A 230686-nucleotide genomic window follows, 5' to 3' on the forward strand; every position below is an offset into this window, starting at 1 on the left:
TCATCGGTGAAGTCACGCCTGTCGGCGATCCGGCCGGCGAAATCCTTGTGCGTGGCGTCGATACCGGTGTCCAACACCGCGACCGTCACGCCCTTGCCGGTGAAGCCCGACTGCCAGACGGCAGGTGCACCGACCTGCGGGACACTCTCGGCGAGCGCGAGTTCGCGTTTGCCGTCCAGCCAGACCTTGTCCGGGCTGGTCAACAGGCTCGGCCACGACTGGCCTTTGGCCGCGGTCATGGCGTTGCCCTCGATGATCAACGGCACGCTCGGGGTCTTGGCGTAGCCGAAGTCCTTGAGGGAGGTGAGGTCGAACAGCCGCCGGTCCAGCGTGCCCGCCGCGACCCGCTCGATCGCGTCCAGCGGGATCACATAGCGGTGACCTGCGACTTCGTACGTCCGGAAACCCATGCCCCGGCGGCCTTTGCCAGGCACAGGCGAGACCGCGTTGCCTCTCAGCAGCACCTGGTCGCCGGTCACCAAGGTGATTTCGTCCGTCGACGGCTCACTCGCCGCATCCGGCGCAAGGATCGGCATCAACGTGAGGACAAGGGCGGCTGCGAGTACGCGTCCCAACACGATCTCCTTCCGGAGCTGTTGGGAAGTTGTTTACCGCAAGTGCCCGGCGTAAAGACAGACCGCAGCGGCGGTTGCCAGGTTCAAACTCTCCGCTTTCCCGAAGATCGGAACATTCACCACGTCATCGACGGCGTCGAGCACTTCAGGATCCAGCCCGTGCGCCTCGCTGCCGAACACCCATGCGGTCGGCTGGCTCAGATCGACCCGCGTGAGATCGGTCTTGGCGTGCCCGTCGGCCGCGACCAGCCGCAACCCGGCTTTGCGGCAGGCGTCGAAAACAGCTGTGATGTTGCGGGAACGAGCCAGCGGCAGGTGGAAGACACTGCCGGTGGAAGCACGCACGCACTTGCCGTTGTGCGGATCGACGGTGTCACCGGCGAAGATCACGGCGGATGCGCCCGCCGCATCAGCGACCCGGGTGACCGTGCCCGCGTTGCCCGGATCGGACACGCCGACGAGCACAGCGACCAGCTTGGGTTCGGCGAGGGCCTCGTCCAGCGAAACGTCGAGAAGTTCGCAGACCGCGACAATGCCTTGCGGGGTCACGGTTTCCGAGAGCCCATCGGCGGCTCGATCGGTCACAGTGGACACCGGGACGTCCGCGGCGCGGGCCTCGTCGACGAGTTCGGAGTTGCGGGCAGCCGCGATCTCGGTCACGAAGACCTCGTAGACCTGGCCGTACCGCAGAGCTTCCCGGACGGCCTGCGCGCCCTCGGCGAGAAACCGGCCGGCCCGTTCCCTGCCCGCGCGTTTGGTCAACTGCCGGGCAGCAGCGACCCGGGGCGTCCGCTCGGTGCAGAGCTGGACCGCCCCGGGTCGCTTGACGTGCTTGTTCAGGCCTTCTCCTGCGCCGGAACGTTCGCGCGGGACACCTCGACCAGCGCGGTGAACGCGGCCGGGTCACTCACTGCGAGCTCAGCGAGGATCTTGCGGTCAACCTCGACACCAGCGACCTTCAGGCCCTGGATGAAGCGGTTGTAGGTCATGCCGTTCTGACGCGCCGCGGCGTTGATCCGCGTGATCCACAGCTGCCGGAAGTCACCCTTGCGGGCGCGGCGGTCGCGGTAGGCGTAGTTCAGCGAGTGGAGCACCTGCTCCTTGGCCTTGCGGTACAGCCGCGAGCGCTGACCGCGGTAGCCACTGGCCAGCTCGAGGGTCGTGCGGCGCTTCTTCTGGGCGTTGACTGCCCGCTTGACGCGTGCCACGGGTCCATCCTGCTTATCTCGATGGGGCGTTGTTCTCCGGCGCCCCGGGTGGTCAAGGAAGTTGAGCTAGGAGCTCAGATGCCGAGCAGGCGCTTGATGCGCTTCTCGTCGTTCGGGGAGACGTCAGTGGTGCCCTCAAGGCGACGGGTCAGCTTGCTGGGCTTCTTCTCCAAGATGTGCCGGCGGCCGGTCATCTCGCGCTTCAACTTGCCCTTGCCGGTCACGCGAATGCGCTTGGCAGTGCCCTTGTGCGTCTTGTTCTTAGGCATGGTCGTCCTCATCTAGGTGCTTCCGCCCGTGTGAAGCGGGCGGAAGCGCTCTCTCTTCGGGTGACCCCGGTTACTTACTCAGCGGGGCCATCAGGCTGCGGCGTCGTCGCCTTGGCCTTCGGCTTGGCGTTCTTGTGCGGCGCCAGAACCATGATCATGTTTCGGCCGTCTTGCTTCGGTGAGGACTCGATGACCCCCAACTCGGCCACGTCGTCGGCCAACCGCTGCAACAACCGGTATCCGAGCTCCGGCCGGGACTGCTCACGGCCACGGAACATGATGGTGATCTTGACCTTGTTGCCGTGCTCGAGGAAGCGAACCACTGCGCGCTTCTTGGTCTCGTAGTCGTGCGGGTCGATCTTCGGCCGGAGCTTCTGCTCCTTGATCACCGTGAGTACCTGGTTGCGCCGGGACTCGCGAGCCTTCTGCGCGCTCTCGTACTTGAACTTGCCGTAGTCCATGAGCTTGCAGACAGGCGGGCGGGCCTGCGGGGCCACCTCGACGAGGTCGAGATCCGCCTCCTGAGCGAGGCGGAGCGCGTCCTCGATACGGACGATCCCGACCTGCTCGCCGTTCGGCCCGACAAGGCGGACCTCCGGCACCCGGATGCGGTCGTTAATACGTGACTCGGAGCTGATGGTGCCTCCTCTTTCCCGAGTACATAAGTCTCTGTGTCCTTCTAGCTGCGGCCTGCGGTGTGACCCCAGTAACGCGTCAGGCCCCGCCGTCATTGCTGACGCGGGGCCCGCTGCCTACACCGATCCACGACGTGCACGCACGTCGCGCCGCAGCAAGCTGACGCTGCTGCGATAAAGACCGGACCCGGACACCTCTGCGGTGACTCGGGTGGGAGCGGGGCTCCACTTGCCGCCCCCGTGGGTACAGGGGCTGGTCGCACGTGGAAGGGTACCAGACCGTGAGTGACCCCGCCGCAGACCCTGCCAGCAGTGACAACGTTCGTGACCTGAGCGACATTCCCAGCGTGGAGGTGATCAGCCGGGCGGCCGTCATGCTCATGTCGGCGGCGGCTGAGCGTCTCGGCCTGGCGGACCCCGATCCGGACGAGTCCCCTCGCCGCGATCTGGACGAGGCTCGCCGGTTGATCACAGCCCTGGCCGGGCTGGTGACAGCCTCCGTCGAGTATCTCGGGCCGCACGCCGGGCCGCTGCGTGAGGGCCTGCAGTCCCTGCAGCGGGCGTTCAGGGAGGGCTCGGCGTTCCCGGACGAGCCTGGTGCAGGTCCGGGCGAGAAATACACCGGTCCCGTGTACTGAAAGGGCGCGTGTGTCGTGTCAGGTGGCTAAGGCGGCGCGATTTGGTGTGGAGCCTCTACGCCGCAAAGGCAGGGAAAAGCGGGCAGGACCTGCGGCCCTGCCCCGCCGACAAGCTTATTTGCGGCGCCCCTCCACACAAAATCACGCCTTCGCTTGTGGTCACCTTCTTTCAGCCTCCGTCCCGCGTTCATAGCAGGCCTTCATAGCACGCCCAGGTGGCATCCTCGGGTCGATGGAGCCACGTTGACCGCACCCAAGGAGCCACATGAAAAGCGGCCCCGGGACGAATCCCTGGGGCCGCTTATTTGTGTTGGGGGTCGGACCCAACTGTGACCCGGCGCCGGTGAGGCGCAGGAGGGGAGGCCAGCGCCGGATCACATGATCTGGTTACTTGCCGATCTTGTCCTTGGCCTTCTTGCCGTCCGGTGCGGAGACGAACCAGGTTCCGCCGACGCCTTCACCGTTGGACTGGCAAGGGGCGGTGTCCTTGGCGTAGTTGTAGACGAGCCAGCCACCGACGGTCAGCTGCTTGGTGCCGTCATCGCGGGTGACCGAACCGATCAGGGACTTGTCGATGCCCTCGGCCACGATGTTGTCCTCGGCCTTCACCGGCGGCCACAGCTTGGCGCATTCGCCGTTGCAGGTGGACGTCTTCGGGTTCACGCCGTCCTTCTCGAAGCGGTACAGGGTGAAGCCCTTGGCGTCGGCGAGCACCTTCCCGAACGGCTTGACGTCCATCGCCTTCAGCACAGTGGTACCCGGCGCGGCAGCTTTGCCGACGTCCTTGGCGCGGGCGCCGTTGACGGCGGAGACCCACCAGGTGCCGCCGACTGCTTCACCCGTGGTGTCGCCGGCTTTGGCGTCCTTCTCGTAGTAGTACATCGGCCAGTTGCCGACGGTCAGCTGCTTGGTGCCGTCCGGGCGGTCGATCGAGCCGACCATCGCCTTGTCGACGCCTTCGAGCGTCATGTTGTCGGAGAAGACAACCGGTGGCCACGCCTTGGCGCACGCGTCGACACAGTTCGACTTCGGCGGCTTCGGGGTGTCCTTGTCGAAGCGGTACAGGGTCTTGCCCTCCGCGTCGGTCAGGATCGTTCCCAGCGTCGCGGATTCCGTCGCCTTGAGGCCCGCGGCGCTCCCGGCGGCGTTTCCGGCAGGTGCGTCATCGACAGGCACCGTCCCGGTCGGCGCTGCGACGGTCGGCGGCTGCTGCTGTTGGAGCTGCCGCTGATTGGCCGCAGGCGTCGCTGTGGGGCTTGCCCCGCACGCCGCGGTGGCCAGCACGGCGCCGACAGCCGCCGCGGTGGCAAGGATGTGCCTCACCCGAGCTGATGCCATGACTAAGATCCCTTCTCCCGCTGATGCCCCTGTGCATCTCTGCGGGGCCGTGGTTGCTCACCCACAACACGAGCTGGGTTCGGCAGCGGTTCAGGCGGATCTGAGAATTTTTTAGGACGGCCCCAAGCCTGCGAAAACAATGCTCAGCGTGCGCGCGCGAAGGTCATCGCTCCAGCCTGCGTGCAGCGCCCCGTGACTGGTCGCGGTCAACAACGCCATCACCTCGTCGAGCTGGACGTCTTCCCGGACCGCACCAGATTCCTGGGCGCGCATGAGGAGCGTGCCGATCGCGTCCCGCATGGCTTGCAGCTGGCGGCCGACCTGGATGTCCACACCCAACAGTTCGACCACGGTCTTCTTGCCAGCGGCCTGTTCCACCACCCCTTCGAAGAAGGTGAACAAGGCTGTCCGCGGATCCCCTTGGGCGGCAAGCGTTTCCGCTTCGCCCGCCAGCCGGTCGGCCAGCTGTTTCATCATCGCGGCGAGCAGGTCGTTCTTGGTCGGGAAGTGCCGGAAGACGGTGCCGATCGCGACGCCCGCCCGCTTGGCTACTTCCTCTGTGGACGCGTCAGCACCGGACTCGACGAAGACTTCCTCGGCCGCGGCGAGGATCTTGGCCCGGTTGCGTTGGGCGTCGGCGCGCATGGAACCCCTTTGACAAGATGAGTCGTCACTCACTATCGTCGAAAGTGAGTCGCCACTCATCTTACCTGGGAGGGTCGATGACACCTCGTGAGGCGTTCGGCAAGATGCGGGACTACTGGCTGACCGGGACCGAGCACTACATCTGGGCACCGGATCTCGTTGTGGAGACACCGTTCGGCGCGACCAAGCGGATCTCGGGCGCCGAGACGTTCCGCGAGATCGCTCGCGCGGGCAGAGCGGCCCTGCCGGTGACGTTCACCGCGTGCAACACCATCGCCATCCACGACACGATCGACCCGGAGGTCATCGTCGTGGAGTACGAACTGGTCGGCACGGTGCACGCCACCGGCGAGGAGCAGTCAGCTCAGTTCATCGGCGTCCTGCGGGTGCGCAACGGCAAAGTCGTGCTGTGGCGCGAATATCAGGACACCGCACGGATCGCCGCAGCCCTGAGTCAGGGCTCGACGGACTGACGGTGGCGGAAGATGTTGCGCGGGTCGTACTTCGCCTTCACCTGCCGCAGGCGCGGGTAGCTTCCCTTGTAGTACAAGGTCGACCACGGCACACCGGACTTGTTGAACGTCGGGTCCTGCAGGTCGATGTCCGGATAGTTCACGTAACACCCGTCGGTCACAGCGTTCGGCACCGGCACGCCACCGGTCGACGCGTACACCGACGAGTAGAAGGTGCGGAACCACTGGAGGTGCTGCGCGTCCTCCGCCGGGTCCTTCCAGTAGACCTGGTACTGCAACTTCATGATGGAGTCGCGCTGCGGCACAGCGGTATCCCCTGATGCCACCGAGTTGATTTTGCAGCCGTACGAGTCGATCTGCACCAACGCGTTGGGGTTGTTGTACTCCGCGGTCAGCGCTTTGTACGTCGCAGCGACTTGCTCTGGCGTGTGCGCCTTCCGCAGATACGCGGACTTGTAGTCGCCACGGAACTCCCAACCTCCGCCGCTCAAGGCGTACGTCCCGTTGAGCCACGGTAACCGCTGTGGCTCTTCGAATTGCGGCAGCGCCGGGATGTGACCGGCCCGCATGATGTTGGCCGTCCGCGGCGCCTGCACGCCGTTGAAGACGTACGCCAGGAAATCGTCGAGCAGCTTGCGTGCGTTCGGCACGGTCGCGTCGGCCTGGGTGGTCATCGCGACCTGTCCGCCGATGGCCTTCGTCACCGGGTCGATCGTGCGCTTGTTCAGCTTCAGCAGGCCGAAAAGCCCGGCGTACGGGGAATCCGGTGCGCTGTTCTGCTCGTGCCACTTGCCGAAGTTGTTCACCACCGTGGTGAAGTCCGCCTCGGTGACGTCCTTCCAGTTCAGTGCCACCGAGTGCAGGAAGATCTCCGACGGCGGCTTGGGCAGGAAGGCCGACGGGTCGGCGCCCGTCGCCGTGCGGGATTTGAGCAGGAACCTCGTCACGACACCGAAGTTGCCGCCGCCACCGCCGGTGTGCGCCCACCAGAGTTCCCGGTTCGGGTCATTGGCCTCACGGGTCGCGATGATCGCCCGCGCTTTCCCGGTCGCGTCAACGACAACGACCTCTACGCCGTACAGGTAGTCGACGGTCAGCCCGAACTGACGGGAGTTCAGACCGTAACCGCCGCCTGTGATGTGGCCGCCCGCGCCGACGGTCGCACACGAGCCGCCCGGGATGATGACACCCCAGACCCGGTACAGCGCCTCATAAACCTGAAAGAGATTCGCACCGGCGCTGACCGAGATGGCGTTCACCGCCGGGTCGTAGCCGATGTCGTCCAACTCGGACAAATCGAGAACAACTTGCTTTCCGTTGTAAACAAAGTCTTCATAGCAGTGGCCACCGCTACGAACCCCGATCTGCTTGCCCGCGGTCACCGCTTCCTGCACCGCCGCAACAACCTGAGCGGTGGAGTTGACCACGCGAACGGCTTCCGGTGAGCCGATCCAGCGCGGATTGGTACCACGGACCATGTCGATGTATCTCGAGTCGCCCGGCCGCACTGTGGTGGCAGGCAGGCTGACCCCAGCCTCGGCTTCCTGTGCCACAGCGGTTGTGCCGAGCGCGCTCGTCGCCGCGACTCCCACTGCCGCGGCACCCGCTCCCGCCAGAAAACGGCGGCGTCCGACCTCACTCATATGGATAGTCACCCCTTTGAGCGTGAAACCCCCCAGCACTTTCCAGACGACCACCGCCCAGGTCAGACGTGCCATGAGTTGATCAGGTTGTTGTGCAGTGCAAAATGTCGTGCTGTCGCCGTAACAGGTCCAGACCACGTGTCATGCTTCACACTGTGTCCAGTCAGCCCAGTTCGCGTAACCAGTCGTCGTCCCTACGACGCGCGCTTTCGGTACTCCAGTACGTGTCCGACAGGGCGAACGAGACCCGCGGGGTCCCGCTGTCACGTATCGCCGAGGACTTGAAGATCAGCAAGAGCAGCGTGCTGCGCCTGACAACTCCCCTGCTCGACACAAACTTGCTCATCCGGGACCGGCAGACCGGCTGGTTCCGGCTAGGCCACGGCGCTTTGCGCCTCGGCCAGGCCTACCTCGCGTCGTTGGATTTGCGCACCGTGGCGGCGGAGCCGTTGCGGCGCATGCAACGCACGCTGGGCGAGACCTGTCATTTAGTGGTGTACGAGCCGCCGGACGTTGTCTACATCGACAAGGTCGAGAACGACCATCAGGTACGGATGGCCTCCCGGATAGGCAACCGAGTGCCCGCATATCGGACAGCGGTGGGAAAAGCGATTCTCGCGTGGCTACCCGAAGAGGCGGTCCAGGCGGCGATAGATCGTGGCCTCACGCCGGTGACCGATCGGACGCTCGCCGACCCTTCCGCGTTGCGCGCGGATCTGCAACGCATCCGGCGCCGCGGCTACGCCATCGACGACCGCGAGAACGAGGAGGAAGTTCGGTGCGTGGCGGCGCCGATCTTCGACCACAGCGACGAAGTGATCGGTGCGCTTTCGGTGTCCTCACTCGCATCCCGGATGAAACCGGCTCGCGTTCGTGAGGTCGGCCCGCTCGTCATGCGCTATGGCATGGAGATCTCCCGCGTCTTCGGCTCGATGAAGGTTCCGGCGGAACTTCCCGCGGAAATCCCCAGGGAGTAACTCGCGGAATCCCCGTACGGTCGCGTCGGCGGCCGTACGGGGATATGGGGTGAACCTTGCTCACGTCGCGTTCGCTGTGGCGGCGCCCGGTCCGCACAGCGCCAGCACTTCGTGCTTGACCAGCGCGAAGTCGATCGGACTGGGTTCGACGTTGCCGTTCTCGTCGAGGCGCTGGTACCAGGTGCTGTTGACCCCGAACGACAGTTGGCGGTGGCCGTCCCGGCTGGACACCGACCGCGTGCCCATGCCGAAGACGCGCCCGTTGTGTCCCCAGAACCGGCCGCATGGCAGGTCGAACGCGTAGATGCCCAGGCCGTAGTCGGCCTTGTCCTGGCCCACCTGCATGGTGACCGTCTTCTGCATCTCGGCGAGTTGTGCCGCGCCGATCAACTCGCCGCGCAGCAGGGCTCGGAAGAACCGGTTGAGGTCGTCCATTGTGGACATGATGGCCCCGGCCGTGCTCGCCCACGACATGTTGTACACGCTGTAGTCGCGCGGCGGGTCGACCAACCCGAACAGCGACGTGTACGCCTTGGAGTGTGGCCCGGGCAGGTGCGGCGTGCGCGGGAAAGATGTGTGCCGCAGGCCAGCGCGGTGGATCACCTCGCGGGTGATGTAGCGCTCGGCGTCCTCGCCGGTCACCTTCTCCAGCAGCAGGCCCGCGAGCACGTAGTTGGTGTTGGAGTGGGAACCGGGCACTGTCCCTGGCTCTCCGGTCGCGGCCCCGTCCAGGCCCAGCCTGGCGAGCTCTTCGGTGGTGAAGGCGCGGAAGCGGTTGTCGTCCAGACTGGTGAGCGAGCCTTCCGGCACCGAGGGGAACACCTTGGCCAGGTACTCGGCGATGTGGCTGGTGTGGTTGAGCAGCATGCGCACGGTGATCTTCTGGCCGCGTTCGCCCGGGACCAGCTCCGGCAGGTAGCGGCCGACCGGGGCGTCCAGCTCGATGGCGCCGCGCTGCACCTGCTGCAGGACGGCTACGGCAGTGAAGGTCTTGCTGACGCTGCCGATCCGGTGGACCATGTCCGGCTGCACCGGGCGGCCCGTGTCGATATCCGCCACGCCGGAAGCACCCCGCCAGGTCCGGTCCCCGTTGCGGACACTCGAGTAGATGCCGTACATCCCGGCTTCGCGCACCGCCTCCAGCGACTGCTGGAGCGCCTGCCTGTCGAGCTCTCCACCCGAGGCGGCGGTTGCACCCGGAGCTGCCAGGGTTCCTGCCGTGAGCAACGCGCTCGTCACGGCCACGATGGCAATCTGTCTGCCACAACGTGTGAATCGGCAAGAAATCATGCTCGTCAGCATGATCCGGGCAGGGGTGGCAGGCCAGTCCACCATGTCACCGACTCCGATGACACGAGTCATGCAAACCAATGACATCCGCATCCCGGCCGGGCATGGGGGACCCACTTCAGATCACGTGAGACACCCTCTAAGCGAACACGGAAACGAACACGATCAACAGCGTGTACAGCACGACCGGGAAACTCACGAGCACGGCAACCGCTGTGACCAAGTAGCGAATCGCCTGGCTGCGGATGTTGGCGGTCCATCTCCAGACCAGGAAACCGATCACCACGATCGAACACAGGGCCAAGATCCAAGCGGCCACCGTAATCGTGCCGGCGTACGTCATGTCGATTCCCCTCGCTTCCCGCTGACCGAAGCAGGTTACGGAACGACCACAAGGGCGACATACCTTTCCGCACAATCAGGCGGCGAGCATCGCGATGATCACGACAAGCGGTGGCAGGGCTTGGCTGATCGAGCCACCCACGCCGGTTCCCTTTTCGCGGCCGAGGCCCAGCCGGTCGGAGATGAACAGCATTATTCCCGACAACACCATGAAGCCGCATGTGTAGAACACGAACGCACGTCCGAGGTCCGCGTTCCCACTGTGTACCCAGATCAGCCCGAGGATGGTGCCCGCGGCCAGGAACAGGTTGTAGAAGCCCTGGTTGAACGACCACAGCAGCACTGCGGGCACGTCTTCGGAGCGAATCTTGAAAACACCCCAGTGCACGCCTGGGCGGCGGAAGAAGATCGTCTCCCAGATGAAGGCCAGGATGTGCACGAGTGCAGCGATGCCAGCGAAAACCGTGGCGATGAGAGTCATGACGACACCTCCATGGTGATGCCGTGCGTTGCGGCTACCTCGTACGGGTTTTCCGCGCTGGTGAGGTCACGGAAGAACTTCCCCATGGCATCCGTGAGGCTCAGCGCCAGGAACCTGACCGACGGCGTGTGCACGGTGAAGGTGTGGATCGCGTTCGGCGGGATCGTGATCGACGAACCCGGTCCCATGTCGTAGATCTCGCCGGAAACAAGGACGGCCATCCGGCCGTGCAACACGTAATACGACTTCGGCCATGGCGTGCCGTGCGGTGGTGTCGTCGGGCCCCGGGGTGCGTCGATTTCGAACACCTCGTACGCACCGGCAGTATGTGAGGCGTCGACTTTGACGGTGATCTGGGCGTCGGGTGCGGACAGTTCCAGCCCTTCACCCGCTGTGCTGAAGTGAGTCATGAAACGACGGTAAGAAAGGCTCCCGACGCTCGAAATCCCGGAATTGTGGGATATCGGGCGCGGCGGCCGGAGCGCATACTTCGAGGCATGTGGGAAGGCCTTGCGGATGGCGCCAGACGCGACATCGCCGCACTCGTCAAGGCGGGCCTCGGGGTCGCCGAGCTGCACTCGGCCGCGATCGCCCTGGTCGACCGGGTGGTCCCGGCCGACTTGGCGTGCTGGGCCTCCCTCGATCCGGACACTGTCGCGATCAGCTCGATGACGAGCGGCGCCGCCCGGATCCCGCAGCAATACGAGCCATTGCTCGCAACCTACGAGTACGACGGCAACGAACCCAACACCTTCGTCGAGCTGGCGCAGCGCCCCGAGCCGGTCGCCAGGCTGGAGGACACGGCGCACAGCAGCCGGTTCAACGAGGTTTGGCGGCCGCTGGGGCTTCAGGCAGAGCTGCGCACGATGTTCCGGATCGACGGAACCAACTGGGGCGCGGCAGGGATGGTCCGATCACGCCCGTTCAGCGACCGCGAGGTGGAGTTCATGGCGTCGGTCGCGCCCGCCCTCGCCGCCGCGACCCGGGTGGCGGCCAGATGCGGCGCCAAAGGCGGCGGCGAAGCCGCGATCGTCGTGGTCGACTCATGCGGAACGCCCCGGGCAGTGACCGTGGCAGCCCAGCAATGGCAAGCCGAACTGGACTCGATCGCACCAGGGCGTTTCCTGGTGATGCTGCGCGCGGTGGCTGTCGGCGCACAGGCCCAAGGCACGTTCCGCGCCCGCATGCGAGATTCGTGCGGCGGTTGGATTCTGTTGCAGGGCAGCAAATTGATCTCGGACCCGGATGTTTCGGAAACGGTCGTGACGTTCGAACGTGCTTCCGGCACAGAGCTGCTCGACGTGTTGTTCGCCGCTTACGGTCTGACCACACGGGAACGCGACATCTGCCGCGAGGTGATCGCCGGACGGTCCACTTCGGACATAGCGGCCCGGCTCGCCATCACCGCGCACACCGTCCAGGACCACTTGAAGTCCGTGTTCGGCAAGGTCGATGTGCGCAGCAGAGGCGAGCTGGTCGCGAAACTGTTGAACTAGTTGACGGTCAGGCGCCTGCGCCACCAGGATTCCTGGTCCGACCACAGATCGGGCAACGTGCGCCGACGATATTCCTTGTCCAGAGCCATCACCCGCCGCCGTAGTTCGGCCCGAGCCCGCGGCGGCAACTGAGCCAGCGCGTCCTCAAGCACATCCCGGGCGTTGCGGACATCGTCAAGGCAACAGGACGGGCATGGGCAGTCATCCGGCACCGGGTACAGCGGCCATCGCCGCGGCGGGCTCAGAAACTCTTGGTATCGGCGCAAGGCGCTGCCGACAAACTGGCCTGTGCGCTTCTCCACCCTGAGAATCTCAAGGCTGGTATCGGCGGAGAGCCCGGGAATCCGGCCGGGCGGCCGGTGGCCCCAGACAGGGGCGGTGGGGTGGTCGGCGCGGATCGCGCCTGGCCGTCTACGCGGCATAGCCCTTTCGGCAGGTCGTCATGGTCAACATCCTGCCACGTCCAGGCCCGCCGGGGCGAGCCTGGACGCGAAACACTCAGCCGACTACGGCAAGTCCGTCGATCTCGACGAGCAGGCCGGGCGGCAGGCCGACGTAAACCGTTGTCCGAGCGGGGAAATCGCCGCCGAGGAACTCCGCGTACGCCTCGTTGAACTCGGCGAAGTGGGCCACGTCGGTCAGATACGCGCGCAGCATCACCACGTCCTCGAGCGACGCACCGCCCGCTTCCAGGACTCGCTTGACGTTCGTCAGCACCTGGCGGGTCTGCTCGGCCACCGTGGTACCGACGACCTCGCCTTGCTCGTTGAACGCGACCTGGCCGGCAACCTGGAGGATGTTGCCCTTCCGCACCCCGTGGTTGAGCGGCACGGCGGGTTTCACTGTGCCCTCGGGGTGGATGAAGGTCCTGGCCATGTTTTTCCTCTCCTATCGGTGATATCCGCATTCGGCGGACGCCTTCTCCGCCGCGCGCAGCAGGTCCGGAACGAGCCCCAGCAACCCGTCAAGATCCAACAGTACCTTCGGCACCGACAACGACATGGCGGCGAGAACTTCGCCACGTGGCCCGCGCACAGGCGCGGCGACGCAGTGGATGAAGTCCTCGTGCTCGGAATTGTCGACCGCGTAGCCGCGTGCGGCCACAGTCGCCAGTTCCGAGAGGTACGCCTCGGGCGTCAGGATCGTGTTCTCGGTCTTCTTCTCGTACGTGATCCCGTGAGCGATCTCCCGGCGGCGCTCCTCGGGAAACGCGGCGACGAGGATCTTGGCGACGGCTGTGCAGTGCAGCGCGGCCCGTTTGCCGATCCGGGAGTACATCCGGACCTGGTGACGGCTCTCGAACTTGTCGATGTACACGACTTCGCCGTCCTCGTACGAAGCCAAGTGCACGGTGTGCCCGGTCTGTGCGTTGAGTTCGCGCAGCGCGGGTTCGACGCTCCGGCGTACGTCACGGTCCTCAAGCGACCGGTGCGCCAGGTCGAACAAGGCGGTCCCGAGCCGGTAGTAGCGCACGCCGTCACGCTGCACGAACCGGTGCGTTTCGAGCGTCCGCAGCAGCCGCAGGACCGTCGATTTGTGCACGCCGATGGTCTCGGCCAGTTGGTCCAGGGTGCGTGGCCCTTCGGCCAACGCGTCCAGCAGGGTCAGAGCCCTGTCCAAACTTTGGCTCACGCTAATACTCCCTGCTCGGTCAGGTGGGCCGCTGCCCACTCGTCCGCGTCCGCTTCGAGCAGCGATGTCACGAGCTCTGGCGGCAACGGTGTACCGACATCATCATGCGTCCGCAATGTCGTGGCGGCCTGCAAATGCCCGGATCGCAATCTCCGGACCGGCGACTCACCGGCCAGGGTCGCGGCGAGGAAACCGGCTGCGAACGCGTCGCCCGCGCCGACCGGCTCCACGACATCGACCCGCAAGGCGGGCTGGAAGACCGACGTGTCCCCTTCGAGCAAGGTCGCGCCACGGGGTCCGTGCTTCACCACGATCGTCACCGGGTCCGGCAGGATGCGCCGGATCTCCGCGGGATCGCTCGTGCCCCAGACCTCCAGCGCCTCGTCGTCTCCGGCCAGCACGATGTCCGCCGCGTTGGCGAGTTCCCGAAGCACCGAGGTGTCCCGATCGGCCCACAGTTTGGGCCGCCAGTTCAGGTCGAACGACAACCGGAAAGTGTTCCGGGGTGCCGCGAAAAGGGCACGCATCAGCTCAAGGCACGAGTCCGAAAGCGCGGCCGTGATGCCGGTCAGGTGCACCACCCGGACATTCAGATCCAGCTGCTGCAGCAGCGAGGGACCCATGCCCGACGCGGCCGAGCCGCGCCGGTAGTACCGGACGGGACTGCCGCCCGCGTTGCTCTCCTTGACGTACAACCCGGTCGGCCGGACCGGGTCGATCACAACGCCCGACACGTCGACCCCGTGCAAGCCGACCGCGGCGACCACGGCCTTGCCGAAGGCGTCGGCGCCGACCGCGCTGACCCACTTCGCCCGCAGGCCCAGCATGGCGAGGTTGCACGCCACATTGGACTCGGCGCCGCCGACGGTCCGGATCCACATGCGGACCTGGTCTACCGGTCCCGGCTCGCCCGGCACGAACAGCGCCATGGACTCGCCGAGGCACAGCACATCGGTCTCCACTTTGCGATCCCATCCTTTCCCCCGTGCGGCGGCGGGGGCCTCGAAGTAGCAACGTTGACCTGGCGGCGATGGGGATGCTACACACCACCGCATCACATCGCGCAATAGCCGTTGCAACATACGCAATGAGAGGCAGTCGGATGGTCGAGGTGGCTGGCATCAACCGGGACGCGGTGGACCGGCTCCGCGAGGAGCGGATCGACTGGCGCTTCAAGGGTCTGCCGGACGGGTTGCAGGGCAAGACGGTGGCCGAGGCACTGGCCACGCGCCCGAACCTGTTCTCCGACGGCTTTGTCGGCCCGTTGGTCGTTCTGGACAACGATGCCATCGAGCACAACCTGAGCACTATGAGCCGTTGGTGCGAATCGAAGGGGGTCGTGCTCGCACCGCACGGCAAGACGACCATGGCGCCGCAGCTGTTCCAGCGCCAGCTCGACCACGGCTGCTGGGCGATCACCACGGCGAACGCGAGCCAGTTGCGGGTCTACCGCGCGTTCGGCGTCAGCCGGATCCTGCTGGCCAACCAGCTGGTTGACGCCTCGGCGCTGCGGTGGCTCGCCCGTGAGCTCGACGACGACCCTGACTTCGAGTTCTCGTGCTGGGTGGACTCCGTGCGCGGCGTGGAGCTGATGACCGAAGCACTGCAGGGTGCCAAGCGTCCGGTCGATGTGACCGTGGAACTGGGGGCGCACGGTGGCCGTACCGGTGCGCGGGACATCCCGACGGCGATCGCCGTCGCCGAGGCGGCCCTTGCCAGCCCGGCCCTGCGATTGGTCGGCGTGAGTGGTTACGAAGGCGCACTCGCCCACGACGCGTCCGAGCCGGCATTGGCCAAAGTGGACAGCTACCTCGCGGCGGTCCGGGAACTGACCGCGGCGTTGAAGGACAAGTTCGAAGATCACGATCGAGTGATCGTCACGATCGGCGGCAGCGCGTACTTCGACCACGTCGCCGACGCGCTGACCCAGCCGTGGGGCGACATCAACGTGCTCCCAGTGCTGCGCAGCGGCGCGTACGTGACCCACGACGACGGCTTCTACCGGGGCATCTCGCCGCTCGGCGAGCATGCCCGGATCTCCGGCTCGCCCGCATTCCGCAGCGCGTTGCGCGCCTGGGCTCAGGTGACGTCGAAGCCCGAGGACAACCTGGCACTGCTGACGATCGGCAAGCGGGACGCGTCCTTCGACGAGGGATTGCCTGAGCCGCAACTGATCCGCACGGCCGACGGCACGAAGCCGCTGTCCGGCTGCACGGTCACCGCGATGAACGACCAGCACTCCTTCCTGACCATCGGTGAAGGCGCGGACGTCCAGGTCGGCGACTGGGTCGGCCTTGGCCTGTCACACCCGTGCACCGTCTTCGACAAGTGGCAACTGCTTCCCGCGGTCGGCGCGGACGGCGAGACCGTGGTCGACTTCATCCGGACCTACTTCTAAGGGGAGTCCGAAATGGACATCGTGTTCCGCGGGGCGACGGTGGTCGACGGCACCGGCGCTCAGCGATACCAGGCGGACGTCGGGTTACAGTCCGGGCGGATCGCCGAGATCGCGACCGGCCGACGACTGGACGGCACGCGCGTGATCGACGCGCAGGGCCTCGTCCTCGCGCCCGGGTTCATCGACATGCACTCCCATTCGGACCTCCAGGTCCTGGCCAAGCCGGACCACCTGGCCAAGGTCTCCCAAGGCGTGACCAGCGAGGTCTACGGCCAGGACGGCCTGTCGTACGCACCGGTCAACGACGAGACCCTGGCCGGGCTGCGTGCACAGCTGGCCGGGTGGAACGACGACCCGCCCGGGTTCGACTGGAACTGGCGCAGTGTCGGCGAATACCTCGACCGCCTGGATCAGGGCATCGCGGTGAACGCGGCCTATCTGCTGCCGCAGGGCACGATCCGGATGATGGTCGTCGGCTGGGAAGCCCGGCCGCCTTCCGAGTCCGAAATGGACGAAATGAAGCGGGTCGTCGCGCAAGGCCTCCAGGAAGGCGCGATGGGCCTGTCCTCCGGCCTGACCTACACACCGGGGATGTACGCGGACACCGCGGAACTCGTGGCGTTGTGCGAGGTCGCGGGCAAACTCGGCGGGTACTACAGCCCGCACCACCGCAGCTATGGCGCGGGTGCGCTGGAGGCGTACGCCGAAATGGTCGACGTCTCCCGGCGGTCCGGCTGCCCGCTGCACCTGGCGCACGCCACGATGAACTTCCCGGTCAACAAGGGCCGAGGCGTCGAGCTGCTTGCCTTGCTGGACGAGGCAATCGCCGACGGGTGCGACATCACCCTCGACACGTATCCCTATCTGCCTGGCGCGACTTATCTCTCAGCGCTGCTGCCGAGCTGGTCGACCGAAGGCGGACCGGATGCGGCGATCGCGCGGATGTCCGACCCCGATACTCGCGAACGCATCCGTGCCGACATTGAGGAAAACGGGTCCGACGGCTGCCACGGCGTTCCCGTCGACTGGGACTCCATCGAGATCAACGGCGTACGCAAGGACTCGAACGTGCACCTCGTCGGGCACAGCGTCGCCGAGTCGGCTCGCATGGCCGGGCGGCCGCCCTCGGAGCTGTACTTCGACGTGTTGATCGACGAGCGGATGGGTACCTCGTGCCTGATGCACGTGGGCCACGAGGACAACGTCCGGGCGATCATGAAACACCCGGCGCACACAGGCGGCAGCGACGGAATCCTCGTCGGCGAACGCCCACATCCGCGTGCATGGGGGACGTTCCCTCGATACCTCGCGCGCTATGTCCGTGAGCTGGGCATTCTCGACCTCGAGGAGTGCGTCGCGCACCTGACCGGCCGGGCTGCCAATCGCTTGCGCCTCAACGACCGCGGCCTGATCCGGGAGGGCTACGCCGCTGATCTCGTGCTGTTCGACCCCGAGACCGTCGCCGACACCGCGACGTACGACAACCCACGGCAAGTCGCGACCGGTATCCCGTACGTGCTGGTCAACGGCGTGCCGGTGATCGATGACGGTACTCACACGGGCGCGACGCCCGGCCATTCACTGCGTAACCCTGGAGTCTGAGTAATGGATCTCATCGCCGAGCTGAAGGCGTGGCGCTCACTCTGCATTATCAGAGCTCCGCAGATCGCCGACCCCGCCGGACTGGGCAAGACCCTGGTCGAAGCGGGACTGCCGATCGTGGAGTTCTCGTTCACCACGCCGAACGCGCCCCGGCTGATGGAGCAGGCGGCCAAAGTGGACGGCCTGATCCTCGGCGCGGGCACGGTGATGACCGAGCAGGACGCCCGCGACGCGATCAACGCGGGCGCGAAGTTCCTGCTCACCCCCGGACTGCGGCCCAAGGTGGCCGCCGAGGCCGTCCGGCAGGGCGTGCCCGTCGTGCTCGGGGCGATGACCCCGACCGAAGTGGCTGACGCTGTGGACATGGGCGCCACAGCGGTCAAGGTGTTCCCGGCGGCCAGGCTGGGTCCGGCGTACTTCAAGGACCTGCACGGCCCCTACCCGGGCACGCCACTGGTGGCGACCGGCGGCCTGAACGCCGCCAACGCCGCGGAGTACCTGGAAGCCGGCGCGCTCGCGGTCACCGCGGGCTCCGGCGTGGTCTCCCCCGCACTGGCCGCCGAGTCGCGGCTGGACGAGATCGGCCTGCGGGCACGGGAGTTCGTCGACGCGGTCGCAACGGCACGCGTCACTGAGAAGAACTGAGGGAGCAGTCCAATGGTGGACTGGTTGCAACACACGACGGGTGGGCTGCTGCTGCTCGCCGCGGCCGGTATCGCGCTGCTGCTGGCGATGATCATATGGTGGAAGGTCGAGCCTTTCATCGCACTGCTGATCGTCGGCGTCGGCACCGCGCTGGCCGCGGGCATCCCGGTGGAGACGCTGGTCGGTTCCATCCAGTCGAGCAACGCGGGATCGCTGATCGAGACCGGGTTCGGCAACATCCTCGGCCATATCGCCGTGATCATCGGGATGGGTACGTTCCTCGGCGCCATCCTCGAGGCATCCGGTGGCGCGCAGGTGCTGACCCGGAAACTGTTGCAGGCGGTCGGCGAGAAACGCGCCGCGCTCGCGATGGGCCTGGCCGGGCTGATCTTCGGTATCCCGGTCTTCTTCGACATCGGCATCTTCGTGCTCGCGCCGCTGGTGTACGTGGTGGCCAAGCAGTCCGGCAAGTCGATCCTGTTGTTCTGCCTGCCGTTGCTGGCCGGTCTGTCGGTCACGCACGCGTTCCTGCCGCCGCACCCCGGTCCGGTGGCTGCGGCGGGTCTGCTGGGGGTCGGGCTCGGCTGGGTGATCCTGTTCGGCGCGATCTGCGCGATTCCCGCGTGGGCCGTGGGTCTGTGGTTCTCCAACTGGATCGGCAACCGGATCCACATCGAGGTGCCGGAGGAGATGCTCGAGGCCGCCAAGGTCCACGACGACAAGCCGGGCACCGCGACGGCACCCACGAAGACCGAGCCGAAGCTCGGCACGGTCGTCTCGATCATCGCGATCCCGTTGGTGCTCATCCTGATCGGCACATTCGGCAGCATCGCGCTGCCGAGGCACTCGTTCGCCGCCGGTGTCGCCACGTTCTTCGGCACGCCCGCCATCGCGCTGACCATCTCGGTGCTGCTGGCGTTCTGGCTGCTCGGCTACCGCCGTGGGATGACCCGCAGCCAGGTGTCCACGATCGCCAACGCCTCGCTCAAGCCGGTCGCGATGATCCTGCTTGTCGTCGGCGCTGGTGCGTTCTACGGCCGTGTGCTGACCGTCAGCGGGATCGGCAAGGCCGTGCAGTCGTCGCTCGCGGACATCGGCTTGCCGGTGCTCGTCGCGGCGTATCTGATTTCGTGTGGTCTGCGGATCGCACAGGGCTCGGCCACCGCGGCGATCGCCGCGTCGGCGGCCATCATCGGCCCGACAATCGCGAACGCGGGTTACACGCAACCACAACTGGCGCTCATCGTCGCCGCCATCTGCGCCGGTTCGATCATCGCCTCGCACGTCAACGACGGCGGGTTCTGGATCGTGTCCCGGTACTTCGGCATATCCGTGAAGGACACGCTGAAAACCTGGACAGTGCTGGAAACCATCTTGTCCGTGGTCGGTTTCCTGGTGGCCGCGGTCTTGATGATCTTCATCTGACGCCCTGCACAGAGAGGATCTCCACAGGTGACAGACGGTTTGAATCGGCGTGCGTTTCTTGGCGCCGCGGGAGTTGGCGGGTTGATGCTGGCGACGGGGGTCCCAGCTTCGGCACACGGGAGAAACGTGTCCACTGTGTACATCGGCAGTTTCACCAGCTGGGGCCCGCCGGTCGGGCCTGGTTTCTCGGTCGGCACGGTCGATTCCGTGTCCGGCAAGCTCACCCTGACCGGCGGTGTCCCAGGGATCGTGGACCCGTCGTGGTTCACGTACTCGCGGGACGGCCGGGTGCTGTACTCGACGATCGAGTCAGATCCCGGCAAGATCACCGCGTACACGATCGTCGACGCGCAACGGCCGAAGGTGCTCAACTCGGTCAACGTGGGCGGCGCACACCCGACGCACATCAGCATCCACGGCAAGTACATCCTGGCCGCCAACTACGGCAGCGGCAGCGTTTCAGTGCTGTCGCTGCAGGCTGACGGCCGCGTTGGCGCGGTGACCGATGTCGTCAAGCACACCGGGGAGCGCGCACCCCACGCGCACCAGGTCGTGACCGACCCGAGTGGACGGTGGATAGTCGCCGTCGACCTGGGTGCGGACTCGGTGTACGTGTACAGCCTCGACAACGCCGGGAAGTTGAAGCTGAACCAGCAGCTCAAGCTGCCGGCCGGGCTTGGCCCGCGGCACCTGGCGTTCCACCCGAACGGCCGGTACGCCTACATCCTCGGTGAGTTGCGGTCGGAAGTGACCGTGGCGGCCTGGGACGCGGCGACCGGGAAGTTCACGCCCGGCCAGGTGATCAGCACTCTTGGCGACGCGAAGCCGCCGGAGAACTACCCCGGCGAGATCGAGGTGTCGCCCGACGGCCGGTTCGTCTACGCCTCCAACCGGGGGCACGACACCCTGGCCACGTTCGTCGTCGGCGAGCAGGGCAAATCGCTGGCGTTCGCCAGCACGACACCGACGGGTGGCGTGTGGCCTCGTCACTTCACACTGCATCCGGCGGGTAACTGGGTGTACGTGTCGAATCAGCGCAGCGGCACAGTCAACTGGCTGCCGCGTGACCCCGGCACCGGAAAACTCGGCACGTCAGCGGGTTCGGTGCAGGTGAACAACGTCGGCATCGTTTCCTTCAAGTAACTTTCCGCCCCCGTGGCCGCGCTTCGGCGCGGTCACGGGGGTTCATTCGTCGCGCATTGGTTTAGACCCTTGTGCCGGGCAATTGTCCGTTCTAGCATCGCTCCATTGCCTCACGTGAAACGCGCGTTGCATCAGACGCAACCGGAGGAACGATGAAGATCAAAGGTGTGCTGGCTGCAGCCGCTGTAGGAGTGTTAGTCGTCGCGTGTGGACCACCGCAGGCGCAGAACAACCAGCCGCAGCAGACCGGCAACGCCGGTCAGCCCGTCGGCGAGATGACCGGCGAGTTGAAGGTGTGGCTGTTCCAGGAAGCCAACAACGCGCCGAAGGAAGCCGTGGTCAACGAGGCCAAGCAGGAGTTCGAGGCGGCGCACCAGGGAGTCAAGGTCACCGTCGAGTACCTGCCGGTTGACGGCCGCGCGACGCGGTTCAACGGTGCCTTCAACGACAAGAACTCCTCCCCCGATGTGGCCGAGTTCGGCAACACGGACCTCGCGGGCTACACCGCGTCCAACGGTTTCGCCGACCTGACGGCCGATCTGGGGGCGTGGGCGGACAGCAAGGACCTCATCCCGTCCGTCGTGGACACCGCGAAGGTGAAGGGCAAGACGTACGGGATCCCTTGGTACACCGGCACTCGCGCGCTTTACTACCGGACCGACGTGTTCACCGAGCTCGGCCTGCAGCCGCCGAAGACCCTGGCCGAGCTGACCGACACGGCCCGCAAGATCCGCCAGGCCAAGCCGGACCTGTACGGCATCGCCGTCGGCGGCAAGTACATCTACGCCGCTTTCCCGTACATCTGGGCCAACGGTGGCGATCTGGCCAAACAGGACGGTGACAAGTGGACTTCGGCGCTGACCACCCCGCAGGCGCGTGACGGCCTGCGTCAGTACGCCGAACTGCTGAAGGACGACATCTGTCCGCCGTCGGCATGTGCCCAGCTGACCGGCAGCCAGTCGGTCGCCCAGTTCGCCGGTGGCAAGGCAGGCATGACGATCGGCGGCGACTTCAACCGCAAGGCCGTGGAAGCGGGCACGGTGAAGGGCAAGTACGCCGTGGTTCCGTTGCCGGGCAAGGATGCCGGTTCGACGGCTCCGGCGTTCGCCGGTGGCAACCTGCTCGGTGTGTTCGGTGCGAGCAAGAAGCACACGCTGTCGCTGGAGTTCATCAAGCTGTTGGGCGGCAAGAAGTACCAGCAGAAGATGTACACCGCGATGGGCAACCTGCCGACGTTCAAGGACGTTCAGGAGCAGGTGGCCAGCACGGACAAGTTCGTCGAGCCGTTCGTCAAGACCGCGCAGGCGGGCACGAAGTTCGTCCCGGCGACGCCGGCGTGGACCAAGATCGACGCGCAGAACATCATCCCGACCGCGATCCAGCAGGTCGCCACGGGCGGCCAGTCGGTCGACGCGGCGACGGACGCGGCCGCATCCGAGATGAACAAGGCCTTCGGTAGCTGATGACGACGCAAATCGCCCCTGTGGTGCCGGAGGTTGTTCCGGCACCACAGCGGCCTGTCCGCAAGAAGCGCGAGGGCCGGGCGGCATTGGTCTACCTGCTGCCCGCGGGGATCCTGCTGCTGGCGCTGATGGCATATCCGCTGTACCAACTGGTGCAGATATCGCTGTACGAATACAACCAGCCACAAGCCAGCGGCGCGGAACCGTTGGTGTTCATCGGGCTCGATAATTATCTGGAACTGTTCGGCGACGACCAGTTCTGGTCAGTGCTGGTGTCAACGGTGCTGTTCGCCGCGGTGTGCGTGGTCGGCAGCCTGCTCGTCGGGACCGGGCTCGCGATCCTGGCGACCCGGGTGCGCACGCTGCCCCGGATGCTGCTTTTCTTTGCGGCGCTGGGGGCCTGGGCGACTCCGGCGATGGCCGGTTCGTACATCTGGCTGTTCCTGTTCGACGCGGACTTCGGCGTGGTCAACGAAATCCTCGGGATGCAAGGGCATTCGTGGACCTTCGACCGGCTTTCGGCGTTCGGTCTGGTGGCGGCCGAGGTGATCTGGTGCTCGTTCCCGTTCGTGATGATGACGATGTACGCCGGAATCAAGAACATCTCGACGGAGATCATCGAAGCCGCGCAGCTGGACGGCGCGACGTGGCGGCGGACCGCGACGCAGGTGATCCTGCCGATCCTGAAGCCGCTGATCGTGATCGCGACGATCCAGTCGATCATCTGGGACTTCAAGATCTTCACGCAGATCTACGTGATGACGAACGGCGGTGGCCTGGCAGGCCAGAACCTCGTGTTGAACGTCTACACGTATCAGAAGGCGTTCGCCGGTGAGGAATACGGTCTCGGTGCGGCCATCGGTGTGGTGATGACGGTGTTGCTGATGCTGATCACGGTGGTGTACCTGCGGACGCAGCGGAGGACCGGATGGCAACCGTGATCGGACAACTGCGGCAGGACGGCGCAGCATCGCCGCCGGCAGCGATGACCGCAGGCCGCACCTCGCGACCACCACGGCCAGCCACCCCACACCCCGCCACCGCCACCGCCATCGGCATCGGCATCGGCATCGGCATCGGCATCGGCACCGGCACCGGCACCGACCAAACAACAACCGAGAGCCGCTGCACCTGCTCGGCCACCATCACCTCCCCCTTCAACTCGCGGAGGCCCTGATGGCTACTGCCACCATCCCCCTGCGCAAGCCGCAGCGTCGCCCTGGCCGTCTCATTGCCGAGATCGCGTGCTGTGTCATCGCCGCTCTCGTTGCCGTCCCGCTTTACTGGATGGTCCTTTCCGCCTTCAAGCCCGCGGGCGAGATCCAGTCCGCCGCGCCATGGACCTTCGCGCCCAGCTTCGAAAGCTTCGAGCGAGTCCTCGACTCACAAGGCTTCGGCCGCTACTTCCTCAACAGCGCGATCGTCGCCCTGTGCGTGGTCGCCCTGTCGATGCTGCTGTCGTTCCTCTCCGCGGTGGCGCTGACGCGGTTCCGGTTCAAGGGCCGGACCATCCTGCTGGTGATGTTGCTTGTCGCCCAAATGGTTCCGGTCGAGGCGCTGACCATTCCGTTGTTCTTCATGGTCCAGCAAGTCGGCGCGAGCGTGCCCGCGTTCGGGCTGAACCAGTTGGCACCGCTCGTTTTGGTGAACCTCGCGTTCAGCTTGCCGTTCGCGATCTGGATGCTGCGCGGGTTCGTCGCCGCCGTCCCGGCCGAGCTGGAGGAGGCCGCCGCGTTGGACGGCGCGAGCCGGATGCGGTTCACGTGGCAGGTCCTCTTCCCGTTGGTCGCGCCGGGTCTTGTCGCGACGAGCGTGCTGGCGTTCATCCACGCGTGGAACGACTTCCTGTTCGCCCAGACGTTGATATTCTCGGACGTGGACAACCGCACGCTGCCCCAGGCGATGCGGGTGTTCTACAAACCGGAAGAGCTTGACTGGGGCGGAATCATGGCTGGGGCGACGTTGATGACGATCCCGGTGCTGATCTTCTTCATCTTCGTCCAGCGGCACCTGGCGTCCGGACTCTCGGGAGCGGTCAAGGGATGACGAGTTTCGCAGGCATACTCCCCAAACCTTCCTCGGTCACCGAAGCGAAGGAGACCTTCGTCAGCCGCACACCAGTGCAGCCGGAGGTGACGTTCACCGACGCTTTGGCGAGCGAAGGCTACCGGCTGAGCATTACGCAGCAAGGTGTTGCCATAGAAGCCGCTGACCAGGCAGGGGCGTTCTACGCATCGCAGACCCTGCGCCAGCTGTACGGAGCCGACCGGTTCAGGGCCGCATCGCTCCACAAAGGACCGTGGGAGCTGCCGTGCGGCACGATCGAGGACGCGCCCCGGTTCAAGTGGCGTGGCGTGCTGCTGGACGTCGCGCGGCACTTCATGCCGAAGTACGAGGTGTTCCGGTTCATCGACCAGATGGCCGCGCACAAGCTCAACGTCCTGCACCTGCACCTGACCGACGACCAGGGCTGGCGCATCGAGGTCCCCGCGTACCCGCTGCTGACCCAGGTCGGCGGTTGGCGCACGGGATCGTGGGTCGGCCGTCAGCCAGACGGCACCAAAGAACACGACGGCCGCCCGCACGGCGGCTTCTACACCACGGATGACATGCGCGAGCTCGTCGCGTACGCCAAGGAACGGCACATCACGATCGTGCCCGAAGTGGACGTCCCCGGGCACAGCCAGGCGGCGATCGCGGCGTACCCGAAGCTCGGCAACACCGACGAACAGCTGCCGGTGCTGCGCAACTGGGGCATCAACGAGAACATCCTGAACGTCTCGGACGAGACCATCCAGTTCTACAAGACCGTGCTCGACCACGTGGTGGATGTCTTCGACGGCCCAGTGATCTGCCTCGGCGGCGACGAAGTCCCCACCATCCAGTGGAAGAACAGCCCGGCAGCGGCCCAGCGGATGGCCGAACTCGGCTTCACGTCGGAAGTCCAGCTGCACGGCTGGTTCATCAGCCAGCTCGCGGCGCACCTGGCCAAGCACGGCCGCCGATCCCTTGGCTGGGACGAGATCCTCGACGCCGGTGGACTGGCCGACGACGCGATCATCGCCTCGTGGCGTGGCGAGCAAGCCGGTGTGGTGGCTGCCTCGTCCGGCCATGACGTGGTGATGTGCCCCGAGCAGTACGTCTACCTCGACCACCGGCAGGCCGATCACCCCGACGAACCGATCCCGGTGGGCTTCCTGCACACCCTCGAGGACGTCTACGGCTACGAGCCCATCCCGGCGGCGCTCCCAGCGGAGTTCCACGAGCGCGTCCTCGGCGCGCAGGCGCAGGTCTGGACCGAGCACCTGGACAACCCCCGGCGCGTGGACTACGCGGTCTACCCCCGGCTCGCCGCGTTCGCCGAGGTCGTCTGGTCCTCTCCGGACGGCCGGTCGTACGAGGAATTCGAGACCCGCCTGGTCAACCACCACCTGGCCAGGCTGGATGCCATGGGTGTGGAGTACCGGCCGCTCACCGGCCCACACCCATGGCAAACCCGCCCAGGCGTGCCAGGAAGGCTCCGCTAACCGCCGTGTCCACCACTCCGGCACACCGTGTCCACCACTCCGGCACCATGAAATTCCCTACCGGAACGCCAAGGGGAATTTCATGGTGCTGGAACGTGCGACACGGTGTGCTGCAAAGGTGGACACGGCGCCTTAGCCAGCCGCGAGTCGGTAAAACAACTCTGGCCGTCCCACCTGGCCGTACTGCGGACGCCGGACGACCGTGCCGGTGTCCGCGAGGTGCTCGAGGTAGCGGCGGGCCGTCACGCGCGAGATGCCGACCGCGCTGGCGGCCCCGACCGCGGACAGTCCCTCAGGCGTCTCACGCAGCGCGGCCACAACGGAGTCCAGGGTGTCCGCGCTCATTCCCTTCGGCAGGCCGATGCCGTCGGTCCCCCTGAGTGTCGCGAGCGCACGGTCCACGTCAGCCTGACCAGCCGCCTCACCTGCGGCCATGACGGCATTCCGGAACTCGGCGTACCGCTCCAACTTGTCCCGGAGCGTCGCGAACGTGAAAGGCTTCAGCAGGTACTGCACCACGCCTGCGGACACCGCGGCCCGCACCATGGCCAGGTCACGCGCGGACGTCACCGCGATGACGTCGATGTTCGGGTTGGCCGCCCGCAGCGCGCGGCTGATCTGCAGCCCATGCGCGTCCGGCAGGTACAGGTCCAGCAGGAGCAGGTCGATCGGGTGCTGCTCGACGAAGCGCTTCGCCTCAGCCCCGGTGTGCGCGACCCCGGACACCGAGAAACCCGCCACCCGCTCCACGTAAAGCCGGTGCGCGTCGGCGGCTACGGGGTCGTCCTCGACCACCAAAACCCTGATCATCTCGACAGCCTCACGGGGCCGGCTTGTCCGGCCTACCGCCGAATAGTCTCTCCCACGAAGCCCTTCGATCAGTAGCGGGGCACGATTTACCACTGATCGGAACCAAACCTTCACTGAGCGATATCGATTTGTACTGTCATTGCCACCTTGGCTCGCCGAAAAACCTAGGACCGGCCATCGGCGGGCAATCGAACGGTGAACACCGCGCCGATTTCCTGGCCGAGTTCGATCGTGCCGCCATAACGCCGGACGGTCTGACCGACCAGGGCCAGGCCAAGTCCGCGATTGGAGTCCTTTGTGGACCATCCTCGGGTGAAGGCCGCGCGGGAGGTCTCGTCGTCCAGGCCGGGGCCGGTGTCGGCGACACGCAGGATCAGCTCCGAGTTCGATTTCCTCACGGTGACAAAGACTTTCGGCGCTTCGGTGCCCTCGACGGCCGCGTCGAGCGCGTTGTCGATCAGGTTGCCGAGGATCGTCACGAGGTCACGGCCGGGCATCGCGGTCTCGTCGATGTGAGTGTCCGGGGTGATCACCAGTTCCACGCCGCGTTCGCTCGCCTCCGCCGTCTTGCCCAGCAGCAGTGCCGCGAGCACCGGTTCGCCGACCGCTCCGACCACCCGGTCGGTCAGCTGCTGGGCGATTTCCAGCTCCTCGGTGGCGAATCGGACCGCTTCGTCCGTCCGATCCAGCTCGATCAGGGAGACGACGGTGTGCAGGCGGTTGGCGGCCTCGTGGGCCTGCGAGCGCAACGACTCGGCGAAGCCCTTGACCGAGTCCAGCTCACCGGTCAGCGCCTGCAGGTCGGTGTGGTCGCGCAACGTCACCACCGCGCCGTGGGTCGGCAGCTTCGACTTGTTCACGACGATCACCCGCCGGTCGGTCACGTGGATCTCGTCGCGGACCGGCCCATCCGACAGCAGCCGGTTCACCAGCGAGGAAGGCAGCCCGAGGGATGACAACTTCTTGCCATCGACGTCCTCCGGCACGCCGAGCAGGTCGCGGGCGGCGTCGTTGCACAACGTGACGGTTCCGTGCCTGTCGAGCAGCATCAGGCCCTCGTGCACCGCGTGCAGGATCGACTCGTGGTAGTCGATCATCCGGCCGAGCCGGGCAGGCCCCATCCCGCGGGTCTGGCGGCGCACCCGCGCGCTGACGAAGTACGTCCCGATCAGGCCGACACCCAGTGCCGCCACGCCGACGGCTATCACGGCGACCAGCTGCCCCGACAATTCATCCGCGATCGCTTCGACCGTGATCCCGACGGCAACCAAAGCCACCACACGATCGGCTGAAAATACCGGTACGACGGCTCGAACCGACGGCCCGAGAGTGCCCACAAAAGTCTCGGTCAGCACCCCGCCTTCCAATGCTTCCTTGGTGTTGCCGAGAAAATGCCGCCCTATCTCCTGTGGGTTCGGATGGGTAAACCGGATGCCCTCCGGATTCATGATCGTAATGAAATCGACGCCCGTGTCGTGACGTACATCTTCGGCGAACGGCTGCAGGATCTCGGTCGGCCTCGGCGTGGTCAGGGCCATCAGCAGCGTCGGCGTGTCCGCAACCGACTTGGCCACCGCGACGACTTCTCGCCGGGCCGTGTCCTCGGTGTTCCGGGCCGCGTCCAGGTAGGCCAGTATCGATCCACCGCCGACGATCACACCGACGATCACCACCTGCAACACCAGCAGCTGGCGGGCAAGACTCCACTCCCGCATGACCGTTAACCTCCGCGACGCACGACCGAAATGAACACAACCGTGACCCGTGTCATATCGGCACGGATAGTCTGCACAACCAATTTCTCAGACCCTACGTCGCAGCCCGCCTTCCCAGGAGGCCGTTTTGTCCACAGTCGAGGGGCGTACCCGCCGGGATCGCACCCATTACCTCTACATCGCGGTTGTCGTCGCGGTCATTCTCGGCATCATCGTCGGGTTGGTGTTCCCGAAGACCGGTGTCGCACTGAAACCGATCGGTGACGGTTTCGTCAACCTGATCAAGATGATGATCAGCCCGATCATCTTCTGCACGCTGGTGCTGGGCATCGGCTCGATCAGGCAGGCCGCGCGGGTTGGCAAGGTCGGCGGCCTGGCGATCGGCTACTTCATCGCGATGTCGTTCGTCGCACTGACGATCGGCCTGATCGTCGGCAACATCCTGCACCCGGGTGACGGCCTCGCCATCACCGACCAGGTCCAGAAGAGCGGCCAGGCGCAGGTCAAGGCCCAGGAGAACACCACCCAGTTCATCCTCGGCATCATCCCGACCACCTTGGTATCCGGTCTGACCAGCGGTGACGTGCTGGAAACGCTGCTGATATCCCTGCTCGTCGGCTTCGCGCTGCAGGCGCTCGGCGAAAAGGGCAAGCCCGTGCTGACCGGCATCTCGCACATCCAGCGGCTGGTCTTCAAGGTGCTGTCGATGGTCATGTGGGCCGCCCCGATCGGTGCGTTCGGCGCGATCGCGGCCGTGGTCGGTGCGACCGGCGCGGCCGCGTTGAAGAGCCTGCTGGTGATCATGCTCGGCTTCTACATCACGTGCATCCTGTTCATCGGCGTCATCCTGGCCGGTCTGCTGTGGATCGTCTCGCGGGTCAACCTGTTCGCGCTGATGCGCTACCTCGCCCGCGAGTACCTGCTGATCTTCTCCACGTCCTCTTCGGAGAGTGCGCTGCCGCGGCTGATCGCGAAGATGGAGCACGTCGGCGTGAGCCGTCCGGTCGTCGGTATCACGGTGCCGACCGGCTACTCGTTCAACCTCGACGGCACGATGATCTACCTGACCATGGCGACGATCTTCATCGCCGAGGCGATGAACGCCCCGCTGAACTTCGGCGAACAGATCGCGCTGCTGCTGTTCATGATGATCGCGTCGAAGGGCGCCGCCGGTGTCTCCGGTGCGGGTCTGGCCACGCTGGCAGGCGGTCTGTCGTCGCACCGGCCGGAACTGGTCGGCGGTGTCGGCTTCATCGTCGGTATCGACCGGTTCATGTCCGAGGCCCGCGCGCTGACCAACTTCACCGGCAACGCCGTGGCCACCGTGCTGCTCGGCACGTGGACCAAGGAATTCGACCGGGATCAGGCGAAACGCGTGCTGTCCGGTGAGGATCCGTTCGACGAGGCCACCATGGTCGACGAGCACGCCGTGCGTGACGACGACGAGGACGAAGGGGCCAAGAAGCAACCGGTCAACGCCTGAGGAATCTGCGCAGTCCGCGCTGACCACGCCACATCATCGCGGCGTGGTTGGCGCGGAACACCGGTCTGGCGACCGGCGCCAGCAGCTGCAACAACCGTTTGTTCACAACGACTTCCTGGATGATCTCCAGCCGAACCGACCGCCGCCCGGCCACCAGAGTGGACCGGCAGAAGCCTTCGAGATCGCCGGTCATCCCGACCAGCATCCGGCCGCGGTCGAAGTCCTGTTCGGCCCGGTGCAACCGGAACGTCAGCGCGTACGGCAGAACCGAGCGGCAGATCACCTCGGCGGTGTCGTCGTCGATCCGTCCGACGCCGTGGATATCGGGCCACCACAAGGGATACGTGCCCGGGTCGGTGACCACGTCGAACACTTCGCCCGCCGCGACCGGCAACGTCCACAAGCTACGGAACTGGTAGCGGTTCATGGCAGCAACGACCACCACGGTGAGTCCGCACGGCACCGCGCTGAGACGTCGGCAGCGAAAACCCGGATCATCAACACCCAGTACCCCCACGCAAGCAGAACCATGCCGAGCACGGCCAAGCAGATCCTGAGCCACTGCTTCCTGCGCACCTGAGCCAACGCGAAAGCCGTCACGCCGACGAACACCAGCCACAGTATGGGCAGCGCGAGGACCAGCGCGAACCCGTACCCAGGCTGGGAATTGACCTCGCAGACCCGGACGTACGCCCAGAAAACCTGGTGCGCGGCGATCATCCACAGTGTCGCGAACACAGCCACGCCGAAACCGCGGAGCAGCGCCCATCCGGCGCCACCCCGCGGCCCGTTGTGGACCTCGGTCAACTTAGAGGTTGACCGGTACGGAGACGAGCTTGCGGCCGTCGAAAGTGATCACGTCGACCGATTTCACGTCCTTCGGGTCGACCAAGGCGGCACCCTGCAACGTCGTGCCGACGTCCTCGCCCTTCTCGGTCACCAGCCAGCTGCCCGCGACGCGCTGCGTGCCGTCCTTCGCGGTGACGATCAGCTGGCACTTCTCGCCCTCTTTGATGCCTGACGTCTTGGCGACCGTCTTGACCCAGCCCTGCAGCGGCTCGACAGTCACGTCCATCTTGGCCCCGGTGGCCTGATCCGTCGCCGACGACGCGACGCCGACCAGGCCGGGCGGGTCTTCGCCGCCCCCGCTGATGGCCATGCCCCCTGCGAACGCACCACCGGCGATCACTACGGCCGCCGCGACCGCGGCGAGGCGGCGTCCCATCGAGGGGCGCGCGGCGGGCTGCTGGCCCTCCTCGGCGCGAACGCGGCGCAGCGTGCGCTGCAGCAGCAGATCACCACCGGGCGGCGGACCGTCGATGAACGCCTCGGGCGGGACTGTGTCCATTATCGAGCGCAGGCCGACCAGGTCGGCGACCTCACGACGGCCGTCCGGACAGGTCCGCAGGTGCGCCTCGACCTCAGTTGCTTCGCGCGGGGTCAGCACCCCGAGGGCATACGCCCCGAGCGAGGAGTGATCGTGTTGGTTGCTCACGTGCTGATTGCTCACCGGGGCACCTCCGTCCCTGTCTTCCCGCCGGACATCACGGCCCGTAGGGCACGCAATGCATAGTAAGACCGTGATTTCACGGTACCCGCTGCGATACCCAAAGCTTGTGCTGCTTCAGTGACCGTGCGGCCTTTGTAGTAGATCTCCACGAGCACCTCGCGGTGCTCAGGAGACAAGCTGTCCAACGCGCCGAGCATGGCCATCGAGTCCACGACCTGATCGGCGTGGTCCCGTTCGACCGACGGCGACTCCGTCACCTCCGCCACTTCCGGCGGCCGGACCGCGCGTGCCCGCGCCCGGTCGGTGACGATGTTGCGTGCCACAGTGAGCAGCCAACCCCTGACTGACCCTTTCTCAGCGGTCAGCGCGTCGGAGTGCTTCCACGCGCGCAGCAATGTCTCTTGGACGATGTCTTCGGCCGCGGCTCGGTCGTTGGTCAACCGGGTCGCGTACGCGAGCAGGCTCGCACCGTGCTCGTTGTACAGGGACCGGACAAGGTCTTCACCACGAACGCGCCGCGATCGCCGCGGCCACCAGCCTGGGGTCGTCACCAGGTTCCTCTCCGCTGGGGATCGAGTCGCTGCGGAGGTTACTGGATTTGGGCGGAGCACCGGTGATCGCGGGCCTGGAACGAATGCGAGTGAGGCGCTCACGGCGTGATTCCCTCCGCTCGCGGATCAGTAGCCGGAACCGGAGTCATCTGCCGGTGCCTGCTGCGGTTTCGGCTGCTGCTGTTGTTGCTGCTGTGGCTGCTCGGCCTCGGTGGCAAGACCCTGTGCCTTCTTGCCTTCCGGAGTCATCGCGTACCACTGGCTGTTCATCCCTTGGCCGTTGGCGTCGCCAGGCGCCAAATCCTTGGCATAGGTGTAAACCGGCCACTTGTTGATGGTGATCTGCCGGGTGCCGTCCTTGCGCTTGGTGGTGCCGACCATGTTCTGCGGCACACCGGTGAACGTGATCTCCTTGCCCTCAGCCAGCAACGGCTTCCATTGCTTGGCACATGCGTCGTAGCAATTGGAGACTGACGGCTGGGCAGTGTCCTTCGTGAACATGTAGAGCGTCATGCCGGCCTGGTTGGCCATCACCTTGCCGAGCGAGCTGACCTCGGCCGCCACCAGGTTCGGCTTCGGCCCGTCCTCGATCGGCAACTCATCCTGTTGCTGTGCTTGCGGAATCTGTACCCTCGGGGCGGGATTGTCGCCACTGCAAGCGGTCAGGCCCAGCAGCCCTAGACCGGCGATGGCAGTCAGCACGCCGACACGAGCGCCCTTCATGACTAACCTCCTGTGGTGGCCCCGCCCATCGCGGCGACCTGTTCACCACACACACGAGGAGATCTCAGCGGCGGTTCAACCCGTTTCGAAGCAGTTCGGGATCCGGATTGGTCCGACTTTTTCAGCAGTTGCCCTTGGTCGTCGGCATCGGCTTCGACGGATCGAAAATCTTGGCGCGGTCCTCATCGCTCGTATCGGCACCGCCGTAGGCGCGCTCGCTGTAGGCAGGCGCCAGCAGGTCCTGCTCCAACGGCTTGCACGCAATCGAGTAGAAGAGGATAACGCTGCCGTCGCCTGGCCACAGTCCCTGACTGCCGGCCTCGAAGGTGTCGCCGTCCCTGAAGACGTACCGTTTGTCGACCCGGACGACCGAGACAATGTCCATCGCGTCCCGGATCTCGGCCGGATCGTCGATGGCGAACGCGTACGCCACCGAATAGCCGGCACGAATGTTCAATTCGCCCTTTTCGCCCGATTCGACCGTCATGGTCCCGGTGACTTTCGGAGACACCGGCAAGAGTTTGAAGGGTGGCGCGATCCGCACGCGGTTCGTCGTGTCCGCGCGTTCTTCCGCGCGGATGTCGGGTGCGAACAAGGCTGCCAGCAACTCGACGTTGCCGTCCTGGATGACCTGGCGGTCCAAATACGCGGCAATGAACGCCTTGCGTGCCGCGGTGAGCGCCTCGGTCGCCTTTTGCGCCGAGAAGCCATTCATCTCCGTCGCCGGGGGCATCAGGATCCCGGCCTCGCCGTCGCTCCAGCCCGCGGCCGGTGTACCGGCGAACGGCTGGGCAAGATCGACCTTGACGCGGGTCTCCACCGTCATCGGGCTTGGCACGAATCCCGGATCACGGCCCTGGTTGTGAACGACCGCCGCACCGCCCACCACGAGCAGGCCGAGCACGATCAAGATGCCCCGCCGGTTGCGCTGCCAGAACGAACGGCGCTCGAACATGTCGGACACGGTTTCCCCCACAGTCGACCGAGGCGGGAACCGTAGCGCTCCGGGTATGCAGCGCGCGTTGCCTTTACGGCTCAGTGCAACCTGTCGCCACGGGCCAGGCCGAAGCCCGCCGGGACATCGGCCGGGTCCGCGCCGACGTCCACGATGGCGTTGCGCTGGTCGACGAACACCACGCTGGGCTGGAAGGACCGGGCCTTGTCCACGTGCACCTGCGCGTAGGCGATGACAATCACCAGGTCACCGGGGCTGACCAGGCGGGCGGCGGCACCGTTGACGCCGATCGTCCCGGTACCGGCCGGACCCTCGATGACATACGTGGACAGCCGGGCGCCGTTGTCGATGTCGACCAGGTCGACCTTCTCGCCTTCGAACAGGTTCGCCGCGTCCATCAGGTCCCGGCTGACCGTCAGCGAGCCGACGTAGTGCAGGTCGGCGTGGGTCACGGTGGCCCGGTGGATCTTCGACTTCATCAGGGTCAGTTCCATGACGGTGTTCCTTGCCGATTCGTGTGGCGGTTCGTGTGACGGCGGGCGACGGCCGGTGCGGCCAGTCCGGCGACGAGCAGGAGCAGGGCGAACAGCAGCCAGCCCAGCGAGCCGGCCGGGAGGATCAGCATGGTCCCGGCCACGGGCATGACCATGGTCTCCAGCTGGGTGGACATGGTGAAAACGCCTTGGTACTGGCCTTGGGCGTGGTCCGGCGCCATCTCGTAGGCCAGCGTCCACGCGCCGGCGCCCCACAGCAGTTCGCCGAGCGTGTGCACGACGGCGCCGGCGAGCAACGCGACCACCGCGAGCCAGGCGGGCTGGCCGGATGCGAACGCCCACAAGGCGAAGCAGACGGCGAACAGCACGCCGGAGCGGCGCATCGCACGGGCACCGCCCGGGATGTCGCTGGTCGTCTTGCTGGCCCGGACCTGGAACAGCACGACCATCAGCGTGTTGAAGATCAGCACGACCGAGAACACGGCCAGCGGCGCCTCGGTCTGCTGGGCGATCCAGATCGGCAGGACGACGACGAGCACCGTGTCGTTGGCGGCGAGGATCGCGTTCAGCCCGGCGAACAGCAGGAACGGCCGGTCGCGCCAGACCTCCCAACTGCCCCGCCCTGACGGTGCCGCCACCGGCTCGACCTGCGGAAGGAGCATGTAGAGCAAGCCGGACGAAGCGAACAGCGCGCCGCACGCCAGGATCAGCCCGACATAGACGCCTTGGGTGTCGGCCTGCAGTGCGACGCCACCCGAGACAGCACCGATCGACAAGCCCGCGTTGGTCACCGAGTGCAGGTAGGCACGGGCCCGGACCCTGCCTTCGGCCGGTATCAGGCCCGCGACCAGCGCACCCCTGGCCGCCTCGGCCGCGGAGTGGCAGCTGAGCACGACGCTCACCGCGATCACGAAGCCCGTGAAGCTGGTGACGAAGGCGTACCCACAGACCGCGAGGCTCTGGATCAGCACCAGCGTGATGGCCGTGTTGCGGGCGCCGACGGCGTCGGCGACGCGCCCGGAGATGACGCTCGCGGCGATTCCGCAGCCACCCGCGATGGTCAGCCCGATACCGACCTGCGCGGCCGACAGTCCCACTGAGCGCGTGAAGTACAGGACGCTGATCGACGTCATGATGCCGAACCCGGTTGTCCTGACCAGGCCACCGATCGAGAGCAGCCGGACCGCACCTGGTGGCGGAAGCAGGCCCTTCACCGGGTCACCAGCTCCGCGACGGCCCGCCGGTCGGCTTTCCCGTTCGCGTTGAGCGGCAAAGCTTCCAGTCGCAGGAACCGCCGCGGCACCAAGTGCACCGGAATCCGCTTACGCAGCCACAGCATGAATTCGGCCGCATCGAGCGGCTGTCCCGTGTGGACTGCGACGAGTGCGAGTTCGTCACTCTCACGGACGGCCACGACGATCGCCTCCCGGACGCCGTCGTGCCGCAGCATCACGGCTTCGACCTCACCGAGCTCGACCCGGTGCCCGCGGACCTTCACCTGGTTGTCCAGCCGTCCTCGGTGCACCCAGTGGCCGTTCTCGATGCTGATCCGGTCGCCTGTCCGGTAGTAGTGCTTATCGGTCAGTTCCCCGGCGCCGTCGTAGATCTGGACACCTGTGTCGTCCACGGTCAGGAAGCGCCCGATGTTCTCGGCTGGATCCACGTAACCGTCGAATCGTTGCTGTCCGCGCAGGCATAGCTCGCCGTCATCGGTCAGGAGATAGTCCAGCGACTCGTCCACGGCACCGATCGGCATCGTGTCGTTGGACGTTTCCGGCCATTGTGCGGGATCGGCAGGCAGGGCGTAGGCCGTGCACGTCACGCTCATTTCGGTTGGCCCGTAGACGTTTTCGATGACAGTTCCCGGTGCCAACTTGCGCCACGCGGCGCAGTGCCGGTAGGTCAGCGGTTCGCCTACGAAGATGCTGTACCGCAAGGACGTGACAGCTCCTTCCGGCACGCTGTTGCCCAGCGTCCTGCTGATCGAGAGCACTGACGGAACCGAGTACCAGTGCGTGATCTGTTCGTTGACGATGTAGTCGACCGGCGAGAGCAGGTCGACTTTTTGCGGTACGACCAAAGTCCCGCCGCCACCCCAGGTGACGAACAGGTCCCACAACGACGGGTCGAACGTCAGGTCGAACGTGTGGGACATCCGGCAACCCGGTCCGACCTGGTACCTCTCGATGTGCCGGGCCAGGTACGGTGAGACCTGGAAATGCCGGATCGGCACGCCTTTGGGCACACCGGTCGAGCCCGAAGTGAACAGGATGTACGCCAGATCCTCGACAACCGGCCGGTACGGTGACAGCTCACCAACCGGCTTGCTGGCCAGGTCTTCGTCGGACACGCTGACCACAGTGGACTCGACGTGGAGCGTCGGGCGTGCTGTGTCCGCGAGCAGGACGTCCGGCGAGGTCATCCGGAACACAGTCTGGTTGCGTTCGGTTGGATGGCTTGGGTTCAACGGGACAACAGCCGCTCCTAACCGTTGCACAGCAAGGTAACCGACGAAAGCCACCAAGCTCCGTGACGCCTGCAGGGCCACCCTGCCCGGCACCTCACCATGCTCCCGGACGATCCGCTCGGCCAATGCCTCGGCCAGATCACGCAACTCTTGGTACGTCACCGCCGCGCCCCGGACCTCCAGCGCGGGTTCGTGCGGCAACCGGTCGGCCGTGTCCGCGAACCACTGGTACAACGTCTTGTTCACAGCGGTAACAACTCCTGGAAAGTCGGATAGCGGTCCGCGAGATACTTCAGGCAGCGCCGCAGCAGGTCGCCGGACAGCGCCGAGTCGAGGCCGGACTCCGCGAGCCATGGCCGCCAAGCAACCGCTTGCATGTGATTGGGGCCGTCGTCTTCGTAACCGTCCGGTTCGTACAGAGCCATGGACGACAGCACTTCGTTGCCGTTGGCGCGTTGGGCGACCAGTTCACGCCAGGCGCCGCGGTCCATGGGCCGAGTGGGCATTCCGGCCTCGGCGAGCAACTCGAACAGCCGCTTCGGGCCGATCGAGGTCTGGTCGATCAGGTGGTAGGCCCGGCCGGCCGATCCCGGCACCCGGCTGAGCTCGGCGATGGCCTTCGCGACCACGTCGACCGGGGCCATCGGCCAGGCGCGCTCGTCAGCGGGATGGGCGCCGACTGTGAGCCCGCTCGTGATCAGTCGCCAGATCACGTCGTTGGGGTTGCACGCGCCGGTCTCCCGTGCGCCGAGGATGAAGCCGGGGCGAAAGATCCGGACCTGCATGCCGTCCTTTTCGGCGCGTTCCAGAATCCGTTCGCACACCCATTTGCCGACGCCGTAACCACCTTCGTGGGGATCGAGCGGTTGCTGCCGGGTCTCCATCACCTTGTGGCTTTCGCCCAGCGCGTAGCCGGTCGCGGCCGTGCTTGAGACGAAACTGAACTCCGGCACGCCGTTTCGGCGCATCCAGCGCAGCAACTCGGCCATCGGGAGCACGTTGTCGTGCCGCAGCACCCGATACGGCTCGGTGAAGACGACCTTGTTCGCACAGTGCATGACGTGTCCGACATCGCGGGCCAGCTCGTCGGTCAGGTATTCGCCGATGTCCCGCAGGTCCGCGGGGATCACGCTGACCCGATCAGGCTGTGGTTGCGGCAGCTCGTAACAGGCCGCGGTGGCTTGAAGGCGCTGCCAGGCCTCGGTTTCATCGGCCGCTCTGACTACACAGTGGATTCTTTGGCTCGTGGCCAGTTGCAGTTCGTGCAGGAGGAACGCGCCGAGGAACCCGGTGGCTCCGGTGAGCAGGACATCCGTCCCCGTTCCGGTGGCACTGACAGGGCCGAGAGGCAGTTCGATGTCGGCGTCCGCCAACGCACTGTCGTCGTCCGCGACCTGATGTCCCCGGACGATCTCGGCGATCCGGCGCACGGTCGCCTTGCTGCCGCCTGCCCGGTGCACGTTCACGATCGCGCCGTGCCGATCCTGGATCTCCAAGGCCATCCGTACGGACAGCAGCGAGGTTCCGCCCAACGACCCGAACTCGTCGTCAACACCGATCGTGTCGACACCGAACAGGTCGCGCCACAGGTCCAGCAGTGACGCTTCGACATCGTCGGTGGCCTGTGCTGTTTCCGTCACCGGCACGGCTGCGACAGGTTCGCCTATGGCCCAGAACCGGCGTCGGCTGAACGGATAAGACGGCAGCCGGACCCGCCGTCCCTCTCCTTTGGACAGTTCTTCCCAGTCGACATCCAGTCCACGAAGCCAGTTCTCGTAAGGATCTGACGTCGGCTCCCCCGGAGTGTCCACTCGGGCCGTTCGCACAGCCGGTGGCCGTGGCAATCTGAGTGCTGCGGAGAGCTTGTCCACTGGCGCTGTGACGACTCGACGTTCCTCGAACGCGCGGCGGCCGACTCGCAGCGTGTACTCGACGTCGCCGATGGCGAGGTCGCCTCGGTCTAGCTCGTCCGCCAGGTTCCGAGACATCGCGTCGAGTTCCCGCCGATTACGGGCCGACAGTATCAGCCGGACGACATCACGCTGGGGTGCTGACGGTCGCGACGGTTGAGGCGGTGGCGCGAGAACAGCGCTCGCGATCGTTCCACCTAGGCCCATCGAGTTCACCAGAACGTACGGGCCTTCAGCCGTTGCGGCTTGGGCGGACACGAAGAATCGGCTGTCGGCGAGCACACCAGGATCACGGGCAATCTCGAACAACGGGTGAGGCGGCAGATTTCCCGTCCTGGCAACGTTGATCGCCTTGATCAGGCCGGCGATTCCGGCCGCTGGCCCACAGTGGCCGATGTTGGTCTTCACCGAACCAAGACCACACTCGCCGCCCGTTCCGATGGCGTCGATGATCCCGCGCAGTTCGATTTGGTCGCCGAGTGCCGTGCCGGAGCCGTGTGCTTCCACGTAACGCACTTGGTCAGCTGAAACATCTCCGGCACGAAGTGCTGACGACAAGACGCTCGCGACGCCTGCAGGGCTCGGTGCGGTGAAGCCGGATCGTTCGGCGCCGTCGTTGCCCGCCGCCGTGCCTCGAATCACCGCCAGCACAGGATCACCGCTGGACAGTGCATCGCTCAGCCGCCGCAACGCCACGACCCCAACGCCGGAACTGAACGACGTGCCCGTCGATCGCGCGTCGAACGAACGACACAACCCGTCCTGCGAAAGCAGGCCATCAGGCCGGTATCGATAGCCGGTCAACGGTTCGTTGACCACGGCGGCGCCCGCGAGCGCGATGTCGCATTCTCCGGACAGCAGACTGAGCGCGGCATAGTGCACGGCGGTCAGCCCGGAGGAGCACGCCGTCTGGACTGTCACAGAAGGGCCGATCAGCCCAAGCTTGTAGGCCGCGCGTGAGGTCAGGAAGTCCGGCGCACTGCCCAGGTACAGGTCGCCTTCGTCGATCACTCCGGCGATACCGCCTTTTCGGGCCGCGGCCACCTGCAAGGCGAAGGCGTACGTGCTGGGTCCCGCGCCCGCGAAGATCCCGGTCACCGGACCGTCCTTGGCCGGTGGGTGCCCCGCGAACTCCAGCGCTTCCCAGCAGACTTCCAGCATCAGCCGGTGTGCCGGGTCAGTCACCCCGGCCTCCCGCGGTGAAAACCCGAAGAACTCGGCGGCGAAGTCGCCCGGGTCAGCCAATGTCGCTGCCGCACGGACGAAATCCGGCGCGCGCAGGACGTCCTCGCTCACTCCCGCCGAGCGGAACACCTCGTCGGGCAACTCCCGGATCGCCACGTGACCTTCGTCGATGTTCTGCCAGAACCGCTCCGGAGTTGGCGCGTCCGGAAACCGGCACCCGACACCGACAACCGCGATGTCCGTCTCGCGCAACGGCACGTCAGGCCTCCCGACTGCGCCGCGAACCAAGCACGGAACCGCGCCCCGGTGCCCTGGCCGGTTGCGCCTTCGTCACGCCGGCCAGTAGGTCCGCCTGGGCCCGAATCGTGGTGTGCCGGAACAGATCCGGTGGCTCCAGCTCGCGATCGGTCATCGTCTGCAACCGATCGAGCAGGATGATCAGCAGGATCGAGTCCCCGCCCACATCGAAAAAGTTCTCGTCGACGGACACCGACGGGATGTCGAGAACGCTGAGCCAGAGCTCGGTTATCTTGTCCATAGTGGACTGTTCAGTCATCGTGACCCCCTTTCAGTACAGCCGCGTCAGGATTGGCGACCAGGTCTTGGGCACACGCCCGCACGCCGTCGAGCAGTCGCGCCACGGTCGCGGCGTCGAACAGGTCGGTGGCGTACGAGGCGGTGAACTCCAGTTCGGTCCCTCGGTCCATGACGACGAAATCCAGTTCGTACTTGACGTTCACCCTTGAGCACGGCCTGAACCGCGCGGTGACGCCCGCGCCGAAGTCCGGCGGCCCGGCAGGGCCGTCGAATGCGCCGACGTACACCGGTGTGAGCGGAGGACGGCTCAGGTCGCGCTCCGGATGCAGCTTGGCGACCAGTGCGTCGAAGGGCACGTCAGCGTTGCGGTAACAGGCTTTGCTCTCGGCCAGTACGGCCGCGAACAGTTCGCGCCAGCTCGGGCCTGTCCGCAAGTCGACCCGTAGTACCAGGATGTTGACGAACATCCCCACGGCATCGGCACTGCCCGCCGCGTCGCGCCCGGACCACGGTATCGCGAAGAGGAAGTCTCGTTGGGCGCTGACCCTGGCGAGTGTGGCGGCGAGCAACGCGGCGGCCGTGACGAACGTCGAACACCCGAGTTCTGATGCGAAAGCCCGCAACGGTGAACTGATGTCCTCTGGCAGCACGCTGATCTGCATGGCTCCGTTGGACGTCTGCAGTTCGGGACGCGGCCGGTCCCGCGGCAACGCCACGTCGGTGGGCGCTCCTCGCAACCGCTCGATCATCTCCTCGGCGGAAGCCGTCCGTTGCACCACCTCGGCGGGATGCACAGCGCGCGGCAGACTGTCAGTCTTGGACTGGTAGCGCGCCGCGATCTCACTCAGCACGAGGTCCAGCGACCAGCCGTCGAACACGATGTGGTGCGAGACAAGGACAAGCAGGGTCTTCTTGCCCGCTGGGATGATCTCGGCACGGGCTGGAGCGTCTTCGGCGAGGTTGAACGGAGTCCAACACACGTCTTCGACGTACTTCTCGTCAGCCTCGGCAACGATCCGCGCTGTCGCAGGTGGACCTGCTGTGTCGTAGAAGACTTGCCGTGACTTGTGATCCAGCTCGAACCGCGACCGCAATGCCGGATGCCGAGCGAGTGTCTCGTCGACTGCCCGGCACAGCCTGTCGCGATCCACCGGGCCGCTCAACTCGACGACAACCGGAAGCAGATAGGCGTTTCGCTGTTGACGGATCCTGTCCACAAACCACAGCCGTTGCTGCACAGCCGTCGCTGGCATTCGGCTGTTGACGTTGGATCGTTGAGCAGCCACGGGTTGAGCGTGAGCCAACAACCGTCCCAGTCCGGCGACGGTCGGGTCAGCGAGGAAGTCACGCAACGGAACCGCGATCCCCCAGCGCCGCTCCGCCTCAGCGATCATCGACACAGCAAGCAGAGAATGCCCGCCGACGGCGAAGAAGTTGGCCTCCGCACTCAGGTTCCCGGCACCGGGAACGTGGTGGCTGACCAGCTCGGCGGCGCGTTGTTCGTGCTCGGTCAGCGGCACGCGGGGAAGTTCCGCGTCTGGAAGGCGGGTCCTGTGGATCTTGTCCAGTGCGGCGAGGTCCATCTTGTCGTTACCGGTCAACGGCATCCTGTCGATGACGAACACGTCAGCCGGGATCGCCGGTGGCGGCAACCAGTCCAGCAGCGGCCGCAGGATCTCGTCCCGCGTCGGCAGCTTGTCCACATCAGCCAGTTCCACGTAGGCGACCAGCCTGCGGGGTTGGCCTTCGGCCAGTACCGCGGCCGCGCGAACCGCCGGGTGGTCCTCGATCAGCCTGCGCACCTCGCCCGGCTCGATCCGGTTGCCGAGGATCTTCACCTGGTCGTCGAACCGACCGAGGAACTCCAGCTGCCCGTCCTTGGCCAGTACGACCCGGTCGCCGGTGCGGTACATGATCGTTTCGCCGAACCGGTCGGGCACGAAGGCCTGCGCGGTGCGTTCCGGGTCGTTCAGATAGCCCAGGCCGACGCCCACTCCTGCCAGATACAGCTCTCCGGGCACTCCAGGAGGCAGTTCTTCCTGTTCAGGGCCGAGTATGCAGGCCTTGATGTTCGGGATCGGCCTGCCGATCGTCACCCGGTCGCCGACCCAGGCAGCCGTGCTCACACACGAGACCTCGGTCGGACCGTATGTGTTCTGTACCCTTACGCCCCAACGGTTTGCGCACTCGACGGCCAACTGCGGCGGCAGTGCCTCGCCGCCGAGGGTCACCACCCGCAATGTCGTCGGTTCGGACAGCTCGTCGGCGGCCAACATGGCGTGCAGCAGACTGGGCGTTGTGTCGAGAACCGCGACACCGCGAGGCCCACGGATGTGGTTGAGCAGCGCCCGAGGGTCGCGGCGCTCGACATCGCCGGCGAAGACAAGCGTCGTCCCGGAGAGCAAGGTGCTGAACGAGTCGAAGTTCCCGGCGTCGAACTGTGTCGATGACGTGTTGAGGAACCGGTCTCCCGGCCCTAGGCCGACCTCTCGCGCCCACCACCAGGACGCGTTCAGCAGCCCGCGATGCGGGATCACCACGCCTTTGGGCCTCCCGGTTGTGCCGGAGGTGTAGAGCACGATCGCCGGGCTTTCACCGTCCACAGCGACCTTCGTGGGCTTGCCTTCGACGGCACGCAGTTCGTCGATCCGGACGATTTTCATGTCCGCACCAAGGTTGTCCAGCACCTTGGCGCCTTCTTCATCCGCGAGGACGACAGTGGCACCGATGTCGCGCAGGACGTACTCCACCCGATGTGGTGGCGCGTCGGTGCTCAGGGGCACGTACGCGGCGCCTGCTCGCAAGGCGCCCAGCCAACCAACCACGGCAGCCGCACTCCGTGCTGCGATGACGGGCACGTACTCCAGTTCCGGCAGGGCATTCGCGACCGCCCATGCCCAGTTGTCCAGCTCCGGCCACGAGACCTGCGTGCCGTCGTACTCGACCGCACCGCCGTTTTCCAGCAGGTCCAACACCGTGGCCGGAGCACCTGGCACCTGCTCTTCCGGCCCGGCCAGCACGCTGGGTCCCTGTTCGGTGATCGGCAGCTCGGCGACCAGGCGGTCGGGATCCTCGACCGCGGCAGCGAGCAACGTCGTGAAGTTCTCCGCGAAGGTCGCGATCATCTCGGCGTCGTAGCACTCGGTGTCGTACTCGAGCGTCGCCGCAAGACCGTCTTCTACCTGCAAGGTCAGCTCGTACATCGCCGTGCCGGTGTGGAGCTCGACCGGCTGCGTCCACGGCGGGTCGCCCTGGTACTCCGGCGCCGACGTGTTCTGCAGGACGAAGGCAACGGTCGCGAGGTTGCCCTGCTGCCGGGTGGCAGCAGTCAGTTGCTCGAAGGGGATCTTCTGGTACGTCAACGCCCGGTACGACTCGGCCCGAACCTCGCCGCACAGGTCCCGGAACGTGCTGCCGGACCGGACAGCGCATCGCAAGGGCACTGTGTTGACGAAGAAGCCGATCAGGTCGTCCGCGGCTGGGTGCGTGCGGTTGGCCATGACCACGCCCACCAGGAACTCGTCTCGTTCGGTCCAGCGCCGCAGAACAGCTTGGAATGCGGCGAACAACACGACGAATGGTGTCGCCCGCAATCGGCGAGCCAGACCCTCGACGTCCACGGTGAGCGCGAAATGGTGCACTGCTCCAGGACGTTCGCCTGCCGTCACCGGCTTGCGCCTGCCTGCCAGCGCGAGGTCACCGGGTATCGCCTTCAGCTCATCGGCTCGCCGTATGACATCGTCCTGGGCGAACTTTTCCCTGTCCCACACGGCGAAATCGCCGTATTGGATAGCCGGGTCTTCGAGTTCACCGCCCCGATACGCCTGCGCCAATTGCGAGAACAAGGCGGACATTGACCAGCCATCGACAGCAATGTGATGCACAGCCAACAAAACCGCATCGGCATCAGGCCACACCACACATCGCAGCATCGGCCCGGCCGCCAAATCGAACGGCTCGGCCGCGCGCCGATGAGCATCGGAAAGCACCTCGTCACGCGGCACGCCTTCGACGACCTCGACAAGATCCGGCACAGCGTCCGAGACGACCTGCACCGGGTTGCCATCACGGAGCTGATAGGTGGTGCGCAGGATTTCGTGCCGTCGGACCACAGCATTCAGCGCGGTGCGCAGAGCAGCGACATCTACCGTTTCACGCCACCACATGAACAACGGCACGTTGTACGCCGACCCGCCTGGCGCCGCAGCGTCGACGAACCACAAACGCTCCTGCGCAAAGGAAAGCGGCGAAATACGACCAGATAATCGACCGGAATCGCTCACGGCACAACGGTAAAAGAGAACAGCGCGCGCTCGCCACCAACGCCCAGATATAGGCCTGGTCAACCAGCTGCGGCTTCCCTTTCGGACGCCCGAACGCATGCCACCATAACCACCCTTTCCGGCTGTACGGATATGGCCGCACACATAACGGCAGCTCTACAGACAGCAATGCGGTCTTCGCGACCGTGCGCGAAGACCGCATTCGTTGCCGGGCAACCCGTTTGGGCAGGACGCGACCGGACCAGTTGGCCCGGCCGGGTCAGACCTTCAGAACCTGCTTGAGGAACTGGCCGGTGTAGCTCTCCTCGATGTCGGCGAGGTCCTCCGGCGTGCCCTCGGCCACCACCGTGCCGCCGCCCGAGCCGCCTTCCGGGCCCATGTCGACGATCCAGTCCGAACTCTTGATCACGTCGAGGTTGTGCTCGATCACGATCACGGTGTTCCCCTTGTCCACCAAGCCGTTGATCACGCCGAGCAGCTTGCGGATGTCCTCGAAGTGCAGACCGGTGGTCGGCTCGTCCAGGATGTACACGGTCTTGCCGGTCGAGCGCTTCTGCAGCTCACTCGCCAGTTTGACGCGCTGTGCCTCACCGCCGGACAACGTCGGCGCGGGCTGGCCGAGCCGGACGTATCCGAGGCCGACGTCCACCAGCGTCTTGAGGTGCCGGTGGATCGAGTTGATCGGCTTGAAGAACTCGGCCGCCTCCTCGATCGGCATGTCCAGGATCTCCGAGATGGTCTTGCCCTTGTAGTGCACCTCAAGAGTTTCCCGGTTGTACCGGGCGCCCTTGCAGACCTCACACGGGACGTAGACGTCCGGCAGGAAGTTCATCTCGATCTTGATCGTGCCGTCACCCGCGCACGCCTCGCAGCGGCCGCCCTTGACGTTGAACGAGAACCGGCCCGGCTGGTACCCGCGCACCTTCGCCTCGGTGGTGGCCGCGAACAGCTTGCGGATGTTGTCGAACACACCGGTGTACGTCGCCGGGTTGGACCGCGGGGTCCGGCCGATCGGCGACTGGTCGACCCGGACCAGCTTGTCCAGGTGGGCGAGGCCGTTGACCCTGGTGTGCCTGCCCGGGACCTGGCGGGCGCCGTTGAGCTTGTTCGCCAGCACCTGCGCGAGGATGTCGTTGACCAAAGTGGACTTCCCGGAGCCGGACACACCGGTCACGGACACCAAGCAGCCCAACGGGAACGAAACATCCAGGCCGCGCAGGTTGTGCTCGCGCGCACCGACCACGGTCAGCTGCCGCTTGCGGTCGATCGGCCTGCGGATGTCCGGGACCGGGATCTCCTTGCGCCCCGACAGGTACGCCCCGGTCATGGACTCCTTGTTCTTCAACAGCTTCGCGACCGGACCGGAGTGCACGACCTTGCCACCGTGCTCACCCGCGCCCGGACCGATGTCCACCACCCAGTCGGACGTGCGGATCGTGTCCTCGTCGTGCTCGACCACGATGAGCGTGTTGCCCAGGTCCCGCAGCCGGGTCAGGGTCTCGATCAGCCGGTGGTTGTCCCGCTGGTGCAAGCCGATCGACGGCTCGTCCAGCACGTACAGCACGCCGACCAGGCCGGAGCCGATCTGCGTGGCCAGCCGGATCCGCTGCGCCTCACCACCGGACAGCGTCGCCGAACCCCGGTCGAGCGACAGGTAGTCAAGGCCGACGTCGAGCAGGAACCGCAGCCGCGCCTGGATCTCCTTGAGCACGGCACCAGCGATCATCGTCTCGCGCTGGCCGAGCTTGAGGCCCTCGAGGAACTCCGAGCAGTCGGCCACGCTCATCGCACAGACGTCCGCGATCGACAGGTCGCCCTGGGTCTTGTGGTTCAACGTGACCGCGAGGATCTCCGGCTTCAGCCGCGTGCCCTGGCATGCGGGACACGGAACTTCCCGCATGTAGCCCTCGTAGCGCTCGCGCATCGCGTCGGACTCGGTCTGCTCCTGACGCCGCTCGAGGAACGGGATCACGCCCTCGTAGCTCGCGTAGTACGACCGCTCACGGCCATAGCGGTTCTTGTAGCGCACGTGCACCTGGTCGGCCGTGCCGTGCAGCACCGCCTTCTGTGCCTTCGCGGGCAGCCGTCGCCACGGCGTGTCCATCCGGAAGCCGACCGCCTCGGCCAGCGAGGTCAGCAACCTCGTGAAGTACTCCGCGGTCTGCCCGCCCGCCCACGGCGCGATCGCGCCTTCGGCCAGCGACAGCTCGTCGTCCGGCACGACCAGCTCGGGGTCGACCTCCATCCGGACACCCAGGCCGGAACACGAGGTGCACGCGCCGTACGGCGAGTTGAACGAGAACGACCGGGGCTCGAGGTCCTCGATGGCCAGCGGGTGGCCGTTCGGGCAGGCCAGGTTCTCCGAGAAACCGCGGTCGCGGTGCGGGTCGTTCTCGTCGAGATCGACGAACTCCAGCACGACAAGGCCGTCGGCCAGGCGCAGCGCGGTCTCCACCGAGTCGGTCAGCCGCTGCTTGGCGTTCTTCTTGACGGTCAACCGGTCGATCACGACCGCGATGTCGTGCTTCTCCTGCTTCTTGAGCTTGGGGACGTCGGTGAGCGAGTACACCACCCCGTCGACCCGCGCGCGGGAGTAACCCTGCGACTGCAGCGTCTGGAAAAGGTCGATGTACTCGCCCTTACGGCTGCGGATCACCGGCGCGAGGACCTGGAAGCGCGTGCCCTCCTCGAGGGCGAGGACCTGGTCGACGATCTGCTGCGGGGTCTGCTTGCTGATCGCCTCGCCACAGATCGGGCAGTGCGGCTTGCCCGCGCGGGCGTAGAGCAGACGCAGGTAGTCGTACACCTCGGTGACCGTGCCGACGGTCGAACGCGGGTTGCGGCTGGTCGACTTCTGGTCGATGGAGACCGCGGGCGAGAGGCCCTCGATGAAGTCGACGTCCGGCTTGTCCATCTGGCCGAGGAACTGGCGCGCGTACGCCGACAACGACTCGACATATCTGCGCTGGCCCTCGGCGAAGATGGTGTCGAACGCCAGGCTGGACTTGCCGGACCCAGACAGCCCGGTGAACACGATCAGGCTGTCCCTGGGCAGGTCAAGGTCGACGCTGCGCAGGTTGTGCTCGCGGGCGCCGCGAACCACGAGACGGTCGGCCACAAGGGGTCCCTTCAGTCTTTGATCTTCACACCAGCGCTATCGAATACACGTTCGATCAAGGCTGCCGCGACCATGTTAGGCCGGGGGTACGACAAAACCGATTTGGAGTCTCCCCCACGGCCGGTGATCTACCCGTACCCTGGTCGCTATCAGCTCATCGTGAGCGCGACGTCGCTCAACGAAGTCGGGGTTACGACACATGACTGGACCACGCGTATCGCAACAAACCGCCACGCCACACGATTCCCTGCCAGAGCCGAGGAAGGACCTCTCCGCGACTGAGTACGCCGAGCTCGGCATAGCCGCTGCCAGGCAGATGACCGTGCTGCTGACGGGTGTCGTCGAGGGGCTCGACGACATCGCGATGAGGCGGCCAAGCCTGCTGCCCGGCTGGACGAGGGCACACGTCGTGACCCATCTGGCGCGCAACGCCGACGCGCTGGTGAACCTGCTCACGTGGGCACGGACCGGGGTGGAGCACCCGATGTACACGAGCAGGGCGGACCGCGACGCGGACATCGAAGAAGGCGCCCACCGGATGACCAGCCTGTTGCGGGAGGACCTGACCGCGGCGGTGGAGAGATTTTTCGAAGCTGTCACTCATATGGATGACATTTCGTGGGGCAAGCCGGTCGTCCTGGCCACGGGCAGGCAGATCCCGGCGTGCACGGTGCCGTGGATGCGCTGGCAGGAGACTGCGGTGCACATGGTCGACCTGGACGCCGGAATCGGTTTCGGCGACCTGCCGGACGGGCACGTCGAGCGCCTGCTGGACCTGGTGGTCGGCGAGTTCGCCAAACGCCCGGACGTGCCGCCGGTCCGGCTGCGGGTGGACCTGGCCGACGGCCGTCAGCGCGACTGGGAGTTGGCGGCGGCGAAGGACTCGCCGGACGTCGGCGGGCCGGCGCCGACCGTGTTGGCCTGGCTGATCGGCCGAGGCGACGGGACAGGGCTGGCGGGTGATCTGCCGAGCTTGCCCGCGTGGCTCTGAGTCAGCAGGCGGTGCACGGGCCGCTCGACGAGCTTGGTGAGCAGCCAGCCGAGCACGACGGCGAGCGCGAACGACGCGGCGAACCGTTCGAGCGGCGTGGCACCGAGATCCAGCAGAGTGCGGGCGACGATGAACCCGAGTTGCTGGTGGATGAGGTACACGCCGAACGAGATGCCGGCCAGCCACGTGATGGCGGGCGCGAGCCTGCGCACGAACGGGACGTCCCAGTCACGCCCACCCGCCGCGATGCAGACGACGAGGAGAACGACGCCCAACGCGATGGTGGAAGGCGTATCGGTGAAGTACGCATGCGTGTCCTGCGCGACCAACGCGGCAAGGATGTAGACGCCCAGGTGCCAGACGCGCATGCGACCGGTCGACCACAACCAGATGGCGACACCGACGCCGAATAGCTGGACACGGTTGAGCGCGAGACCGTCGAAGATGGACTTGACCCACTGCGGCGCGTCGTCGGTGCGCACGGTGAACCGCAGGACAACGGGGACGATCACCAGCGACCACAGCCAAAGCGGCGCGTTGCGGGCGTTGAGCCACCTGCGGGGGAAGAGCAGAGCGGCGACCACGAACGCGGCGATCTGGACGGGCATCGTCCAATAAGAAGCGTCGATCCAGTGGATGCCGGGGACCCAGACCTGCATCATCAGCAGATTGCCGAGAAGGTCGTGCGGGCTCGGCAGAAGCCAAGGAACAGCGGAAGGCGCGCTGGCCACGGAAGCGCCGAAAAGCCAACCACCGGCTCCGTAGGCATGCCTGTCGAAAACGGTCACGGCGATACGAGTGACGACATACGTGACGATCACGGCAGCGAAGTACGTCGGAACCAATCTCGCCACACGGTTCCAAAGCCACCCACGACGCCCGATGGTGACGCACACGAAGAAAGCGGAAACGACCAGCATGGTGCTGGCACCGAACTGAAGCGGTAAAGAGAAGGGATATCCGCCCAGCTCAGGGTGGTTGACCGGGGCCTGGTGGGTGATGTGCTCGACGACGACGGCGAAAACGGCGAGGACGCGGAGGATGTCCCAGCTGATCTTGCGCGTGGAGGAGGTCTCGGGCACGGAAGGTGGAGTAGTCACGAGCTCGCAGTGATCGGCGGACAAGGACGGTGGCGTGACCGGAGCGTAATGAAGCAACCTGTGAGGACACTGAGCAGGTCCTCTACTGTCGGCGACCGTGGACGTTGTCGAGAACTACACGGGTCATGTGGATCCAGGCGGCGCGGCCGCCAGGCGGACCCTAGAGAAGCTGACAATAAACAAACTCTCCGTCGGGCCAATGGACAACAACGCGTACCTCCTGGTGTGCAACGCCAGCAGAGACGCGTTGCTGATCGACGCGGCGAACGATCCGGAACGGATCGAAGACCTCATCGGACACGACAGCAACCGGCCACGGTTGCGCACGATCGTGACAACTCACCAACACCCCGACCACTGGCAAGCCCTCGGCGCCGTGGCAGGCGCCAATGGCGCGAACACAGTGGCCCACGCCCTGGATGCCGACCCGCTACCAGTACCCCCGGACGTACTCGTCAAACATGGGGACACGATCTCGGTCGGCGAGTGCACCCTCGAGGTGATCCACCTGCGCGGCCACACCCCAGGCTCAATCGCCCTGCTCTACCGGGACCCCGCAGGCCACCCACACCTGTGGACCGGCGACTCGCTGTTCCCCGGTGGCGTGGGAAAGACCACTTCGCCCGAGAACTTCGCCTCGTTGGTCAACGACGTGGAGTCGCGGCTGTTCGACGTACTCCCGGACGACACCTGGTTCTACCCAGGCCACGGCGACGACTCGACGCTGGGCGAACAGAAGCCCCACATCGCCGAATGGCGTTCCCGCGGCTGGTGACACGTTCAACTGGGGCCGCCTGACATGTAGGCGGCCCCACCCGGCCATCAGCCGTCGTATCGCTTCGTAACGACGAAGGCAGTACCTGCAAGCGCTTCTCCAGCAGAGGTCTTCGCCCACGCGGCCAGGACGTCTGATTTCCCATTGCTTCGGTTCAGCAGTTCGACGATCTCCGCAAGTGCCGGCGGCTCAGCCCGCGCACAGTCGAGAATTGACTCGCCCTTGGAGCTGCTCATGCCCTCGCTCTGCGGACCGTCCGGAACCCATCGGCATATCTCCACATTCCAGTCAGTCCGATTCCACTTGCCGTCAGGCATCGGCGCCTGAAAGTTGAGGAAGTACCGGTCGCCATCTTCATCGTACGGATCGTCACTGATCTCGAACCCATCGAGGAGCAACTGCACTTCACTATTAGCGCACCGCAGGAACGCGTCCAAGAGCAATCTCGGGTCCGCGACAGTCACGGGAATACTGCTTCAGCCGAAACCACCACAGGCGGGTTGGCAAGCAACGAAAAAGCTCAGTGGACGAGACGGTGGCGCAGGCGCTGTCCAACGCTCCATGCCTCGGGGGAAATTCAGCGGTGGCTCAGGTTCGATCCCAAGCTCCTTGCGCCCACCCATAGTACAGAGAGGTTCCAGCTAGTCCGACAATCATTGCGCATTCAGCGAGTCACTCAGCGACTATGACATCCTGCGGCACCATGTAGCACCCGGTGCCACACCTCAGTTAGACTGGTTCCATGTCTGCTCAGCCTGAGATCACGCAGCGAGATCTCCGCAATAGGTCGAAGGAGATCATGGACGCCGTCGAAAGTGGACGGTCGTTCACTGTCACCCGCGACGGCCACGAGATCGGTGAACTGATCCCGCTGCGCCGACGTCGACGGTTCGTCTCACGAGCCGAGTTCGTCGCCATGTCTCGCAACGCAGCACACGTCGACATCGACGCCTTCCGTGCCGACCAAGAAGCCGCACTGGACCAGGAGCCCCGAGACCCCTATGAGCAGTAGCTCGCACGAGCAGGGCCTGCTCGACACCAACATCTTGATCCTGCGCCGCTGGATAGACCCTGCCGAACTGCCCAACGAGATGGCCATCAGCGCGATTACCCTCGCGGAACTCTCAGCGGGCCCGCACGAGGTACGCCGCAACGACGAACAAGACGCCTACAACGAGCACGTAGAACGTGCCCGCAGGCTCGATGTACTGCAGCGTGCCGAAAGTGAGTTCGACCCCGTCCCCTTCGACGCCGAGGCAGCCAGGATCTACGGACGAGTATCCGCTGCGGTGATCGCCAGCGGACGCAAACCACGACGCAGGATGGTCGACCTCATGATCGCCGCCACCGCGATCGCCGAAGACCTCCCCTTGTTCACCACCAACCCAGACGACTTCAAAGGGCTTCACGACTTGTTGACTGTCGTAGCGGTCACACGGCCGGCGGTCCCTCACCAGTCGCCATGACCGTGTCGCACCAACATGTTCCGCTGACGCGATACTCTGTTCCCCGGTGGCGTGGGAAAGACCACTTCGCCCGAGAACTTCACCTCGTTGGTCAACGACGTGGAGTCGCGGCTGTTCGACGTACTCCCGGACGACACCTGGTTCTACCCAGGCACGGCGACGACTCGACGCTGGGCGAACACGCCGAATGGCGTTCCCGCGGCTGGTGAGCTGAAGACTTGTGCTGAGCGAGGCCGTCAACCCGAGCGGCCTCGCTCAGCACACATTTGTCACAGAGCCTGATCTCGCACCGTTGACCTGAGCGGTCGACTGAAGTCGCCAGATTGCCGCTCGCTGCGCTGAGACCCGGGCCTTCTTGTGCCGCGTTACGGAACGTTACAGATGCCTTTACGGGTCGAGGACGAACCAGCAGGCTACAAGTGTTGGCGCGCAACCGACCTCAGGAAGGCGAGCTATGGCCACAGAAGGAGCCACAACAGTACGGACTTATCCCTTCAACGTCGCCGATCGCCTCACAGTCGACCCCATGTACGCGTACGTGCGAGAACACGAGCCGTTGTGCCGGGTGCGTCTGAAATACGGTGAAGACGCGTGGCTCGTCACCCGTCACCAGGATGTCCGGACCGTGTACGCCGATCCCCGGTTCAGTCGCGCCGCCGGTATCGGCCGGGACGAGCCTCGGCTCTCCGAGTACATCGCGCCGCGCGGAATGATGGACATGGACCCGCCGCACCTGACCCGGTTACGCAAGCTGGTCACGGGCGCGTTCACGCCACGGCGGATCGAACGGTTACGGACAAGGACATTGACGGTCGCCAGCGAACTCGTCGACAAGATCGTCGAGAAGGGCCCTGCTGCCGACCTTGTCGCGGACTTCGGCGAGCAGCTGCCGATGATCATGATCTGCGAGATGCTCGGCGTGCCCGTGGCGGATCGAGGAGAGTTCCAGGTCCTTTCGGCTGCCTTGGTCTCGGGCACCTGGATGGACGGCGACCAGCGAGCCGCGTCCATCGCCAAGTTGATGGAGTACTTCGCAGGTCTGGTGCACCAGCGCCGCAGGGAGCCGACCGACGACCTGCTCGGTGCTTTGGTCGCGGCGCGGGACGAGGAGGGCCGGCTCACCGAGGAGGAGCTGCTGTTCCTCGCCGCCGGGCTGCACGGTGCCGGGTTCGAGACGACGACAACCCAGATTCCGAACTTCGTCTACACCCTGCTCACGCACCCCGACCAGCTTTCCTTGCTGCTGTCGCGGCGCGAGCTGATGTCGTCCGCGGTCGAAGAGATGATGCGGTTCGTCTCGTTGTTCGCCGGAGCGGCGATCCCTCGCTGGGCGTTGGAGGACATCGAACTGTCAGGCGGCACAGTCCCGGCGGGTTCCGCCGTATTCGCATCCGTGGCTGCGGCCAACAACGATCCGCGCGTTTTCCAGGATCCCGAACGACTGGACATCACTCGGCAGCCAAATCCGCACATGGGGTTCGGCTACGGCATTCACCACTGTCTCGGTGCACAGCTCGCCCGGCTGGAGCTGGCTGTGGCGTTGAGCGTGTTGCTCGATCGCCTGCCCGGGCTGGAGTTCGCGATCCCGGAAGAGGACTTGTCCTGGCGTACCGACAGCGCACTTCGTGGGCTGGTTTCCTTGCCTGTGAACTTCACCTGAACCGGAACGGGGCTGCCTCGCGCAGGTAGCCCCGTCGGTGTGCTACAGTTAGCAACGGTCTTAGGTTTTTTGTTCGTGTTTTCAGTACGCGCTCGCGAAACCTTTGTTTGCGGGCAATGCGTATTTCCTCCGGTTTGACCGGAGAAGGTTCCCGTCGCAGACAGGCCCGGTTCGCCGTATCAATGGCGTGCCGTATCCGCTGTACAAGGAGAAAACATGGCAGAAGGCACCGTGAAGTGGTTCAACTCCGAGAAGGGCTTCGGCTTCATCGCCCCCGAGGACGGTAGCGCCGACGTGTTCGTGCACTACTCGGAGATCCAGGGCGGCGGCTTCAAGTCGCTCGAGGAGAACCAGCGCGTGCGCTTCGACGTCGGCCAGGGCCAGAAGGGCCCCCAGGCCACCAGCGTCACCCTGATCTGACCAAGGATCAAACAGGCAGGCCCCGCCACACGGCGGGGCCTGCCTGCGTTTGACGCAGAGGTCCGTGGTCAGGCGACGAGGCGTAGCCAGGCCGCCGCGAGCGCGGCATGACCGGCTGGCGTCGGGTGTACGCCGTCCACGGCCCAATACTCAGGCCCGGTCGTAGCGGCGAGCTCGGCGAACATGCCGTCGGCAGCGAGCAGGTGTGCGCCGTATTTGCGCGCGAGTTCGCGCATGGCCTGGATTTTCGGATCCAGGTCAGCACGCCACTCCTTCCGCACCTCTTCACCGACGTGCACATCGCCGACCTCTACGAGGCCGCGGATCGGCAGGAGGAACGGCTCGATGAGGATCAGCTCCGCGCCCGTCTCGGCGAGGGGTGCGAGCAGGCGGTCGTAACCTGCCGCATAGTCCTCCGCTGGGATCACGTAGCCGTCTGGGTCGTATGTGTGCCAGCCCATGTCGTTGCCGCCGACGAGGATTGACACCACGTCTGGGCGTGTGTCGAGTACGTCCACCTGCCAGCGGGTTTCGAGGTCCATCACCTTGTCTCCGGCGACCCCGGTGTTCAGCCACGTCACCGGGCGGTCCGGATGCCGCAGGCCCCACTCGCCCGCGATGCGCAGCGGGTAGCCGAACCCGAGGCCGTCTTCGCTTTCCAGCCGTTGGCAGTCGGTGACCGAATCGCCAGCGAACACCACAGTGCTCCCCGGTCGCAGAGTGATCGTCATGCTTTGAACTGCCGAGCCACGGCCTGCTCCAAGGCCTTTCGATCGAAATCATGATCGCCCGCCCACGCGACGATGCCGTCTGGCCGGACGAGCACGGCGCCCAGTCCGAGGTCGGTCGTCGCTGCGGCCGCGTAACGCAGCCCGCCCGGCAACGAATCACGCAAACGGCGGTCGGTGCTGAAATCCAGCACGATGCCTCGTCCGTCCTGCATCTGCTCGCCGAGGCGAGTGCCGTCCGCGAGCTGGAAGTCCGGGACGCTTCGGCCGACCAACGGATCCTCGCTGCCGAGGTCGTAGCGGATCGATGATCCCGACAATTTCTCGAACACATAGGTCGTTCCGTCACGGGTCCCGAGCAGGTCGCGGATCAGTCCCTGGACCGCTTGGCTATGTGGGTCCGGTCGCATCGCCGCGGCCTGGGCGCGCGTCCAGTCGAGCACCCAGGCCCCGATTGGATGGCGCTCGCTGGTGTAGGTGTCGAGAAGCCCGTCTGGCGCATGTCCGTGCACAGTCGCCGCGAGCTTCCACCCCAGGTTCATGGCGTCGCCGAGACCGGTGTTGAGTCCCTGTCCTCCCATGGGCGAGTGGATGTGCGCGGCGTCGGCCGCGAGCAGGACGCGTCCCTGCCGGTAGGTCGTCGTCTGCATCGCCCGGTCGGTGAAGGTCGAGACGAGACGCACTTCGCTCAACGTCACGTCAGTGCCGGACACGCGGCGCAGCACCGCCTGGAGGTGGTCACGGGTCGGCTGCTGCGAACGGTCGAAGGCACCGCAGTCGAAGTCCATCACGCCGATGTGCCCCTCCGCGGTCATCTGGACGTACATGCCCGTCGGCGTCAGGTTGATCCCAGGGCTCAGCTTCTCGGGATCTGCGATGGTGACGAGGCCGACGTAACCGGTGAACTGCGGCTCGGTGCCGACGAAGTCGAAGCCCGCGAGCCCACGCACCGCGCTGCGTCCGCCATCGCAACCGACGAGCCAGCGCGCCGAGTACTCGTGCTCGCCAGCGTGCACGACCACGCTCTCGTCGTCCTGTTCGAGGGCTGAGACCGTGACGCCGCGCCTGATCTCCACGCCCAGCTTGACTGCCCGCTCGGACAGCACTGTCTCGACTGCTTCGAGGGTTGTCATCACGCCTTCCGTTGCCGGGCTGGGAAGCCGGGCCGCCCACGCGGCAACGTCGACCTTGGCCGGGTCGAGCACCATTCCGGCGAAGTGGCCCACGCCACGAGGGGGTGCCGGCTCGTCCGCGCTGGGATAGTCATCGACACCCGACGCCTCCAGCAGCGAGTGCAGCATCCCGCGACGGTAGAACGCCTCGACCGACGCGAGGGACAGGCCCCGCATCCCGAGTGGATCCGCCCGCCACGGTGAGCCGGGCTCCGGCTCCCGCTCAAGAACCAGGACAGAACAGCCCGCGAGACCAAGCTCGCAGGCAAGGAACAAACCAACAGGGCCAGCGCCCACGATCACTACGTCATGCATGTAGCGAGGCTGACGCGAGCCGCTCACACGGGGCGCACACGACGCTGACACGGGATCTGCGCGAAGATCGAAGGATGGACGGGGGTGCGCGGCTTCGCGTCACGCTGCTCGGCGAGTTTCAAGCGTCGCGTGGTGGCGCCGCGCTAACCGTTGCGGGTGCACGGTTGCAGGGTCTGCTCGCACGGCTGGCGCTCGCTGGCGGACGCGCGGTCGAGCAGAGCGCCCTCATCGACGCGATCTGGGCTGAGGACCCGCCGACCGGACCCGCACACGCCCTGCAGGCCCTCGTCTCGCGGCTGCGCCGGACCCTCGGCTCAGCCAGCGACATCACGCAGGTCGCGGGCGGTTACCGGCTGGAGGTGGACGCGGCCGACGTCGACGCGCTGCGGTTCGAGCAACTCGCCGCCGCAGGCCGTGAGCGCCTGCGCGCTGGCGACACCATTGCCGCAGCGGCAGTCCTCGGCGAGGCCGTGGCGCTGTGGGGCGACCGTCCCGGCACCGAGCCCACGGTCGTCGCCGCGGTAGCGCCCGCCGCAGCGACCCGTCTGGCCCATGTCTCGGTTGAGGCCGTCGTCGACCTCGCCGACGCCGAGTTGTCGCTGGGCCGTGCCGACGCGGCCAGCGCGCGCTTGACGGCGTTGCTCGCCGAGCACCCTGTCCACGAGCGGGCGGTTGCGCTGCTCATGGACGCACTCGCCGCCCAGGGGCGCCAAGCCGAGGCCCTGGCGCTGTACGAGCGAGTCCGGACAACCCTGGCCGACAACCTCGGCACGGACCCAGGCGCTGCTCTGCGCGAACGCCACCTGAGCCTGCTGCGCGCCGAGCAGCCCGCACCGCAGGCCAGCCCGAGTAACCTGCCGGCGCCGCTGACCAGCTTCATCGGGCGTGACGACGATCTCGCCCGGATCGGCACTCTGCTGGCGGCCGGGCGTCTGGTCACCGTGCTGGGTCCCGGCGGCGCCGGCAAGACCCGGCTCGCTGTCGAGGCGGCCCGCAACCACCGTCACGAGTATCCCGACGGCGCCTGGATGATCGACCTCGCTTCGGTCACCGAATCCGACAAGGTCGGCGCAGCCGTGCTCGCCGGGATCGGGCTGCGCGGCGGCCCGATGTTCGAGGCCAGGGCCCAGGGCGCCGAGCTGGACACACTTGTCGACCACCTCGGCAGCCGGGAAAGCCTGCTGCTGGTCGACAACTGCGAGCACCTGATCGACGCCGTGGCCCATCTGGTCGCGGCGCTGCTGTCCCGATGCCCCACGCTGCGCGTGCTCGCTACCAGCCGTGAGCCCTTGGCGGTTGACGGCGAGACGTTGGTGCCACTCGGCCCGCTCACGCTGCCCGGCCTGGATGACGGCGTGGAGCAGGCTCTGCAGACAGCGTCAGTACGCCTGTTCACCGAGCGGGCCGCGGCCGTGCGCCCCGGCTTTGCCGTCGACAAGACGACGCTGCCCCAGGTCCGGCAGGTGGTCCGCAGCCTGGACGGGATGCCGCTGGCCCTTGAACTGGCCGCGGCTCGGCTTCGTACGTTGTCGCTGCCCGAGCTGGCCGACGGGCTCTCCGACCGGTTCAGGCTGCTCACCACCGGCAGCCGCACCGCGCTTCCCCGGCACCGGACGCTGCGCGCGGTCATCGCCTGGAGCTGGCAACTGTTGAGCGACCAAGAGCGTACGGTCGCGGAACGCGTGTCGATCCTGCCCGGTGGCGTCACAACCGCCTCGGCAACCGCTGTGTGCGCGGGCACTGCAGTGCGAGCCGCAGAGATCCCCGAGCTGCTCGCCAGCCTGGTCGATCGGTCGCTGCTGCAGCTCGCCGCCGACCCGGGCCGCTACCGCATGCTGGAGACGCTGCGCGAGTACGGAACCGAGCGCCTGGCCGAGACGGGCGACCTCGGCACCGTCCGTGACCTGGCCGCTGGCTACTTCGTCGAACTGATCGCCCGGTATGACTCGCAGCTGCGCGGACCTGGTCAGTTGACCGCTATCCGAGGCATCACCGCCGAGTACGACAACGCGCTAGCCGCCCTGCGTCGTCGGTGCGATGTCGGCGATGCCACCGGCGCGGTCACTCTCGCCCTGAACCTGACGTGGTACTGGTTGATATTCGGCCGACACCGCGACGCGGCCTACTGGTTGGGCGAGGCACTGGCGGTGCCCGGCGGTGAGCCGACGCTCGACCGTGACTCCGCCCGCGCGATCTACCTGCTCAACCGGGGCGACACCCAGCCAGGGCTGACCGCCGGGCAGACCATGGACGACCAGGCAGAGATACGCGAGCTGGCCGACCGGCTGCTCACGTGGCCGTCGTCGCTGCCAGGACGGGCCAGCGCGCTCACCGCGCTCCCACTCGCGATCCTGCAGCAGGAGCAGGCCGCCCTCGTGATCATCGATCACCTGGCCGACGGCGACGACGTCTGGCTGTCCGGGCTGGCCCACATGTTCCGGGTGCAGATCGCCGAGAACGAGGGCGATCTCGACAAGGTGCGCACAGACGTGGAGGCGGCACTGGCCTGCTTCCGGCAGGCAGGCGACCGCTGGGGCCAGGCCGCCGTCCTGCCGATGCGCGCCCAGCTGCGCAAGTACGACGACCTCGACGGCGCGCTGGCCGACCTGCGCGAGGCCCGGTCGCTGGCGGGCGAGTTCGGTTCGCTCAGCCTCGGCGACGATGTGTTCATCGACCTGCGCTGGATCGACCTGTACCTGCGAAGCGGCGACACCGACCGGGCGATCGCGATGATCGGGTCGGCACGGGAGCGGACGCTGCGCGCGAGCTCGCCGGAAATGCTGTTGCTGGTCGAGGCGTGGGAGGCCGTCATCTGGATGCGGCTCGGCGACCTGGAGAGGGCGCGGAAACTGCTCGACGACGCTGAACGGGGTCTGCACGGCGACACCACGTTCCCCGGCGACCACGCGCGGACACTGATCGGCAGCACACGGGCCACGCTATGCCTGGAGCTCGGTGACCTGACCGGCGCGCACGAGGCGCTCGCGAAGGCGTACGCGGCGGCGCTGAAGACCCGGGACCTGCCGATTCTGTCGCTGGTGGCGGTGAACGCGGCCGCGCTCGTCGAGGCGCACGGAAGACATCACGAGGCCGCCGTCCTGCTCGGCGCCGCCTCCCGGCTGCGCGGCGCTCACGACCACACCGACCGGCAGGTTCGCGAGCTCACCCGTCGAGGACAGGCCGCGTTGGGCGAGGATGTCTTCGCCACGGCGTACGGCAAGGGTTGGGCGCTGGACAGAAAGACAGCCGTGACCGAAGTCGCCCCTGCCCGGCTACGCCAGCACTGCTGAGGACGAAAGCACCTATCGAGCGGATCGACGCGGAGGAGAACTGACGATGGCCAAGTACCTGCTGCTCAAGCATTACCGGGGCGCGCCCGCGGCGGTCAACGACGTGCCGATGGACCAGTGGACGCCGGAGGAGGTCTCGGCGCACGTGCAGTACATGCGCCACTTCGCGGCCAAGCTCCAGCAGACCGGCGAGTTCGTCGACAGCCAGGCGCTGGCGCCCGAGGGCACGTTCGTCCGGTACGACGGCGAGGGCCGCCCGCCGGTCACCGACGGCCCGTTCGCCGAGACCAAGGACCTCATCGCCGGATGGATGGTGATCGACGTCGACAGCTACGAGCGCGCGGTCGAGCTGGCCGGGGAACTGTCGGCTGCCCCTGGGGCGGGCGGAAAACCGATCCACGAGTGGCTCGAACTGCGCCCGTTCTACGGCCCGGCGCACGACATCATCACGGGATGACTTCCCAGATGGACGAGGTACTGCTGCGGAGCCTCACGCCGAAGGTGCTCGCGATCATCGTCCGCCGCGGAGCCGACTTCGCGGCAGCCGAAGACGCCGTGCAGGAGGCGCTGGTCAAGGCGGTCCGTGTCTGGCCAGATGACCCGCCGCGGGACCCTAAGGGGTGGCTGATCACCGTGGCCTGGCGTCAGTTCCTTGACGCGACCCGCGCGGACGCCGCCCGCCGCCGACGTGAGGATCTCGTCGACGAGGAGCCAGCGCCCGAGCCCGCGCCTTCGGTGGACGACACACTCCAGCTCTACTTCCTCTGCGCCCATCCGTCGCTGACGCCGTCGTCCGCGGTCGCGCTCACGCTGCGAGCCGTCGGCGGACTGACCACCCGCCAAATCGCCCAGGCCTATTTGGTGCCCGAAGCGACCATGGCGCAGCGCATCACCCGCGCCAAGCGCACAGTGTCAGGAGTGCGGTTCGACCAGCCCGGCGACGTCGCCACCGTGCTACGCGTCCTGTACTTGGTCTTCAACGAGGGCTACTCCGGCGACGTGGACCTCGCCGCCGAGGCCATCCGGCTGACCCGGCAACTCGCGGCCGCGATCGACCATCCCGAGGTGGCGGGGCTGCTTGCCCTCATGCTGCTCCACCACGCCCGACGCGCTACCCGGACGGCACCCGACGGCAGCCTGATACCGCTCGCCGAACAGGACCGCAGCCGGTGGGACACAGCGTCGATCGCCGAGGGCGTCGAGATCCTGCAGGCGGCGCTGGCCCGCGACCAACTGGGCGAGTTCCAGGCCCAGGCGGCAATCGCGGCACTGCACGCAGACGCGCCCACCGCGGCGGAAACGGACTGGGAGCAGATCGTCGAGTGGTACGACGAACTCGTGCGTCTCACCGACAGCCCAATCGCCCGGCTCAACCGCGCAGTCGCCGTCGGCGAGGCCGAGGGACCGCGTGCCGGACTAGCGGCGCTCGCGGCGTTGGACGACTCGCTGCCGCGTCACGCCGCAGTGGCGGCATACCTCCACGAGCGCGACGGTGACCTCGCCACAGCGGCACGGTTGTACGCCGAGGCGGCCAACAAGGCACCCAACCTCGCCGAGCGCGACCACCTCGCGCGCCAGGCCGCCCGGCTCAACGCCCCCGTACGCCGCTGACGGTCGACTGTGGACAACCCTGTGGACAACTTCGCCTACGTCGGACGAAGACCGATAAAGTCGTTTGCGTGCAGGGTGATCGCGTCGTGGAGATCTACACGGATGGAGCGTGCATCGGGAACCCCGGGCCGGGCGGTTGGGGTGCCGTGTTGAGGTACGGGCGCCACGAGAAAGAACTGTATGGCAGCGAATCTGGCACGACGACGAACAACCGCATGGAACTGATGGCTCCCATTCAGGCGCTTCAGGCGTTGACGCGTCCGTCGGTGGTGCGGATCTACACCGACAGCACCTACGTGAAAGACGGCATCACCTCGTGGTTGCCGAAGTGGAAGGCCAATGGATGGCGGACCAGCGCGAAACAGCCGGTGAAGAACGTCGACCTCTGGCAGCAACTTGAGGAAGCAGCTGCGGCCCATGAAGTGCAGTGGTTCTGGGTCAAGGGGCACGCGGGTCACCCGGAGAATGAGCGAGCGGACCAGTTGGCGGTTCGCGGTGCGCAGGAAGCATCCGGAACAGGCGCAGTAATCCCAAAACAACGAACCAAGCAGACCCAACGCTGTCAGGCGACAACTCGTGCAGGCGCACCGTGTCAGACGAACGCGGGACCGTCCGGCCTATGCCATGTACACGACCCCGCGCTCCAATGTGGTGCCATGCAGGCGAACGGAAAGCGGTGCACGGTTGCCAGCGGTGGTGGGCGTTGCGTGCATCACCGCGGCGACGCTGATGTCGATCAAGGGTTGTTCTCGGTCTGAGCCAGGCTTTACTCTAGCTGATGGCCTTGTTCGTGCATCTCACCCCGGAGAAGAACGTCCGTGGGATCGTACGATCAGGCATCAAGAAGGGCGCGAATGGGGTTTTCTGCCTGCCGATTCTGCCTTCCTACGTGATCTCACACCAGTGGTTGCGAGAGCTGCGCCGAGGCACGAACCAGCACCCTTCGCTGACCACAGCAGTCGGTGGCTACCGCGAGGTGAGCGTCAACCGGCTGTCATCAGGCGGTATCACTCGCTCGGATGACCGCCAGGATCAGCCACCGTCACCAGAAATGTCGGACCCCGCCGCTACGGCTGCCGCATGACACCCATGCGGCAGCCGACCGTTTTCGTCACCGACTCCCCCGAACCGGATGACGTGGCGCTGATCTCGGACGGGCTCGACGAGTTCAACGTTCTCAAGGCGGGGATCAACGACCGCCGTGCTCTCGCCGTCCTCGTCAGGGATCCGGACACGCAGCGAGTGGTCGGCGGCCTGACCGGTCGTACTTCGTTGGGCTTGTTGTTCGTGGATCTGTTCTACCTGCCGTCCGAACTTCGCGGCGCTGGGCTTGGCAGTGAGATCCTGCGACAGGCTGAGGATGAGGGCCGCAGGCGTGGATGCCGCACCGCTGTGCTCTACACCATCAGTTTTCAGGCGCCTGAGTTCTATCAGCGAAACGGATGGCAGAAGTTCGGCGAGATCCCATCCAACCCTCCAGGTCCGAGCCGGGTGTTCATGACGAAGGACCTGACGGAGTTGCCTTGCCGAAGTGGAACGCGGGGATGACGTACCCGGACTTGAGGTAGCGCCTGTGTGCGTCGTGACGGTAGGTCGCGGAGTCCAGGTGCACCTGCTGGCAGCCCAGCCGCAACGCTTCCGAATCGACCCACTCCAACAGTGCGCTCGCGTGCCCCTGACCCCGCGCCTCAGGCCGCGTGCACAGGTCGTCGATGTACAGGAAGTGGCCCCACGCCAAGTTGTTCCCTGTACGGAAGCCCGCTACGGCCACCACTGCACCGGAAGCATCGAACGCGCCCACGAGGCGGTAGCCTTCCGTGCGCTGTTGGCGGACCCGTTCCACGAACTCGGCCGCGTTTTTCAGGTGTGGCCGGAGTTCCCGCATCGCGGGGTATGCGAGTTCGGTCGTGGAGTCGTCGAGTTCCTTCACGTTCATAGGGCCAGCCTCGCCCACGGAGTGGCATCGTCAAAGTGCCATCTATCCACCTTCTCAGAAGGCCACTTCACACTCCTGTCAAGCTCGGTGCCGGGGACCGCAAGTAGAACCACCACGTCACGGCAAGGCACACGGCGTATCCGGCCAGGAAAACCAGCAATGCCGAAATGATTGACCCGGTCTGTGTGATGGACATGCCGAAGCCGCGCGGAATGAGGAAACCGCCGAGCGCACCGATGGCGGACGCGAGACCGATCACCGCGGCGGCCTGGGTCTGTCCCCGCGCGACGAGGCCGCCCGCTTCGGCCAGGAAGATCGCGGGGATCATGCGGTAGGTCGAGCCGTTGCCGATTCCGCTCAACACGAACAAGGCCAGGAACGACACCAGGAATAGCGGGAACGACTTCGCGGCGAGACTCAGCAACACGCCTGTCGTCCCGCACCCCATGCCGAGGAACGTCCACGCGGTCACCTTCGCACCGCCCACTCTGTCCGCCATCCAGCCACCTACCGGCCGCGCCAGCGATCCGATCAGCGGGCCGAGAAACGACACGTACTGCCCGTCACCGGTGAACTGCGTGTTGATCAGCAGCGGGAACGCCGCCGAGTAGCCGATGAACGAACCGAACGTGCCGATGTAGAGAAACGACATCACCCACGTGTGTTTGCTGCGCAGTGCGGAAAGCTGCGTTCCGATTCTGGCCCGCACGACCGCCAGGTCATCCATGTACAGCCATGCGCAGATCGCCGCGGCCACCACCGGGATCACGTAGACAGTGGCCGCGTTCTGCAGGTACAACCCCGGTCGCTGCGCGGCGCCCAGCAGGGCGATGCCGATCACCAGTGGGATGACCACCTGCACCACCGCGACACCGATGTTGCCGCCCGCCGCGTTGATGCCCAACGCGGATCCCTTGTGCCGCTCGGGATAGAAGTAGGAAATGTTGGCCATGCTCGACGCGAAGTTGCCACCGCCGAGCCCGGCTGTCGCAGCGGCGAGCAGGAACATCCAGTACGGCGTGCCTGGCGTGGTCACGCAGTAGATCAGCAGCGCGAGAGGGATCAGCAGAACAACCGCGGTGACGACTGTCCACGTGCGACCGCCGAAGTACGCGACCGCTGCTGTGTAAGGCAGTCGCATGAAGGCACCGACCAGGTTGGGTACCGCGACGATCCAGAGGAGTTGATCCGCGCTGAACGGGAATCCAACGGCCGGGAGATGGACCGCGACGACACTCCACATCAGCCAGACCGAAAAGCCCAGATGCTGGGCGAAGATGGAAAAGATGAGGTTGCGCCGGGCGATCCGCCTGCCGGAACGCTCCCAGAACTGCGAGTCCTCCGGTTCCCAGTGGGTGATCCAGCGGTCACGCACGCCGACTCCCTTCGCGGCCGCGATAGAGGATGTACGGCCGGGTGAAGTAGCCGAGCGGCAGGCTGAAAGCGTGCACCAGCCGGGTGAATGGCCAGCATGCGATCAGCATCCACGCGGTCAGGGCATGCACCTTGAACCAGAGCGGCGCACCGGCGATCGCGTCGATGTCCGGCTGCAGCACGAAGATGGACCGGAACCACGGTGCCACCGTTGCGCGGTATTCGTGCCCGCCACCGAACAGCGTGATCCCCAACCCCAGGAGCATTGTGCTGGTGAGCAGCGTGTACATGACCGTGTCGCCGAACACGCGGCTGCGTGCCACTGCTCGCACGGTGAGCCGTCGATAGATCAGGATCGCCAGTCCGGCAAAGGCCGCGATGCCTGCCACGCCGCCAAGAACGAAGGCCGCGAGCTTGTAGAGCGCCACAGGCACACCGAGCGCCTCTGTCACGCTGGCTGGGACAAGAAGACCTGCGGCGTGGCCGAGCGCGGTGACCAGGATCCCGTAGTGGAACAACGGACTCCCCCAGCGCAACAAGCGTTGTTCATGCAACTGGCTGGATCGGGCTGTCCAGCCGAACTTGTCCGTGCGGTACCGCCACAAGTGCCCGAGGACGAACGTGGTGAGCGCGATGTACGGCAACACCACCCACAGCGCGGTGTTCATAGTCCCACCTGCTCAACAGGCGGTCCCTGCTCGGCGAGTCGCCGCGCGGCCAACGCATCGTGGGGACTGGCTGACGGCAGAGTCTCCCGCACAGCGAAAATGACATGGGCGTAAGGCGAACCCAGCCCGGACAGCGCACGATACAACAAGTCCAGTCCGCTGCGGTGCGCCACGAGCAGCTCGACAGCGTCCTTTGTGTACCCGGCCGCCGAGAACTCCAGCACCACCGCGAGGTGATCGGGCAATTCCTCGTCGGTGACCCGCAGGCCCGCAGCCTGATACGACCGCCGGAACCGCAGCAAAGCCTGGCCACGACGCCGGGTGTCGCCGTGCGTGTAGTACGTCAGATAGAGGCAGCACCGCCGCCGCAGGTCGAACGTCTCGACGTAGTGAGCAGCCACAGTGGACAACTCGGTCCCTGCCAAGTACGACAGAGTCAAGCCGAGCGGGTCGGCCAACCGATCCGGCAACGTCGCTGTGACGGCGCGCAAGGACGGGAGCATCCCGCGCATGTCCTCGTCGGGATAACTGAGCACGGTATCGGCAACGAAATGCGCCAGCTGCAAGGGCTTCATGTCGCGTCCCGTTCTCGGAACAATCCGGCTGGCCGGCTCTTACCGTCCCAGGTGAACAAATCAACCCGGCCGCTACCCATGCCGGGCCCACCGGCGACGTCGAGGGAGCAGCCCTCATCGTGGACGTCACTCGGCTCGGCATGGCCGCGTGGGATGACATACCGGTCTTCAGCCTTGGCGATGGCAAGCAGTCGGTACATGTCCCGCATCTGCGGGCCGGTCATCCCTACTGATACGGGTATCGACTCGTTCGCTGTCCCGCCAAGGGTGGTATCACGCATGTACGCACGCATCGCGGCCATGCGACACAGCACGTTCCGCACAGGCTCGGGATCGCCTGCGGTGAACAGTGACGCCAGATACTCGATCGGAATACGCAACGCGTCAACCGCGGCAAAGAGGTTCGCGGCGTCCTCGCCGTCGAACCCGGTGTCGCGCAACGCGTCCACCACTGGTGAGAGCGGCGGGATGTACCAGACCATCGGCAACGTCCGGTATTCCGGATGCAAGGGCAGGGCCAGCCCGAAGTCGAAGATCAGCTTGTGGACCGGGGATCGCTGTGCCGCTTCGATCCAGTCCGGCGAGATCCCGGACCGCGCCGCCGCGAGCCGCACCTCGTCATCAGCCGGGTCGAGCAAAACCTGTTTCTGCGCTTCGAACAGGGCGCGTTCGTCCGGTTCCGACGCCGCGGCGAGTACTCTGTCGGCGTCGTAGAGAACCACACCGATGTACCGCAACCGGCCGACACAGGTCTGCGCGCACACCGTCGGGATGCCCTGCTCGATCCGAGGGAAGCAGAACGTGCACTTCTCCGCCTTGCCGGTGCGGTGGTTGAGGAACACCTTCTTGTACGGGCATCCGGTGACGCACATCCGCCAGCTGCGGCACGTGTTCGAGTCCACAAGCACTATCCCGTCCTCGGCTCGTTTGTAGATCGCACCGGACGGGCAGGACGCGACGCACGACGGGTTGAGGCAGTGCTCGCAGATGCGGGGCAGGTAGAACATGAACGTCTGGGCGAACTCCAGCTTGATCCGCTCGGACATGGCTCGCAACACCGGATCGTGCACTGCGAGTTCCGGTCCGCCACCAAGGTTGTCGTCCCAGTTGGCGCTCCACGTGATCGTGGCAGGCTCGCCGTCGGTGAGTGACACCGGTCGTGCCGTGGGGATGTCGTCGCCGGAGGGTGCGGAGATCAGGTTCTGGTAGTCGTACGTCCAAGGCTCGTAGTAGTCGCGCAACGCCGGCAGCCGCGGGTTGGCGAAGATCCGCAACAGCCTGCGCAGCCGTCCGCCCGCCTTGAGGGTGAGGCGGCCACGCCGGTTGAGCGTCCACCCACCGCGCCATCGTCCCTGATCTTCGTACGTACGGGGAAATCCTTGGCCTGGACGAGTTTCGACGTTGTTGAACCAGGCGTACTCCGCGCCCGGCCGGTTCGTCCATGCCTGCTTGCACGTGACCGAACAGGTATGACAGCCAATGCATTTGTCGAGGTTCATCACCATTGCCATCTGCGCGAGGACTCTCATCAGTAGTCCACCTTCTGACGGCGCTTGCGGATCATGGTGACTTCGTCGCGTTGATTGCCGGTCGGCCCCAGATAGTTGAACGCGAAGGACAGTTGGGCGTACCCGCCGACGAGATGGCTGGGCTTGATTAGCAAGCGGGTCAACGAATTGTGCGCGCCGCCACGGCGACTGGTCGTCTCGCTGCGCGGCACACCGACCAACCGGTCCTGGGCGTGATACAGGAAGACTGTCCCCTCAGGCATCCGGTGTGACACGGTTGCCCTGGCGACCACCACCCCGTTGCGGTTGACCGCTTCCACCCAGTCGTTGTCACGCACCTCGATCTTGTCGGCGTCGGACGGGCTCATCCAGATCGTCGGTCCACCGCGTGACAGCGTCAGCATCAGCAGGTTGTCCTGGTACTCCGAATGGATCGACCACTTCGAGTGCGGGGTGAGGTACCGGACGGTGATCCCCAGTTCGCTGCGGGCGCCGATCTCCGGTTCGCCGAACAACAACGCCATGTCGAGTGGCGGCCGGTAGATCGGCAGTTGCTCGCCCATCTCGATCAGCCAGTCGTGGTCGAGGAAGAAGTGCTGCCGCCCGGTGAGCGTGTGCCACGGTTTGGCCCGCTCGACGTTCAGGGTGAACGGCGCGTACCGGCGCCCGCCTGCCTCGATTCCCGACCACTCCGGTGATGTGCCTACTTGCACCGGACCCGCCTGCGTGTCCGCGAACGTGATTCGTTGCTGGGCGCGGGTGTGCTCAACGAGATCGTCGAGTACGACACCAGTGCGCCGCTGAAGGTCCACGAAGCCCGCCGCCGCCAGCTTGCCGTTGGTGGTACCGGACATCGCGAGGATCGCCTCGCACATGTCTTTGTCCGTGGCCAACGAGGGCCGCCCGGCTGGTGTGAGTCCATTGTGGCGAGCCAGGTATTCTACTTCGTCGCTGAGGTCGTAGTTGACGCCCTTCGTGGTCGCACCGACCCGTTCGGCAAGCGGGCCGAGCGCGGCCATCCGATCCGCCACCGACGGATAGTCGCGCTCGACTACTACCAACCGCGGCATAGTCACGCCGGGCACCGCTGGGCATTCGCCTGCGTGCCAATCACGTGCGACACCGTGCGGGTTGGCGAGCTCATCAGGGGTGTCGTGCGTCAACGGCACGGCGACCAAGTCACGGCGCACTCCTAGATGATCTTTGGCCAGCTTGCTGAACGCGCGGCCGATGGCCGCAAAAGCTGCGAAGTCGGTGCGGGTCTGCCACGGCGGCGCGATCGCCGGGTTGAACGCGTGCACGTAGGGGTGCAGATCAGTGCTGGACAGGTCGTGTTTCTCGTACCAGGTCGCCGCGGGCAACACGATATCGGCGAACATTGTGCTGCTGGTCATTCGGAAGTCAAGGCAGAGCAACAGGTCCAGCTTGCCTTCGGGTGCGTTGTCGTGCCATACCACTTCCGTCGGCCTACCGTCCGGACCTACCTCATCAGCACGCACAGCAGCGTCTGCGCCTAGCAAGTGACGCAGGAAGTACTCGTGGCCCTTGCCGGACGACCCGATGAGGTTCGCCCGCCACACCGTCAGCACACGGGGCCAGTTCTCGGGTGCGTCGGGATCCTCCGCTGCGAAACGCAAGCGCCCTGCGATCAGTTCGTCGACGACGTGCCCGGCTGGATCGTCCGGCCGGGCCGCCAGTGCCTCGGCCGCCAAATCCAACGGGTTGCGGTTGAACGTCGGATACGACGGCATCCAGCCGGATCTGGCGGACCGCGCGATCAAGTCGGCCACAGTCTTGCCAGCGAATCGCTGCCCGCCGAGCGGGGACGCGAACGCGTCGGCGAAGAAACTGTCGTACCGCCATTGATCGGTTGCCAGATACCAGAACGGCGTACCGGCCATCTGCCGGGGCGGACGAGCCCAGTCAAGGCCGAACGCGAGCTGCGCCCAGCCGGTCAGCGGGCGGACCTTCTCCTGTCCGACGTAGTGCGCCCAGCCCCCGCCGTTCACCCCCTGGCATCCGGTGAGTAGCAGCAACGCGAGGAACGAACGGTAGATCGTGTCCGAGTGAAACCAGTGGTTGCAGCCCGATCCCATGACGATCATCGACCTGCCACCGGACTGCTCGGCGTTCGCGGCGAACTCCCGGGCGACGCGCTCGGCGGCTGCTGCGGGCACCGATGTGATCTGTTCCTGCCAACCGGGTGTGCACGGCTCGCTCGTGTCCGCATAGGACTGTGGCCACCGGCCGGGCAGACCTGGCCTTTTCACTCCGTACTGAGCCAGAACGAGATCGAACACCGTGGTCACCAAGTGCTCGCCGATCCGGCGCACGGGCACACCTCGACTCAGTACCGTGTCGGCGCCGTCAAACCGAGGCAGTTCCACACCCACTGACGGTCCATTGTAGAGCGTCAGGAGCGGCTTGGTGTCCCCGAGCTCGAGGTTCCATCGTCCGGTTGTGCCGTACCGGAAGCCCACCGAACCGTTGGGCACGACCGGTTCGCCGGTTCGCTCGTCCAGCACCACGGTCTTGAACGCGGCTTCGGCGTCGGCTTCCGACCCAGGCAGATCGGCCGCGGTAAGGAACTTGTCCGGCACGTAGGCGTTTCCGTGTTCTCGTAGCGTGATGAGGAACGGCAGGTCGGTGAAACGGGTGGCATAGTCGACAAACCGGGGCACGGTCCGCTGTACGAAGAACTCGCACAGGATCACGTGGCCCATCGCCATCGCGAGCGCGCCGTCCGTCCCGGGCTGGGCGGGCAACCACTCGTCACCCAGTTTGACCATGTCGGAGTAATCCGGCGACACCACGACGACCTTCTGGCCGCGGTAGCGTGCCTCGACCAGCCAATGCGCGTCGGGAGTACGGGTGACTGGAACGTTGGAGCCCCAGACCAGCAGATACCCTGCATCCCACCAGTCTGAGGACTCCGGTACATCGGTCTGATCACCGAACACCTGCGGCGAGGCGACCGGCAAGTCCGCGTACCAGTCGTAGAACGAGAGCATCGAGGCGCCGATCAACGAGAAGAACCGGCTGCCCGCGGCGTAGGACACCATTGACATCGCCGGAATGGGCGAGAACCCCGCGATCCGGTCCGGCCCGTAGCGTCGAATCGTGGACACATGGGCCGCCGCGACGATCTCGACGGCCTCGTCCCAACTCGTCCTCAGGAAACCGCCTTTTCCCCGCGCCCGCTGGTATGTGCGCCGGTCGGCGACGACCTTTTCCCACGCCGCCACGGGATCGCCGACGCTCGCTTTCGCGGCGCGGTATGCCTCAAGCAGGACCCCGCGCGCGTACGGGTAACGAATACGGGTCGGCGAATACGTGTACCACGAGAACGCTGCCCCTCGTGGACAACCTCGTGGCTCGTACTCCGGACGGTCCGGCCCGACCGACGGGTAGTCCGTCTGCTGTTCTTCCCAGGTGATCGTTCCGTCTTTGACGTAGATCTTCCACGAGCACGATCCCGTGCAGTTCACGCCATGTGTCGAGCGCACGACCGTGTCGTGGTGCATGCGCTGCCGTACTTCCGCGTCAGCTTCCCGGCCACCGGTCAAGTAGACCGACCGCAGATCGGCGGATGTCGGCGCTCGCCGGAGGTAGCGCCCGGCACGCACCAGCATTTCGGCGATCTGGCCATCCATTCCCGACTTGGTGGTTCGCCAGGGCATCTCAGCTCCCGCACGCTTGGGCCCGCTTGGACAACTCGGATCTGGCTATCGCGCCGAACGTCGACCGCGCGCGCCCTCCCGGCCCGACGGTTGCCCGTCTCGCCAGGGGCGGTCACTTCTTAAGCTGGACTGCTTCCAAATTGCCGTCAATGGACACGTTTGCCCTAAGACCGAAGCATTCCCCCTAGGTCACAGGTATTCATCCCGGAAAGCGGTACACCGCACGCGCCATGCCGATACGCTGACGGGCATGACGACACGCGGGCGGCTAGGGTTCTGGTTTCCGTTGGCGCTGCTGGGTTTTCTGACACTCGGCAATGCCGCGTTCATCCAGGACGGGTGGCGCCTGGACACGACCTTCTTCCCGAGTGACACGTCGACGGCCACGCTGTACGGCTTGGAAATGTCGCGGGCTTATGAACAGCGACTGTTGTCGGTGGGCTCTCAGGTAGGCCCCTCAGGCTGGTTGTCCACGCCCAATCTCGAATACTGGATCTTCGGGACAGCATTCGTCTTCCTTGCCGTGATCGCTTGGTACGCGCATGGATCGGGCCGAGTGCGACCGTTCGCCTTGGCCGCGGTGTGTGGCGTGGTGGCCGTTGTGGCGTTCTCGTGCATGATGTGGATCGCCGAGCGGGCGCCGGAAGCGGCGCCGACGGTCGCCGGTTCGCTGCTCGCGATCGGACTGTGCGCCGCTGCCTGGGTCTACTTCCAGTTGGGGCGCGGGAAGTCCGTTCTCACCGCGATCAGCGTGGTGACCGTAGCCGTCGGCGCGACGGGTCTGCTGGCCACATGGACGAGCTGCCGGGCCGACCAACTGCTCCTGGTCAGTGTGCTGGCTGTCCTGGCGTGGTGGGAACGCAGCCTGCTGGTCGCCGCACTCGCGGCCGTGCTCCTGGTCATCGGCGCCTTGTCCTTGTCCACAGTGGTCCAGATCGTCCTGGTTGCAGGGTTGCTGTTTGTGTGTGCTTTCGTGACCCTCGCCCGGAGAGGCGGCCAGGTTCAAGCCGAGTAACAGTTGCTTCTGGTGGGGAGGCTGCCCCGCGTGGCAGCCTCCCCATGCTGTCAGGGCTTCTCGAAGTGCTGGTAGTCGATCGGAGTCGTCCAGTAGCCGCCCCAGTCCCAGCCACGGCTTTCGAACGCGCGTACGGTCGAGTCGTCGGCGTGGATCATGCCGGGGTCGTTGCGGGTGCGGTCGACGTAAGGTGCCCCGTTGGGCGGGTATACGTTGCCGCGGGACGAGATGTACGGGTTCTGTACCGGGTTGATGTCGATTGCGCGGCCGTATGAGTGGTTCGACCACGCCGTGCCGCCGGTGATACTGCGGCAGTTGAAGGCTGAGGTGTTGTTGGCCTCCATGGATTTGTCGTCGTCCGCGTCGTACTTCTCCACTGTCTCCATGCGTTCGATCGGGTACCTGTTGAAGTACAGGTCCGCGAACGTCCAAGTGATCTCGGTGGCAACGGCCTTCGCCACGATCAGCTCGCCCCGATGGACTTTGCCGTCGAAACCGAGCACGCTGAGGTTGATCAGCCGCAGCTGGTCCGGCCCGACCGGACACTCCGGCCGCCAGCTCTTGCCCAGCCGCTCGGCCGTCACCGGACTGATCACCGCGACGTAGGGCGGAAGTCCGCTCTCCGCCGGCGCGTCCAGCCGGATGTGCTGCTCGGACGCAGTGGCCGTCGCCCCAGTGCCCAGCCCCACAGATGCCGCGACAACCACTGTCGATATGAGTTTCGCAATTCTCCCCATGCCTCCTACACGCCCGCTCGAGCACGCGAGGTTGGCAAGATCCGAGAATCTCCACTGTGGAAGGGGCCGGTTGGATCGGGCACATCCACCGATCGGTTGATTCCCGGTACACCGCGGTGGATGTCCCGGCTCAGCCGGCACGTCGATGTCCGGCCGCCGTCACGTCGGCAGGCTCAAGCCCATGTTGCTGAATCAAACCCAACGGTCGCTCGCGCCAGATCTCGCGCGCGGGACGATGCTCGTCCTGGTCGCGTTGGCCAACTCGACGTTCTACCTCTACGGCAGGCCTTACGGCCCGAGACAACATGTCTTCGAGCACGACATGCTCGACCGCGTCGTGAGCGTGCTCAACGTGACTTTGGTCGAGTTACGCGGATATCCGATGTTCGCGGCCATGTTCGCGTACGGCGTCGTGCAGATGCTCCGGCGCCTTCCGGACAACGACGGCAAAAAAGTCGTGCGGCGGCGACTCCGGTGGATGATCGCGTTCGGGTTCGTCCACGCCGTGCTGCTGTTCCCCGCTGACATCCTTGGCCTCTACGGGGTTCTGGGCTTCATTTTGCTGGCCTGCATGCGCGCCAAGGACCGGACGTTGCTGACTGTCGCCGCGTGGTGGCTCCTGGTCGTCGCCGTCGTCCAAGGCTTCGTCTACACCACGGCGTCGTACAGTGCCGATCGCGAGTTCTTCTGGTCTTTCGAGGTCGACGATCCCGTCACCGCGTTGCTCCTGCGCCCGCTGGAATGGGTGTTCACCCCGTTCGGCATTCTCGGTGTCGGCAGTGCCGCCTTGGTTGGCATCTGGGCGGCGCGGCGCGGTGTGCTAGCCGCGCCTGAGCAGCATCGCGCTTTGCTGACACGGGCTGCCGTCATCGGGCTCGCGTTGGCGGTGGTCGGTGGATTGCCGATGGGCCTTGTAGTCGGCCGGTTCTGGACGCCGACGTCCGAGGTGGTCATGTGGACGCTGTCAGCTCTGCACTCGGTCACCGGCGTGGCTGGCGGACTGGGTTACGCCGCGCTGATCGGTCTGTTCGTGACCAAGAAACGGAGCGGGCCGGTCGTCAGGGCCATCAGTGCGTGCGGGCAACGCTCGCTCAGCTGCTATCTGTTCCAGTCGGTGGTGTTCGTGGCGCTGCTGATGCCGTACACGCTGGGGTTGGGTGGCGTGCTGGGGTCAGCCGAGGTCGCGTTGGTCGCCATCGGCACGTGGCTGGTCTCTGTGCTGCTCGCCGACCAGTTGCGGCGGATGGGCAAGCGCGGCCCGGCGGAGGTTTTGTTGCGAAGCCTGACGTACCGGCGCTGAACTGAAAGGCTGGGCAGCGTGACGTCGGTGGAACAGCAACTGGAACGACGATGGAACCTGGCCTGGGCGCTCGCTCCGTACGCGTTGCTCGCCCTGGCGTGCGCCTTGTCGGTGGCGTTCGATCCGACCAGTTGGGGCCATCGACTGATCAGCTTGGCCATCGCGGCCGGGTTGGGGCTGTGGCACGGATGGTTCATCGTCGCGCATCCACAGTGGTGGGAACGCAGGATCGTGGCGATGCCGGTGTACTTCGTCGGCCTGCTGGTGTTCACGTCGGTGCTTGTATTGCGGAGCGACAGTTTCCAGCTGTTCGTGCCTATGTGTTACGTGCTCGCGTTCGTCGCCCTACCTGGGTGGTGGGCGTATGTCGGTGTGGTCCTCGCGAACACCCCGTGGTTCGTGCTCACTGGGCCCGACGTGCTCAATTTCGCCGTGGTCACGCCCTTCGCCGCGTTGCTCGGCTGGTCCATCCGCACGATGGAAAAGGAGGCGATCAGGCGACGGGAGACGAACAGCAGGCTCGTCGCCGTGGCCGCGGAGAACGCCAAGCTGCACGCACTGCTGCTGGAACGAGCCAAGGAAACCGGGATCGCGGAGGAACGTGCCCGGATGGCCCGCGAGATCCACGACACGGTCGCACAAGGGCTGACCGGGATCGTCACTCAACTGGAGGCCGCCGAGGCGCTGACTCCCGCAGGCCCGGCGCGTAGCCGACTCGACACGGCCCGGCAGCTGGCACGGACCAGCCTCGTCGAGGTCCGCAGGTCAATCGAAGCCCTGCGGCCCGGCCCGCTGCACGACACGCGGCTCAGCGACGCGGTGGAACAAGCCGTGGCAACGTGGCGTGCGCAGCACGACATCCCGGCGACGACGTTCACCATGACCGGAACGCCTCAGCCGATGCACGCCGAAGTCGAAGTCACGATCCTGCGCGCTGTGCAGGAAACACTGGCCAATGCGAGCAGGCACGCGAAGGCACAACGAGTCGACGTCACACTGTCGTACATGGAGGATGTGATCGTGCTCGACGTACGCGACGACGGAACCGGCTTCGACCCTCAGTCGGTCAACGGATTCGGGCTCACCGCGATGCGTCAACGCGTGCGCTCACTATCCGGCACAGTGGAGATCGAGTCCGCGCCCGGAACGGGAACGGCGGTCAGCGTCAGTGTGCCGATGATCGAGGTGGACCAATGACGCCGATACGTCTTGTGATTGTCGACGACCACCCCGTCGTGCGTGACGGCCTGCGCGGCATGCTCGGCACGCAACCCGACTTCGAGATCGTCAACGAGGCCGCGTCGGGTGCTGAAGCTTTGACCGTGGTCGAGGCAAGCCAGCCCGATGTCGTGCTGACGGACCTGCGTATGCCGGAGCCCAGCGGTGCCACGCTGATCCGCCTTCTGCGGGAACGCGTTCCCTCCGCCCGGGTATTGGTGTTGACCACGCACGACACGGACTCCGACGTGTTGCCCGCCGTCGAAGCCGGCGCGATCGGATACCTGCTCAAAGATGCGCCGCGGGAAGAGCTTTTCCGCGCTGTTCGGGCCGCGGCTCGCAACGAGAGCGTGCTTTCCCCTTCGGTGGCAGCGCTTCTGCTCAGTCGGGTCCGTCCACAAAAGCCACTGACTGCCGCGCAGCTGAGTGCCAGGGAGCGTGAGGTCCTCACGTTGATCGCGCAGGGCAAGACCAACCGGGAGGCCGCAGCCGCGCTGTACATCAGCGAGGCCACCGTGAAAACGCACCTGCTGCACATCTACGCCAAGCTTGAGGTACCCGACCGGGCCTCCGCGGTGGCCACGGCTTACCAGCGCGGCATCATCACCTGAGCTGGATCGGCAGCGTGAAATTTGCAGGACTGGCCGGCCAGCGAGGTCGACGACCCCGCTGGCGGCACGCTCAAGTCAGGCATCGTCGTGCTGAGGTACCGCGCACGTTGAGGCCTCGACCACCTTGGCCCGGTAGTCGTCCCACCACGCCTTGTCCACGGGTGGCATGAAGTCGTTGCCCTCCCGCAGACCCACGGATCCGTCGACGAGTTCCCGCACGATGTCGGCGTGTCCGGCATGCCGGTTCGCCTCGGCGATCACATGCACCAGAACACGATGCAGCGTGGGTTTGCTGTCCGGCCACCATTCCACGTTGCCGACGGTCTCCAGCGGGAGTTCCTCGATCGTGGTGTCCGCGTGGGCGCACGCGCGTTGGTAGACGCCGACGATGTACGAACGCGACTCGTCGGCCGTCGCCCACATGTCCATGTTCGGATCGGCGTCCCGCCGGAACCACGCCACTTCTTCGGGGAAGTGACGGTCGAAGGCGTAGCCGAAGTAGAGCAGTTCGACCGTCGTCAGATGTTTGACGAGACCGAGCAGGTTCGTGCCGGTCGGGGTGAGTGGGCGGCGGATGTCGTGGTCGGACAGTCCGTGCAGCTTCCAGACCATGACGTTCCGGATATCCCGCAGGTAGTGGTGCAGATCTTCTTTCATGCCCAGTGAGACGGCGGTCGTACGGCAGAATCGTCGGTTGTGAGCGAAGTTTTTCTTCAGCGAGCGCGGCAAGGCGATGACGAGGCGTTCACGCGCCTGGTCGAGCCGTTGCGCCGGGAGTTGCACGCGCACTGCTACCGCATGCTCGGCTCGACGCATGACGCGGACGACGCGCTGCAGGACACGCTCATCAAGGCTTGGCGCAAGCTCGGCTCGTTCGAGGGTCGTAGCTCGCTGCGGACGTGGCTGTACACCGTGGCCACCCGCACGTGCCTCGACATCGCCGAAACCCGGGGCAAACGGGCCATGCCGATGGATATCGGCCCGGCGAGTGAGCACACCGTGCTGGACCAAAGCGCGCTGGAGATCGCGTGGCTGGAGCCGTACCCGGATGCGCGTTACGAGCAGCGCGAGGGCGTCGAACTGGCGTTTGTCGCCGCGCTGCAGCACTTGCCGGGCAATCAGCGCGCCGCGTTGGTCCTCTTCGAGGTGCTGAAGTTCTCCGCGGCCGAGATCGCGGAGATCATGGACACGTCAACGGCTTCCGTGAATTCCGCGCTGGCGCGGGCACGCAAGATCATCGCGGAGAAGGCCCCATCCCGCACTGAGCAGCAAGGCGATGCGGCGTTGAAGGAGATTGTCGCCAAGTACTCGAGCGCCTTGGAGCGCGGGGACGCCGCCGCCCTGGTCGCGCTGCTGACCGAGGACGTCACGTGGTCCATGCCGCCGCTCCCGGCTTGGTACAGCGGCATCGACGCGGTCATGGGACACGCCATCAAGGTGCCGTTCACCTGCGGGTCGTGGCAGCACGTGGCGATCAGCGCCAACGGGCAGCCAGCCGTGGCCGGTTACCTCAACGGCCAGGCATGGTCGATCAACGTGTTCACGATGAGAGGTGACCGGATCGCCGAGATCACGTCGTTCATCGGGCCGGAGCACTTCCGGCAGTTCGAGTTGCCCGCGTCACTGCCCTGATCAGACGGCTGTAGGAAGCAAGCATCTCGTCACGGTCGAAGGTGCTCAGCGTGATCAGCAGCTCGTCGGCCTCGGGCAGCTGGTCCAGAGCCGCGATGACTTCGTCCTCGGTGCCGTAGATCTGGCCTTGCAGGCCACGCTCAACCCGCTCCCGTTCGCGCGGGCTCATGTCGATGCTCTCGACGGGCTGCAGGGGCGGGAAAACGCCGTGTGAGCGGGAGTACACCATGGACCACGCCTCGGGCAGCAGCAGCCGCTTGGCCTGCTCGGCGGTGTCCGCGACGGCGACATTCACCGCCAGGATCACGTACGGATCGCGTGACCGCTCCCGGTAACGGGCGACCGTCGGCTCGATCTTCGGGCCGCCCACCACCACGGGAAGGCCCAGGTCAGCGGCGATGTCAGCGCCCGCACCGGTCGCGAGAACGAAGGCAGGCACCCGAAGACCCTCCGCCGGGTACGCATGCACACCGTCATGACCGTCGGTGAAGTAGCCCAGCAGGTCCTTCACCTGGGCGCCGAAATCCTCCGCCGCGTCCTTGTCCCGGCCAAGAGCCCGCCGCACACCATCGGTGAACCCGACAGAACGCCCAAGACCCATATCGATACGACCGGGAAAAAGCGACTCAAGCACCCCGAACTGCTCAGCGACCACCAGCGCCTGGTGGTTGGGCAACATCACACCGCCCGTGCCAACCCGGATCGTCGACGTGGCCGCCGCGATCGCCGACGCGAGCACAGTCGGCGCCGACCCGGCCACACCGGGCACGCTGTGGTGCTCGGAAACCCAGAACCGGTGATACCCCAGCGCTTCGGCCTGTTGCGCGAACCGCACGGTGTCCCGCAACGCCTGCGCATTGCTCTTGCCCACCCGATTGCTCGAACGGTCCAGAATGGACAACTTGGCCGGTATCACACCAAGGTCAACGCGTCCGCGCCACGCGCATTCCCCAGCGTCGCGCACGCCACGTCACTCATTGTTCCGGCGAGCGCGATCGATGATCTCGTCGGACGTCAACGCACTACGTGGGTGATGTGTCAGGCACCAGGGGGTGCGTACCTTCTGAAAGGCGATGCCCTCGCCGGTCACATAGAACTCCGCAGCCGACAGCCGCCCGAGATCCGGCAGGTCCCGGCCCTTTGCCCGAGCCAAATCCCGTGCTGCCTCGATATGCGTCGGATGGTTCAAGCGTCCGAAGAACTGGGTCGTCGCGTTGCCGGATACCTGGTTGTGGATGGCTTTCGGCGCCTGAGTGGCAAGGATCAAGCCAAGGCCGAACTTCCTGGCCTGCTGCGCCAGCCTGATGCTGCTGGCTGTGCTGGGCGTCTTTCCGGTCGCCGGAGCCAGTTCTTGCGCCTCGTCCATCACCAGCAAACCGCCGAGCGGCCGGTCACCTGCGGGGTTGCGCTTGACCCAGCTGAACAGCTCCAGCTGAAGCTGGTTGACGAAGATCTGTTTTTGCTCGGGTGCTGCCAGTGCTTCGAGGTTGATCACCGACACGCGGGCACGCTTGCCCGCCGCGGGTGTGAACAGAACTCCCGGATCGATCTTGTCGATCTTGTCGTCCAGCAGGGGGTCGTTCACCATCTCGGCGCGCAGGCTCTGCGCCAATGGTGCGGCAATGCTGGCAGCACCTGTCAGATTGCTCACGCCTTCAGGCAGATCGGTAAGGATGTTGATCAATCCGGTCATGCTCCGGCCGCCGCAGCGTGCGTAGTGCTCGATCGCCTGCGTCAGCACAGCTTTGCCCCATTTGGCTTTGTCTGTATTGCCGTCGACCCGCGCTCTCGGTGCGAGCGCGGCCGCTGCCTCCCGCACTGCGAATTCAAACTCATCCGCATTGTCGAGCACGCTGGCGAAATCCGGCAACGGTTCGAACGCAAGCGGCCGTCCACCTGGACGACCTGGCGTCCACACCACCACATCGGTGTCACGCAAGTACTCGTCTGCCTTGTCTTTGTCCTCGGCCACAGGCAACTCGGGCCACGCGTCACCAAGCCTGGCGAGGTCACTGTTCGGATCGAGCACGATCGACGAGACGCCAAGCAGCGCACACTCCTCGACAAGCCGCCGGATGAGCACGGTCTTACCGGAACCCGATCCGGCGAAGATCACGACGTGCTTGCGCAGCGACTCAAGCGGAACACTCACCGACGACTGGTCGGCAAGTAGCCGGCCAACCGGCACTCGCGCCGCACCATCAGAGTCGTCCGCGGGCTGAGTCGATCTGACCGGTTCGGCGTCCTCGATCAACGCTTCGACGTCCACCGGAAGGACCGCGGAGAACAACTCCGTTCTGCTTGCGGGTCGTTGAGCGATCAGCCAGTCGGACAGGCCCGGTTTCGCCTCGCTCAGCATTTGTCGCAGGGCGTGGAACGTTCTCAAGTCGTCCTCGGTGATCGGCACCGACGCGCCGCCGGTCTTCTCGACATTGGACAGCAACCGCCGGGTCTCCTGTCCGCGGGACCAATCGATGTTTCGGATCAGGATCAATGCCCGGCCAGGGACGCCGAGGTTGATACCGGCCGCGTCGCAGGCCTTGTCAAGCCTGGGGAATGCTCCTTGCGCACGGGGGTGTGCGATGGCCCGGAACGACCAGTGGGCCTGATCATCGGTCTCCTTGTCCAGGATGAGGCGCAGCCGCGCGTGTAAGGGTGGCTTCGCGCCCGGTGCTGGATCCACCGACCAGGATTGCCCTGGTCCACGCTCGGTAACCCAGGCCGTCAGCCCCGCGAAGAGCAGCGCCGGCATCACCCGGTTCTCCAGATCTGGGTTCAGCGGCGCCAGAATGTCAGCGTCCTGCTTCAACTTGGCGAACCGGGTATCGAACAGTTCGTAGTCGACATCCGGCGTTGGTGCAGGCAGCGTGACGGACTCTTCGCCGAAACTTTCGGCGAAGCTCGTCAGCTCAGTCACCTTTCCGCGTTGGACACAGGTCTGGGCATGCTGGGAGATGCTGGTCAGCACCTGCCGAGGTGTATAGGCCTTGACATCGTCGAAAGCAGAAGGGGCCACCGGCCACGTTGGATGTGGAGGGGTGAAACCGATCCGCTCATACGCTTGCCCCAGCCGCGCGGTCACCAACTCCCTGCCCAGTTCGACGTCTGTGATCCTGGACAATTCGGGGGCCAGCGTGAATCGATCAGGGACCGACGCGGTGGCCGTCGTCTCGATGAGAGTCCATGACTGTGGCAGACATGCAACGATCGTCAGTGTCCGCCTGGTCACCTCACGTAGATGCATCAGACCGTCCGCGATCTCCGCGATCTGCCTGTCAACCACCCCCGCGACAGCCGATTTTTGAGCCAGCGTCACCAGGGTGTCGATCTGGTCGATAGCGACGACGCTGGGCCCGGTGAGGCCAAGCAGCTTGGACACGTCGGACACCACCCGGCGTGCCTCATGTGGCTTTGCCCGAAAGCCCCAACGGCGACGGTCTTCCTCTCGCATTTCACCCGACGACGTCAGGTAGTCATACCCGACATTCGCTTCCCGCACATCGACAGACGCTGCCAACGCCAGAGCACGCGCCGCATCTTGGCATTCCATCGCGACTTGCCGGTTGAGCCCTCGCAATGAGCCAACGAATTCATCGAGTCCGCCCGGTGTCAACGGTGCATTGCCGATGATCGCATCGGTCAGCGACGGCAGAACACCCGCAGCAGTACAGAGCCTGCGTAGGAAGGTGGACAGTTGGCTCAACCCGTCTTCGCCGTCGCGACCCAGCCCCTGCAACAGCGCTTCCGAGGCATTTGCCCAAAATCCACTGCCATCACCCAGATTGCTCAGGAAGAAGTAGCCGCCTTCGCGTGCCATCTGTTGGCGTACCCAGCCGAGTATGTGTGTCTTACCCGCGCCGGCGCGGCCGCTCAGCACGACACCGATCGGGCTAGGCCCGTTGCTTCGGCTTGCATCCCTGACCCGGTCCATCACCATCTGTTGGGCAGCCCTGTGCAGACCTCGTACGTGGGCCTGACCTGAATGCCAAACGTCCTCTTCGGTCAGAGGCGCCTCGAACCGCAGTTGTGCCAAAGCCTTGTGCTCGTCCATGGTCACGCTCGACCGATCGCCAGCATGTGATTGTCCTCGTTGCCGATCCGCACTGCGGCAGCCCGGTCCTCCGCGGTTAGATTCTTCTGATCAGCATCAGGAATGATCGTGACGTCAGCGGTTCCATCCATGTGCCGCAACACATCATCGACCGCGTCGCGAGGTGCGTTGCCAAGCAAGGGACGAAGGTCCTTGAGACGCACCCATGCCTTGGGACGGTCAGCCAACCGCTCGTACGCGCGGCGAATACGGTCCTCCAGATCGGGAATCTGGTTCTCTGACTTGAACAAGTCACTGAGCGCGAGGCCTTCACGATCTAGGTAGCGGTTCACGCCGGCGAGCACCGCGTAGAGAGCCGCACCCACTGATCCCGCGCGAGCCGGAATCTCCGCAGAAAGCTCGTCAGAGCACCATTTCCAACCGCGCTCGGTCAGCTCGTGGCGATAGGGCGTGGTGTTCTCGTTGCTCACCATGAGGCCCGCTTTGTTGAGCGCGACGCGGTGCGGCTTGGTCATCGTCAGGTTCCAGCGCTGTTTGAGCTCGGTATTGGAGACTTCCCGCGCCTCCGCCATCAACGCGAGCAAGATCGCTCGGTGCGGAAGCCCCAGTTTCGGTTCGGACATGCGTCAGTCCTCCAGTAGCTGGAATCCGTCCGGTCCGGCGAGCAGTTCCGCCCGGCGACCGAGTGTCTTCATCTCGCCGCGTACGCGAACTTGGCGCCCAGCGCGATGAGCGGCGATCGCGGCGTCGTACGTGGCGCGGTCAGGCAGCCGAACCCATACGGCTCGACGCCCTGTGCCACGCACCTCGATCGACCATCTGTCGTCGCGGGATTCGTCATCCCGCAGCCCTTGGATCACACCCGTCAAGGTCACGGTTGCGGGGTCGCCCATCCGGCGCAACTGCTCCGCGGCCGCTCGAATCACGGTGGCCGCGCCTTCAGCGAAGGTGTACGCGACCGTCGGCAAGTCCGATGGGATGGCTCTGGCCCAACGGAATCCGATCTCGAACGGTCTGTTGCCCAACCGGCTGACCGACTCGCACAACTCCGCGGGGATCTCGGCTTCCCTCAGGTCATTCGGATCCGGCTGGGCCCTGCTCAGCAGAGAAACCGCAGTATGCAGCCGTCGGGTCACCTGACGACCAAGGGCATCGTCGTCGTCGACGGGTACTCGCACCGGCAGGATGTAGCTACCGGCTCGCGCGGGGCCCAGTTGCACGCGGCCCAGTAGACGTTCGACATCCGCAGGGACGTCCCCACGAACCGACTGTGCCGCCGCACGCAGCGCGCCCTCCACACCTGTGAGGGCCTGGAGACCACCTCGCAACGTGGTGAACCCTGAAGGCAGGCCGTGTGGAAACATCGTGATCACTTGGGTGTCAGACCACGGCATCCGGATGTCGAGAACGATCTCGCCCGTCGGTCGGTCTTCGACCTGGGCCAATGTGTCCACGATCTGCCGGACCCGCAGGTCCGAGTCCCCCATCCCATCCCGGGCGGGGACGAGTACCTCGTACTGCTCTTCGTAGACCCAGATGGACGCACCTCGCCACCGCTCCTGGCGTTGCTGCCAGCCGCTGTCCCGCAAGTAGCCGGCTATGTCGGTCACGGTGAGCGTGCTCGTCACGCTGTACTCCGCGCTATCAGTTCGACTGACCGGACGAGGTTCAGCAGGCTGCGCGTGGTCAAGACGTTCGCCACGGGTATCCGGACGGGACGCTTGCGCTTTTTGTCGGGATGTTCGATCGGCGACTCCAGCCGAAGCGAGCAGTAATAGGCAAGATGCCTCAGGAGCATGCCCTCCGTGGTGAACTCGACGTAGTCCACGTTGTCCGGCGGAACACGGACGAGAAAAAGGAATCTCGGCACGGTGAAATCGTCACCCGCGATGCGGTTGAACTGCGCTTCATTGAGACCGTTGAAGTACCATTCCGAGACGCCGTGCTTGATTTCACCGCGCGACCAGGATTTGATCTGCGCCTCGATACACGGCGAGGCGACACCGGTGCTTCTTCCGGGCAGCCGGAATCCGAGATCAACTCCATCTTGATCCAGATCATGCTGGTACACAAGCAAACCGGCCGCTGACGCGAGCGCCCTGACGTAGTCCTCACCGAACTTGCCCTGATGATTCCGGGCATCTAGCACACGACCTCCCCGGCTGTGGCAGCGAGACGCAGCTTACGCAAGTTCACACATTCGTGTCAGCACAATGAACCCGAACGGACCACCAGCTCAGATCAACATTTCCTATGACAAGATCGATATTCACCTGCGATGACGAATCGTTGATCGCGGATACCTCCGCGGCCCGGAACGCACTCGACTAACAGCGAGCACCGTCCCGCGGGATCACGCTCCGGGGCGACCGGTAACTTGGCGTGGCGGTGAACCTCGCTCTGGCGCTGTCCGTACTCCTAGTGGCGGCTGCCTGCGAAAGTTCGTTTGGCAGATGAGCATCGGAGGGCAGTTGATGAGTACGGACAGTGTGCCGAAGTGGCGTCGGATCGCGGCAAGGGTGATCACGGCGCTGGCGTTCCTGTTCGTGCTGTTCGCTTTGGTCGCGCCGAACGAGCTCAGCAAGCTGAGTCCGTGGTCGATCTTGCAGATTCCGCTCGAGGGGCTGGTCGGCGTCGCGCTTGTGCTCGTGCTGCCGCCGAAACCGCGGCGGATCGCCGCCGTCGTGCTCGGGTCGCTGCTGGGCATCCTGTTGATCTGGAAGCTCTTCGACATGGGCTTCTACACGACGTTGGCTCGCCCGTTCGACCCCGTGTTCGACTGGAGTTTCCTGGGACCGGGCTTTGAGTTCCTTGCCGGTGCGATCGGGCAGGGCGGGGCTGTTGCCGCCGCGATCGGCATCTCGATCCTGGCCGTTGTGCTCGTTGTGCTGATGGCGTTGTCAGCGATGCGGTTGTCCCGTGTGGTTGCGGGGCGGCCGACGGCAGCGACGCGTGCATTGGCTGTGTTGGGCGTTGTGTGGGTTGCGGCTGCCGCGTTTGGACAGCCGTTTGCCAGCCACAGTGCAGCAGCGTTGGCATACGACCATGCGCGGCAGGTCGGATCGAGTCTGCAGGATTCCAACGCCTACAACGCGGAAGCGTCCGTCGACGCGTTCCGGGATGTGCCGGGCAGCGACTTGCTGACCGGGCTGCGCGGCAAGGACGTGATCATCACGTTCGTCGAGAGCTACGGCCAGGTCGCCATCCAGGATCCCGAACTGTCCCCTGCCATCGACTCCGTCCTTGACGCGGGCACCACCAAGTTGCGGGCCGCCGGGTTCGAGTCCAAGAGTGCGTTCATCACCTCGTCGACCTCGGGCGGCGGCAGCTGGCTCGCGCACTCCACGCTGCAGTCCGGTGTGCTGATCAACAACCAGAAGCGTTACGACACCTTTGTCGGCAGTGACCGGTTCACGCTCAGCCAGGCCTTCAAGCGGGCCGGGTGGAAGACCGTCGGAGTCGTGCCGCAGAACATGAAGCCGTGGCCGGAAGGCAAGGTCTACGGCTACGACTCGTACTACGACTCCCACACCTCGGGCTACAAGGGCAAGAACTTCTTCTACGCCCAGATGCCCGACCAGTACACGCTTTCGGCGTTCCAGCGCAACGAGCGCGCGAAGACCGACCGCAAGCCGGTGATGGCCGAGATCGACCTGGTCTCCAGCCACACCCCGTTCGTCCCGCTGCCGGAGATGGTCGACTGGAACGCCGTCGGCGACGGGTCGATCTTCATTCCGCAGGCCGAAAACGGCACCAAGCCGGAAGAGGTGTGGAACGACGCGGGCAAGACCCGGGCGGCGTATGCCAAGTCCATTCAGTACTCGCTGAACTCGTTGATCTCGTACGTGCAGACATACGGCGACGACAACCTTGTAGTCGTGTTCCTGGGTGACCATCAGCCCGCGCCGGTGATCACGGGTGATGACGCGACTCGCGACGTCCCTGTGACGATCGTGGCGAAGGACCCGGCGGTGCTTGAGCGGACCGCGAGCTGGGGCTGGCACGACGGCCTCAACCCTGGCCAGGAGGCTCCGGTCTGGCCGATGCAGGACTTCCGCGACCGGTTCCTGACCTCGTTCGGCCCGCACCCGCCGACCCGGTGAGTTGACTTCAACCTAGGTTGAGGTTCCAACCTGGGGTCATGAAACTCGGAATCGGACTTCCCGACCACGGAATTGTCGCCGCCGCGCGGCGTGCGGAGGCGTTGGGCTTCGACTCGGTCGGAGCCGCGGACGTCCTCATCGGTGACGGCACACCCGCGATGGAAAGCGTCGTCGTCCAGTCCGCGGTCGCGGCGGTGACCGAACGCGTGTGGCTCGATTTCGGTCTGCTGTCCATCCCGACGCGACCGATCGCGATGCTGGCGGCACAGATCCAGACGTTGCAGCACCTGTCTGGCAACCGCGTCCGGCTCGGCCTCGGGATCGGAGGGTTCCCGTGGGCACCTTTCTGGCACGCGGTCAACGCCCCCACGTCCGGCCGTGGCCGGCTGCTGGATCAGGCTCTCGAGGTGTTGCCGACACTCATCACGGGCGAAAGCGCGCTAGGTGTCACGTTGGCGCCCGCCGCCCCGGTGCCTCCGCTGCTCGTCGGCGGCGGCAACATCGAACCCGCACTCCGGCGCACCGCGAAGTACGGGGACTTCTGGGTGACAGCCGCACTGACACCGGCGGAGATCACTGAAGCAAAGGCAAAACTGGCGGCGTACGCGGCCGAGTACGGCAGGCCGGCACCTCGCATCCACCTAGGCCTGCACGCTGTCCTGGACGACGAACCCGCGCGCGAGCAGATGGTCCAGCAGCTCAGCGCGTTCTACCGCAAGACACCGGAACAGATCGCCCAAGTCACGATCAGCGGCAGCCCGAAACAGGCGGCCGAGCGCATGGCCGAGTACGCCGAGGCAGGGCTGGACGAACTCGGTCTTGGCAGCGACAGCGGTGACTACCTGCGCCAACTCGACCTGATCGCGGAGGCCCGGTCGCTGCTCTGAACCGCCCGGTACGGTGCTCACGTGGGTGAACAGCGGGTTGTGGAGATCTACACCGACGGCGCGTGCAGCGGAAATCCCGGGCCGGGCGGGTGGGGTGCCCTGCTGCGCTACGGCCAGCACGAACGCGAGCTCTACGGCGGTGAAGCGTCGCCCACGACGAACAACCGGATGGAGCTGATGGCTCCGATCAAGGCCTTGGAGACGTTGACCAGGCCTTCGGTCGTGCACCTCTACACGGACAGTTCCTACGTGCGCAACGGGATCACGCAGTGGCTGCCGAAGTGGAAGTCCAACGGGTGGCAGACCTCAGCCAAGCAGCCGGTGAAGAACGCGGACCTCTGGCAACGGCTGGAGGCCGCGGCCACTCCACACGAGGTGGAGTGGCACTGGGTCAAGGGCCACGCCGGGCATCCCGACAACGAGCGCGCCGACCAGCTGGCCGTGCGGGGTTGCCAGGAAGCGAAATCAGTGGTGTAGCGGCGTGCGTGGGCCGAGGTAGAACCCGCCGTTGACTTCGATCACCTCTCCGGTGATCCACCGCGCATCCGCCGATGCGACAAGGGAAACGGCGTCGGCGATGTCCTCCGGCTCACCGACCCTGCCCAATGCGGTGATGCCGGAGATGCCTGCTTGCGCTTCGGGATTGTCCCGCAGCCAGGCGTTCATGTCGGAGTGCGTGGTTCCCGGCGACACGGTGTTCACAGTGATTTGCCTGTCTCCCAACGTGTTCGCCAACGAACGGCCCAGCACGTTCAACGCTCCCTTGGTCATCGAGTACACCAGCTCCGGAACAGCGAACCAGGTCACGCCGGACGAGATGTTGATGATCCGGCCGCCGTCCGGCATCAGCGGCAACGCCTTCTGGATGATGAAGAACGGCGCCTTCACGTTCACCGCGAAGACCCGGTCGAATTCGTCCACTGTGGTGTCGAACAGCGTCGAGCTGAACACGGCCGCGTTGTTCACCACGATGTCCAAGGGCGCCGAGATCTCCGCGAAGAGCTTGTCCACACCGTCAGCGGACTGCAGGTCGGCCTGGACAGCATAAGCCTTCCCACCCGCCGCTGAGATGGATGCGACGGTCTCCGACGCCTTCGCCGCGTTGCTGCCGTAGTGCACGATCACGGTCGCGCCGTCCGCCGCCAGACGCCGTGCGATCGCCCGCCCCAGACCTCGTGAAGCACCCGTGACCAGCGCAGTCTTGTCCCTCAGATCAGCCATGACCAACTCCCCAGACGAATGTTAGGGGACGTTCCCTAACGTTGCTGCGGTAAGGTAGCGCGTGATCAAGCGACACGGCAAGGGGGAAGTGATGCGGCGGACCGCGGCCGAGACCAGGGAGCACATCCTCAAGGTCGCGCATGAGCTGTTCTACTGGCACGGCATCCGGGCGGTCGGCATCGACAAGGTCGCCGCCGAGGCGGGCATCGCCCCCACCACCCTGTACCGGATCTTCGCCGCCAAGGACGACCTGATCGCCGCGTACGTCGACCGGTCGCACGACAGCTCCGTCGCCAAGTTCACCGAGGCGGCGGACAAGGCCGGGCCCGACCCGAAAGACCAGCTCCTGGCGATGTTCGACTCGTTGATCGAGCAGATGAACCCGGCCGAGTTCCGCGGCTGCGCCTGCATGATGACGCTGGCCGAGTTCCCCGACCCGGAGCTGCCCGCGCACCAGAAGGCCATCGCGTCCAAGACGTGGGTACGCGGCCGTATCAGCGAGCTCACGGCGCGGATCGAAGGCGTCGAGGACCCGGAGAAACTGGCCGACCAGCTGGTTCTCATCTGGGAGGGCGCGAACGCGTCGGCGCAGGCACTGGGCGTGAGCGGCCCGGCGAAACACACGCGCGAGTTCGCTGAAACGACTATCGCCGCCGCGATCGGAAATAGGTGACGATTGCGGCCGGAAAGTGGCCGCAATGGCTCATAGGCTGGTGCCACACCGAACGACCGAAGGAGTGGTCCAGATGGACTTCAAGCTTGAGCTGATCGCCGTTCCCGTGTCCGATGTGGACCGCGCTAAGGCCTTCTACGAGCAGGTCGGCTTCAACGCCGACCACGACCACACGGTCAGCGAGGACATCCGGTTCGTGCAGCTCACCCCGCCGGGATCGGCGTGCTCGATCGCGATCGGCAAGGGCCTGACCGATGTCGAGCCCGGTTCGGTGAAGGGTCTGCAGGTCGTGGTCACCGACATCGAGGCCGCGCACAAGGTCCTGACCGAGCGCGGCATCGAGGTCAGCGAGATCTCGGACATGCCGTGGGGATCGTTCGTGTTCTTCAGCGACCCCGACGGCAATGCCTGGGCTGTGCAGCAGATCCAGCCGCGCTCACACTCGTAGTGCGGTGCGCCATGCCGCGGACGTGCCTGGACCCGTTGGCAGCAGTGCCGACGGGTTCTGGCGGCGCCGCAGCTCGGCCTCCTTGTACCGGTCGACTTCCTGGTGCCACGCAAGGACTCCGGACATCCAGTCCTTCAGCTTGCCCGCGTAGTCCATCAGCATCGTGCGCGCTTCCTCGTCCAAGCCGTACTCCTCGAACAGCACCGGGAAGTCGTTGGCCAGGATGTGCTCGAACTGTTGCATCCTTGCTTTCATCAGGTCGGCCGTGATGTCACGGGCCTGCCACCGGTCCACGCCAAGGAACTGCTCGATCACCAGCACGATGTTGTGCAGTTCGCCCTCGAACTCGATCTCCTTCTGGTACGAGAACAAGTCGTTGGTGAAGCAGGCGTAGTCCATCGCGGCCGTCTCGAGCTCGCGCACCACCCGTGTCTGGTAGATCTCCTCGGGAATCACGTTCCAGTGCGGGATCCTGGCCAGCCCGATGGTCAGGTCCGAGCCGAACGTGATCCGCCGCATCTCCACGTAGTCAACGGGATCCGGCACACGGTTCTCCGCCTGGTTGAACAGTTCCCACAACCAACTGTCCAACATGGTCGCCACGGCTGCCCGCAGCTGGGTACGCGCGGGCCCCGGCATCGAACTGGCGCTGCGCTGCCACAAGTCGGCCAAGCCACGCTCGATGGCGTCCACGGGCTTGGGCACTGAGCCCATGTCCAACGGCATGAACAGCTTGAGCCGATCCACAGCGGCCTTGGCCGCGGCCAGATTCCTCGATGTGCCGTACACCGCAGGGAAATAGTCGTCGGCGAGCGTTCCCCAGGCCAGCCATGCCGACGAGACCTTGAGCTCCTCCAGATCCGAGTCGGGGTGGATTCTGGCCGCGCAGTACGCCAGGTCGTTCATCTTCAGGCTGCGCTCGTCCCACACACCTGATTCGTAGAAGCCCATGTCCCGGCCCCAGTCGACCAGGTAGTCCCGAGCTGCTTCATAGTGCTGGCTCACCCTGGTCGGAAAAGGCATGTACAGCTCCGGCAACGGCAGGTGCCCGACCGGCCGGAACGGCGTGAAGGAATGCTGCTGCGCTCGCACCTTGAGCCCGAGCCGCCCTGGCGTGATGCCCGCCGTCCCCAGGCCGTTGGGTCCACCTAGGACAGCCGGAGTCTCGGTGACAGCGCCTTCGTTCATGTACCGGCTGGACCGCATGTGCCACTCGTGTCCGCCCGCCTGCCAGTCCTGCAAGCCCTTGACGTACCCGGCGAACTTGGCCTGCTCGTCCGGGAGTGCTTGCATGGCAAGGAAAACCGCGGGAACCTCGATCAGCGCGGTGTTCTCGAACTGCTGCACGCGGGAGGTCAGCAGGTCGTTGACCATCTCGGCGGCGTGCTGGGTCTCGATGCCGAAGAACTTCTCGAACACCAGGACGGCGTTGGAGTTCTCCCCTTCCTCCCGCACTTCCCGTTGGTAGGAGAACAAGTCGTTGCGCAGGTGCACGGCGTCGGAGAACGTGTCGGTCAGCACCTCGAACTGCCGGGTGCGCGCGAACCGGTCGGACACCTCGGCCGCGGCCGCGTACTCGACCAGGTTGGCCGACCACGGCGCCCCACCGACCCGGCGGCGCATCTGGATGTACTCGATCGGGTTGGCGATCCGGCCGATGTTGATGTTGTTGAGCTCCCACATCGACTCGACCATCAGGTTGTGGGTGCTGCGGATGAAGCGTTCCCGCCAGTCGCTCGACATCGCGGGCACGGTCCGCGCCCACAAGTCCTTCAACCCGGCCTCAGCAGGGTTCGATGGTTCGGATGCCGTCTCCCCTTCCCTGGTCATGAAGCGTTCGAGCTGGTCGAGGTACTCGCGTGCGCCGGAGAGGTCACGCGAGTACTTGAAATGCTCGAGGAAGTGGTCGTCGAAGAAGAACACCCAGACGTACCAGTCGGTAATCAGGTCGAGTGTCGGGCCGTCACAGTCGGGATGGGTGTACGCGCACATCAGCGCGTAGTCCATCTTGGCCAGCACCTCCTCGGTCCACACCACCCCGCCGTCCGGCTTCGGCGCGTCGAGCATCCCCATGTCCCGCGCCCAGGACATGCTGTGTGCTCTCGTGCTCTCCAAATGAGGGTTCAACCTGGCCGGATACGGCATGTAGAAATCGGGCAAGGTGAATGCCTGCATGAACGCGCCCTCTCCCATCGCGAGTCGACCAGCACCGCATCCGACACTGGCAGCAGACGGCCGTATCGGGATACGGCCAGCCGGGCGGATGTGACCGCACGAATGGCTGAATCACCCGAAGAAGGCTGTGGGTGTTCCCTGGTACCAGGCGTTGTCGATCACGATCCGCCGTGCCACCCAGCGGGAACCGTCCCTGACCAGTCCGACCTCGTAGTGGTTCTTCAGCAGGGCGTAAACGCTGTGGTCGCCGGACCGCAGGTGCTGTGCCTCGACGATCGCGGTCAGCTGGGCGGTGTCGCCGTCGATCCGCACGCGCGGGTTGGTCACCACATGCGTCGTGTCCACATCGGACAGAACGGCGAAGATCGTGTCCACGATGGTGTCCCGCCCGGTCATCAGCGGGCTCACCCCGCCCCACTTCGCCGCCGCGGGCTGGAAGTCCAGCGTGGCGTCCTGGGCGAACGCCGAGGCGAACAACTCCTTGTCACGCATGTCCTGGCCACGCCCGAACCGGTACAGCGCGTCAACGATCTCGATCCAGTCCATGTCTTCACCCTCGCCGCTCTGACCTGCAGGAACAACGACGGATCGGGAAACGTTCGGTTAGTCAGGCTCAACGATGGGGGCACGCGATGGAACGCCACGAGGTCGAGGCTTTGCTGACCTTGGCCGAAGAACTGCATTTCGGCCGGACCGCGCAACGGTTGCACGTGACCACGGGCCGCGTCAGCCAGACGATCAGGCAGCTCGAGCACCGCGTTGGCGTGCCGCTTTTCGAACGCACCAGCCGCAAGGTCGCACTCACGCCCGTCGGCAAGCAACTGGTCAACGACATCCAGCCGGCGTACGAGCAACTGCGAGCCGGTCTGGCCAGAGCGATCGAGGCGGGCAAAGGCCTTGACGGCGAACTGCGGGTCGGCTTCGTCGGAGCCGCAGCGGCCGAGATGCTGATCAACGCCGAGAAGGTGTTCGGCAGGCGCTACCCGGGCTGCGCCGTGCACCTCAAGGAAATGCACCTGGGCGACGCACCGGAACGCCTGCGGTCCGGCGAAATCGACATCATGCTCGGCTGTTTTCCCCTCGCGGCAATAGATCTCGTGACTGGCCCGACACTGCTGACCGAACTGTGGATGCTCGCGGCGCCCGCCAGCCATCCGCTGGCACGGCGGTCGCACGTGTCCACGAAAGACCTGGCCGGACAGACGTTCCTCGAGGCGCCGTGCGGACTTTCCTTCGACGGAACTCGCCCCGGGCCCAGGGCGGAGACGTTCCAGGAGATCTTGACATTGGTCAGCGCGGGCAAGGGGATCTTCGCGGTCGGCGAACACGCGATCCGCTTCCACGACCGGCCGGACATCGCTTACGTGCCGATCTCCAACGCGCCGAAGCTCGAATGGGGACCGGTCTGGCGTGCGACGAACGAGAACGCGCGAGTCCGCGGCTTCGTCGAAGCGCTCACCGGTGCGTGAGCACGTTGACGATATGACCGTCCGGATCACGCACGAAAAATCGCCGTACGCCCCACGGCTCATCACGGATCGCGTACACGATGTCGGCTCCCTGATCCACGAGCACAGCGTGCACGGCATCTACATCGGACACTTCGACGGACATGTCCGGTTGCAGGCCGGACGGATCCGCGTCGGTCAACAGGACCTGGGCGGTCGGGTTGCTCGGTGATGCGAGGCCGACCACCCAGCCGTGGTTCATCACTTCCTCGAACCCCAACAGGCCGTAGAACTTCGTACTGGCCCCGATGTCGGCACTGCGAACATCGGGGACCACCCGTCGAATCGTCATGCCGGCGAGACTAACGCCGGATCCCCAGCGTGCTCTTGGAAGGAAGGAGGCCCGACTGGGCCGCCGCCATCGTCACCGGCATCACCAGCTCGGCCAGCCTGCCTGGGTTGATCACCGCCCATGGGGCCGCAGCGAGTTCGTCGGTGAGTCGCTCGACCGCTTCCCTGCCGTCCTTTCCTTCCTGTGTGGCGTTTCCGTCGGCATCCACCCAGCCACGCTCGTGCAGCCTGCGCTGTGCATCCGCCCACTGCCGCTGGGTCCAGCCCCGGCTCGCGAAGACCTCGACCGGTGCGGCGCCGACGGCGGCGAAGGACACCAAGGCCTCGACCGGGTCCAGCCCAGCGGTGAGCAGTGCGGCGATGTGCCCGTCGCCGCGGTGTTCCCTGATGATCGTGGCCGCGTGCCACAACACGAGGTGCGGTTCCTCCGGCCACGGAAGGGACGCGTTCGCCGCGGCCAGTGGACGACCTGCGGTGCTCGCCGCCAGCGCGACCTTCTTGGCCAGGTCGGCCGCCTCAGTCAGGTCCATGTCACCGAGGAGACGGCGTAGCGCCCGATCCATCCCACGAGTCCGTGCCGCGACCACATCGGCGGGCGATGCGAGGCCCCAGGCAGGGGAAATGTGCTCGGCGACCATGTCGGGGTTGAAGCTGTAGAACGTGGCCGAGACCAGTTCGGCACTGGCCGGGCCTAAGGGCGCGGACCTCAGCGGGAAATAGGTCGGCCAGCGGGTGTCGACCTCGTACCCGAGTCTGGCCAGCTCGTCGAAGACCTCGGGCGCGTAGTAGACGAGCGCGTGCACGGGTTCAAGCAAGTGCCACATCTGCCGCATGGAAACCTCCACTATCTATTTGTGGCCAAGATAGGAGCCTGGGTCGCATCTTGTCAATGACAAGATTGGGAGTATCGTGCCGGTCATGCCCTATCACCACGGCGACCTGCGCCGGGCTGTGCTCGACGCCGCACTCGAGGTCATCGCGGTCGACGGCCCCAGCGCGATCAGTCTGCGGGACCTCGCCCGCCGCGCAGGCGTGTCGCACGCCGCGCCCGCCCACCACTTCAAGGACAAGGCCGGGCTGCTGACAGCGATCGCCGTGGAGGGTAACGAGCTGCTGGCCGAATCGCTAGAACAGGCCATTGCCGGGCAGTGCACCCGGCTGGTCGACCTCGGCGTGCGGTACGTGCGGTTCGCGCTCGACCACCCTGGCCACTTCGCCGTCATGTACCGCCCGGACCTCTACCACCGCGACGCGCCCGAGTTGATCGCCGCGCGTGAGCGCACCGGAAAGCTGTTGCGCGGAACCGTCCAAGCGATCGCCGGAGACCAGGATGCGCGGGTGACCCAGCTCGCGGCATGGTCGGCCGCGCACGGTTTCGCCACGCTGGCGTTGGCAGGCAATCTGGACAAGACAATCGGCGACCAGGACCCCACGGAACTGTTCCGCACGTTGGCCGACGTGATGTTCGTGGGTCGTGGCACGATCGAGCAATGAACGATCTCGAGCAACACCGGATCGGACTGACCGGCTACTGCTACCGGATGCTCGGCGCGTCGCTGGAAGCCGAAGACGCGGTGCAGGAGACGTTCCTGCGGGCATGGCGCAAGCAAGACCAGCGCCAAGGCCAGCTGAAGTCCTGGCTGTACGCGATCGCGACCAACGTCTGCCTTGACATGCTGCGCAGTGCCCAGCGCCGGGTGATCGCGATGGACATCGCCGAACCTTCGCGCGCAGGCACGGAGTTCAGCGATCCACTGCCGGAAACCTCTTGGATACAGCCAGTTCCGGACGCCCGTGTGCTCGATCCGGCCAATGTCGTGGCCGAGCGGGAGACCATCCGGCTGGCGTTCGTCGCCGCACTGCAATACCTGCCGCCCAAGCAACGCGCGGTGCTGATCCTGCGGGAAGTGTTGGCGTGGAAGGCAGACGAGGTCGCCGAGCTGCTCGACACCAGCGTCGCTTCGGTGAACAGTGCGCTGCAACGAGCGCGGGCGACGCTCGCGACGCGGCCGGCCGCGAAGCCGCTCGACGAGGACCAGCAACAACTGATCGAGCGGTACATGCAGGCCTTCACGCGCTACGACCTCGACACGCTCGTGACGTTGCTGCACGAGGACGCCACGTCGAGCATGCCGCCGTTCACCTGGTGGATGCGTGGCCGTGACGAGCTCATGGCAGCCCTGCGTGGCGCCGGGTCCGAGGCGGTCTGCCAGATCTCGACGTTCGTGCCCGCCGGGTTCGCCAACGGCGCGCCGGTGTACGGCCAGTACCTCGAAGGCAAGCCGTTCTCGTTGCAGGTCTTCGAGGTCTCCGGCGGACTGATCACGCACACGACGACATATCTGCAGGCCGGAAACCTTTTTCCGCTGTTCGGCCTGCCGCTCGATGAGTTTTCCGACGCCACGCCGTCCTAGGTAGTAAACCTGGCGAAAGGACACTCGTGGCCGGTTACGTGACAGTCAACGGCGTTCGCTCCTGGTATGACGTGCGCGGTGCAGGAGAACCGCTCGTCCTGCTGCACGGCGGCTTCTCCGACTCACGGGACTTCGACGACAACCTGCTGAAGCTGGCCAGCAAGTTCAAGATCTACCTGCTGGACCGGCGTGGCCATGGGCGTACGCCGGATGTCGAAGGCCCGGTCAGCATCGAGATGCTCGTCGGTGACGTGGCCGCGTTCATCGACGAGGTCGTCGGCGAGCCCGCGCACCTGGCCGGCTACAGCTCCGGCGGGTTCGTCGCGCTCGCGGTCGCTGTCAAGCGGCCGGACCTGGTGCGCAAGCTCGTGTTGGTGAGCACCGCGTACGACAAGGACGGCTGGATGTTCCTGCCCGAGCCGGACGCCGAACTCCCGCCGCAGCTGGTCGACCGCTACGCCGAGGTCTCACCCGACGGCCGGGACCACATGCCTGTGGTGGTACGGAAGTTCGCCGAGATGGAAGCAGGCGAATCGCTCAAACCAGCCGAGGTGACAAGCCCGACCCTGATCCTCCTCGCCGACGACGACATGATCCACCTGCGCCACACCATCGACATGTACGAGGCGATCCCGAAGGCACAGCTGGGGATCGTGCCCGCGACGTCGCACCTGTTGTTCTGGGAACGGCCTGAACTGGTCACCCGGCTGGTCGAGGAGTTCCTGACAATCCAGCCCGCGCCGATGATGCCGATCCGACGTCCAGGCGGATTTCTTTCTCAGCAACAGCAATAGCCGCTCGAACGAACGCCGCGACGGCCCGAGACGACGAACGCTCGGGCCATCCGAGCGCGATCGTCGTAATCGGACCGTCCACAACGGGCACTGCGACCAAGTCCTCACGCAGGCCAATCCGAGCCGATTCCGGCAGTACGGCGATCATCTGGCCGAGCGTGATCAGCTGCATCAGCTGTGCGGCGTCGCGAACTTCCGGGCCAGTCCCGGTCATGCCGGGCCAGCGCGGCATCGGTTCGCCCTCCAGATCGGACATCCACAGGCGGTCCCGGTCGGCGTACCGGTGCCCGGCGGGCAGGATCGCGACCGCGCCTTCGACCCGCAGCTGCTCGACGTCGAAGCCGGACGTGTCGTCGTACGGCAGGTGCAGGACCGCGACGTCGGCCCGGCCGTCCCGCAGGATCTGCGCCTGCTCGCCGATCGCGCAGACCTGCACTTGCACTGGCAGCGCGTCGCGTTCGGTGGCGTAAGTGTCCAAAATGGCCTGGAGCATGCCGCCGTCACTGCCCGGTTTCATGACCATCACCAGCTTCGGCTCGGCGACCCGCTGGGTTCGCCGGGCCGCTGCGGCGACCGCGTCCAGGGCTTTGCGGGCTTCGTGCAGCAGGACCTCACCGGCTGCGGTGAGCATGACCTTGCGGCTGGTTCGTTCGAACAACTCCACACCCAGGCGTTGTTCGAGCTGGCGGATCGCGCGTGACAGCGGCGGCTGGGCGATCCGGAGCCGTTCAGCGGCCCTGCCGAAGTGCAACTCCTCGGCGACCGCGATGAAGTAGGCCAACTCGCGGGTCTCCAGCCAATCCATACCTGGAGGGTATCGCTGCACACCAAGCCGGTCATGGCGGTTCCGTAGTCGGAGGTGGTGAGCTGGAGGCATGACAGAACAGAAGATCGCGTTGGTGACCGGTGCCAACAAAGGCATCGGTTACGAGATCGCCGCGCAGCTCAAAGCGCTGGGCATGACGGTGATCATTGGCGCGCGCGACGAGCAGCGCCGCGCTCAAGCGGCGCAGGCCCTGGGCGTCGAGTCCGTGGCACTCGACGTGACCGACGCCGGGACCGCCGAGAAAGCCGCCGCGTGGATCGACGAACGCTTCGGCAGGCTGGACGTGCTGGTGAACAACGCCGGGGTCGTCGGCGGACGTGCCCAAGCGCCGACCACAGTCGACCCCGCCCTGGTCCGGGAGGTGTTCGAGACCAACTTCTTCGGCGTCCTCACGGTCACGAACGCGATGCTGCCGTTGCTGAAACGCTCGGCCGGTGCCCGGATCGTGAACATGTCCAGCGGTGTCGGTTCCATCGGCGCCGCGACTGCGATCTACGGCGAATTGCCGGCGGGCGCGGCTTATCCGCCGTCGAAGACCGCGCTGAACTCACTCACCGCCCAGTACGCCAAGGATCTCCGCGGCACGGGCATCCTGATCAACGCGGCCGACCCGGGTTACTGCGCGACGGATCTCAACAACCACACGGGTTTCCGGACCGCGGCCCAAGGCGCGGCGATCGCCGTCAAGCTCGCCACCCTCGACGACGACGGCCCGACCGGCGGCTTCTTCAACGACGACGGTCCGCTGCCCTGGTAGGACTAGCCTGGGGGACGTGAAGCGGATCGATCTGGGGGAAGTGCCGTACCTCGAAGCGATCGAGGACATGCGCACCTGGGTGGAACAGCGGCAGAACAACCTGATCGAGGACCGTCTGGTCCTGCTGACACATCCCGCGGTGATCACCTACGGCGCCCGCACACCACCCGCCGAGCTGCCGAAGCACGGTGACATCCCGGTCATCCCGGTGGATCGCGGCGGGCAGGCGACGTACCACGGGCCTGGGCAGCTGATCGGCTACCTGGTCATCGACTTGCGTCAGCGTGGTCCCGGCGACATCGTGCGGTGGTTGGAAAACGGCCTGATCACCGCGCTTGACTCGCTGGGGTTCACGCTGATCCGCCGCGACACGCCACCCGGCAGCCAGAGCCTGGTCGGCGTGTGGACGCCGGATCACCGGAAGATCGCGTCGATCGGGATGCGCATCCGCCGTGGCGTGACCAGCCACGGGTTCTCCCTCAACATCACGTCCGACCTGGCGGTCTACCAGTCGTTCACGGCGTGTGGCCTGCCCGGCGTGCCGATGACGTCCTTGGCCGGACTGACCGGTGACGTACCGTCCGAAAACAAGGTCCGGGATGCCGTCGCCGCAGCCTTGGGCGCCATTTGACCTAATCCGCTCCTGTCCGAACTGATGCCCGTTCGGGCGGGTGATACCGGCCTGAAGCGCCATAGTTTGGCCACGTGCCGCCTGATCGTCCGGCCCTGACCACGGAGCCTGCCGCCGCTCCGGTGCAGCAACCAGCGACCGTGGCGCCTCAGGCACAGTCGCCGGCCGAGGCATTGCTGGCGCTGCAAGGGATGGCGGGCAACGCGGCCGTCTCGCGGATGATGTCGAGCCCGGTTCCGGTCACGATCGCGCCGCCGAGTTCACCCGAATTCCTCAGCCTGGTCGCGGACATCGAGGCCCGGCGAGCGGCGATCCTGGCGCACAGCACGGCCCAGGCCGACCAGATCCGGGCCAGCGCGGACACGTTGAAGCAGCGTTTCCGTACCACGGCAGACACCAAGGCGATGGCCGTCGAGCAGGCGCACGCAGCCGCTCTTGGGGTGGTCCAGCAGCACGCGTCCACTGCCCAGGCGACCATCCAGAGCAACCTCGACGCCGAGCTGGCCCGGGTGGATGCCGCCGCGGAAGCCGAGCTGCAACGCCTTGACCAGACGATCGAGGACAAACGCGGCACGCTCGCCCGGCACGCCGAGGACAAGGCCACCCTGGCCGCCACCGCAGGCACCGAACAGGCCCAACGAGCCACCGACGGCACAGCTGAGCGGACTGCTCGCGCGAACGAAATCGCCAACGCCAAGATTGAGCGGTACCGGACGCACGAGCAGGCAGGCGACATCCGTGACACGGTGGACTCGGCCAAGCGGGACGTCATCGCCGAGCTGAACCGGACCGGCACGGCCGTGGCCACCAGTGTCCGGACCAAGTCGACCGAGCTCGGCGGGCACTTCCGGGAAGAGGCCGCGCAGACGGCACGGGATTTCGACCAGCCACGCACCGACGCCCGTGCCCAGATCCTGGAGAACCGGGACCGCACCAAGGACACGCTTCGCGAGATCGCGGCCAACGCGACCGCCCGGATCACCTCGGAAGCCAACCAGCTCGGCACGTCGCTGCAGGAGGAGTCCACCCGGCGCGCCGTGGAGATCCGCGCTCAGGCAGCGTTGTTCGACTCGTCGATCGACGAGTCCGTGGCGGCCACGATCACCCAGCTCGCCGAGCCCGCCGAGGCACTCGCCAACGACCTGGCCGGATTCGCACAGGACAACCAGGATGCCGCGTGCTATCCGCCGTTCGTCGACGAGGCGCGCGCCGAACTGTTGGCCGCGGCGAGCGAACGGGAAGCCCAGATCGACGACCTGGCCACGCAGTTCCTCGGCAGCTTGGACCAGACCACCGGCGACGCCGAGACCACCCTCAACGACCACGCTGAAGCGCTGATCAGCGGCGTTCAGCAGGCGGGCGACGACTTCGGCGGCCCGATCAACGAGATCATGCAGAACACCGCCCAGGAAATGCACGACGCGGCCGACGAGGGCGCGCGGAGCATGGCCGTGGTCACCGACGAGGTCGGCCGCGAGCTGGACCGCGTCGTCGAGGACCTGGATTCCCGTTGGGACGAACGGCTTTCCGACCACACCCGCGAACTGCGCGAAGAGGTCGACAACGCACTGGCCGACGAAGACCGTGCGGTACAGGGGTTCTCCGACGAGATCGACGTCAGCGTCGACCGGATCGTCGAGGAGAGCGGCTTCTTCGACTCGCTGTGGAACTTCTGCGCCGGTCTGGTCGAGGGGATCTGGAACGGCCTGGTCGGGCTGCTCAAGGGCATCTGGGACGCGATCAAGACACCGCTGTTCTGGATCGCGGTCGCGGTCGTCGTGGTCATCATCGCCATCGCCGTGATCGTGTTGGTGATCAAGGGCGCGGCGGTGCTCGCGGCGATCGGCGCGGTGCTGGCGTTCGTCGGGAAGGTACTGCTGGTCATCGGTGTGATCGTGGGCAGCATCGCCGCGCTGTACTACCTGTACCTGGCGATCACGCGACCGGACCTGACCTGGCGGCAACGCGGCGAACTGGTCGGCCGTGCGATCTTCGAGGCCGCGCTGGCGTTCGCCGGAACCGGGATCCTGGCCCGGCTCAAGGTGTTCGCGCAGGTCGCGAAGTTCCGTGCGCTGGTGACCAGGGTCGGCAGCCTGGCGCTGGCGATCAGGCTGGTCAACAAGGTGCCCGACCTCGAGAAGATCGCCAGGCTGCTGGTCCTGGCCGAGGCCGCGAACGTGTTGCGGGTGCTGGACAAGGTCTCCGACGCCGAACTCGCGATCGTCCTGCTCGGCAAGGTGCGCGACATCGACGAGCTGCTTGTCCTGCTGGACAAGTGTTCCGACGCCTCGACACTGGCCCGGCTGCCCGAACTGATCGACGCGTTCGACCAACGGCTGCTGCTCAGGGTCGCCGCCGAGATCGACTTCCGTGACCTGCTGCCCTTCTTGGACCAGCAGGAAACGGCTGCGGCACGCCAGATCCTCACCCAGTACGCCGACGCAGGCAGCTGGGACAGGCTGCGCAGGTTCCTGCGTGGCATGGGCCAAGCCGCCGAGACCGAGGGCTACGCCGCGGCAGGCGCGGGCGACATCATCGTGGACAACCAGACGCTCTCAGCCGTTCGCGCGATGCTCGGGGGCGTGGACTACGGCACCCTGCAGCCGATCGAGCAGCGCATGATCCAGCAACTGTTCGCCCAGCTCGGTCAGCCACTCGACGCGACCGGAACACTCGTCCCACCGAACCAGCCGGCGATCCAGGGAATCATGGGCCGGTTGCGGGCACCCGTCACAGTCATGGGCGAGACCGGCGTCAACGCCGTGCACAAGCCTCTGGGCGCGGCGGCCAGCGACCTCGGTGCGGTGGAACGTCCGGCCGGTCTCGCAGTGGACATCGACCGCAACAGCACTGCCTACCGCCAGGTGCTGACCGACCTGGAGAGTCCTCCGAACAGGCCATGGACGCCCTCGAGCACAACCGCACCCACGCCTGTCGGCAAGGCGGAGGGGATCAGGGACCGCACAGTCGTGGCTGACGCGCTGTTCGCGCAGATGGAAGGCGGTGGCGTGCCCCGGTTCATGACCGCCGACGGCGCGGTGTTCGAGCGGCTCGCCGGCTGGGCCGTGTCGGTCAACCCGCCCGCGGCCGGGACCGGGACGGTCGCGACCAGGTTGGCCAGGGCAAACCCGAACGGATTCGAGATACTGCTCAACGGCCGCAGAATGCTCGTGATCCCGGTAGGACTGTGAAGACAATGCCCTCTGCGTACTTCGTCGCCGAACTCGACTGCCCGGTGTGCGGTAGCCGGTCGCCAGCGGACGAGTCCATCGAGCTGGTCACGCCGCTCGTGGACGGTGGATTCTGGACCGTCGGCGAGAGCGACCCGGACTTCACCTGGCGCAACATCCGGGTGTACTACCCCATCTTGCGCGAACCGGTGGACGACGAGCCCGTCCAACTGCTCGAAACGTGGGTGTGCCCGACGTGCGGATCCACCGCTTGGGCGCGGATCACCTTCGAGGACACCGTGATCAAGCAGATCGCGGCCGTACCGCTGGATGTGCTCACGGTCAGCACCGCGCACGCCATCAGCGAGGATGTGGGTCAGCCGTATCAGGAGATCACCGGCGAGGAACTGTTCCCCGGCGGCAACATCCGCATCGACTTCCGCGAGCGTCTGCTGGCCGCTCTGCAGCGCTAAGTCACGCCGCGGCCAGCAAGGCTTGTCCAGTCGGAGTCAGTCTCGCTGGTTGCTGGTCCGCCCCAGTGATCAAACCTTCCTGGGCCAGGCGCATCGCGGCGAACTGGTCGCAGCAGCTCAGGCCGTCAATCCGCAGGCACGTACCGGAGATCTCACAGCGGCCCGCGGCGACTGCACGCAGAACGGCCCGGTCCCGGTTGCTGATCGTGGTGATCATTGTTCTCTCCCCTGTTCGGTTCTCGCTCTCTACCTATTCGTCGAAGAGGCCCCCGCCGGATCGACATCTCTTTGACGAAAAAGAGGCGCGTAAGATCCCTCGAATACAGGATTCACACTAAGTACTCGGAGAAATACGCTGAGTTGATGGCAACACGGGCGGCGACCTTCCGTTCGGTCCTCGCGGTCGGGGAGTTCCGGGCCATTTGGCTTGCGGAGCTGTTGTCGCAAGCCGGTGACCAACTCGCGCGCGTCGCGCTGTCCGTTCTCGTGTTCCAACGGACCAACTCCGCCGCGCTGACCGGACTGACCTTCGCGCTGACGTACCTGCCGACAATGCTCGGCGGGATCCTGCTGTCCGGGCTCGGTGACCGGTTTCCCCGGCGGACAGTCCTGGTCGTGTCGGATGTCGTGCGTGCCGCACTTGTCGCCCTGATGGCGATCCCCGGCACTCCACTGTGGCTGCTGTGCATCCTGTTAACAGCTGTGGTTATGGCGAACGGTCCGTTCAAGGCCGCTCAGCTGGCTTTGCTGCCGGACGTGCTCGACGAGAAGCGCTATGTCGTGGGTCTGGCGGTTCGCAACGTGACCGTGCAGTCCTCGCAGGTCGCCGGGTTCGCTGGCGGCGGCCTGCTCGTCAGTTTGCTCAACCCGTATCTGGCGTTGGGTTTGGACGCGGTCACGTTCGCCTTGTCCGCCTTGATCATTCGCTGGGGCGTGCGCTGGCGGCCTGCCGCCCGATCCGGGAAGGACCCCGTTCGGCTGAGCGCGTTCCGTCTGGTGTGGCGTGATCCGCGGCTGCGGCTGATCGCGTTGATCTCGTGGCTGTCCTTGTTCTACATCGCACCGGAAAGTTTGGCCGCGCCGTACGCCGCGGAACTCGGGCTTGGCGCACTCGCGGTCGGTCTGATCATGGCGAGCCATCCGGTCGGCAGCATCATCGGAGCGTACGCATACACGCGATACGTCAGCGAGGAGAACCGGCAGCGGACACTCGGCATGATGGGCATCCTCGCCGGAATTCCGTTGCTGTTCAGCGCTTTCCAGCCGGACCTGGCCACGTCCATGATCCTTTTCGGACTGACCGGCGCGTTCAGCACGGCGTACACACTCCAATGCGCAGCGACCGCGACACGGTTACTACCGGACGCCGGACGCGCCCAAGGTATCGGTCTGCTTGCGACAGCAGCCCTTACCGCCCAAGGCATCGGCGCGTTGCTCGCCGGTGTGCTGGCTGATTTGTCCGCTGCGTCAGCAGCGATCGCGATGGCGGGCGCTGCCGGTGTCGTGACCGCTATTCCGCTGACATATGCCTGGGCTCGGCGTGACCACGGACATGATCGAGCATCCACGCCTCAGCTTCCGGATACACACCGGAACACGCCCACGGCTGACCGCTGACGTCCAGCACCAGCAACTGATCACCCGGATCCAGCTGGGAGGCCAGAATGTCCCGGACTTCATCGAGGTGATAACCGGTGGCCACCAGCCAGACGTTCTCCGCCGGGTGCCACCAGCGCCCCAATGAGGAGATCATTCGGGCAAGACCCGCGCCAGGAGCGTCCATCCCCACGCGAGTCACCGAATAACAGATCAGCAGGGTGCCCACTGAATCCATCATTCCGTACCGGCGCCGGTTTCGATGTCGTCCAGTTGCGTGAATAAAACGCAGGTCCAGCGGGTATTCCAAGGTCCCGACGATGTGGGAGGCAGCATGTTAGCCATCATCGGTGCGGTCTTGTTCGCACTTGCTCTCATCCTCGATCTCGCCGACGCCAACATCGGCGACACGATCAACGCGGCGACCATCGTGACCGCCGGTCTGCTCTGTGTCGCCCTTCATCTGGCAGGCGTCGGGACTCGGGCCCGCACCGGCGGCGGTTGGAGCCTGCGCAGTCGTAAGTAAAACGCTGTAACGCCAACGCCCTTCGTGCGTGAGTCGACCACGCACGAAGGGCGTTCTCGTGTTCAGCAGCCGCCGCAGTTGTAGTACGTGACGTCCCAGTGGTTCGACTCGAGGAAGTAGATGTTGCCGGAGCCGGACCGCCATTGGTTGCCGCCAATGTACGTGAAGTTGTTGCGCACGTAGTTGTTGACGCACGTGCCGAGGCTGTAGTCCAGCTTGTAGCCGTTCCAGTGGCTGTAGGTGCCACTGGCGTGACCGGTCTCGGTGCCGCCGGTGACGTTCAGCGCGCATCCGCTGGCCTGCTTGAGGGTTTCCGCGCCCTGGATCGTGGCCAGGTTGACCTGTTCGAACGATGTGCACGTGGGGTTGTTGCGGTCACTGCAGTTCCCGCTGGACGACCACGTGATACCGGCGTTGCGTAACCGTGTCGTGGCTTGTGCGTGGGTGAGTTTGGTGACCTGGATGACCACGGTGCCCGGCTCCGCCGAGTTGGCGACCGGGTCGGATTCCTTGTCCGCCACCGAAGCCTGCGCCATGCCCGCGGAGAACAGCAGCGCAGCCGCCGAAACGATCAACGAGCGAGTCAGAATGTGCCGCATTCGATCTTGCTCCTTCGATTCCGGGCAGCCTCGAACACCGCCCGGATCGCGAGCGGATGATCATGTTGGCTGCCTGCAGGGTCGAACGAGCAAGAGCGTAATAGTTACTGACTAGATATCACAGTCCGTTGGGACAAATTTTCATCCACTGGCCGGGTCTTGCGGGACCGCAGTTCACGGATCGCCAGGTACAACGCGATGAGCGTGGTCAGAACGGCTGTGCCGAGCGCGAAGGCCGCGCCGACCGCGACTCGTCCGTCCGCCGCATTCGCCCCCGCGTGGTACATCGCCACCATCACCGCCGCGCCCGTGGCGGTACCGATCCGTTGGCCAGTCTGCAAAGCACCGCCGGCCGCACCGGCCATCCTGGTCGGCACGTTCTCCAGCGTCAGCGTCACGTTCGGCGAGATCACCGCACCACCACCGATTCCCGAGATCAGCAACGGAATCGCCAGCCACAGCCCGACTTGGTCAGGCGGGCTGATCAGCGCGACGACACCGCATGACACCAGGCCAACGGCAACCACACTCAACGCCGCCACGGTGATCCGGCGCCCCCACTTGGCCACGAGCCGTCCCGAGACCGCCGCTGACACCGCGGAACCAATGGCGAACGATGTGACGACCAGACCTGACTGCAATGCGGTGTAACCCAAGCCGGTCTGGAAGAACATCGCCAGCACCACGAAGATCCCGGCGAACCCGGCGAAGTAGACCGCGCCGACCGCCGCACCGGACGCGAAACCCCTTGTACTGGTGAACAACCGCAGATCCAGCAGTGGGGCCCGCCCCCGCTCGACGGCCCGCTTCTCCCAGCGGATGAACAGGTAGCCGAGCAGCACCGCGATCGGGAACAGCCACCACCACTCGCCGAGCTTGCCGCTTTCCACCTGGACAACCGGGAACAGCAAGGAAACCACGGCCAGGCCGAGCAACGCCGCACCGACGAAGTCGATCTCCGACCGGACGTCGATCTTGCGCCGTTCGGTCTTCGGCAGCACACGCGCGGCCAGGATCAGCGCGACGATGCCGATGGGCACGTTGACGTAGAACACCCACCGCCAGCCGGACTCCGCACCGAACGCGGCGATGATCAGCCCACCGAGGACCGGGCCGACCGCGGTGGAGATGCCGATCGTGGCGCCCATCATCCCGAAGGCCTTGCCGCGTTCGGCACCACGGAACATGCTCTGGATCAGCCCGGAGCTCTGCGGCGTCAGCAATCCGGCTGCCGCGCCCTGCAGCAGCCGCGCGATGATCAGCAGCTCGATCGACGGAGCCGCGCCCGCGAGCGCGCTGGTGAGCACGAACGCGGTCAGCGCGAGCATGAAGATCCGTCTGCGGCCCAGCGCGTCACCGAGGCGTCCGCCTGCGACGAGCACGAGCCCGAACGTCAAGGCGTAGCCAGAGACCACCCATTGCACCGCGCCCGCGTTGGCGTGCAATCCCGTTTGCATGGACGGCAGGGCGACGTTCACGATGCTGACGTCGAGCAAGGTCATGAACCCGACGCCCAGGGTCACCGTGAGCGCACGCCACCGCCGCGGATCCGGTTCTTCGCTGTTGGCCACCCACCCATAGTCGTCCTTGCGGCCGATCAGCGCATCAGGTCACGGTCTTGCCATTGATCTTCACGTTCGTGCAAGTCGGCTTCGTGGCGTTCTTGATCTTCGGTGTGGCGTTGGTGATCTTGGTGAAAGTGCTGTTCGCAATGGACATCCCGGTGATTTTCGACTCGCTGAGGCCGTCGAGGCTCCATGCGTAACTGGCGCCGTCGACCGTCATGTCCGCCACCGTGATATTGCGGACAGCCGGGTTCACGATCGGCCCGAACCCCGGACCGGTCAGGCTGTAGTTCAGCGTCACGCTGATCGCCTCCCGCTGCACACCACTCGCCTTGATCCGCCGAGCATGCACGCCGTCGACCGTGCCGCCGCGCCGCTTGTTGGTCTTGATGTAGAGCACGTGGAACGCGCTGTACGACGAGCCTTTCCGGATAGTGCAGTCCTCAAAGAACACATTGCGGACACCACCGGACATTTCGCTGCCGACGGTCAAAGCGCCCCAGCGCCCGAGATGGGTGCAGTTCTGGATAACGATGTTCTCGGACGGCACACCGACCCTGCGGCCGTCAGCGTCCCTTCCGGACTTCACCGCGACACCGTCGTCACCGGTGTCGAACTGGCAGCCGGTGATGTGCACGTCGGAGCTGGCTTCCGGGTCGCAGCCGTCGACCATGCCGCCGCGGCTGTAGACCTTCACGTCGCGGACGGTCACGTTCCTGGCCAGCACCGGATGGATCGTCCACATTGCCGGGTTGCGCAGGTTCACGCCTTCGACCAGCACGTTCTGGCATTCGTACAGCTGGATCATGTTCGGCTTGAGGAAGTGGCCCGAGCCGAACGTCCGGCTGGTGACCGGCACGTTGTCCACGGCCATCTGCTGCAGCCGATCCCAGTCCGGGCCGCGTTTGCCGTCGTAGTCGAACCACGGGCCGGACGGGCCCTGGCCGTCGATCGTGCCCGCTCCGGTGATGGCCACGTTGCGCTGACCGCGGGCATAGATGAAGGGCGAGAAGTTCATGCACTCGATCCCCTGCCAGCGCGTGAACACCCTCGGGTAGTCCTTCGGGTCCGTGCTGAACTTGACCGTCGCACCGGCTGAGACGACCAGGTTGACGTTGGAAAGCAGCGTCACCGCACCGGTCAGGAAGCTGCCTGACGGCACGACGACCCTGCCGCCGCCTGCCTTGCTGCAGGCCTCGATGGCTTTGCGGAAGGCCTCGGTGTTCTTGGTCTTGCCGTCCCCCTTCGCGCCGTAAGCCGTGACGTCGAAGGTCGTGTCCGGGAAGGTCGGCGGAACGATCCTCGCCAGGATCAGCGGCACTTGGTCCCACGGCGACGCCTCGGCCGCATGGGCCGTCACCGGGACCGCCAGGCCAGCTGTGACCAGGCCGGTTGCCTTCAGGAAGGCGCGACGCGAACGCTCATTCGCCATGTTGGTCCCTTCGGATCACGCGGCGGAATGAAAACGTTTACAGCGATAGATGGTCCCTGCTGGTGGTCATGGCGTCAAGCAGACGCGATACGGCGTACCCCCAGAACGCCGTACCGCGCTCTGAGTACACCTCGTCACTGGTTGTGAAGTCCAGTCAACGTTTCCGCGACCGGCCGCCCGATCTGCTGCTTGGCCAGGTAGAAGGCGGCTTCGTGCGGTTTCGCGCCGTTGTCCACGGTGTATGAGCTCTCGAGCACTCCTTGAGCACCGGGGAACATCGCGGTCAGTTCCGGCCGGGCAGCGACCAGGTCGTCCTGGTCGACCACGTTCACCCACCGTCTGACCTGGGGCGGGACCGCCGGAGGCTGCGGCCGTAGCCGGTCGTAGACCACGCTGCGCAAGCCGAGCGGCGAACCGCAGGTGACGAGCAGCGGCAGGGGACGTTGCAGCTGGTGAGCGGCCTCGTAAGCGACCACGGACCCCAGCGAGTGCGACACGATGACCTTGGTGTCCGCGTCGATCAGGGCACTGACCCGGCGCTGGATCTCCGCGTGCACGTCCTCGTCGGTCAGATACCGCGTGACCTGCCGCAACGCCTTCACCACCACCCGCTCGGCCAGCGCGACACCGAATCGCGCGAACGGCTTCAGCCTGACCAGGCTGTTGACCACCGGCCGCAACGCGGCGCGAACGCCCTGGGTCTCGCCTGTCGGGCCCTCAAGCTCCCGCTGCGCGGTGACACGGTCGGACTCACGGCTGGCGTCCTCGGCGGCCCGCTTCAGCCACTCCCGGCCGAGCTGCTCGGCGAACTCCCACTCGGCCTCGTCGAGTTGCTCCGCGCCGCCCTGCTGGTCCTTGGGCAGGAACAGGTCGCCGTAGAAGGCCATCCGGACGTCGATCTGCTTGGTCCGCCACAACTGGTCGGCGAGGTCGGGATACCCGGCGACCCGGACACCTCCGGCGAGGCTGGGCAACCAGTCGGCTTCCAGACCGTCCGCCGACTGCTGTTCCTGCGCGATCCCGTGGACGAGCACGACCTCCGCCATGCCGCAGAGGTTATCGTGACTGGCTAATCTGATCGGCGTGGGAGAACGGCGGGCGCTGGTGATCGCATCCCAGTGCGAGGGGCTGAACCTGTTGTCGTTCCTGCCCGACGCCGCTCGTGAAGTGTCGGAAACGTTGCTGGATCCCTCGATCGGCGGTTGCGTACCGGCCTTGCCGGACACCCCGTTGCTCGTCGATCCGACTGTGGCAGAGCTCGATTCAGCTGTCACCGAGGCGTTCGAACGCGCGTCGGAAGACGAGGCCACACTGTTCATCGCGTTGGTCGGACACGGCGAGTACACCTACGACGACTTCTACTTCCTGGTCAGGGACACCACACTGCCGCCGAACAGCCGCACGGCTTTCCTGCTGGCGCAACGGATCCGTGAGCTGCTCGCGCAGCACTCGCTGCTGGACGGCCTGGTGTTGTTGCTGGACACGTGCCACGCGGGGATCGCGGCCCAGCAGGTCGGCAGCCGGTGGATCCAGATCGTCGGACAGGCAGGGCGCCGGTTCGAGGTGCTGACCGCATCGGACGAGCGGACCGCGGCCAACGGCTGTTTCAGCAGGCAGTTGGTGAACGTCCTGCGATCCGGGCACCCTGACCTGGGCTCACGATTGCGCTGCCCTGACATGAAAGCCGTGTTGTCGGGGCTGTGCCCGGCGCAGACCGCGGTGCACTTGGCGTTCGACGGAAGGCGTGAGATCGCCGCGGGTGACGAAGGCCTTTGGCTGGCCAAGAACACCTCCGAGGCCTGGCGTTCTTCCCTGGCCGCTGATAATCCCGCTGCCGACCTGATCGACAGCCTGACGCGGGATTACGTTGCGCCCGAAGAACTCCGGACTGTGGTCGGGCACTTGATGATGGGGACGGTCACCGTTGCCGTCGTCGGTCCGGGCTTGGACAAGTCCCGACTAGTCGCCGCATTGGCCAGGCCTTCGGTAGCACCGGACGTCATCCCACCGCGCCTGATGGACGCCGTGGTCTTCGTGTCCGCCACCGACACGGCCGAGCGGACAGCGGCGGAATTGGCGCGGCAACTTGGCAAGAACGTACGTGGATTCGCCGAAGCGGCCCGAGCGTTCGAAGCCTCCACAGATCCTGCAGTCTGGCAAGCCGCCGACGCGTTCGAGCGCGCTGTCGCCGGACCGTTGCGTGAGTCCAAGCTCAAAGTCCGGATAGCGGTGGACGGCGTGGACAACCTGCCCGCGGCCACACGCAACCGGCTGGTCCATGCCTTGCAAACGCTGCAGAACGCGCAAACCGTACTGGCAGTAAAGGACATGATCACGGCACAGGCTCGCGTGTGGCTCGGCAAACCCACGGGACCCGTCATCCAGCCAGGAGGCGCCGGAGCACCAGGAGGCAGCAAATCGTGGGCCGGTGAGCGGCAACCGGATGACGACCTGGACATCCCGCCTTTCCCCATTCGCGAGAATCCGGCCGAATCACCACCCGACCTGAACGACCTGCTAAACGCCTGCGGAAAAGCGCGAGTCCCAACGTCCGTTCTGGTCGCCGCCAGCGAACTCCCAGTCAGTGCTGTACGTGACTTCTTGGTACGACAGGAGCATGTCACCCGCTTGGAACCCGGCACATCGCGCGAAACTGTCGCCACCATCGACAGCCCTCTGCGTGGCACCGCGCGAGCACATTCCGCCATCGCCGACGCGGTGCTGCGATTAGCACCGCTCGAGGACCGCGCCTCCGGCAGCCCCGAACAGACATACGCCGACGCCATGCTGGCCGAACATCTCTGGCAAGCAGGACGCGACACGGAACTGGTCGAATGCCTGGACCAACGCGGTTCTTCGGTGCCCGCCGAGAACCACACGACATGGGAACAGTGGAGCAACCGCATCGGCAACGCCAAAGGCTCACACGCCAGGCCCGCGATCGTCGCGCGAGCCAGATATTTCACGTCCATGGTGAAGATCGGAGATATCACCGGGGCCTTGAGATCCTTCCAAGAACTCCTGCCCGTTGCCGAACATTCATTGCCTGCCGACGACCCGGAGATCTACATCATCCGCAACAACATCGGCTATCTGCTTCTCGAGCTCGGCAGGGCAGACGAGTCGCAACGGCAGTTGCAGTCGGTCATCGCGGACGCAACTCGACACATCGGCCAAGAGCACGAGGAAACCTTGCGCGCCCGCCACCTGCTTGCCGTGGCCACAGGGCAAATCAACCAACCCTTCGATGTTTTTCGAGAACAGCCGCCGCATCGCCGAACACATGGCAGGGCTGAGGGATGACGATCCACTCAAAGTCCAGGCGAGGACGCGCGGACTCGGCAGGTGAGCGGTGAGGGTCGCGCTGCTGTCGTATCGCGGAAAGCAACACTGCGGTGGTCAAGGCGTCTACATCAGACATCTGAGCCGTGAACTGGTGGCGTTGGGGCATTACGTCGAGGTCATCGCCGGACCGCCTTATCCGGTCGTGGACTCTGGAGTCCAGCTTGTCCGGGTGCCCGCACTCGACCTCTACGCCGAGCCGAATCCGTTCCGTACGCCCAGTCTCGCGGAGCTTCGCCGAGTCCCAGACTGGATCGAGTTCATGGGCATGCGATCGGGCCGGTTCACCGAACCACTCGCTTTCTCGTTGCGAGTCCGGCACTACCTGGCCTCCCGCGACTTCGACATCGTGCACGACAATCAAAGCCTTGGTTACGGTCTGCTCGGTCTCGGTCTTTCGTTGCTGGCCACCGTGCACCATCCCGTCACTATCGACAGCGGCCTCAAACCCGGCTCTGAACGCTGGTACTCGTTCACCCGGATGCAGAGTCGTGTCGCTCGCCGATTGCCTTTGATAATCACGGTTTCCTCAGCCTCTCGCGATGAGATCGTCTCCAGGATGGGCGTTCGTGCTTCGAAGGTCCGGGTAACGCCACTGAGTGCGGATACCTCGTTCCGCCCAGGTAAGCCGGTTCCCGGGAGGATTGTGTGCGTCGCGAGTTCACACGATCCGATCAAGGGACTCGGCTATCTGCTTGCCGCCTTCAAGGAGATCCGGCGAGACTGCGAACTCATCGTTGTCGGCCGATCCGAACCAGCCCCTGGCGTCACTTTCGTGACCAATCTCCCGGACGAGGAGTACGCCTCGCTCATTGCCAGCGCGGAGGTCGTGTGCGTTCCTTCGTTGTTTGAGGGCTTCTCATTGCCTGCTGCAGAGGCAATGGCCTGTGGTGTCCCGATTGTCGCGACCTTGGGTGGCGCATTACCGGAGGTGATCGGCGATGCCGGAGTTTTCGTCCCGCCGGGTGATTCGGCGGCATTGGCACGGGCACTGGTCGACTTGCTCGACGACCCCGCCTTGCGGGCACGCCTCGGACAGCGGGGAATCGCGCGTGCGGGCCGGTTGAGCTGGCGCCGGACCGCCGAGGAGACCGTCCACTGCTACCGGGAGCTGCTCAGTTGCTGACCGTCCACTTCGGACGTTTTCGGGTCGCGACCGGCGATCGGGTGCTGGACCTCGGCTGCGGAGGCGGCCGGCATGCCTTCGAGGCAGCGAAACAAGGTGCCGACGTGATCGCCCTGGATCTCAACGAAGCCGATCTCAAAGACGTCCGTGACATGTTCGCGGCGATGGCCGAAGTCGGCGAATCCGCCGGCTCGACGATGGCCGTACGCGCGAGCGGCCTGGCGTTGCCGTTCCCCGACGCGACCTTCGACCACGTGATCGCCGCGGAAATCCTCGAACACGTCCCTGACGACACAGCCATGATCGCGGAAACCGCCCGCGTGCTCAAACCAGGCGGCCTGGTCGCCGTCACCGTTCCCCGATGGTGGCCGGAACGTATCTGCTGGGCGCTGTCCGATGCCTATCACCGAGTCGAAGGCGGTCACGTCCGTATCTATCGCAAGCGTCAACTGATCCGCCGATTGCGTGACGCAGGCCTCGAGCCATTCCGGACGCATCACGCCCACGCGTTGCATTCGCCGTACTGGTGGCTGAAATGTGCGGTCGGCGTCGACAACGAGACCGCCGCGGTTCGCCTGTACCACAGATTTCTCTTGTGGGACATCATCAAAGCGCCGAAACTCACGCGAGTCCTTGACCGCCTGCTGAATCCCGTGCTCGGCAAGAGCCTGGTGATCTACGCGAGGAAAACAGCATGACATGGATCGCCTCGGTCCAAGAGCCATCCGGCGCAATCCCTTGGTATCCAGGCGGACCACTGGACCCGTGGAATCACATCGAAGCAGCGATGGGACTCGACGTCGCGGGCTGTCACGCCGAAGCCGCAGCGGCCTACCGATGGCTCGCCCGCACCCAAAACCCCGACGGCTCGTGGTATGCCGAGTACCGTGACGGCCAGGTCACCGACTCGGCGAAGGACACCAACTTCACCGCGTACATAGCTGTCGGCGTCCTACACCACGCCCTAAGCACACAGAACTCTTCGTTCCTACGAGAGTTGTGGCCGACAGTCCGCGACGCGATTGAATTCGTGCTCCGGATGCGTTCCCCTGAAGGTGCCATCCAATGGCGCGACTCTTCTTCGTTGTTTCTCATCTCTGGCTGCTCCAGCATTCACCAGTCCCTGCTGTGTGCCGCCGCCATCGCGTCTCGGCTCGGTTCACCACGACCAGACTGGATCCGCGCTGCGTCCGAACTGGCTACGACAATCCGCTGTCGCCCGGACTTGTTCGAGACCAAGCCTCATTCGATGGACTGGTACTACCCCGTTCTCGGTTCAGCCATCACTGGGTCCACGGCCCTGCGAAGACTTTCCGGCGAGTGGGACCAGTTCGTCGTTCCTGGCCTTGGCGTTCGGTGCGTCTTCGACCAGCCGTGGGTGACCGGCGGTGAGACCGCCGAACTCGCCCTCACCCTTGCCCTGCTTGGCGATTCACGAGCAAACGCACTGTTGGCCGATATCGAGATGCTCCGGCATTCCGACGGTTCTTATTGGACTGGCTACCAGTTCGCCAACCAGGTCATCTGGCCGGAGGAACGGACCACGTGGACCGCGGGCGCCATCTTGCTGGCTTCGGCTGCACTGCGTGACGACCCCGCAGTACATGGCGCTTTCAAGCCACTTTCCCTTGTCTCGCAAGGGAAACCACGCTACCCGATCGAGTGACGCCGATCGAACACGCGTTCGAGTAGCGTGGAGGCATGCGATCGAACTCACCGAAGCGGTACCCAACCGCGCTGACCCAGACCATCCAGAGCACTGGCCATGAATCCGCCGTCCGACACCGTCCACAGCTCATCGCCGATCACCATCGACCGCCGGATCATCCCAGTCGGGTGCGAGATGCGCCCGACCTCGACGAGTGCATTCCCGTCCAGCCGCAGGACCAGGGCGTAGTTCTGCGTTTGCCACTCGCCCTCGCGGATGCCGCCCTGCTTGTTGCTCATCACTGGTACCACAACGAGGTTTCGCGCCGGCCAATACAGGAAGGCGTGCGGGTCGTACTCCACTTCGGACGATCCGCCCTCGATCTGCTGCTGCGCAAGACGGTTCGGCGCCGCCGGGTTGTTCACGTCGAACAACGACACCTGCGAGCCGAGCCGCCTGCCCTGATCGGTGGCCTCCTGCCCGACGCCGAGCACCTTGCCAGGACCGACCGGATGCAAGTATGCCGAGTATCCCGTGATCTTCAGCTCGCCGACCACGCGCGGCTTGGTCGGCTGAGACAAGTCGAGCGTGTACAAGGGATCCACTTGCCGGAAGGTGACCACATAACCCACCGGGCCGAAGAAGCGCACGGCGTAGATGCGTTCGCCCTTGCCGAGTCCGTCGACCCGGCCGACCTGGGTCAACCCTTTGTCCCCACGCGCAAGCACAGTGACGATGCTCTGCGACTGAGAGTCTGGAGACGTCCCGCCCCAGCCTGCACCCACAGTCGTGGCGACCCGAAGGTGCCCGTCGTACTCAGACAGCGAGTACTGGTTGAGCAACTGCCCTTCCACCTCGCCAGATCCGGCGTACTTCGGCGGCGCACTGCCCGCGAGGTCGAACCGGTGGATCTGGGTCTTGCCCAGCGCAGGCTGTTCCGAACCATCCGGCGGGACGCGCCTGGGCATCTGCATCGGGACCATGCGGCTGAGGTGGTCGTCGGCAACGTACAGACTCTTGTCGGTGCCGTAGACGGTGTCACCGTCCGCAGCCACCGTGACCGGGTCGCCCTTGTCCAAGGCCTTGGTCAGGTCGACCGTGAGCACGGTCAGCATCGCGGTGCCCGAGTAGTCGGCCGGGTGGCTGACGTTGGCGCACTCGACCAGCCTGCCTTCAGTGCTCTTGCCTTCGCTGTCGAGCCGGTAACTGGGCAACCAGTCGTCGATCGTCGACTTCAACGCGACTTCGCGGTTCTTCTCCAGAGCGGTGGTGTCTGACTGTGTGCCGTCGGGGTAGTAGAACTTCAGTTTCGGTTGTGAGCGAACCACAACTCGGGCCACGCTGCCGACCTGGCGTGCGTCCACGTACAGACCGCTTACCGCCAAGGTGCCCAGGACCTTCGGCGTGCCAACGAGATCGACGAGCACGAGCTTCGATCCGAAGGTGGGCATGCCCGGCACGATCGGTGGGCTTGGCTTGCCGCGCGGAGTCGGCACTGGGGCGTCGTAGACGACGTGGTCCTGGCTTGCCACGAGCAGCGCACGGTCACCGGAGATGAGCATCTGGGAGACGAAAATGTCTGGGACGTCCAGGGATCCGGTGATCTTGCGGGAGGCCACGTCGATGACCTTCAGCTTGCCGTCGACCACGGACACTATCCGCTTGCCGTCGGTCTTGACGATGTCCGGCTCATCCACGTTGGCTTCGTGGGTGTTGGTGGACGAATGCCCCTGAGGCTGGCCGCCTTGCTGGGCAGCCGCGCCCGCGCTGTTCTGCGCCTGTGATTCACGCTTGGGCATCTGTGACCCGGCTCCATTGCCCGGCGCGGGCGCCGCGGCGGGGCCTGGCGCGGAGTCGGCGATGGCGCCGCCCCCGCGAGTGGAGAGGGCGTATCCGCCGCCGAAGCCAAACGGGCCGATGTGCGGCCATGCGGCCTTCCTGAGGCCCGACAACGCTGTTTCACAAGAGTCGAAGGCGACCAGGGAGATCGCGCCTGAAGGGAGGTCAGTGACCGTATCCGAGTAGGAAGAAGTCGGATCGGGGGTGGGAGTGACCGAGGCCGCGGCGACGATGCCGCCGATGACGACAGCGATCGCGCCCCCGGCGACGATCCTCGACGTGCTAACTCTCGGTAACCCTGCTTTCCCTGCCATACACACAAGACGGTGACACGGCCGGAATCCGTTGCTGACGATATTGATAACAGTTAGATTTCGGCGATGATCGTCAGCGGCGAAAGACCCGGTCCGTGGCAGCCCAGCGACACTCTGTTATCCCCCAGTCCACCGCCTGCCACGGACGACCCAGTGGACCCCGCCGAGGCCGAGGAGTTCCTCCGGCAGTACTACGCCGAAAACCCGGCGGCCGGTGACGCCGACCGGCGCGTGGCATGGGTGATGACCGAGATCGACCTGACCGGTACCTATCAGCACACGACCGCGGAACTGACCTTCGGTGCCCAGATCGCCTGGCGCAACAGCGCGCGGTGCATCGGCCGGTTGTACTGGCGCAGCCTGCGTGTCCGCGACCTGCGGGCCGTGCGAACGGCCGACGACATCGCCGAGCACTGCGTACGGCATCTTCGGCAAGCGTGGAACGGCGGCAAGATCCGGCCGCTGATATCGGTCTTCGCCCCGGAGGCGCCTGGCAGGCCAGCGCCCCGGATCTGGAACGAGCAACTGATCCGCTACGCGGCATACCCACGAGAGGATGGTGGTGTCCTGGGCGATCCCCGCTATCTGGGGTTCACCGACTCCATGGTGAAGCTCGGCTGGCGGCCTGCCGAGCCACGCGGCGCGTTCGACGTGCTGCCGGTGGTGATCGAAACAGCGGAGTCCGGCGCCCAGCTGTACGAACTGCCCGCCGACGCGGTCCAGGAAGTGGCGATCACGCATCCTGAACTGCCGTGGCTGGCCGAACTCGGGCTGCGTTGGCACGCGGTTCCGGCCATCAGCAACATGCGGCTCGTCATCGGTGGTGTCTCGTATCCCGCGGCACCGTTCAACGGCTGGTACATGGGAACGGAGATCGGCGCGCGCAACCTCGCCGACACCGAACGCTACGACCTGCTGCCTGAGATCGCAGACAGGCTCGGCCTCGACACAAGCAGCGAAACGACCCTCTGGCGCGATCGCGCCATGGTCGAACTCAACCGTGCCGTCCTGCACTCGTATGCGGCTGCGGGCGTGACGATCACCGATCACCACACCGAATCCGACCGGTTCATCAAGCACTTGGAGAAGGAGCAACGCGCTGGCCGAACGTGCCCGGCGGACTGGAGCTGGATCGTGCCTCCGATGACCAGCTCACAAACGCCGGTATTCCATCGCTACTACGACACCGACCACCTCAAGCCCGAGTTCGTGCTGGACGACGTAGCCGCGCACCGCGGCACCCATGGCGTCTCGGTGCCGCGTGCCCCCGCGGCCTCTACTCAGACAACACCGACACCGATCTGGCACTACTTACACGGAACATCTCGCTGACGATGCAGGTCGGCGAAGCCCGAGCAATCGCACAGCACTGGACCACCACACAAGGCATACATCTACGCGGGTTCGCGGGCGCCTTCCTGCAGGGCTCCGTACTGTGGACGCCTCCGGAAGCACAGCATCCACGCGACTCCGACGTCGACATCATGGTCGTCGTGGACAGCGATGACCTCCCACCCGCACCCGGAAAGTTCTGGCACGACGGGATATTGCTCGAAGCGTCGGTGATGCGCGCCGCCCAGCTCAGGTCACCGGAAGCGGTCCTGAGGGACTACCACCTAGCCGGAAACATGCACCTGCCCGGCATCCTCGCCGACCCGACCGGCCACCTGAGCACGTTGCACGCCGCTGTGGCCCAACACTTCGCCGACGAACGCTGGGTGCTGGCCCGCTGCGATGACGCGATGAACCGCGTCCGTCGCTGGCTCACATCCATGGACCCATCGGCGCCACTGCCCGACCAGGTCACGTCATGGCTGTTCGGCACGGGTGTGATGACCCATGTACTTCTCGTGGCGGGACTGCGGAACCCGACTGTCCGCCGTCGATACGCAGCAGTCCGAGATCTGTTGCAACGCAACGAAAGGCTCGACTACCACGAAACTCTCCTCACCCACCTCGGGGCCGTGGACTTGACCGCAACCCAAGTGAAGGAACATCTCCAAGCCTTGGCGAAGGTGTTCGACGCAGCCAAAACAGTCGAAGCACCCTACCGATTCAGCTCCGACATCACCGTCGTCGCGCGCCCAATCGCCATCGACGGCGCCCGCGACCTCATCACCGCAGGCCTCCACCGCGAAGCCATGTTCTGGATCGTCGCGACGTATTGCCGTTGCCTGACCAAACTCTCCCTCCCAGGCCTGGCAACCACGCCCTACGACGCCAGCTTCAACACCCTCCTCGCCGACCTCGGCGTCCAGACTCCCGAAGACCGCCAACAGAAAGCAACCGAAGCCCTCGCCGCCCTGCCAGAGCTGTGGAACGTGGCCCTAGTCCTCCGCAAGAACACGAAGCAGCACAACCCCTGACACGATCAGCAAAATCGGCCTGACCTGCGCACGTCCGGGTTGAGCTGCTCTGCCGCCAGGAAATGCGCGAGATCCCGAGTGGCCGGGTACAGCGCGCGATACTGGGCGTAGAACGCGTCGTACTTCGAGGTGTGCACGGGGTTCGGTGTGACCGTCCTGGCGAGGGGATTCCAGGAGTCCACCGGATGCCCCAACGCCGTGGCCGCGAACATCGCGGAGCCGAAGCACGCACCCACGGTCTCAGCTGGAAGTTCTTGCGGCACACCGGTCACGTCCGAGACGATCTGCGTCCACAGATCACCTTGGGTGCCGCCGCCCACCGCGACGACCCGCTGCGGTGAGCCGCCCATGACCTCGAGGTTGTGGCGCAGGCCGTACGCCGTGCCCTCCAGCGCGGCACGGTAGATCTCCGGTTGCCCGTGGTTCAAGGTCAGTCCGGCGATGATGCCGCGGGCGTCCGGGTCGAAGATCGGCGTCCGTTCACCGGCGAAGTACGGCAACATGAGCAACCCACGGCTGCCAGCGGGCACCGCGGCCGCCTGCTCGACCAGCTCTGCGAACGATCCAGCGAACAGGTTCCGCAGCCAGTCGGTGATCGCGCCGGACGTCGCCATTCCGGCGGCCAGCGAATACGTTCCCGGAAAGGCGCCTTGTGTGGTCCACAGCGCGGCGTGTGGCCGAGGCTCGGCCACGACCTGGATCACGAACATCGTGGTGCCGTACATGACCATCACGTCACCCGGTGACGTCACGCCGACACTGGTTGCCTCGGCCCAGGCATCGATCGTGCCCGCAGTCACCGGCAACCCGGCGGGCAAACCGGTCTCCGCCGCCGCAGTTTCCGAGACCGTACCGACAATCTCGTTGGGCCAGAACAGCTCCGGCAGCTTCACGTCCGGCGCGATCTGCGCGCACCAGTCGCGGGCCCAGTCAGCGGCCTGCATGTCGTACATCGGGTCGCACTGGCTGGCGGAGTGATGATCCAGCACGTACCGTCCAGTCAGCCGGAGCACCAAGTACGAGCTGGCCATCAGCATGAGCGGCGTCTGCGCGAAGACCTCGGGTTCGTTGTGCGCCAACCACAACACTTTGGGACCGACCGCCTGGCTGGACAACGGAGTCCCGCCCCGCTGGAGGATCGCGTCCGCCCCGAACAACTCGGTCAGCTCGGCGATCTCCGCGGTCGCACGAGTGTCCACACCGTACAGGATGGCAGGCCGTAACGGGCGGCCATCAGCGGTCGCAGGCAGCAGGCAGGGGCCGATACCGCTGACGCCGAGACCAGTGATCGGCGACGGCGAAGCGTCGACCAGTTCCCTGGCGATCGACACGAAATCGGCCCACCACACAGTCTCCGCGTCGTGCTCGACCCAGCCGGGACGTGGCGTCGATACGGTGTGCGGCCTGCTCGCACGGGCGACGATCGTCCCTTCCGGACTGACGAGCACCCCTTTCGAGCTGGATGTCCCGATGTCGATCCCGATCAGCACGCGTCAGCCCCGGGTGAATTCGTCGAGGGTTACGCCGAGCAGCGAGCACGCCGCACGGACCGTGGCCCGGTGGTCGCCAGGAATGGCATGGATGTGGTTCGCACCGAAACGGGACAGGAACACTTCCGCCGGCGCGTCCAACCGGGCGAACGCGTGCGGCCACTCCGGCGTTGACTGGTTCATCAACGCCTTGTTCGTCTCCTCGTCATACGTCTCGAAGCTGCCGAGCATCAACTGCATTCGATACGCGCCGTCCTTGCGTGTCAAGCGCCCCAAAGTCATCTCGCCCGGGGCGGCCAAGTGGTGCACGGACGCGCCACCCGCCGGGAAGAAGAACACCTCTGGGTACAGGTGCACGCGCGCCAGGTTCTCGGCCGGGTCCGAACTGCGCGCGGCGTACCAGGTCGCGTGCTGCCCGGAGTTGCAGAGATCCCAGATGTCGCGGTCGCCGTGGTAGTGCCGGACGTCGGCGAAAAGTACCGGCGTCCCGGCGATGTGCTTGAACAGTTGCATGGTCAACGCGCCGTCCATGTCCGCTTCGGTCGCGCACACGTGTGGCTCTTTCGGGCCATTCCAGTCGTACGGGTCGTTCAGGAACGCCTCGGCGATGTCCATCGTCGCGAAGTACTGAGTCAGCTCGGGCTGTCCCTTGATCCCGGTGAAGTCCAGGTTCCACTCGTCGATCAATTCGCGCATTGCCATGTATGAACCGATTTGCCGTTCAAGCAGCTCGGGCGTGAGCTTCTTGCCGTCGTAGTGGACGTTGGCGTGCCGCTCCAGCCATTCGCGCGCCTTGACCTTCTCGCCGGCGTCGGCCAGTTCGGCCCGGCGAACGATCTCCCATTGGTCGATTTCCTCGACATCGATGCCGAACAGCCGCTGCCACTGGTCGGTGTTGGCCACGGCGGTGTTCATCCCCATCGGCCGGCCCCCGATCCGGCCGAAGGTGGCGCCGCGCAGGCTCGCGACCGCCGCTGCGGCCGAGGCGTGCACGCCGATCGACGAAATCAATTCGGGCGAGTCCGGATCGCCCCACAACCGGGTGTGTTCGCGTCCAATCTGGTCAAGCGCACCACCGGCGGCGAGCATGCCGACCATGCCCGGCTGCACTGGATCGATGTTGGACAGCAACAACAACGGCCCGTCGATCGCGCCCGCGGCGAGCATGGTGAAGTGCGGGAAGGCCCAGACCGCGTAGTGCAACACGGTCAGATCGACGTCCGCCGCGGCGATCTCACGCGCGACTGAAGTGGCGAGCGTGTTGGAACTGACTGGGCTCGAACCGCGCACCACCTCGTGACCCGCCTCCGTCAGCCGGGTCGCGAGTTTGTCCTCGGTCCGGCCGATGAAATCGGCGATTCCGCCGTGTACGTAGTCTCGGCCGTCGGAAATACTGATCACACCGATCCGGGCCACGAGTCCTCCAGAGTCGAGTAATCGATTACTCGTGACGCTATTCTCCGGGCCGAGTAGTGTCAACATTGTCGCAGCGTTCAGTGCGCGGCATCGATTCGAACAGTTCACAGAGTGAGGCCGATGGGTTGTGGCGACCATCAACGACGTGGCGACCAAGGCCGGCGTCTCCACCGCGACCGCGTCGCGAGCGCTCAACGGTAAGTCCACAGTAGATCCAAAGCTGGCCGAGCGAGTGCTGCTGGCCGCCGCTGAGCTGGGCTATCAGCCCAACGGACCGGCGCGCAACCTGCGCCGCCAGGAAACCGCGGTGCTCGCTCTGATCATCTCGGACGTTGAGAACCCGTTCTTCACGTCGATCGCCCGCGGGGTCGAGGACGTCGCGCAAGCCGTCGGTTACTCCGTGGTGTTGTGCAACTCTGACGAAAACCCGGAGAAAGAGCGCCGTTACATCGACGTCGCGATCCAGGAACGCGCGGCCGGGATCGTGCTCTCACCCACCGGGACCACGACCAATGTGGACCTTCTGGCCGCACGCCGGACGCCACTCGTCGCAGTCGACCGCCCACTGCCCGACGCGCCCGCCGACATGGTCCTTGTGGACACCAGAAGTGCGGCCAAGGAAGCCACCGCCCACTTGATCTCCCAAGGATACGGCCAAATCGGCTGCATAACCGGACCATCGGGCATCCAGACGGCCGATGATCGACTCGCTGGCTACAAGGATGCACTTCGCGCATCACAACGGCGAACCTCCGCCAAACTGACCCGCCGCGCGGAATACCGAGCCGACGGCGCGTATGAGGCCGCCATCGACCTGCTGAGCTCGCCGGACCGCCCGGACGCGCTGCTGGTCGCCAACAGCACGATGGCCATCGGCGTTCTCGAAGCGCTCTCCAAATTGGACCTGCGACTCGGCACGGACGTCGGCGTGGTCGCCTTCGACGACGCACCGTGGGCGCCGCTGGTGAACCCTCCCCTCTCGGTGGTCTCCCAACCTGCCTATGACATCGGCAAAGTCGCGGCCCAGCTGCTGATGGCCCGCATCACCGACAGCTCCTTGCCGTACACGACAACTACGCTGCGCGCCAAGCTGATCACCCGCGGCAGTTCAAGCCGGTGATGGCCGCGCGCCACCACAACGACATGTCGGACCCGCAGTTCCCCGATCCAGAGAAGCTGAATGTCTGGGACACCTGCTACCCCTCCAGTACTTCAGCAAGTTCGCGTCGCCCACGGAGGCCGTGCGACGGGTGCGGAAGATGGACGCGATCGACGATGGCCATCCCGCACGACTCCGTTATGGCTGAACGGCCGCCAGCACACCGGTTGCCTGAACCGGTTTGAGACGTGATCATCGCCAGGCTGACAACGATCAGTGGAGGGGACCGACAGTTCCTGCACCCCAAACGGTCGACAGCCTTCACCGCAACACCATTCCGGCCCGGGGAACCCCCAATTTCAACGCTACCGCAGGGGTACGACACTTCCCGATCACCTGCGCAGCCGACCGGGACGGCGGCGCGCCCACCGCATCGCCCCTGAACTCGACCACGGGCAACCTTCACCGCAACACCAATTCCCCAGGGGGAACCCCTAGTTTTCACGTTACCGCAAGGGTCCGACAGTTTGAGGCCAGCCGGAGTTGCCTGCTGACGCCCATGGCGGCGATGTCGTGCGCGAGCACGGTCACCCGCGGATCGAGCAGATCGGCCAGTTCGAAGTCGTCGAAACCGGCCACAGCGGACCGCGCGTCCCACGTGCTCAACGCACGCGACACCTGATGCTCACAAGGAGCCCGGTGATGGGCTCTTGCCGGGACAGGGGCGGCAAGAGCCCATCGGTTCATCCGGTCTTCGTGAGCATTCGGTATCGGGCCGCCGACCACGCCGGCGAACCGGACTCCGGGACGATTCGGACAGTCACCGAACTCTTCCCGGCCACCATGCTCTCCGGCAGTTCGAACGAGTCCTCCAGCCACCGCGACGACGTATTCCCCAGCGGCTGGAACCACGTCCCCACCGCCGTGCCGTCCACGGAAACGTTTGCCTGCTGGAAGGCCTCGCTCTGGTCGTTCATCCGCAGCAGCCGTGCTCCGGACGAACCTGGCGCCAGCTTCAGCGTGAAGGTGATCGGGCCGGTCGTGGCCGCGACTCCGTCCGTCACGTTGACCTTGTCGTCCTTGCCTTCGAACGTTGACTGCAAGGTTCGCCGGGTCTCGCCCGTCGACTCGTACGCATGGGCCGCGCGGCTCGCGTCGTCGGCGACGTCCAGGACATCACTTTCGACCATTGCCGGTGTGGACTGTCCGTACCAGTAGGACGTCGAGCTGTAGTTGGCCGCTACGTCGTTCACTGGACCGTGTTGGATGTCGAAGCGGAGGTGAGAGGAGAACGACACCGCTTCACCGATCATCAAACGGTACGCGCCCGTGCAGTCGTGCTGGCAACCATCGCCGTTGAGTTCCCACGCCGGGTTGCCCGCGAGCGGCATGGTGTACGTGACCCCGTCACGGAAGTACCAGCCGGACTCATAGAAGTCCTCGGTGCCCGTGCCGTAGATCATCGGTGTTGTGGCGCCGTCGACGTAGACGCGTTCGTCGCCTTCCAGGTACAGCCGCATGTTTCCGTTCGGGATCGACCCGCGCATGGAGTGCGTGACTCCGTAGTACACGCCGCGGCCGGTCGCCTGCAGGAACGTGAAGTCCTGGTTCGGCACCGTGTTTCCCGCGGACTTCGTGGCGTGGAAGTAGCCGATCCGCCCGGACAGCAACGCAGCCGCCACCGCGGGATCCGGAACGTAGTCCGTCTCCACTGTCACATCACCAAGCGGCACACCGCTTTCGTTGACCAGCGACACTGTGGCGTTGCGGGCGTACGGCATCGGCCACCATGCGGTGTACCAGCCGTCTGGGGCCGTGTCCATCGACGACATCAGGGTCATCGTGTCGTACTCGCCCAGCCCCGAGCCGAAGAACTCGCCGAGCGGGGCGTCCACGGTTGCCTTACCGTCAAAGGAGATCACGACTCGCACGCCACTCAGCACCGCGTCCGACCGCGTCACCTCGGCGGCCGGCACCGGGTAGCGGAACACGCGGTAGCCCTGCCAGTTCAGGCCTCGGATCGTGTAGCCGTGCGCCGCTTCCTCGCCGGGGTGGTTCGGGCCGACGTCCATCACGTCGGTCCGGCGCCAATCTCCACCCACGTTGCTGTGGATGTTGTACCGGAACTCATTGACGTCCAAATCGGACGCGATGTACTCGTTCAGGATTGTCAAGGACGACTTGCCCGCGGTCAACGCCGCCGGAATCATGATCGTCTGGTCACGCCACTCGCCCACTGGCACCCTGGGACCGCTTTCCCAGAAGCCGACTTGGGTTCCGTCAACCGACAGCCTGGCACGCTGATTGCCCACCTGCGGGTCGTAGCGCCGGGTGATCCGAACGCCCGAGTTGGCCGGGTCGATCGCGACCTTGAACGTCGTCGACCCGCCGATCGCGAACGCCCTGCCGTCGTCGCCGACTCGCGGGCTCGCCACGACCTGCGGGATCTTCACTCTGAGCTGTGTCAGCCAGCCCGAGCCTGCCAGAGCAGCCACGTTCTTCGATTTGCCCGCCGAAACAGCACCGGTCGATACGGGCGCCCTGGACGTGGCCACACTCTTGGGGTCGCGGATGCCGTAGCCCCGAAGCTTGGCGATCACGTCCAGCGCCTGGTCGGCCGGGTTGAACGTCTGCACGCCGTCCGCGTCCGCGAAATCGCGGTAGGCCACGTGGTAGAAAAGCGGATTCGCTTGGACCGTCACGCGCATCGATTCGCGGTACGGCATCGGCACCTTGATCACCGCGCCGCCGGACGTGTCCTCGCCGTTGCCGACGAGCGGCCAGACCCATGGCGCGCCGAGCTTTCCGTTCACGACCTCCTGCAGCAGCTGGTCGAGCACCACCCGGCCGTCCAGCTCGATCTTCAGCCTGCCGTTGTTGACCATTGAGCCGAAGTCACGCGTGAACCACATCGAATCGATCTGCCCCGCGCCCACCCGCTCGGCGATCACGCACCCCGAAGCCGTGGTGCGCAGGCAGGAATACGTCCCGACGAATCCGTCGTCGTTGCCACCGGTGCGGTCGAAACTCGAGAACTGGCGTGACACCGCGCCGGGTCTCATCATGGCGAGCTGGTCCATCTGGCGATAGACCTGCCAGCCGATCGGGCCCTTGTCCGTCGCGCTCGCCGTCGTCGGCGCAGCGTGGGCCACGCCCGAGACGGTGCTCAGGACGAGAGCGGAGATAGCCGTGCAGATGACACTGGATGCGAGCAGGGACCTGAAGCGCATCCTGCCTCCTCATATTGTGTTGTACCGCCGACAGACTCAGCCGCCGGGGTTCTCCTTCGCGTAGACCTGTGCCGCGTTCTCCTTGGTGATCAGCTGGGTCTGTAAGGTCTGCGTCTTCGGCACCTGCTGGCAGTCGACGAGAATCTTGCGTGCCGACTCGATCGCTTCCTTGCCTGCGGTGGGGTAGATCAGCGTTGCCGAGAGCCTGCCTGCCTCGACCGCTTTCAAGCCGCCAGACGGGATCGGCAGGCCGTCGATGCCGATGAACTTCAACGCGTCCTGCCTGCCCGTTGCCCGCGCGGCAAGGTAGGCACCCTCGGCCATCGGGTCGTTGTGCGCGTAGATCACCGAGATGTCCGGGTTGGACTTCAGGATCGCGTCCGCTTTCTCCTGGCCCTTCTCCCGCAGCCAGTCGCCGTCCTGGCTGACCGCGATCTCGATGTTGCGACCGCGGATCGCCTCACGGAAGCCGTCGCCGCGCTCCTTGGCCGGTGTCGATCCGGCGAGGCCGCGGATCTCGGCGATCTTGCCGCCGTTCGGCAGCAGCTGCTCGGCGACGTACTTGCCGGCCTGGCGGCCGATTTCCACGTTGTCCGCGCCGATCCACGTGGTGTAGGCGTCGCCTTCCACCTTGCGGTCCAGCACGATCACCGGGATGCCTTTGTCGAAGGCCTTCTTCACCACTCCGGTCAGCGGCGTGGCCTCGTTCGGGCTGATGATCAGCAGGTCGATCTGCTGGGTCAGGAAGTTCTCCACGTCCGAGACCTGACGGGAGTTGTCCTGCTGCGCGTCGGTGAAGCGGACTTCGAACTGCGGCACCGACTTCGCGGCGGCACGGATGTCGTCGTCCATGCGTTGGCGGTACGGCTCGGCCACGTTGGCCTGGCTCATGCCGATGACGTACTTGCCGTCCGCGCCCTTGCACGGCGTGCTCGGTGCTGGGCCGCCGGGCCGGTTCTCGCTCGTTGTGCCGCACGCGACGACCGATCCCAGTACGAGGACCGCCACGAGTAAACGCATGTCTCGTCCTTTCGCCTCTTCAGGACGGCCTGAGCCGTTGCAGCCCGGCCGCCACCACGATCACGAGCCCCTTGATCAGGAGCTGGACGTTCGTATCCACGCTGTTGAGCGCGAGAATGTTGTTGAGCACGCCGAGAAGCAGCGCACCTGCCACGGTCCCGACGACCGAGCCGCGCCCACCCGCCAGGCTTGTCCCTCCGACGACCACGGCGGCGATCGCGTCGAGTTCGTAGCCAAGACCGTCGTTGGGGCTGCCCTGGTTGAGCTGGCCGGCGTGGATGATCCCGGCCAGCGCGGCGAGCAGCCCGCAGATCCCGAACACGATGATCTTGACGCGGGTGACGGGCACACCGGACAACCGCGCCGCCTTCTCGTTGCCGCCGATCGCGTACACGTGCCGGGAGAAAGCCGTGCCACGCAAGAAAAGAATCGCCAGAACCGCGACCACGACGAAGATCAACGCCGGGATGGGTACCAGGCCGTTGAACGTGCGCTCGCCCAGCAACGAGAACGCGACCGGCGCCTCACCGGGCCCGTCGCCGTACGCGATCGCGACGCCCTGGCCACCGGACCAGATCCGGGCGAGCCCGCGGGCGATCTGCAACCCCGCCAGCGTCACGATGAACGCCTGAATGCTGAACAAGGCGGACGCGACACCCTGTAAGAGCCCGAAGGCCAGCCCGACGGCCAGCACGATCAGCACTGTGGGAATCAGCCCGAAGTCGTTCTCCACCAACAGGACCGCGGATCCGACGGCGGCGAGGCCGAGCATCGCGCCGACCGACAGGTCGATCCCGCCGATCAGGATCACGAACGTCATGCCGACCGCGATGATCCCGATCTCGGAGACCGCGCGCACCACGTTGAACAGGTTGTCGCTGGTCAGGAACAGCAGTTCACCGTTGCGGCTCGGGGAGAACACGATCGCCGCGATGAACACCGCCACGAGCCCGAACAGGCTCTGGAACCGGAAGACCATCGACCGCACGCTCTCGCGCCGGGTCTCGACGAAGTCCGTTGTGGTCACAGCGGTACAACCTCCCCCATGGACGCCGCCAACAGGTCCGCCTCCCCGGCCTGCGCGGTCTGCAACTCCGCGACGTTGCGGCCGCCGCGCAGCACGATCACCCGATCGCACACGCCAACCAGCTCGGCCAGTTCCGAGGACGCCAGCAGCACCCCCATGCCGCGCTGCGCCGCCTGACCGAGCAACTGATAGATCTCCGCCTTCGCGCCGACGTCCACACCCCGCGTCGGTTCGTCGAGCAACAGTAGGTCCGGATCGGTGAGCAGCATGCGACCAAGCACGATCTTCTGCTGATTTCCACCCGATAGTGTGGAGACCGGGTCACGGACCGAAGCGAGCTTCACGCTCAGCTCGCGCACGATCCGCGTCGCCTCACCGGTCTCCCGCCGCCTGGACACCACGCCGAAGCGCGCGATTCGGTCCACAATAGACAGCACGGTGTTGGCAAGCACGGAATGATCGAGGGCCAGTCCGGAGATCCGGCGGTCTTCCGGCATGTACACGACACCCCGCCGGATCGCGGAACGCGGGCCGCGCGGGCGCAAGGCTCGGCCTTTGAAGGTCACCGACCCCTGCCAGCGATCACCGGCGCCGAACAGGGTCTCCAGCAGCTCGGTACGTCCGGAGCCAAGCAGACCGGCCAGCCCCACGATCTCGCCGCGCCGGACGGTCAAGCTGACTCCCGCCGGGTCCCGGCGACCGGGTCTTGACCGTGGGACAACAAGATCCGTGACTTCCAGGAGTTTCTCCCCGGCGTCCGCGGTCTCGTGCGTGGTGAACATGGCCCGCACCGGCCGTCCGATCATCGCCTCGGCGGCCTGATCGGCGGTCATGTCCCGGGCGTCGAATTCCGCCACCACAGCGCCGTTGCGCAAGACGGTCGCACGGTCAGCGATCCGGCCGATCTCGTCCATCCGGTGCGAGATGTAGACGATCCCCGCGCCGCTCCGGCGCAATTCGGCGATCACGGTGAACATCCGGTCTACTTCGGCCGACGACAGCGCGGACGTCGGCTCGTCCATGATCAGCACCTTGGCGTCCAGCGACAGCGCCTTGGCGATGCTCACCAGCTGCTGCTCACCGGTTCGCAACTCACCGACCTGACGTCGTGGGTCAAGGTCGATTCCGGTGCGGCGTAACAGGTTCCGGGTCTCCCGCAGCATCGCGCGCCGGTCGAGCGTGCGCAGCGGGGTCCGCGGCTCCCGGCCGAGGAAGATGTTCTCGGCGACCGAGAGCCCAGGCACCAGGTCGAGTTCCTGGTGGATCATGGCGATCCCGGCGCGCTGCGCGTCGGCCGGGCCGTGGAAGCGAATCGGCTTGCCGCCCACGGTGATCGTGCCGGTGTGGTCGGTCAGATCGCCGGACAGCACACGCATCAACGTCGACTTGCCCGCGCCGTTCTCACCGAGCAGCGCGTGCACCTCGCCGGCCCGGACCGTGAAGTCCACGTCCCGGCAAGCCCTGACACCGCCGTAGGACTTGCTGATCCGGACCAGCCCCACAAGTGATGCGACACCGTTGTCCATCCACACCCGCCATGAGGCCGAGAAAACGATTACCCGAGACGCTAGGGTGGGGCTACCGACGTGTCAAGCATCCACTGATCGATCAAGAAGTTGGTTGATCATCAACCACGGCTTGCCCTCGCGGCGAAAGCCGGTAGCCCACTTCAAGGCTTTCAGTCAGGCCGAGTTCCTTCAGTTTGCGAACGTCCGCTTTGAACGGAAGGGTTTCGCGCCCGAGGGACGCCGCGAGATCGGGCGCGCGCACGCCTGGCTTCGCCGCGATCAGCGAGAGCACAGTACGCGTCCATGGCCCGTGTTTGCTCCGTTCGTCCATCCGGCGCAACTTCTGGAGGATCTGCGCGATCTCCTCCGGCGTCGGCAGCGACTCGCGCAACGACACCCGCGGATCGTCGCCGACGTACCGCAACGACACCTTGTATATGTCGCCGTCACGGCCGGTAAGAAACGATGTCAGCTCGGCCAGGGTCTTGTATCCCGCCAACCGGGCATCTTTGGCGGTGATCCTGCGTAGCGGGATGGGTTCGACGGAGTCGATGGCCAGGCCCCGATCGCCGTCCGGAGCGTCCCACTTGCTTTGACCGTGGGCTTGCGCCAGCGCCGGAACGCCAGCGTGACCTCGCCCGTGCGGATCCGCTCAAGGATGTTTGCCCTGATCAGCATGGGCCCATCCTCTCGACATGAGGTCCCGCGAGGGGCATAGTGGTTAAGGTTGCACGCACAGTGTTGAAGTATGTGCGATTTGTATTCATCTTCGTGAATTTCTTCACAAAGGCGCACGAACCCGCACATCCGCGCTAGTCTATGCGCATGAGCATCGCGCTGGAGACGGTTTTGGCCAAAGCAGGGTTGCGGGTCACCCCCGGCGAGTTCCTCGACCTGGTCGAGGACGCTGCGAGGCGACTGTCTCCACCGAACCCCAATCCCGCCGAGTACTTCTCGGCGGATCAGCGCGAGACGCTCACCGAAGTCGGCCTTGACCTGCGGCCGAGGCGGCCCGACGAAGTCGATTCGCGGGCGCGTGCGGTCGCCGCGCAGGCCGTACTGCGAGATTCCGCGCTGACGGTGTCCGACGCGGCGGCGACCATCGGCGTGGACACCAGCCGGATCCGGCACCGGCTCGCGGCCGGTCGCCTGGTCGGCTGGAAGGACCGCGGCGGATGGCGGCTGCCCGCGTGGCAGTTCACCGGCTCCGGCGTGCTCCCCGGCTTGGAGACAGTGCTGGCAGCGCTGCCCATCGACCAACCGCCGCTCGTTGTCGCGGCCTTCATGACCACGCCGCAGGAAGACCTGGTCATCAGCGGCGAACCGGGTACACCACGGCAGTGGCTGCTCGCCGGCGGTGATCCAGATAGGGTTGCTGCGCTAGCGGCCGTCCTCGGAACCCCGGCGTGACGGTGACGACAACGAAGACAGGCTGACGACTCCAAACGTATGGCTCGGCTCCCCCAGCCACCGACTCCGGCTGCGCTCAGGTCGCTGCTGCGAGTAGACGAGGACATTGTCGCCGTGCACAGCGGCACGCGCCTTGTCCGGATCTTCGCAGCGGGCGGCGCGCACCGTCAGCGGTGGAACTCCTTCCGATACACCGGCCCGCTGCCGCACGGCCGGTTCGACCCGCACCCGCTCGGCCCGGAGGGCCGCGCCGCCGACAGCCCCGGCAACGGCGTGCTGTACTTCGGCCTGTCGGTGCGCACCAGCCTCGCCGAGGTGTTCCAGTCGACGTCCATTGTGGACCGTTCGACCCGCAGGCCGCACCTCGTGGTGTTCCGGCCACAGCGCACCTTGCGCCTGCTCGACCTCTCCGGCCTGTGGCCGACGCGAGCGGGCGCGTCGCAGGAGCTCTCCAGCGGCTCGAAGACCCTGACCCAGGCGTGGGCCCGGGCGATCCGCGCGGCGCACCCCGAGCTGGACGGCGTCTGGTACCGGTCCTCAATGGACGGTGGTGAACCGGCGATCTGCCTGTTCGACCCGCCTGCCGGTACCGCGATCCCGCCCGCGCCGGACATGCTGCTGCCGCTCGACCACCCCGGCCTTGACCTGCCGTTGGGCCGGATCTGCGAAGAGCTGAACTACACCCTGCTGAGTTAGCAGAGGGGCGTCAGCCCAGGTGCCGTGCCCACCAGTCCAGCACCGCGTCGAACCGTTGCTTGCGGTGCCGTGGCTGGCCGGACCGGGTCAGTTCGTGTCCTTCCCCAGGGAACAGCAGGAATTCCACCGGGGTGCCCTGTTTGTGCAGCGCGACGAACATCCGTTGCGCCTGCTCGACCGGGCACCGCCAGTCGTGCTCGGAGTGCACGACCGCGAACGGGATCTTGATCTGGTCCGCGTAGGTCAGCGGGCTGGTCTTGACCTGCGTCTCCCAGTCGGTGCTCACGTAGCAGTCGGTGAACGAGTAGCCGATGTCGGAGCTGCCTGTAAAGGAATCCCAAGCATTCACAGCACGTTCGCTCCACGCCGCACGAAAGCGCTGTCCGTGGTGCGCGGCCAGCCAACTGGTCATGAACCCGCCGTAGGAACCGCCCATCACGCCGACACGTGACGCGTCCGCTTCGGGCAACGCCAACGCTGCGTCCAAAAGGGACAGTACGTCGTCCACGTCGACGGTGCCGAAGGCGTGCACGATGGCTTGGCCGTGAGCCTGGCCGTATCCGGTCGAACCGCGGGGGTTGGGCAGGATGACGAGATATCCGGCCGAGGCGTAGACCTGGGCTTCGTCGAAGAATCCCCAGCCGTGGTACGCGAACGGCCCACCGTGCACGGCAAGCAGCACGGGGTGCGGGCCAGGACCGTCCGGAAGCACGACCCAGCCGTGCGATTCGTAGCCGTCCGGCGACTTGCCGGTGATCTCCCGGACCTCATGGACACCGCTTGCGCGCAAGGGTTCGGAAAAGTCCGCGAGCACCTTGTCCTCGAACACCACGCATCCGGCGCTGTCCGGCGTGGAAAGCGCGACGGCCACACGTGATCCGTCGACCGCGAAAGCCTTGACCTTGCCGCGCGCGCCCGCCAGCAAAGTGGTCTCGGCCAACGTGATCGCCGACGCGGACAGCGGGATCTGCCGCAGTTCCGATGCACCCCGGTTGATGATCGAGACGAGCACCGACGAACCCACAAGTTGCGGGGCGACGCTCTCCTCACAGTCCACGGTCTCCACGTCGGTGAGCCGACGCGGAGCCTGCGGCTCGGTCAGATTCAGCGGCGCGGCCCAGACACCGGTGTTGACCGCGACGGCGTGGTCTCCGTCGAACTCGCGGCCGATGAACACCACGACGTCGTCGCCGACGTGAACGGAACGGGCGTCACCTGCCGTTTCGATAACGACAACGGGCTGACCTCCAGCAACTGGCACGGCGTAGAGATTCTCGCGCTGGCTGGCTCGTTCACCCCAGTCCGCCTGGGCGGAGAAGATCAAGTGTGCACCGTCCGGTGTCCACGCGGGCGCACCGACATCGCAGGCACCATCGGTCAGTTCGGTCAGCTCGCCGGCCAGGTCGGTGACGAACAGGCGGACGCGCCGGTCGAACGTGAACCCGATGTCGTCCCACCGGTAGTCCAGCCTGGTGATGCGCCGGAACGGCTCGGCCGTGGCTTTGCCGTCCCGCTCATAGCGGCCCTCTTCGGCACGCCGTGCGGTAAAAGCGATCCTGGTCGAATCAGGCGACCACACCGGTGACTGCACACCGAGCGGGAGATCTGTCAGAGCACGCGCGTCGCCGCCGTCGGTCGGCTGGACGTACAGCTGCGGCGGGGCGCCTTCGGAGACCCGGCGCAGGAAGGCGACCCAGGTGCCGTCCGACGAGATCGCCGGGGAGAAGTCATGGTGACCGTGCGTCCACGGCCTGGTGCCCGCCCCATCGAGGGCCACGCGATGCAGGCCGCCACGGTAGGTGTTGCTGGACAAATCGGGGTGAGTCGCCGCTACCAGCAGCAACTCACCCCGAAGGCTGATCGAATCGATGGTCGTGAGCAGCTCGATGTCATCAGGGCGCACCCGCCCGACGCTACCTGATACTTAGCGAGGCTTACGACCGTCGGAACCTCGAGTTCAGCTGGACGTCGTAACCGATGACTCGGCTGACTCCTTGTTCTTGTCCCGCCGGGACTTGATCAGGCTCGCCACCGTGGTGATCGCCAGTACGCCGATGATGACGCTGAGCGAGACCGCGATGTTCGGCACCCACACGTCGAGGTGCTCGCCGCCGTTGATGAACGGCAGCTCGTTCGTGTGCAGGGCTTCCAGCACCAGCTTGACGCCGATGAACGCCAGGATCGCGGCGAGACCGATCTGCAGGTACACCAGCTTGTTGAGCAGACCGCCCAGCAGGAAGTACAGCTGCCGCAGACCCATCAGCGCGAACGCGTTGGCGGCGAAGACCAGGAACGGCTCCTTGGTCAGGCCGAAGATGGCAGGGATGGAGTCGACCGCGAAGAGCAGGTCAGCGGTGCCGATCGCGATCATCACGATGAACATCGGCGTGACCATGCGCTTGCCCGCGACCTTCACGAACGACCTGGCGCCGTGGTAGTCGTCGGTCACGGGGAGGAACTTGCGCGCCAGCTTGGTCGCGCCGTTCTCCTTGTATTCCTCTCCATCGTCGTCGTGGTTCGACTTGATGAACGTGTAAGCGGTGTAGATGAGGAACGCGCCGAACAGGTAGAACACCCAGCTGAACTCCGCGATGACCGCGGCGCCGAGCAGGATGAAGATACTGCGCATGCCCAGGGCGAGCAGTATTCCGATCAGCAGCACCTTGTGCTGGTGGATCGCGGGCACCTTGAACGCACCCATGATCACCAGGAACACGAAGAGGTTGTCGACCGACAACGAGTACTCGGTGATGTAGCCGGCGAAGAACTCACCCGCTGGCTGACCACCGGCGAAGTACCAGAGGCCGAGTCCGAAAACGACGGCACAGGCGACGTAGAACGTCACCCACCTGGCGGCTTCACCAATGGTCACCTCATGTGGCTTGCGATCGACGATCACCAGATCTATAGCGAGCAGGATCAGAAGTCCTGCGATGGTCGCGATCCACAACCACGTGGGCACACTCATTGATCACCTCCGGATAGGCGGGCATAGCCGTCCAAACCGGAGGTCTCTTCCGCCAGTGCGCCACTGCGCACGGACCGACGGCGCCGGGCTCATTACCACTGCTCCCAGCGGTCGAGATCCGTGTTGACGACGCCGCCGCGAAGGAATACTCCCCTCCACAACAGCCCTTATTGTCCCTATCGGTGTGCCCGAGCGCCAGACGGAGTCCCCCATCCGGTTGTTGTTCTTGGTCACATCGCCCAAACGGCCGCCTCGGGAATAGCCACCCGGTCACCGTCAGCGAGTTCTCAGCTTCGTTCCAATACGGTTCGCAGGTGCCCCGAATGTCCAAAACCCAGCTCCGCTGGCTGGCGCTCACGCTGGCCGCCGCGATAGTCGCGGCCGGAGCCCTGATCTGGGTCAACAGCGGGTCGGACGGCCCTCGGATCGTCACCGAGGACCGCATGATCGCGACCCCAGGCGCCCAGCTCGACACCACTCTTTACCTGCCGGAGCAGACTCCGGCCCCCGCCGTGCTCGTCGCGCACGGGTTCGGCGGTAGCAAGGAAAGCGTCGACGGCGACGCCCGTGAACTGGCTCAGCGGGGCTTTGTGGTGCTGACGTGGTCGGCACGCGGCTTCGGCCGCAGCACCGGTCAGATCGCGCTGAACGCGCCGGACGCCGAAGTCGCCGACGTGAGCAGGCTGATCGACGCGCTCGCCCAGCGTCCCGAGGTGGAAAAGGACGGTGACAATCCTTCTGGGCAAGACCCCAAGGTCGGGATCACCGGCGGGTCGTACGGTGGTGCGATCTCGTTGCTGGCGGCCGGATACGACAAACGTATCGACGCGCTGGCCCCGGTGATCACGTACAACGACCTCGGCCAGGCCTTGATCCCGAACTCGGCGACCGCCGAGCAGGTGCCGAACACCCCGTCGGCGAACGCTTTCGCCGCGCAGGGTGTTTTCAAACGGTCCTGGGCAGGCGTGTTCTTCGGCGCAGGCATGGGTGGATCGAGTTTCGCCAACCCGAACGCCGAAGCCGCTGAGCCGGGCGTCGACAACGACGACCAACTGGACGCGCAGAACCCGGCCGCCGACGCCGCGGGTGGGAGTGCGAACGGCGCGCCACAGGGCGGTCTGCCACCAGGTCTGGGCGGCCGGTCGCAGCAGAACATGGGTCCGTGCGGCCGGTTCACCGAACAGATCTGCGCGGCGTACACCGAACTCGCGACGACCGGCAAAGCCAGTCAGGCCACTGTGGACCTGCTGCGCTCGGTCTCGCCTGCCTCGGTCACCAACCGGATCACCCAGCCGACCATGGTCGTGCAGGGCGAGCAGGACACGCTGTTCGGCCTTGACCAGTCCGACGCCACTGCACGGCAGATCACCGCGGCGGGTGGCAAGGTGAAGGTGGTCTGGTACGCGGGCGGCCACGACGGCGGCAGGCCGGGATCGAGCCTGCGCTCGGAGATCGCCGACTGGTTCGACTTCCACCTGCGCGGCCGCGGCACCGACCCCGGCACCAGCTTCGAGTACGCCGTCCAGGGCGCGCTGCGTGCCCAGGGCGCGCCGAACGTCCGGACCATGACCGCTCCCGGCTACCCGGGCCTGAACGGGACTCAGACCGAGCGCCGCCCGATCGCTCTGAGCGGGCAGGAGCAGACAGTGGTGAACCCGCCGGGCGGAAACCCGGGGTCGATCACGAGTATGCCTGGTCTCGGTTCGGTGGTCAGCGGGTCGAACAGTTTGTCCAGCAGGCTGTCCATCGACATGCCCGGCCAAGTGGCGCGATTCCGCAGCGAGCCGTTCACCACCCAGCTGTTGATCAGTGGCGCGTCCACGATCCGCCTGCGGGTGGAAGGCGTGCCTGGGCAGCCGCCGCCCGCCGATGGTGCGGTGTTGTTCGCCAAGCTCTACGACGTCGCCGCCGACGGAAGGCAGCGAGTCCTACCCGGTTCTGGTGTGTCGCCATTGCGGATCACGCAACTGCCGGCGGACATCACGGTGACCCTGCCGGGCATCGTGCGGCCGATCGAGGCCGATCACCGCATCGAGGTCGCGATCACGACGACCGACCAGGCCTACGCCGTTCCGACGCAGCCGGCCGCGTACACCGTGTCCTTGGTGGACAACACGGTGCAGGTGCCGGTCGTGCCGGGCACGCGTTCGACACAGACGCCGCCGATGTTCGCTCTGGTCGGCATCTTCGTCGTGATCGGACTGGCCATTGTGGTCGCTGTCGTCGCGGCGATCCGGCGGCGCCGGGCCGATGACGTCGATCCTTCGCTGACCGACGTGCCGTTGGTGATCGAAGGCCTGGCCAAGGAGTACCCGGGCGGCCTCAAGGCCGTGGACGACCTGTCGTTCCGGGTGGAAAAGGGGCAAGTGCTCGGCCTGCTCGGGCCCAACGGCGCGGGTAAGACGACGTCGCTGCGGATGCTGATGGGGCTGATCCAGCCGACCGAGGGCACGATCCGGGTGTTCGGCCACAAGATCTACTCGGGTGCGCCGGTGCTGTCCCGTATCGGCTCCTTTGTGGAGGGTTCCGGCTTCCTGCCGCACCTGTCCGGCGAGGCGAACCTGCGGCTCTACTGGGCCGCGACCGGTCGCCCGATCCAGCACGCGCACTTCGACGAGGCCATCGAGATCGCCGGTCTCGGCAACGCCGTGCGCCGCAAGGTGCGTACGTACAGCCAAGGCATGCGCCAACGGCTCGCGATCGCCCAGGCGATGCTCGGCCTGCCGGACATGCTCGTACTGGACGAACCGACCAACGGACTCGACCCGCCCCAGATCCACCAGATGCGTGAGGTCCTGAAGCGCTACGCGGCCACCGGCAGGACGGTACTGGTCTCCAGCCACCTGCTCGCCGAGGTCGAACAGGCCTGTACGCACGTGGTCGTGATGCACCGCGGCAAGCTCGTCGCCGCGGGCGAGGTCGCGGACATCGCGGCGGTCGGCGGCGAGGCGACGTTCCGCGTCGACCACCCCGACCAGGCGGCATCGGTACTGGGTGAGCTGGCAGGCGTCACCGGTATCGAGATCGACGGCAAGCAGGTCCACGCCAACCTCGACGGCACACCCCGTTCCAAGGCGCTCGGCGCATTGGTCGCGGCCGGTGTGGCGGTCGAGCAGGCAGGCCCACGCCGCCGCCTCGAGGACGCGTTCCTCGAGCTCGTTGGGGAGAACAAGGCATGAGCGAGCTTGCGAGCGAATCATTCAACACAGTGTCGTACTCATGCGACATAAGTGAGCACGACGGGAAGTACGCATGAGTACTAACAACGTTCATACCGACCCCACCGCCATTGGGGCGATGGAGGAAGCGGCCTCCCACGAGCACCTGACGGTGCAGGCCGACGGCTCGGTCGTCGGGTACAAGGCATCGCGCACGCTTCGGTTGCGGGTCGAGTTGGCCAGGCAACTGCGCAGGCGGCGGACCCAGCTGATGCTGGGGCTGCTGGTGCTGTTGCCGATCGTGCTGGTGATCTCGTTCGAGATCGGAGAGGCCAACCCGAACCGCAGGCAAGGCGGGTTCGTCGACCTGGCGACCGCCAGCGCGCCGAACTTCGTGGTGTTCGCGCTGTTCGTGTCGGGCACATTCCTGTTGCCGATGATCGTGGCGATCTTCTTCGGGGACACGATCGCGAGCGAGGCATCGTGGTCGAGCCTGAAATACCTGCTCGCCATGCCGATCCCACGAAATCGGCTGATCAGGCAGAAGGCGATCTCGTCAGGAATCCTCTCGCTGTTCGCCCTGTTGCTGTTGCCCACGGTCTCGCTGGTGATCGGCGTGATCTGGTACGGCGCAGGCGAAGCCGTGAGTCCAACGGGTGACGCGGTGCCGTTCTCCGACGGCGTGATGGCGATCTACGCGGCGACCATCTACATCGCGATCAACCTGTTGTGGGTCGCAGCGCTCGCGCTCTTCCTTTCGGTGTCGACGGACGCGCCTTTGGGCGCGGTCGGCGGCACGGTGCTGGTCGCGATCGTGTCGCAGATCCTCGACCAGATCACGGCGCTGGAGGACCTGCGGAACTACCTGCCGACGCACTACGCGTTCGCCTGGTCGGACTTGATCTCCACCGACATCGACTGGTCGGAGATGACCCGGGGCGCGTTCTCGGCCGTGTGTTTCGCGGCGTTCTTCGGCTTCCTCGCCGTCCGCAAGTTCACGCGAAAGGACATCACCAGCTGAGTTCACCAGGCATTATGTCCCGGTGAGCCAGACATACCGGCATGTGTCGCAGTCGCCGACGTTGCCGGGCACCGCACCGCCGCACGACGAGTTCGACGTCGCCGCGCTGTACGAGACTCCGTTGAGTCTCGGCAGCGCGGCTGACGTGTCCTTGGACGAGAAACTCCGCAAGGCGTACTTCTGGATCGTCAACCACGCGATCATCAGCCCGCACTACGACCTCGAGTTCGAGGACGGCCCCAGCACGTCCTACCAGCTCGGCGACACCAAGGCCCGGCTCACGCTGCCCAGCGGGCAGAGCTACTCCAGCTTCGTGCTCGTTCCCCTGCTGACCTTCGCGGTCAGGCGGAGGTGCCTGCTTGTCGGAGGCCCCGGTAGGGGCAAGACCGCCAGCGCCATCCTGATGGGCGTGCTCGCTGGATATCCGCTGCGTGAAGTGCGCAGGGCGATGCAGCGCGGCCACCCTCAGCTGACGATTTCCGACATGTTGGGCACGCCTTTGCCTGGAGATCTCATCAAGGCCGAGCGGCTGGCGGATATCGACGTCGCGTGGCGGACCTGGCTGGGTATGCGGGTCAAGATCGTCGATGAGTACAACCGCATCCCCACCCGCACACAGTCGGCCTTGCTGACCCTGATGTCCGACGGATACGCCGAGGTGTTCGACCAGATCTACGAGTCCGCCGACTCCGCGTGGTACCTCACTGCCAACGATGACGGCGGAGGCGGCACGTACCAGGTCATCGAGGCGCTCAAGGACCGCATCGACGTTGTCGTGCATGCCCTCGCGTTCAACTCGCGGTTCCTCGGTGAACTGCAGGAACGGGTCGAGCAGCGGCTCAGGCCCGAGGAGGTCGTGCCGCCGGAGATCGTGTTCACGCAAGCCGAGCACGACCGGATGTACGCCGAGATCCTCCGGGTGCCCATCCCGCGTGAGGTCCGCCGCCGTCTCGAGTTCTTCTCCGCCCAGTTCGAGCTGCTCGAGCCCGCCGGTGAGCAGTTCGAGTACCGCACCAAGGACACCGCGAAGCTGGCCGGGGTGGACGTGCACCTGCTCTCCGCCGGCGAGACCGGGCGTGACCGGCTGGCGGACCTCGGCGCGCAAACGCTCACGGGTCTCTCGGTCCGCTCGCTCCAAAGTGTTCTCACGTATGCCAAAGCACTGGCGTACTTCCGGGGCCGCCCGGAGGTCGGGTTGGACGACCTCGCATCGGTTCTCCCCTTCGTCCTGCACGACAAGCTCATGCCGAACGACCAGTCGCCCGCGTTCGACGAGCCAGCTCAGCGTCCATACCGGACCGACCGGGTCAGCTGGATCCGGTCGATGTTCGACCGGTCATGCGCCGAGTACGACCGGTTGGACCTCGACGTGCACGACCCGGTCGGCGAGCTGCTCGACGAGTTCGAGCTCGGCCTCGACGACGTGGGCGAGTCCGAAGTGGAGCGCAGGCTCGGCCGGATCGAGTCGCTGCTGGCCGAATGGAGCCGGGACCGCAAGCTCTACGGACACGTCTACGACGACGCACTGGCCTTGAAGTATCTGCACCAGCGTTACGTGAACTACCGGGCCTGGCTGCGGTGGAAAGCTTAAGCCCGTTCCATCAGGCGTTGCAGGCGAACCGGGATCGCTACAACGCCCAGTTCCGGCTGGCCCGGCACCGGTCGAAGAACCTGGACGCAAACGCTTTCCTCAAGCACCTGAACGACTTCGCCCGCCCGGTCGTCGACCGGGCGGGCGGCGATCCGGTCGAGGTCACGGACGCTTTGGTGGACCTTTCGTTCGCCAGCAACGGCCGCTTGCCCCAGCACCTCGGCACAGTCCTGCTCGACCAGGCCAGGTTCGTCGCGATGGAGCCACGCAGAGTCTCCGTGGCGCTGGCAAACGCTTTACATCACCTCGAGTCCGAACCGGACACGCGGCCACTGCGGTGGGTCGCGCTCATGCGTCACCTCAACCAGTACGCGGACACCGCCGAGTCCCTCTTGGACTTGGGCGCGGTCGCGGCGTGGACGACCGGACTGGCCGCGCTGCGCGAGGCCGCATTGGACATCGCGCCCAAACTCCACCCGGACGCGCTGCGGTACCTCACCAGCACCACGGACGTGACCCTGCTGAAGGCCAGCCGGTGGTGGGCGGTCGACTACACCGGCCTGCGGATCGTCCGGCGGCTGGGCAAGTTCCGCGGCTTCGGTGGCACGTTCGTCAGGCCTCCGACGGTGTTCCTCGCCCGAGGCCATCTGCACGCAACCGACAGCGAGCACACCTGGCGGGTCTACGCGGACCGCTTCGGTGGCAGCCTGCGCAGGACTGAGCCCGTCGAGCCCGAACACCACGAACCGACGCTCACACTGTCGGACAAGGGTGTCGTTCGGTTGAACGGGACTACGTTCGACCACCCTGACCTCGCCAACGCGTCCAGCTGGGTGTCGTGGGACAACACGCTTGCCGTGACGACGCCGTTCACCCACTCGATCATCTTTGTGGCGCAGCCATGAACTGGCACGAGCACTGGGCGGCGGCCCTCAAGGCATGGGGCCGGTTCACCAAGGTGCACGACCCGCTCTACTGCCAGTCCACTCTGGACGCCCGAGAGGCCGGTCTCACCGGGAGTTTCGCGATGTTCCGGTTGGACGACCGGACCGTCGTACTGGACATGCAGTCCGTGGCCGAGCTCGGCCTCGCGGACATGCCGGTCGAGGTGATGGCGCACGAGATCGGCCACCATGTGCTCTGCCCGGCCGATCTGGCCGACAACGCGCGGCTGCTGGCCCGGGTCCGGCGCGGCATTCCCGGGCTGGAGGGCTTCGCGCCGCTGGTGGCCAACCTGTACGCGGACATGCTGATCAACGACCGCCTGCAGCGCAGCCGCGGCCTGCGGATGTCGACCATCTACGAACGGATCGCCACAGCCCACCCGACTCCACTGTGGACTTTCTACATGCGCACCTTCGAGGTCCTCTGGTCGCTGAAGTCCGGCACGCTGACCCGGACCGAGATCACCGAGGACATCGAAGGCGACGCGCAGCTCTGCGCCCGGTTGGCCCGCGTGTACGCGACCGACTGGATGCGAGGAGCAGGAGGATTCGCCGCACTGTGCTTCCGCTATCTCACCGGAGCCGATGAGGGTGCACTGGCCGACACCCGCAAGCGCGTCTGCGTGGGCGTGGTCGGCGACGACGCCCACATCCCTGGCCTGACCGCGACGGATGACGAAGCCGTCATCCACCCCGCTCTCGATCCGCAGGTGAACGAGTTCGCGCCGCAAGAGGCCCCGGCCGACGACAAACCGCACCCGCCCGGCGAAGGCCAGTTCCGGGAACCGTTCGAGTACGGGCAGATCCTGCGTCAGCTCGGCGTCAAGATCTCCGACGAAACCGCCGCGGCGAGGTACTACCGGGAACGCGCGGCGCCGCACCTGGTGCGGTTCCCGGTCCGCACGAAGCCTCTCTCAACCGAGCCGTTGCCGGAAGGGCACACGGCATGGGACATCGGCGAGGCTCTCGAGGCGGTCGACTGGATCGCCACCGCGACCCGCTCGCCAGTGGTGGTTCCCGGCATCACGACCGTGCAACCGGTTCTCGGCACGACCGAAGGCCAAGAGCGGGACAAGCGCCCGGTGGACCTCGACTTGTACGTGGACTCGTCGGGTTCCATGCCGGATCCGCGCCGCAACGTGTCCTACCTGACGTTGGCAGGCGCGATCCTGGCGTTGTCAGCCCTACGGGTGGGTGCGCGGGTCCAGGTCACGTTGTGGGCAGGTGCCAAGCAGTTTCTCACCACGGACGGGTTCGTCCGCGACGAGAACGCCATCATGCACGTGCTGACCGGGTATTTCGGTGGTGGCACGGCGTTTCCGATCCACATGCTGCGCAGGACCTACATCGACCAGCAACGCACCGGGCCCACGCACATCGTGGTCATCTCCGACGACGGCGTGGACACGATGGTCCGGATGAACGACGAATTCGGCAGGCCAGGCAGCGAGATCGCGACCCGTGCGCTGGCGAGTGCCGGAGCGGGCGGCACCCTCGTGCTCAACCTCTGGCCGGGCGCGGAGGAGAAGATCCGTGCGATCACGCCGGGATGGGACGTGCACCGGGTGTCCGAGTGGCAGGACCTGGTCGACTTCGCCGCGGCCTTCAGCCGCAGGCACTACGAACGGAGCAACGCGTGATCGCCTTGTCCCGGCTCACCCGGCGGCTCGCCGAGACGCCGAACGACTTCCTGAGCGACCGTGCCTCTGTTCCCGCGGTGATCTCCGACATGCTGGCCGCTGCCAACCGTCAAGGCCTGAACGCCCGGACTGCCAAGCAGTTCGAGGCCATGGACCCGCGGTGGCGGCAACTCGTGCTGATCAGTTGCTGGCTGCTGGCCGACGAACCGTTCCGTGAGGTGATGGACCGCAAGCGGGTGCTGGACTTCCTCAACGACGTGCTGCCGCCGTTGGCCAGGTTGGTCGAACCGGCCCGGTTCGTCACGGATCCTGACCGTCGCGAGGAGCTGGCCAGGTTGGCGATGCTGGCGCTCGCGGTGATGCCAGAAGGGGAAACGGTCGAGCAGGCGGCGGACCGTTTGGCTACAGTGGACAGTGCGCGCCGGTACGAGGTGCTCGAGGCGACCAAGGCCGCCGAGCAGCGGGCCGCGGCGGTGCGCAAGGCAATGGAAGAGCAACGGGCCCGCGAGGCGGCCGCCCGGTACAGCCAGGTGTGACGATGCGTGACGACTATCCGGTCCCGGACTACGTGCCGATGGCCGCGACCGCGTTGACAGACGCGGAACGCTGGCCGTTGCTGACCGAAGGCGGCCGGGCGATGCTGACCCGGCTGCGTGAGCATCCTGCTGCGCCGCTGTACAACCACGCTTGCGGTGACCGCTTGACCCAGGCGTCGGTGGACAGGTTGAAGTCCTATCAGGACATTCTGCGGGACGGGTATCACGGCTGGACGTCCACACAGCAACCGCCGTGGGTGGATCAGCTGATCACTCGCGTGTACGGGACTGTGCCACGCTATCGAGGGAAGACCAGGCCGCCGCGACTGGTCGACGTTCCGCTGACCGACCGGATCGATCTTCTGTCCCGCGCCTTTGAGTGCGTTCCCGACGACGCGGATCTGTCGGATCTGATCGTGTACCGGACGTCCGGGTCGCGTGGCCCGGCCGCGACAGTGCCGATGAGCCCCGAGTTCAACGCACTGGATCTGCCGGTGATAGAACACGTCCTTGCCAAGCACGGCGTGACACTGTCCGGCGGATCCTCGCGCGTGTCACTGGTGAACGTGTACGCGCAGCCGGTCGCTTATCAGTTCGCCTCGGTCTGCAGCTACCTGGACGGCGCGGGCATCGTGAAAGTCAACGTGGAGCCGTCCGGCTGGCGCGCCCCGGACGATCGCGTGTCCTTCTTGGACAGTTGCCAACCGGAGGTGTACACCGGCAACCCGATCTCGCTCGCTGCCCTGGCCGAGCTGCCGCTTGCGCACAGCCCGAAAGCCGTCATCAGCGGCGCGATGTCGCTGAGCGACACTCTTCGGCGACAGCTGGAGAGCCGCTTTGCCTGCCCGGTCATCGATCTGTACGGGATCACCGAAGTCGGGCTGATCTCCTGGCGTGATCACGACGTGCACCGGATCCTGCCGCGCAGGTTGTACGTGGAAATCCTCGACGAACACGGCAGGCGCTGTGAGCCCGGCGTGATCGGCGAGGTCACCGTGACATGTGGCGAGAACCCGCTGCTTCCGTTGCTGCGGTACCGGACTGGCGATCATGCCGCGCTGGACTGGCGGTACGGCCCGGTCCTCGTCGGCTTGGACGGCCGCGCGCCCGTCCGATACCGGCGGACCAACGGTTCCTGGGTCAACTCCATCGAGATCACGCACGTGCTGTCGCCGCTTGGCCTTGTCGCCTGGCAACTGCACCAAGGCTCGGACGGCGCCTTGACGTTGTCAGTGCACGAGACGGGCGCCCCCGATCCGGACGTGATCGCTCGTGCACTGACATCGTTGATGGGTGACATCCCCTTGAAGGTCACCCTGGACAACCTCGCCAAGGACACCAAACCTCAGCGCTACACCTCGGATATCTAGGCATTGCAGGCGATGTGCGCTTCGGCCCAGTTGGCGTGGTCGAAGTTCTTGCCGTCGCCGCCGTCGGTCACCTTCAGGGACAGCACTTGCACACCCGTGATGTCCACATTGAACGCGAGGGGCGCGTCACCTGTGCGCAGAACTCCGCTCTGCTGCAGAACGCGACCGTCGCCGACGACCTGGAACACCGAAGAACCCGGTGACGTTGTCTCGTCGTCCATGCCGACCTTCGCGGTGAACGCACGGCACGTGCCGCCGAGTGAGATCACCACTTCGGACTCGGCGTGCACACCGATTCCCTTGGTGTACGTGGTTCCGGCGATGCTCATCGGACGGCCGTCGCCGCCACCCGACTCACCGTTGGACATGTCCCGCTCGACCGGGCCCCATCCGTTGGTCGCGCTGTCGAACGGCAGATCGCTGACGTAGGCCTGGCCGGTGAGCGGCACCAACCCACGAACCGCCTTGGCGACGTGGACTTGCGGGAAGTCCGGCACGCGGTACTCGGCGGCTATCGGCACCTCGAACCCGCCCGACCGCGCGGTGACCGGAACCTGCACGGTCCACTTCCCGCTGAGAACCTCACCCTGCCTGAGCAGCCGTGTGGTGACCGGATTGCCGGCAACGGTCCAGCCTTCCGGCGCCGTGGGCTTGAGCACGACGTCCATCACCGGCCGGATCGAGTTGACTGTGAACGAGCCGGTCACCTCGAAGGTGGATCCCGGCTTCGCGGTCACGGAATTCGTCGGCGTGATGGTCAAGGACGTGGCCGGGACCTGCGGAATGGAGTTGTAGCAGGTGGTCCTGCCCTCCGTGGCCGGGCAGATGACCGCCGCGAAGCCGCCGTTTGCCGGGACCTGAACCGACAACGTGTCCGAAGCGGACATCCGGGACGATGTCCTGGTCACATCGCTACGACCGTTGTCCCGGATCGTCTCGACCAGCCACGGCCCTGGGCCCAGGAAGTTCAGTGGCGCGGTCATTGTCCGCGCGCCGCCGACCGCGATTCCGCCGACGAACCACCGTTCGCCGTTGCGCCGCGCGAAGACCGCGGTCTCGCCTGGATATCCGTTGACCAGCTCGGTCTGCTGCCACACGGTGGGAACTTGGTCGAGGAACCGCAGTGCCTCCGGGTAACGGTCGTAGGCCTCGGGTTTGTCCGCGAAATGGGTCCAGCCGGACTCGAAGACCACGGGCAGTGCGATCTCGTGACCGATCGACGTGACCTTGGGGCCTACTTCGAGCGAGACCGGCGTGAAGTCCATCGACCCGACCACGTTGCGGGTGAACGGCTGGATCGGGTTGCCGTCGGGCAACGGCAGTTGCTCGGCGCCGTGCACCGCTTCCATGGTCAGCAGGTGCGGCCATGTCCTGGCCAAGCCGTGCGGGATGGTCGAACCATGGAAGTTGATCATCAGTTTGCGCTGCGCGGTGTCGGCCAGGATCGCGTCGTAGAACTGGTACCGCACCTGGCTGTCGGACTCCATGAAGTCGACCTTGACACCCTTCACGCCCCAGCGTTGCAGCAGAGGCAACGTGGCCTCCCGTTCGGCCGCGGTGTCCAGCCTGTTCCAGTGGAACCACAGCAGGATGTCCACGCCTTTGGCTCGGGCGTACCGGGTCAGCTCGGGCACCCACTTGTCGCTCCAGCCCTCGTCGACCAGCACGTACGGCCAGCCGTTGCGGGCGGCGAAGTCCACGTAGACCTTTTGCCGCTCGAAGTCGCTGGGACTGCTGTGTTCCGACAGCCACGACCACGCGACCTTGCCCGGCCGGATCCACGAGGTGTCCGCGATCCTCGACGGCTCGGCCAGATCGTCGACCAGGGTCGATTCCGTCACGGTCGCCAGGTCGCCGACGATCACCGTGCGCCACGGGCCGATGCGAGCCCCAGCCACCCGCTGGTCCTTCAGCTGGACCTGGTAGACGCCACCGCCGGTGTGCCGCAGCGAGCTGCCCGCGTACCGTCCATCCACATTGGATTCTGTCAGCAGCACGAAGTCCTGTCCCACTTCGAATAGCGACGGGTTGCCGTACTCACCAGCCGAGGCACCGCCTGCGGTTGTCCGGAATCTTCGGTTCTCGTGTTGCGGGTTGTACGGCATCAGCCAAGCATTTGCGTTCGCCGGTATCGAGAACGCCGACGCTTCGCTCAGAACATCCGTTGCTTCGGGCAGCTCATAGCGGTACGCCACGCCGTCATCGGCGACGCGCACGACGAGATCGAAGCGCGCGTTTCCCGCGCCGGCAATGGAAATCCGCGTCTCGGTGTGCCGCACGGTCCTGTCCAGGCGCTTGCCCGTGGTCATCCGGTAGTTTTCCGAGACTGTCCTCGTTGACCTGGAGACTTCACGCAGTCCACTGGTCAGATCCGCGGCCGCGGTCCGGATGCCCACCGGGCTCGGCGATACGACCGTTCGGCCTTCTCGTTGCACTGTCAGTGAAAACGTGCCGTTGCCGGGATCGTGCGTCACATTCGCGGTGACGGCTTGGATCTCGGCGGCAGCTTGGGCTGGCAGGGCGCCGGACAGCAGGGCAAAGACTCCGGCGAGCACAAGGGTTTTCCGCATGGCAACTCCGTTGTCGTTCTTGCGTCCGAGCAAACCGCAGTCCGGCGAGCCGTGACAAGCCTGACAACGAGACAGGTTTTACGTATTAAATATCCATGACCGCAACATCGACAGTACGCAGCCGATCGACGTGGCCGATCACGTCGATCTCGCTGATCACGCCGTCGACGTAAGTGAACGCGAGAACCACCGCCAGCTTGCCACCAACAGCCATCACCAGTCCAGGAGCACCGTTCACCAGTGCGACGCCGGCGAACATCGCGCGGCTCGCGGAGGCCATCGCACGCTTGGCAACCGGGGCCGCTCCCTTGATCACGACCGACCGGCCCATCGGCAAGGCCGTCGCGTCCGCACGCAGCACCACGTCCGGATCGAGCAAAGTCATCAACGCCTCGAAATCACCGCCGCGCGTCGCGGCCAGGTAGGCATCGGCCACCTCGCGCTGCCGGACGAGATCGGGCTTGTGTTCGGCGCCTTTCACTCGTTTCCTGGCTCGGCTGGCGAGTTGACGTGTCGCCGCCGTGGACTTTTCGATCATCGGCGCGATCTCGTCGAACGGCACCGCGAACATGTCGTGCAGCACGAACGCGACTCGCTCGGCTGGCGCCAAGGTGTCGAGCACGACGAGCATCGCCACCCCAACCGAGTCGACGAGCTCCGCTTCCTGTTCAGGGTTCTCGGATGCGACCACGTCGATCTCAAACGGATCCTCACGGCGTTGTTCGCGTGACCGCAGCATGTTCAGACATACGCGGGCGACGACTGTGGTCAGCCAGGCGCCAAGGTTCTCCACCTCGGTGGTGTCGGCGCGGCTCGCGCGCAGCCATGCGTCCTGCGCCGCGTCGTCGGCCTCGGCCGCCGAACCCAGCATCCGATAGGCCACTGCGCGCAGGCGGGTCCGGTGCTGCTCGAAAAGTTCGGCGTCCACGGTTGTCACATTCCTTCCTCGGCGCGTGTCACCCCAGTAGATCCACAGATCAAGCGAGGAGTAACCATGATTCTGCTCACCGGCGGGACCGGCACCCTGGGACGACACGTCACTCCGCTGCTGCTCGAAGCGGGCCAGCAGGTGCGGATCCTGAGCAGGCACGCCCAGCCACCACGGGATGGCGTCGAGTACGTGACCGGTGACCTGGTCGCGGACACCGGTATCGCCGAGGCCGTGGCAGGTGTCTCGACGATCCTGCACCTGGCGGGCAGCAACAAAGGCGACGACGTGGCCACCCGCAACCTGATGGCGGCCGCCAAGGACGTCCAGCACGTCGTGTTCATCTCGGTGATCGGCGCCGACCGGGTTCCGCTGGCCTGGCTGAAGTCGCAACTGGCCGCCGAGCAGGCGATCAAGCAGTCGGGTGTGCCGTGGACGATCCTGCGTGCCGCCCAGTTCCACGACCTTGTCCTGAAGCTGGCGCAGGCCATGGCCAAACTCCCGCTCGTGCCAGTGCCCGGTATGCGGCTGCAGCCGGTCGACGTTCGTGATGTCGCGGCCCGGTTGGTCGAGCTGACACTCGGCGAACCGGCCGGGCTGGTGCCGGAACTGGCCGGTCCCCAGGAATACGAGATGCGGTCGGTGCTCACCAGCTACCTGCAGGCGATCGGCAAGCGCCGGGCGAAGGTGCCACTGCGGATCCCCGGCAAGGCAGGCAAGGCGTACCGGGCCGGGGACAACCTGACGCTGGACGGCGCTCGGGGCACCCGGACTTGGGAGGCTTTCCTCGCCGAAAGGCTGCAAGGATCTTCAAGACCGTGACGCGGTTGGCCCGCAGCATCGGTGCATGACCATCACAGACATCGTGGCGGCGGACGGGCCGCATCCGGATCACGCGGCCGAACTGATGCTGTTCGGCCAGTTCGTCGGCGCATGGGATCTCACCGTCACCGACCACTTCGAGGACGGCACCACCCGGACCATGCGGGGCGAGTGGCACTTCGGGTGGGCGTTGCAAGGCCGGGCCGTCCAGGACGTGTGGATCGTGCCCGGCCGTGAGTACGGCATGACTGTGCGGTTCTACGACCCACGCATCACCGCGTGGCGGTCGACCTGGATCGGGCCGACCTCCGGGTACGTGCAGCAGTTCGTCGCCCGCCAGCAGGGCGATGAAATCGTCCTCGCCGGTCAACAGCCGGATGGGCGATCTTTGCAGTGGATTTTCTCGTCGATCACGCCGCAGTCATTCCATTGGCGCAATGTCATCTCGACAAATGGCGCAACGTGGCGGCTGCAGCAGGAGATGGAAGTTGTTCGACGTGATCCAGGTCACGTCGAACAACTCAATGGTGGTTCTGACGTCTCTTCCAATGACGGAAATCGCGTCACTTAAACCACTTACCAGGGGGATATACCGCCATGCGTATTGTCGCGTCCATTCTCGCTTTCGCAGCCGCCACTGTCGCGTTCGCCGCCTCGCCCGCATCCGCGGCCGAGGAGATCCACTGGATGGCCGACGTCAACGGCGACGGCGCACCCGAGCCGGTCGTGCTGTCCGAGCTGCCCAACAACACGCAGAAGCTGACCGTCAAGCTCGGCAGAATCGCTTACACCGCCGCCATGCCGTACTACCCGGGCCCCGACGCAGGCCTGATGCCGCCGCGGGTCGTCGACATGAACGACGACAACCGCCAGGAGATCATGGTGACCGAGATCGTGGGGGCACACACCGATCACTTCAGCCTGTGGGGCTTCTTCGGCAGCACGCTGAAGCAGGTCAGGACCGCTGACCAGGCACCGCTCAAGCTGTACGAAGGCGGCGCCGTCGCCACGATCGCCCGATACGGCTGCGAAGGCACAGGCGCCGACCGTCAACTCGTTTCAGTCAGTGCTGGCATTGTCGACTACGACAACTACATCTACGAAGGCGAGCGGGTCACGTACCGCGTGGACAACAGCGGAATCGCGCACGAAACGTCCCGCGTTTCCGGCACCGGAGGTTCGAACAGCCCGTTGTTCCAGGCCGACCCGAATGCGTGCAAGTAAGAGCAATTAAAAACACCTGAATGGGGATCCCGGTTTCGCACGGGATCCCCATTCATTGTGTTTCGAGGCGTGACCGACCCGCAGACCTCGAGCGGGCGGCCCAGGTCCCGGCCCAGCCCTGCTCGGGCCGAGTAGCGGAGGTCACCCCGGCACCCGCTTTGCATGGTCATACATGGTCATGCATAATCGTGCTTGTGTCCAAGGTGCTCACTTCTCTGCCTGTCGGTGAACGTGTCGGTATCGCCTTCTCCGGCGGTCTCGACACGTCGGTAGCTGTCGCGTGGATGCGCGAGAAGGGCGCGGTGCCCTGCACCTACACCGCAGACATCGGCCAGTACGACGAGCTCGACATCGAGTCGGTGCCGGGCCGTGCCAAGTCGTACGGCGCTGAGATCGCCCGGTTGGTCGACTGCCGTGCCGCGCTGGTCGAGGAGGGCCTGGCCGCGCTCTCGTGCGGGGCGTTCCACATCCGCACAGGCGGCCGCACATACTTCAACACCACGCCGCTCGGCCGCGCCGTCACCGGCACCCTGCTGGTGCGCGCGATGCTCGAGGACGACGTGCAGATCTGGGGCGACGGCTCCACCTTCAAGGGCAACGACATCGAGCGGTTCTACCGTTACGGCCTGCTGGCCAACCCGTCGCTGCGGATCTACAAGCCGTGGTTGGACGCGGACTTCGTGACCGAACTCGGCGGCCGCAAGGAGATGTCCGAGTGGCTGCTGGCCCGGGACCTGCCGTACCGCGACAGCACCGAGAAGGCGTACTCCACCGACGCGAACATCTGGGGCGCGACGCACGAGGCCAAGTCGCTGGAGCACCTCGACACCGGGATCGAGATCGTCGAGCCGATCATGGGTGTGCGGTTCTGGGACCCGGCCGTCGAGATCGCGCCCGAGGACGTGACGATCGGCTTCGAGCAGGGCAGGCCGGTGTCGATCAACGGCAAGGAGTTCGCGACCCCGGTCGACCTCGTGCTTGAGGCCAACGCGATCGGCGGACGGCACGGCATGGGCATGTCCGACCAGATCGAGAACCGGATCATCGAGGCGAAGAGCCGCGGCATCTACGAGGCGCCGGGCATGGCGCTGCTGCACGCGGCGTACGAGCGGCTCGTCAACGCGATCCACAACGAGGACACCCTTGCCAGCTACCACAACGAAGGCCGCCGGCTCGGCCGGTTGATGTACGAAGGCCGCTGGCTCGACCCGCAGGCGTTGATGATGCGCGAGTCGCTGCAGCGCTGGGTCGGCATGGCCGTCACCGGCGAAGTGACGCTGCGGCTGCGGCGCGGCGAGGACTACTCCATTTTGGACACGTCCGGCCCCGCGTTCAGCTACCACCCGGACAAGCTGTCGATGGAGCGGACCGAAGACGCCGCGTTCGGCCCGGTCGACCGGATCGGCCAGCTGACCATGCGCAACCTCGACATCGCCGACTCGCGTGCCCGGCTCGAGCAGTACGCCGGTCTCGGCATGGTCGGCAGCCAGCACACGATGCTGATCGCTGCGTCGCCGCAGACGGAGCTGATCGGCGAAATGCCCGAGGGCGGCGCCGAAGCGATCGCGTCACGCGGCGAGGTCCCGGCCGAGGAAGCCGAATTGCTCGACCACGCGGCGCTGGAAGAGGGCAACGACTGATCTGCTGCTTGCTGCTACCCAACGAGTGTCGTACCCGTTGGGTAGCTTGCTCGCATGGTCACCGTTGAGGAAATCCGCGAAGTCGCGTTATCGCTGCCGCGGGCGTACGAGGCGATTGTGCGGGACCGGATCAAGTTCCGGGTCGGCCAGATCGTGTTCGTCGCGCTGTCCCGCGACGAGACGACGATGGGGTTCGGCTACCCCAAAGACGAACGAGATGCCCTGATCGAGGCTGAGCCGGAGAAGTTCTTCCCACCCTCGAAGTCCGACGCGCGCTTCAACTGGGTTCAGGTCCGGCTGGACGCCATTGACGCGGACGAGATGCGTGAGCTCGTCATCGACGCGTGGCGCATGTGCGTGCCCAAGAAGGTCGCCGCCTCAATCGACACGTGACGCCCGGAGGATCTCCGTGGCAAGCGCGGGAATGTCCACCGGGTGTGTGGTGTCGACCTCGATCAGCGGGCCGATTCCCAACGGCGCCACCGGTCGGCCCCACAACTCCGACTCGTCACGCCGCAGATCCAAATGGCCACTGTGCCTGTGAGCGGCGCGTGCGTGATACCGGGATCGTGCGACCTCGACCGGAACCACGCACCGGATCTCCACCACACGGCCGGGCAGCGCTTGCACCAGCGGCGTGGTGTAGTCGAACCACGTGCTGTCCAGCACCGCGCCAGGACATCGCTGCGCTACCCGGAGGAGTCCCAGGACCGCGGCCCGGCCGAGCCGCTGTGACTCCGCCACCGTGCATGGTTGCCCGAGCCCGTCAGCCAAGGCTTCTTTGAGCTCGTCCTTCGCCAGAACGGGTAAGCCAAGGTGCGGGCCGAGAGCAGCGGCCAGCGTGCTCTTTCCCGACCCAGGCCACCCGCCCACCAGCACGAACAAGTGCGTCACTTGATGCCTGCGGCGTCCATGCCGCGCAGCTCCTTCTTCAGGTCGTGGATCTCGTCGCGCAGCCGGGCCGCGAGCTCGAACTGCAGTTCGCGGGCCGCGTTCATCATCTGGTCGGTCAGCTGGGCGACCAGATCAGCCAGTTCGGCGCGAGGCATCTTGCTGATGTCGCGGTCGGAACGCACGACGCCGGAGCTCTTGCCGCCGGTGGCAGGGACGCCCTTCTCTCCCGTTGGTTTCTTGCCGCGGGAGACGTTGCGGCCGGAGCCGCCGACGGCCACCTCGTTGTCGTCGGCCTCTTGGTAGACGCGGTCGAGGATGTCGGCGATCTTCTTGCGCAGCGGCTGCGGGTCGATGCCGCGTTCCTTGTTGTACGCGATCTGCTTTTCGCGGCGGCGGTTCGTCTCGTCGATCGCGTGCTGCATCGCCGCGGTCATCTTGTCCGCGTACATGTGCACTTGGCCGGAGACGTTACGGGCCGCACGGCCGATCGTCTGGATCAGGCTCGTCCCCGAACGCAGGAAGCCTTCCTTGTCCGCGTCGAGGATCGCCACGAGCGACACCTCGGGCAGGTCGAGGCCTTCGCGCAGCAGGTTGATGCCGACCAGCACGTCGTACTCGCCGGTGCGCAGCTGCCGCAGCAACTCCACCCGGCGCAGAGTGTCCACTTCGGAGTGCAGGTAACGCACCCTGATGCCGAGCTCCAACAGGTAGTCGGTCAGGTCCTCGGCCATCTTCTTGGTCAGCGTGGTGACCAGGACGCGCTCGTCCTTGTCCGCGCGGTCGCGGATCTCACCGACCAGGTCGTCGATCTGGCCCTTGGTCGGCTTGATGATCACCTCGGGGTCCACCAGGCCGGTCGGCCGGATGACCTGCTCGACGAACTCGCCGCCGGTCTGCCCCATCTCGTACGGCCCGGGCGTCGCCGACAGGTACACGGTCTGGCCGATCCGATCCTGGAACTCCTCCCAGGTCAGTGGCCGGTTGTCCAGCGCGGAGGGCAGGCGGAAGCCGTGCTCGACGAGGTTGCGCTTGCGGGACGCGTCGCCCTCGTACATACCGCCGACCTGCGGCACCGTTCCGTGCGACTCGTCGATGATCAGCAGGAAGTCCTCGGGGAAGTAGTCGATCAGCGTCGCGGGCGCCGACCCGGCCTCGCGGCCGTCGATGTGCCGCGAGTAGTTCTCGATGCCCGAGCAGAAGCCGACCTGGCGCATCATCTCGATGTCGTACGTGGTCCGCATCCGCAGCCGCTGCGCCTCCAGCAGTTTGCCCTGCCGCTCGAACTCGGCCAGCCGCTCCTCGAGCTCCTTCTCGATCGCGACGATCGCCTTCTCCATCCGCTCGGGGCCGGCGACGTAGTGGGTGGCCGGGAAGATCCGCAGATCGTCGACCTCCCTGACGATGTCACCGGTGAGCGGGTGCAGGTAGTACAGCTTGTCGACCTCGTCGCCGAACATCTCGATCCGTACGGCCAGTTCCTCGTAGGCCGGGATGATCTCGATGGTGTCGCCGCGGACGCGGAACGTGCCCCGCGCGAACGCGAGGTCGTTGCGCGTGTACTGCACATCGACCAGCGCTCGCAGCAGCGTTTCGCGCTCGAGCTCCTGCCCGACGCGGACCTCGATCGACCGGTCGAGGTACGACTGCGGAGTACCAAGGCCGTAGATGCAGGACACCGAGGCGACCACGACCACGTCGCGCCGGGAGAGCAGGTTGGAGGTGGCTGAGTGGCGCAGCCGCTCCACGTCGTCGTTGATCGACGAGTCCTTCTCGATGTACGTGTCCGTCTGCGGGATGTACGCCTCGGGCTGGTAGTAGTCGTAGTAGCTGACGAAGTACTCGACCGCGTTGTGCGGGAACAGTTCGCGCAGCTCGTTGGCCAGCTGGGCGGCCAGGGTCTTGTTGGGCGCGAGCACCAGCGTCGGCCGCTGGACACGCTCGATCAGCCATGCCGCGGTGGCCGACTTGCCGGTACCGGTCGCACCGAGCAGCACCACGTCCTTCTCGCCTGCCCTCAGCCTGCGCTCCAGCTCGTCGATGGCTGCGGGCTGGTCACCGGCGGGCTGGTAGTCACTGACCACCTGGAAGGTCGAGGAGGTGCGCTCGATGTCGCCCACCGGCCGGAACTCGGAGTGGGCGATCACTGGGTGTTCGGTCGCGAATGCCACGACGAAGACTCTATGCCCACCCACCGACAGTTTTGCATCGGCGCAGGTCGGGGTGGAGAAAGCGACTGGTGTGACGGCTGGGACGATGTCGGGCGTGTACAGCCCGGTGCCCGAACTCAACGAACTGGCCGAACTGCAGAAGCAGGTCGGTGCCGAGTACCTGTCGCGCTGTTTCGAACCGCTGCCGGAGTACGACGACAAGATGTCATTCGAGGCGGTCGACCTCACCGACCCGGACTTCCTGAGCCGGGTGGTCGTTTTCGCCATGGCCAACGGTTCGGGATCGCACTACGGGTTCTGGCGCGTCGACGACCGCGAAGACCTGGCCACCCTGCCCGTAGTCGCGTTCGGCGACGAAGGCGGCGACCACGTCGTCGCGCGGAATCTTCCGGAGTTGTTCCAGCTGCTGACGTCCGACGTGGACCCGATCATCGGCCACGACGAGGTGTCATACGAGCGCTACGAAGACGCCGAGCCCAGCGGCGGCCACGAAGTCTTCGTCGACTGGGTCCGTACCCGGTTCGGCCTGGAACCGACAACGGATCCAGGCGCCATCGTGGCCGCGGCGCAGCGCGAGTACGGCGCTCATTTCCACGCATGGATCAGGCCGTTCATGGAACGGCTCGGTTACTGCTAGCAGCAGTCACAGCAGTCACAGTGGCTGCAACAACCTTTGCCGCCGCGAGCCACGTGTGCGGCGTCGGACACGCCCATGTCGACGGCGTCACCGCCGTACCCCACCGCCTCGTCCTTCTTTTTCTTCTTCCGCCGCTTGCCGGAGGCATGCGCGAACGCCCGGTTGACGGCCCGCTCGACCTCGTCGACCAGCAGCATCCGGGCGAGACGGTCATCGACGAACTCGGCCTCGTCCAAGGCGAGCCGCATCCCCAGCAACGCGTCGCCGCAGTGCCTACGAGCCTCAGCGGCCGATGTTCCTGTGGCGGACAGCGGGTTCCAGGCATCCGTGGCCTGGTCCTCGACGGCGTCGATGATGTGGGCGATCCGCCCGAACAACCGCCCGACTTCCGACAAGGCGGCCGCGTTCGCAGGCCGCCCGCTCACCACGGCCGTATGCGCGAACGCCGCAGCCGCAGCGGTTTCAGCTGGTTCAGTCACGTCCAGCAATGTATGAGCCGACGACTCGACGGCGGTCTGCCGCGAGACGGCGTCGACCAGAACAGCCGTGTCGAACCCGACAGAAGAACCCGACGACGCGCCCTGCACAGCCCACCGAGCAGCCACCCGACGCGCCACAACGGGCACACGACCGGCCAGACCATCGCCATCAGCGACGTGATCGGAGACCTTGGCCGACGCCAGCACCAACGAGACCGCAGCGGCCAACTTGGCACCGTCCCCTTGGGCCACGGAAGCAGACCGCATCGCCCGCAACGGACACGGTCCTGCGGTGCGCCGAGCCGAGACATGCGACTGTGCCTCAACCAAGACAGAGATCACCAGGCCGTCGTAGTTGGTGACGGTCCTCGCCAGCTGACCGTGCTCGTCCCGCAACGCCAGGCACAGTCCACAAAGGTGGGCGAGCCACGAGGCGTGCAGCGACAAAAGCCTGTGACGGCACGGTCTGATGATTCCGAACATTTTCCGGATCCCCCCAATCGAGCCGGATCCTAACGGGTGAAAGCCCGGCGATGAGCGCTTGGCGACGTGCCACGCCGACGGGCGAAGTGATGCCGAAGCGTGTCCGGATGCGCGAAGCCCGATGTGCGGGCGACGACATCCACAGTCAGTTCAGTCGTTTCCAGCAACAACTCGGCGCGCTGCAACCGTTGCTCCAGCAGCCACCGATGTGGTGTGACGCCGGTGATCGCCTTGAAGTGCCTGGCGAAGCTGCGCCCGGACATCCCTGCCCGGCGCGCCAGCACGGCCACGGTCAACGGCTCGGCCAAGTGCTCCGCCGCCCAGTCCAGGACGGTCGAGAACCCCGAAGGACTGGCGGGCACAGGCATTTCGACGTACTGCGCCTGTCCTCCCTCGCGATGAGCGGGCACAACCATACGGCGAGCCAACGCATTCGCGACCTCTGCGCCGTGCACGGTCCGGACGAGGTGCATGCACGCGTCGATCCCGGCGGCAGCGCCAGCGCTGGTCAGGATCGGCCCGTCGCTCACGTAGAGCACGTCCTCAACCACGTCGACCGAAGGAAAACCTTTGCGCAGCAAGGAAGTGAACTGCCAGTGGGTGGTCGCCCGGCGACCGTCGAGCACGCCGGCCCCGGCCAACGCGAAAGTCCCGCTGCAGATCGACAGCAGGGTCGCCCCGGCTTCGTGAGCGGCACGGATCGCGGCGCCGATCGCCGGGTCCAGTGGTGCGCCGAGGTCCGGCCACGCCGGGATGGCGACCAGGTCGGCCGACACCACCCGGTCCAAGCCGGAGGGGACCTCGACGGCGAAGCCCGAGGTGGTCGGCACGAGCCCGGGACGCGGGCCGCAGACGGCGAAGTCGTAACACGGCAGGCCGTCGTCCGACCGGTCCAGGCCGAACACCTGACAGAGAATGCCCAGCTCAAACCCGGCGATCCGGTCACCGACCACCGCTACGACAGACTTCATTGGCAGGATCTTCCGATATCTGGTCTTTCCTGCCAGTGTCGCGCAAAGGCCGCGCGAAGCACAGTGGCAGTTATGAAGTTTCCAGGCGAAGGACCGTATGAAGTCGTTGCCGAACCGCCTGACGTGGGCGGACAGCGTTGGGCAGGCGCACCGTGCGCCCTGCAGGTCGGCGACACGACCTATCTCTCGTATCGCACACGGGGTGACGGCGACCGCGTCGTCATCGCCAGGTCCGACGACGGCGTGAAGTTCGAGACGATCACGGAACTGACGGCCAAGGCGCTGAACGTGCCCATGGTCGAGAAGTCACCGCTGGTGAAGACCGAAAACGGCTGGCGGATCTACGTTTCCTGCTCGGAACGCGGCACCAAGGCGTGGTGGATCGGCCTGATCGAAGCACCGGCGCTCGAGGACCTCGCCGACGCACCACTGAAGAAGCTGGACTTCGACGCGCCCGCGGTCAAGGACCCGGTGATCAGGCCGCTCGGAAGTGGTTGGCAGGCATGGGTCTGCGTGCACCCGTTGGACATCGAAGGCGCGGAAGACCGGATGTCCACCTCCTACGCCACCTCCGACGACGGCATCACCTGGCGTTCACACGGGACCGTCCTCAGTGGACGTAGAGGCCATTGGGACGCACGCGGAGCAAGGCTGTCGACGATCCTGCCGGACGGTCGCGCGGCCTACGACGGACGCGCGACCGCGGCGGAGAACTGGTTCGAGCGCACCGGAATCGCCGTTGCGACAAGCGATGGATTCCAGGCCACCGGAGAACCGGTTGCCGATGTCCGCTATCTGGAGATCGCACAAGGCCGCTGGTACTACGAAGCTCGCCGCCCGGACGGCTATCACGAGCTACGAACCGAGCCGTCCTAACAAGAACAGTCACATCCACAGCCGTCGCCACAGCTGCAGCAGTCACAGCAATCACAACAGTCGCAATCGCAGCGGTGGCACCAGCCTTCACGCGGCTCACCGGTCCATGGGTCGTGGTACGGGTCGGCGCAGCAGTACTGGCAGGTGCAGAACATGACCATCGCCAAGCCGCATGCGGCACCCCAGCTGCGGTCCGGCTGTTCCCAGCCCTTCTTCTGCCACTCGTGATGCTTGTCCTCGCGCTTGTCCTTGCGTTTCGTCTTCTGATCCAAGGACGGCCCGTGCACGTCGCGGAACGCACGCTTGATGGCGTGGTCGAGCTCATGGGCCAGCAGGGCGTGGACGAGCTTGTCGTCGACGAACTCCGCCTCGCGCAAGGCAAGCCGCACGCCGAGCACCGCGTCGTCACAGATCCGGCGGGCCTCCTCCAGCGAGGTCCCAGTGACCAGCAACGGGTTCCACGTTCCGGTCGCGCGGTCTTCGTCTAGGTCCTCCACGGCGTCGACGAGGTGCGCGACCCGGCCGAAGAGCCGTCCGGCTTCCGACAGGACATCCACGTTCCGCGGACGGCCGCTCAGCACAGCCGTGTGCGCGAAGGCCGCGGCGGTCGCGGTCTCGGTGGGTTCGGTCGCCAGGAGCAACGAGTCCCCACGCCGGATCGAGTTCTCGACAAGGGGCTGCTCGGCGACGGCATCGAGCAGGACGGCCGTGTCGAACCCGATCTGCTCACCGGTCCACGCGCCCTGCGCCGCCCACCGGCCGGCGACCTTTCGAGCCGCCAGCGAAACGCCACGGCGGCCGAACAGCCCGTCCCGGTCGGCCACGTGGTCGTTGATCTTCGCCGAGGCGAGCACCAACGACACCGAAGCCGCCAGCCGGGCACCGTCACCCTGTGCGACGGAAGCGGTCCGCATCGCTCGAAGCGGGCACGGTCCGGCCGTCCGCCGCGTCTCGCCGTGGGACTGCGCCTCGACAAGTGCGGAGATCACCAGGCCGTCGTAATTGGTGACGGTTCTCGCCAATTGCCCGTGATCGTCCCGTAATGCCAGGCAGAGCCCGCAAAGGTGAGCCAGCCACGAAGTGCGCAGCCGTGGTGAAAGTCTGTGACGGCAAGGCCGGATGATGCCGAACATGAATGCCTCCCCCAGATCACGAAGGACGGCATACTAACCGTTATCACCCGATCGGACGCACAATCCCCCCGCTGCGGAGGGTGCACTGATCCAGTCGGCGTAGGCACCATGACCAGGTGAGCTCCGACTACGCGTTGCCCGTTGCCCGCCCAAGGGTCAGCCTCGACGTCGCACCGCACGTACACCCGCCAAAGGTGGAGTTGTTCGACGTCAAAGCCATGGAGAACATCGACCCCAAGGGTTTCCGGCGCACTGTCGACGAATACCGCATGGAAAAGTTCGGCCTGTTCATGGCGCGCAAGATGGACGGCCACCCGGAGCTGGCCTATATCGAATCGTGGCTGCTGCCCGAACTCGGCCTGCGGGTCAGCCATTGGCACACCCACCCCGGTGCCCGGCAGCGCGAGGACATCTACATCGACCTCGTCGAGGTCGACACCGACTTCGCCGCCCGTGACGCTGCGCCAGGACCGGTCTGGCGGATGGTCGACATCTATCTGGACATCCACGTGTACACCGGCGAGCGCCTCGAGGTCGTGGACACCGACGAGTTGCTGGCCGCGCTGGACGCCCGGCTGATCGACGCCGGGACCGCCCAGCGGACCCTGGAGCGGACGTACCGGACCGTCGAAGGCATCACCCGGCACGGCTATGACACGTGCGCGTGGCTGGAGTCCCTCGGCATCGATCTGACGTGGCGAGACCAGCGCAAACCCTGATTTCAACCAGCGTGGCGAAAGCCTTACTCGCGGGTAATTGATCTTGTCAACCGCCGTTCAGGGTAACCGCGAACCGCTCACAGATCGATATACGCTCGAACACAAGCCGTGATGTAACGAATGAAACCCGGGTGATCACGCACCGCGCCGTTCCGACTACTCTTCGGCCGCGTGGGAACGGCCATCACCCCGCAGCTGGTCGACATAGTCGACACAGTTTCCGCGGTTCGCAGGTACTCGTCGGGTACGATCCGGCGCCTCCGGACATGCCAGGAGGAGCGCTGGGGCCTGAGAGTGGAATGCCCCACTCCGGAGGACCCTTTCTATGACTCCGAGGTGACGTGGCTGCTGCCGGAGATCAACGTCCGGCTCACGCACCAACGCCCGCGCTCACGCCATGCGCGCTCCGGCCCGAGTGTGCTCACCGCGGCACGGATCACGCGCGAAGGCACATCATGGCGCACCACTGATCTTCTGCTGGGCCTGGCGTCAGCGCCGGGCGCGGCCGCGCGGATCGTGCGCTCCGAAGAGTTCGCCGCCGCCGTGGCCGGCCGGGTCCTGCGCACCGGTGACGCGGATCTGGCGCTGCGGACCGTGCACAAGACGCTCGAGGAGCTGAGCTACTACCGGCACGATCTGAGTGCTTGGCTGACCGGCCAACATGTTTTCGAGGTGTGGCCGCCCTACTGACGGTACTTTCTCACCACAAACCCCCCGTGAACGCCAAGGATTCGCGGGGGGTTTGTCGCGTCTTGGGGCGATTACGCACCGAACCGGCGCACTCACCGCCTGCTTCCTGTTCTTTTACAACGTCTTGGCAACCGGCTTGACAGTTGGTGTGGTCCGGACCACGCTGCTCTGCATTGGTCTACACCATTTGTGCGCCCGGGGTGGCCGGGCTTGAAAGGACGGCACGAGTGAAGCGCTGGATGAAGCTGGCGGCCGGAGTTGTCGCCATCTCCCTCGCGACAGCGGGCTGCGCCGGCTCCGGAGGGTCGGGAAGCGCCCCAAGCAATGCCAACCAGCCACAGCAGCTCAGCGGTGAGCTGACTGTCTGGCTGATGACCGGTTCCGCGCCGGAAACCCTGACCAGCGCCCTGCACAAGGAGTTCCAGGACGCCAACCCAGGCGTCAAGGTCAAGTACGAGATCCAGCAGTGGAACGGTATCCAGCAGAAGCTGACCACCGCGCTGGCCTCCCAGACTCCGCCTGACGTGATCGAGATCGGCAACACGCAGACCCCGCAGTTCGCCGGCGAGGGTGTGCTCGCCGACCTGACCGACTCGGTCAACGACCTCAATGGTTCGCAGTGGCTCAAGGGTCTCAAGGACTCCGCGACGTTCGACGGCAAGGTCTACGGCATGCCGTTCTACGCCGCCAACCGTGAGGTGCTCTACCGCAAGGACATGTTCGAGCAGGCCGGCATCACCACCCCGCCGACCTCGCGCGACGAACTGCTCGCCGCGATCGACAAGCTGAAGGCGAAGTTCGGCAGCGACCCCGACTTCCAGGCCATGTACGTGCCGGGGCAGAACTGGTACGCGCTGCTGTCGTTCATCTTCGACGAGGGCGGCGACATCGCCAAGGCCGAGGGCAAGAACTTCAAGTCGACCCTGAACAGCCCAGAGGCCAAGGCGGGCCTCGAGTTCTACAAGAAGCTGGTCGACGCCTCCGGCACCAAGGCACCGAAGGACAACGACGAGTCCAACCCGCAGCAGGCGGGCATCTACGGCGGCGGCAAGGTCGCGATGTTCATCGGCACGCCGAACGAGGTGGCCACCGCCGCCAAGACCGACCCGTCGATCAAGGACAAGACCGGCGCCTTCGCCATTCCCAGCAAGACCGCGGGCAAGAGCGCCCCGGTGTTCCTCGGCGGCTCGAACCTGGCCATCCCGGTCAACAGCAAGAACACCGCTGCCGCCAAGGCGTACCTGAAGCTGTTGTCCTCGCAGAAGTACATGTCCGAGGTCGCCAAGACCGGCTTCGTGCCGGGCACCTCGACTGACATCAGCGCGCTGGCCTCCGACCCGTACGCCAGCGTGATGGCCAAGGCCGCGCAGAACGGCCGCGCGGTTCCCTCCAGCCCGAAGTGGGGCGAGGTCGAAGCGGGCCAGAACCCGTTGAAGGACATGATGACCGCGTACATCACCGGCGCCAAGTCCCTCGACCAGGCGACCGCCGACGCGAACGCCGCGTTGGACAAGCTGCTCGCGGGTTCATGACGTCGACCAAGGACGTAGCTGCGATGCCGGCGGGGACGACCCCGCCGGCATCGCCGCGTGTCCCAACCCTGCGAACACGGCGGCGCAAGGGCTTCAGCGACGCCGTGTTGCCGTATCTGTTGTTGTTGCCGGGTGTCGTCGCGATCGGCGCGCTGTTGATCTGGCCGACCCTGCAGCTCGTGCTGATCAGCTTCCGCAAGCTGGACCTGCGTGAGCTGGTCACCGGGCAACTGGTCTGGGTCGGCCTCGACAACTACACCGAGGTGCTCGGCGACCCGGAGTTCTGGACGATCACCGTCCGGACGTTGGTCTTCATGGGCCTGGTCGTCGCGGCCACCCTGCTGATCGCGTTGGGTGTGGCGCTGCTGATGAAGCAGCTGAACCCGATCATCCGGGTGATCCTGCAGGTCACGCTGGTGGTCGCGTGGGCGACGCCCGCCGTGGCGACGACCACGATCTTCCAGTGGATCTTCGACCAGCAGTACGGCATCTTGAACAAGACGCTGGACCTGCTCGGCTTCGAGGGCTTCATCGGGCACTCGTGGTTCGGCAACGGCGCCAGCACGTTGACCGTGATCGGCCTGCTGATCACGTGGCAGGCGGTGCCGTTCGTGGCGTTCAGCCTGTACGCCGGGCTGATCGGCGTGCCGCGTGAGCAGTACGAAGCCGCCGGGATCGACGGCGCAGGGCCGTTCCAGACCTTCCGCGCGGTCAGCTGGCCTGCCATCCAGCCGATCCTGACGATCGTCACGTTCCTGTCGGTGATCTGGGACTTCCGGGTCTTCACCCAGGTATGGGCGGTCCGCCAGGGCGGGCCGGACGGCGAGAGCACGACCCTGCCGGTCTACATGTACCTCAAGGGCATCGCGGGCAGCCACTTCGGCTCGGCGGGCGCGATCGCCATGATCATGCTGCTGGTGCTGGTCGTCCTGCTGGCCCGCTACATCCAGCTGCTGCTGCGTTCCAAGGAGGTGGACCTGAAGTGAGGAAGTCCCTGCCTCAGCGGATCGCACTCAACACGGTCGGGGTCATCGGGGCGATCCTGATGGGCTTCCCGACGTACTGGCTGATCACGACGGCCTTCAAGACACCGGGTGAGGTGCTGTCGCCGCGCTACGACCTGATCCCGCTGTCGATCACCTTCGAGAACTTCACGTCGGCGTTGGCCAAACCGGGTTTCACCACGTTCCTGACCAACAGCCTGATCGTCACGCTCGGCGCGGTGCTCACCGCGTTGATCGCCGGTGTGCTGGCCGCCGTGCCGCTCGCCCGGATGAAGTTCCGTGGCCGCAAGGGTTTTCTGTTCCTGATCCTGATCGCGCAGCTCGCACCGATCGAGGCGCTGCTGATCCCGCTGTACCTGCTGATGCGGGACGCGGGGCTGCTCAACCAGTTGCCGTCGCTGCTGTTCGTGTACATGGCGCTGACACTGCCGTTCACCTGCTGGATGTTGTACGGCTTCGTCAACGGCATCCCGATCGAGCTCGAGGAAGCCGCGATGATCGACGGCTGCGGCCGGTGGGGGGCGTTCCGCCGGGTCACGCTGCCGCTGCTCGGACCGGGCCTGGTGGCCACGTCGGTGTTCAGCTTCATCACCGCGTGGAACGAGTTCCTCTTCGCCTTGGTGCTCATGCGTGACCAGGACAAGCAAACGATCCCGGTGTGGCTGTCGACGTTCCGCACGGCGTTCGCCGTCGACTGGGGCGGGATCATGGCCGCGTCGGTGCTCTACGCGGTGCCCGCGCTGATCTTCTTCCTGATCGTGCAACGCAAGCTGGTGTCCGGACTGACCGCTGGCGCGGTGAAGGGATAACGCGTGTCCACACTGGAGAAACTGGCCGAATCTGTTCTGCTGCCCGCGTTCGGTGGGACCACCGCGCCGGACTGGATCCTGCGCAGACTCGGCGAGGGCCTCGGCGGTGTGACTCTGTTCGGCCGCAACATCGTCGACGACGAGCAGGTCCGCGCACTGACCGCCCAGCTGCGGGCGGAACGCGAGGACGTGATCATCGCGATCGATGAGGAAGGCGGTGACGTCACCCGGCTCGACGTCAACACCGGTTCCTTCGTGCCTGGCCCGCTCGCACTGGGCGCGGCCGGGGACCCGGCGTTGACCACGTCGGTCGCGGAAGCGCTCGGCGAACGGCTCGCCGCGACGGGTGTGACGCTGAACCTGGCGCCGTGCGCGGATCTCACGCTGGTGCCGGACGACCCGATCATCGGTGTGCGTGCCTTCGGCTCCTCGCCCAGCGAGGTCGCCGAGCACGTGGCTGCCTATGTGACGGGCATGCAGAAGTTCGGCGTGGCCTCGTGTGTCAAGCACTTCCCCGGGCACGGCGCGGCGGGCGAGGACTCGCACAAGAGTCTTCCGGTGCTGCGCAGGACCGAGCAGGAGCTGCGGACCATCGAGCTGGTGCCGTTCGCCGCGGCGATCAAGGCGGGCACCCGCGCGATCATGTCCGGCCACCTGGTCGTCCCGCCGTGGGGTGACAAGCCGGCGACCCTGAACTCCAAGGCGCTGGTGGACATCCTGCGCGGCGAGCTCGGCTTCACCGGCGCGATCGTCACCGACGCGCTGGACATGGCCGGTGTGGTGGGCAGTTTCGGCAACAACGCGGGCATCCCGGCCGCTTCGGTCGGTGCTTTGATCGCCGGAGCGGACGCGTTGTGCATCGGCGGGCAGGAGTTCGACGCCGCACTGATGGACGCCATCACCGCGGCGGTCGTCGAGGCCGTCCGGTCCGGTGCACTGCCGGAATCGCGGCTGGCCGAGGCGTCCGAGCGGGCGTTCGAACTGCGCAAGCCACCGGTCGCGGCCGAGATCAAGCCGGTGGATCTGACGCTCGGGCTGCGTGCGGCGCGGCAAGCCATCCGTGTCCATTCAGAACCCCGGCTGACCGGCCCGGCGCTCGTGGTGGACGTCGAATCGACGCCGACCATCGCCGCGGGCCCGATGCCTTGGGGTGTAGGCCAATACCTCGTGGACCGGGTGCCGGGCAGCAAGTCGCTGCGCAACGCCACAGCGGAGGAAATCCTTGCCGCGGCGAAGGAATTCGACCAGGTCGTGATCGTGACCCGGGAAGCGCACCGGCACGCGCACGTGCGCGCGTTGCTGGAGTCGTTGGGCGACTTGGACTTCATCCACGTCGAAACCGGCACTCCCGGTACCGGCGCCGGTTCCCGGCCGCGGATCGACACCTTCAGCGGCTCCAAGGTGAGCATGATCGCCGCCGCGGAGTTCCTGGCCGGTCAGTGAGGCGTGCGGCGACCGGCTAGGGCTGCCAGCCGGTCGCCTCCGCCCACGATTCGGCTCGGGGCAAGGCCTTGTCGAACCACTCGTCCTTGGCGTCGTCGGGAATCGCGCCGGACGCGTACTGCTTGGCTATCCCCTGTTTGAGTTCGAGGTAACTCGCGCGCTCCTGTTCTGAGGCCCGCAGCCAGTCGCGGAACAGCAACGCCTGCCGCCAGTCCGTGCTGCCTTCGGCACGCAGGTGGATGTTGGCGAGGCGACCGGGATCCGCGGAATGGTGGAACCGCTTGGTCTCCTTGCCGCGGTCCCCGGTGTTCTCCGGGCTCACCGGGAATCCCGCTTGCGTCAACGATTCGGCGAACGAGTCGGCTTGCTCCAAAGAGGACACAGTGACCTGCAGGTCGATGATGTCCTTGGCCGGCAAGCCAGGCACCGCCGTTGAGCCGATGTGGTCGACCCGCAGGCCACCGGTGACCAGCTTGATCCGGGCCGCCAGACGGGCCGCCTGCAAGGGCCATTCCGGGTTGTAGTCGTACAGGCGAGCGTTTCCGTAGTCGCTCCAGCGGTGCAGGCGGACGTTGGCCTCGAACGGCACCAGGCGATCCGCCCACAGGGCGTCGGCCTGAGCGAGCACTTGGTCGGGCGTCCCGGAGTTGTCCAGCCAGACGTCGGCGACCGCACGTCGTTGCTCCGTGGATGCCTGCGCGGCGATGCGGGCACGGGCGTCGGCCTCCGGCATGCCACGGGTCTCCGCGAGGCGGCGGACACGTTCCTCGACATCCGAGTCCACGACGACCACGAGGTGGTACATCGGCGCGTAGTTCTTCTCGACAAGCAGGGGCACGTCGTGGATGACCACGGCGTCGTCGGCCGCGTCGGCGAGCATCTCGGCGGTTCGCTTGCCCACCAACGGATGCACGATCCCGTTCAACCGTTCCCGCTGCTCGGCGGAGTTGAACACCACGGCGGCCAGCTTCGGGCGGTCCAGCGAGCCGTCCGCCGCGAGGACCTCGGGGCCGAACGCCTCCACCACCGCGGCCAGACCGGGCGTGTCCGGCTCGACGACCTCGCGCGCCAGCTTGTCGGCGTCGATCAGGACCGCGCCGTGTTCGGCCAGCCGACCGGCCACCGTCGATTTGCCCGACCCGATTCCGCCCGTGAGCCCCACTCGCAGCATGAGTTGATCGTAGGTAGGCCTAGCCCCACCTGCGCAGTGGGCCTGCGAGCAATGCCCATTGCCGGACCTAGCGGGCAAACTGTGGCAGTGCTCAGGACCATCGCCGTCGCGCCTGTCCGAGGGGTGATCCTCGCCGGGCTGTCGTTGCTCGGCCTTGGCGCCTTGCTGGCGCAGGTCCTCGTTCTGATCCTCACCACGTCGTTCGGTCTGATCTTCCTCGTGCCCTGGGCGGTCGACCAGGCCCGCAGGGTCACCGACGCCCGGCGGAAACTGGCCGCGCGCTGGGACCTGGTGTACATCGCACAGCCGTACACGCCCGAGCCCGCACCGCCCCAGCCCGATGCCGAGGGCTTCTACCCGAGCGAAGGCTGGCTGTACAAAACCCCGCGGATGCCGAACCTCTACGCCAAGATCGACTGGATGCTCGACGATCGCGCGACGTGGCGCGACTTCGCCTGGCTGCTGCTGAACGCGACCGTAGGCAACGTGCTGGCGTTGGCGCCCGCCGCGTTGATCGTCTACGGAGCGCTCACCGTGCCGTGGGGCGTGGTGCTGATCGTGCTCGGGTTCCTCAGCGCGCCTGTGCTGCTGCGATTGCACACGTCAGGCAGCCGGGCGCTGCTTGGACCGACGCGACGCGGGATGCGCGGCCGGCCCAGCCAGTGGTTGTTGGACTGGGGACACTGCGCGGGGCTTGCCGGCCTGTCCCTGTTCGGCCTGGTGGCGTTGGTGGCTCCCCGGGCGTGGCGGGTGGCGAACTACCGCCGCCGCGTGGCGGGCGACTGGTGCGGTGTGCCAGTGGCGAAGCCGTTCGCCACCCGCACCACCAAGCGGGATCGGCTGTTCTTCGCGGTCGATCCGGTCGTCGGCTTGCTGATCACCGTCGTTCCCGTGCAACTGGTGGTCTATGGCGGTTGGGGGCTGGCACTGCCGCAGACCTGGCGCTGGTTCGCCGGCCCGAACGAGCCGGACTGGGCCGCGGGGTGGTACGGCCAGATCGCTGGATCGGACTGGCTGGCGATCCCGGTGGGAGTGGCGTTGGTGGCGGTCGGCCTGCGCCTGTCCGGGCCGGCGGCGCGGCTGAACGGGCTGTGGACGCGGCTGATGCTCGCCCCGAGTCCTGAGCAGGCCTTGGCGCAACGTGTGCGTGAGCTGACCCAGACCCGGGCCGAGGCGACCGACACGGCCGAGGCGGAGCTGCGCCGGATCGAACGCGATCTGCACGATGGTGCCCAGGCCCGGCTGGTGGCCATGGGGCTCGGGCTTGGCGCGCTGGAGCAGTTGATCGACCAGGACCCCGGCCGTGCCAAAGAGGTGCTGTCGAAGGTCCGCAACAACTCGGCCAAGGCGCTGGCCGAACTGCGTGACCTCGTGCGCGGGATCCACCCTCCCGTGCTCGCCGACCGTGGGCTCGGCGACGCGGTCCGCGCGTTGGCCTTGGACACGCCATTACCCGTCAAGGTCCACGTGGACCTGCCCCGCCGTCTGGATCCACCGATCGAGACGGCCGCGTACTTCGCGGTCAGCGAAGTTCTGACCAACGTCACCAAGCACGCCGAGGCGACCGCGGTGCAGGTGGATATCCGCCTGGTCGAGGACGCGCTTGAGCTCACCGTGCGGGACGACGGACGTGGAGGCGCCGACATGTCTCGCGGCACGGGTCTACGTGGCGTCGCGCGACGGCTGAGTGCCTTTGACGGCGTGATGACCGTGCAGAGCCCGGTTGGCGGGCCGACGACGGTCCAGATGACGTTGCGGGTCAGCGAGGGCTGAGCGCGCGGTCCGCGATCTTGACGAGCACGGTCTGTGCCTGGGCGGCCGGCACGGCCTCCAAGGTGGCGATCACAACGACCGTTGTGGCCTGATGGGTGGCGACCAGGGTGGCGGTCTTCCTGCCGATCAGCAGCGTGCCCTTGTCGGCGCCGACCGTGACATCGCTGGACCTGGCGCCAGCGGCCTTCTCGTCGTCAACGGTCTTGTTGACCCTCGTGGTGGCCGTCTTGGCGTCGCTGTAGCTCGCCAGTCCGACGCGGACAGGGGCGTCGTCGACCTTGTCGCTGTCGCCCAACCCGTAGTAGCAGTCGATGCGGTCGGTCCGGCCGATGTTCGCGTCGGCGGCGCCGTCGACCAGCTTCGCCTGTCCCGGCATCGTCTTGCCGACTGCTTCAGAGATCTCCTCAGCCGAGGCGATCGCCCCGCACCCGGTCGGCAACGCGCCGACGATCCGCGCGGGGGCGGTCGTTGCGGCACTCGACGACGGGGTGAAGGTAGGAATGGGGACTACGAGGGGTGTGCGTTTCTCGGCCGCGCAGCCCGCCAAACCAGCGATCAGCACCACGGCGGACGCGCTGCGTGTCCATGCCTTAGCACTCACAAGGTGTAGACCGTAGTCCCCCTGATGGGTGAAGGGGACGCGATCCCCCAAAAAGTAACGAACGAACAACGCGAGCTACCCCCGCGTACCTCGCCGGCCGACGCGATGATCAGCACTTTCTTGATCATCCACGGTGAAGTGATTGCATCGAAAACTTTCGGCCGACCAGCGCGCCACCACCCGCGTGTCCACCATTCCGGCACGGTGAGTCAAACTGCTCGACTCGCTACCAGCACAGCTGATTCTCGCCGTGCGCCGCTCGCGCGTTCAACTCACCATGCCGGAGCCGGTGGACACGCACGAAGCCCCTCGCACCGCGGTGCGAGGGGCTTCGTGCGTGTTACTTGCCAGCGAGCCTGATCAGTGGATCAGACGCCGCCGGACAGCTTCTCGCGCAGCGCGGCGAGCTGCTCGTCGCTGGCCAGCGTGCCACCACTCTTGGCCTGGGTCTCGGTCCCGGCGGAGGAGTAGCTCTGGTCGCCAGCGGCCTCGGCGCCTTCGCCCGCAGCGGCGGCGGCGTCGGCCTCGGCGGCCTTGCGGATCTGCGACATGTGCTGCTCGTAGCGGGTGTGCGCCTCGGCGTACTGGCGCTCCCACTCCTCACGCTGCTTGTCGAAGCCCTCTTGCCATTCCTGGGTGTCCGGGTCGAAGCCCTCGGGGTAGATGTAGTTGCCCTCGGCGTCGTACTCGGCAGCCATGCCGTACTGGGTCGGGTCGAACTCGGTGTCCGGCGTGAAGCCCTCGTTGGCCTGCTTCAGTGACAGCGAGATGCGGCGACGCTCCAGGTCGATGTCGATGACCTTGACCATCACGTCGTTGCCGACCTGGACGACCTGCTCCGGGATCTCCACGTGGCGCTCGGCCAGCTCGGAGATGTGGACCAGGCCCTCGATGCCCTCGTCCACGCGGACGAACGCACCGAACGGAACCAGCTTGGTGACCTTGCCCGGCACGATCTGGCCGATCGCGTGGGTGCGGGCGAACTGGCGCCACGGGTCTTCCTGGGTCGCCTTGAGCGACAGGGACACGCGCTCGCGGTCCATGTCGACGTCCAGGACCTCGACCGTGACCTCCTGGCCGACCTCGACGACCTCGGACGGGTGGTCGATGTGCTTCCAGGACAGCTCCGAGACGTGCACCAGGCCGTCGACGCCGCCGAGGTCCACGAACGCACCGAAGTTGACGATCGAGGACACGACGCCCTTGCGGACCTGGCCCTTCTGCAGCTGGTTGAGGAACTCGCTGCGGACCTCGGACTGGGTCTGCTCCAGCCACGCGCGGCGGGACAGGACCACGTTGTTGCGGTTCTTGTCCAGCTCGATGATCTTGGCCTCGAGCTCGCGGCCGACGTACGGCTGCAGGTCGCGGACGCGACGCATCTCGACGAGGGAGGCAGGCAGGAAGCCCCGCAGCCCGATGTCCAGGATCAAACCACCCTTGACCACCTCGATGACGGTGCCGCGGACCGGCTCGTCGGCCTCCTTGAGACCCTCGATCGTGCCCCACGCGCGCTCGTACTGAGCACGCTTCTTGGACAGGATCAGGCGACCTTCCTTGTCCTCCTTCTGGAGAACAAGCGCCTCGACCTCATCGCCGACCTTGACGACCTCATTGGGGTCGACGTCGTGCTTGATCGAGAGCTCACGCGAGGGGATGACACCCTCGGTCTTGTAGCCGATGTCGAGAAGAACCTCGTCGCGGTCGACCTTGACGATGACGCCTTCGACGATATCGCCGTCGTTGAAGTACTTGATCGTCGCGTCGATCGCGGCGAGGAAGTCCTCCGCCGTCCCGACGTCGTTGATTGCGACCTGCTGCTTGGGCGCGTTGGAAGCCGGGACAATGGTGGTGTCGGTGGACATTAGGTGGGTTGCTCCGGTACGGATTGGGAGTAGTTGGGTTGTCTTAAGTTCTGGCGCACGGTGTGATGACGAGCGCCCTGCACCATGTGTGATCATGCACAAGGTTCAACACCGATACGCGCAACCCGATTCCCAGATTCCTCACCTGAACCGCAGGCAGCGCGAAATTCACCGCGCGGGCGGTATCGTACGCGCCCGCGCGATCGTCGGGCAAACCGGATGCCCATAAGGAGCAGGCGTGGATAGCAGCGACACCCGGTACGCCGGCGCTCAAACTACTCTCGGCACCGTCGGTCCCGCTCGCCGAAGCGCGGGCGCGGCCGAGTCGATCGCCGCGAACATCGCGTGGTGGGACGCGGATGCGGACGATTACATCGCCGAGCACGGCGACTTCCTCGGTGACGTGAATTTCCTCTGGTGCCCCGAAGGCCTGCGGGAACGCGATATAGAACTGCTCGGCGACGTCAAGGGCAAGGACATCGTCGAGGTGGGCTGCGGATCGGCGCCGTGCGCGAGGTGGCTGGCCAGCCAGGGCGCGCGGGTGGCCGCACTCGACCTGTCGGCGGGGATGCTGCGGCACGCGAAGCGCGCGAACGATGTGACCGGGATCACTCCGATGTTGATCAGGGCGAACGCCGAACGGCTGCCTTTCGCCGCGGAGAGCTTCGACATCGCCTGCTCGGCATTCGGCGCGGTGCCGTTCGTCGCCGACGTGCGCCCGGTGTTCCAAGAGGTCGCCAGGGTGCTGCGGCCGCGCGGCCAGTGGGTCTTCGCCGTGACTCACCCGATCAGGTGGATCTTCCCGGACGATCCCGGGCCGGACGGGCTGCGAGTGATCAACTCGTACTTCGACCGCACCCCGTACGTGGAGGTCGACGAGAACGGCCGGGCGACCTACGTCGAACACCACCGCACGCTCGGCGACTACGTGCGGGCGCTGACCGGATCTGGTTTCGTGATCGAGGACATCGTCGAGCCGGAGTGGCCGGAGGAGCAGACCCGCGAGTGGGGCCAGTGGAGCCCGCTGCGCGGTGAGCTGTTTCCCGGAACCGCGATCTTCTGCTGCCGGAGGGCTACGTGAGGTTCACCGACGGGGCGCTGGACACGCAGAGCGCGTGGTTCGCCCGTCTGGACCCGATGCTCCCGGCCGCGGTCCGGCCGCCCGACGGCAACGTGATCAGCGCGGCCTTACCGGACGGCACGCGGGTGGCCGGCGTGCTGGTGCAGACGAGGCTGGCGCCGGACGCGATGGCGACCTTGTGGTCCGCGCTGGAGGTGTGGGAGTTACACCCGATGCTCGGCGAGCACGGGATGCCCCAGTTACTGGACCAGTGGCGCAGGACGATGGCCCGCCGTCCCACCGGCCCCGACTCGTCCTGCCTGGTCACCTGGCCAAGCAGAGACGTCGGCGCGGCGCGGGCGTTCCTGGACCACGGCCTGGTCCCACTGTCCACATTAGCCATCCGGACCGGCGCGCCGATCCTGCCGTCACCGGGCACGCTGCAGGTGCGGCGCGCGACGCTGCGGGACATCGACACGATCCTGCCGTTGGCCATGGCGGAGCTGGAGTACTCCGCGATGGTCGGCAGCACGGTCTTACGTCCCGGCGCGGCGCAGGTGAAGCGGGCCGCGCTGACCCGGCACCTCGACCAGAACGACCCCGTCTGGATCGGTGAGCGCGACGGAATCGCGGTCGCGCTGGCCGAGTGCTGGTTCAACGAGTCGGTCGGCGGATCGTGGAGCGAGACCCGCGTCCGGCACGGTCTTTGGGGCTATATCAACAGTTTCTCGGTGGCACCGTCGTTCCGCGGCGCGGGCATCGGCCGGGAGATGATCTCCGTGGTGCACCGCGAACTCGCCGCGGCGGGCACGATCGGCTCCTTTCTCTACTTCAACCCGCCCAACCCGTTGTCGACGGTGTTCTGGGCACGGCAGGGTTACCGTCCACTCTGGACAATCTGGGAAGTCCGGCCGGCTTCGGCCTTGCGCTGACCCCCAACTGTCAATCACAAGGAGCTCCGCCTACAAGCTCACGCCTGCAGGCCGGGCCGGGGAGCGTCTCCGGGCGGGATGTAGATCCGCGTCGAACGCATAGCTCATGACGTCACCCGCAGACCCCGGCGCAGGTCTTCCAGTTCGTCGGCGGCCATCCGCATGGTCACGGCAGCATCGGTGACCATCTGCGAACCGTGGAACGTGCCCGCGTAGGCACGCAGTTCGGTCGGCACGTTGGCGTGCGACAACCGCCGTGCGTACTCCATTCCCTCATCGCGCAACGGGTCGAACTGGCAGACCGTCACCACTGTCGGCGGCAAACCCGACAGGCCCGTGGCACGCGCGGGCGCGGCGTACGGCGACACATCCGCCGTGCCCCGCTTGCCTTCACCCAAGTACGAGTCCCAGCTGAAGATCGCCTTCGGCCGATTCCACAGTGGAGTGTCGACGTATGCCCGCATGGACTCGGTCTCCAGCCGGTCATCCAGTTCCGGGATACCGAGATGCTGGAAAACGACGGCGGGACCGCCACGGTCGCGGGCGAGCAACACCGTTCCCGCGGTGAGACCGCCACCGGCACTGCCGCCCGCGACGCCGATCCGTGCTGGGTCGATGCCGAGTTCAGAAGCCTTGTTGGCGGTCCACACCAGCGCCGCGTAACAGTCCTCGACCGGCCCGGGGAACGGCGTCTCGGGCGCCAGCCGGTACTCCACGGACACCACGACGATGCCGAGTTTGTCGGCGTACTTCAGGCACGCATTGTCGGTCATGTCGATGTTGCCGCCCACGAATCCGCCGCCGTGGATGTACACCAGTCCTGGTCGCGGGGCGTCCGAGGCGGGCGGTGTGTAGATCCGGACGAGGACGTCCGGTGCGCCGGCCGGGCCCGGGATGAACTCGTCGCGCGTGTCGATCGGCCTACTGGGTTCGTACGCAGGCATTTGGGCACGGATCTCGGCCATCCGACCGCGCGACACAAGCAGATCCTCGTAGGTCTCCAGCGGGATGTTCGGCAGCACGTCGAGCCATGGCAGCAGCTCGGGGTCGAAGGCGTAGCTCACGAAGCCACCTCCAGGCCTCGGCGCAGGTCTTCCAGCTGGTCGGCGGCGGCGCGCTGAGTCACCGCGGCGTCGCCGACCAGGCTCGAGCCGTGGAAGGTGCCCGCGTAACCCCGCAGTTCGGTCGGCACATTAGCCTGCGACAACCGCCGCGCGTACTCCAACCCTTCATCACGCAACGGGTCGAACTGGCACACCGTGACCACCGTCGGCGGCAAACCCGAAAGATCCGTGGCACGCGCGGGCGCGGCGTAGGGCGACACGTCCGCAGTGCCCCGCTTGCCTTCACCAAGGTATGAGTCCCAGCTGAAGACGGCGTTCGGGTAATTCCACAGTGGAGTGTCCACGTACGCCCGCATGGACTCGGTCTCCAGCCGGTCGTCGAGCTCAGGGATCCAGAGGTACTGGTAGCTCAGCGCGGGACCGCCGCGGTCACGGGCAAGCAGAGCCGTCGCAGCCGAGAGGCCACCGCCCGCGCTCTCCCCGCCGACCGCCAGGCGTGCCGGGTCGATGCCGAGCTCAGAAGCCTTGTTGGCGGTCCACACCAGCGCCGCGTAACAGTCCTCGACCGGACCGGGGAACGGCGTCTCGGGCGCCAGCCGGTAGTCCACCGCCACCACGACGATGCCGAGCTCGTCGACGACCGGCATCGCGAAACGGTCGGCCATCTCAAGGCCGCCGATGACGAACCCGCCGCCGTGGATGTAGAACAACCCCGGCTGAGCGCCTTCCTGGCCAGCCCGCCGGTAGACCCGGACGGGAACCTCGGGTGCGCCGTCCGGGCCAGGAACCAGTTCGTCTCGAACGTCGATCGCGTTCGTGGCGTCGTACGGGGGCAGCACGCTGCCCATCTCGTCCAGGCTGGCGCGTTTCTCGGCGAGTGATTCCGCGTCCGTGAGCGCGATCGTGGGCAGCATGTCGAGCCAGGGGAGCAATTCAGGGTCGATGGCGTACTTGCTCATGTCCCAAGGCTCAGCCATGGGCACATCGTCACGCACCAGCCACATGGCGGCGATTCGGACATCCTGCCCCGACAGATGGCGGTGGCGTAACCTCGCGAGAATGGAGGGCCTGCTGCTGCGGCTGTCGTCACTGGATGCCGACGCCGAGAACGCGGTGCGGGTGATCGGCTTCTTCGACCGGCTGATCGCCACCCGGACCAGCCTCGACGCGATCGTGCGCAAGGCGAGCGGGCTGGCCGAGTGCCCGCTCGGTGTGTCCTCCCCCGCTCGGGGCCTGCAGGTAGGCGGCCCCACTCCGGCGCACGCGACCAGACGTGAGCTGGAGGACGGCACGATCGTCTGGCTGGCCCGTGCGGGCAAGCCGTTGCCGTTGGACGACATGGTGCTGGAACGCTTCTCCATCGCGGTCGCGTTGTCGCTGGAGCTCAGCCGGGTTCCCTTGCCCGCGCTAGGAGATCCAGCACTGGTCGAGCTCGTCCTGTCGGACAGCGCGGGCGAAGCCGAACGGTCCCGCGCGTTGCATCTGCTTGAGCTGAAGCCGACAACTCCGCTGCGTGTCCTGGCCGTGAAAGGCACCCCTACCGGGCTGTCCGCCGCGCTGGGCCCGTTGCACGCGGTACTGGCGACGAACGAAATTCCCGACCAGGACGGCGAAGTAGGCATCAGTACGCAGGTGCCCGCGATCAACGCACCGGCCGCGTGGGCCGAAGCGCGGACTGCGCTGCGGTTCGCGAGCGTCAGTCACCCGGCCGTGCGCGCAGACGACCTAGGCAGCCAGATCGCACTGGCTTCCCTGCCCCGCGAGGAAATCGCCAAGCTGCCTGACGTGATCGCGCTGGACGCCTTGGACCAGCAACTGCTGACCGTGCTCGCGGCCTTGGCCCGCACCAACTCCAACCGCAAGGCAGCCACCGCGATTCACCGCCACCACAGCACGATCCCGGCCCGTATCGCCCAAGCCGAGACCGCGCTGGGCTTCCCGATCGACACGCCAGCGGGCCGGTTCCGCCTGCACCTCGCGCTCGTCCTGCGTCACCTGCGCGACAACTGACCGCCGCCCTTCCCGGCCCCGATCCGGTTGGTCACTCCGGGGCCCACGGCAGGGACGATCCGGTGTATTTGGCCACCCTGACATCGCCGGACCGGGCGTGTCCCTCGAAGGACTCGACTCGCGCGGTGCGGCCGAGCAGCTCACCGAGTGCCACGCTGGCCGCCTTGTCGGTGATCTCTTGGTACGTCACGGTTTTGAGGTACTTGCCGACCCAGAGACCGCCGGTGTAGGTCGCGGCCTTCCTGGTCGGCAGGGTGTGGTTGGTGCCGATGACCTTGTCGCCGTAGGAAACGCCGGTGCCTTCGCCGAGGAACAAGGCCCCGTAGTTGCGCATCGAGGTCAGCGCCTGGCGCGGGCTCTCGGTCAGGATCTGGACGTGCTCGCTGGCGAACTCGTCGGCGAGGCGGAACGCTTCAGCGAGGTCGTCGACCACGATCACCTGGCCGTGATCACGCCACGCGGGCCCGGCGAAGTCCGCGGTCGGCATCCCCGGGAGCAGCGCGTCGATGTGCTTGATGACTTGCCCGCCAAGGGTTTCCGACGTGGTGATCAAGATGGCCGGTGAGTCAGGGCCGTGCTCGGCCTGCGACAGCAGGTCGACCGCGACGATGAACGGATCCGCGTGCTCGTCGGCCACGATCAGGATCTCGGTCGGCCCGGCCAGCAGGTCGATGCCGACGTCGCCGAACAGCTGCTTCTTCGCCTCGGCGACGTAGGCGTTGCCTGGCCCGGCGATCAGGTCGACTTTGCCGATCGTCTCGGTGCCGATGGCCATCGCCGCGACCGCCTGCACGCCGCCCAGCAACAGGATCTCGTCCGCTCCGGCGAGGTGCATCGCGGCGATGGTCGCGGCCGGAACCTCACCGTGGATCGGCGGAGTGCACGTCGTCACCCGCTCCACCCCTGCCACTTTGGCCGTCACGACGGTCATGTGCGCCGAGGCGACCAGTGGATAGCGCCCACCAGGTACGTACGCACCGGCCGCGCTGACAGGAATGTTCTTCTGGCCAAGGAACACGCCCGGCTGCGTCTCGACTTCGAAGTCCCGCAACGATTCGAGCTGCCGCTGCGCGAAGTCCCTGACGTTGTGCTGCACGGTGCGGATGTCGGCCAGCGTCTGCTCGGGGACCGTGGCCACGATGCGGTCGATTTCCTCGGCGGAGAGCCGGAACTGCTCGGGCGACCAGTTGTCGAACTTCTCGGAGTACTTGCGGACAGCGGTGTCCCCGTTGTCCCGGATATCGGCTATCACGGACGCGACCGTCGCGCAGACCGCCGCGCGTTTCTCGCTGTCGTCCGCCGCGCTGACTGCGGACTTCATGTGCAGAACCATCGTTGTCCTCCACAGATTCAGTTGAAAGGCGTGATCCGGACGCCGCCCTCCCCATCACCTGCGTCGATCCTACGGCGAGCACACCGAAAAGGTCGCCCTTAGGTCAATCGGCCACGACCTTGGCGTAGCAGACAGACAGCGGGTCCTGGTCGTACGGCGGGAAGTTCGGGATGCGCGTGTACCCGAACTTCTCGTACAACCTGATCGCCTCGGGCTGACGGATGCCGGTCTCCAGCACGATCCTGCGGCCCCCTGCCGCACGGACCGTCGCCTCGGCGGCGTCCAGCAACAGCGGTGCGATACCGGTACCTCGCGCCGCCGGCAGTACGAACATCCGCTTGAGTTCGAAGTCGACATCGCCTTTTGGTTGCACGGCAACGCATCCGATCGGCTCCTGGCCCCGGAACGCCAGAGCGAACCGGACCTCGGACGTGATCGGCATCGGGCCGATCGCCTCGTCGTTGTAGCGGCCCCGCAGTTCCTGGTCCAACTCGGCGATCAGGGCCTTGAGCCGGATGTCGTCCGGCTCGGCCGCGGTGACGTACACCAGGTCCTTGGCAAACGAATGGTCGATGTACATGCCCTCGCTGAACTGCTCGACCTCGACGTACCCGGTCTTGCGGTACAACGCGATCGCTTCGACCAGGTCGCGCCGGGTGTCCAGCCGCATGGTGACCGCGTCGTGCTCGCGTGCGACCTTTTCGGCCGCGGCGAGCAACGCCTGCCCCACGCCCCGGCCTCGAGCATCCGGAAGCACGTACATCCGCTTGACTTCCGCGAAGGGCGGAATGTGGAAGTCAAGCCCGACGCAGCCGAGGATCTCGTTGCCGTCACGGGCGATCAGCATCACCAGGTCGTCACTTGGCTCGTCGCGCATGGTCTGCTCGATCTCGGCCGGGGTCGCCGGCCTGCCGTGGTAACGACCGATGATGTCGGCGTAGTACGCCCGGATGACGGGCAGGGCCTCGGTCGGGTCAACTGGGGTGATGTCCACGGTTCGATCGTCAGGGCAGCGTCAACATTATTTCCTGCGCATGTCGGCACTCGCACCGACTACGTCAGGAGCCTGTCAGATCCTTGGCGAAGCAGACTGACAGCGGGTCCTGGTGGTTCGGGATGCGCGTGTACCCGGATTTCTCGTACAACCGGATCGCCTCGGGCTGACGGGTCCCTGTTTGCAACACGATCCTGCGGCCGCCCGCATCCAGAACCACGGACGCGGCGGCTTCCAGCAGCAGCAGCGCGACACCGGTCCCCCGCGCTTGCGGCGCAACGAACATCCGCTTGAGCTCGAAGTCGTTCCCTTTTGGTTGCACGGAAACGCATCCGACCGGTGACTGGCCACGGCAGGCGAGCACGAACCGGGCCCCCGGCGGAACTGGCGACGGCCCGATGTCCTCGTCGGGGTAGCGATCCCGCAGGTCCCGGTCGAGCGCGGCGAGCATTCCGGCAAGCCGGGGATCGCCGCGCCCGACCGGTGTTGTGTACAGCAGGTCCTTGGCGAGCCAGTGGGCCACGAAGTCGTCGTCGTTGAACGGATCGACCTCGAGGTAGCCGCATTTGGCGTACAGGCCCCGTGCCTCGACCAGGTCGTCGCGGACATTGAGGCGCATGGTCACCGCGTCGTGCCGCAGTGCCGCTCGTTCTGCCTCGGCCAGCAGCGCCTGCCCCACTGCGTGGCCACGCGCTGCCGGGGTCACGTACATCCGTTTGACTTCGGCGAACGGCGGAATGGACAGGTTGAGGCCAAGACAGCCGACCGGTTGCGCGTCCACAGTGGCCACCAGCATCAGCAGGTCGTCGCTCGGCTCGACGCGCACGATCTCATCGACCTCGGCCGTGGTCATCGGCCTGCCGTGGTACCTGCCGGCGATCTCGGCCCAGTACTCGCGCAGCAGCGGCATGGCTTCAGCCACCGACACAGGAGCGATGTTCACGATCCGATCGTCACGGGCCCGTCAACACGTTTAGCGGGGCCACGGCGTGAAGACGAGCGCGACAAGCAGGAGCAGCACCAGGAATCCGCCGAAGCACCGGATCGCGATCCGGTTGCCGCGCTCGTCGAGGACGGTCGCGGCCCTGATGACCACGGCCGCCCACAACCAGAACCAGACGAAGCCGTCAGCCGTAGTACCGACGCTCACGGATCTTCCTGTCCGCCATGAGCACTAACAGGGCACTGCCGAACCCACCGGACAGGATCTTCTCGTCGAGGTCCTTGCCGGTGACGGCCAGCGCGATGCCTGCCGCGCCGCCAATGGCATCCAGCTTCGCCGCCGCCTCCGCGGGCAGGGCCAACGCGAGGAGGAACGGATCAGCGTCCTCCATGCGATGCACGGCGGCCACTCCCGCCATCGTCGTGCCACGGAAGAACACCGCGAGCCACAACAGGGCACGCAAGATCAAACGCAGAGCGAACATCAACATCTCCTCAGCGGATCGGCCGGTACTGCAGGGCGATGACGACGGCGAAGAAGATCAGCAAGGCGCTGCCGAGGCTTCCGAGCAGGAGCTTCTCGCCGAGATCGGTGACCAGGCTGGCAGCGACGACACCGGCGAGCCCGCCGACGACATCGAGCAAGAACGCCAGACCCAACGGCAGGAACAGCAGGTAGTCGTTGCGTTCGGCGGCGTCGCGGTTGGACTTGCGGATCACTCCGTTGACCGCCACCGCGGCCAATGTCGTGACTCGGCAGAACACCGCGAGCCATAACAAGCCATGCAAGACGCATTCCATGGCCACTAGCATCGGCTCGAATCGGACACTCTGTCAAGACAGATTGTCCGGACACTGTGTCCGGCTCGCGTGGGGCTCGCGTCAGTAGGATCCGGGCATGCCGTCGGTGACCCGCTCGAACAAGACCGCTCGCAAGGAACGCCGGGACGCGATGGAGCAACGCGTCATCACGGCGACCGAACAGCTGGTCAGGGACGGCGAGAGCTTCGCTGAACTGAGTGTCGAGCAGCTCGCGAGCGCCGCGGGCATCTCGCGGTCGACCTTCTACGTGCACTTCGAGGACAAGGGCGACCTCGCTCGCCGGATGACCAAGGGCGTCATCGCCGAGCTGGAGGGGGTCTCCGGCGAGTGGTGGGCCACGGCTGACCGAGCCGACCGCGAGCAGCTCCGGACGGCCGTCAACGCGATCATCGACGTGTACCAGCGACGCGGAGCCGCGTTCACGACCGTGTCGCAAGCGGCCGCCTACGACAGCACAGTCGCCGAGGAACTACGCGGGCTCATGCAGCGGCTCATCGTGGCGACGCGGGACGCGATCGAGCTCGGCCAGGCCGCGGGCGTGATGCGCCCGGTCGAGCCCAAAGAGACCGCCGCCGTGATCACCTGGATGATCGAACGAGTCGGACATCAGCTGCTCAGGCAGACCGACCCGAGCGGCCACGCCAAGATCGCCGACACGCTCACCGACATCATCTGGTCCACCCTGTACCGGGCCTGAGCGGCCAGCATCACAGCGTCACAACTTGCGAGGCGATCACCCACGGGCCAGTATTTGAACTGACCAGTCAGTTCAAATGAAGGGCCAGAGCCGTGCAGATCCGAGCCGAGCGAGTCGGGGTGGACGGCCCGCACGGGCCGCTGCTACTGCCGACCTCGCTGAGCGCGCGCGAAGGGGAAGTCACGCTCGTCACGGGCGAACCCGGCGCCGGTCACACGACGCTCGCCCTCGCGTTGGCTGGGCGGATCCGCCCGTCCCACGGCACGGTCACGCTCAACGGTGAGCAAGACGCCTCGAAACTGCGCAAGCACGTCGTGCTGGTCGACTCACCCGGCGTCAACGAGCCGGAAGACGGCCTGAAACTCAGCGACGCGATCGCCGAGGAGCTGATGCACGCGGGCCAGCGCGCGAACCGCAAAGCCGTCCGGGAATGGCTGCGCACGCACGACGCCGAGCAGTACGTCAGCGAACGCGTCGACAACGTCCCGCCGCAGGTCCGTACGCGCCTGCTGGTCGAGGCGGCGAGCTCGAAGCCCGATGTGCGGGCCCTTCTGCTCGACCAGCCGGACCGGCACGTCAGCGACGCGCAGAACTGGTGGCCACAAGCGGTTTCCCAAGCCGAACGCGGCCTCGCGGTCGTCGTGCTGTGCGCTCCGGCCACGGCACAGACCCTGCCTGCCGAAGCCGTCCTGATCGGAGCTGTCGAAGAATGAGCGCCCTTCGCTTGGCGGGCAACGAACTCCGCCGCGTCACCGCGGGCAAGCTGCCGAAGCTTGCCGTGCTCGCCCTTGTCCTCGTGCCGTTGCTGTACGGCTCGCTGTACCTGTTCGCCAACCACGATCCGTACGGCAGGCTCGACCACATCCCGGCCGCGTTGGTGATGGAGGACGAAGGCAGCCAGGAGCTGGGCAACGCGGGCGACAAGGTCGCCACGAAGCTCCAGGATTCCGGTGCGTTCCACTGGAACCGGGTCAGCGCACAGGACGCGGAGACCGGCGTGCGGGACGGCAAGTACTCGTTCTCGATGACGATCCCGAAGGACTTCTCCGCCGCCCTTGGCTCCAGCAGCGCGTTCCAGCCGCGCCAGGGCCTGATCACGGTGACCACCAACGACGCCAACAACTACCTGGTCGGCACGATTGCCGACAAGGTGTCCAGCGAGGTGCGCCAGTCGATCACCTCCGAGGTCGGGCAGACCGCGGCGGACAAGTTCCTGCTCGGCTTCGGCACGATCTACTCCGAGACCCAGCAAGCCGCCGACGGCGCGGGGCAACTCGCCGACGCGACCGGCAAGGCCCGTGACGGCTCGGCGCAGCTGGTCGACGGCCAGCGCAAGCTCCTCGACGGCGCGACGCAGATCTCCGGCGGGCTGAGCGAGCTCAGCACCGGCCTGAACACGTTGCACGACAAGACAAAGGACCTTCCCGCGAACGCGCAGAAGCTCGCCGACGGAGCCGCCCAGGTGGCCTCGGGCAACGCGCAGGTCGCGGCGCAGGGCCAGCACATCGCGGACGTGGCCAAGCAGTTCGTCGGCGGTCTCGACCAGTTCAACGGGGATATCGCGGCGAAACTGCGGGCCGTGGGCTTCACCGACGAGCAGGTGCAGCGCGTGATGAGCACGTTGGGACAGGCGCGCCAACCGATCGACGACGCCAACGCCAAGGTCCAGAACGCCGCGACGCAGCTGAACAAGCTCGCCGCGGGAGCCAAGCAGGTGTCCGATGGAGCCGCGCAGCTGGCCGCCCAGTCCCCCGCTTTGGCCGACGGCATCAGCAAAGCCGCCGCGGGCGGCACCAAACTCAACACGGGCGCGGCCGAGCTGGCCAGCGGCGAGAAGACGGCTGTCGACGGCCAGGTGAAGCTGGCCGACGGCAACAAGCAGATCGCCGACGGCATGGCCAAGCTCAACGACGGCCTGCACCAAGGACTCGGCAAGATCCCGCACCCCGACGACCCGACCCGCAACGCGACCGCGCAGACCATCGGCAACCCCGTGTCGATCAGCACGGTCAGCGACGTGAAAGCCGGCAGCTACGGCGCCGGGCTCGCCCCGTTCTTCTTCGGCCTGGCGACATGGATCGGCGCGTTCGTGTTGTTCCTGCTGATCAAACCGTTGTCCAGCCGGGCGATCGCGGCCGGGCAGCCCGCGTGGCGGGTGGCCATCGGCGGCTGGCTGCCCGCGGCCGGGCTCGGCATCGCCCAGGTCGTCCTGCTGTTCAGCGTGGTCACCACGTTCGTCGGGATCGACGCGCACCGGCCGCTGGCCGCGTTCGGGCTGCTGGCGCTGGCGTCGCTGTCGTTCACCGCGATCCTGCACGCGCTCAACGCGCTCTTCGGTGCGGTCGGCAAGTTCCTCGGCCTGGTGTTGCTGATCCTGCAGCTGATCAGCTCGGGCGGCACGTTCCCGTGGCAGACGTTGCCGGACGTGTTGTACCCGTTGCATTCCGTGCTGCCCATGGGATACGTGGTCGACGGCATGCGGCACCTGCTCTACGGTGGATCAATGGTCAGCGTCGGTGAGGACGTGCTCGTGCTGGTGGCCTACCTCGTCGGCGGTCTGCTTGTGTCCACAGTGGCCGCCCGGCGGCAGCGGGTGTGGACGCCGTCCCGTCTCAAGCCGGAGCTGGTGTTGTGAGCCCGCGAACCCAGGCAACGAAACAGAAGTTGTTCGACGCGACCCTTCGGCTGGCCAACACCAAGGGCATGGTCGGCCTGACGGTCGACGACATCGCTGCCGAGGCCGGTGTCGCGAAAGGCACGGTCTACTACAACTTCGGCAGCAAAGACGGTCTGATCGACGCGTTGCTGCGCTATGGCGTGGACCTGCTGGCCGAACGGTTACGCAAGGCCGAGGAAGTCGAGGACCTCGTCGACGCGGCACTGTCGTACTTCGCCGACTACCCCGCGTTCGCCCAACTGCTGGTCAGCGAGCTGTGGCGGACGCCGGGCCAGTGGCACGAAACGTTGACGCTGCTGCGCGACGACATCGTCTCGATCGTCAAGGAGCACATGCAGCGCCTGGCCGACGGCGGCAGGCTGCCGGAGGGCGTGCAGACCGGCACGGCCGCGTCGGCGTTGTTCGGCACCTTGCTCGTGGTCGCGCTCGACTGGCAGGTGTTCCAGCCGCAGCGCACCCGCGACGAAGTCCGTGAATCGGTGATGTTGCTGGTCAGGGGCCTCGGCCAGAATTAGTGAGATTTCCGGGAACCTGCCGGTCCACCCACGCCTCATGTCTGGTGAAGAGAGGGGGCGGATTGTCCGACCAGTGGTTCGCCGAACTGTACGAAGCGTCCTACCGACGCATCGTCGTGGCGACGTATGGACTGGTCGGAGATTTGGGCGAGGCGGAAGAACTGGCGCAGGAGGCCTTCGCCATCGCCTACGACCGTCGTCGTCGGGTGCGTGCCACCGACAACCCGGAAGCGTGGTTGTACACGGTGGCCATCAACCTGGCGCGGCGACGGTGGCGCAGACGCAACACGCTGGACCGGTTGTTGCGTCGTGAGACGCCGGCACAGCCCGTGGAATCGCCGGACAGCTGGGCCGGTGAGCACCTGGAGCTGCACGCGGCGATCAAGAAGTTGTCCTACGAGCACAGGGCGGTTGTCGTGTTGCACTACCTGGCCGACATGCCGGTCGACGAGGTGGCCACGACATTGGACATTCCTGTGGGCACGGTGAAATCCCGGCTCGCCCGAGCGCGGGCGGCGCTCGCCACCACGCTCGGCGTGCACCGGGAGGTGGAGAATGCCTGATCTTGACTTCGACGGGTTGCGCAACAACCTGCACGACTCCGTCCAGCAACCGCCCGTGAGCGACGTGATCACGCGCGCTCAGCGACGGTCCAGCCGTCGCCGTCTCCAAATCGTCAGCGCCGCCACGGTCGTTCTCGTCGTTGGGGCTGTCCCGTTGCTACGACTGGGGGTGCAACGGGACACGGCTACGCCGCTGAGCCCGTCGGACCAGAACTTCGTGGTGTCGATGGATTTCTACGACCTGACCAACGGCTTCGTGCTCGGCGGCTCCTGTGAGCACCGACCGATCTGCGATGCGTGGGTGATGGCCACTGGCGACGCGACCGACTGGGAGAAACGGACGGCTCCCCCGATCGAGACCGGTTTCAGCGGTCAGCAGGACCGCTTGGTCGCGCTCGGCATCTCCACGTTGATCATCGACGACCACCGCCCGGGCAACGTCGTGAAGCGCTTCTTCTCCAGCGACGGCGCGCGGACGTGGCAGGAAGTGCCGACACAGAGCGGACCGACGCCGTACACCAAGTTCGCTCCCTCGACGATCCTGGAATGCCATGACGGCAAGGTGACCGCGTTGCTCCCGGGCAACGGCCACAGCGTCGAGCTGGCCAATCAGCCGCCGTTCAGGGTGAAGTCGTGCCAGCCGTATCCGGACCAGCGCAAGACCTGGTGGGTCGCCGGAGTGGACACCGCGACGGACAAGTCGATGGTCGCTTCCACCATGGACGGCGAGACGTGGACCGCAAGCGCGTTGCCGTCGTTCACGCCTCCACCGGCCGAGCAGATCACGTCGGCCGACTACCCGGCGATCTCGGTCACGACGTCCCCCACCGCTGTCTACGCGACCGTCACCAACCCCGGCGACTCCCCCGCCGACCTGGTCGCGATCTTCCGCAGTACCGATTCAGGCGTGACATGGCAGCAGACCTGGCAGGCGGCGGAAGGAAAGCAGCCAACGAGTATCTCTGGCGTTCCCGTCGCCGGAACCGACGGAAAACTGCGGATTTCGCAATATCCACGGGTCACGAACGAGGTATGGACCAGTGCCGACGGCGGCAAGAGCTTTGCCGGCGAACCGAGTGAGAACGCGGCGGACGTGCGCTGGATCCGGATGGGCTATTTGGCCACCCGATCGGACAGCTCGTCCACCGGCCAGTTCCTGACCTCATACGACGGAATCCGATGGCGGCCGACAAAGCTGCAATTCCCCTAGACATCGCCGGGCGCTTGTGCACTGCCCAGATGCACGGGCTGCCCGGCGAGCCGGGTCACGTGTGCGTGATCACAAACATCACTCCCCGTTAGAATCACAGAAGCACAGGACTTGTGCGGGTGGTATCACCGCTACGAAACTGTTCGCCAGTTTCGTCGCGGCTGGGGGTCCATGTGACAAAGGGGTTCAAGTTTCGCGTACTCGGTCCTTTGGTGGCCGGGGACGCCGAGCTCGGGGGTACGAAGCCGCGGGTGTTGTTGGCGACGTTGTTGTTGAACGCCAACCAGACGGTCACGTACGACATGCTGACCGACGCGCTGTGGCCGAACCGAAGACCTCGGTCGGTCGCGGCGAATCTGCGGACGTACGTCAGTTCGCTGCGCGCGAGCTCACCGGAGATCAGTGCGCGGATGCGCACCGACCGGCTCGGGTATTCCATCACGATCGGTCAAGGCGAGCTTGACCTGGCCGAATTCACCGAGCACGTCGCCAAAGCCCGTCAATTCCGGGCCGCTGGAGCCTTGGCCGAAGCCGCCGGGCAACTGGAGAACGCGTTGGCGCTGTGGCGCGGTGATCCACTGGCCGACCTGCCGGGAGTACACGCCTGGGGTGACCGGCTCGCGGCATTGGCCGAGGCCAGAGTGGTTGCCACGGAAGAGCTGCTCGGCCTGCGCGTGGCGGAAGGGCGCTACCAGGACGCGATCGCCGAACTGCGGCCGTTCCTCGCCGAGCACCCGTTCCGCGAGTCCGGCTGGCAGCAATTGCTGCTGGCTTTGAACGGCAGCGGGCAGCAGGCCGAGGCACTGCGGACGTACGCCGAGATCCGCAAGCGCCTGGTCACCGAACTGGGTGTGGAACCGGGACCCGAGTTGCGCAAGGTGCACGCCGCGATTCTCAAAGGCGAAGCGCCGCAGCAGGAACCTGCAATGGTCCGCGCGGTGCCGCGGCAGCTGCCGCAGGACGTCCCGGACTTCACTGGACGCGGCAAGCACATCGCGGCGATGCGGGCGATCTTCACCTCCGGCGACGACAGCGCGTCGGTCGCGACAATCGTCGGATCACCGGGCGTCGGCAAGACGTCGTTGGCCGTACACGTGGCGCATTTGTTGAAAGAGGAGTTCCCCGACGGCCAGCTGTACGTGGATCTGGCCGGGACGACGAACAGGCCGCGGACCGACAAGGAAGTCCTCGGCAGCTTGCTGCGTTCGCTGGGCGTGACCGGGGCGGCGTTGCCGGACACCGCGCACGACCGGGCCACGCTGTACCGGTCGCTGGCGTCGGAAACCCGGATGCTGGTGTTGTTCGACGACGCGGCCAACGCCGCTCAAGTGCAGGGTTTGCTGCCGGCCAGCAACTGGGGCGTGCTGGTGACGAGCCGTCAGCGAATGGCGGAACTGCCTGCCACGCACCAGATCGAACTGGACGTGCTGCCGACGTCCGAAGCCGGTGAACTGCTCGGCAAGATCGCCGGGCTTGACCGGGTGAACCGGGAACCCGAAGCGGCCGAGGCGATCCTGCAGTCGTGCGGGTATTTGCCGTTGGCGATCCGGATCGCGGGCGCCCGGATCGCCGGCCGCCGCGGCTGGACATTGAACGTGCTCGAACGACGGCTGGCCGACGAAACCCAGCGGTTGAGCGAGTTGAAAGCGGGCGAACTCGCGGTCAGGGCGAGTTTCGACCTCAGTTACCGTCAACTGCCCGCCGACGCGGCCGCGGCATTCCGATTGCTGGGCAGGCTGGGGCCGAGCACGATTCCGGAATGGGCGGCGGGAGCGTTGCTCGACCGCCAGGACAGCGCCGACCTGGTCGATGTTCTGGTTGACGCGAACATGCTGGAAATAGCGGGCATGGACGCGATCGATCAGCCGCGTTACCTGATGCACGACCTGATCCGCGTCTACGCGCGGGACGCGGCGGAAACCGATGCGCGGCAGTCGGTGAGCCGAGTGGTCTCCGGCTGGCTGGGCCTTGTCGAAACAGCATTGGCCCAGATGCCGGTGAGCATCTTCCGGCCATTGCCATGGGACGGACCAAGACACCAGGTCGGAAAATCCATAGTGGACGCCGTGGCGGCGGCGCCGTTGCACTGGCTGGACGCCGAGCACGAAACGTTGATCTCGGTGGTGGAGCTGGCAGCGAACGAAGGCCTGGACGCGCTGGCATGCACGCTGGCGACAACGTTGGTGCCGTACTTCGACCACCGCTGCCATTTCGACTCCTGGCAACGGGTTCACGAAACAGCGTTGAAGTCGGCAAAGGACACGTTGAGCCAAGCGGCGTTGCTGCGAGGCATCGCCCAGGTGCACCTCTACCGCGACTCGTACAGTGTGGCCGAGGCGACGTACGCCAAGTCCCGCAGCCTGTTCATCGAAGCAGGTGACGCCCTGGGCGAGGGCTTCGCAAGCTGTGGCGTCGGAGCAGCGCGATACTTCCGCGGCCGACCGCTGGCAGCACTGCCGTATTTCCACAAAGGCCTGAACATTTTCGTCGACCAAGGTGACGTGCACGCGGAAGCCTATGCACGACAAGCGATCGGCAAAGCCCAGATGGCGATCGGCAACCACGCCGAGGCAGCGAACTGGCTGGAACGCGCACTGATGCTGTCCCGCGAAGCAGGCGACCGACACAGAGAAGGCCGAGTCCTCAGCGAACTCGGCAGATTGCACGGAACAGCGGGCTACACAAAGAAAGCCGTGCGCTACCTGGAGATGTCCCTGGAGATCCTGCGCGACCTCGGCGACGACCTATGCTCGGCGTACGCGCTGCACTGGCTGGCCGACCTGCACACGACATCCGGGGACTTCGGCCGCGCGGAAGTCGAGGTACGTCAAGCATTGGCGGCGTTCCGCAGGCTCAAGGACCGAAGTGGCGAGGAAAAAGCCGAGTGGACTTTGAACGTCCTGCGCCGTCGCCGGGGCGCCAGGCTGGAGCAGATCACCGGGTAGCGCCTTCCCGGCAGATGTCCTCGCTCGCTGTGCGGGCTCCGTGGCCGGAGGGCCGCCAAAGTTGGTCGCTGTAGCGCAACCAGGTCTTTGTCGGGTGCGGTAGCACAGGGATGGGCTTCGTGGGTGTTCCCTCCGGTATGGCCTGGGGCTTGTCCAACCACGGGGTGTCAGGAGGTCGGCCTACGCGGCCCAGCCCGCAGCGAGAGCGATACCGACCACGGGTTCCGTCAGGCAGGCCGTACCACCCGTACCAGGGAAAAATCCCCTCCCTCTGGGTGGCCTCCCTGCAATCCGTTTCAAGAACCCGAAACAAACCTTCACGGAGACCCAGCCGCCACGTCACAGCCCTGACCTGGCCAACACGCCCGACCTCCACACCCCCAGGAAAAGAACATCCCCCACCACTCCCGGGGGGCGACCCCGACGCCATTCTACCGGAGATAAGGCCTGGTCAAAGGGGTTACCGGCCGGTTGTGGACAACTGGATTCGCCGATGATCCCTTCCGTGCGAGAAGCCTGTCCTGGCACGTACATCGAAGGTCCGCGTCTCCGTGCGGGCATGCTCCCCGCGTGGTTCCGGAGTGGACACTTGCCAGGATCAGTGCAGCGCGGTCCACGGCCGGAATTCACCCACCTGGTGAACCGCGTGCTGGCGGCCGTCCAGCGCTCTGCGGACCCCGGCCATCACCCCTTCCGCCGTTTCGCGGTGGGTGAGCCAGCGGGTTCGGCCGGCGTTGCGCCGGAACCCCAGGACCACCTGCTGGGTCGGGTGGCTGGCGAGCACCGGTTCCGGGCAGCCTTGCAGTGGGTTGGCCGAAGCGCTTCCGTGCACTTCGACCACTGGGCAGTCCTCTTGCAGCAACGGGCTCACCGCCCGCAGGACCGGCACCCGGAAGCTTCCGTGGATCCAGGCGACCAACAGGTTCGCCGGTCCGCCCAGTGCGATGTGTGCCCGCTCAGCCAGCTCGTCCGGCTGCGCCCAGTCAGCTTGAATCCAGACCGCGCCGTGGGTGTCCAACGGCCGCCGCCGGCTCGGAGAGACCACATACCAGCCATCGCTGGTCAATGCCTCCACGCAACCAGCGAGCATCCCGGTCCCACCCAGGACCAGCGCGCGACGTTGCGACGGCATCGTCTCAATCTACCCAGCAGCGCTGAAATGGCAACCTCAGCCGAAACGTTCTTGGTGCACAACGGCTTCCAGCGGCAGACGACTGCGCCACCCGTGTCGTTCCAGGTCAGGGACGTCATGCAAGCGCGACACCGGACCGACACACAGCCACGCCACCGGGCGGATCGACGAAGGGATGTCGAGCAGTTCGCGTAAGAAGTCCTCGCGGTAGAAACTCACCCAGCCGACGCCAAGGCCTTCGACGGTCGCCGCGAGCCACAGATTCTGGATCGCCAGGCACACCGAATACAGGCCCGCGTCGGCGATCGCGTGCCTGCCCAGCACCGCAGGCGCGCCCTTGGACGGGTTGTACGTCACCACGATCGACAGGGTCGATTCGAGGATGCCCTCGATTTTGATCTTGCTGAACGTCTCCGCTCGTTCTCCGCTCAGCTGATCGGCGAAGGTCGCCCGCTCCGTGGCGACGTGGTGCTGAAAAGCCTTGCGGGTCACCGGATCGCGGACGATCACGAAGTCCCACGGCTGGCTCAGGCCGACGCTGGGCGCCGCGTGCGCGGCGCCCAGAACCCGCCGGAGGACTTCGTCGTCCACCGGCTCCCCGGTGAACTCCGCCCGTACGTCCCGCCGTTGGTTGATCACCTCATAGAAATCCACGCCCGGACACTAACGGCCCAGCTTGCGGTATCGCCGGACCGACAACGGCACGAAGATGGCGATCAACACCACAGGCCAGAGGACCGCCAGCAGGATCGAGTTCTGCGACGCCCAGCTGTCGCCGCCGAAACCCGGGTTGCCGAACAGCTCACGCGCCGCGCCGACGGTGGCCGACAGCGGGTTCCACTCCGCGATCGTGCCCAGCCAGCCCGGCATCATCTCCGGCGCGACGAACGTGTTCGCGATCATCGTGACCGGGAACAGCAGGCCCCAGATCCCCGACGCGCTCTCCAAGCTCGGCAACAGCAATCCAAGGAAGATCCCCAGCCAGATCACCGCGAACCGGAGCAGCATCAGCAGCCCGAGTGCGCCGAGCATCGCGCCGAAACTGCCGTGCCACGTCCAGCCGACGGCCAGCCCGCACAGCACGAGGACCACGAGATCCAACAGCGAATTCAGCATGTCGGCGGCACTACGGCCGAGCACGACGCCTGAGCGCGCCATCGGCATCGACCGGAACCGGTTGGTGATCCCCCGTTCAGTGTCGGCGAGCATGCCCGTCATGGTGATGCCGATGCCGAACATCATCGATTGCGCGAACATCCCCGGCATGAGGAACTCGCGGTAGTCACCGCCACCCGGCACCGACATCGCGCTGCCGAACACGTACCCGAACAGCAGCACCGAGACGATCGGGAACGTCAGCCCGCTGATCAACAGCCCCGGCTGACGGACCCGCTGCATCAGGACGCGTTTCGTGACCACCCAGGCGTCCGATGTGCCCCAACGCATGCGCTCCCACGGCGACCGGGGGATGACCGGAGTCAGGATCATGCCGCCACCTCCGCCTTGTGCCCGGTGAGCCGCAGGAAGACCTCGTCGAGCGTTGGCCTGCGGATCGAGATGTCCTCGACGTCGATGTCGGCCGAAGCCAGCACACTGACCACTTCGGTCAACACCTGGACCCGGTTGGTGACCGGCGCGGAGATCCGGCGGTTGTCCTCGTCGAGTTCAGCGTCCTGTCCGGCGACCCGCTCGACGATCTCGGCCGCTTTGACCATGTCCGTGGTGTTGTGCAGCACGACGTCGATCTGGTCGCCGCCGATCTCGGATTTCAGCTGTGTGGGCGTGCCTTCGGCGATCACCTTGCCGCTGTCGATCACTGCGATCTGGTCCGCGAGCTGATCGGCTTCGTCGAGGTACTGCGTGGTCAGCAGCAGCGTCGTACCGCCGTCGACGAGTGTCCTCAGTGCACGCCAGACTTCGTTGCGGTTACGGGGATCCAGTCCGGTTGTCGGTTCGTCGAGGAACAGCACCGGTGGCGCCATGATCAGGCTCGCGGCCAGATCCAGCCGACGGCGCATACCGCCGGAGTAATGCCTCGGCGCCTTGCCCGCCGCGTCGGTGAGGTTGAACTGCTCCAGCAGTTCGTCGGCGCGACGGCGGGCGACCTTCGCGCTGAGGTGGTACAGGCGGCCGAACATCACCAGGTTGTCGCGACCGGTGAGGATCTCGTCGACCGCGGCCTCCTGGCCGTTGAGACCGATCCGGTAGCGCACCTCGGCGGCCTGCTTGACCACGTCGAACCCGGCGACTTCGGCGCGCCCGGCGTCGAAGCTGAGCAATGTCGCCAGCACGCGGACCGCTGTGGTCTTGCCCGCGCCGTTGGGGCCGAGCAGCCCGCACACCGTGCCCTCGGGAATGGCCAGGTCAAACCCATCGAGCGCCTTCGTGTCCTTGTATTTCTTGCGTAGCCCGTCGGCCAGAACCGCGTGACTCATTCGCTTACCCCCTAACTGGGTACACTGTACCCTAAACGTCGTACACTGTACCCAGTTCTATGATTTACGCAAGATGAGCACCGAATACAGCAGTGGCAGCGGCGACGTGTCGGTCACCCTCAGGCTGCTCTGGGGACTGGACGAACGGCCGAGCCGCGGCCCGAAGCCGTCATTGACCGTCGACAAGATCGCGGCCGCCGGCATCGAACTGGCCGACGAGGAAGGCCTGACCGCGCTGTCGATGCGGCGCGTCGCGGCCAAGCTCGGCGTCGGCACGATGTCGCTGTACCGGTATGTGCCGAGCAAGGCCGAACTGATGGACGTGATGCTCGACCGGGTCATCGCGTCGGAGACGATGCTCAGCCACATGTCCGGCGTGGAAGGCAAAGGCTGGCGGGAGAGGATGTACGCGCTCGCGTACGCCTCTCGCGAGCTCTACCTGCGCCACCCCTGGCTGCTGCACGTGTCGATGGCACGAAGGCTGATCGGCCCGAGCGCACTGGCCAGCTTCGAGTACTTCCTCGACGTCATGGCCGACACCGGTCTGACCGAGGCGGAAAAACTCAACACAATCGGCCTGGTCGACGGCTACGTCACCAGTGCGACGCGCGCGGTGATGGAAGCCGCCCAAGCCGCCGAGCGCACCGGTGTCAGCGACGAGGACTACTGGGAGGCACACAAGCCGTTCCTGGAGAAGATCCTGTCGGAAGGCCACTACCCGAACATGCTGAAGATGCGCGAAGGCGTTTTCGAAGAAGCCATCGCCACATCCTTCGAGTACGGCCTGCAGCGCGTCCTCGACGGACTCGAAGTCCTCATCAATTCGAGGAAAACCAACTGACAACCTGTCCATATTGGACTGCGGTCCAGTTGGCTGCCGCGGTTTCGGATGCCACGGCGCCGGAAATCCCTCTGACAAGGTCGGAGGAGGATCACGATGCTGCTGGCGCTGACGGTCGTCTTCGGCGTGTTCGCGGTCGGCAGTGGCGTCGCGCTGTTGTTCCGCCGGTCCGACCAACCCCCGACCCGTCGCGACCGGATCATCTCGGTCATCAACCTGATCTCGACAATCGCGATGGTCACGTTGCTCGCGATCCACGCGCTCTCGGACTAATACGGGAGAATGATGATGCGGGACGTCAGCAGGCGCACCGGTTTGATCGGCTCCGGAATCTGTTTCCTGCTCATATTGACCGGATTCCTCATCAATGTCGCCGACGGGTTCAGGTCGACATGGTCGCTGATCGTCGGGATCTTCAGTCTTGTCGCCGCAGCGTCATTCGTGATCACCTTCTTGGTCGTCAAGCCGCCGAAGAAGTAAGCCTCCCACGGGCCAGCCGATGAAGCCGTCACCAGCCCGTAGGAAGCCTCGCTGCCTAGCCCGCGAACCATCGAGACCGAGCGCCGGAAGGGAAATCTCGCGCGCCGGGTACCTGCCCGGTGAAAGAAACCTCGCCTAGCTGGGGCCCTGAGGATCGCGCCCTTCGCGGGTTCAGCCTGCGAAGGAAGCCCCGGCCACCGCGAAACTGGTCCCGGCCCGGACCAAATCGCGCCTCCCCAAGCCCCAACGCACCACGCCAAAGAAATCCGGCCACACCCCGAGCCTGCCCAGGCCGTCACACATCAGACCCCGCAGGAAATCTCACCCAACCGCGAACCAACATCCGAAGGAATCTCGCCCCACCACGAACCTGCCCCGAGGCTGCCACGCCCAAGGGCCCAGAGGAAAACCAACCCCGCCGCGAACCGGCCCAAAGAAGCCTCGCCCAACGCGAACCAGCCCAAAAAGAAGCCTCGCCCGCTGCGGACCGGCCGCGGCGGGCGAGAAGCGAAGAGACCAAAGAAGCCGCTAGTGCGCGGCGTCGTTCCAGGAGCGGCCGAAGCCGACCGAGACGTCCAGGGGGACGTCCAGGTGGTAGGCGCTGCCCATGCCTTCGCGTACGAGGGCTTCGACGGTCTCGCGTTCCTCTGAAACGACTTCGAGCACGAGTTCGTCGTGCACCTGCAGCAGCATCCGGGACTTCAGGCCAGCTTCCTTGAGCTTGGTGTGGACGTTGAGCATGGCGACCTTGATGATGTCGGCGGCGCTGCCCTGGATCGGTGCGTTGAGGGCCATCCGCTCGGCCATCTCGCGGCGCTGCCGGTTGTCGGAGTTGAGGTCCGGCAGGTAGCGGCGGCGGCCGAAGATCGTTTCGGTGTAGCCCTCGCGCCTGGCTTTGTCCACAACGGACGTCAGGTAGTCGCGGATCCCGCCGAACCGCTCGAAGTACTCCTCCATCAGGCCACGGGCTTCTTCGGTGGAGATCCGGAGTTGTTGCGAGAGGCCAAAGGCGGACAGGCCGTACGCCAGGCCGTAGTTCATCGCCTTGACCTTGGCCCGCTGGGAGCCGCTGACCTCGGTCGGCTCGACGGAGAACACGCGGGCGGCGGTCGCGGCGTGGAAGTCGAAGCCCGAATTGAACGCCTCGACCAGGCCCTCGTCGTGCGAGAGGTGCGCCATGATGCGCATCTCGATCTGCGAGTAGTCCGCCGTCATCAGTTCGGAGTACCCCGCGCCCACGACGAACGCGTCCCGGATCCGGCGGCCTTCCTCCGTCCTGATCGGGATGTTCTGCAGGTTGGGCTCTTGGGACGACAACCGGCCGGTGGCCGCGATGGTCTGGTTGTACGTGGTGTGGATCCGGCCGTCGTCGGCGACCGACTTGATCAGGCCGTCCACAGTGGTCTTCAGGCGGGTGGCGTCCCGGTGTTCCAGCAGGTGCTGCAGGAACGGGTGCGCGGTCGTCTCGAACAGGGTGGTCAGCGCGTCCGCGTCGGTCGTGTAGCCGGTCTTGGTCTTCTTGGTCTTCGGCATCTGCAGCTCGTCGAACAGGACGACCTGCAGCTGCTTCGGCGAGCCGAGGTTGATCTCCTTGCCGATCACGCCGTACGCGTCCTGGGCGGCCTGCTTGACCCGTGCGGCGAAGTGCGCCTCCAGGGAGGCGAGGTGCTCCATGTCGATGCAGATGCCGATGCCTTCGATCTCGGCGAGGACCTGCAGCAGCGGCAGTTCCATCTCGGCAAGGAGCTTCGCGCCGCCGGTCGACTCGACCTCGGCTGCCAGTGCCTCGGCCAGTTCGGCGACGGCCCGTGCCCGGACGACCTCGGTGGCCGCGAGCTTCTCGCTCTCGTCGGTCTCGTCGAACATGGACAGCTGCTGCTCGCCCTCGACCTCCTCGACGCGCAGCTCACGCTTGAGGTGCCGGAGTACCAGGTCGTCGAGGGAGAATGAGCGCTGGCCGGGTCGTACCAGGTAGGCCGCGAGCTCGGTGTCCATCACCAGGCCGCCGAGTGTCCAGCCGCGTTGGGTGAGGCCGTGCAGGGCCAGTTTGACGGCGTGGGCCACCTTGGGCACGGCGGGATCGGCGAGCCATGCGGTCAGCGCGCGCTCATCCTCTTCACGCAACGCCGTCACGTCGATGAAGGTTCCGTCGCCGTCGACTCCGGCGACTGTGATGGACAAGAGGTCGACGGCTCCGGGGCCGCCTGTGTGCCGGAACGCCAGGCCAGTGCGCTTGCCGGCGGGTGCGTGCTCGGCCAGCCAGGCGCCGAGGCCACCCTCGTCTATGTTCGATGCCTTGACTTCGAAGCCTGATTCTGCTTCCGGCTCCGCCGCCTGCAGGCTCTGGAACAGCCGGTCGCGCAGGACACGGAACTCCAGCTCGTCGAACAGCCGGTGCACCGCGTCGCGGTCCCATGCTTGCGCGGCGAGGTCGGTCGGCTTGGCGGGCAGGTCGAGATCCCGCACCAACTGGGTGAGCTCACGGTTGAGCACCACCGAGGACACGTTGGCCCGCAGGTTGTCGCCGACCTTGCCCTTGACCTTGTCCACCTGGTCGATCAGGTTGTCCAGCGAGCCGAACTCCTGGATCCACTTGGTGATCGTCTTCTCCCCCACGCCGGGGATCTTCGGCAGGTTGTCCGAGGGGTCGCCGCGCAGCGCCGCGAAGTCCGGGTACTGCGCCGGCGTCAGGCCGTACTTCGCCTCGACGCTCTCCGGGGTGAACCGGGTCATCTCAGACACGCCGCGCGACGGGTACAGCAACGTGGTGTGCTCGGTGACCAGCTGGATCGCGTCGCGGTCACCGCTACAGATGATCACGTCGAAATCGCCCTCGGCCTCCGCCTGGGTGGCCAGCGTGGCGATGATGTCGTCGGCCTCGTAGTTCTCCTTGGTCAGCATCGGGATCTTCAACGCGTCCAGCACGTCCTCGATCAGGCTGACCTGGCCTTTGAACTCGTCCGGCGTGGCGCTCCGGTTGGCCTTGTACTCGGTGTACTTCTCACTGCGGAACGTCTTGCGCGACAGGTCGAACGCCACCGCGACGTGCGTGGGTTTCTCGTCCCGCAGCAGGTTGATCAGCATCGACGTGAAGCCGAAAACGGCATTCGTGTGCTGCCCTGTGCCGGTCTGGAAGTTCTCCTTCGGCAGGGCGTAGAAGGCTCGGTAGGCCATCGAGTGGCCATCTATCAGGAGGAGTCGATGCTGCTGGTCTGCCACGCGAGCGAGTCTAGGCCGACCCACCGACAGTTTTGAGTCGGCCTTGCATACCCTCTACTAGTTGCGTACAGAAACATTTGTGTGGAGGTTCCAGTCATGGGGGAGTTCGGCGACGAGCAGCTCAACGAGAAGATGGGCATCGAGATCATCGACTGGAACCCCGACCGCGTCGTCGCGACAATGCCCGTCAAGGGCAACCTGCAGCCATACGGTCTGCTGCACGGCGGCGCGAACGCGGTGCTGGCCGAAGCGGCCGGCTCGACCTGCGCGGCGTTGAAGTCCGGCGGCAAGGTGACGGTCGGCCTCGAACTGTCGTGCACCCATCACAGGGGCGTGCGGGAAGGCATGGTCACGGCCGTGGCCACCCCGTTGCACGTCGGCCGCAGCACGGTCACCGTGGAGATCGTGATCACCGACGAAGCCGACCGCCGCACCTGCACCGCCCGGCTGACCTGCATGGTCCTGCAGAACGCCCCGGGCGCCTGAGTGGATCTCGACCTCGCCCAGGTCAGGGCCTTCGTCGTCACGGCTGACCAGCAGCATTTCAGCCGGGCGGCCGACGCGCTGTTCCTGACCCAGCAGGCGTTGTCGAAACGGATCAAGCGGCTGGAGGAATCGCTCGGCACGCAGCTGTTCTCGCGCACGAACCGCGCGGTCGAACTGACCGAAGACGGTCACAGGTTCCTGCCGCACGCGCGGGAGCTGATCAGGGTCGCGGACGCGGCCGTGGCTGTGTTCCAAGAGCAGCCGTTGAAGCTGGATCTGATCGATTTCCGGCTCGCGCCCGCGTTCATCCTGCGCAAACTCGCCGAACAGGACCCTCAGCTGGTCGTCGAACGCAGCGCCCGGCAAGGCCTGGACAACGCGATCGAGCCGCTGCTCAACGGCGAACTGGACGTCGCGTTCGGCTTCGTGCACGGCATCGGCAGGCCGCTGCCCGACGAACTCGATCACCGTGTGATCCGGCTGGAACCGATCCTCGCGTTGCTCCCGCCCGAGCATCCGCTCGCCGACCAGTCTGAAATCCGCATCGAGGACCTCGCGCAGGAGGGCCTCTGGCTGCCGTCGCGAAAAAGCTCGACGGAGTGGCACAACTTCAAGCAGCAACTCGCCCAGGGCCTCGGGCTGCGGGTGGACAACACCGGGATCAGCTACGACCTCAGGCATACGTTGGAGCAAGCCCGTTACGGCAAGCCGCGAGTCACGCTGGTGGGCGCCGACATGGACCTACCGAGGGACTTGAACCTGATCGTCCTGCCGTTCAAGCCTTTGCCGTTGTTCCCGTGGTCGATCGTGTGGCACAAGCAGAACAAACGGCCAGCCCTCCGCGACCTGCTTGCCTTGGCGGGCAAGACAAGTCGCGCGGAGGGCTGGTGCGACTACGATCCCGCGGCGTGCTGGATTCCTCAGGGAATCGGGACGTAGCGGGTGTTCTGGAAGGACTCCTGAGTCCACTTGCCGTCCCGCTTGACCAGGACATTGGTGTTGCGGGAAATGGAATCCGGGCGGCATTCGGTGCTCGGCGGCACCAGTTGACAACCCGTCCGGACCACCACAGCCAAGTCACGTCCCACGAAACGGACGTGCTCGCCGAGCTTCTTCAATCGCGTCTTGTTGATGAAATTGTCGAAATAGAACTGCATCCGCTCGGCGATCCCGTCGCGGGTACGCAGGTGATCGGCGTTGAACGTCACGACATCGGCGTCCTTGCTGAAGGTCGACGCGAACTTCGCGCCATCCTCCTCGTACCACGAGTCTTCCTGACGCTGCCGGATCTGTTCGATGGAACCGGTGTAGGCCTTGGGTTCCGCGACCGGCACGACGCCCGGCGGGAGCGGGTCGACCCTGGTGTTCTGGAACGACTCCTGCAACCACTTGCCGTCCCGTTTGGACAGAACGTTCGTGTTGCGGGACAACGATCCGTCACGACAGTCGGTCGTCTCGACAATGCACGTTGTGCGCACGATGACGACCAGATCCCGGCGGGCGTACCTGAGGTGCTCGTCCACCAGTTTCAGCTGCGAGGCGGGAATGTGGTTGTCGAAGTAGTACTGCATTCCCTCGGCGATTCCCTTCCTGGTCGAAAGGTGCTCGCCGTTGAACGTGACCATGTCCGCGTCCTTGTGGAAAGTGGCCGCGAACTTGGCCCCGTTCTCCTCGTACCACGCGTCGTACTGCTGTTTGAGAATCCGCGCGAATTCGGCTTTGTCGTCCCCAGAAGCGTTGGCCGAACTACCAATCCCCAGTGCGATGACCATTGTGCCGACCAGTGCGGCGATCTTTCTCCCCGTCATGCTGCCACGCTAGGCAGCAGGTCACCGGAATACGTCCCCCCGGAGTTGCGACCGCGGATCAACCCTGGATGTACTGCTTGAACCAGCGCGTGAACTCGGCGTCGACGCGCTTGGCGGCGTCGGCCACAACCTCGTGCTGCATCCCCGGGATCGTGACGAGCTCCGAGCCGGCGATCTCCTTGTGCCCCAACGCAGCGGGCTCACGAAACGCGATGTCGTCGTCCGAGCCGACCACGATCAGCAGCGGCACGTCGATCTCGCCGGCACGCCGCACGAAATCGTAGTATTCGGCGACTTCGCGCGACTGCGCGGACCAGTTGTACGTCATCTCGAAGCGCCGTTCGTTGGCCGCGACCACCGGCGTCAGCTGCGTCACCGGGCTGACCACCGCACCGGCCGCGATCGGAACCTCGCCCCTGGCAATGACTTCGTACGCCACCATCGACCCGGCCGAGCCACCCGCGACATACACCGGGCCATCCGAAATGGACAGTTGCTGACGCAGTTCCGCCACCGCGGCCGGGAATTCGTCGGCTGCCTGCTTGGCCACCGGACCGAACACGTTGAGCACCGCGTCCTGCGCCGAGAGCGCGAAGAACTCCTCGTCGCCGCCCGGCAGAGCCCGCCGCCCGGACATCGGCAGACCGAAGTACACGCGCCACGCGGGCAGATCGTTCATCGGCAGCGCCTCGGCCATCGCGACCTCGGTGTTGGGCGCGTCCATCAGGTGCCACGTCACCACGAGCGGAGCGGGTCCATCGACGCCTGCCGGCTTGAGAGCCACAAATGGAACACCCGCTGCGATACCGGTGATAGTTCCCAGAGAATCAGACACTGTGTTCTCCCTGTCTTCGGCTGATGTCTTAAGCAAACAGCCTGGTCAGGGGGTACGTCCAACAGCCAGAAAGGCGTTGAGCACAACCGGCGGTTGTGATCGCGCACAACCGCCGGTTGTGATCGGTTATCCCTCGCCGAGGTAGGCGGCACGCACCCGCTGGTCGGCCAGCAGGTCCATACCGGGTCCCTCCAACGTGGTGGAACCGAGGTCGATCACGTAACCGCGGTCCGACAACGCCAAGGCCGCCAGGGCGTTCTGCTCGACCAGCAGGATGGTCGTTCCCGCTGCCTGCAGTTCCTTGATGGTGTCGAAGATCCGCTGGGTCATGATCGGCGACAGACCCATCGACGGCTCGTCCAGCATCAGCAGCTTCGGCTTGGACATCATCGCCCGGCCGATCGCCAGCATCTGCTGCTCACCACCGGAGAACAGGCCTGCCTTGTTGTGCCGCCGCTCGCCGAGCACCGGGAACAGCTCGTACACGCGCCGCATGTCCGCCTGGATACCGGCCTCGTCGTTGCGGACGTAGGCACCGAGCTGCAGGTTCTCCTCGACCGACATCCGGCCGAACAGCCTGCGGCCCTCCGGGCTGTGCGCGATCCCGCTGGCCAGGATCTCGTGCGCGGCTTTGCGGTGGATCGGCTCGCCGCGGAACAGGATCTCGCCACGGGTCGGGCGCAGCAGACCGGAAATGGTCCGCAGCGTGGTGGTCTTGCCGGCGCCGTTGGCCCCGATGAGGCTGACGACCTGGCCTTCGTCCACAGAGAACGACACGTCACGGACGGCTTCGATGGCGCCGTAGGCGACGCTGAGGTTGCGAACCTCCAGCAACGGACTCACTGGTTCACTCCCTTGTCGTGCCCGCCGAGCAGCTCGGCCGCGTGTTGCACCTCGGCCTGCACTTCCTCCGGCGGCTTACCGAGGTAGGCCTCGATCACGTGCGGGTCGGCCCGCACGACCTCGGGTGGCCCCTCGACCAGCAGCTTGCCCTGCACCAGCACGGACACGTGGTCGCACAGGCCGAAGATGAACTTCGTGTCGTGCTCGATCACCACGACCGAGATGCCCAGGTCGCGGATCTTGAAGATCAGCTGCCTGGTCGCCTCGGTCTCCTGCGGGTTCATTCCCGCCGTCGGCTCGTCGAGCAGGAGCACCTGCGGGTCGGTCGCCAGCGCACGGGCGATCTCCAGCCGCCGCTGGTCACCGTAGGGCAGGTTGCGGGCGAGCTCATCGCCTGTGCGTCCGATGCCTGCGAAGTCCAGCAGCTCCTGGGCCCGCTTGCGGGCATCGGCCTCGCCCTTGCGGAACCTCGGGCCACGGAAGATCGTGGCGATCGGGCCCTGCTTCATCCGCGCGTGCCTGCCGACCATGACGTTCTCGAGCGCGGTCATGTTCGGGAACAGCCGGATGTTCTGGAACGTCCGGGCGATGCCCGCGATCGTCACCTGCGCGGGGTCGCTCGGCAACTGCTTGCCGTCCAGCAGCACCTGGCCCTTTGACGGGGTGTACAGGCCGGTCAGGCAGTTGAAGAACGTGGTCTTGCCCGCGCCGTTCGGGCCGATCAGCCCGACGATCTGGCCGCGGTCGAGGGTCAGCGACACCGCCGACAGCGCGGTCAGGCCGCCGAAGATCATCGTGACGTCCTGTGCCCTGAGAATGGGAGCGGTCATCGCGCCGGTACCTCCTGCGGCTTGGGCGTTTCCGGTTCCTCACCCGGTGGTGCCCCTTCATCGAGGGCATGGCCCTCGGCGTCCTCACCGGCCAGCTCCGCCCGGCGGTGCCGGTCGGGGATCAGGCCCTGCGGCCGGAACCGCATGATCAGGATCAGCGCCAGACCGAACAGCAGCAGGCGGTAGTCCGAGAACGCCCGCAGTTTCTCAGGCAGCACGAACAGCAGTGACGCACCGAGCACGGCACCCGGGATCGAGCCCATGCCACCGAGGATGACCGCCGCGAGCAGCGTCACCGACTCCATGAACAGGAAGCTCTCGTAGCCGACCGTGCTGGTCTTGTGCGCGAACACCGCACCGGCGATACCGGCCAGCACCGCGCCGCAGAGGAACGCGAGGATCTTGGCCTTGCCGGTCTTGATGCCCATCGCACGGGCCGCGTCCTCGTCCTCCCTGATGGCGATCCACGCCCGGCCCATCCGGCTGTTCTTCAGGTTGGCGAACACGGCCATGACCGCGCCGATCAGCAGGATGATCAGGAAGTAGTACAGCACGCCGGACGGCAGCTGCACGCCGAACAGGGAGATCGACTCGTTGTACGCGGTGCCGTCGAACCACTGCAGCGGCGGGATGTTCGGGATCGCGTTCGATCCACCGGTCAGCCCGCCGATGTTGTTGCGCGCGGCGATCTGGAAGATCTCACCGAACGCCAGCGTCACGATCGCCAGGTAGTCACCGCGCACCCGCAGCGTCGGCGAACCGACGACGGCGCCGAAGATGCCCGCGATCGCCGCGGAGATGATCACCACGAGGTAGAACGGCAGGTGGATGCCCAGCGAGGACGCCGCCGCGCCGGACAGGTTCGCCGCGACGAACGCGCCGATGCCCAGGAACGCCACGTACCCGAGGTCCAGCAGGCCAGCGAGGCCGACCACGATGTTCAGGCCGATCGCGGTCGCGGCGTACACACCGATGTTGGCCGCGACCGTCATCCAGTACTCCGTACCGGCGTCGGTGAACGGCAACAGGAACGCGCACAGCAGCAACACGATGATGCTGAACGCGCGGTGCTGCTCGGACAGCCTGGAAATCCACTTCAGAATGCCGAGCCCCGCGGCGGCGGCGATCAACGCACCACCGAACCCGAGGAACGACAAGAAGATCGGGCCCGAGTACGGGTTGGCCGCGCCACCCTGACCACCGGCGGTCAGCGTGAGCGACACGAGGTAGAGCAGGACGCCGAACGAGACCAGCAGACCGAGGTAGGCCACCGGAAGCGGCAGCTTCGTGTTCCACTGCGGGACTTCCTCAAGCGGCTGGCCGATCGTGCTCAGCACCAGCAGGGCACCGGCGACGAGCGTGGCGACGCTACCGAACGCCGAACTGCCGTCCGCGGCCGTGACAGCGCCGAGGCCGCCGCCTTCGGCCGAGATGAAGATGAAGTGCACAAGGCCGATCACGAAGATGCCGACACCGAGTCCACGAAGGATACGACGCTGCCCTGGCACCTTGATCACCGCGCACAGCACCGCGACGATGCCGACGAGCAGCAGCTCCCACCGGAAGCCGGTCAGCTCGAAGGGAGCGTCGAAGAACTGCAGCGTCGCCTTGTCCGGCCACGGTCCCTTGTTGAGCACGAACGTGGCCCAGGGAAGCAGCGCACCGGCAATCGCGAGCACAGCGCCGACGATGCCCAGCACACGGGCGATCGGCGGGCTCAAAAAGGACTTCGTGTCGCTCATGCGCGCACCCTTTCGGTCTCACCGAACAGACCCTGAGGCCGGAAGACCAGCACTGCGATCAGCACGACGAAAATCCAGACGTAGTCATACTGTGTGCCGCCCGGCAGGTACTGGCCGGCAAGGGTCTTCACCAGACCGATGATGAACCCGCCGATGACCGCGCCCCGGATACTGCCGATACCGCCGAGCACGGCGGCGGTGAAGGCGAAGATGCCGTTCTGGAAACCGATGTCGATGCTGATGTTGGTGAAGTGCACGCCATAAAGGACACCGGCGATACCAGCCAGCACCGCACCGATCCCGAAGGTCAGGACGATCGTGCGGTCTGGGTTGATCCCCATCAACCGTGCGATGTCCGGATCCTGCGCGGTCGCGCGCATGGCCCGGCCCATCCGCGACTTGTTGATGTAGATCTGCAGCAGCGTGGTGAGCAGAACCGTCACCACGACGAGCAGAAGACCGGTCTTCGGGATCACGATCGCGCCGATGTCGATGCTGCCCTCGAGGAAGACCCTCGGGAACGGCAGCGGCGCCGTGGCACCCGGGTACCAGAGCCGGACGGCCTCTTTCAGGGCCACCGACACACCGAGTGCGGTGATCAGCGGTGCGAGTCTCGGCGCGTTGCGCAGCGGTTTGTACGCCAGCCGTTCGATGATCAGGGCGAGCACCATGGAGACCACCGCCCCGGCGATCACCATCAGCGGCAACGTGATGTACCACGTGCCCTTGACGCCCTCGGGAATCGCCCAGGTGAACGTCGCGAGGGCGCCGAACGCACCCACCATGAAGATCTCACCGTGGGCGAAGTTGATCAGCTGCACGATGCCGTACACCATGGTGTACCCGAGCGCGATCAGGCCGACGGTCCCACCGAGGATCACACCGTAGATCAGCTGCTGTAGCAGCGTTGTCACAATCTACCTCCAACAAGGCGGGGGCAGGTCTTGTGCTTGACCTGCCCCCGCCAGACCACCCCGCCGATCGGGCGGAGCTTGCTAGTCCGCTATGCGATTGTCAGCTCAGTTGGTGAGCGATCCGGTCTCCACTGGCTGGAACTTGCCACCGCTGACCTGGTAGACCGTCAGCAGCTTGTTGGTGCTGTCACCGTACTGGTCGAAGGCGATGTCGCCGTTGGCACCCTTGAACTTGGCGCTACCGACGTTCTTGATCAGCGCGTCGCGCTGCGACTCGCTCCAGTCGCCTGCGGAGAGCGTGCGGGCCAGACCGTCGATCAGAGCGTTGGTGGCGTCGTACGACATGGCGCCGTAGGCGCTGTAGCCCTGGTCCTTCGGGTACTTGGCGTTGTAGGCGTCGATGAACGCCTTGGCCTCGGCCAGCTTGTCAGCCGGGGCACCCACGGAGGTGGCGAGGTCGCCCTCGGCCGCGGCACCGGCCAGCTTGCCGAAGGTGTCGTCCACGATGCCGTCGCCGCCCATCAGCGGAATCCGCAGACCGGCTTCCTTGAGCTGCTTGGAGAACGGGCCAGCGGCGCCGTACTCACCGCCGTAGTAGACGGCGTCCGGGTTAAGCGGCTTGATCTTGCCGATCACGCCGGAGAAGTCGGTGTCCTTCTCGCCGACCTTCTCGCGGGTGACGATCTCGGCGCCCAGCGCCTTGGCCTTCTCGGTGAACTCGTTGGCCAGGCCCTCACCGTAGGTCTTGCCGTCGGCGACCACGGCGATCTTCTTCTTGCCGGCCTTGCTCACCAGGTAGTTGGCCGCGAACGGGCCCTGCGCGTCGTCGGTGGTGCAGACGCGGAAGTAGTTCTGGAACTGGCGCGACGGGGTGGTCTTGTAGTTCTCACCGCGGGTCAGCGACGGGTTCGTGTTCGCCGGGGAGACCATCACGATCTTCTTGTTGGCGAGGATCGGCTGGACGGTCTGGGCAACCGAGGAGTTCAGGGTGCCGATGACGCCGACCACGTTCGGGTCCGACGACAGCTTGGTCGCGGCCTGCGCGCCCTTTGCCGGGTTCTTCTCGTCGTCCTGCGGGTCGAGAACCAGTTTGTAGCCCTTGACGGTGCACTTTTCGTTAGCCTGGTTAACGGCGAGGTCAGCGGAGTTCTTGATACCAACACCCAGCGCGGTCAATTCGCCACTGAGCGGTACGACAACACCGATGGTCAGAGTACCTTTGCTGGTGTCGCACTGATTTCCGCCGGCAGCATTACCACCCGGGGTTTCCTGTTTATTGGTGCTGCACGACGCAATCAACAGTGCGCCAGCCGCGAGTACAGCAGCTGTAGCTACCTTCTTACGCACGAGACAATCCTCCTCGGTGACGGGTTACGCAAATCCGCAACCCGCATTTCGCCCCCGCCTGCGAGGAGCGCTGGGCGGAACTTAGGCGATGGACCAGCCGACAGTCAGCAATCCCTGCGAGAGCGTAACCAGAACGCAACGTTGGCGTACGTTGAGCGGACACTTCCAGTTCCTGCTAACCGCTGACGTGGCCGTAGCATAGACTGTCCTAGGTGAGTCGACGCGCCCGCATAAGCGCTTGGCTGCTGGGTGCCGGCCTTGTCCTAGGCGCAATCATCCTGTTACGCAACGAGACCGAAACCCCTGCGCAGGATGGCTTTCCCAGTTTTGCTGCCGACGCAGTGGTTCCACCGCGCCCGGCGCAGTCCGTACCGCCGCCTGGCCCAGTCCGGATGTCGCCCGGACCTGGTCGTCTTCGACTCGCCTGGGCCGACGGGTTGCCTGGCGGACAGCCGATTGACGGCGTGACCGGTTACGAAATCCGGTGGGACAACCAGGTTCGGGTGGTCAGCGAACCCGCCGCCCAACTGGACGGGCTGGCCGTGCGGAACCACGACATCGAGGTGCGGTCGGTCGACGCCTTCGGCAGGCGTTCCGACCCCGTCCGGGTGACTGGAATGCCTTCCAGGGAAGCGAAACTTGCCCTTGACTACGTCGACGAGTTCGACACGACGGACTCGGTGCACACCGAGGTTCCGGGGTCGCAATGGCACGTGTCGGGTTACAAGGGCTGTATCGACCTCGGCGGTGAAAAAGGCCCGAAAGAAAGCCAGCTGATCGTGCAACTGGGCTGCGGCGCGGACGATGTGGTGCTGCGGTCACGGCCGGCGTTTCAGTTGGTCGGCGGCGTGGGCCGGGTGACCGCGGTGACCGACGCGGCCGGGCCGTACGGCGGGCTGAATTTCGACTTCGCACCAGGGAAACCTGATCGAGTGGGGGCCAGGAACAACCCCTCGCCCGCGCTGCCGCCCGGCGCCATCCGGGTATCCATTTCGGACAGTGGCGTCCGCGTCGTCACCGGGCCGGACACGGCACGTGGCACGTTCACGCCAGCCGCGGTGCGACCGGCGACGCGGGGAAGCGGTGTGCTGCACAAGTTCGACGTGGTGTTCTCGCCGGCGGGGATCCAGGTGTTCCAAGACGATTCGCTGGTGACCACAAGCGAGGCCGTGCCGCAGTGGACGACCTCGACAGTGCTTGTTGGGATGATCGGACCACCGGGTCGCCGTACCCGCGTGCACCTGGACGCGGTCGGAATGTCGTCGGTGGTTCCAGCACAGGAGAAGGTCGTCGAATTCGGCGCTGTGCTGGGTACACAGCGAGTTTTGCGGCCGCAGGAGAACGCGCCGGGCCTGGGCGTCAGCCGCCAGCCGTTGATCGGCGCGACAACCGCACGGCTGCGTACAACGGTGACATTGGGCGCCGGAGCGGATCCCAACACGATGTCTTTGCAGATCGGTGATCGAACCGTGCCAATGGTTGCCGCGACACCCGGGGCGCCGATGCAGCCGGGCTCGGACGTGACATTGGAAGCCACGGTGCCGCCCGAACTGTTCACCGGCGACGCGCCTTCGTTGAGCCCGTTGGTGATCAGAGGGCAGGGAACGGGCGCGGTACTCGAGTCCTATTTGGAGATAACCGGGACGGCACCGGCGAGGAGACTGCCCGATCCGCGGCTGACGCCGCGGTTCGCGGCACTGCCGACCGTGGAGGTGACGCTACGGGACGCGAACGGAATCGATCTCGGAAAAAGGGCATCGGCGAACACGCCATTTCAGTTGGAAATCACCCTGGACCCAAAACTGGCGCAACGCGAGGCGGATGACGTGATGCCGGTGCGAGGATTCGAGGTCTACCTGAACGAAAGGCGAATAGCCGCGGTCCCGACGGATATTCAAGGGGCGACGGTCGGCGGAACCTATCGGCTGATGGTGGCGGCGACGGAGGAATTGCCGGGTGATCAGACCATCGAGGTCCGATTGCACCCGGCGGATCAGACGAAGCAGCCGCAGTCGACCCGGTTTGGGATACAGCTGCTCAACTGAGGTTTTCCACCACGGCCTCGGCCACGGCCTTCATGGTGGTGCGCCGGTCCATGGCGGTGCGCTGGATCCACCGGAACGCCTCGGGCTCGGTGAGGCTCTGCTTGCTCATCAGCAGGCCCTTGGCCCGCTCGACGACCTTGCGCGTCTCCAGCCGGTCGGTGAGACCGGCGACCTCGTTCTCGAGGGCCTGCATCTCGGAGAACCGGCTGACGGCAAGCTCGATCGCGGGCACGAGGTCATGCTTGGCGAACGGCTTGACAAGGTAAGCCATCGCGCCGGCATCCCGCGCGCGCTCGATGAGCTCCCGTTGGGAGAAAGCGGTGAGGATGACGACGGGGGCGACGCGGTCGCCGACGATGGTCGAGGCCGCCTCGATGCCGTCCATTTTGGGCATCTTGACGTCAAGGATGACCAAGTCGGGCTTGAGCTCGGTGGCCAGCCGGACAGCCTCTTCGCCGTCCGCGGCCTGGCCCGCGACCTCGTAGCCCTCTTCGTTCAGCATCTCGACGAGATCAAGCCGGATGAGCGCCTCATCCTCAGCGACGAGCACGCGTCGCTGCACACGGGCCTCGGTAGCCACTTCGGTCACCGGGGTCCTCCTGTCGCTGTAGGGGTACGAAAGCCGAAACAGCAGCGTACCGGGGCCAGCGCGACCGCGCCGTAACCAGGAGAGTTATCCGACACACACCCTGGCTCAACGTATGCGCGGCCGATCGCGTAAAGTTGCCCCACGTAAGCCCCTGTAGCCCAATCGGCAGAGGCAGCGGACTCAAAATCCGTCCAGTGTGCGTTCGAGTCGCACCAGGGGCACGTACACCCTCTACGCCTGCCATCGAGCAGGCGTTTTCTCATGAGTGATCATTGTCTCGCCGAGCGCTTCCGTCGCATGGGAGCGTGACCAGCGGACTCCTGTCCGATGAGCCGGGCAGCGCAGGCTCAGTCGCGGCACGCAGGGTCTCTGCGAACGAATCATCAATACACGTTGGACGCGGCAGCTGATCTTGCCGGGGATCACTCGAACAGCCGATTAAGCCGACCGAGTGCACGCATTCAACAACAAGATCAAAATTACAATTGTCATACGCCGAACTTCGGTTGTATGGAAAACATCGAACCACACTAATGACGCTGCTACAGTGCTGAGTCCGGTCGGGTTTGTGTCTTGTGGACAAGTTAAGAGGGGGAAATGATCAAGAGGAACAGAGACGCGATCTTGTCAGACTCTCCGCGGCGTCGGGCGCGTTTCAGCTTGTCTCGGTCACAATGGATGTGGGCGACCATGGGGGTGGTCACGGCGATCGCGATCGCGGCGTTGGCGTTCGCCAATCTGCGGGAGGTGTACAACTCTCAGAAGGATTTCGTCGTCGGGCTTCTTGCTTCGCTGGCCGCCGTGTGTTTCACCAAGGCGTTCAGCCGGACCAGGGAGACCCATGCCGTTGAGCTGATTCGGGAGGATCGTCCTGGGCCGGGGCTGGTCGCTGACGCACTGGACGGGTTGGTGCGCAAGCGACTTGATCGCAAGGGAGTGTTCGAGGCGACCGCCCTTCTGCACCGCAACCTTGAGGCGGCGCAGGATCGGCTGTCTGAGTACTACTACGCCCAGGCTCAGCATCTTGAGTTCTACAAACATGCTCCGATACTTCGCGTTGTCATCGCTGATCTGGACAAGGTTCTTGGCAACATCGTGCGGTTGCAGTTTGGCATTGGGCAGTTGACCGGTGATCGCCATGGGTATTCCATCGCGGCGAAAGAACGGCATATGTTGATCAGCATTCTTCGCGATCTTCGTGAGTCGGTGAACCGGAAAGACGCCACCTATGAAGCGCTGCGGACCAGCGGTGAGCACATTGTCTCGCCTGAGGCATGGGATGTGTTCGCCGTTCTCAGCGGAGATATGTTGAAAGCGGAACTTGCCCTTGACAGTTTGTTATGCGAGCACATCAGGTTCCCACCTGAGGAAAGCCTGCGTTCCGTTGTGGGCTACCTCGATGCGGCGCTCAAACGGGCGAAGGAATTCCGGGATGCGATCGGCGAACCGAACTGCCCGATGGTTTTCCACATCATGATGGCCGACCTGTCGAGCGCGATCGACGCCCTCCGGCAAATCGATTTGCCCGACGCGTTCACCGGCTCCCAGACGCCAGCTCGGTGAAGGCGATCGCGTTCTCCTCCAGGCTGCCGAACCACAGCCTGCCGTGATGCTCACGGATGCCGACCAGCATGTGGAAGCTGGGGATCTCGCTGCGGAGTTCACGTTCCACCTGGCCATCGGTCGTGATGCCCAAGGCGCCGACTTCGCGGCCGGGGGACGGTCGCAGGTTCGCCGGCAGGCGGCGGATCGCCGCGCGGATGGGCGTGGGCAGACGGCGGACGACTTCCAGGGCTGGGACGCGGAGGCTGGCCAGCGTCACCCAGATCAGGCCGTCGGTGCCGGTGGCGATGTTGTCGGGGAAACCTGGCAAGTTGTCGACGAGAGTGTCGCGGCGGCCGTCGGGCCAGATGCGGGTGACGCGGTAGGCGCCGGTTTCCGCGACGGCGACGAAGGACTCGTCTGGGGGTAGGGCGACGCCATTGGCGAAGTGGAAGCCGTCGGCGACCAGGTCAATCGATCCATCCGGGGTGCGACGCAGCAGACGGCCGCTGTTGGTTTGTTCGATGAGGTCGTCGCGCCAGTTGTCGATGCCGAATCGGCGCGAGGAGTCGGTGAAGTACACCGTGCCGTCGGCGGCGACGGCGGCGTTGTTGCAGAACACGAAGTCCAGGCCGACGGCTGACGTTGCCAAGGTGGTTACGGGGCCGCCTGCCAGCGGCATCGTCAGCAGGCCCGCTCGGGCATCGCATATGAGCAGCTCATTGTCGCCGTAAAGCTCCAGGCCCAGTGGGCGGCCGCCGGTGTCTCCGAGGACGTCTATGCGGCTGCCGTCTGGGGCGACTCGCAGGATCCGGCCGTCGTCGACGCCGGTGTACACCTGGCCGTCGGCGTCGACAACTACGTCCTCTGGGCCGTGGCCGTTCACTGGCACGACCGTCACCTTGCCGAACTGCATGACACCTCCGTCGTCAGGCCATGAGGTCATTCTCGGCAGGCGTCAAGGCTAGGCGGAACAGGGCTACGCGCCATCTGTCGACCAGGGCGAGGTAGCCGGGTGGCAAGGAGTCGACCCGGGATACGTCGGGGCGTCCGAAGAGGTCAGCCAGTGCGCGGCCGTGGCCTGGGGCGTTGACGATGACAGCTTCGGCGTTGTGCCAGAAGTCCGATTGGGCGGGGACGTGATCTGCGATGTGCAGCACCGTTGTCCAGGGCATGTCTCCCAGCCACAGGGGCGGCGGGCTGGGGAGGTCCGCGAAGAATGCCTGCGGTCCCGGGTTTCCGCCTGGCTGGGTCGATGGCCGAGCCGGCCACGGCGGCGGATTGTCCACAATGGCTAGTCGGGCGCTCTGGACCTTGGTGCGCAATGGTTTCCAGGTTGGTTGCCGGTGGGATACCACGGTGACCGATGCGCCAGCGGACACCAGACGGTAGGCAAGCAACCGTGCTGGAGTTGGTGGGCCCAGGAGTCCTAGGCGGACTGGTTTTCGGCGGACCATGGGCACCACGATCTCTGTGCCCAGCCGGTCGAAACCTAGTTGCACTCCCGCTACCGGCACGTCGAGGTTCACCGTCGCACCAGTCCTATCGCGCCCACCAGGCTTCTGGCCCCGCCGCCGAAGGGCAACGTCGCCACGAGTCCTTCTCGTTGTTCTGCATCCATCGCCACGCCGCTGGCCAGGACTTCCTGACGTGCCGTTGCCACTCTTCGGTGGTCCGCAGCGACAAGTCGGATTGCGACTTCGCTTGGCGGGCCGTCGCCCCTCACTGACACGTACGAGATATCTGCTGAGCTTGCGGCAGTTGCCTGCAGAATGCGCTGCCAGTCCGACACGTTCGCGGTCAGGCAGCAGTATGAAGCACCGGACGACTTGAGGTCGCCGACTGAAGCGAACATTGTGGACAGTTCCACACTGCTGAGCGGGGCCGCGGGCAGGCTCCGGTCGCTCAAACGAACTTGGAGGCGTGCGATGGCGGCGACCAGGGCCGCACGGGCGCCTTCCGCCCCTCCGCCTCTCTCCTTCACCGCTGTCTGCGCCCACATCGGTTCGTGGCGCAGGACTATCCACACGCGACGGCTCAGGCCCCGGAACTGTTCAATGAGGACTTGAGCTCCGGCGAGCTCTGACGGGTCGTCAGCGACGAACGAGGCCAAGTCCGCCAGCTGCAGGCGCACAGGTGCTCCGGTGTCGATCTCCAGCGCCGCCGCGAAACCTTGGCCGTCGCCCACCACCCCGACGGCCGGTCCGTTCCGGTTCGCGCTGTTGATCACTCGTGGGACGGACACCGGTTCTTCTCTGCCCAGCCAGGCGATCACCCGTTTGTCCACTTTGAGCAACGTAAGGACGAGCACCACAACGCCTAGGCCCAGCAAGGTCCACCCGATCGGATTACGCAGGACCGCACCCGCGACCATCGCGCCAATCCCTGCCTCGATCGCCACTATCCGCCCTCTGGCGTACATCTGCTCACCACCAAGTGGACAGTTACAGTGAATCTGCGGATCCAGTATCGCAGGGAAGGGGCCTGGAGGCGGTGGCAAGCACACGGGACCAGCTCGAGGCCTACACATACGAGGGACGCCGTCAGGTCACCAGCCTGATGGTCGGCTCGGACGAGGCGATCGCCGACCCGCGGCGACGCATCAACCGCGTGACCATCGGCAGCGTCGTGATCGCGATTCTGGTGATGGCCGGCTTCGGCATCGCGGGATTCCTCGGCGGCGGACGTGGTCCCGAGCTTCCCGAGTCGGGAGCCGTGCTGCTCAAGGGTTCTGGTGACCGCTACGTCGTTGTGGACGGTCGCGTGCATCCGGCGCTCAACCTGGCTTCCGCTCTTCTCACCGGCGGTGGCACTCTCACCGAGGTACGTCAGCGCGCACTGGACACCAAACCCCGTGGCCTTCCGATTGGCATCCCTGGCGCACCGGATGCCTTGCCCACCAAGGAACAGCTGACCAACGGCCCGTGGACGATGTGCGTGGTTCCATCGCAATCGACGTCTGTGCCGCCTGCTGTGACGCTCGTGATCGGCGATCCCGCACCCGCGGAAGGAGTTCTCGGCAAGAACGCGGGGACCATCGTGCAAGACCCGGCCCAGCAGCATTGGCTCATCGCGCACGGCCGCCGGTTCAAGTTCACCGGTAACAGCCAGGTTGTGCTTGGGCTGCAACGGGCTTCCGCGGCACGTATCCCCGCCGAGGCGCTGAACACCATCCCGCAGGGGCCGGATCTCGCGGAGCCGCCATTGCCGGACGGCCGGGATCGCGCACCCTCGTTCACGTTGCCGGTGAGCGCGGCCACCGGTGATGTCGCCGAGGCCGATGGGCAGCATTTCGTGGTGCAGTCCGACGGGCTCAGCCCGATCTCGGAACCGGCCTTCCTGCTGCTGGCCGCAGGCGGAAGCCGCAAGTTGACGCTGCCGTCCGCCGCGGTGTTCTCAGCGCCACAGTCCAAGCGTCCCGTGCCGGATCAGCGCGGCTGGCCCGACGAAGTGCCTGAGGTGACTGACCTTGAACGAGAGCATCCGCTGTGCGTCAGCACCACACCCGGCGAGCCCGCTGGCGACGCGGCGTGGCAGGTCCGGGTCAGCGCTCCGCCGAGCGTGCCCCGTCGCACTCCGGTTGGTAGCAAGAGCGGCGACGTGCCCGGTATTGTGTCCGAAGTGGTCATCGCACCCGGGTCCGGTGCCTTGGTCAAAGGCGCGTCTGCCGCAGGCCAGGACGGTGTCTACACGCTCGTCACAGACGCCGGCCAACGGTATCCAGTGCCCACAGAGGACGCTGTACGCAGGCTCCGGTACGACCCAGCCGCAGCCAAGAACGTCCCATGGCCGTTCGTGTCGCTGCTCCCGGTCGGCCCGGTCCTCGACCCGGTCGAAGCGGCCAAGGAATTCACCGGAACGAGTTAATTCCCCGGCCACGTCATGATCTTGGGCTCCAGCTCGCCCGGCAGGGTCGCGACCTTGCTCACCGTTCCATCGCTCCCCACCCGGGCGATCACCACAGCGTCCGAGGAGATCCGCACAGCCACCACAATCGCGCGCCCCAGAACACGGACACCATAAACGGCACCGGTGTTGGTGCCGAAAGCGCTGCCGAGATCGCGGGCAAGTTGCGCGGTCGTCACGGGAGACCGATACAACTCCGCCGTCACCCCATCAGGGCTGAACGACCGCGCCTCGAACCAGGCGATGCGCTTCGAACCCGGATCGGACACGTCCTCGCCCAACGCCACAGCGAGATCGCTTGGGTCGATCCACCCGGCTCGGCCGGTCGCGTCGAGCAACACGCTGCTGCCCTGGATCTTCTTGGCCGGTGGCAAGACCTCGGCCCGGGTCAGCCGCTTGCCGTCGGTCTGCGCCCAGCCGCTGAGCCCGCCGAGGCGCAACGGGACACCGGTCGCGGTCGCCCAGCCGACAGTCCCATCGGTATGAACCGCTGGAGTGCCTGGCGAAGTGGCGGAACTGATCGGATCGCACTTGTCGATCGAGGCATCCCGTGTGGGCAGCAGACACCAAGCGGACGCTCGCATGTAGACATCAGCGTCCGGTGACCCGCCGTTGGTCGGACGCTTCGCCAGCAACACCCGGTCATCGCCGGGCAGGGCGGCAGGTGCCCACTCCGCGCCACCGACCTTGGTCGTCCGGAAGTCCGCCAGTTCGACGACGCCTTGACTGTCCACAATCGACCGAGTACTCGGGTCGAACGGGGGCACCACCACTGAGGCCGCTGGAATGGTCGACGAGCCGTACGTCTGGCCTTCTGCCTGCAGCGGGACGGACGCGTAGCCTCCTGCTCCTCGGGACACGGCACACCGCGTACGCATTTCACCCGTACGCACGTCGACCAGAAACACCTCATCGGGGTCTTGCAACACCGCCGACGAGGTGTCCAAGGGCCACGAGCAGCCCGCGGGCCGGGATGGCGGGTCTTCCGATGTACAGCCAGCGAGCACCAGCGCGATTGAGACCACCGAACAGGTTAATTGCCGTGATCGCAACTGGCCGCCTTTCGTCGGGTGTGCCTATTCTGCCATTGGATTGACTCATCAGGGGGCGACACATGAGTTTTTCATACGAACAGCTCGCCGCGAAAGCAGGCGTCGACCCATGGAAGCTGCGGGACAAGCTCACCGCGGGCAATCCGGCCGAGATCACCAACCTGGCCAAGACGTTCGCCGATGCCAGCGGTGAGGCGCGACTGTCGACCGACCTGGCCAAGGAAGCGTCCGAACTCACCGCACAGGGCTACACAGTGGACAACAGCCCGGTGCACGATCCGGCGAAACACGTTCAGGACACCAAGAAGCTGCTCGGTGACGGCGGCGAGAAGATGGGGAAGATCGCCAGAATCCTCGACTCCATCTCCGATGAGCTGGAATCGAGGATCGGCCACGCGAAATCCGGTGTGTCCACGCTGGAGGGCGAGATCAGGACCATCCAGAGCCAGTGGGGAGAGTTCTGGCGCAAGAACCACAACATGATGGACAGCAACGACCGCGAAGCCAGTCTGAAGACCTATGTCGACCAGGCGGTCGGCCGGGTCAGGGAGCACGGCAACGCCCTCAAAACCTCGGTCGACAGCTACGAGACCACGCTCGCCACGCACCTGAAGTCCATGGCGGACTTGGGTTACACCCCGCCGGACAACGTGGACGAAGGCCCGGGGGACGTCAACATCAGCGTCGACGCGGCGAACGCCGACGGCCAGCGGACCAAGGATGGCCTGGGCAAGCAGCCGCCGAGCGCCGAAGGTGTTGACGCGATCCAGGACGGCTCGAGCACGATCGCCCTGCTCAACGCGAAGGTCGCCGCGGGTCACCAGCTCACCGAGGCCGAACGCGCGTACATGAACGCGTGGTACGACAAGGTCGGCGCGGACGACCTGTCGAAGATCCCCAAGTACGTCAACGATGCCGCGCCGGGCCGCACGCGCGAGGTGGTCAGCCCGATCGCCGACGGCATCATGAACCTGTCCAAACCGTACACAGCCCCGACAGGCGACACGGTTGTCCCGACGAAGGACAACATGCCCAAGGCTGTGCGCGAACTGATGGACACCCCGATCGGCCACCGCGACGAGCACACCGGCCTGCTCTGGCCGGACAAGGAACTGTCCAGCTCCAAGGACATGAAGGTGGACGGGCTGAACCGGTGGAACGGGTTCGCCGACCTGATGGAGACGTCCACTGTAGATGGCGGGACCGAGTTCACCAAGCAGCTCGGCACCGAGGCGATCCGGGTCAAGCAGGACCTCAACGCGATCTCGGCGAACGCCACCGACGCACTGCGGTACGGCATGTCCAGCCCGGAACAGTACGAGAAACTCAAGCAACAGACCGCGGACACGGGCGCCAGCGACATGCTGAAGGTCGTCGGCCGCAACGAGGACGCCTCGGCACAGCTGTTGCTGGACAAGAACTCCCGGCAAGCCCTGATGGGCCTGAACTGGCGCGACGAGGGCGGCGCGGCGGCGGTGATCCACGGTGGCACCGACCGCGATCCCAAGGACGGAGGCGGCGGCGAAGCCCAAGCCAAGGCCGCGCTGGAAGTGATCAAGGAGGTCGGCAGCGACCGCGACGGTTACCTGCACCGCATGGGCGAAGGCGTCGAGGACGCGGTGAAAGACGTTGGCGTGCAGTACATGGACGCGTTCGCCCGTGACCCCGCCGGTGAATCGCGGTACCGCGGTGACCTGACCGACCCGCTCGGCCGCAAGATCGGCCACGGCTTCGAGCTCTCCGGCCGGGACCGGGACCTGTTCCTGCAGTTCATGTCCGGCACCGGCGACGACGACGCGACCGACTTCCACACCAAGGCAACCGCGTACAACCAGGTCATGTTGACCGAAGCGTTCAAGCACGGCGATCCGGCGCAGGTGAACGAAGCGCTGAAGCAGGCGGGCAGGCTGGACGGCGCGATCACGCAGGCCAACTTCGACTACACCTACGACGTGACCGACGCCAAGGACAAGGAAGCCGCGGCCGCGCATCGGGCTGAGTCCATGCGCAACACGGCGATCAAGACCGGTATCTCGGTGGCCGGCACCCTGGTGGCGGCTGGGGTCACCATCGGCACGGCTGGTACGGGCGCGGTGCTGATCGGCCCGACCGTCAGCGTGACGAACGCGCTCGTCAACGGTGGCGCGAACTTCGCTTTCATGGACGACCCCGCGCCAGCGGCCGAACTGCCCGGGAAACGCGACGAACTGTTCCGCGACGACCGTTCCTCGTACGGATCCCGCCGCGACTTGCTCATCACCAGTGCGGCGATCAACGCCGGTGTCATCGATCCCAACGATCTGCCGGCTGGGCTCACCACGCGCGACGCCGACGGAAACGTGGTCCTGCGAACGCCGGGCGATCTGGACGGCAGCGAAGAAAAGAAGAACCTCAGCACGGCATCACACCGCGCGGTCAACGCGTACGAAGCGGCCCATCAAACCAAGACAGACAGCGGAGACGTCGACACTCCGTCCTACGACACCGAACGCAACAACACGGCGTCCGGAGCACGCGACAAGGACACGCCACGAAACTCGCCGTGGAGCAACGCGGACAGCGCCCGGGTTCTGCTCTATGGCGACAACGTGTCCAAAGACGGCAAGGTCGACCGGATGTTCGAGGACCGGGTGCCGTCCGAGACGGGCAACTACTACTCGCGCAACCGGAAGTGAGCTATCTCGGCATGCTCTGGCGTGCCGCGGCCGTGGTCTGCTCGTCCGCCTGACGGGCGAGCTCCGCGGCGGCCAGCGACCGGCTGGCCAGGTCCTCCAGGTCGATGCCTGCCTTGGTCAGCTCGCTCTCCAGGCCGGAGAACAGGGTGTTCAGCCGGGCGGCGGCTTGCTGCGCGCCGGCGATCCTGCCGAACGCCTCCACCGGCATCAGCCCTTGCTGCAGCTCCATCACGAGCTGGTCCTTCTTCTGCTCACGCAGCCGGCTCGCGGCCTGTTCCAGCAACTCGGCGTCGAACACCTGGCGGTCTCCGGCGCCCCAGCCGTACGCGTCACCCATCTTTGCATCTCCTTCAACTCTGGATCGCTCCGCATGACTCGGCGAAGTTGTCCCGCGCGTCGCGCAGTTTGCGGTCCACCTCCAGGACCTTGGCTTCGTTTTTCGTCCTGGCGACTTCGAGTTCCTCCTCGACGGCGGCGAGGAACGCGTCCAGGTCCTTGATGACCACGTGGTTCTCCGGGACGCCTGCCTGGATCAGCAGCGGTCGCTGACGCATCGGCCCTTCCTTGAAGTCGGGGGCGACGCGCACGGTCTCCTCCCAGCTCCGGTCCGGGACAGGTTGGTTGTTCTGCACGTACGCCGTGGCGACGCCGTGCCAGCCGACGACCGCGCTGTGCATCGAGAACTGGGCCTGGCGGCACAGCGTTGGCGCGATCTTCTTGCCGCCAGGCAAAGGCTCGATCTGGCGTGGTACCCGGCTCGTCGTAGGCGGAACCGTGGTCGTTGTGGTCGTTGTGGTCGTTGTCGGGGCTGGTGGGGGCGTGGTCGTGGGCTGGGTCGCTGGGGGCTCGGACGTGCAGCCCGCGAGCACGCACGCGGACAGAACGGCGATGATCTTGGACGCCCGGTGAGTCATGTGCCCCAGCATGTCAGTGATCACCCGCCGTGACTCACATCCTGTTGGCGATGTCGTTCACCACTGCCTGATTGGCCACTTGTGTTGTGCTGGCCGTGAGGTCGTCACCGGCGTTGGCGACCGCGTCGGCGCGTGCGGCCTTGTTGTCACGGCCTTGTCCCGCTGAACGGGCACCCTTCGCCTGGTCCTGCTGGGCTTGGGTGAGCGCACCGGCGAAGGAGGCGGCAATCGGGACGTCACCGAACGGGCTGGCGGAGACCTGAGCTCCCCGGAGCTTGTTCGACGCCTCCTCGGCCGAGTCGGCCGACTGCTTGCTGCGTCTGGCGCCGTCGCGGAGTTCACCGGTGTTGTACTTCATGTCGGACACCGCTAGTTCTCCTCCCCCAGGACGCCTCGGGTTGCGGGCTGACCGCTCGACCACACGTCGTCCTCGACCATCCACTCCGGACGGTCGGCCGGCTTGCGTTTCTCCTCCTCTGTTCCACCACGGGAACCGGGCGCCCACGTGCTCGACGGCTCGGTGAGATAACGGGCACGGGTCCGGCGCGCGCCGCCGGCCTCGGCCCCGACACCACCCGCCTGCATCGGCGGTACGAACGGGCGGCCACCTTGTGCGGCCTCCCGCAAGCCCAACTGTTGCGCCGCGTACGCCTTGGCGGCCATGTCGTTGGCTGCCTTGGCACCGAGCTGCGCGACTGCCGGGTTCATCGCAGCGAGGCTAGGCGGAACCGCGCCGCCGTACAGGCTGCCCACCGCGCCACTGGTCATCAGGGCGGGGGTCACGCCGCCGAAGCCACCGAGCAGGCCGCCCGTGGTGCTCACGCCGCCTTCCAGTCCTTCGAGGCGGGAGGCGTACTGGGTCACGTCCCCGAACGGTTGGCCGGTGACCGGGTCGATCCACTTCCCGCTGACCGGGTCGAATTCCCGGCCGCTGCCCGGGTCGACGAGGAATCCGGTGGTCGGGTCCTTCACCCAGCCCTGGAAGTCGCCGCCCTCCTTACCGACCACTGAGGACTCCGGGAAATCGGTCCGCCCGGGGTCGGGTACGTGCTTGCTGTCGGTGCCAGGCCGGTCTGTGCCTGTGGTTCCGGTCGGGTCGCCGCCTGTTGTGGCCGTCGGCACGCCTGTGGTGCCGGTCGTGCCAGACGACGTGCTGGACGTCGTCGTGGTGCCGGTGCCGCCATTGGTCGCCGGAACCGGTGGCACGTCACCAGGATTGAACGCCGTGTACGCCTGCGACCACTTGTCGATCTCGCCGCTCAGCACCTCGGCCGCCTGCTCCTCGGCCCGTTTGATCGCCGCCATCCTGGAGCCGCTCAACGCGTCCTCGGGGCCGACGATCTGGTTGACCCGGGTGTTGAACTCGTGTTCCTGCTTGGATTTCGTCCACTGCGCGGCCGTGCCCACCTCACCGGCGTTCGACAGCCCGGCCGCGACCGTGTCGGCCTGTTTCGCGATGGTCTCCAACCAGGTCGCGATGGGCACGGCTCGGGCACCGAAGTTCTGGTACGGCGCGCCGTACTGGGCCGTGACCTCGTCGGCGGTGCCCTTGGTGTGGGACGCCGCCGCACGGCACGCCGCAGCGAAGTTGCGCCAGGCATTTCCGACCGTGCGCAACGAATATGGCTGGCCGCTCTCCAGAATGTCGCAGGCCTCGGAATAGGAGTACTTCGCCATCGTGCCCCCTTGGACGCCTCAGCCGCGAATGACCCTGCTCATCTGCTGATTGGTGTCGACCGCGATATTGCCGACATTGCGGACCGCGTTCATCTGGCTCTGCAGCTGCCCGGTGTATTGCTGGGTTTTCTGGTGGTATTGGTTGCTGCGCTCGTCCAGCGACGATCCGGTCAGCGCGTCAAGTGCTTCGGAGACCGTCGCGGACAGCTTGCCGCGCACGCCTTCCCAGACGCGGTCCCATTCCTGCTGGCTGCCCTGTGTCGCCTGGGCGATCCGCGCGATGTCCTCGTTCTTGAACTCGATGTACGTCATGCCGGTGCCTCACATTCCGTCGTAGACAGCGCCGGACGTCCCGCCGGACGCGCCACCCCGTGCGGCTTGCGTCGCCTGGTCGGAACCTTCCATCGCGACCTGCCTGAGCTTGCCGAGATCGGTCTTGAGCTGGCCGAGCGTCTCGGCCAGTGCGCGCCCGCCACCGCCCAGCTCGTTGAACGTGGTCGAGGTGACTTGACCGGCCGGTGCCTTCATCGCCACCTCGCTCATTCCGGCCTGGTCGAGAATGCGCTTGGTAATGGTCTCCATCTCCGTCAGCGCGTTGTCGACGACCTGTTCGGCGGCCTGCACCTGGGCCAGATCGATCTTCATTCCGGGACTGCTCACGAATTCCCCTCCTTGTCGATTCCACTCCCCGGCAATCCACTCTAAGCGCAGTTATCCGGCGCGATATCAGATTTCACCGGACCGTGTACGGATCTCGTTTCAGTTACCGATGGTGACGGGATCCATTCTCGCCAGCTGTACCGGAACCATTCCGAGGCGGTGATGCACAAGTGTGCCGCGACCAGGCGGTTGTTTACGCGGCTGGACGCCGTAAAGCGCGCCTTCCTCGCGTGACGCGCTCAGCAACACGCCGGGGAATCCGAGTTCCCGCATGGCGCTGAGCACCGGATCCACCATCATCGCCTTGCCCGCACCGCCCGCCCGGCGCGCGATGTAGAGGTGCAGCCCGATCTCCCGTGCCTGGGGCAGGAAATCGACGAGTTGCAGCAAGGGATTCGACACCGTGGCGACCCGGTCGTAGTCGTCGACGAGTACGAAGATCTCCGGACCGGTCCACCAACTGCGGCTGCGCAGCTGTTGCGGGGTGACGTCCGGGCCGGGCAGCCGTTTGTCGGTGATCCCCTTGACCAGCCCGGCGATGACCTCATGGGTCTGCTGTGCGGTGGCCGCGTAGCCCAGCAGGGACTCGCCGCTGAACTCGGCGACCATCGTGTGCTTGTGGTCGACGATGATCAGCTTGGCTTCGTGCGGCTCGAAGTTCTGCACGACCTGCCGCGCGACCATGCGCAGGGTGGAGGTCTTGCCGGACTCGGCGTCGCCGATCAGCACCAGGCCGCGATCCTGTCGCAGGTCGAACACCAGCGGCTCGAGTCGTTGCCCTTCCAGCCCAAGGGCGATGCCCTGGTCGCAGGCGGGCAAGTCGGTGAACTCCAACAGCTGAGGCAGCAGCCGCACCGGCGGCGCCACGGGCCCGGTCCAGGCCTCGGACACCCGCCGCACCAGGTCGGCGACACCGACGGACAGGTCCGCCGCGGTTCGCCGTCCGTCGATGCGTGGGACGGCGGCAAGGTAGTGGTACTTCGCCGGGCTGGCACCGCGTCCCGGCCGGTCGGCGGGCACGGCGGCCTGCAGCTTGCGGTCCACTTCGGAATCCAACGAGTCGCCGAGTTTGAGTTCCAGCTTGGTACCGACCAGATCGCGCAGACCGAGCCGCAGATCGAGGTAGCGGTTGGCGGTCACGACCACGTGCACGCCGTAGCTGAGCGACCGCCCCATCAGCGCGGTGATCGCAGTCTCCAGGTCCTCGTACTCGCGGCACAAGGTGGACCAGCCGTCGATCACCATGAACACGTCGCCGAACTTGTCGTCGGTGACATCGCCTTCCGCGCACATGCGGCGGTAGTCGGCCATCGAATCCACACCGAGTTCCCGGAAGCGGACTTCGCGGTCGTGTACGACGCCGCTGATCTCGGCGACGACCCGGCGGACGACTTCGGCTTCCTGCCGTCCCGCGACCCGTCCGACGTGCGGCAACCCCGCCATACCGAACAGCGTTCCGCTGAAGTCCAACGCGTAGAACTGGACTTCGGCCGGGGTGTGCCTCAGTGCGAGCGCCGCGATCAGGGTACGGAGCAAAGTGGACTTGCCGGAGCCCGGCCTGCCCACGATCGCCACATGTCCCCCGGCACCATCGAGTGCGACGGTCAACGGGTCGCGGCGCTGGTGGTACGGCCGGTCGATCGTGCCCAGCCGAACTCGCAGCGGCGGGGAGTCGGGGTCCGCGCCGAGTCCTCTGCCTTCGCGCACTTGCAGATCCGGGAACAGACCGTCCAATGTGTCCGGCTCGTCCAAGGGCGGCAGCCACACCTGCCGTGCTGGCGAACCCTTGCCTGCCAACTGTTCCACCATCACGGTGAGCAATGAAGGGCGGTCGGTTCCGTCGTTGTCGTCCGGGACCGGCTCGGGCACCTCCACTTGCGCGGGCACGGGTAGCACGCCGGCCGGGAACCGCCGGATGTCCGCTGTGCCAGCAAGGACGTACGCCGCCTCGGCTTCGTTGCCGCGATAGGCGCCGGACACGTATGCAGCGCGGAACCGCTTCAACTTCGGCTCCGAGGCGTCGTCCTTGAGGAACCCGTGACCTGGCGCGTTCGGCAACGCGGCGGCGTCGGTCACGCCGAGCACCGCCCGGCTTTCCTGTTCGGAGAACGTACGCAGGCCGATTCGGTACGAGAGATGGGATTCCAGGCCGCGCAGGCGTCCTTCGTCGAGGCGCTGCGACGCGAGCAACAGGTGCACACCCAGCGCCCGGCCGAGCCGGCCGATCTGGGCGAACAGGTCGGCGAAGTCGGGTTTCTGGCTCAACAGCTCGGAGAACTCATCGACCACCACGAACAGGATGGGCAAGGCAGCCAGTGGGACGCCGCGAAGCCTGGCCTGCTCGTAGTCGCGCACTGACACCAGGTTTCCGGCTGAACGCAGTACCTCTTGCCTGCGGTTGAGCTCACCGGACAACGCTTCCTGCATGCGGTCGACCATCGTGAGGTCGCGTTCCAGGTTGGAGATCACGGCGGCGACGTGCGGCAACCGTTCCATCTCCGCGAACGTGACACCGCCCTTGAAGTCCACGAGCACCATGTTGAGCTGGACCGGCGGATGCGTGGCCGCCATGCCGAGCACCAGCGTGCGCAGCAGTTCGGACTTGCCCGAGCCGGTCGCGCCGATGATCAGGCCGTGCGGCCCCATTCCCTCATCCGAGGACTCCTTGATGTCCAGGTGCAGCACGGTTCCGTCGGCCGAGATGCCGATGGGCACCCGCAGCCTGTCCTTCAACGGCCGCGGCTTCCACAGCGTCTCGATGTCGAGCGCGCCCGGATCGTCCACATTGAGCAGGCCGGGCAGCGTCTGATCCACAGTGGATAGATCTTCGCTCTGCGCGGTGGCGACATCGAGCCGGTAGCCGGACAGCTGCCGCGCCAAGGCCTCGGCCACCGGTATCGCCAGTGCGGCCGCGGTGCCGAGGTGGTCCTGCTGCGAGCCGACGCGTACGTCGAGCTTGCCATCGTCCACAGTGAGCTGCATGCCGTGTTGGGTGACAAGGTCAGATGCCCTGCCGTCGAGATCGAGGACGGTGACGGCCTGCAGCCCGTCGAGGACCAGTTCGCTGCCGAGCACGATGCTGCCGTCCAGCACGACAACAAGGTGCGGGACATCAGAATCGGGCTCGGCGGTGCGGTTGAACCGGGCACGACCGGTCAACTGGGCACCGAGCCACTCTTCGAGCGTGCCGAGCAAGGGATGGATGAGCCGCACCCGCCCGGCGTGATCGACCTGGTCCGGGTGTTGGGCGTGCGGCAACCACTTCGCCCACGACCAGCGCTCGCTGTCGGGCTGGTCCGTGCAGATGACTACGCGCAAGTCCTGTGGTGAGTGGAATGTGGCCGCGTGTGCGATCACTGCGCGTACCAGTGAACGGGCTTGGTCGCGGTCGCCGCTGATACCGATCGCGGCGAACCTGCGCAACGACAGCTCGACTGGCAGGTCCGGGACGACCGAATGGGTGACTAGGAAACGCTTGAGCGCCAGCACGCACAACGAATCGAGATCCTCGACCGGGCCCGACTCTCCCGGTTCGAGCTTGGTCGCCAGATACTTGGCGCCCAGCGCGATGCGTACGACACCGAAGTCGGGGTCGTTGACCCGGCGCTCCCACAGGCGAGGTCCGGCCGCGACCGACCAGAGTTGTTCGGGCGGCGGGGAGTTCCACATGGCAGCCGCGCGTTGTGCCTCCGCGGCGCGCCGGACCTGCCCGCGGGTCCGTTCGAGATAGCGCAAGTAGTCGCGACGCTGTTGTTGAGCGTCACCCTTTTGGGTGGATCTGGCGCGCAACAGTGACCCGCCGACCATGGCCAATGACGAGAACAGGAAGAACGATCCAGCGACATAGGTGATCGGGTTCGGCGGGCCCGCGAAGAGGTAGGCGACCGATCCCAGGCCGCTCAACGCGGGCAACGCGGTCAGCCACGTGTTCCCAGTGTCTACTTTGACCAGCTCAGGCGGAGGTTGCAGGGCCACGACGTTCTCCGGCACGGCCGGCCGTGGCGTCCTAGGTGGACGGCGGAACAAGGTCGTGGACACGGCAGATCTCCCCGCTCGCCAGGCTCACTGTGCGCGACTAGTCATAACCTTAGGGCTACCGTGGATCAGGCGCGGGACGATGGAGACCAAGTGACAACCACAGTGAGCACCACACACCACTCGACTGGCGGATACTGCCGGATCAGGCTCGCAGGGCCACGCACACGCGTCGATCTCGCAGTTCCGTCCGGTGTTCCGCTGGCGGGGCTGCTGCCGACACTGCTCAAACACGCGGTCGACGAGAAGGACGAAGGCGAAGCCGGCGGCTGGACGCTGAGCACCACGGACGGCGCCGCGCTCGATCCAGCGATCAGCCTGACCGCGTCCGGTGTGCGAGAAGGTGATCTGCTCGTCCTGCACCCGGCCGACGACCGCAATCCGCCGCCGCTGTACGACGATGTCGTCGAGGTCATCGGCGAACACTCCGTCCGATCAGGATGGAGTACGCGGCAGACGAGGACGGCGTGCGCGGTGATGATCACCGCGTGTGTCCTGGGTGGACTCGCCGCCGTGGCCGCTGGAAGTGGGACGCTGCCGGGCATTCTCGCCGCGGTGGCGTGTGTTCTGCTCCTGCTCGGCGGAGGCGCGCTGTCCAGGGCGTTGGCCGATGTTCCAGCGGGGATTCTGGCCGCCGCACTCGCGATTCCGGCAGGCGCGGTGTCCGCGGCGAGCCTGCTCGGTGGGACTTGGGGCGCCGGGCATGCGTTGCTCGCGTGTGCGGTCGTGCTTTTGGTGTCCGCGCTCGGACCGGTCGTCGTCGGCGGTGGAGATGCAGTGTTCGCCGCGTTCACGATCGCCGGCGTGTTCGGCTGTCTCGGGAGCCTGATCGTCGTGCTCGATGCCGGATCGCCCGCTGCGGCGTCTGCCGTCGTCGCGCCGATCGCGCTCGCGGTCACGACGCTGATGCCCGTGCTGGCACTACGGATCTCCCGGTTCCCGCGGCCACAATTGCCGCGTACCGTTGACGATCTCGCGAACCTGCCTGGGCAGGTGGAGTTCGAAGTCGTGCAGTCACGGGTTCGCAGGGCGCGGCTGATGTTGTCGGGTCTGGTGGCTGGCTGCCACACCGCTACCGCCGTCGGCATCGCATTGCTCGCGGCGGCGGGCGATGCCTGGTCGTGGCCGCTGGCAGGTGTCCTGTTCTTGCTGATGCTCTTGCGTGCCAGGCTTTTCCGCGAGATCCCGCAAGTCGCGTCGCCGATTCTCACGGCGACTCTCGCTTTGCTCGCGGGCACCGCTGTCGCCGTTTCGCAGGCGTCGGGCGACAACACCATGCTCCTCGGTGTCGTGCTGCCGGTCCTGTTGGTCGGCGCGACCATCGCCACTTTGGTCGGCCTCGCGAGCGGGCGGCACGCGCCTAATCCACGTACGGCTCGGTTGCTCGACATCATCGAGACCACGTTGCTGTTGGCGGTGGTACCGCTCGCGCTGGCCGTCTGGGGCGTTTATCGAGTGCTGCTGGATTTGGGCGGATGAGGTCCGCCCGGCTGGCCTTTGTCGTGGCGTTGCTCGCCACGATCATCGTACTGCCCGGAACCGCGCTGGCGGCGTGCCGACAGGATCCGGTGGCGGGACCGGCGCTCCCGAAGACCGCACCACGTGACCCGATGCTGGATCGGCTTGGCCTTGAACGTGTCTGGGAGATCTCGAAAGGATCGGGCGTCACGGTCGCTGTCATTGATTCCGGTGTGGACGGTCGGCATCCCAAACTGAGCGGCGCGATGCTGCCCGGACTTGAACTCTCGCCGGTGCAGGATCCGCGCGGCTTCACGAGCACGCCCGGTGGTGGCGCAGAGGACTGCGAGAACCACGGCACCGCGGTGGCGGCATTGATTGCCGGGAGTGACGCCGACGACGACCGTGTCATCGGGGTGGCGCCGGCCGCCAAGATCGTGCCGATCCGGTTCACCGTACCGTTCCAACAGGCGACCGACTCGATGATCGCCGAAGCCATCCGCCTGGGTGCGGAACGGGCCCAAGTGCTCAACTTGTCCTTCGCGCTGCCGGTCGACAAGCCCGTGATCAAAGACGCGGTCGCTGCGGCGATCGCGCGTGGCGCGGTGGTGGTTGCCGCAGCCGGAAACGAACAACAGGACCAGCCGGGCGTCACGTGGTATCCCGCCGCGTACGACGGTGTACTCGCTGTTGCGGCGGTGGACGAGCGTGGCCAGCCGTTGAAGGAGTCGAACCAGGGACAGTGGATCGACGTCGCAGCGCCAGGCAAGGAGCTGACCACGGCCTCTGCGGGTGGACGCGGATACGTCGCGGTAAGCGGCACCAGCTTCGCGACGGCACTGGTCTCTGGCGTCGTCGCGCTCGTCCGGTCGAAGTATCCAGGCATGTCCGTCGCCGACATGGTCACCCGGATCACCTCGACCGCGACACCTGTCGCCGGCCAGCGCACAGACCGGATCGGAGCCGGGGTGATCGACCCGTTCGCGGCACTCACCGCCGCGCTTCCCGGGGGGATGCCGTCGGTCGCGGCCGGATCTGTCGAGATTGTGCCACTTCCACCCGAGAACACCGGTCCGGGCGGGGTCTTGCTGACCGCGCTGAGTTGGGCCGGCGCGATCACAGTTGCCGCTGTCGTGGCCGCATTGGGTGGAATCGCCGTCCGCAGAGGGCTTCGACGCGGCTGGCGGCCAGGCCCGATCGAACAACAGGATGACGCGGCGCCGCCGCCCCGCGCTGCCGACGTGGAACTGACGTAGCAGTACATTTGTGCCATGCGGAGCAAGAAGGTCGAGTTCACCGGGTCACAGGGCGAGAAGCTGGCCGCCCGGCTCGAACTGCCCGACGGGGACATCTGGACGTACGCGCTGTTCGCGCACTGCTTCACGTGTGGGAAAGACGTTGTGGCGGCGAGCCGGATCTCGCGGGCACTGACCGAGTTCGGCATCGCCGTTCTGCGGTTCGACTTCACCGGCCTCGGCGGCTCGGCGGGAGACTTCGCGAACACGAACTTCTCGTCCAACATCGACGACCTGGTGCTCGCGGCGGACCATCTGCGAGCCAAGTCCAGCGCACCCACCGTCCTCATCGGACATTCACTCGGCGGCGTGGCGGTGATCGCGGCGGCCCACCGTATTCCCGAAGTCCGCGCAGTGGCAACGATCGGCGCCCCCGCCGACCCCGCACACGTCCTGCACCTGATCGGCGACAGCCATGCGGAGATCGAGGACAAGGGCGAGGCCGACGTGGTACTGGCTGGACGGAAGTTCTGTATCCGCAAGCAATTCCTCGAGGATATCGCCGAACAGCCGCAGGCCCAGCGAATTCGTAACCTCAAGGCGGCTTTGCTCGTAATGCACTCGCCGACCGACGAGTACGTGGGGATCGAGAACGCCCGGCGCATCTTCGACGCGGCACACCACCCCAAGTCCTTCATCGCCCTCGACGGCGCAAACCACCTGCTCACCACAAGAGAAGACGCCGACTACGTCGCCAACGTCCTCGCCACCTGGGTAACCCGCTACGCGGTGAAGACCGACCAACCCGAGGAAGGCAGGGTCGTCGTTGCCGAGAACGGCGACGGCCCATTCGGCCAACGCATCACCGTGGGCCATCACGTTCTAACAGCGGACGAACCTGCCCCAGTAGGCAACGACAGCGGACCGACGCCGTACGACTTGCTTCTCGCCGCGCTTGGGGCATGCACTTCGATGACGCTACGGATGTACGCCGATCGCAAGCAATGGCCGCTCAAGCAGGTGTCGGTGCATCTGCACCACTCCCGTATCCACGCCGAGGACTGCGCCGACTGCGAGACCAAGACAGGCATGCTCGACCGGATCGACCGCCGGATCCACATCGAAGGCGACTTGTCCCCCGAACAACGCCAGCGCCTGCTCGAGATCGCCGACAAATGCCCAGTCCACCGAACCTTGCACTCCGAAATCGAGATCCGCACGACTACGGACAGCGTCGAATAGCAGGTCGTTGTAGTACAAGCGAAGACAGGCCCAAGCTCCGTGTTCCGAAGCGCGTTCCTGGGATTCCCAGTATTGTTGTCGAACGCGGGAGAGGGGTCGCATGGAGCTGCGCGAGTTGCTGAACCGGATCGGAACGAACTACGACCGGACTTTGGGACAAAAGGGCGAAGCACAGGAGTTGCTTCGGCAGGCACCGGCTTTCCTGCGACCGAAAGTGTCTGCAAGCTACATAACGGCTGCTAGCGGCGGCAAGGGCAACGGCGCCATCGTGCCGTGGATTGCAGTCTTCGATCCGGACGAGACAACGACTGCTCAACGTGGCATGTACGTCGTCTACCTGTTCGCCGCAGACATGAGCAGTGTCGCACTGAGCCTCAACCAGGGCGTAACAGAGCTGACTAGCGAGTTCGGGACACCTGAAGGGCGCAAACTGCTGAGGCAACAGGCGAGCGCGATCAGGCAGGCCTTCCCTGAGGATCTGATTGATGGGCTGGATGCTGTGATCGACCTTCGCTCGCGTACCAAGCTGCCATTGGACTACGAGGCCGGCAATATACTAGCGACAACCTACGCCCTCGACAGCTTGCCTGGCGAGGAGCAACTTACCGCTGATCTCGACCGGTTTGTGCGATTGTATGAACATGCTCTGAGTTTGCGGACAACGCTGCGGTTGAGCCGTATAGATGCTGTCCACACGACCTTAGCCATACCGAACGTCGAGATCGTCGCTGAGTTCAAACCGAAGAGCGACGCGGACTACGTCCAGGTGATCACGGGCGGCGTACGGCGAGTTAGTCGGAAGCACGAGAGACTGGTTGATCAGTACGGCAAGTTTCTCCTTGCGTCAGGTTTCGAAGCCAACACCAAGGTCCATCCGCGAGACCTCACGGCATCGCGTGACGGCTCGCACTGGCTCATCGAAGCGAAGATGGTTCGTGCTGGGAACGGGGTGCAGGCGACACGCGAAGCTATCGGCCAACTGCTGATGTACCGAGACACTTTGTACGACACGCCACGAGACGTGCGCATGCTCGCGCTCTTCAGTGAAAGTGTCGGCAGCATGTGCATGGACTTCCTGGAGAGGTACCAGATCGCGTCGGTGTGGAGCAGTAAAGGTGGTTGGGTCGGCTCTCCGTCGGCGGCCGCCGGAGGGTTGGCGGCTCCGTTGTAGGCCTTGCACTCCATGACCGCCCAGGCCGCTGGTTAGTCGTCTTGTGGGTAGTCGCCGGTGTAGAGCAGGAGGTAGGCGAAGACGCTGGCGATTCCGGCGGTGATGCAGGCGGTGTCGGCTACCGACGTGCCGAAGAGTTCTACGAGGGGGCCGGAGCCGGTGATGATTCCGATGGTTTGGCCTGTGGTGACGGCTATGCCTGCGATCAGGAAGATCGCCATGCAGATGCGGGATGCGGTGAGCAGGAGTTTGTGCATGGGCTTCGGTGCTTTCATGTGGGGATCCACAGGATTCCGGTGGCCAGCAGGATTCCGACGACCAGTGTGGGGATCAGGTAGTAGAGCACTACCGGTATGAATATTCGGACTGGGTTGATCTCCGCTATTCCCGCTGCTACGTAGAGTGGGGCTGCTCCTGGCGGCGAACAGCCTTCCGAGGAGGCCCAGACCAGGATTGCGGCGAAGGCCACCGGCGCTGGGATTCCTGCCGTCGTCAACGCCACGAAGGCGACTGGGCCGACGGCCGCCACTGTCGAGGTTGTGTTCAGTGGGCCCGCGACGATCACGATGATCAGGCCGACCACGATTGCGGCGATCACCTGGGGCACGCCTGTCAGGCCTGTCATATATGGGGCCAACTGCTTTCCGAGGCCCAGGGTGTTGAGGACGTTCGATGCCGCGAAGGCCGAGATCATCGTCATTCCGACCAGCCCCAGTTTGGGGCTCACTGTTCCGAGCAGGGACCACCATTGGCTTCGGCCGCGGGGCAGGGATTTGCGTTCGACGATCAACCCGACGATCAGCATCACCATGGGCAGCCAGATCAGCATGGGGATCACGTCGTCGGCGTCCAGGCCTGTTTGGTTCGCTACCAATGCACTTGACGCGACGATGATCGGCAGGGCGATCGAACCGAGGACCACCAGCGACGGCCAGCCTGCCCGAAACGATGTCCGGAATGGACGGATGTCCTCGGTCGCCATCGCTCCCACACCGCGCTTTCGGACGATCGCCGCCGCGATCACCACGCGCATCAGGACCATCCATACTCCGGTCACGAACATCGCTGCCACGATGTCGCCGGCGCTCAACACCGGCAGGACCGTTGGGGCGG

211 protein-coding genes, 1 tRNA gene and 4 pseudogenes (2 of these 216 only partly in view) are annotated in these 230686 nt (G+C 65.9%); 102 read left to right on the top strand and 114 right to left on the bottom strand.

All coding sequences use genetic code 11. The features are described from left to right. The 5 genes from B9C43_RS19530 to infC form a co-directional block, all read right to left on the bottom strand. Window positions 1-575, bottom strand: partial view of a S8 family peptidase gene (locus B9C43_RS19530; protein ID WP_143446459.1) — the 5' end (the start) only. 2557 nt of this gene lie to the left of the window's left edge; only the first 575 of its 3132 coding nucleotides appear in the window; it begins with the start codon at window positions 573-575; the stop codon falls past the left edge of the window. 33 nt (window positions 576-608) lie between these two features. Then, window positions 609-1415, bottom strand: a complete 807-nt coding sequence (locus B9C43_RS19535; protein WP_084428404.1) for a TrmH family RNA methyltransferase — start codon at window positions 1413-1415, stop codon at window positions 609-611. Continuing rightward, complete coding sequence (gene rplT, locus B9C43_RS19540) at window positions 1412-1783, bottom strand: 50S ribosomal protein L20 (protein ID WP_033389397.1); 372 nt, start codon at window positions 1781-1783, stop codon at window positions 1412-1414. The genes B9C43_RS19535 and rplT overlap by 4 nt, the downstream gene beginning before the upstream one ends. A 74-nt stretch (window positions 1784-1857) precedes the next feature. Beyond that, complete coding sequence (gene rpmI, locus B9C43_RS19545) at window positions 1858-2052, bottom strand: 50S ribosomal protein L35 (protein WP_033389396.1); 195 nt, start codon at window positions 2050-2052, stop codon at window positions 1858-1860. A gap of 74 nt (window positions 2053-2126) precedes the next feature. Next, complete coding sequence (gene infC, locus B9C43_RS19550; RefSeq protein WP_446685421.1) at window positions 2127-2690, bottom strand: translation initiation factor IF-3; 564 nt, start codon at window positions 2688-2690, stop codon at window positions 2127-2129. Between the two features lie 278 nt (window positions 2691-2968). Between infC and B9C43_RS19555 the strand changes: the two genes are divergently transcribed. Then, complete coding sequence (locus tag B9C43_RS19555) at window positions 2969-3325, top strand: DUF1844 domain-containing protein (protein WP_033389398.1); 357 nt, start codon at window positions 2969-2971, stop codon at window positions 3323-3325. Between the two features lie 387 nt (window positions 3326-3712). On the opposite strand, the gene B9C43_RS19560 is transcribed toward B9C43_RS19555, so the two are convergent. Both B9C43_RS19560 and B9C43_RS19565 read right to left on the bottom strand, forming a co-directional pair. Then, entirely contained in the window at window positions 3713-4663 is a 951-nt protein-coding gene (locus B9C43_RS19560) for a hypothetical protein (protein ID WP_084428406.1), read from the bottom strand. Between the two features lie 111 nt (window positions 4664-4774). Next, on the bottom strand, window positions 4775-5308 hold the full coding sequence (locus tag B9C43_RS19565; protein ID WP_033389391.1) for a TetR/AcrR family transcriptional regulator: 534 nt from the start codon (window positions 5306-5308) through the stop codon (window positions 4775-4777). A gap of 77 nt (window positions 5309-5385) precedes the next feature. On the opposite strand from B9C43_RS19565, the gene B9C43_RS19570 reads away from it, so the two are divergent. After that, window positions 5386-5781 carry a nuclear transport factor 2 family protein gene (locus B9C43_RS19570; protein WP_084428407.1) on the top strand — a complete coding sequence of 132 codons (396 nt, stop codon included), beginning with the start codon at window positions 5386-5388 and terminating at the stop codon, window positions 5779-5781. Here the strand turns inward: B9C43_RS19570 and B9C43_RS19575 are convergent. Further along, on the bottom strand, window positions 5763-7424 hold the full coding sequence (locus tag B9C43_RS19575) for an FAD-binding oxidoreductase (protein ID WP_084429068.1): 1662 nt from the start codon (window positions 7422-7424) through the stop codon (window positions 5763-5765). The genes B9C43_RS19570 and B9C43_RS19575 overlap by 19 nt on opposite strands. A gap of 143 nt (window positions 7425-7567) precedes the next feature. Between B9C43_RS19575 and B9C43_RS19580 the strand changes: the two genes are divergently transcribed. Beyond that, window positions 7568-8401, top strand: a complete 834-nt coding sequence (locus tag B9C43_RS19580) for an IclR family transcriptional regulator (protein ID WP_033389389.1) — start codon at window positions 7568-7570, stop codon at window positions 8399-8401. 60 nt (window positions 8402-8461) lie between these two features. Here B9C43_RS19580 and B9C43_RS19585 read toward each other — a convergent pair whose 3' ends face one another. The 4 genes from B9C43_RS19585 to B9C43_RS19600 form a co-directional block, all read right to left on the bottom strand. Then, entirely contained in the window at window positions 8462-9646 is a 1185-nt protein-coding gene (locus B9C43_RS19585; protein ID WP_235038729.1) for a serine hydrolase domain-containing protein, read from the bottom strand. A gap of 184 nt (window positions 9647-9830) precedes the next feature. Next, window positions 9831-10034 carry a hypothetical protein gene (locus tag B9C43_RS19590; protein WP_084428408.1) on the bottom strand — a complete coding sequence of 68 codons (204 nt, stop codon included), beginning with the start codon at window positions 10032-10034 and terminating at the stop codon, window positions 9831-9833. Between the two features lie 75 nt (window positions 10035-10109). Further along, window positions 10110-10514 (bottom strand): DUF1304 domain-containing protein, encoded by a 405-nt coding sequence (locus B9C43_RS19595; protein WP_084428409.1) that lies wholly within the window; start codon window positions 10512-10514, stop codon window positions 10110-10112. Beyond that, entirely contained in the window at window positions 10511-10924 is a 414-nt protein-coding gene (locus B9C43_RS19600; RefSeq protein ID WP_033389384.1) for a cupin domain-containing protein, read from the bottom strand. The genes B9C43_RS19595 and B9C43_RS19600 overlap by 4 nt, the downstream gene beginning before the upstream one ends. Window positions 10925-11011: 87 nt before the next feature. On the opposite strand from B9C43_RS19600, the gene B9C43_RS19605 reads away from it, so the two are divergent. Then, window positions 11012-12010 (top strand): helix-turn-helix transcriptional regulator, encoded by a 999-nt coding sequence (locus B9C43_RS19605; RefSeq protein WP_084428410.1) that lies wholly within the window; start codon window positions 11012-11014, stop codon window positions 12008-12010. On the opposite strand, the gene B9C43_RS19610 is transcribed toward B9C43_RS19605, so the two are convergent. From B9C43_RS19610 to B9C43_RS19625, 4 genes are all read right to left on the bottom strand, one after another. After that, window positions 12007-12312, bottom strand: coding sequence for a hypothetical protein (locus B9C43_RS19610; RefSeq protein ID WP_051896949.1), 306 nt, complete (start codon window positions 12310-12312; stop codon window positions 12007-12009). The genes B9C43_RS19605 and B9C43_RS19610 overlap by 4 nt on opposite strands. Before the next feature lie 196 nt (window positions 12313-12508). Beyond that, on the bottom strand, window positions 12509-12886 hold the full coding sequence (locus tag B9C43_RS19615; protein ID WP_084428411.1) for a RidA family protein: 378 nt from the start codon (window positions 12884-12886) through the stop codon (window positions 12509-12511). Window positions 12887-12898: 12 nt separating this feature from the next. Continuing rightward, window positions 12899-13642, bottom strand: coding sequence for an IclR family transcriptional regulator (locus B9C43_RS19620; RefSeq protein ID WP_033389379.1), 744 nt, complete (start codon window positions 13640-13642; stop codon window positions 12899-12901). Next, on the bottom strand, window positions 13639-14571 hold the full coding sequence (locus B9C43_RS19625) for a sugar kinase (protein WP_235038788.1): 933 nt from the start codon (window positions 14569-14571) through the stop codon (window positions 13639-13641). The genes B9C43_RS19620 and B9C43_RS19625 overlap by 4 nt, the downstream gene beginning before the upstream one ends. A 173-nt stretch (window positions 14572-14744) precedes the next feature. Here B9C43_RS19625 and B9C43_RS19630 point away from each other — a divergent pair, with 173 nt between their 5' ends. The 10 genes from B9C43_RS19630 (at window position 14745) to B9C43_RS19675 (ending at window position 25845) form a co-directional block, all read left to right on the top strand. Next, window positions 14745-16040 carry an amino acid deaminase gene (locus B9C43_RS19630; RefSeq protein WP_084428412.1) on the top strand — a complete coding sequence of 432 codons (1296 nt, stop codon included), beginning with the start codon at window positions 14745-14747 and terminating at the stop codon, window positions 16038-16040. Between the two features lie 12 nt (window positions 16041-16052). Then, complete coding sequence (locus B9C43_RS19635) at window positions 16053-17642, top strand: N-acyl-D-amino-acid deacylase family protein (protein ID WP_033389377.1); 1590 nt, start codon at window positions 16053-16055, stop codon at window positions 17640-17642. 3 nt (window positions 17643-17645) lie between these two features. Continuing rightward, entirely contained in the window at window positions 17646-18287 is a 642-nt protein-coding gene (locus B9C43_RS19640) for a bifunctional 4-hydroxy-2-oxoglutarate aldolase/2-dehydro-3-deoxy-phosphogluconate aldolase (RefSeq protein WP_084428413.1), read from the top strand. A gap of 12 nt (window positions 18288-18299) precedes the next feature. Then, window positions 18300-19712, top strand: a complete 1413-nt coding sequence (locus B9C43_RS19645; protein WP_033389375.1) for a GntP family permease — start codon at window positions 18300-18302, stop codon at window positions 19710-19712. Window positions 19713-19739: 27 nt separating this feature from the next. After that, on the top strand, window positions 19740-20855 hold the full coding sequence (locus B9C43_RS19650; protein WP_084428414.1) for a lactonase family protein: 1116 nt from the start codon (window positions 19740-19742) through the stop codon (window positions 20853-20855). Window positions 20856-21007: 152 nt separating this feature from the next. Continuing rightward, complete coding sequence (locus B9C43_RS19655; RefSeq protein WP_084428415.1) at window positions 21008-22318, top strand: extracellular solute-binding protein; 1311 nt, start codon at window positions 21008-21010, stop codon at window positions 22316-22318. After that, on the top strand, window positions 22315-23259 hold the full coding sequence (locus B9C43_RS19660) for a carbohydrate ABC transporter permease (protein ID WP_407657115.1): 945 nt from the start codon (window positions 22315-22317) through the stop codon (window positions 23257-23259). Before B9C43_RS19655 ends, B9C43_RS19660 begins: the two co-directional genes overlap by 4 nt. Further along, entirely contained in the window at window positions 23247-23495 is a 249-nt protein-coding gene (locus B9C43_RS19665) for a hypothetical protein (RefSeq protein WP_084428417.1), read from the top strand. Before B9C43_RS19660 ends, B9C43_RS19665 begins: the two co-directional genes overlap by 13 nt. Beyond that, the gene (locus B9C43_RS19670) at window positions 23495-24364 is read left to right on the top strand and encodes a carbohydrate ABC transporter permease (protein WP_051897185.1); all 870 of its coding nucleotides are present in this window, start codon (window positions 23495-23497) and stop codon (window positions 24362-24364) included. Before B9C43_RS19665 ends, B9C43_RS19670 begins: the two co-directional genes overlap by 1 nt. Further along, window positions 24361-25845, top strand: a complete 1485-nt coding sequence (locus tag B9C43_RS19675) for a beta-N-acetylhexosaminidase (protein ID WP_084428418.1) — start codon at window positions 24361-24363, stop codon at window positions 25843-25845. Before B9C43_RS19670 ends, B9C43_RS19675 begins: the two co-directional genes overlap by 4 nt. A gap of 132 nt (window positions 25846-25977) precedes the next feature. On the opposite strand, the gene B9C43_RS19680 is transcribed toward B9C43_RS19675, so the two are convergent. Continuing rightward, window positions 25978-26655, bottom strand: a complete 678-nt coding sequence (locus B9C43_RS19680; RefSeq protein WP_033390673.1) for a response regulator — start codon at window positions 26653-26655, stop codon at window positions 25978-25980. Between the two features lie 164 nt (window positions 26656-26819). Beyond that, complete coding sequence (locus B9C43_RS19685; protein WP_084428419.1) at window positions 26820-28370, bottom strand: ATP-binding protein; 1551 nt, start codon at window positions 28368-28370, stop codon at window positions 26820-26822. Between the two features lie 127 nt (window positions 28371-28497). Between B9C43_RS19685 and B9C43_RS19690 the strand changes: the two genes are divergently transcribed. Then, on the top strand, window positions 28498-29853 hold the full coding sequence (locus B9C43_RS19690; RefSeq protein ID WP_033390678.1) for a cation:dicarboxylate symporter family transporter: 1356 nt from the start codon (window positions 28498-28500) through the stop codon (window positions 29851-29853). On the opposite strand, the gene B9C43_RS19695 is transcribed toward B9C43_RS19690, so the two are convergent. The 13 genes from B9C43_RS19695 to uvrA all read right to left on the bottom strand — a co-directional run bounded on the left by B9C43_RS19695 (window position 29843) and on the right by uvrA (window position 47586). After that, a complete protein-coding gene (locus tag B9C43_RS19695; RefSeq protein WP_033390679.1) occupies window positions 29843-30280 on the bottom strand; it encodes an SRPBCC family protein in 438 nt (145 codons plus the stop codon). The two genes, B9C43_RS19690 and B9C43_RS19695, sit on opposite strands and share 11 nt — an antisense overlap. After that, window positions 30277-30660: a hypothetical protein gene (locus tag B9C43_RS19700; RefSeq protein WP_084428420.1), complete on the bottom strand. Its 384-nt coding sequence runs from the start codon at window positions 30658-30660 to the stop codon at window positions 30277-30279. The genes B9C43_RS19695 and B9C43_RS19700 overlap by 4 nt, the downstream gene beginning before the upstream one ends. A gap of 1 nt (window position 30661) precedes the next feature. After that, window positions 30662-31363, bottom strand: coding sequence for an anti-sigma factor family protein (locus B9C43_RS19705; protein ID WP_235038730.1), 702 nt, complete (start codon window positions 31361-31363; stop codon window positions 30662-30664). Beyond that, the gene (locus B9C43_RS19710) at window positions 31360-31914 is read right to left on the bottom strand and encodes a sigma-70 family RNA polymerase sigma factor (protein WP_033390683.1); all 555 of its coding nucleotides are present in this window, start codon (window positions 31912-31914) and stop codon (window positions 31360-31362) included. The genes B9C43_RS19705 and B9C43_RS19710 overlap by 4 nt, the downstream gene beginning before the upstream one ends. 126 nt (window positions 31915-32040) lie before the next feature. Next, window positions 32041-32637, bottom strand: a complete 597-nt coding sequence (locus B9C43_RS19715) for a hypothetical protein (RefSeq protein ID WP_084428421.1) — start codon at window positions 32635-32637, stop codon at window positions 32041-32043. 121 nt (window positions 32638-32758) lie between these two features. Further along, window positions 32759-33547 (bottom strand): hypothetical protein, encoded by a 789-nt coding sequence (locus B9C43_RS19720; protein ID WP_143446460.1) that lies wholly within the window; start codon window positions 33545-33547, stop codon window positions 32759-32761. Between the two features lie 125 nt (window positions 33548-33672). Then, complete coding sequence (panD, locus tag B9C43_RS19725; protein ID WP_084428423.1) at window positions 33673-34086, bottom strand: aspartate 1-decarboxylase; 414 nt, start codon at window positions 34084-34086, stop codon at window positions 33673-33675. Next, window positions 34077-35300, bottom strand: a complete 1224-nt coding sequence (locus B9C43_RS19730; protein WP_084428424.1) for an MFS transporter — start codon at window positions 35298-35300, stop codon at window positions 34077-34079. Before B9C43_RS19730 ends, panD begins: the two co-directional genes overlap by 10 nt. Beyond that, window positions 35297-36799, bottom strand: a complete 1503-nt coding sequence (locus tag B9C43_RS19735) for an AMP-binding protein (protein WP_235038731.1) — start codon at window positions 36797-36799, stop codon at window positions 35297-35299. The genes B9C43_RS19730 and B9C43_RS19735 overlap by 4 nt, the downstream gene beginning before the upstream one ends. Next, the gene (locus B9C43_RS19740; RefSeq protein ID WP_235038732.1) at window positions 36796-39906 is read right to left on the bottom strand and encodes a thioester reductase domain-containing protein; all 3111 of its coding nucleotides are present in this window, start codon (window positions 39904-39906) and stop codon (window positions 36796-36798) included. Before B9C43_RS19740 ends, B9C43_RS19735 begins: the two co-directional genes overlap by 4 nt. A gap of 1 nt (window position 39907) precedes the next feature. Beyond that, window positions 39908-40204: an acyl carrier protein gene (locus tag B9C43_RS19745; RefSeq protein ID WP_084428426.1), complete on the bottom strand. Its 297-nt coding sequence runs from the start codon at window positions 40202-40204 to the stop codon at window positions 39908-39910. Next, window positions 40197-44468: a non-ribosomal peptide synthetase gene (locus tag B9C43_RS19750; RefSeq protein WP_160096592.1), complete on the bottom strand. Its 4272-nt coding sequence runs from the start codon at window positions 44466-44468 to the stop codon at window positions 40197-40199. Before B9C43_RS19750 ends, B9C43_RS19745 begins: the two co-directional genes overlap by 8 nt. Window positions 44469-44727: 259 nt before the next feature. Further along, complete coding sequence (gene uvrA / locus B9C43_RS19755; protein WP_084428428.1) at window positions 44728-47586, bottom strand: excinuclease ABC subunit UvrA; 2859 nt, start codon at window positions 47584-47586, stop codon at window positions 44728-44730. Window positions 47587-47902: 316 nt separating this feature from the next. Here uvrA and B9C43_RS58535 point away from each other — a divergent pair. Further along, window positions 47903-48463, top strand: a pseudogene (locus B9C43_RS58535) (maleylpyruvate isomerase family mycothiol-dependent enzyme); the annotation flags it as partial. On the opposite strand, the gene B9C43_RS58540 reads toward B9C43_RS58535, so the two are convergent. After that, on the bottom strand, window positions 48436-49659 hold the full coding sequence (locus tag B9C43_RS58540) for an acyltransferase family protein (RefSeq protein ID WP_160096594.1): 1224 nt from the start codon (window positions 49657-49659) through the stop codon (window positions 48436-48438). The pseudogene B9C43_RS58535 and the gene B9C43_RS58540 overlap by 28 nt on opposite strands. A gap of 115 nt (window positions 49660-49774) precedes the next feature. Here B9C43_RS58540 and B9C43_RS19770 point away from each other — a divergent pair, with 115 nt between their 5' ends. After that, window positions 49775-50452 carry an MBL fold metallo-hydrolase gene (locus B9C43_RS19770; RefSeq protein WP_084428429.1) on the top strand — a complete coding sequence of 226 codons (678 nt, stop codon included), beginning with the start codon at window positions 49775-49777 and terminating at the stop codon, window positions 50450-50452. Between the two features lie 47 nt (window positions 50453-50499). Here the strand turns inward: B9C43_RS19770 and B9C43_RS19775 are convergent, their stop codons facing one another. Beyond that, the gene (locus B9C43_RS19775) at window positions 50500-50916 is read right to left on the bottom strand and encodes a hypothetical protein (protein WP_200825615.1); all 417 of its coding nucleotides are present in this window, start codon (window positions 50914-50916) and stop codon (window positions 50500-50502) included. Between the two features lie 278 nt (window positions 50917-51194). On the opposite strand from B9C43_RS19775, the gene B9C43_RS19780 reads away from it, so the two are divergent. The 5 genes and pseudogenes from B9C43_RS19780 to B9C43_RS19800 all read left to right on the top strand — a co-directional run bounded on the left by B9C43_RS19780 (window position 51195) and on the right by B9C43_RS19800 (window position 53998). Further along, window positions 51195-51464, top strand: coding sequence for a type II toxin-antitoxin system Phd/YefM family antitoxin (locus B9C43_RS19780; RefSeq protein ID WP_054294253.1), 270 nt, complete (start codon window positions 51195-51197; stop codon window positions 51462-51464). Further along, on the top strand, window positions 51454-51918 hold the full coding sequence (locus tag B9C43_RS19785; RefSeq protein ID WP_084428430.1) for a type II toxin-antitoxin system VapC family toxin: 465 nt from the start codon (window positions 51454-51456) through the stop codon (window positions 51916-51918). The genes B9C43_RS19780 and B9C43_RS19785 overlap by 11 nt, the downstream gene beginning before the upstream one ends. A 30-nt stretch (window positions 51919-51948) precedes the next feature. Then, window positions 51949-52127, top strand: a pseudogene (locus tag B9C43_RS19790) (MBL fold metallo-hydrolase); the annotation flags it as partial. Between the two features lie 245 nt (window positions 52128-52372). Beyond that, a complete protein-coding gene (locus B9C43_RS19795; protein ID WP_033390713.1) occupies window positions 52373-53578 on the top strand; it encodes a cytochrome P450 in 1206 nt (401 codons plus the stop codon). Between the two features lie 216 nt (window positions 53579-53794). After that, window positions 53795-53998, top strand: a complete 204-nt coding sequence (locus tag B9C43_RS19800; RefSeq protein WP_033390714.1) for a cold-shock protein — start codon at window positions 53795-53797, stop codon at window positions 53996-53998. Between the two features lie 68 nt (window positions 53999-54066). Here the strand turns inward: B9C43_RS19800 and B9C43_RS19805 are convergent, their stop codons facing one another. After that, window positions 54067-54729: an SGNH/GDSL hydrolase family protein gene (locus tag B9C43_RS19805; protein WP_084428431.1), complete on the bottom strand. Its 663-nt coding sequence runs from the start codon at window positions 54727-54729 to the stop codon at window positions 54067-54069. Beyond that, entirely contained in the window at window positions 54726-56213 is a 1488-nt protein-coding gene (locus tag B9C43_RS19810) for an FAD-dependent oxidoreductase (protein WP_084428432.1), read from the bottom strand. Before B9C43_RS19810 ends, B9C43_RS19805 begins: the two co-directional genes overlap by 4 nt. Window positions 56214-56287: 74 nt before the next feature. On the opposite strand from B9C43_RS19810, the gene B9C43_RS19815 reads away from it, so the two are divergent. From B9C43_RS19815 to B9C43_RS19840, 6 genes and pseudogenes are all read left to right on the top strand, one after another. Next, window positions 56288-59503 (top strand): AfsR/SARP family transcriptional regulator, encoded by a 3216-nt coding sequence (locus B9C43_RS19815; protein WP_084428433.1) that lies wholly within the window; start codon window positions 56288-56290, stop codon window positions 59501-59503. Between the two features lie 46 nt (window positions 59504-59549). Beyond that, window positions 59550-59960, top strand: a complete 411-nt coding sequence (locus B9C43_RS19820; protein ID WP_084428434.1) for a YciI family protein — start codon at window positions 59550-59552, stop codon at window positions 59958-59960. Window positions 59961-59968: 8 nt separating this feature from the next. Next, window positions 59969-61114 (top strand): RNA polymerase sigma factor, encoded by a 1146-nt coding sequence (locus B9C43_RS19825; RefSeq protein WP_084428435.1) that lies wholly within the window; start codon window positions 59969-59971, stop codon window positions 61112-61114. 68 nt (window positions 61115-61182) lie between these two features. Further along, a pseudogene (gene rnhA, locus B9C43_RS19830) lies at window positions 61183-61635 on the top strand (ribonuclease HI); the annotation flags it as partial. 257 nt (window positions 61636-61892) lie between these two features. Next, window positions 61893-62198, top strand: coding sequence for a hypothetical protein (locus B9C43_RS19835; RefSeq protein ID WP_084428436.1), 306 nt, complete (start codon window positions 61893-61895; stop codon window positions 62196-62198). Then, window positions 62195-62662: a GNAT family N-acetyltransferase gene (locus B9C43_RS19840; protein WP_200825616.1), complete on the top strand. Its 468-nt coding sequence runs from the start codon at window positions 62195-62197 to the stop codon at window positions 62660-62662. Before B9C43_RS19835 ends, B9C43_RS19840 begins: the two co-directional genes overlap by 4 nt. Here B9C43_RS19840 and B9C43_RS19845 read toward each other — a convergent pair. The 6 genes from B9C43_RS19845 to B9C43_RS19870 form a co-directional block, all read right to left on the bottom strand. After that, window positions 62610-63050, bottom strand: coding sequence for a GNAT family N-acetyltransferase (locus B9C43_RS19845; protein WP_084428438.1), 441 nt, complete (start codon window positions 63048-63050; stop codon window positions 62610-62612). The genes B9C43_RS19840 and B9C43_RS19845 overlap by 53 nt on opposite strands. A 67-nt stretch (window positions 63051-63117) precedes the next feature. Beyond that, on the bottom strand, window positions 63118-64425 hold the full coding sequence (locus B9C43_RS19850) for an MFS transporter (protein WP_084428439.1): 1308 nt from the start codon (window positions 64423-64425) through the stop codon (window positions 63118-63120). Continuing rightward, on the bottom strand, window positions 64418-65092 hold the full coding sequence (gene narI, locus B9C43_RS19855; protein WP_084428440.1) for a respiratory nitrate reductase subunit gamma: 675 nt from the start codon (window positions 65090-65092) through the stop codon (window positions 64418-64420). Before narI ends, B9C43_RS19850 begins: the two co-directional genes overlap by 8 nt. Further along, complete coding sequence (narJ, locus tag B9C43_RS19860; protein ID WP_084428441.1) at window positions 65089-65667, bottom strand: nitrate reductase molybdenum cofactor assembly chaperone; 579 nt, start codon at window positions 65665-65667, stop codon at window positions 65089-65091. The genes narI and narJ overlap by 4 nt, the downstream gene beginning before the upstream one ends. Continuing rightward, on the bottom strand, window positions 65664-67196 hold the full coding sequence (gene narH / locus B9C43_RS19865) for a nitrate reductase subunit beta (RefSeq protein WP_084428442.1): 1533 nt from the start codon (window positions 67194-67196) through the stop codon (window positions 65664-65666). The genes narJ and narH overlap by 4 nt, the downstream gene beginning before the upstream one ends. Beyond that, on the bottom strand, window positions 67196-70855 hold the full coding sequence (locus B9C43_RS19870; protein WP_084428443.1) for a nitrate reductase subunit alpha: 3660 nt from the start codon (window positions 70853-70855) through the stop codon (window positions 67196-67198). Before B9C43_RS19870 ends, narH begins: the two co-directional genes overlap by 1 nt. Before the next feature lie 250 nt (window positions 70856-71105). Between B9C43_RS19870 and B9C43_RS19875 the strand changes: the two genes are divergently transcribed. Then, window positions 71106-71870, top strand: a complete 765-nt coding sequence (locus B9C43_RS19875) for a hypothetical protein (protein WP_143446462.1) — start codon at window positions 71106-71108, stop codon at window positions 71868-71870. A 50-nt stretch (window positions 71871-71920) separates the two neighbouring features. Here the strand turns inward: B9C43_RS19875 and B9C43_RS19880 are convergent, their stop codons facing one another. Further along, window positions 71921-72607, bottom strand: coding sequence for a M15 family metallopeptidase (locus B9C43_RS19880; RefSeq protein ID WP_084428445.1), 687 nt, complete (start codon window positions 72605-72607; stop codon window positions 71921-71923). 181 nt (window positions 72608-72788) lie between these two features. Between B9C43_RS19880 and B9C43_RS19885 the strand changes: the two genes are divergently transcribed. Genes B9C43_RS19885 through B9C43_RS19895 form a run of 3 tightly spaced genes read left to right on the top strand, consistent with a single transcriptional unit; the run spans window position 72789 to window position 75736 of the window. After that, window positions 72789-73907 (top strand): DUF418 domain-containing protein, encoded by a 1119-nt coding sequence (locus B9C43_RS19885; RefSeq protein WP_033390750.1) that lies wholly within the window; start codon window positions 72789-72791, stop codon window positions 73905-73907. Between the two features lie 18 nt (window positions 73908-73925). After that, a complete protein-coding gene (locus tag B9C43_RS19890) occupies window positions 73926-75104 on the top strand; it encodes a sensor histidine kinase (RefSeq protein ID WP_084428446.1) in 1179 nt (392 codons plus the stop codon). Continuing rightward, window positions 75101-75736: a response regulator gene (locus tag B9C43_RS19895; RefSeq protein ID WP_033390744.1), complete on the top strand. Its 636-nt coding sequence runs from the start codon at window positions 75101-75103 to the stop codon at window positions 75734-75736. The genes B9C43_RS19890 and B9C43_RS19895 overlap by 4 nt, the downstream gene beginning before the upstream one ends. A 75-nt stretch (window positions 75737-75811) precedes the next feature. Here B9C43_RS19895 and B9C43_RS19900 read toward each other — a convergent pair whose 3' ends face one another. Next, window positions 75812-76393: a DinB family protein gene (locus B9C43_RS19900; RefSeq protein WP_084428447.1), complete on the bottom strand. Its 582-nt coding sequence runs from the start codon at window positions 76391-76393 to the stop codon at window positions 75812-75814. Window positions 76394-76432: 39 nt separating this feature from the next. Here B9C43_RS19900 and B9C43_RS19905 point away from each other — a divergent pair, with 39 nt between their 5' ends. Then, the gene (locus tag B9C43_RS19905; RefSeq protein WP_084428448.1) at window positions 76433-77368 is read left to right on the top strand and encodes a sigma-70 family RNA polymerase sigma factor; all 936 of its coding nucleotides are present in this window, start codon (window positions 76433-76435) and stop codon (window positions 77366-77368) included. Here the strand turns inward: B9C43_RS19905 and B9C43_RS19910 are convergent. From B9C43_RS19910 to B9C43_RS19930, 5 genes are read right to left on the bottom strand one after another with little or no spacing between them, the layout of a single operon-like run. Next, window positions 77316-78332: an MsnO8 family LLM class oxidoreductase gene (locus tag B9C43_RS19910; protein WP_143446463.1), complete on the bottom strand. Its 1017-nt coding sequence runs from the start codon at window positions 78330-78332 to the stop codon at window positions 77316-77318. The two genes, B9C43_RS19905 and B9C43_RS19910, sit on opposite strands and share 53 nt — an antisense overlap. 6 nt (window positions 78333-78338) lie before the next feature. Next, window positions 78339-81419, bottom strand: a complete 3081-nt coding sequence (locus B9C43_RS19915) for an ATP-binding protein (RefSeq protein ID WP_084428450.1) — start codon at window positions 81417-81419, stop codon at window positions 78339-78341. Between the two features lie 2 nt (window positions 81420-81421). Next, complete coding sequence (locus B9C43_RS19920) at window positions 81422-82042, bottom strand: hypothetical protein (RefSeq protein ID WP_084428451.1); 621 nt, start codon at window positions 82040-82042, stop codon at window positions 81422-81424. A gap of 3 nt (window positions 82043-82045) precedes the next feature. Then, a complete protein-coding gene (locus B9C43_RS19925) occupies window positions 82046-83047 on the bottom strand; it encodes a hypothetical protein (RefSeq protein ID WP_084428452.1) in 1002 nt (333 codons plus the stop codon). Beyond that, window positions 83044-83568 carry a DUF4365 domain-containing protein gene (locus B9C43_RS19930; protein WP_084428453.1) on the bottom strand — a complete coding sequence of 175 codons (525 nt, stop codon included), beginning with the start codon at window positions 83566-83568 and terminating at the stop codon, window positions 83044-83046. The genes B9C43_RS19925 and B9C43_RS19930 overlap by 4 nt, the downstream gene beginning before the upstream one ends. Before the next feature lie 325 nt (window positions 83569-83893). Here B9C43_RS19930 and B9C43_RS19935 point away from each other — a divergent pair, with 325 nt between their 5' ends. Genes B9C43_RS19935 through rnhA (B9C43_RS19945) form a run of 3 tightly spaced genes read left to right on the top strand, consistent with a single transcriptional unit; the run spans window position 83894 to window position 86886 of the window. Next, a complete protein-coding gene (locus tag B9C43_RS19935; RefSeq protein ID WP_084428454.1) occupies window positions 83894-85522 on the top strand; it encodes a sulfatase-like hydrolase/transferase in 1629 nt (542 codons plus the stop codon). Window positions 85523-85560: 38 nt separating this feature from the next. After that, entirely contained in the window at window positions 85561-86409 is an 849-nt protein-coding gene (locus tag B9C43_RS19940; RefSeq protein ID WP_084428455.1) for an LLM class flavin-dependent oxidoreductase, read from the top strand. 21 nt (window positions 86410-86430) lie between these two features. Further along, the gene (gene rnhA / locus B9C43_RS19945) at window positions 86431-86886 is read left to right on the top strand and encodes a ribonuclease HI (RefSeq protein ID WP_235038734.1); all 456 of its coding nucleotides are present in this window, start codon (window positions 86431-86433) and stop codon (window positions 86884-86886) included. Here the strand turns inward: rnhA (B9C43_RS19945) and B9C43_RS19950 are convergent. Then, window positions 86875-87630 (bottom strand): SDR family NAD(P)-dependent oxidoreductase, encoded by a 756-nt coding sequence (locus tag B9C43_RS19950; RefSeq protein ID WP_084428456.1) that lies wholly within the window; start codon window positions 87628-87630, stop codon window positions 86875-86877. The genes rnhA (B9C43_RS19945) and B9C43_RS19950 overlap by 12 nt on opposite strands. Before the next feature lie 61 nt (window positions 87631-87691). Between B9C43_RS19950 and B9C43_RS19955 the strand changes: the two genes are divergently transcribed. Together B9C43_RS19955 and B9C43_RS19960 are read left to right on the top strand one after the other, a co-directional pair. Then, on the top strand, window positions 87692-88303 hold the full coding sequence (locus B9C43_RS19955; RefSeq protein WP_235038735.1) for a TetR/AcrR family transcriptional regulator: 612 nt from the start codon (window positions 87692-87694) through the stop codon (window positions 88301-88303). 73 nt (window positions 88304-88376) lie between these two features. After that, entirely contained in the window at window positions 88377-88751 is a 375-nt protein-coding gene (locus B9C43_RS19960) for a VOC family protein (RefSeq protein WP_033389914.1), read from the top strand. Here B9C43_RS19960 and B9C43_RS19965 read toward each other — a convergent pair. After that, window positions 88740-90926, bottom strand: coding sequence for a terpene synthase family protein (locus B9C43_RS19965; protein ID WP_084429079.1), 2187 nt, complete (start codon window positions 90924-90926; stop codon window positions 88740-88742). The two genes, B9C43_RS19960 and B9C43_RS19965, sit on opposite strands and share 12 nt — an antisense overlap. A 111-nt stretch (window positions 90927-91037) precedes the next feature. After that, window positions 91038-91472 (bottom strand): nuclear transport factor 2 family protein, encoded by a 435-nt coding sequence (locus tag B9C43_RS19970; RefSeq protein ID WP_084428457.1) that lies wholly within the window; start codon window positions 91470-91472, stop codon window positions 91038-91040. Between the two features lie 86 nt (window positions 91473-91558). On the opposite strand from B9C43_RS19970, the gene B9C43_RS19975 reads away from it, so the two are divergent. Continuing rightward, window positions 91559-92395 (top strand): LysR family transcriptional regulator, encoded by an 837-nt coding sequence (locus B9C43_RS19975; protein WP_084428458.1) that lies wholly within the window; start codon window positions 91559-91561, stop codon window positions 92393-92395. On the opposite strand, the gene B9C43_RS19980 is transcribed toward B9C43_RS19975, so the two are convergent. Both B9C43_RS19980 and B9C43_RS19985 read right to left on the bottom strand, forming a co-directional pair. Further along, entirely contained in the window at window positions 92382-92726 is a 345-nt protein-coding gene (locus B9C43_RS19980; protein ID WP_033389918.1) for a VOC family protein, read from the bottom strand. The two genes, B9C43_RS19975 and B9C43_RS19980, sit on opposite strands and share 14 nt — an antisense overlap. Window positions 92727-92736: 10 nt before the next feature. Continuing rightward, window positions 92737-93558 carry an SCO6745 family protein gene (locus tag B9C43_RS19985; protein WP_084428459.1) on the bottom strand — a complete coding sequence of 274 codons (822 nt, stop codon included), beginning with the start codon at window positions 93556-93558 and terminating at the stop codon, window positions 92737-92739. An 85-nt stretch (window positions 93559-93643) separates the two neighbouring features. On the opposite strand from B9C43_RS19985, the gene B9C43_RS19990 reads away from it, so the two are divergent. Genes B9C43_RS19990 through B9C43_RS20000 form a run of 3 tightly spaced genes read left to right on the top strand, consistent with a single transcriptional unit; the run spans window position 93644 to window position 95933 of the window. Continuing rightward, the gene (locus tag B9C43_RS19990) at window positions 93644-94219 is read left to right on the top strand and encodes a TetR/AcrR family transcriptional regulator (protein WP_084428460.1); all 576 of its coding nucleotides are present in this window, start codon (window positions 93644-93646) and stop codon (window positions 94217-94219) included. Then, window positions 94216-95139, top strand: coding sequence for a sigma-70 family RNA polymerase sigma factor (locus B9C43_RS19995; protein WP_084428461.1), 924 nt, complete (start codon window positions 94216-94218; stop codon window positions 95137-95139). Before B9C43_RS19990 ends, B9C43_RS19995 begins: the two co-directional genes overlap by 4 nt. 26 nt (window positions 95140-95165) lie before the next feature. Further along, complete coding sequence (locus B9C43_RS20000) at window positions 95166-95933, top strand: alpha/beta fold hydrolase (protein WP_084428462.1); 768 nt, start codon at window positions 95166-95168, stop codon at window positions 95931-95933. On the opposite strand, the gene B9C43_RS20005 is transcribed toward B9C43_RS20000, so the two are convergent. Further along, window positions 95839-96738: a LysR family transcriptional regulator gene (locus B9C43_RS20005; protein ID WP_200825618.1), complete on the bottom strand. Its 900-nt coding sequence runs from the start codon at window positions 96736-96738 to the stop codon at window positions 95839-95841. The two genes, B9C43_RS20000 and B9C43_RS20005, sit on opposite strands and share 95 nt — an antisense overlap. Before the next feature lie 70 nt (window positions 96739-96808). Here B9C43_RS20005 and B9C43_RS20010 point away from each other — a divergent pair, with 70 nt between their 5' ends. The 4 genes from B9C43_RS20010 to B9C43_RS20025 all read left to right on the top strand — a co-directional run bounded on the left by B9C43_RS20010 (window position 96809) and on the right by B9C43_RS20025 (window position 101790). After that, complete coding sequence (locus tag B9C43_RS20010; protein ID WP_084428463.1) at window positions 96809-97516, top strand: SDR family oxidoreductase; 708 nt, start codon at window positions 96809-96811, stop codon at window positions 97514-97516. Window positions 97517-97532: 16 nt separating this feature from the next. Continuing rightward, a complete protein-coding gene (lipB, locus tag B9C43_RS20015) occupies window positions 97533-98147 on the top strand; it encodes a lipoyl(octanoyl) transferase LipB (protein WP_235038736.1) in 615 nt (204 codons plus the stop codon). Between the two features lie 74 nt (window positions 98148-98221). After that, window positions 98222-101338: a hypothetical protein gene (locus B9C43_RS20020; RefSeq protein ID WP_084428464.1), complete on the top strand. Its 3117-nt coding sequence runs from the start codon at window positions 98222-98224 to the stop codon at window positions 101336-101338. A 5-nt stretch (window positions 101339-101343) separates the two neighbouring features. Continuing rightward, window positions 101344-101790 carry a hypothetical protein gene (locus tag B9C43_RS20025; protein ID WP_143446464.1) on the top strand — a complete coding sequence of 149 codons (447 nt, stop codon included), beginning with the start codon at window positions 101344-101346 and terminating at the stop codon, window positions 101788-101790. 1 nt (window position 101791) lies between these two features. Here B9C43_RS20025 and B9C43_RS20030 read toward each other — a convergent pair whose 3' ends face one another. After that, window positions 101792-102007 carry a hypothetical protein gene (locus B9C43_RS20030; protein ID WP_084428466.1) on the bottom strand — a complete coding sequence of 72 codons (216 nt, stop codon included), beginning with the start codon at window positions 102005-102007 and terminating at the stop codon, window positions 101792-101794. Between the two features lie 146 nt (window positions 102008-102153). On the opposite strand from B9C43_RS20030, the gene B9C43_RS20035 reads away from it, so the two are divergent. Both B9C43_RS20035 and B9C43_RS20040 read left to right on the top strand, forming a co-directional pair. Further along, window positions 102154-103407 (top strand): MFS transporter, encoded by a 1254-nt coding sequence (locus tag B9C43_RS20035; protein WP_084428467.1) that lies wholly within the window; start codon window positions 102154-102156, stop codon window positions 103405-103407. A gap of 313 nt (window positions 103408-103720) precedes the next feature. Next, a complete protein-coding gene (locus B9C43_RS20040; protein ID WP_033389929.1) occupies window positions 103721-103912 on the top strand; it encodes a hypothetical protein in 192 nt (63 codons plus the stop codon). A gap of 62 nt (window positions 103913-103974) precedes the next feature. Here the strand turns inward: B9C43_RS20040 and B9C43_RS20045 are convergent, their stop codons facing one another. From B9C43_RS20045 to B9C43_RS20060, 4 genes are all read right to left on the bottom strand, one after another. Continuing rightward, window positions 103975-104511 (bottom strand): hypothetical protein, encoded by a 537-nt coding sequence (locus B9C43_RS20045; RefSeq protein ID WP_084428468.1) that lies wholly within the window; start codon window positions 104509-104511, stop codon window positions 103975-103977. A gap of 104 nt (window positions 104512-104615) precedes the next feature. Further along, complete coding sequence (locus B9C43_RS20050; protein WP_143446465.1) at window positions 104616-106082, bottom strand: MFS transporter; 1467 nt, start codon at window positions 106080-106082, stop codon at window positions 104616-104618. Window positions 106083-106116: 34 nt separating this feature from the next. Further along, entirely contained in the window at window positions 106117-107508 is a 1392-nt protein-coding gene (locus B9C43_RS20055) for a glycoside hydrolase family 28 protein (RefSeq protein ID WP_084428469.1), read from the bottom strand. Window positions 107509-107642: 134 nt separating this feature from the next. Further along, entirely contained in the window at window positions 107643-108554 is a 912-nt protein-coding gene (locus B9C43_RS20060; RefSeq protein ID WP_084428470.1) for a hypothetical protein, read from the bottom strand. Window positions 108555-108591: 37 nt separating this feature from the next. Here B9C43_RS20060 and B9C43_RS20065 point away from each other — a divergent pair, with 37 nt between their 5' ends. Genes B9C43_RS20065 through B9C43_RS20080 form a run of 4 tightly spaced genes read left to right on the top strand, consistent with a single transcriptional unit; the run spans window position 108592 to window position 113642 of the window. Next, complete coding sequence (locus tag B9C43_RS20065; protein ID WP_200825619.1) at window positions 108592-110811, top strand: tetratricopeptide repeat protein; 2220 nt, start codon at window positions 108592-108594, stop codon at window positions 110809-110811. A gap of 49 nt (window positions 110812-110860) precedes the next feature. Then, window positions 110861-111976 carry a glycosyltransferase family 4 protein gene (locus B9C43_RS20070; RefSeq protein WP_143446466.1) on the top strand — a complete coding sequence of 372 codons (1116 nt, stop codon included), beginning with the start codon at window positions 110861-110863 and terminating at the stop codon, window positions 111974-111976. Continuing rightward, window positions 111970-112674, top strand: a complete 705-nt coding sequence (locus tag B9C43_RS20075) for a class I SAM-dependent methyltransferase (RefSeq protein WP_084428471.1) — start codon at window positions 111970-111972, stop codon at window positions 112672-112674. The genes B9C43_RS20070 and B9C43_RS20075 overlap by 7 nt, the downstream gene beginning before the upstream one ends. After that, a complete protein-coding gene (locus B9C43_RS20080) occupies window positions 112671-113642 on the top strand; it encodes a prenyltransferase/squalene oxidase repeat-containing protein (RefSeq protein WP_084428472.1) in 972 nt (323 codons plus the stop codon). Before B9C43_RS20075 ends, B9C43_RS20080 begins: the two co-directional genes overlap by 4 nt. Before the next feature lie 47 nt (window positions 113643-113689). On the opposite strand, the gene B9C43_RS20085 is transcribed toward B9C43_RS20080, so the two are convergent. Then, on the bottom strand, window positions 113690-115777 hold the full coding sequence (locus B9C43_RS20085; RefSeq protein WP_084428473.1) for a beta-propeller domain-containing protein: 2088 nt from the start codon (window positions 115775-115777) through the stop codon (window positions 113690-113692). Between the two features lie 66 nt (window positions 115778-115843). On the opposite strand from B9C43_RS20085, the gene B9C43_RS20090 reads away from it, so the two are divergent. Continuing rightward, window positions 115844-117109: a nitric oxide synthase oxygenase gene (locus B9C43_RS20090; RefSeq protein ID WP_084428474.1), complete on the top strand. Its 1266-nt coding sequence runs from the start codon at window positions 115844-115846 to the stop codon at window positions 117107-117109. Between the two features lie 2 nt (window positions 117110-117111). Then, window positions 117112-118143, top strand: a complete 1032-nt coding sequence (locus tag B9C43_RS20095; RefSeq protein ID WP_084428475.1) for a hypothetical protein — start codon at window positions 117112-117114, stop codon at window positions 118141-118143. 5 nt (window positions 118144-118148) lie between these two features. Here B9C43_RS20095 and B9C43_RS20100 read toward each other — a convergent pair whose 3' ends face one another. Further along, window positions 118149-119633, bottom strand: a complete 1485-nt coding sequence (locus B9C43_RS20100) for an FGGY-family carbohydrate kinase (RefSeq protein ID WP_084428476.1) — start codon at window positions 119631-119633, stop codon at window positions 118149-118151. Between the two features lie 3 nt (window positions 119634-119636). Further along, the gene (locus B9C43_RS20105) at window positions 119637-121049 is read right to left on the bottom strand and encodes an L-fucose/L-arabinose isomerase family protein (protein ID WP_084428477.1); all 1413 of its coding nucleotides are present in this window, start codon (window positions 121047-121049) and stop codon (window positions 119637-119639) included. Between the two features lie 127 nt (window positions 121050-121176). Here B9C43_RS20105 and B9C43_RS20110 point away from each other — a divergent pair, with 127 nt between their 5' ends. After that, the gene (locus B9C43_RS20110; protein ID WP_033389939.1) at window positions 121177-122169 is read left to right on the top strand and encodes a LacI family DNA-binding transcriptional regulator; all 993 of its coding nucleotides are present in this window, start codon (window positions 121177-121179) and stop codon (window positions 122167-122169) included. A 480-nt stretch (window positions 122170-122649) separates the two neighbouring features. Here B9C43_RS20110 and B9C43_RS56750 read toward each other — a convergent pair whose 3' ends face one another. The 6 genes from B9C43_RS56750 to B9C43_RS20135 all read right to left on the bottom strand — a co-directional run bounded on the left by B9C43_RS56750 (window position 122650) and on the right by B9C43_RS20135 (window position 129432). Beyond that, on the bottom strand, window positions 122650-122814 hold the full coding sequence (locus B9C43_RS56750) for a hypothetical protein (RefSeq protein WP_160096596.1): 165 nt from the start codon (window positions 122812-122814) through the stop codon (window positions 122650-122652). A 77-nt stretch (window positions 122815-122891) separates the two neighbouring features. After that, window positions 122892-125378 carry a glycoside hydrolase family 172 protein gene (locus tag B9C43_RS20115; RefSeq protein ID WP_084428478.1) on the bottom strand — a complete coding sequence of 829 codons (2487 nt, stop codon included), beginning with the start codon at window positions 125376-125378 and terminating at the stop codon, window positions 122892-122894. Window positions 125379-125414: 36 nt separating this feature from the next. Further along, window positions 125415-126398 (bottom strand): substrate-binding domain-containing protein, encoded by a 984-nt coding sequence (locus B9C43_RS20120; protein ID WP_033383082.1) that lies wholly within the window; start codon window positions 126396-126398, stop codon window positions 125415-125417. Between the two features lie 19 nt (window positions 126399-126417). Beyond that, window positions 126418-127377, bottom strand: coding sequence for an ABC transporter permease (locus B9C43_RS20125; RefSeq protein WP_084429087.1), 960 nt, complete (start codon window positions 127375-127377; stop codon window positions 126418-126420). Between the two features lie 44 nt (window positions 127378-127421). After that, on the bottom strand, window positions 127422-128951 hold the full coding sequence (locus B9C43_RS20130; RefSeq protein ID WP_084428479.1) for a sugar ABC transporter ATP-binding protein: 1530 nt from the start codon (window positions 128949-128951) through the stop codon (window positions 127422-127424). 82 nt (window positions 128952-129033) lie between these two features. Continuing rightward, window positions 129034-129432 carry a hypothetical protein gene (locus B9C43_RS20135; RefSeq protein WP_235038737.1) on the bottom strand — a complete coding sequence of 133 codons (399 nt, stop codon included), beginning with the start codon at window positions 129430-129432 and terminating at the stop codon, window positions 129034-129036. A gap of 326 nt (window positions 129433-129758) precedes the next feature. Here B9C43_RS20135 and B9C43_RS20140 point away from each other — a divergent pair, with 326 nt between their 5' ends. Next, entirely contained in the window at window positions 129759-130343 is a 585-nt protein-coding gene (locus B9C43_RS20140; RefSeq protein WP_033383086.1) for a hypothetical protein, read from the top strand. 39 nt (window positions 130344-130382) lie between these two features. After that, complete coding sequence (locus tag B9C43_RS20145; RefSeq protein WP_033383087.1) at window positions 130383-131039, top strand: RES family NAD+ phosphorylase; 657 nt, start codon at window positions 130383-130385, stop codon at window positions 131037-131039. Between the two features lie 10 nt (window positions 131040-131049). On the opposite strand, the gene B9C43_RS20150 is transcribed toward B9C43_RS20145, so the two are convergent. After that, entirely contained in the window at window positions 131050-132942 is a 1893-nt protein-coding gene (locus B9C43_RS20150) for a S9 family peptidase (RefSeq protein ID WP_084428480.1), read from the bottom strand. 54 nt (window positions 132943-132996) lie between these two features. Beyond that, window positions 132997-134007 (bottom strand): TerC family protein, encoded by a 1011-nt coding sequence (locus B9C43_RS20155; RefSeq protein WP_033383089.1) that lies wholly within the window; start codon window positions 134005-134007, stop codon window positions 132997-132999. A gap of 323 nt (window positions 134008-134330) precedes the next feature. Between B9C43_RS20155 and B9C43_RS20160 the strand changes: the two genes are divergently transcribed. The 7 genes from B9C43_RS20160 to B9C43_RS20190 all read left to right on the top strand — a co-directional run bounded on the left by B9C43_RS20160 (window position 134331) and on the right by B9C43_RS20190 (window position 144267). Continuing rightward, complete coding sequence (locus B9C43_RS20160; RefSeq protein WP_143446467.1) at window positions 134331-137186, top strand: alpha/beta fold hydrolase; 2856 nt, start codon at window positions 134331-134333, stop codon at window positions 137184-137186. 73 nt (window positions 137187-137259) lie between these two features. Next, on the top strand, window positions 137260-138186 hold the full coding sequence (locus B9C43_RS20165; protein ID WP_033383092.1) for an ABC transporter permease: 927 nt from the start codon (window positions 137260-137262) through the stop codon (window positions 138184-138186). 22 nt (window positions 138187-138208) lie between these two features. Next, window positions 138209-139777: a MoxR family ATPase gene (locus B9C43_RS20170; protein ID WP_084428482.1), complete on the top strand. Its 1569-nt coding sequence runs from the start codon at window positions 138209-138211 to the stop codon at window positions 139775-139777. Next, the gene (locus B9C43_RS20175) at window positions 139765-140682 is read left to right on the top strand and encodes a hypothetical protein (protein WP_143446468.1); all 918 of its coding nucleotides are present in this window, start codon (window positions 139765-139767) and stop codon (window positions 140680-140682) included. Before B9C43_RS20170 ends, B9C43_RS20175 begins: the two co-directional genes overlap by 13 nt. Beyond that, the gene (locus B9C43_RS20180; RefSeq protein ID WP_084428484.1) at window positions 140679-142361 is read left to right on the top strand and encodes a vWA domain-containing protein; all 1683 of its coding nucleotides are present in this window, start codon (window positions 140679-140681) and stop codon (window positions 142359-142361) included. Before B9C43_RS20175 ends, B9C43_RS20180 begins: the two co-directional genes overlap by 4 nt. Continuing rightward, complete coding sequence (locus B9C43_RS20185; RefSeq protein ID WP_084428485.1) at window positions 142358-142897, top strand: hypothetical protein; 540 nt, start codon at window positions 142358-142360, stop codon at window positions 142895-142897. The genes B9C43_RS20180 and B9C43_RS20185 overlap by 4 nt, the downstream gene beginning before the upstream one ends. A 2-nt stretch (window positions 142898-142899) precedes the next feature. Beyond that, complete coding sequence (locus B9C43_RS20190) at window positions 142900-144267, top strand: AMP-binding protein (RefSeq protein ID WP_084428486.1); 1368 nt, start codon at window positions 142900-142902, stop codon at window positions 144265-144267. Here the strand turns inward: B9C43_RS20190 and B9C43_RS20195 are convergent. After that, window positions 144264-146837 (bottom strand): NPCBM/NEW2 domain-containing protein, encoded by a 2574-nt coding sequence (locus tag B9C43_RS20195; RefSeq protein WP_084428487.1) that lies wholly within the window; start codon window positions 146835-146837, stop codon window positions 144264-144266. The genes B9C43_RS20190 and B9C43_RS20195 overlap by 4 nt on opposite strands. Window positions 146838-146922: 85 nt before the next feature. Beyond that, window positions 146923-147765: a sigma-70 family RNA polymerase sigma factor gene (locus B9C43_RS20200; RefSeq protein ID WP_084429089.1), complete on the bottom strand. Its 843-nt coding sequence runs from the start codon at window positions 147763-147765 to the stop codon at window positions 146923-146925. A gap of 66 nt (window positions 147766-147831) precedes the next feature. Between B9C43_RS20200 and B9C43_RS20205 the strand changes: the two genes are divergently transcribed. The 5 genes from B9C43_RS20205 to B9C43_RS20225 all read left to right on the top strand — a co-directional run bounded on the left by B9C43_RS20205 (window position 147832) and on the right by B9C43_RS20225 (window position 151844). Further along, window positions 147832-148587: an SDR family oxidoreductase gene (locus tag B9C43_RS20205; RefSeq protein WP_084428488.1), complete on the top strand. Its 756-nt coding sequence runs from the start codon at window positions 147832-147834 to the stop codon at window positions 148585-148587. Window positions 148588-148612: 25 nt separating this feature from the next. After that, the gene (locus B9C43_RS20210) at window positions 148613-149158 is read left to right on the top strand and encodes a hypothetical protein (RefSeq protein ID WP_084428489.1); all 546 of its coding nucleotides are present in this window, start codon (window positions 148613-148615) and stop codon (window positions 149156-149158) included. 26 nt (window positions 149159-149184) lie between these two features. Then, window positions 149185-149811 (top strand): hypothetical protein, encoded by a 627-nt coding sequence (locus tag B9C43_RS20215; RefSeq protein ID WP_033383099.1) that lies wholly within the window; start codon window positions 149185-149187, stop codon window positions 149809-149811. Between the two features lie 194 nt (window positions 149812-150005). Beyond that, window positions 150006-151451, top strand: coding sequence for an argininosuccinate synthase (gene argG, locus B9C43_RS20220; RefSeq protein ID WP_084429091.1), 1446 nt, complete (start codon window positions 150006-150008; stop codon window positions 151449-151451). A 54-nt stretch (window positions 151452-151505) separates the two neighbouring features. Next, on the top strand, window positions 151506-151844 hold the full coding sequence (locus tag B9C43_RS20225; RefSeq protein ID WP_033383105.1) for an MmcQ/YjbR family DNA-binding protein: 339 nt from the start codon (window positions 151506-151508) through the stop codon (window positions 151842-151844). Here B9C43_RS20225 and B9C43_RS20230 read toward each other — a convergent pair. Further along, window positions 151830-152345: a P-loop nucleotide/nucleoside kinase family protein gene (locus tag B9C43_RS20230; protein WP_235038738.1), complete on the bottom strand. Its 516-nt coding sequence runs from the start codon at window positions 152343-152345 to the stop codon at window positions 151830-151832. The two genes, B9C43_RS20225 and B9C43_RS20230, sit on opposite strands and share 15 nt — an antisense overlap. Beyond that, window positions 152342-154513, bottom strand: a complete 2172-nt coding sequence (gene uvrB, locus B9C43_RS20235; protein ID WP_084428490.1) for an excinuclease ABC subunit UvrB — start codon at window positions 154511-154513, stop codon at window positions 152342-152344. Before uvrB ends, B9C43_RS20230 begins: the two co-directional genes overlap by 4 nt. A gap of 94 nt (window positions 154514-154607) precedes the next feature. On the opposite strand from uvrB, the gene B9C43_RS20240 reads away from it, so the two are divergent. After that, on the top strand, window positions 154608-155150 hold the full coding sequence (locus B9C43_RS20240) for a hypothetical protein (protein ID WP_084429095.1): 543 nt from the start codon (window positions 154608-154610) through the stop codon (window positions 155148-155150). Window positions 155151-155296: 146 nt separating this feature from the next. Here B9C43_RS20240 and B9C43_RS20245 read toward each other — a convergent pair. Next, window positions 155297-156112 (bottom strand): annotated as a pseudogene (locus B9C43_RS20245) (DUF5685 family protein); the annotation flags it as partial. 29 nt (window positions 156113-156141) lie between these two features. Beyond that, the gene (locus B9C43_RS20250; RefSeq protein WP_084428492.1) at window positions 156142-157083 is read right to left on the bottom strand and encodes a helix-turn-helix domain-containing protein; all 942 of its coding nucleotides are present in this window, start codon (window positions 157081-157083) and stop codon (window positions 156142-156144) included. Between the two features lie 72 nt (window positions 157084-157155). Here B9C43_RS20250 and B9C43_RS20255 point away from each other — a divergent pair, with 72 nt between their 5' ends. Beyond that, window positions 157156-157959, top strand: a complete 804-nt coding sequence (locus tag B9C43_RS20255; protein WP_084428493.1) for a hypothetical protein — start codon at window positions 157156-157158, stop codon at window positions 157957-157959. On the opposite strand, the gene B9C43_RS20260 is transcribed toward B9C43_RS20255, so the two are convergent. Further along, entirely contained in the window at window positions 157956-159092 is a 1137-nt protein-coding gene (locus tag B9C43_RS20260) for a DUF5685 family protein (protein ID WP_084428494.1), read from the bottom strand. The two genes, B9C43_RS20255 and B9C43_RS20260, sit on opposite strands and share 4 nt — an antisense overlap. Window positions 159093-159208: 116 nt before the next feature. On the opposite strand from B9C43_RS20260, the gene B9C43_RS20265 reads away from it, so the two are divergent. The 6 genes from B9C43_RS20265 (at window position 159209) to B9C43_RS20290 (ending at window position 165289) form a co-directional block, all read left to right on the top strand. After that, window positions 159209-159811 carry a ribonuclease FAU-1 family protein gene (locus B9C43_RS20265; protein WP_235038739.1) on the top strand — a complete coding sequence of 201 codons (603 nt, stop codon included), beginning with the start codon at window positions 159209-159211 and terminating at the stop codon, window positions 159809-159811. A 171-nt stretch (window positions 159812-159982) separates the two neighbouring features. Next, window positions 159983-160501 carry a ribonuclease FAU-1 family protein gene (locus B9C43_RS20270; protein ID WP_033383112.1) on the top strand — a complete coding sequence of 173 codons (519 nt, stop codon included), beginning with the start codon at window positions 159983-159985 and terminating at the stop codon, window positions 160499-160501. A 227-nt stretch (window positions 160502-160728) separates the two neighbouring features. Next, entirely contained in the window at window positions 160729-162033 is a 1305-nt protein-coding gene (locus tag B9C43_RS20275; RefSeq protein ID WP_033383113.1) for a sugar ABC transporter substrate-binding protein, read from the top strand. Then, window positions 162030-163019: a carbohydrate ABC transporter permease gene (locus tag B9C43_RS20280; protein ID WP_084428495.1), complete on the top strand. Its 990-nt coding sequence runs from the start codon at window positions 162030-162032 to the stop codon at window positions 163017-163019. Before B9C43_RS20275 ends, B9C43_RS20280 begins: the two co-directional genes overlap by 4 nt. Continuing rightward, window positions 163016-163846, top strand: a complete 831-nt coding sequence (locus B9C43_RS20285; protein WP_033383117.1) for a carbohydrate ABC transporter permease — start codon at window positions 163016-163018, stop codon at window positions 163844-163846. The genes B9C43_RS20280 and B9C43_RS20285 overlap by 4 nt, the downstream gene beginning before the upstream one ends. A gap of 3 nt (window positions 163847-163849) precedes the next feature. Then, entirely contained in the window at window positions 163850-165289 is a 1440-nt protein-coding gene (locus B9C43_RS20290) for a glycoside hydrolase family 3 protein (RefSeq protein ID WP_084428496.1), read from the top strand. A gap of 16 nt (window positions 165290-165305) precedes the next feature. Here the strand turns inward: B9C43_RS20290 and coaE are convergent, their stop codons facing one another. Then, on the bottom strand, window positions 165306-166460 hold the full coding sequence (coaE, locus tag B9C43_RS20295; protein ID WP_084428497.1) for a dephospho-CoA kinase: 1155 nt from the start codon (window positions 166458-166460) through the stop codon (window positions 165306-165308). An 87-nt stretch (window positions 166461-166547) separates the two neighbouring features. Between coaE and B9C43_RS20300 the strand changes: the two genes are divergently transcribed. Then, window positions 166548-168233 carry a sensor histidine kinase gene (locus tag B9C43_RS20300; protein ID WP_200825620.1) on the top strand — a complete coding sequence of 562 codons (1686 nt, stop codon included), beginning with the start codon at window positions 166548-166550 and terminating at the stop codon, window positions 168231-168233. On the opposite strand, the gene B9C43_RS20305 is transcribed toward B9C43_RS20300, so the two are convergent. Together B9C43_RS20305 and rpsA are read right to left on the bottom strand one after the other, a co-directional pair. Then, window positions 168220-168834 carry a hypothetical protein gene (locus B9C43_RS20305; RefSeq protein WP_143446470.1) on the bottom strand — a complete coding sequence of 205 codons (615 nt, stop codon included), beginning with the start codon at window positions 168832-168834 and terminating at the stop codon, window positions 168220-168222. The genes B9C43_RS20300 and B9C43_RS20305 overlap by 14 nt on opposite strands. Before the next feature lie 368 nt (window positions 168835-169202). Next, entirely contained in the window at window positions 169203-170696 is a 1494-nt protein-coding gene (gene rpsA, locus B9C43_RS20310; protein WP_033383122.1) for a 30S ribosomal protein S1, read from the bottom strand. A gap of 238 nt (window positions 170697-170934) precedes the next feature. Between rpsA and B9C43_RS20315 the strand changes: the two genes are divergently transcribed. Together B9C43_RS20315 and B9C43_RS20320 are read left to right on the top strand one after the other, a co-directional pair. Then, window positions 170935-171777: a class I SAM-dependent methyltransferase gene (locus tag B9C43_RS20315; RefSeq protein ID WP_033383123.1), complete on the top strand. Its 843-nt coding sequence runs from the start codon at window positions 170935-170937 to the stop codon at window positions 171775-171777. Then, entirely contained in the window at window positions 171774-172688 is a 915-nt protein-coding gene (locus tag B9C43_RS20320; protein ID WP_235038740.1) for a GNAT family N-acetyltransferase, read from the top strand. Before B9C43_RS20315 ends, B9C43_RS20320 begins: the two co-directional genes overlap by 4 nt. A 104-nt stretch (window positions 172689-172792) precedes the next feature. On the opposite strand, the gene B9C43_RS20325 is transcribed toward B9C43_RS20320, so the two are convergent. Beyond that, window positions 172793-173752, bottom strand: a complete 960-nt coding sequence (locus B9C43_RS20325; protein ID WP_084428499.1) for an alpha/beta hydrolase — start codon at window positions 173750-173752, stop codon at window positions 172793-172795. Further along, complete coding sequence (locus tag B9C43_RS20330; RefSeq protein ID WP_235038741.1) at window positions 173749-174729, bottom strand: alpha/beta hydrolase; 981 nt, start codon at window positions 174727-174729, stop codon at window positions 173749-173751. Before B9C43_RS20330 ends, B9C43_RS20325 begins: the two co-directional genes overlap by 4 nt. An 82-nt stretch (window positions 174730-174811) precedes the next feature. Here B9C43_RS20330 and B9C43_RS20335 point away from each other — a divergent pair, with 82 nt between their 5' ends. Next, complete coding sequence (locus B9C43_RS20335; protein ID WP_084428500.1) at window positions 174812-175762, top strand: helix-turn-helix domain-containing protein; 951 nt, start codon at window positions 174812-174814, stop codon at window positions 175760-175762. A gap of 31 nt (window positions 175763-175793) precedes the next feature. On the opposite strand, the gene hisD is transcribed toward B9C43_RS20335, so the two are convergent. The 6 genes from hisD to B9C43_RS20360 form a co-directional block, all read right to left on the bottom strand. Further along, window positions 175794-177083, bottom strand: coding sequence for a histidinol dehydrogenase (gene hisD, locus B9C43_RS20340; protein ID WP_235038742.1), 1290 nt, complete (start codon window positions 177081-177083; stop codon window positions 175794-175796). 115 nt (window positions 177084-177198) lie between these two features. After that, window positions 177199-178089, bottom strand: coding sequence for a GNAT family N-acetyltransferase (locus tag B9C43_RS20345; protein ID WP_084428502.1), 891 nt, complete (start codon window positions 178087-178089; stop codon window positions 177199-177201). Window positions 178090-178153: 64 nt separating this feature from the next. After that, window positions 178154-179032 (bottom strand): GNAT family N-acetyltransferase, encoded by an 879-nt coding sequence (locus B9C43_RS58545; RefSeq protein ID WP_084428503.1) that lies wholly within the window; start codon window positions 179030-179032, stop codon window positions 178154-178156. A gap of 30 nt (window positions 179033-179062) precedes the next feature. Beyond that, window positions 179063-179239 carry a hypothetical protein gene (locus B9C43_RS56755; RefSeq protein WP_160096598.1) on the bottom strand — a complete coding sequence of 59 codons (177 nt, stop codon included), beginning with the start codon at window positions 179237-179239 and terminating at the stop codon, window positions 179063-179065. Next, window positions 179217-179516: a hypothetical protein gene (locus B9C43_RS20355; RefSeq protein ID WP_143446471.1), complete on the bottom strand. Its 300-nt coding sequence runs from the start codon at window positions 179514-179516 to the stop codon at window positions 179217-179219. Before B9C43_RS20355 ends, B9C43_RS56755 begins: the two co-directional genes overlap by 23 nt. Window positions 179517-179526: 10 nt before the next feature. Next, window positions 179527-179832: a hypothetical protein gene (locus B9C43_RS20360; protein ID WP_084428504.1), complete on the bottom strand. Its 306-nt coding sequence runs from the start codon at window positions 179830-179832 to the stop codon at window positions 179527-179529. Between the two features lie 97 nt (window positions 179833-179929). Between B9C43_RS20360 and B9C43_RS20365 the strand changes: the two genes are divergently transcribed. The 7 genes from B9C43_RS20365 (at window position 179930) to B9C43_RS20395 (ending at window position 188460) form a co-directional block, all read left to right on the top strand. Next, entirely contained in the window at window positions 179930-180550 is a 621-nt protein-coding gene (locus tag B9C43_RS20365) for a TetR/AcrR family transcriptional regulator (protein WP_084428505.1), read from the top strand. A gap of 92 nt (window positions 180551-180642) precedes the next feature. Further along, window positions 180643-181263 (top strand): ATP-binding cassette domain-containing protein, encoded by a 621-nt coding sequence (locus B9C43_RS20370; protein ID WP_084428506.1) that lies wholly within the window; start codon window positions 180643-180645, stop codon window positions 181261-181263. Beyond that, window positions 181260-183185, top strand: coding sequence for a YhgE/Pip domain-containing protein (locus tag B9C43_RS20375; RefSeq protein ID WP_084428507.1), 1926 nt, complete (start codon window positions 181260-181262; stop codon window positions 183183-183185). The genes B9C43_RS20370 and B9C43_RS20375 overlap by 4 nt, the downstream gene beginning before the upstream one ends. After that, entirely contained in the window at window positions 183182-183742 is a 561-nt protein-coding gene (locus tag B9C43_RS20380; RefSeq protein WP_084428508.1) for a TetR/AcrR family transcriptional regulator, read from the top strand. The genes B9C43_RS20375 and B9C43_RS20380 overlap by 4 nt, the downstream gene beginning before the upstream one ends. A 62-nt stretch (window positions 183743-183804) precedes the next feature. Beyond that, the gene (locus B9C43_RS20385) at window positions 183805-184305 is read left to right on the top strand and encodes a SigE family RNA polymerase sigma factor (protein WP_033383139.1); all 501 of its coding nucleotides are present in this window, start codon (window positions 183805-183807) and stop codon (window positions 184303-184305) included. Continuing rightward, complete coding sequence (locus B9C43_RS20390) at window positions 184298-185515, top strand: WD40/YVTN/BNR-like repeat-containing protein (RefSeq protein WP_084428509.1); 1218 nt, start codon at window positions 184298-184300, stop codon at window positions 185513-185515. The genes B9C43_RS20385 and B9C43_RS20390 overlap by 8 nt, the downstream gene beginning before the upstream one ends. A gap of 173 nt (window positions 185516-185688) precedes the next feature. Next, entirely contained in the window at window positions 185689-188460 is a 2772-nt protein-coding gene (locus tag B9C43_RS20395; protein WP_160096600.1) for an AfsR/SARP family transcriptional regulator, read from the top strand. A gap of 598 nt (window positions 188461-189058) precedes the next feature. Here the strand turns inward: B9C43_RS20395 and B9C43_RS20400 are convergent. From B9C43_RS20400 to B9C43_RS20410, 4 genes are read right to left on the bottom strand one after another with little or no spacing between them, the layout of a single operon-like run. Further along, window positions 189059-189592, bottom strand: a complete 534-nt coding sequence (locus B9C43_RS20400) for a Rossmann-fold NAD(P)-binding domain-containing protein (RefSeq protein ID WP_084428511.1) — start codon at window positions 189590-189592, stop codon at window positions 189059-189061. Window positions 189593-189628: 36 nt separating this feature from the next. Then, complete coding sequence (gene bluB, locus B9C43_RS55690; protein ID WP_033383142.1) at window positions 189629-190246, bottom strand: 5,6-dimethylbenzimidazole synthase; 618 nt, start codon at window positions 190244-190246, stop codon at window positions 189629-189631. Window positions 190247-190255: 9 nt separating this feature from the next. After that, window positions 190256-191080, bottom strand: a complete 825-nt coding sequence (locus B9C43_RS55695) for an ABC transporter permease (protein ID WP_033383143.1) — start codon at window positions 191078-191080, stop codon at window positions 190256-190258. Further along, window positions 191077-192027 (bottom strand): ATP-binding cassette domain-containing protein, encoded by a 951-nt coding sequence (locus tag B9C43_RS20410; protein WP_084428512.1) that lies wholly within the window; start codon window positions 192025-192027, stop codon window positions 191077-191079. The genes B9C43_RS55695 and B9C43_RS20410 overlap by 4 nt, the downstream gene beginning before the upstream one ends. Before the next feature lie 73 nt (window positions 192028-192100). Here B9C43_RS20410 and B9C43_RS20415 point away from each other — a divergent pair, with 73 nt between their 5' ends. From B9C43_RS20415 to B9C43_RS20420, 3 genes are all read left to right on the top strand, one after another. Then, window positions 192101-192868, top strand: a complete 768-nt coding sequence (locus tag B9C43_RS20415) for a TetR/AcrR family transcriptional regulator (protein ID WP_084428513.1) — start codon at window positions 192101-192103, stop codon at window positions 192866-192868. A 96-nt stretch (window positions 192869-192964) separates the two neighbouring features. Beyond that, window positions 192965-193141, top strand: coding sequence for a hypothetical protein (locus B9C43_RS56760; protein WP_160096602.1), 177 nt, complete (start codon window positions 192965-192967; stop codon window positions 193139-193141). Window positions 193142-193150: 9 nt separating this feature from the next. Then, the gene (locus B9C43_RS20420; RefSeq protein WP_143446473.1) at window positions 193151-193348 is read left to right on the top strand and encodes a hypothetical protein; all 198 of its coding nucleotides are present in this window, start codon (window positions 193151-193153) and stop codon (window positions 193346-193348) included. A 528-nt stretch (window positions 193349-193876) separates the two neighbouring features. Here the strand turns inward: B9C43_RS20420 and polA are convergent. After that, the gene (gene polA / locus B9C43_RS20425) at window positions 193877-196591 is read right to left on the bottom strand and encodes a DNA polymerase I (protein WP_268811572.1); all 2715 of its coding nucleotides are present in this window, start codon (window positions 196589-196591) and stop codon (window positions 193877-193879) included. Window positions 196592-196663: 72 nt separating this feature from the next. On the opposite strand from polA, the gene B9C43_RS20430 reads away from it, so the two are divergent. Together B9C43_RS20430 and B9C43_RS20435 are read left to right on the top strand one after the other, a co-directional pair. Then, complete coding sequence (locus B9C43_RS20430; RefSeq protein WP_051895410.1) at window positions 196664-197053, top strand: PaaI family thioesterase; 390 nt, start codon at window positions 196664-196666, stop codon at window positions 197051-197053. Further along, window positions 197054-197992, top strand: coding sequence for a LysR family transcriptional regulator (locus tag B9C43_RS20435; RefSeq protein WP_084428516.1), 939 nt, complete (start codon window positions 197054-197056; stop codon window positions 197990-197992). It abuts the gene before it with no gap. Here the strand turns inward: B9C43_RS20435 and B9C43_RS20440 are convergent. The 7 genes from B9C43_RS20440 to B9C43_RS20470 all read right to left on the bottom strand — a co-directional run bounded on the left by B9C43_RS20440 (window position 197974) and on the right by B9C43_RS20470 (window position 205372). Continuing rightward, window positions 197974-198861, bottom strand: coding sequence for an SgcJ/EcaC family oxidoreductase (locus B9C43_RS20440; RefSeq protein WP_084428517.1), 888 nt, complete (start codon window positions 198859-198861; stop codon window positions 197974-197976). The two genes, B9C43_RS20435 and B9C43_RS20440, sit on opposite strands and share 19 nt — an antisense overlap. Before the next feature lie 58 nt (window positions 198862-198919). Beyond that, window positions 198920-199696, bottom strand: coding sequence for a prolyl oligopeptidase family serine peptidase (locus tag B9C43_RS20445; RefSeq protein ID WP_084428518.1), 777 nt, complete (start codon window positions 199694-199696; stop codon window positions 198920-198922). Window positions 199697-199822: 126 nt separating this feature from the next. Continuing rightward, a complete protein-coding gene (locus B9C43_RS20450) occupies window positions 199823-200539 on the bottom strand; it encodes an ABC transporter ATP-binding protein (protein WP_033383152.1) in 717 nt (238 codons plus the stop codon). Beyond that, window positions 200536-201369, bottom strand: coding sequence for an ABC transporter ATP-binding protein (locus tag B9C43_RS20455; protein ID WP_084428519.1), 834 nt, complete (start codon window positions 201367-201369; stop codon window positions 200536-200538). Before B9C43_RS20455 ends, B9C43_RS20450 begins: the two co-directional genes overlap by 4 nt. Next, complete coding sequence (locus B9C43_RS20460) at window positions 201366-203111, bottom strand: branched-chain amino acid ABC transporter permease (protein ID WP_051895411.1); 1746 nt, start codon at window positions 203109-203111, stop codon at window positions 201366-201368. Before B9C43_RS20460 ends, B9C43_RS20455 begins: the two co-directional genes overlap by 4 nt. Further along, complete coding sequence (locus tag B9C43_RS20465; protein ID WP_033383153.1) at window positions 203108-204025, bottom strand: branched-chain amino acid ABC transporter permease; 918 nt, start codon at window positions 204023-204025, stop codon at window positions 203108-203110. Before B9C43_RS20465 ends, B9C43_RS20460 begins: the two co-directional genes overlap by 4 nt. Window positions 204026-204130: 105 nt before the next feature. Next, a complete protein-coding gene (locus B9C43_RS20470; RefSeq protein ID WP_033383155.1) occupies window positions 204131-205372 on the bottom strand; it encodes a branched-chain amino acid ABC transporter substrate-binding protein in 1242 nt (413 codons plus the stop codon). Between the two features lie 464 nt (window positions 205373-205836). On the opposite strand from B9C43_RS20470, the gene B9C43_RS20475 reads away from it, so the two are divergent. Then, on the top strand, window positions 205837-207417 hold the full coding sequence (locus B9C43_RS20475) for a hypothetical protein (RefSeq protein WP_084428520.1): 1581 nt from the start codon (window positions 205837-205839) through the stop codon (window positions 207415-207417). Here B9C43_RS20475 and B9C43_RS20480 read toward each other — a convergent pair. After that, window positions 207410-208006 (bottom strand): ANTAR domain-containing response regulator, encoded by a 597-nt coding sequence (locus B9C43_RS20480; RefSeq protein WP_033383159.1) that lies wholly within the window; start codon window positions 208004-208006, stop codon window positions 207410-207412. The two genes, B9C43_RS20475 and B9C43_RS20480, sit on opposite strands and share 8 nt — an antisense overlap. Window positions 208007-208153: 147 nt before the next feature. Between B9C43_RS20480 and B9C43_RS20485 the strand changes: the two genes are divergently transcribed. Both B9C43_RS20485 and B9C43_RS20490 read left to right on the top strand, forming a co-directional pair. Then, window positions 208154-208227 (top strand) — tRNA-Leu (locus tag B9C43_RS20485). 469 nt (window positions 208228-208696) lie between these two features. Next, the gene (locus tag B9C43_RS20490) at window positions 208697-209569 is read left to right on the top strand and encodes a hypothetical protein (protein ID WP_084428521.1); all 873 of its coding nucleotides are present in this window, start codon (window positions 208697-208699) and stop codon (window positions 209567-209569) included. On the opposite strand, the gene B9C43_RS20495 is transcribed toward B9C43_RS20490, so the two are convergent. The 3 genes from B9C43_RS20495 to B9C43_RS20505 form a co-directional block, all read right to left on the bottom strand. Beyond that, window positions 209541-210464: an SMP-30/gluconolactonase/LRE family protein gene (locus tag B9C43_RS20495; protein WP_084429103.1), complete on the bottom strand. Its 924-nt coding sequence runs from the start codon at window positions 210462-210464 to the stop codon at window positions 209541-209543. The two genes, B9C43_RS20490 and B9C43_RS20495, sit on opposite strands and share 29 nt — an antisense overlap. Before the next feature lie 13 nt (window positions 210465-210477). Further along, complete coding sequence (locus B9C43_RS20500) at window positions 210478-210723, bottom strand: hypothetical protein (protein WP_143446474.1); 246 nt, start codon at window positions 210721-210723, stop codon at window positions 210478-210480. A gap of 350 nt (window positions 210724-211073) precedes the next feature. Continuing rightward, window positions 211074-211970: a type VII secretion protein EccE gene (locus B9C43_RS20505; protein ID WP_160096604.1), complete on the bottom strand. Its 897-nt coding sequence runs from the start codon at window positions 211968-211970 to the stop codon at window positions 211074-211076. Between the two features lie 71 nt (window positions 211971-212041). Here B9C43_RS20505 and eccB point away from each other — a divergent pair, with 71 nt between their 5' ends. Continuing rightward, entirely contained in the window at window positions 212042-213415 is a 1374-nt protein-coding gene (gene eccB / locus B9C43_RS20510; RefSeq protein ID WP_160096606.1) for a type VII secretion protein EccB, read from the top strand. On the opposite strand, the gene B9C43_RS20515 is transcribed toward eccB, so the two are convergent. Beyond that, the gene (locus tag B9C43_RS20515; RefSeq protein WP_235038744.1) at window positions 213412-214347 is read right to left on the bottom strand and encodes a hypothetical protein; all 936 of its coding nucleotides are present in this window, start codon (window positions 214345-214347) and stop codon (window positions 213412-213414) included. The genes eccB and B9C43_RS20515 overlap by 4 nt on opposite strands. 221 nt (window positions 214348-214568) lie before the next feature. On the opposite strand from B9C43_RS20515, the gene B9C43_RS20520 reads away from it, so the two are divergent. Next, window positions 214569-217181, top strand: a complete 2613-nt coding sequence (locus tag B9C43_RS20520) for a putative alpha/beta hydrolase (RefSeq protein ID WP_084428525.1) — start codon at window positions 214569-214571, stop codon at window positions 217179-217181. 1 nt (window position 217182) lies between these two features. Here the strand turns inward: B9C43_RS20520 and B9C43_RS20525 are convergent, their stop codons facing one another. From B9C43_RS20525 to eccCa, 7 genes are all read right to left on the bottom strand, one after another. Next, a complete protein-coding gene (locus B9C43_RS20525) occupies window positions 217183-217518 on the bottom strand; it encodes a hypothetical protein (protein WP_084428526.1) in 336 nt (111 codons plus the stop codon). A gap of 13 nt (window positions 217519-217531) precedes the next feature. Further along, window positions 217532-218095, bottom strand: coding sequence for a hypothetical protein (locus B9C43_RS20530; RefSeq protein WP_143446476.1), 564 nt, complete (start codon window positions 218093-218095; stop codon window positions 217532-217534). A gap of 34 nt (window positions 218096-218129) precedes the next feature. After that, window positions 218130-218462, bottom strand: coding sequence for a hypothetical protein (locus tag B9C43_RS20535; RefSeq protein WP_084428528.1), 333 nt, complete (start codon window positions 218460-218462; stop codon window positions 218130-218132). A 2-nt stretch (window positions 218463-218464) separates the two neighbouring features. Further along, window positions 218465-219772, bottom strand: coding sequence for a hypothetical protein (locus tag B9C43_RS20540; RefSeq protein ID WP_084428529.1), 1308 nt, complete (start codon window positions 219770-219772; stop codon window positions 218465-218467). An 18-nt stretch (window positions 219773-219790) separates the two neighbouring features. Then, window positions 219791-220084 (bottom strand): hypothetical protein, encoded by a 294-nt coding sequence (locus B9C43_RS20545; RefSeq protein WP_033383211.1) that lies wholly within the window; start codon window positions 220082-220084, stop codon window positions 219791-219793. A gap of 9 nt (window positions 220085-220093) precedes the next feature. Beyond that, on the bottom strand, window positions 220094-220432 hold the full coding sequence (locus B9C43_RS20550) for a hypothetical protein (RefSeq protein ID WP_143446477.1): 339 nt from the start codon (window positions 220430-220432) through the stop codon (window positions 220094-220096). Window positions 220433-220531: 99 nt separating this feature from the next. After that, window positions 220532-224470, bottom strand: a complete 3939-nt coding sequence (eccCa, locus tag B9C43_RS20555; RefSeq protein ID WP_084428530.1) for a type VII secretion protein EccCa — start codon at window positions 224468-224470, stop codon at window positions 220532-220534. A 90-nt stretch (window positions 224471-224560) separates the two neighbouring features. On the opposite strand from eccCa, the gene eccD reads away from it, so the two are divergent. From eccD to B9C43_RS20575, 4 genes are all read left to right on the top strand, one after another. After that, window positions 224561-225946 carry a type VII secretion integral membrane protein EccD gene (eccD, locus tag B9C43_RS20560; protein WP_160096608.1) on the top strand — a complete coding sequence of 462 codons (1386 nt, stop codon included), beginning with the start codon at window positions 224561-224563 and terminating at the stop codon, window positions 225944-225946. After that, window positions 225943-227181 (top strand): type VII secretion-associated serine protease mycosin, encoded by a 1239-nt coding sequence (gene mycP, locus B9C43_RS20565; protein ID WP_084428532.1) that lies wholly within the window; start codon window positions 225943-225945, stop codon window positions 227179-227181. Before eccD ends, mycP begins: the two co-directional genes overlap by 4 nt. 15 nt (window positions 227182-227196) lie before the next feature. Then, window positions 227197-228402, top strand: a complete 1206-nt coding sequence (locus tag B9C43_RS20570; RefSeq protein ID WP_084428533.1) for a bifunctional alpha/beta hydrolase/OsmC family protein — start codon at window positions 227197-227199, stop codon at window positions 228400-228402. A 100-nt stretch (window positions 228403-228502) separates the two neighbouring features. Next, window positions 228503-229573: an MrcB family domain-containing protein gene (locus B9C43_RS20575; RefSeq protein WP_084428534.1), complete on the top strand. Its 1071-nt coding sequence runs from the start codon at window positions 228503-228505 to the stop codon at window positions 229571-229573. A gap of 32 nt (window positions 229574-229605) precedes the next feature. Here B9C43_RS20575 and B9C43_RS20580 read toward each other — a convergent pair whose 3' ends face one another. Next, window positions 229606-229848 (bottom strand): hypothetical protein, encoded by a 243-nt coding sequence (locus tag B9C43_RS20580; protein ID WP_235038745.1) that lies wholly within the window; start codon window positions 229846-229848, stop codon window positions 229606-229608. Continuing rightward, window positions 229845-230686, bottom strand: partial view of a TRAP transporter large permease subunit gene (locus B9C43_RS20585; protein WP_268811573.1) — the 3' portion only. 106 nt of this gene lie beyond the right edge of the window; 842 of the gene's 948 nt are visible here — the last part of the coding sequence; its start codon lies off the right edge, out of view — the gene reads right to left on this strand; the stop codon is at window positions 229845-229847. Before B9C43_RS20585 ends, B9C43_RS20580 begins: the two co-directional genes overlap by 4 nt.

The organism is Kibdelosporangium aridum (assembly GCF_900176515.1).
Taxonomy (GTDB): Bacteria; Actinomycetota; Actinomycetes; order Mycobacteriales; family Pseudonocardiaceae; genus Kibdelosporangium; species Kibdelosporangium aridum.

Excerpts from the sequence above, each read along its gene's own strand:
- rpmI (WP_033389396.1), bottom strand. The coding sequence starts at position 2,052 with ATGCCTAAGAACAAGACGCACAAGGGCACTGCCAAGCGCATTCGCGTG.
- B9C43_RS19560 (WP_084428406.1), bottom strand. The coding sequence starts at position 4,663 with ATGGCATCAGCTCGGGTGAGGCACATCCTTGCCACCGCGGCGGCTGTC.
- B9C43_RS19565 (WP_033389391.1), bottom strand. The coding sequence starts at position 5,308 with ATGCGCGCCGACGCCCAACGCAACCGGGCCAAGATCCTCGCCGCGGCC.
- B9C43_RS19570 (WP_084428407.1), top strand. The coding sequence starts at position 5,386 with ATGACACCTCGTGAGGCGTTCGGCAAGATGCGGGACTACTGGCTGACC.
- B9C43_RS19575 (WP_084429068.1), bottom strand. The coding sequence starts at position 7,424 with ATGAGTGAGGTCGGACGCCGCCGTTTTCTGGCGGGAGCGGGTGCCGCG.
- B9C43_RS19580 (WP_033389389.1), top strand. The coding sequence starts at position 7,568 with ATGCTTCACACTGTGTCCAGTCAGCCCAGTTCGCGTAACCAGTCGTCG.
- B9C43_RS19590 (WP_084428408.1), bottom strand. The coding sequence starts at position 10,034 with ATGACGTACGCCGGCACGATTACGGTGGCCGCTTGGATCTTGGCCCTG.
- B9C43_RS19595 (WP_084428409.1), bottom strand. The coding sequence starts at position 10,514 with ATGACTCTCATCGCCACGGTTTTCGCTGGCATCGCTGCACTCGTGCAC.
- B9C43_RS19600 (WP_033389384.1), bottom strand. The coding sequence starts at position 10,924 with ATGACTCACTTCAGCACAGCGGGTGAAGGGCTGGAACTGTCCGCACCC.
- B9C43_RS19605 (WP_084428410.1), top strand. The coding sequence starts at position 11,012 with ATGTGGGAAGGCCTTGCGGATGGCGCCAGACGCGACATCGCCGCACTC.
- B9C43_RS19615 (WP_084428411.1), bottom strand. The coding sequence starts at position 12,886 with ATGGCCAGGACCTTCATCCACCCCGAGGGCACAGTGAAACCCGCCGTG.
- B9C43_RS19625 (WP_235038788.1), bottom strand. The coding sequence starts at position 14,571 with ATGGCGCTGTTCGTGCCGGGCGAGCCGGGACCGGTAGACCAGGTCCGC.
- B9C43_RS19630 (WP_084428412.1), top strand. The coding sequence starts at position 14,745 with ATGGTCGAGGTGGCTGGCATCAACCGGGACGCGGTGGACCGGCTCCGC.
- B9C43_RS19635 (WP_033389377.1), top strand. The coding sequence starts at position 16,053 with ATGGACATCGTGTTCCGCGGGGCGACGGTGGTCGACGGCACCGGCGCT.
- B9C43_RS19640 (WP_084428413.1), top strand. The coding sequence starts at position 17,646 with ATGGATCTCATCGCCGAGCTGAAGGCGTGGCGCTCACTCTGCATTATC.
- B9C43_RS19645 (WP_033389375.1), top strand. The coding sequence starts at position 18,300 with ATGGTGGACTGGTTGCAACACACGACGGGTGGGCTGCTGCTGCTCGCC.
- B9C43_RS19655 (WP_084428415.1), top strand. The coding sequence starts at position 21,008 with ATGAAGATCAAAGGTGTGCTGGCTGCAGCCGCTGTAGGAGTGTTAGTC.
- B9C43_RS19665 (WP_084428417.1), top strand. The coding sequence starts at position 23,247 with ATGGCAACCGTGATCGGACAACTGCGGCAGGACGGCGCAGCATCGCCG.
- B9C43_RS19670 (WP_051897185.1), top strand. The coding sequence starts at position 23,495 with ATGGCTACTGCCACCATCCCCCTGCGCAAGCCGCAGCGTCGCCCTGGC.
- B9C43_RS19675 (WP_084428418.1), top strand. The coding sequence starts at position 24,361 with ATGACGAGTTTCGCAGGCATACTCCCCAAACCTTCCTCGGTCACCGAA.
- B9C43_RS19680 (WP_033390673.1), bottom strand. The coding sequence starts at position 26,655 with ATGATCAGGGTTTTGGTGGTCGAGGACGACCCCGTAGCCGCCGACGCG.
- B9C43_RS19685 (WP_084428419.1), bottom strand. The coding sequence starts at position 28,370 with ATGCGGGAGTGGAGTCTTGCCCGCCAGCTGCTGGTGTTGCAGGTGGTG.
- B9C43_RS19695 (WP_033390679.1), bottom strand. The coding sequence starts at position 30,280 with ATGAACCGCTACCAGTTCCGTAGCTTGTGGACGTTGCCGGTCGCGGCG.
- B9C43_RS19715 (WP_084428421.1), bottom strand. The coding sequence starts at position 32,637 with ATGAAGGGCGCTCGTGTCGGCGTGCTGACTGCCATCGCCGGTCTAGGG.
- panD (WP_084428423.1), bottom strand. The coding sequence starts at position 34,086 with ATGGAACTGACCCTGATGAAGTCGAAGATCCACCGGGCCACCGTGACC.
- B9C43_RS19745 (WP_084428426.1), bottom strand. The coding sequence starts at position 40,204 with ATGACTGAACAGTCCACTATGGACAAGATAACCGAGCTCTGGCTCAGC.
- B9C43_RS19780 (WP_054294253.1), top strand. The coding sequence starts at position 51,195 with ATGTCTGCTCAGCCTGAGATCACGCAGCGAGATCTCCGCAATAGGTCG.
- B9C43_RS19785 (WP_084428430.1), top strand. The coding sequence starts at position 51,454 with ATGAGCAGTAGCTCGCACGAGCAGGGCCTGCTCGACACCAACATCTTG.
- B9C43_RS19795 (WP_033390713.1), top strand. The coding sequence starts at position 52,373 with ATGGCCACAGAAGGAGCCACAACAGTACGGACTTATCCCTTCAACGTC.
- B9C43_RS19800 (WP_033390714.1), top strand. The coding sequence starts at position 53,795 with ATGGCAGAAGGCACCGTGAAGTGGTTCAACTCCGAGAAGGGCTTCGGC.
- B9C43_RS19805 (WP_084428431.1), bottom strand. The coding sequence starts at position 54,729 with ATGACGATCACTCTGCGACCGGGGAGCACTGTGGTGTTCGCTGGCGAT.
- B9C43_RS19810 (WP_084428432.1), bottom strand. The coding sequence starts at position 56,213 with ATGCATGACGTAGTGATCGTGGGCGCTGGCCCTGTTGGTTTGTTCCTT.
- B9C43_RS19815 (WP_084428433.1), top strand. The coding sequence starts at position 56,288 with ATGGACGGGGGTGCGCGGCTTCGCGTCACGCTGCTCGGCGAGTTTCAA.
- B9C43_RS19820 (WP_084428434.1), top strand. The coding sequence starts at position 59,550 with ATGGCCAAGTACCTGCTGCTCAAGCATTACCGGGGCGCGCCCGCGGCG.
- B9C43_RS19825 (WP_084428435.1), top strand. The coding sequence starts at position 59,969 with ATGGACGAGGTACTGCTGCGGAGCCTCACGCCGAAGGTGCTCGCGATC.
- B9C43_RS19835 (WP_084428436.1), top strand. The coding sequence starts at position 61,893 with ATGGCCTTGTTCGTGCATCTCACCCCGGAGAAGAACGTCCGTGGGATC.
- B9C43_RS19840 (WP_200825616.1), top strand. The coding sequence starts at position 62,195 with ATGACACCCATGCGGCAGCCGACCGTTTTCGTCACCGACTCCCCCGAA.
- B9C43_RS19845 (WP_084428438.1), bottom strand. The coding sequence starts at position 63,050 with ATGAACGTGAAGGAACTCGACGACTCCACGACCGAACTCGCATACCCC.
- narI (WP_084428440.1), bottom strand. The coding sequence starts at position 65,092 with ATGAACACCGCGCTGTGGGTGGTGTTGCCGTACATCGCGCTCACCACG.
- narJ (WP_084428441.1), bottom strand. The coding sequence starts at position 65,667 with ATGAAGCCCTTGCAGCTGGCGCATTTCGTTGCCGATACCGTGCTCAGT.
- narH (WP_084428442.1), bottom strand. The coding sequence starts at position 67,196 with ATGAGAGTCCTCGCGCAGATGGCAATGGTGATGAACCTCGACAAATGC.
- B9C43_RS19870 (WP_084428443.1), bottom strand. The coding sequence starts at position 70,855 with ATGCCCTGGCGAACCACCAAGTCGGGAATGGATGGCCAGATCGCCGAA.
- B9C43_RS19875 (WP_143446462.1), top strand. The coding sequence starts at position 71,106 with ATGACGACACGCGGGCGGCTAGGGTTCTGGTTTCCGTTGGCGCTGCTG.
- B9C43_RS19880 (WP_084428445.1), bottom strand. The coding sequence starts at position 72,607 with ATGGGGAGAATTGCGAAACTCATATCGACAGTGGTTGTCGCGGCATCT.
- B9C43_RS19885 (WP_033390750.1), top strand. The coding sequence starts at position 72,789 with ATGTTGCTGAATCAAACCCAACGGTCGCTCGCGCCAGATCTCGCGCGC.
- B9C43_RS19895 (WP_033390744.1), top strand. The coding sequence starts at position 75,101 with ATGACGCCGATACGTCTTGTGATTGTCGACGACCACCCCGTCGTGCGT.
- B9C43_RS19900 (WP_084428447.1), bottom strand. The coding sequence starts at position 76,393 with ATGAAAGAAGATCTGCACCACTACCTGCGGGATATCCGGAACGTCATG.
- B9C43_RS19915 (WP_084428450.1), bottom strand. The coding sequence starts at position 81,419 with ATGGACGAGCACAAGGCTTTGGCACAACTGCGGTTCGAGGCGCCTCTG.
- B9C43_RS19920 (WP_084428451.1), bottom strand. The coding sequence starts at position 82,042 with ATGTCCGAACCGAAACTGGGGCTTCCGCACCGAGCGATCTTGCTCGCG.
- B9C43_RS19935 (WP_084428454.1), top strand. The coding sequence starts at position 83,894 with ATGAGTACGGACAGTGTGCCGAAGTGGCGTCGGATCGCGGCAAGGGTG.
- B9C43_RS19940 (WP_084428455.1), top strand. The coding sequence starts at position 85,561 with ATGAAACTCGGAATCGGACTTCCCGACCACGGAATTGTCGCCGCCGCG.
- B9C43_RS19950 (WP_084428456.1), bottom strand. The coding sequence starts at position 87,630 with ATGGCTGATCTGAGGGACAAGACTGCGCTGGTCACGGGTGCTTCACGA.
- B9C43_RS19960 (WP_033389914.1), top strand. The coding sequence starts at position 88,377 with ATGGACTTCAAGCTTGAGCTGATCGCCGTTCCCGTGTCCGATGTGGAC.
- B9C43_RS19965 (WP_084429079.1), bottom strand. The coding sequence starts at position 90,926 with ATGCAGGCATTCACCTTGCCCGATTTCTACATGCCGTATCCGGCCAGG.
- B9C43_RS19970 (WP_084428457.1), bottom strand. The coding sequence starts at position 91,472 with ATGGACTGGATCGAGATCGTTGACGCGCTGTACCGGTTCGGGCGTGGC.
- B9C43_RS19975 (WP_084428458.1), top strand. The coding sequence starts at position 91,559 with ATGGAACGCCACGAGGTCGAGGCTTTGCTGACCTTGGCCGAAGAACTG.
- B9C43_RS19980 (WP_033389918.1), bottom strand. The coding sequence starts at position 92,726 with ATGACGATTCGACGGGTGGTCCCCGATGTTCGCAGTGCCGACATCGGG.
- B9C43_RS19985 (WP_084428459.1), bottom strand. The coding sequence starts at position 93,558 with ATGCGGCAGATGTGGCACTTGCTTGAACCCGTGCACGCGCTCGTCTAC.
- B9C43_RS19990 (WP_084428460.1), top strand. The coding sequence starts at position 93,644 with ATGCCCTATCACCACGGCGACCTGCGCCGGGCTGTGCTCGACGCCGCA.
- B9C43_RS19995 (WP_084428461.1), top strand. The coding sequence starts at position 94,216 with ATGAACGATCTCGAGCAACACCGGATCGGACTGACCGGCTACTGCTAC.
- B9C43_RS20005 (WP_200825618.1), bottom strand. The coding sequence starts at position 96,738 with ATGGATTGGCTGGAGACCCGCGAGTTGGCCTACTTCATCGCGGTCGCC.
- B9C43_RS20010 (WP_084428463.1), top strand. The coding sequence starts at position 96,809 with ATGACAGAACAGAAGATCGCGTTGGTGACCGGTGCCAACAAAGGCATC.
- B9C43_RS20025 (WP_143446464.1), top strand. The coding sequence starts at position 101,344 with ATGCCCTCTGCGTACTTCGTCGCCGAACTCGACTGCCCGGTGTGCGGT.
- B9C43_RS20030 (WP_084428466.1), bottom strand. The coding sequence starts at position 102,007 with ATGATCACCACGATCAGCAACCGGGACCGGGCCGTTCTGCGTGCAGTC.
- B9C43_RS20035 (WP_084428467.1), top strand. The coding sequence starts at position 102,154 with ATGGCAACACGGGCGGCGACCTTCCGTTCGGTCCTCGCGGTCGGGGAG.
- B9C43_RS20040 (WP_033389929.1), top strand. The coding sequence starts at position 103,721 with ATGTTAGCCATCATCGGTGCGGTCTTGTTCGCACTTGCTCTCATCCTC.
- B9C43_RS20045 (WP_084428468.1), bottom strand. The coding sequence starts at position 104,511 with ATGCGGCACATTCTGACTCGCTCGTTGATCGTTTCGGCGGCTGCGCTG.
- B9C43_RS20055 (WP_084428469.1), bottom strand. The coding sequence starts at position 107,508 with ATGGCGAATGAGCGTTCGCGTCGCGCCTTCCTGAAGGCAACCGGCCTG.
- B9C43_RS20060 (WP_084428470.1), bottom strand. The coding sequence starts at position 108,554 with ATGGCGGAGGTCGTGCTCGTCCACGGGATCGCGCAGGAACAGCAGTCG.
- B9C43_RS20080 (WP_084428472.1), top strand. The coding sequence starts at position 112,671 with ATGACATGGATCGCCTCGGTCCAAGAGCCATCCGGCGCAATCCCTTGG.
- B9C43_RS20085 (WP_084428473.1), bottom strand. The coding sequence starts at position 115,777 with ATGGCAGGGAAAGCAGGGTTACCGAGAGTTAGCACGTCGAGGATCGTC.
- B9C43_RS20090 (WP_084428474.1), top strand. The coding sequence starts at position 115,844 with ATGATCGTCAGCGGCGAAAGACCCGGTCCGTGGCAGCCCAGCGACACT.
- B9C43_RS20095 (WP_084428475.1), top strand. The coding sequence starts at position 117,112 with ATGCAGGTCGGCGAAGCCCGAGCAATCGCACAGCACTGGACCACCACA.
- B9C43_RS20115 (WP_084428478.1), bottom strand. The coding sequence starts at position 125,378 with ATGCGCTTCAGGTCCCTGCTCGCATCCAGTGTCATCTGCACGGCTATC.
- B9C43_RS20120 (WP_033383082.1), bottom strand. The coding sequence starts at position 126,398 with ATGCGTTTACTCGTGGCGGTCCTCGTACTGGGATCGGTCGTCGCGTGC.
- B9C43_RS20125 (WP_084429087.1), bottom strand. The coding sequence starts at position 127,377 with ATGGTCTTCCGGTTCCAGAGCCTGTTCGGGCTCGTGGCGGTGTTCATC.
- B9C43_RS20130 (WP_084428479.1), bottom strand. The coding sequence starts at position 128,951 with ATGGACAACGGTGTCGCATCACTTGTGGGGCTGGTCCGGATCAGCAAG.
- B9C43_RS20140 (WP_033383086.1), top strand. The coding sequence starts at position 129,759 with ATGAGCATCGCGCTGGAGACGGTTTTGGCCAAAGCAGGGTTGCGGGTC.
- B9C43_RS20145 (WP_033383087.1), top strand. The coding sequence starts at position 130,383 with ATGGCTCGGCTCCCCCAGCCACCGACTCCGGCTGCGCTCAGGTCGCTG.
- B9C43_RS20155 (WP_033383089.1), bottom strand. The coding sequence starts at position 134,007 with ATGAGTGTGCCCACGTGGTTGTGGATCGCGACCATCGCAGGACTTCTG.
- B9C43_RS20160 (WP_143446467.1), top strand. The coding sequence starts at position 134,331 with ATGTCCAAAACCCAGCTCCGCTGGCTGGCGCTCACGCTGGCCGCCGCG.
- B9C43_RS20165 (WP_033383092.1), top strand. The coding sequence starts at position 137,260 with ATGAGTACTAACAACGTTCATACCGACCCCACCGCCATTGGGGCGATG.
- B9C43_RS20180 (WP_084428484.1), top strand. The coding sequence starts at position 140,679 with ATGAACTGGCACGAGCACTGGGCGGCGGCCCTCAAGGCATGGGGCCGG.
- B9C43_RS20190 (WP_084428486.1), top strand. The coding sequence starts at position 142,900 with ATGCGTGACGACTATCCGGTCCCGGACTACGTGCCGATGGCCGCGACC.
- B9C43_RS20195 (WP_084428487.1), bottom strand. The coding sequence starts at position 146,837 with ATGCGGAAAACCCTTGTGCTCGCCGGAGTCTTTGCCCTGCTGTCCGGC.
- B9C43_RS20205 (WP_084428488.1), top strand. The coding sequence starts at position 147,832 with ATGATTCTGCTCACCGGCGGGACCGGCACCCTGGGACGACACGTCACT.
- B9C43_RS20210 (WP_084428489.1), top strand. The coding sequence starts at position 148,613 with ATGACCATCACAGACATCGTGGCGGCGGACGGGCCGCATCCGGATCAC.
- B9C43_RS20215 (WP_033383099.1), top strand. The coding sequence starts at position 149,185 with ATGCGTATTGTCGCGTCCATTCTCGCTTTCGCAGCCGCCACTGTCGCG.
- B9C43_RS20225 (WP_033383105.1), top strand. The coding sequence starts at position 151,506 with ATGGTCACCGTTGAGGAAATCCGCGAAGTCGCGTTATCGCTGCCGCGG.
- B9C43_RS20250 (WP_084428492.1), bottom strand. The coding sequence starts at position 157,083 with ATGAAGTCTGTCGTAGCGGTGGTCGGTGACCGGATCGCCGGGTTTGAG.
- B9C43_RS20255 (WP_084428493.1), top strand. The coding sequence starts at position 157,156 with ATGAAGTTTCCAGGCGAAGGACCGTATGAAGTCGTTGCCGAACCGCCT.
- B9C43_RS20260 (WP_084428494.1), bottom strand. The coding sequence starts at position 159,092 with ATGTTCGGCATCATCCGGCCTTGCCGTCACAGACTTTCACCACGGCTG.
- B9C43_RS20280 (WP_084428495.1), top strand. The coding sequence starts at position 162,030 with ATGACGTCGACCAAGGACGTAGCTGCGATGCCGGCGGGGACGACCCCG.
- coaE (WP_084428497.1), bottom strand. The coding sequence starts at position 166,460 with ATGCTGCGAGTGGGGCTCACGGGCGGAATCGGGTCGGGCAAATCGACG.
- rpsA (WP_033383122.1), bottom strand. The coding sequence starts at position 170,696 with ATGTCCACCGACACCACCATTGTCCCGGCTTCCAACGCGCCCAAGCAG.
- B9C43_RS20330 (WP_235038741.1), bottom strand. The coding sequence starts at position 174,729 with ATGGCTGAGCCTTGGGACATGAGCAAGTACGCCATCGACCCTGAATTG.
- B9C43_RS20335 (WP_084428500.1), top strand. The coding sequence starts at position 174,812 with ATGGAGGGCCTGCTGCTGCGGCTGTCGTCACTGGATGCCGACGCCGAG.
- hisD (WP_235038742.1), bottom strand. The coding sequence starts at position 177,083 with ATGAAGTCCGCAGTCAGCGCGGCGGACGACAGCGAGAAACGCGCGGCG.
- B9C43_RS20355 (WP_143446471.1), bottom strand. The coding sequence starts at position 179,516 with ATGTTCGCTCTGCGTTTGATCTTGCGTGCCCTGTTGTGGCTCGCGGTG.
- B9C43_RS20360 (WP_084428504.1), bottom strand. The coding sequence starts at position 179,832 with ATGGAATGCGTCTTGCATGGCTTGTTATGGCTCGCGGTGTTCTGCCGA.
- B9C43_RS20365 (WP_084428505.1), top strand. The coding sequence starts at position 179,930 with ATGCCGTCGGTGACCCGCTCGAACAAGACCGCTCGCAAGGAACGCCGG.
- B9C43_RS20375 (WP_084428507.1), top strand. The coding sequence starts at position 181,260 with ATGAGCGCCCTTCGCTTGGCGGGCAACGAACTCCGCCGCGTCACCGCG.
- B9C43_RS20390 (WP_084428509.1), top strand. The coding sequence starts at position 184,298 with ATGCCTGATCTTGACTTCGACGGGTTGCGCAACAACCTGCACGACTCC.
- B9C43_RS20400 (WP_084428511.1), bottom strand. The coding sequence starts at position 189,592 with ATGCCGTCGCAACGTCGCGCGCTGGTCCTGGGTGGGACCGGGATGCTC.
- B9C43_RS55695 (WP_033383143.1), bottom strand. The coding sequence starts at position 191,080 with ATGATCCTGACTCCGGTCATCCCCCGGTCGCCGTGGGAGCGCATGCGT.
- B9C43_RS20410 (WP_084428512.1), bottom strand. The coding sequence starts at position 192,027 with ATGAGTCACGCGGTTCTGGCCGACGGGCTACGCAAGAAATACAAGGAC.
- B9C43_RS20415 (WP_084428513.1), top strand. The coding sequence starts at position 192,101 with ATGAGCACCGAATACAGCAGTGGCAGCGGCGACGTGTCGGTCACCCTC.
- B9C43_RS56760 (WP_160096602.1), top strand. The coding sequence starts at position 192,965 with ATGCTGCTGGCGCTGACGGTCGTCTTCGGCGTGTTCGCGGTCGGCAGT.
- B9C43_RS20420 (WP_143446473.1), top strand. The coding sequence starts at position 193,151 with ATGATGATGCGGGACGTCAGCAGGCGCACCGGTTTGATCGGCTCCGGA.
- B9C43_RS20430 (WP_051895410.1), top strand. The coding sequence starts at position 196,664 with ATGGGGGAGTTCGGCGACGAGCAGCTCAACGAGAAGATGGGCATCGAG.
- B9C43_RS20440 (WP_084428517.1), bottom strand. The coding sequence starts at position 198,861 with ATGACGGGGAGAAAGATCGCCGCACTGGTCGGCACAATGGTCATCGCA.
- B9C43_RS20455 (WP_084428519.1), bottom strand. The coding sequence starts at position 201,369 with ATGACCGCTCCCATTCTCAGGGCACAGGACGTCACGATGATCTTCGGC.
- B9C43_RS20460 (WP_051895411.1), bottom strand. The coding sequence starts at position 203,111 with ATGAGCGACACGAAGTCCTTTTTGAGCCCGCCGATCGCCCGTGTGCTG.
- B9C43_RS20490 (WP_084428521.1), top strand. The coding sequence starts at position 208,697 with ATGGGGGTGGTCACGGCGATCGCGATCGCGGCGTTGGCGTTCGCCAAT.
- B9C43_RS20495 (WP_084429103.1), bottom strand. The coding sequence starts at position 210,464 with ATGCAGTTCGGCAAGGTGACGGTCGTGCCAGTGAACGGCCACGGCCCA.
- B9C43_RS20500 (WP_143446474.1), bottom strand. The coding sequence starts at position 210,723 with ATGCCCTGGACAACGGTGCTGCACATCGCAGATCACGTCCCCGCCCAA.
- B9C43_RS20505 (WP_160096604.1), bottom strand. The coding sequence starts at position 211,970 with ATGTACGCCAGAGGGCGGATAGTGGCGATCGAGGCAGGGATTGGCGCG.
- B9C43_RS20520 (WP_084428525.1), top strand. The coding sequence starts at position 214,569 with ATGAGTTTTTCATACGAACAGCTCGCCGCGAAAGCAGGCGTCGACCCA.
- B9C43_RS20525 (WP_084428526.1), bottom strand. The coding sequence starts at position 217,518 with ATGGGTGACGCGTACGGCTGGGGCGCCGGAGACCGCCAGGTGTTCGAC.
- B9C43_RS20530 (WP_143446476.1), bottom strand. The coding sequence starts at position 218,095 with ATGACTCACCGGGCGTCCAAGATCATCGCCGTTCTGTCCGCGTGCGTG.
- B9C43_RS20540 (WP_084428529.1), bottom strand. The coding sequence starts at position 219,772 with ATGGCGAAGTACTCCTATTCCGAGGCCTGCGACATTCTGGAGAGCGGC.
- B9C43_RS20545 (WP_033383211.1), bottom strand. The coding sequence starts at position 220,084 with ATGACGTACATCGAGTTCAAGAACGAGGACATCGCGCGGATCGCCCAG.
- mycP (WP_084428532.1), top strand. The coding sequence starts at position 225,943 with ATGAGGTCCGCCCGGCTGGCCTTTGTCGTGGCGTTGCTCGCCACGATC.
- B9C43_RS20570 (WP_084428533.1), top strand. The coding sequence starts at position 227,197 with ATGCGGAGCAAGAAGGTCGAGTTCACCGGGTCACAGGGCGAGAAGCTG.
- B9C43_RS20575 (WP_084428534.1), top strand. The coding sequence starts at position 228,503 with ATGGAGCTGCGCGAGTTGCTGAACCGGATCGGAACGAACTACGACCGG.
- B9C43_RS20580 (WP_235038745.1), bottom strand. The coding sequence starts at position 229,848 with ATGAAAGCACCGAAGCCCATGCACAAACTCCTGCTCACCGCATCCCGC.